At 58.4% G+C, this 164,330-nt stretch carries 146 protein-coding genes and 2 pseudogenes; 41 read left to right on the top strand and 107 right to left on the bottom strand.

Going from position 1 to position 164,330, the window contains the following annotated elements:
- Positions 1–79: 79 nt before the first annotated feature.
- Both H043_RS0114550 and H043_RS0114545 read right to left on the bottom strand, forming a co-directional pair.
- A complete protein-coding gene (locus H043_RS0114550; RefSeq protein ID WP_027612466.1) occupies positions 80–526 on the bottom strand; it encodes a hypothetical protein in 447 nt (148 codons plus the stop codon).
- 40 nt (positions 527–566) lie between these two features.
- Positions 567–971 carry a hypothetical protein gene (locus tag H043_RS0114545; protein WP_027612465.1) on the bottom strand — a complete coding sequence of 135 codons (405 nt, stop codon included), beginning with the start codon at positions 969–971 and terminating at the stop codon, positions 567–569.
- A 124-nt stretch (positions 972–1,095) separates the two neighbouring features.
- Here H043_RS0114545 and H043_RS0114540 point away from each other — a divergent pair, with 124 nt between their 5' ends.
- Positions 1,096–1,617, top strand: a complete 522-nt coding sequence (locus H043_RS0114540) for a transcriptional regulator (protein ID WP_256214216.1) — start codon at positions 1,096–1,098, stop codon at positions 1,615–1,617.
- A 277-nt stretch (positions 1,618–1,894) separates the two neighbouring features.
- Here H043_RS0114540 and gmtX read toward each other — a convergent pair whose 3' ends face one another.
- Genes gmtX through gmtY form a run of 3 tightly spaced genes read right to left on the bottom strand, consistent with a single transcriptional unit; the run spans position 1,895 to position 9,067 of the window.
- Positions 1,895–2,497, bottom strand: coding sequence for a gamma-mobile-trio protein GmtX (gene gmtX / locus H043_RS0114535; RefSeq protein WP_256214215.1), 603 nt, complete (start codon positions 2,495–2,497; stop codon positions 1,895–1,897).
- The gene (locus H043_RS29145) at positions 2,494–7,716 is read right to left on the bottom strand and encodes a VPA1269 family protein (protein ID WP_049827885.1); all 5,223 of its coding nucleotides are present in this window, start codon (positions 7,714–7,716) and stop codon (positions 2,494–2,496) included. Before H043_RS29145 ends, gmtX begins: the two co-directional genes overlap by 4 nt.
- Positions 7,706–9,067: a gamma-mobile-trio recombinase GmtY gene (gene gmtY / locus H043_RS0114525; protein WP_027612462.1), complete on the bottom strand. Its 1,362-nt coding sequence runs from the start codon at positions 9,065–9,067 to the stop codon at positions 7,706–7,708. Before gmtY ends, H043_RS29145 begins: the two co-directional genes overlap by 11 nt.
- A 143-nt stretch (positions 9,068–9,210) precedes the next feature.
- Here gmtY and H043_RS29140 point away from each other — a divergent pair.
- A pseudogene (locus H043_RS29140) lies at positions 9,211–9,534 on the top strand (GreA/GreB family elongation factor); the annotation flags it as partial.
- A 5-nt stretch (positions 9,535–9,539) separates the two neighbouring features.
- Here the strand turns inward: H043_RS29140 and H043_RS0114515 are convergent.
- From H043_RS0114515 to H043_RS0114505, 3 genes are all read right to left on the bottom strand, one after another.
- Positions 9,540–9,848 (bottom strand): hypothetical protein, encoded by a 309-nt coding sequence (locus H043_RS0114515; RefSeq protein WP_003226820.1) that lies wholly within the window; start codon positions 9,846–9,848, stop codon positions 9,540–9,542.
- Between the two features lie 248 nt (positions 9,849–10,096).
- A complete protein-coding gene (locus tag H043_RS0114510) occupies positions 10,097–10,531 on the bottom strand; it encodes a DoxX family protein (protein WP_007964771.1) in 435 nt (144 codons plus the stop codon).
- Between the two features lie 108 nt (positions 10,532–10,639).
- A complete protein-coding gene (locus H043_RS0114505; RefSeq protein ID WP_027612461.1) occupies positions 10,640–12,061 on the bottom strand; it encodes a transglycosylase SLT domain-containing protein in 1,422 nt (473 codons plus the stop codon).
- A gap of 235 nt (positions 12,062–12,296) precedes the next feature.
- On the opposite strand from H043_RS0114505, the gene H043_RS0114500 reads away from it, so the two are divergent.
- The 3 genes from H043_RS0114500 (at position 12,297) to H043_RS0114490 (ending at position 15,377) form a co-directional block, all read left to right on the top strand.
- The gene (locus H043_RS0114500) at positions 12,297–13,103 is read left to right on the top strand and encodes a TatD family hydrolase (RefSeq protein ID WP_027612460.1); all 807 of its coding nucleotides are present in this window, start codon (positions 12,297–12,299) and stop codon (positions 13,101–13,103) included.
- 214 nt (positions 13,104–13,317) lie between these two features.
- Positions 13,318–14,799 carry a methyl-accepting chemotaxis protein gene (locus tag H043_RS0114495; RefSeq protein WP_027612459.1) on the top strand — a complete coding sequence of 494 codons (1,482 nt, stop codon included), beginning with the start codon at positions 13,318–13,320 and terminating at the stop codon, positions 14,797–14,799.
- Between the two features lie 212 nt (positions 14,800–15,011).
- A complete protein-coding gene (locus H043_RS0114490) occupies positions 15,012–15,377 on the top strand; it encodes an Mpo1-like protein (protein ID WP_027612458.1) in 366 nt (121 codons plus the stop codon).
- A gap of 5 nt (positions 15,378–15,382) precedes the next feature.
- Here H043_RS0114490 and H043_RS0114485 read toward each other — a convergent pair whose 3' ends face one another.
- The 3 genes from H043_RS0114485 to H043_RS0114475 all read right to left on the bottom strand — a co-directional run bounded on the left by H043_RS0114485 (position 15,383) and on the right by H043_RS0114475 (position 17,530).
- Positions 15,383–16,177 (bottom strand): acyl-CoA thioesterase II, encoded by a 795-nt coding sequence (locus H043_RS0114485; RefSeq protein WP_027612457.1) that lies wholly within the window; start codon positions 16,175–16,177, stop codon positions 15,383–15,385.
- A gap of 227 nt (positions 16,178–16,404) precedes the next feature.
- Positions 16,405–17,172, bottom strand: coding sequence for a CHAD domain-containing protein (locus H043_RS0114480; RefSeq protein ID WP_027612456.1), 768 nt, complete (start codon positions 17,170–17,172; stop codon positions 16,405–16,407).
- 79 nt (positions 17,173–17,251) lie between these two features.
- Entirely contained in the window at positions 17,252–17,530 is a 279-nt protein-coding gene (locus H043_RS0114475) for a hypothetical protein (RefSeq protein ID WP_007963692.1), read from the bottom strand.
- A 216-nt stretch (positions 17,531–17,746) separates the two neighbouring features.
- Between H043_RS0114475 and H043_RS0114470 the strand changes: the two genes are divergently transcribed.
- Positions 17,747–18,793, top strand: coding sequence for a patatin-like phospholipase family protein (locus H043_RS0114470; protein ID WP_027612455.1), 1,047 nt, complete (start codon positions 17,747–17,749; stop codon positions 18,791–18,793).
- 143 nt (positions 18,794–18,936) lie between these two features.
- On the opposite strand, the gene H043_RS0114465 is transcribed toward H043_RS0114470, so the two are convergent.
- The 6 genes from H043_RS0114465 to kdpF form a co-directional block, all read right to left on the bottom strand.
- Positions 18,937–19,635, bottom strand: coding sequence for a response regulator (locus H043_RS0114465; protein ID WP_007963684.1), 699 nt, complete (start codon positions 19,633–19,635; stop codon positions 18,937–18,939).
- A 48-nt stretch (positions 19,636–19,683) separates the two neighbouring features.
- Positions 19,684–22,335 carry a sensor histidine kinase KdpD gene (locus tag H043_RS0114460; RefSeq protein WP_027612454.1) on the bottom strand — a complete coding sequence of 884 codons (2,652 nt, stop codon included), beginning with the start codon at positions 22,333–22,335 and terminating at the stop codon, positions 19,684–19,686.
- 130 nt (positions 22,336–22,465) lie between these two features.
- Positions 22,466–23,011 carry a potassium-transporting ATPase subunit KdpC gene (kdpC, locus tag H043_RS0114455; RefSeq protein ID WP_027612453.1) on the bottom strand — a complete coding sequence of 182 codons (546 nt, stop codon included), beginning with the start codon at positions 23,009–23,011 and terminating at the stop codon, positions 22,466–22,468.
- 131 nt (positions 23,012–23,142) lie between these two features.
- A complete protein-coding gene (gene kdpB / locus H043_RS0114450) occupies positions 23,143–25,206 on the bottom strand; it encodes a potassium-transporting ATPase subunit KdpB (protein ID WP_049827884.1) in 2,064 nt (687 codons plus the stop codon).
- A 10-nt stretch (positions 25,207–25,216) separates the two neighbouring features.
- Positions 25,217–26,911, bottom strand: coding sequence for a potassium-transporting ATPase subunit KdpA (gene kdpA / locus H043_RS0114445; RefSeq protein WP_027612451.1), 1,695 nt, complete (start codon positions 26,909–26,911; stop codon positions 25,217–25,219).
- A gap of 8 nt (positions 26,912–26,919) precedes the next feature.
- Entirely contained in the window at positions 26,920–27,009 is a 90-nt protein-coding gene (kdpF, locus tag H043_RS29135; protein WP_007963673.1) for a K(+)-transporting ATPase subunit F, read from the bottom strand.
- Positions 27,010–27,408: 399 nt separating this feature from the next.
- Here kdpF and eat point away from each other — a divergent pair, with 399 nt between their 5' ends.
- The 3 genes from eat (at position 27,409) to H043_RS0114425 (ending at position 29,785) form a co-directional block, all read left to right on the top strand.
- Complete coding sequence (gene eat, locus H043_RS0114435; protein WP_027612450.1) at positions 27,409–28,773, top strand: ethanolamine permease; 1,365 nt, start codon at positions 27,409–27,411, stop codon at positions 28,771–28,773.
- A gap of 127 nt (positions 28,774–28,900) precedes the next feature.
- Positions 28,901–29,068, top strand: a complete 168-nt coding sequence (locus H043_RS29795) for a DUF2897 family protein (RefSeq protein ID WP_003226857.1) — start codon at positions 28,901–28,903, stop codon at positions 29,066–29,068.
- 159 nt (positions 29,069–29,227) lie between these two features.
- Complete coding sequence (locus H043_RS0114425) at positions 29,228–29,785, top strand: TetR/AcrR family transcriptional regulator (RefSeq protein ID WP_027612449.1); 558 nt, start codon at positions 29,228–29,230, stop codon at positions 29,783–29,785.
- Here H043_RS0114425 and fabF (H043_RS0114420) read toward each other — a convergent pair.
- The 6 genes from fabF (H043_RS0114420) to H043_RS0114395 form a co-directional block, all read right to left on the bottom strand.
- Positions 29,782–31,056: a beta-ketoacyl-ACP synthase II gene (fabF, locus tag H043_RS0114420; RefSeq protein WP_027612448.1), complete on the bottom strand. Its 1,275-nt coding sequence runs from the start codon at positions 31,054–31,056 to the stop codon at positions 29,782–29,784. The genes H043_RS0114425 and fabF (H043_RS0114420) overlap by 4 nt on opposite strands.
- Before the next feature lie 17 nt (positions 31,057–31,073).
- Positions 31,074–31,871, bottom strand: a complete 798-nt coding sequence (locus H043_RS0114415; protein WP_027612447.1) for an SDR family oxidoreductase — start codon at positions 31,869–31,871, stop codon at positions 31,074–31,076.
- 212 nt (positions 31,872–32,083) lie between these two features.
- Positions 32,084–32,419, bottom strand: a complete 336-nt coding sequence (locus H043_RS0114410; protein ID WP_027612446.1) for a helix-hairpin-helix domain-containing protein — start codon at positions 32,417–32,419, stop codon at positions 32,084–32,086.
- A gap of 110 nt (positions 32,420–32,529) precedes the next feature.
- The gene (locus H043_RS0114405; protein WP_177325628.1) at positions 32,530–34,527 is read right to left on the bottom strand and encodes a nucleoside-diphosphate sugar epimerase/dehydratase; all 1,998 of its coding nucleotides are present in this window, start codon (positions 34,525–34,527) and stop codon (positions 32,530–32,532) included.
- 99 nt (positions 34,528–34,626) lie between these two features.
- A complete protein-coding gene (locus H043_RS0114400) occupies positions 34,627–35,655 on the bottom strand; it encodes a glycosyltransferase family 4 protein (protein WP_027612444.1) in 1,029 nt (342 codons plus the stop codon).
- Complete coding sequence (locus tag H043_RS0114395; RefSeq protein WP_027612443.1) at positions 35,655–36,623, bottom strand: NAD-dependent epimerase/dehydratase family protein; 969 nt, start codon at positions 36,621–36,623, stop codon at positions 35,655–35,657. Before H043_RS0114395 ends, H043_RS0114400 begins: the two co-directional genes overlap by 1 nt.
- A gap of 542 nt (positions 36,624–37,165) precedes the next feature.
- On the opposite strand from H043_RS0114395, the gene H043_RS0114390 reads away from it, so the two are divergent.
- The 8 genes from H043_RS0114390 to H043_RS0114355 all read left to right on the top strand — a co-directional run bounded on the left by H043_RS0114390 (position 37,166) and on the right by H043_RS0114355 (position 49,679).
- The gene (locus H043_RS0114390; protein ID WP_115989189.1) at positions 37,166–38,068 is read left to right on the top strand and encodes a glycosyltransferase family 2 protein; all 903 of its coding nucleotides are present in this window, start codon (positions 37,166–37,168) and stop codon (positions 38,066–38,068) included.
- A 182-nt stretch (positions 38,069–38,250) separates the two neighbouring features.
- Positions 38,251–39,081, top strand: coding sequence for an ABC transporter permease (locus H043_RS0114385; RefSeq protein WP_155953493.1), 831 nt, complete (start codon positions 38,251–38,253; stop codon positions 39,079–39,081).
- A complete protein-coding gene (locus H043_RS0114380; protein WP_027612440.1) occupies positions 39,071–40,411 on the top strand; it encodes an ABC transporter ATP-binding protein in 1,341 nt (446 codons plus the stop codon). The genes H043_RS0114385 and H043_RS0114380 overlap by 11 nt, the downstream gene beginning before the upstream one ends.
- Positions 40,412–40,415: 4 nt before the next feature.
- Positions 40,416–44,159 carry a glycosyltransferase gene (locus H043_RS29130; RefSeq protein WP_081730238.1) on the top strand — a complete coding sequence of 1,248 codons (3,744 nt, stop codon included), beginning with the start codon at positions 40,416–40,418 and terminating at the stop codon, positions 44,157–44,159.
- Positions 44,156–45,502, top strand: coding sequence for a glycosyltransferase family 4 protein (locus H043_RS0114370; RefSeq protein ID WP_027612439.1), 1,347 nt, complete (start codon positions 44,156–44,158; stop codon positions 45,500–45,502). Before H043_RS29130 ends, H043_RS0114370 begins: the two co-directional genes overlap by 4 nt.
- A 90-nt stretch (positions 45,503–45,592) precedes the next feature.
- Complete coding sequence (locus tag H043_RS0114365; protein WP_027612438.1) at positions 45,593–47,263, top strand: acyltransferase; 1,671 nt, start codon at positions 45,593–45,595, stop codon at positions 47,261–47,263.
- Positions 47,264–47,324: 61 nt separating this feature from the next.
- A complete protein-coding gene (locus H043_RS0114360; RefSeq protein ID WP_049827882.1) occupies positions 47,325–48,728 on the top strand; it encodes a glycosyltransferase in 1,404 nt (467 codons plus the stop codon).
- A 3-nt stretch (positions 48,729–48,731) separates the two neighbouring features.
- Complete coding sequence (locus H043_RS0114355; RefSeq protein ID WP_027612436.1) at positions 48,732–49,679, top strand: NAD-dependent epimerase/dehydratase family protein; 948 nt, start codon at positions 48,732–48,734, stop codon at positions 49,677–49,679.
- A gap of 67 nt (positions 49,680–49,746) precedes the next feature.
- Here H043_RS0114355 and H043_RS0114350 read toward each other — a convergent pair whose 3' ends face one another.
- From H043_RS0114350 to mtnA, 22 genes are all read right to left on the bottom strand, one after another.
- On the bottom strand, positions 49,747–50,556 hold the full coding sequence (locus tag H043_RS0114350; RefSeq protein ID WP_049827887.1) for a glycosyltransferase family 2 protein: 810 nt from the start codon (positions 50,554–50,556) through the stop codon (positions 49,747–49,749).
- Positions 50,557–50,570: 14 nt separating this feature from the next.
- Positions 50,571–50,927, bottom strand: coding sequence for a multidrug transporter (locus H043_RS0114345; RefSeq protein ID WP_027612434.1), 357 nt, complete (start codon positions 50,925–50,927; stop codon positions 50,571–50,573).
- Positions 50,924–51,760 (bottom strand): sugar phosphate isomerase/epimerase, encoded by an 837-nt coding sequence (locus H043_RS0114340; protein WP_027612433.1) that lies wholly within the window; start codon positions 51,758–51,760, stop codon positions 50,924–50,926. The genes H043_RS0114345 and H043_RS0114340 overlap by 4 nt, the downstream gene beginning before the upstream one ends.
- On the bottom strand, positions 51,757–52,539 hold the full coding sequence (locus H043_RS0114335) for an NAD-dependent epimerase/dehydratase family protein (RefSeq protein WP_027612432.1): 783 nt from the start codon (positions 52,537–52,539) through the stop codon (positions 51,757–51,759). The genes H043_RS0114340 and H043_RS0114335 overlap by 4 nt, the downstream gene beginning before the upstream one ends.
- 29 nt (positions 52,540–52,568) lie before the next feature.
- A complete protein-coding gene (locus H043_RS0114330) occupies positions 52,569–54,596 on the bottom strand; it encodes a hypothetical protein (protein ID WP_027612431.1) in 2,028 nt (675 codons plus the stop codon).
- On the bottom strand, positions 54,577–55,698 hold the full coding sequence (locus tag H043_RS0114325; RefSeq protein WP_155953492.1) for an FAD-dependent oxidoreductase: 1,122 nt from the start codon (positions 55,696–55,698) through the stop codon (positions 54,577–54,579). Before H043_RS0114325 ends, H043_RS0114330 begins: the two co-directional genes overlap by 20 nt.
- Complete coding sequence (locus H043_RS0114320) at positions 55,691–56,728, bottom strand: glycosyltransferase (protein ID WP_027612429.1); 1,038 nt, start codon at positions 56,726–56,728, stop codon at positions 55,691–55,693. Before H043_RS0114320 ends, H043_RS0114325 begins: the two co-directional genes overlap by 8 nt.
- A 114-nt stretch (positions 56,729–56,842) precedes the next feature.
- Positions 56,843–57,775: a glycosyltransferase family 2 protein gene (locus tag H043_RS0114315; protein WP_027612428.1), complete on the bottom strand. Its 933-nt coding sequence runs from the start codon at positions 57,773–57,775 to the stop codon at positions 56,843–56,845.
- A gap of 29 nt (positions 57,776–57,804) precedes the next feature.
- Positions 57,805–58,695, bottom strand: a complete 891-nt coding sequence (gene rfbA / locus H043_RS0114310) for a glucose-1-phosphate thymidylyltransferase RfbA (RefSeq protein WP_027612427.1) — start codon at positions 58,693–58,695, stop codon at positions 57,805–57,807.
- Positions 58,692–59,585 carry a dTDP-4-dehydrorhamnose reductase gene (gene rfbD, locus H043_RS0114305; protein WP_027612426.1) on the bottom strand — a complete coding sequence of 298 codons (894 nt, stop codon included), beginning with the start codon at positions 59,583–59,585 and terminating at the stop codon, positions 58,692–58,694. The genes rfbA and rfbD overlap by 4 nt, the downstream gene beginning before the upstream one ends.
- Positions 59,582–60,658, bottom strand: coding sequence for a dTDP-glucose 4,6-dehydratase (rfbB, locus tag H043_RS0114300; RefSeq protein ID WP_027612425.1), 1,077 nt, complete (start codon positions 60,656–60,658; stop codon positions 59,582–59,584). Before rfbB ends, rfbD begins: the two co-directional genes overlap by 4 nt.
- 223 nt (positions 60,659–60,881) lie before the next feature.
- Positions 60,882–61,121: a LapA family protein gene (locus H043_RS0114295; protein WP_027612424.1), complete on the bottom strand. Its 240-nt coding sequence runs from the start codon at positions 61,119–61,121 to the stop codon at positions 60,882–60,884.
- 27 nt (positions 61,122–61,148) lie between these two features.
- The gene (gene ihfB, locus H043_RS0114290; RefSeq protein ID WP_003189779.1) at positions 61,149–61,445 is read right to left on the bottom strand and encodes an integration host factor subunit beta; all 297 of its coding nucleotides are present in this window, start codon (positions 61,443–61,445) and stop codon (positions 61,149–61,151) included.
- Between the two features lie 152 nt (positions 61,446–61,597).
- Complete coding sequence (locus H043_RS0114285) at positions 61,598–61,876, bottom strand: hypothetical protein (protein WP_027612423.1); 279 nt, start codon at positions 61,874–61,876, stop codon at positions 61,598–61,600.
- 216 nt (positions 61,877–62,092) lie between these two features.
- A complete protein-coding gene (gene rpsA, locus H043_RS0114280) occupies positions 62,093–63,778 on the bottom strand; it encodes a 30S ribosomal protein S1 (protein WP_027612422.1) in 1,686 nt (561 codons plus the stop codon).
- A gap of 119 nt (positions 63,779–63,897) precedes the next feature.
- Entirely contained in the window at positions 63,898–64,587 is a 690-nt protein-coding gene (gene cmk / locus H043_RS0114275) for a (d)CMP kinase (protein ID WP_015093983.1), read from the bottom strand.
- The gene (locus tag H043_RS0114270; RefSeq protein WP_027612421.1) at positions 64,584–66,791 is read right to left on the bottom strand and encodes a bifunctional prephenate dehydrogenase/3-phosphoshikimate 1-carboxyvinyltransferase; all 2,208 of its coding nucleotides are present in this window, start codon (positions 66,789–66,791) and stop codon (positions 64,584–64,586) included. Before H043_RS0114270 ends, cmk begins: the two co-directional genes overlap by 4 nt.
- Before the next feature lie 28 nt (positions 66,792–66,819).
- Complete coding sequence (gene hisC, locus H043_RS0114265; RefSeq protein WP_027612420.1) at positions 66,820–67,932, bottom strand: histidinol-phosphate transaminase; 1,113 nt, start codon at positions 67,930–67,932, stop codon at positions 66,820–66,822.
- A gap of 13 nt (positions 67,933–67,945) precedes the next feature.
- Positions 67,946–69,040, bottom strand: a complete 1,095-nt coding sequence (gene pheA / locus H043_RS0114260) for a prephenate dehydratase (RefSeq protein ID WP_003226907.1) — start codon at positions 69,038–69,040, stop codon at positions 67,946–67,948.
- On the bottom strand, positions 69,040–70,125 hold the full coding sequence (serC, locus tag H043_RS0114255) for a 3-phosphoserine/phosphohydroxythreonine transaminase (protein WP_027612419.1): 1,086 nt from the start codon (positions 70,123–70,125) through the stop codon (positions 69,040–69,042). Before serC ends, pheA begins: the two co-directional genes overlap by 1 nt.
- A 231-nt stretch (positions 70,126–70,356) precedes the next feature.
- Positions 70,357–73,011: a DNA gyrase subunit A gene (gene gyrA / locus H043_RS0114250; RefSeq protein ID WP_027612418.1), complete on the bottom strand. Its 2,655-nt coding sequence runs from the start codon at positions 73,009–73,011 to the stop codon at positions 70,357–70,359.
- A 425-nt stretch (positions 73,012–73,436) separates the two neighbouring features.
- Entirely contained in the window at positions 73,437–74,513 is a 1,077-nt protein-coding gene (gene mtnA / locus H043_RS0114245; RefSeq protein ID WP_027612417.1) for an S-methyl-5-thioribose-1-phosphate isomerase, read from the bottom strand.
- Positions 74,514–74,621: 108 nt separating this feature from the next.
- Here mtnA and H043_RS0114240 point away from each other — a divergent pair, with 108 nt between their 5' ends.
- From H043_RS0114240 to H043_RS0114220, 5 genes are all read left to right on the top strand, one after another.
- Complete coding sequence (locus tag H043_RS0114240; protein WP_027612416.1) at positions 74,622–75,956, top strand: TRZ/ATZ family hydrolase; 1,335 nt, start codon at positions 74,622–74,624, stop codon at positions 75,954–75,956.
- Between the two features lie 57 nt (positions 75,957–76,013).
- Positions 76,014–76,712: a bifunctional 2-polyprenyl-6-hydroxyphenol methylase/3-demethylubiquinol 3-O-methyltransferase UbiG gene (gene ubiG, locus H043_RS0114235; RefSeq protein ID WP_027612415.1), complete on the top strand. Its 699-nt coding sequence runs from the start codon at positions 76,014–76,016 to the stop codon at positions 76,710–76,712.
- A gap of 4 nt (positions 76,713–76,716) precedes the next feature.
- Complete coding sequence (gene mupP, locus H043_RS0114230; protein ID WP_003226921.1) at positions 76,717–77,388, top strand: N-acetylmuramic acid 6-phosphate phosphatase MupP; 672 nt, start codon at positions 76,717–76,719, stop codon at positions 77,386–77,388.
- A gap of 167 nt (positions 77,389–77,555) precedes the next feature.
- Positions 77,556–78,296, top strand: a complete 741-nt coding sequence (locus H043_RS0114225; protein ID WP_027612414.1) for a YciK family oxidoreductase — start codon at positions 77,556–77,558, stop codon at positions 78,294–78,296.
- A gap of 362 nt (positions 78,297–78,658) precedes the next feature.
- Positions 78,659–79,585 carry a GGDEF domain-containing protein gene (locus tag H043_RS0114220; RefSeq protein WP_027612413.1) on the top strand — a complete coding sequence of 309 codons (927 nt, stop codon included), beginning with the start codon at positions 78,659–78,661 and terminating at the stop codon, positions 79,583–79,585.
- A gap of 138 nt (positions 79,586–79,723) precedes the next feature.
- On the opposite strand, the gene H043_RS0114215 is transcribed toward H043_RS0114220, so the two are convergent.
- Both H043_RS0114215 and H043_RS0114210 read right to left on the bottom strand, forming a co-directional pair.
- Positions 79,724–80,518 (bottom strand): TenA family transcriptional regulator, encoded by a 795-nt coding sequence (locus H043_RS0114215; RefSeq protein WP_027612412.1) that lies wholly within the window; start codon positions 80,516–80,518, stop codon positions 79,724–79,726.
- A gap of 46 nt (positions 80,519–80,564) precedes the next feature.
- The gene (locus tag H043_RS0114210; protein WP_027612411.1) at positions 80,565–83,024 is read right to left on the bottom strand and encodes an EAL domain-containing protein; all 2,460 of its coding nucleotides are present in this window, start codon (positions 83,022–83,024) and stop codon (positions 80,565–80,567) included.
- 173 nt (positions 83,025–83,197) lie between these two features.
- Here H043_RS0114210 and H043_RS0114205 point away from each other — a divergent pair, with 173 nt between their 5' ends.
- Positions 83,198–87,814: a deaminase domain-containing protein gene (locus H043_RS0114205; protein ID WP_027612410.1), complete on the top strand. Its 4,617-nt coding sequence runs from the start codon at positions 83,198–83,200 to the stop codon at positions 87,812–87,814.
- Here H043_RS0114205 and H043_RS0114200 read toward each other — a convergent pair whose 3' ends face one another.
- The 5 genes from H043_RS0114200 to H043_RS0114180 form a co-directional block, all read right to left on the bottom strand.
- Positions 87,815–89,632, bottom strand: coding sequence for an ABC transporter ATP-binding protein (locus tag H043_RS0114200; protein ID WP_027612409.1), 1,818 nt, complete (start codon positions 89,630–89,632; stop codon positions 87,815–87,817).
- A complete protein-coding gene (locus H043_RS0114195) occupies positions 89,625–90,227 on the bottom strand; it encodes a DsbA family protein (RefSeq protein WP_177325630.1) in 603 nt (200 codons plus the stop codon). The genes H043_RS0114200 and H043_RS0114195 overlap by 8 nt, the downstream gene beginning before the upstream one ends.
- 35 nt (positions 90,228–90,262) lie before the next feature.
- Entirely contained in the window at positions 90,263–91,204 is a 942-nt protein-coding gene (locus H043_RS0114190; protein ID WP_027612407.1) for a rhodanese-related sulfurtransferase, read from the bottom strand.
- Between the two features lie 285 nt (positions 91,205–91,489).
- Entirely contained in the window at positions 91,490–91,789 is a 300-nt protein-coding gene (locus H043_RS0114185) for a BolA family transcriptional regulator (protein ID WP_007963599.1), read from the bottom strand.
- 12 nt (positions 91,790–91,801) lie between these two features.
- Entirely contained in the window at positions 91,802–92,320 is a 519-nt protein-coding gene (locus H043_RS0114180) for a DUF2059 domain-containing protein (protein ID WP_003226938.1), read from the bottom strand.
- A 193-nt stretch (positions 92,321–92,513) separates the two neighbouring features.
- Here H043_RS0114180 and H043_RS0114175 point away from each other — a divergent pair, with 193 nt between their 5' ends.
- Complete coding sequence (locus H043_RS0114175; protein WP_027612406.1) at positions 92,514–93,908, top strand: class II fumarate hydratase; 1,395 nt, start codon at positions 92,514–92,516, stop codon at positions 93,906–93,908.
- Between the two features lie 113 nt (positions 93,909–94,021).
- Here H043_RS0114175 and H043_RS0114170 read toward each other — a convergent pair whose 3' ends face one another.
- Positions 94,022–94,981: a DMT family transporter gene (locus tag H043_RS0114170; RefSeq protein WP_027612405.1), complete on the bottom strand. Its 960-nt coding sequence runs from the start codon at positions 94,979–94,981 to the stop codon at positions 94,022–94,024.
- A gap of 210 nt (positions 94,982–95,191) precedes the next feature.
- Here H043_RS0114170 and H043_RS0114165 point away from each other — a divergent pair, with 210 nt between their 5' ends.
- Positions 95,192–95,386 carry a DUF6316 family protein gene (locus tag H043_RS0114165; protein ID WP_027612404.1) on the top strand — a complete coding sequence of 65 codons (195 nt, stop codon included), beginning with the start codon at positions 95,192–95,194 and terminating at the stop codon, positions 95,384–95,386.
- A 110-nt stretch (positions 95,387–95,496) separates the two neighbouring features.
- On the opposite strand, the gene H043_RS0114160 is transcribed toward H043_RS0114165, so the two are convergent.
- Positions 95,497–96,681: a thiolase family protein gene (locus tag H043_RS0114160; RefSeq protein ID WP_027612403.1), complete on the bottom strand. Its 1,185-nt coding sequence runs from the start codon at positions 96,679–96,681 to the stop codon at positions 95,497–95,499.
- Positions 96,682–96,784: 103 nt separating this feature from the next.
- Positions 96,785–98,299, bottom strand: a complete 1,515-nt coding sequence (pap, locus tag H043_RS0114155; RefSeq protein ID WP_027612402.1) for a polyphosphate:AMP phosphotransferase — start codon at positions 98,297–98,299, stop codon at positions 96,785–96,787.
- Between the two features lie 341 nt (positions 98,300–98,640).
- Here pap and mnmC point away from each other — a divergent pair, with 341 nt between their 5' ends.
- The 5 genes from mnmC to H043_RS0114130 all read left to right on the top strand — a co-directional run bounded on the left by mnmC (position 98,641) and on the right by H043_RS0114130 (position 106,075).
- On the top strand, positions 98,641–100,620 hold the full coding sequence (gene mnmC, locus H043_RS0114150; protein ID WP_027612401.1) for a bifunctional tRNA (5-methylaminomethyl-2-thiouridine)(34)-methyltransferase MnmD/FAD-dependent 5-carboxymethylaminomethyl-2-thiouridine(34) oxidoreductase MnmC: 1,980 nt from the start codon (positions 98,641–98,643) through the stop codon (positions 100,618–100,620).
- Positions 100,621–100,769: 149 nt separating this feature from the next.
- Positions 100,770–102,542 (top strand): N-acetylglutaminylglutamine amidotransferase, encoded by a 1,773-nt coding sequence (locus H043_RS0114145; protein ID WP_027612400.1) that lies wholly within the window; start codon positions 100,770–100,772, stop codon positions 102,540–102,542.
- 3 nt (positions 102,543–102,545) lie between these two features.
- A complete protein-coding gene (gene ngg, locus H043_RS0114140) occupies positions 102,546–104,294 on the top strand; it encodes an N-acetylglutaminylglutamine synthetase (protein ID WP_027612399.1) in 1,749 nt (582 codons plus the stop codon).
- A gap of 160 nt (positions 104,295–104,454) precedes the next feature.
- Complete coding sequence (locus H043_RS0114135) at positions 104,455–105,645, top strand: osmoprotectant NAGGN system M42 family peptidase (RefSeq protein WP_027612398.1); 1,191 nt, start codon at positions 104,455–104,457, stop codon at positions 105,643–105,645.
- A 202-nt stretch (positions 105,646–105,847) separates the two neighbouring features.
- A complete protein-coding gene (locus H043_RS0114130; RefSeq protein ID WP_003192759.1) occupies positions 105,848–106,075 on the top strand; it encodes a YheU family protein in 228 nt (75 codons plus the stop codon).
- Here the strand turns inward: H043_RS0114130 and csrA are convergent.
- The 3 genes from csrA to H043_RS0114115 all read right to left on the bottom strand — a co-directional run bounded on the left by csrA (position 106,072) and on the right by H043_RS0114115 (position 107,615).
- On the bottom strand, positions 106,072–106,257 hold the full coding sequence (gene csrA / locus H043_RS0114125) for a carbon storage regulator CsrA (protein ID WP_027612397.1): 186 nt from the start codon (positions 106,255–106,257) through the stop codon (positions 106,072–106,074). The genes H043_RS0114130 and csrA overlap by 4 nt on opposite strands.
- Positions 106,258–106,403: 146 nt before the next feature.
- Complete coding sequence (locus tag H043_RS0114120; RefSeq protein ID WP_003226957.1) at positions 106,404–106,736, bottom strand: YnfA family protein; 333 nt, start codon at positions 106,734–106,736, stop codon at positions 106,404–106,406.
- Positions 106,737–106,799: 63 nt separating this feature from the next.
- A complete protein-coding gene (locus tag H043_RS0114115) occupies positions 106,800–107,615 on the bottom strand; it encodes an SDR family oxidoreductase (protein WP_027612396.1) in 816 nt (271 codons plus the stop codon).
- 323 nt (positions 107,616–107,938) lie between these two features.
- On the opposite strand from H043_RS0114115, the gene H043_RS29790 reads away from it, so the two are divergent.
- Positions 107,939–108,097 carry a DUF3309 family protein gene (locus tag H043_RS29790; protein WP_169432680.1) on the top strand — a complete coding sequence of 53 codons (159 nt, stop codon included), beginning with the start codon at positions 107,939–107,941 and terminating at the stop codon, positions 108,095–108,097.
- 57 nt (positions 108,098–108,154) lie between these two features.
- On the opposite strand, the gene H043_RS0114105 is transcribed toward H043_RS29790, so the two are convergent.
- The 10 genes from H043_RS0114105 to H043_RS0114060 all read right to left on the bottom strand — a co-directional run bounded on the left by H043_RS0114105 (position 108,155) and on the right by H043_RS0114060 (position 117,595).
- On the bottom strand, positions 108,155–110,248 hold the full coding sequence (locus H043_RS0114105; protein WP_027612395.1) for an LTA synthase family protein: 2,094 nt from the start codon (positions 110,246–110,248) through the stop codon (positions 108,155–108,157).
- A 311-nt stretch (positions 110,249–110,559) separates the two neighbouring features.
- Positions 110,560–111,165, bottom strand: a complete 606-nt coding sequence (locus H043_RS0114100; RefSeq protein WP_027612394.1) for an START domain-containing protein — start codon at positions 111,163–111,165, stop codon at positions 110,560–110,562.
- 41 nt (positions 111,166–111,206) lie between these two features.
- Positions 111,207–111,461 carry a YkgJ family cysteine cluster protein gene (locus tag H043_RS0114095; RefSeq protein ID WP_027612393.1) on the bottom strand — a complete coding sequence of 85 codons (255 nt, stop codon included), beginning with the start codon at positions 111,459–111,461 and terminating at the stop codon, positions 111,207–111,209.
- Between the two features lie 165 nt (positions 111,462–111,626).
- Positions 111,627–112,118 carry a hypothetical protein gene (locus H043_RS0114090; protein WP_027612392.1) on the bottom strand — a complete coding sequence of 164 codons (492 nt, stop codon included), beginning with the start codon at positions 112,116–112,118 and terminating at the stop codon, positions 111,627–111,629.
- 78 nt (positions 112,119–112,196) lie between these two features.
- Positions 112,197–113,636, bottom strand: coding sequence for a PLP-dependent aminotransferase family protein (locus tag H043_RS0114085; protein ID WP_003226969.1), 1,440 nt, complete (start codon positions 113,634–113,636; stop codon positions 112,197–112,199).
- 201 nt (positions 113,637–113,837) lie between these two features.
- Positions 113,838–114,650: an OmpA family protein gene (locus tag H043_RS0114080; RefSeq protein ID WP_027612391.1), complete on the bottom strand. Its 813-nt coding sequence runs from the start codon at positions 114,648–114,650 to the stop codon at positions 113,838–113,840.
- Positions 114,647–115,003, bottom strand: a complete 357-nt coding sequence (locus H043_RS0114075) for a DUF4398 domain-containing protein (RefSeq protein ID WP_027612390.1) — start codon at positions 115,001–115,003, stop codon at positions 114,647–114,649. The genes H043_RS0114080 and H043_RS0114075 overlap by 4 nt, the downstream gene beginning before the upstream one ends.
- Before the next feature lie 9 nt (positions 115,004–115,012).
- Complete coding sequence (locus H043_RS0114070; RefSeq protein WP_027612389.1) at positions 115,013–115,834, bottom strand: ABC transporter substrate-binding protein; 822 nt, start codon at positions 115,832–115,834, stop codon at positions 115,013–115,015.
- A gap of 79 nt (positions 115,835–115,913) precedes the next feature.
- Positions 115,914–116,843: an electron transfer flavoprotein subunit alpha/FixB family protein gene (locus H043_RS0114065; RefSeq protein ID WP_007961977.1), complete on the bottom strand. Its 930-nt coding sequence runs from the start codon at positions 116,841–116,843 to the stop codon at positions 115,914–115,916.
- 2 nt (positions 116,844–116,845) lie between these two features.
- Positions 116,846–117,595, bottom strand: coding sequence for an electron transfer flavoprotein subunit beta/FixA family protein (locus H043_RS0114060; RefSeq protein ID WP_003226982.1), 750 nt, complete (start codon positions 117,593–117,595; stop codon positions 116,846–116,848).
- Positions 117,596–118,119: 524 nt separating this feature from the next.
- Between H043_RS0114060 and H043_RS0114055 the strand changes: the two genes are divergently transcribed.
- Complete coding sequence (locus H043_RS0114055; protein WP_027612388.1) at positions 118,120–119,784, top strand: electron transfer flavoprotein-ubiquinone oxidoreductase; 1,665 nt, start codon at positions 118,120–118,122, stop codon at positions 119,782–119,784.
- A 184-nt stretch (positions 119,785–119,968) separates the two neighbouring features.
- Here H043_RS0114055 and H043_RS0114050 read toward each other — a convergent pair whose 3' ends face one another.
- Complete coding sequence (locus tag H043_RS0114050; protein ID WP_027612387.1) at positions 119,969–120,859, bottom strand: AraC family transcriptional regulator; 891 nt, start codon at positions 120,857–120,859, stop codon at positions 119,969–119,971.
- 190 nt (positions 120,860–121,049) lie between these two features.
- Here H043_RS0114050 and H043_RS0114045 point away from each other — a divergent pair, with 190 nt between their 5' ends.
- Positions 121,050–122,102 (top strand): NAD(P)-dependent alcohol dehydrogenase, encoded by a 1,053-nt coding sequence (locus tag H043_RS0114045; RefSeq protein WP_027612386.1) that lies wholly within the window; start codon positions 121,050–121,052, stop codon positions 122,100–122,102.
- Here H043_RS0114045 and H043_RS0114040 read toward each other — a convergent pair.
- The 5 genes from H043_RS0114040 to H043_RS0114020 form a co-directional block, all read right to left on the bottom strand.
- Positions 122,099–122,902: an IclR family transcriptional regulator gene (locus tag H043_RS0114040; RefSeq protein WP_027612385.1), complete on the bottom strand. Its 804-nt coding sequence runs from the start codon at positions 122,900–122,902 to the stop codon at positions 122,099–122,101. The genes H043_RS0114045 and H043_RS0114040 overlap by 4 nt on opposite strands.
- 60 nt (positions 122,903–122,962) lie before the next feature.
- Complete coding sequence (locus tag H043_RS0114035; protein WP_027612384.1) at positions 122,963–124,267, bottom strand: MFS transporter; 1,305 nt, start codon at positions 124,265–124,267, stop codon at positions 122,963–122,965.
- 181 nt (positions 124,268–124,448) lie between these two features.
- Positions 124,449–125,597, bottom strand: coding sequence for a galactonate dehydratase (gene dgoD / locus H043_RS0114030; protein ID WP_007961968.1), 1,149 nt, complete (start codon positions 125,595–125,597; stop codon positions 124,449–124,451).
- A 48-nt stretch (positions 125,598–125,645) separates the two neighbouring features.
- The gene (locus tag H043_RS0114025; protein WP_027612383.1) at positions 125,646–126,266 is read right to left on the bottom strand and encodes a 2-dehydro-3-deoxy-6-phosphogalactonate aldolase; all 621 of its coding nucleotides are present in this window, start codon (positions 126,264–126,266) and stop codon (positions 125,646–125,648) included.
- Between the two features lie 19 nt (positions 126,267–126,285).
- Entirely contained in the window at positions 126,286–127,275 is a 990-nt protein-coding gene (locus H043_RS0114020) for a 2-dehydro-3-deoxygalactonokinase (protein ID WP_027612382.1), read from the bottom strand.
- Between the two features lie 190 nt (positions 127,276–127,465).
- Here H043_RS0114020 and H043_RS0114015 point away from each other — a divergent pair, with 190 nt between their 5' ends.
- Positions 127,466–127,912: a hypothetical protein gene (locus H043_RS0114015; RefSeq protein WP_027612381.1), complete on the top strand. Its 447-nt coding sequence runs from the start codon at positions 127,466–127,468 to the stop codon at positions 127,910–127,912.
- A gap of 43 nt (positions 127,913–127,955) precedes the next feature.
- Here the strand turns inward: H043_RS0114015 and H043_RS29125 are convergent, their stop codons facing one another.
- The 3 genes from H043_RS29125 to H043_RS0114000 form a co-directional block, all read right to left on the bottom strand.
- The gene (locus H043_RS29125; protein WP_049827881.1) at positions 127,956–128,450 is read right to left on the bottom strand and encodes a hypothetical protein; all 495 of its coding nucleotides are present in this window, start codon (positions 128,448–128,450) and stop codon (positions 127,956–127,958) included.
- Complete coding sequence (locus H043_RS0114005) at positions 128,443–128,733, bottom strand: hypothetical protein (RefSeq protein WP_027612380.1); 291 nt, start codon at positions 128,731–128,733, stop codon at positions 128,443–128,445. Before H043_RS0114005 ends, H043_RS29125 begins: the two co-directional genes overlap by 8 nt.
- A 661-nt stretch (positions 128,734–129,394) precedes the next feature.
- Positions 129,395–129,874 carry a GNAT family N-acetyltransferase gene (locus tag H043_RS0114000; RefSeq protein ID WP_007961964.1) on the bottom strand — a complete coding sequence of 160 codons (480 nt, stop codon included), beginning with the start codon at positions 129,872–129,874 and terminating at the stop codon, positions 129,395–129,397.
- Positions 129,875–130,089: 215 nt separating this feature from the next.
- On the opposite strand from H043_RS0114000, the gene H043_RS0113995 reads away from it, so the two are divergent.
- The 4 genes from H043_RS0113995 (at position 130,090) to H043_RS0113980 (ending at position 131,931) form a co-directional block, all read left to right on the top strand.
- The gene (locus H043_RS0113995; protein WP_027612379.1) at positions 130,090–130,743 is read left to right on the top strand and encodes an HD domain-containing protein; all 654 of its coding nucleotides are present in this window, start codon (positions 130,090–130,092) and stop codon (positions 130,741–130,743) included.
- A gap of 97 nt (positions 130,744–130,840) precedes the next feature.
- Positions 130,841–131,185, top strand: a complete 345-nt coding sequence (locus H043_RS0113990; protein ID WP_027612378.1) for a hypothetical protein — start codon at positions 130,841–130,843, stop codon at positions 131,183–131,185.
- 44 nt (positions 131,186–131,229) lie between these two features.
- A complete protein-coding gene (locus tag H043_RS0113985; RefSeq protein ID WP_027612377.1) occupies positions 131,230–131,487 on the top strand; it encodes a hypothetical protein in 258 nt (85 codons plus the stop codon).
- Positions 131,488–131,550: 63 nt separating this feature from the next.
- On the top strand, positions 131,551–131,931 hold the full coding sequence (locus H043_RS0113980) for a Rho termination factor N-terminal domain-containing protein (protein WP_027612376.1): 381 nt from the start codon (positions 131,551–131,553) through the stop codon (positions 131,929–131,931).
- Between the two features lie 118 nt (positions 131,932–132,049).
- On the opposite strand, the gene H043_RS0113975 is transcribed toward H043_RS0113980, so the two are convergent.
- From H043_RS0113975 to H043_RS0113960, 4 genes are all read right to left on the bottom strand, one after another.
- Positions 132,050–132,979, bottom strand: a complete 930-nt coding sequence (locus H043_RS0113975; RefSeq protein WP_027612375.1) for a PfkB family carbohydrate kinase — start codon at positions 132,977–132,979, stop codon at positions 132,050–132,052.
- Entirely contained in the window at positions 132,972–134,438 is a 1,467-nt protein-coding gene (locus H043_RS0113970; protein WP_027612374.1) for a cytosine permease, read from the bottom strand. The genes H043_RS0113975 and H043_RS0113970 overlap by 8 nt, the downstream gene beginning before the upstream one ends.
- A 214-nt stretch (positions 134,439–134,652) precedes the next feature.
- Positions 134,653–135,651 (bottom strand): ADP-ribosylglycohydrolase family protein, encoded by a 999-nt coding sequence (locus H043_RS0113965; RefSeq protein WP_027612373.1) that lies wholly within the window; start codon positions 135,649–135,651, stop codon positions 134,653–134,655.
- Positions 135,648–136,361, bottom strand: coding sequence for a GntR family transcriptional regulator (locus tag H043_RS0113960; protein ID WP_027612372.1), 714 nt, complete (start codon positions 136,359–136,361; stop codon positions 135,648–135,650). Before H043_RS0113960 ends, H043_RS0113965 begins: the two co-directional genes overlap by 4 nt.
- Positions 136,362–136,401: 40 nt before the next feature.
- Between H043_RS0113960 and H043_RS30695 the strand changes: the two are divergent.
- Positions 136,402–136,536: pseudogene (locus H043_RS30695) on the top strand (metal ABC transporter ATP-binding protein); the annotation flags it as partial.
- Positions 136,537–136,548: 12 nt separating this feature from the next.
- Here H043_RS30695 and araH read toward each other — a convergent pair.
- The 23 genes from araH to H043_RS0113845 form a co-directional block, all read right to left on the bottom strand.
- Entirely contained in the window at positions 136,549–137,517 is a 969-nt protein-coding gene (gene araH / locus H043_RS0113955; protein WP_027612371.1) for an L-arabinose ABC transporter permease AraH, read from the bottom strand.
- Positions 137,518–137,529: 12 nt separating this feature from the next.
- Positions 137,530–139,074, bottom strand: coding sequence for an L-arabinose ABC transporter ATP-binding protein AraG (araG, locus tag H043_RS0113950; RefSeq protein ID WP_027612370.1), 1,545 nt, complete (start codon positions 139,072–139,074; stop codon positions 137,530–137,532).
- 33 nt (positions 139,075–139,107) lie between these two features.
- On the bottom strand, positions 139,108–140,112 hold the full coding sequence (locus tag H043_RS0113945) for a substrate-binding domain-containing protein (protein WP_027612369.1): 1,005 nt from the start codon (positions 140,110–140,112) through the stop codon (positions 139,108–139,110).
- A gap of 136 nt (positions 140,113–140,248) precedes the next feature.
- Entirely contained in the window at positions 140,249–141,067 is an 819-nt protein-coding gene (locus H043_RS0113940) for an SDR family oxidoreductase (RefSeq protein ID WP_027612368.1), read from the bottom strand.
- 270 nt (positions 141,068–141,337) lie between these two features.
- Positions 141,338–142,213, bottom strand: a complete 876-nt coding sequence (locus H043_RS0113935) for an SMP-30/gluconolactonase/LRE family protein (RefSeq protein ID WP_027612367.1) — start codon at positions 142,211–142,213, stop codon at positions 141,338–141,340.
- 132 nt (positions 142,214–142,345) lie between these two features.
- On the bottom strand, positions 142,346–143,062 hold the full coding sequence (locus H043_RS0113930; protein ID WP_027612366.1) for a FadR/GntR family transcriptional regulator: 717 nt from the start codon (positions 143,060–143,062) through the stop codon (positions 142,346–142,348).
- 192 nt (positions 143,063–143,254) lie between these two features.
- Positions 143,255–143,815, bottom strand: coding sequence for a DUF1285 domain-containing protein (locus tag H043_RS0113925; protein ID WP_027612365.1), 561 nt, complete (start codon positions 143,813–143,815; stop codon positions 143,255–143,257).
- 15 nt (positions 143,816–143,830) lie between these two features.
- The gene (locus H043_RS0113920; RefSeq protein ID WP_007967613.1) at positions 143,831–144,436 is read right to left on the bottom strand and encodes a DUF4823 domain-containing protein; all 606 of its coding nucleotides are present in this window, start codon (positions 144,434–144,436) and stop codon (positions 143,831–143,833) included.
- Positions 144,437–144,605: 169 nt separating this feature from the next.
- Positions 144,606–145,574 carry a GTP 3',8-cyclase MoaA gene (locus H043_RS0113915; RefSeq protein ID WP_027612364.1) on the bottom strand — a complete coding sequence of 323 codons (969 nt, stop codon included), beginning with the start codon at positions 145,572–145,574 and terminating at the stop codon, positions 144,606–144,608.
- A 137-nt stretch (positions 145,575–145,711) separates the two neighbouring features.
- A complete protein-coding gene (locus H043_RS0113910) occupies positions 145,712–146,350 on the bottom strand; it encodes a TetR/AcrR family transcriptional regulator (RefSeq protein ID WP_007950805.1) in 639 nt (212 codons plus the stop codon).
- Positions 146,351–146,702: 352 nt separating this feature from the next.
- A complete protein-coding gene (locus H043_RS0113905; protein WP_027612363.1) occupies positions 146,703–147,494 on the bottom strand; it encodes a TatD family hydrolase in 792 nt (263 codons plus the stop codon).
- Positions 147,495–147,509: 15 nt separating this feature from the next.
- Positions 147,510–147,866 carry a PilZ domain-containing protein gene (locus tag H043_RS0113900; RefSeq protein WP_027612362.1) on the bottom strand — a complete coding sequence of 119 codons (357 nt, stop codon included), beginning with the start codon at positions 147,864–147,866 and terminating at the stop codon, positions 147,510–147,512.
- 42 nt (positions 147,867–147,908) lie between these two features.
- On the bottom strand, positions 147,909–148,892 hold the full coding sequence (locus tag H043_RS0113895; RefSeq protein WP_027612361.1) for a DNA polymerase III subunit delta': 984 nt from the start codon (positions 148,890–148,892) through the stop codon (positions 147,909–147,911).
- Positions 148,885–149,517, bottom strand: a complete 633-nt coding sequence (tmk, locus tag H043_RS0113890; RefSeq protein ID WP_027612360.1) for a dTMP kinase — start codon at positions 149,515–149,517, stop codon at positions 148,885–148,887. Before tmk ends, H043_RS0113895 begins: the two co-directional genes overlap by 8 nt.
- A gap of 19 nt (positions 149,518–149,536) precedes the next feature.
- The gene (gene mltG, locus H043_RS0113885; protein WP_027612359.1) at positions 149,537–150,733 is read right to left on the bottom strand and encodes an endolytic transglycosylase MltG; all 1,197 of its coding nucleotides are present in this window, start codon (positions 150,731–150,733) and stop codon (positions 149,537–149,539) included.
- Between the two features lie 3 nt (positions 150,734–150,736).
- On the bottom strand, positions 150,737–151,552 hold the full coding sequence (gene pabC, locus H043_RS0113880) for an aminodeoxychorismate lyase (protein ID WP_027612358.1): 816 nt from the start codon (positions 151,550–151,552) through the stop codon (positions 150,737–150,739).
- The gene (gene fabF / locus H043_RS0113875; protein ID WP_027612357.1) at positions 151,552–152,796 is read right to left on the bottom strand and encodes a beta-ketoacyl-ACP synthase II; all 1,245 of its coding nucleotides are present in this window, start codon (positions 152,794–152,796) and stop codon (positions 151,552–151,554) included. The genes pabC and fabF (H043_RS0113875) overlap by 1 nt, the downstream gene beginning before the upstream one ends.
- A gap of 108 nt (positions 152,797–152,904) precedes the next feature.
- Positions 152,905–153,141: an acyl carrier protein gene (gene acpP, locus H043_RS0113870; RefSeq protein ID WP_003175607.1), complete on the bottom strand. Its 237-nt coding sequence runs from the start codon at positions 153,139–153,141 to the stop codon at positions 152,905–152,907.
- A gap of 196 nt (positions 153,142–153,337) precedes the next feature.
- On the bottom strand, positions 153,338–154,078 hold the full coding sequence (gene fabG, locus H043_RS0113865; RefSeq protein WP_027612356.1) for a 3-oxoacyl-ACP reductase FabG: 741 nt from the start codon (positions 154,076–154,078) through the stop codon (positions 153,338–153,340).
- Positions 154,079–154,094: 16 nt separating this feature from the next.
- On the bottom strand, positions 154,095–155,033 hold the full coding sequence (gene fabD, locus H043_RS0113860; RefSeq protein WP_027612355.1) for an ACP S-malonyltransferase: 939 nt from the start codon (positions 155,031–155,033) through the stop codon (positions 154,095–154,097).
- A 122-nt stretch (positions 155,034–155,155) separates the two neighbouring features.
- A complete protein-coding gene (gene plsX, locus H043_RS0113855; protein ID WP_080963300.1) occupies positions 155,156–156,166 on the bottom strand; it encodes a phosphate acyltransferase PlsX in 1,011 nt (336 codons plus the stop codon).
- 4 nt (positions 156,167–156,170) lie between these two features.
- Positions 156,171–156,353 (bottom strand): 50S ribosomal protein L32, encoded by a 183-nt coding sequence (rpmF, locus tag H043_RS0113850; protein WP_003179396.1) that lies wholly within the window; start codon positions 156,351–156,353, stop codon positions 156,171–156,173.
- 13 nt (positions 156,354–156,366) lie between these two features.
- Positions 156,367–156,894: a YceD family protein gene (locus H043_RS0113845; RefSeq protein WP_003204262.1), complete on the bottom strand. Its 528-nt coding sequence runs from the start codon at positions 156,892–156,894 to the stop codon at positions 156,367–156,369.
- A gap of 105 nt (positions 156,895–156,999) precedes the next feature.
- Between H043_RS0113845 and H043_RS0113840 the strand changes: the two genes are divergently transcribed.
- The gene (locus H043_RS0113840) at positions 157,000–157,578 is read left to right on the top strand and encodes a nucleoside triphosphate pyrophosphatase (RefSeq protein ID WP_027612353.1); all 579 of its coding nucleotides are present in this window, start codon (positions 157,000–157,002) and stop codon (positions 157,576–157,578) included.
- Between the two features lie 52 nt (positions 157,579–157,630).
- Here H043_RS0113840 and sppA read toward each other — a convergent pair whose 3' ends face one another.
- The 3 genes from sppA to rluC are packed head-to-tail and all read right to left on the bottom strand — an operon-like array spanning position 157,631 to position 160,256.
- The gene (gene sppA, locus H043_RS0113835; RefSeq protein ID WP_027612352.1) at positions 157,631–158,620 is read right to left on the bottom strand and encodes a signal peptide peptidase SppA; all 990 of its coding nucleotides are present in this window, start codon (positions 158,618–158,620) and stop codon (positions 157,631–157,633) included.
- Between the two features lie 24 nt (positions 158,621–158,644).
- Positions 158,645–159,307 (bottom strand): HAD-IA family hydrolase, encoded by a 663-nt coding sequence (locus tag H043_RS0113830; protein WP_027612351.1) that lies wholly within the window; start codon positions 159,305–159,307, stop codon positions 158,645–158,647.
- The gene (gene rluC, locus H043_RS0113825) at positions 159,294–160,256 is read right to left on the bottom strand and encodes a 23S rRNA pseudouridine(955/2504/2580) synthase RluC (protein WP_027612350.1); all 963 of its coding nucleotides are present in this window, start codon (positions 160,254–160,256) and stop codon (positions 159,294–159,296) included. The genes H043_RS0113830 and rluC overlap by 14 nt, the downstream gene beginning before the upstream one ends.
- 699 nt (positions 160,257–160,955) lie before the next feature.
- On the opposite strand from rluC, the gene rne reads away from it, so the two are divergent.
- Positions 160,956–164,192, top strand: a complete 3,237-nt coding sequence (gene rne, locus H043_RS0113815; RefSeq protein WP_027612349.1) for a ribonuclease E — start codon at positions 160,956–160,958, stop codon at positions 164,190–164,192.
- Positions 164,193–164,330: the final 138 nt, after the last annotated feature.

Here is a 164,330-nt window from a genome sequence, read left to right as displayed (position 1 = left end):
AGTTGCTGTCTGTATGGAGTTATCAAGAATTGCACACGCAATCAGGCGCGCTGATATCGTGTGGGATTCTTGGTAAATTTCAGGCTGATCGAATCATGCTTGAGAGAAAGATTGGGCGAAGGTTATTCAGCGCATCGCTTCTGAAACCTGGCTGGTGAGATGTGTGATATTTGGAACCCGTTTCGATCTCTAGAAGGCAAACAAGGCACTCATTTTCGTCCTCTCCAAGCGTCACTTTCCTCAGCGCCTCCATGCGCCACCCGCCAGATCCATTCATATACGCCGGTGTGACTACCTGAACATCGGTAATGATTGTCTCAGCATCTTGGGCAATCAGGATTTGCTGCAGTCGATGTTCACTGTCGACCATTAAAACCGCTTCAGTGAATCGCCCCTCGTGCTTAACCTGGATGGTAACGTGATACCAGTGAGTGCGAAGCACCTTGGATACCTGATGCCATTGGTACTGACCCTCACCAAACATGCCCGGCATGCCGACCATGTCGGCGTCGTGTGATCTGAACATCTTGTGTCCTTAGGTCTCTGGATGCCCGATGAGAGCACTGTTAGAAGAAGGAGAAAATCGTCCTCAGACTCGCGAGTTGTTCATGGCCGGGGCCCATCAACACGTAGACCGTGTTCTTAGTCTCAAACATGACTTCTTCATCAAATGAGATGCACATGCTGGAGCGAACCCAGTCTCCTGCCTGATAGCGGCCCCTACTGTCCTCGACGACTTTGTGGGCATGCACGAAGAGCGGAAGATGGTTCGCAGCATGAACCTTTGCGATCTCTCCAGGGGTCAGGTCGGCGCGGAAGATTGTCCATTGCTCCACAAGGCAGAAGGGCTTTAGAGGGAAACGCTGACTGACATCTCGCGCCAGCGTTTCTCGGCTATCTAGTGATCCAGCCAACACAAGGCCTGAACTACCGAATAGCTCTTCGGGATTGAGAGTGTCGTTTGAGCTCAAAAATAATCCCCGTCAATTCATCTGATATGTTCAGTGCGCAACGTGCCCAAACGATCTGTTCTATAGCGTTAGGTACTGCTCAAACGTGAATACGCGCTCGCAGTTCCGATAATAGCACCAAACGATGTTTATCGGAACTGCCGACTTATGGCTCTATCCTCGTTTTTTAGGGCAGATAATGTCTCTCAAGAAAGAGATAGCCGGAGTGGTCAGGGCAATCCGGACTACGCGCGGTTTGGATTACGGTGACCTCGCCAAGGTGAGCGTCAAAGCGAACATAGCCAAGCTTGAACAAGGCGGGAGCAATATCACCCTTAACAAGCTGGCTGAGCTCTCTGAGGCTCTGGACTTCGATGCCGTCGCTCTTCTCGCATTATGTGTCGCAGTACATAACGACGAATCGTTCGAGGCGACCATTAACCGAGCAAATGCCCAGCTTGATCAGTTCAGAGCAGAAGGTGGTGAAGAGCTGCTTCAGAGTCAGTTCGTTGGCAAGACCCTGGTGAAGCGTTCTAAGGGGAAACCAAGCAACACGAGAGCTGCTGATGCAGTGAAGGAGCTCAAAGCCTCTGGTTTTAGTCAGGCAGAGGCTGCAGAAAGGCTTGGATTGGCGAAATCGACTGTCCATAGATACTGGCATTCATAGAGACATCTCGGCTGGACGCCGCAGGCCGAGTGCGCCTGTCGAGCCAGGCCATGTTCCTGGCGAGCAACGAAAACGGCCTAGATTTCTCTAGGCCCTTGATCATGCTTACTCATAACGGAAGGCAAGGATTCAGACTCAAGATCCGAGCGGTCACGGCGGTGTCTAATTCCCACTCTTCCAGAATCTTCGACGTGCGCAGCAACGCAAAGCATCTGAGTAAAATGAAATCTCAGTCGGCGAGACGATTTCAGCGCCCATCTAACGAAATCGCGAAAAACTACAAATATCGAAGTGCCTTCTCAATGGCGTCAACCGTGCCCGGCTTCAATACGCGCACCCCAGCCTGGTCAAGTACGTCTCCTTTATCCCCTTTACGAAAATTCCACTTCTTGATGAAATCTTCTGAAAGGATGTACTCCAGTGCACGCCGTTCGATATCGTCCAACTTAAACGCACCCGCTGGCGCCCTACGATCATCGACATAAATTTCTAGGCCTGGCGGTACGATCTCTTTCACCAGACGGCGGGCCTCTGCCAGCTCTGAGAGCAGTATCTGGACGAGAAGCCTATGCCGTGCAGTGGGAAGCTCATCAATCCATGCGTCGGGCGTGGCTTGTTTATATCCAACCTTCTTGGCTGGTGCCGCCGCCACGAACGACTCTATGAGCGTGCGGTAGTGAACGCCAGTTGCATTTCGAATACTTTGGGCCTTAGGGACGCCTCGCTTCTCGCCTAGCCGAGCAATGGTCGTAAAGCTGAAATCTGAAATTCCACGCTCGACCTGCTCATTGCAGACTTCGTAAATGGCTTCTAGCGTACCGTGAGTGCGAGGTGAAGCAACCGTCTTCAGGTGTTCCAGCATTGCCTTAGGATCCATCATGCCTCCTCCATTTCGAGTGTCATGGGCACATCGCTGGCTATGGCTGGCTTCTGTCCCCTCAAGATCGCCTGGATGTCGGTGGCAGCGATATATTCCTGTTCACCGAGGTCTTTCAACAGTAGCTTCCCAGTCACCAAACTATCCACCTTCGCCCATGATTTAACGCGCGTGAGCAGGAAGCTCGTCAACTGGTTGCCAATCACCAGCTGCTGTTGCTTATCTAGCGCATACATCGTGGGCATCATGTTGTTGAAAGCGATCATTTTATCAATCATTTGGGAACGAATAGGCAAGGCAAGGTCTGCTGAGGCGGATTCGTAAATCTCAGCGTTTTCACAAACCTCACTCAGCAGGTGGTACCTAGAAGACTCCTCTATTGCGACACTGAGCTCGTGCCCACCCTGTACAATTAACTGCGGGAGATTGGTACCGTTTTTTACCGCCACTTGCTCATTCAACAGTGCCTGACTTTGATTGATCAACCGGGAAACAGCCTGGATGTCGCAGAGAAAAAGGTCGGCCTTCTTCGAAGCACTTTCCAGATCAGACTGTAATTTTCGAACTTTCATTTCCAACAGGGTACGGTCTGCTGTGTTGAATTCTTTCCCTGCTTTCTTGGCTTCGTATTCCTCGTCGTCGAAGAGGTCGATTTTAACTGACGCTTCGGCGCTTTTCGCCTCAAGCTCAGCAATGTGTTCAAACTGAAAGTTCGCCTGCAAAGAGATTTCATTTGCTAAGGACAGCAAGCCGCCGATAAACACCGGCCCCGTTACAAAATGCCGACAGCGTGGGCAATTCTGCATGCCAAGATAGCCGCCCGCGATAGGCTCTCGAACCTTTGTTGAGCCGATTAACGGCCCCCCATCCCCACAACGCGTACCTGCAAACGGACAGAAGCCATAGTCCCTGAAAAGAAAACTACCTGGATGACCATTGCCCGAATAGCGTTTTATGGCTTCTTCATTATTGTGAATCAGTTCGTGCCTGATCTCATCAATCCTGTTCTGTTCGATCATATGAATTGCGGCGTAGACCTTATTAGCTAAAGCCCTCTTCTCGCCCTCTGCAAATTTTACCCTCAACCCCTCGGCATTTAGCTTCACATAATAGAGACTCATGATGATATTGCTATGCCCAGCAATCTTCATAACGATGTCAATCGACAATCCAAATTCCATAACGTACGCGGTGATCAAACTAACGCGCATGCTATGAGGACTGTATGGGGTGCTGTATGAAGTCAGCGACGAAATATTACCCGAGCACTCTGCGAGCACGAGACCGCCGACCTGACTATGAAATAGTGCAGCGGCCAATCGGTCTTTCAGACGATAAGAATAATTTGTACTTTCCTCCTCACCAAAGTTACGAAACAGAAAGCAATTCGCTCCTTTGGCGCGGCGCTGGGCTTCATTTAGCTCAGTTCTAACGCAGTCTGACCAACGCATAACTCTAGTAATCGGGTTATATTTAGATTGCCAATTACGGAGGCGTATCATCCAAATTGCGAGCTTTTCTGGCATCCAAGGAACATCATAGGCTGCGCCACGAATCGAAGTCTTGTTAGATGTGAAGTGCATCCCTATGTGGCCATCGGGATAGGCTTTGACAAATCCCTGGCTATCGGTCATACCCGCAAGCGACGATTGATTACGAACCCATACAATCTTCCCATCAACTACCTCAGGGATATTTTCGTCAGCTTCTCCTGAATCGTTGTACGCCAACTGCTTTCCTCTCGCGGGCACGGAAGCAAGCGCGTATGTATTCATCCAATGAGCAGGAAACCATAACTTCGTTTTTCCAAGTTCTTCCTTGAAAACGCAGTCTGGATCGGTCTTGTCAATGATTGATGGGTCAACCTCGACCCAGTCTGGCTCGAAAATCTGAAGATGAGCTAGATCTCTAAAGTTTTGAGCAGTCTCAGGGATAATCCAGTTGCACATGTTTTGTACATACTGATATGCAAGTGCTGGTTTGTTTGTCTCGCCGGCATTACCAACAGGGTCGTCGCCTTCATATACAAGAGCTGCAAACGGGTTTCGAGCATTCGAAGCAAGCACTCGTTCGCCAGTTTCCTCGTCTTCAAAAGTCAGCTTTTTCCTAAGTGTATAGTCCGCAAACTCCTTCACTGCCGACAAAAGAGTACGCCCATGGTTTGGAGTTAAGCCGTATAGAAACTCCTCGAAAAGATTAAGATCCACCTTGGGTGCAGTAAAAAAAACTTCTGGAGCAAACCCAAGCTCGTGCTTTTGGATGTAATCCCTTAGGAAACGGCACAAACTGTATTCTTTAGTTTCTCCAGCACGAGCCCCCTTGATGAATTGGTCAATGGACTCTTGCCAGGGCAGATAGGGCGCACGAATATATTGAGACTTAAGGGGTTCCGGCTTGTTGAGGAATGAAAACCAGTTTTCCCATTCATCCTCGTAGACAGTCGCCGGGTCGCGGGGAAGTCGGGGGTCATTCTGACTAGCAAGAAATCGCTTATAGTCCGAACTCCCCTTCACGTCCTGATCCAACGCGAGTTGACGTGTCTCCTCATATGAGTAAGGTACGGGAATGTCGCATAAATCGTACCAGTCTACCCATTCTGCACTGAAGACACGTTCAGGATGAGAAGGTAGGCATGAATAGTTCTTGTACTGCTCTCGATACTCTTGGCTGTTCTTGATCTTCAAGCATTTCACAGCGAACTTTACGTCTGCTAGTGTCTCGCAGCTTTTGGGTAAAAGAAATTCATTCCAGCCCTGCCAAGTTGACTCAAAGAACACCTCCGGCGCACCAGGCAAGCCAGGATCCGTCCGATGCAACAGAGCATACTCACTGACTCCAGTAATACCCAAAGTACGAGCGGCACGACCTGCGTCCGCGATGCTATATATCTCCGTGCCAAGGTAACGCTGCCAGCCCCACACTTTCCAATTTTTTGAGTACGTACGGTGTGGCATAGCTGGGAGTTTAGGGTCGATTTTATAACCCTTGAGATAGTCTTCTTTTGTTAAAAAACCATGGCGTATTGAGGCCTCGCTAGCCTCCGTGACAGTCAGATATTTTGCATCGTCGACACGCAAAGCGAGCTGCCCCAGAGCATCGTAGACGATGTCAGGGTTTGCAGGTAGCCGAGGGTCTAGGTGGCGGCGCTTAGCGTAATCTTTCGATGAGTTAATACCCAGCCGCACTGCGCCGTTAATAACCAGTGCAGGAGTGGGGTAAAAACTATCAGGGGCTCCCGATAGGAAGCCCTTCCAACCTATCCATGAGTCCTTGTAGGCACGCTCAGGCAGTGAAGGGAGCATAGGGTCTGCCCGGTAGGCAGTCCTATATTGCTTCCCGGTTTTGATACCAAGCTCCGCAACTCGTTTACTTGCCTCCTCGAATGAGTAGACATCTTTAGTTCGTTTCGAACCAAGATAGTCCGCCCAGCCCTGCCAATCTTCCCCGTAGAACGTTGCTGGTGCACCAGGAAGTCTAGGATCCAGCGACTTATAGTTCTTCGCATAATTAGTGTTGTTGCCAAAGGACAGCTTACGACACGCTTCACGAGCCTCGAAGTATGTGGCGTATTTTTCCGACGAGCTTACCGTTCCCAGATAGTCGTTCCATCCCTTCCATGCCGAAGGAAATGTCTTGTTCGGAAATGGTGGGAGCCGAGCATCGGTGACGCATTTTTCACGATAATCACGGCGACTAACAGCATTCAGTTTTTGGGCAGCTTTGCGCGCCGATTCAAACGTGGTGAAGTATTCTTCTTGCTTAGCTCGATACACTACACCAGTAAAATCTCCCCACCCGCTCCACTCGCCCTTGTAAAAGGTAGCAGGACTGTACGGAAGTTTCTCATCCAAAAGGCGACGCTCAGCGTATTCACGCTGGGTGCTTATGCCAAGCCTCCGGACGGCGGCCGAAGCCTCTGCTAGATTTTTATATTTACCATTCCTGCTAGACATGTCAGGAAGGAAGTCAGTCCAGTCTTTCCAGTCTGCCGCATATGCTCTCTCAGGATGAGACGGCAAACGAGGGTCTCGCATGTACTCGTTGAAATATTCAATCCGACTGTTTGCCCCGAGCCTTTTGACCGCACGTTTGGCCTCCACAATCGTCAGGTAATATTTGTCCGCTGTACCCAGAAAATGTGGGAATCCTTTCCATTCTTTTCGGTAAGCTGCACTAGGATGGGAAGGCAGCAATGGGTCTTCGCGGTACCGGACTCTATAATCCAAGACTGTCGTAATACCAAGAGCCTGAGCCGCACTACGCGCCTCTTCAAAACCGTACAAATTACGTGGAGCGATCAGCTTGTCACGGCCGAAGAAGGCCGGAAAACCCTTCCATTCGTCTCTGTAGAATTGACTTGGATTGGAGGGTAGGCGTGCGTCCTCATGGCGACGGTCGAGATAGATAGCGACAGTGTGGATACCCTTCGCCTGAACAACTCGGGAAGCGTCCTCAAGCGAGTACCAAGAGTTGGCAGGCGCCAGTCCGAAGAAATCGGAATAGGTCGTCCATTCATCTTTGTAGGTGCGCTCTGGCTTAGAGGGTAGTTGTGGATCTTCGCGCGAGCGCTGCACATACTCTAGATTGGATGTAATTCCTAAGCGTTGAACTGCGCTGGCAGCTTGCGCGAGGCTACTGTAGAAGCTGGAGCTCCTTCCTCTAACAAGCTTCGGACGACCGAGAAAATCAGGGAACCCTTCCCACTCGTTCTTGTAAGTTATGTTTGGGTTCGAGGGTAGCCTGGGGTCTTCACGAAATCGCGAGCGATAATCTGTCTGTCCTAGAATTCCTAGGGCCTTAGCTGCGCTGGCAGCCTGTGCAAGCGTCCTGTACAGGCCTGCAGTGACCGAGCTTGGACGGCCAAAAAAGTCCGGGAACCCCTTCCAATCAATTTTGTAAGTATCGGAAGGCTTGGCCGGCAGCCGAGGATCCTCTCGGTAGCGACTCGCGTACTCCACCGCAGACTCGATACCGAGGGCTTGGCATGCTCTAGACGCCTGATCAAGCGTTTCGTAGAAACGTCCACTCGTTGGTTTGGCTAACTTTTCCCGTCCAAAGAAATCGGGATATCCCTGCCACTCCCGCGAATAGGTCGCGTCCGGCCTGGAGGGTAACTGCGGGTCTTCATGACGTCGCGCGTTGTAATCCGGGATCGACTGGATGCCTAGGGCTTGAGTAGCCTCCGAAGCAAGAGCCAGCGTGCTGTAAAATTTAGACCCCATTACGTTTCTCAACTCGGTCGATCATTTTCGCGCGAAATTCTTCACTTGTGGATTGGATGTATACAAGGTGCGAATGAGGCGAACGATGACGCATCATTTTCTGGATATCAGCGCCATTGAAGCCGTGGTCAGCCAACCTATAACCATACGCGTGGCGATGGCCGTGTTCTGTGGTTCCCAGATACTTCCTGTGATCCAAACCAATTCGGTTGACCGCAGCCTTATGAAGACGCTGGAAGTTCTTGATGGTCTCAGGCTGCCCCGTACTATTGGTAAAGGCATATGGGTGGTCATGGCTCTGGGGCTCCACACGCTGATACATCAGATAATGCTGATACGCATGCAAAAACTCCGTCGCTTTATGCGGTGGGAAAAATTCGACTTTGAAGAACTTCTCCGTAGAGCTGAGTACGGGGGTTTTCCACCCTGCATGTAAGCGCTCGGTAAGCGGATACTGATTACGCGGAATCCGAAGGAAGCGCTGGGCGAGATACTCTTCGCGCGACCTATACCCCTTATCAGGGGACGCGCCTTGGGAAGGGTGATAGATTCGCACCACCGCTTCGTGTCGTTTTTTATCAATGTGAATGTCAGTGAGATAAAGGTGAAAAGCCTCACTTTTACGGATACCACCGTAATGCATCAGCAGTGTCAGAGCTCGCCCCTTGTAATCTATTCGCATGTTGGGGTTGGGATGGTCTTTACGATCGGCACGGATGAAACCTTCATCGATCAGTAAGCTGATGCTGGCTTCAGGAAACTTCTTCACTTCCTCTAAAACTATTGGCTCACGCCCCCGCCTTCCAACCTCCCGAACAAAGCTGTTACGCCTGATTGCATCTTCATCCTTCTGGAGATGATTTAGGAAAACGTTATCGTTTTTTTGGTAGTAAGCACACCAGTTCAAACGCTGCTCAGCGTTAGTCGCGCGTCGAAATGGATTCGCACGACCGGTATCGTACTCCGGCTGCCGCGCAAGCCAGTCGGTGTAGTCCGTAATGAGATATATAAGATAGTCGGCGTCCTCCGCCCTTCGTGGGCGCCAAAAGAGGCCAGAGGGGTCATTCAGATCATTGGGGTTGATTGTCCCAGAACGCAATGCACCATCAAAACTTTCCAAAAGCTCTGTTGCTTGGTCGAACAACCCTTCATTCGCGTTGATGTAGTTGATCAAAATCATGATCGCGAATGTCGACCGCTCCCTCCACGACGCCCCATTACGAGTGTTCTTAGCAAGGTAGCGAAGGTGGGAAAGCAGCAACCCCTTCTCAGTCAACAAGGCAGGAAGCAAGAGCACACGCCCAGTGTTGTCGTGTCGATACCTCACCTTCACCTTGAGCGCGTAAGCCATGTGCTTTGTACTATCTAGTATTTAGTATGGGGTACTATGACATAAACCTCTGACACATCAACGTTTTTCTGAGACCACCGGATGAGAGAATCAGACAGAACACGTACTGAATAGTATGTTTCATGGTGGGGTTATAATACACCTACGGCAAGAAAATGCTGCGCGAGATCGACAGCCGCGTGCGATTTCTCACCAAGCGTCTCGAAGCACTGAAGGTCGTCAGCGAAAAACCCAGCGATCCGAACAAGGTCTACTTCGGCGCCTGGGTCACCATCGAGGACGAAGACGGCAAGCAATCACGCTACCGCATCGTCGGCCCGGATGAACTGGATCTGAAACTGGGTCTGATCAGCATCGACTCACCACTGGCCCGCGCCTTGATCGGCAAGGCGCTGGACGCCGAAGTCCGGGTACAGACGCCAACCGGTGAGCAGTTTGTCTATATCGTGGCGATCGAATATCCCTGAGCGTTTCAGCGGCGGGTGATCAAACCCTGCCGCGCAACGCGGGTCAGTTGCTTGATCATTTCCGGCGCGTCTTCAGCGCTCGGTGCCTGAATCACCGCCAGGTCAAAACTGTCACTGGCAAACCGCGCCAGCGACTCGCCGTCTTCAACGAACTGGATCAGGAACGCGGCAGGACCGCCGCTGCGACGTGGCCAGCCATCGAGATAACGCAACAGCGTTGGCTGATGTTTACCGCCAAGCAGGATTTTCGGGTTGCGCTGGGTGATATGTGCCGTGATCGGCGCGGGACGTGCTGGAGGGCGTAGTGCATTCATCGTGTCGTGTCTCTGCCTCAAAAGTCTGCATGGCAGGTGAGAGGCAACACCGAACCAGCGCTTTAGCGGTATTTCGAAGCCCTGTTCCGGCTTCTGACGGCAACTGTCTGAGTCACCTGGCGCCCCGCAAGTAGCTGTTTAAATCGGCGCATGAGCAACATCCTAGATAACGTGACCGATGAGTGTCAAGAATCGGCCGCAACAAAAAAGGCCCGCACAATGCGGGCCTTTTGCTTGAGCCAGAGCGCTCAACCGGCGATGGCGCGATCCACCGACAGCTTGCCGGCGCCTTCGATCATCACCGCGAGGCTGCCACCGAGCAGCGCCAGAGCGAACTCGTAACCGTTGTTGGCCATGAACAGACCGTTGCTGATGTGTACGGTGAAGATCGCCACCAGCGACAGGAAGGTCAGACCCAGCGCTGCCGGGCGCACCAGCAGGCCGATGATCAGCGCCAGACCGGCGAAGAACTCGGTACCGCCGGCCAGCGTGGCCATCAGGTAACCCGGGTGCAAGCCGATGCTGTCCATGTATTGCGCGGTGCCCGCCAGACCGTAACCACCGAACAGACCAAACAGCTTTTGCGAACCGTGGGCGGCGAAGATCACGCCGACCGCGATGCGCAGAATGGTCAGGCCATAACCGGCGCGGGTGAACAGAACCTTGTTGATCAGAGAGCTCATGGGGCATTCCTTGTTTTGCGAGAAGTGTGTTGGGATTGGCCGCTATATTAATCAGTTAAATTCATGTTAAAAGCGCAATTATTCCGCCATTACAATCAAATTATTAGATCATTTCCGTGAAGCGACTTTCTGTCCCCGGGGCTCCAGCGACTCCCGCTCCCGGTCGAACGCCAGATAATACTTGTTCACGCTATTAACATAGCTGACGGGGCCCATGCCCACCTGCTCCATGGCGATGCGCTCGACCTGAAAGAACCACTGGTTCGGATTCAGCCCGCGCCGGCGTGCCTCGGCGCGCATGCCCTGCACCCGCTCCGGGCCGATGTTGTAGGCCGCCAGGGTGAACGCCATGCGCTCGCGCTCATTGAGTTTCGGACTGTTGAAAAACTTGCGGCGAATCATCGCCAGGTACTTGGCCCCGGCCTGCACATTCGCATCGAGATTCTGGATGTTGCTCACACCGACCCGCTGCGCTGCGGACGGGGTAATCTGCATCAACCCGGTCGGGCCACTGCCGCTGCGGGCGCTGGGTTGCAGGGCTGACTCCTTGAAGGCCAGCGCCGCCAGATTCAGCCAGTCCATGCTTTGCGCGTCGGCGTGTTTTTGCAGGGTCGGGCGCAGTTTCTCCAGACGCTGGCGGTCAGCCTTGGCCAACGGATAATGCACTTGATAGAGCCGTCGATAAATCCGCAGAAACTCTGCATCCTCGTTCGCCGGCTTCCTGTAGCCGACCAGGAAACGATCGATGCTCGCCCGCAGCATCGAGGCATCACGGCGCACGAACCAGTATTCCTCACCCGGCTCGCTGATCATCAATTGTCGGTCGAAACGCAGCTTGGGCAGGATCTTGCCCCAACGCTCGGCGATCGGTTGCTCGACGACGGTCAGGTGGAAAATCCCGCCCTGCACCATCTCCAGCACGTCCTCGACCGCCAGCGTCGGATCGACCCATTCGATCTTGATCGGCGCCAGTTTGTGCAACGCCAGTTTCTGATTGAGCTGGCTGACCGCCTCCCCCGCCGCACTGCCGGTGGGCAACGCCAGGGTTTTGCCGGAAAGCTGCTCGACCTTGGTGTAACGGCGCTCGCCCTTGATGCCGACCAGCACCAGCGGCACGTTGCTGGCGATCGGCTCACTGCTGGCAACCGCGTGGCCGGGTTGCAGATCAAGCAGCTCGCCGGGCGCGACCAGATCTCCTTCACCACGCTGCAACGCGCCGAGCAGTTGATCCTTGGCTTTGGGAATGATCTTGAGGGTAATTTCCTGACCATCGCGGGCGTGGCCATTGAGGTATTGCTCGAAGGCGCGCAGGCGATGGTATTCGACGCCGATGGCCTGACCCTGGACTTCACCGGAACTGTTGCGACTCTGATTGACCAGCACGCGCAACACTCGACTGCTGCGGATCTCCGACAGGTCACGAACCTTGGCGGCCGGCACGGCTTGCTGTGGCCCGGGCAAGCGCGCAACCGCCGTTATCGGCAGCAGCAGTGACGCGCACAACAGGAGCAAAACCGAGGGACGATGCATCCACTCTCCGGAAAGAATACGGGGTGATTTCACCGCTGAACGGTCGAAATCACCGACGAAAACAGAGCGCCTGGAGCGCTGGCAAAGTGCGAGAGACTGGCACAGTGATGGCTTTTCTGCCAACCCGGGCTACGTCACGGCATCAAAAGACAGCTATAACTCGTTGTAGTTCTTGGCTTTTCTTATAAATCTACAGCTCTGGTATGCTTTCCGGCCTTCGGCCCGAGGTAGAACCATGCAACTCATCGATATCGGCGTCAACCTGACCAACCCCAGTTTCGCCGAAAAACATCAGGCCGTGCTCGACCGCGCCTACGCTGCCGGGGTCTGCCAACTGGTGCTGACCGGCACCAGCGTCGAGGGTAGCGAACAGGCGCTGGAGCTCTGCCGGCAACTGGATCAAAGCGGCCAGCGGCTGTTTGCCACCGCTGGCATTCACCCGCATTCGGCCAGTGACTGGAACGCTGACAGCGCGCGTCGTTTGCGCAGTCTGCTGCAAGAGCCAAACGTGGTCGCCGTGGGTGAATGCGGACTGGATTTCAACCGTGATTTCTCGCCGCGCCCGCAACAGGAAAAAGTCCTCGAAGAACATCTGGCGCTGGCGGTAGAACTGCAATTGCCGGTGTTCCTGCATGAGCGGGATGCCAGTCAGCGTCTGCTGGAAATCCTCAGGGACTTCCGCGATCAACTGCCCGCCACCGTGGTGCACTGCTTTACCGGCGAGCAAAAAGCCCTGTTCAGTTACCTCGATCTGGACCTGCACATCGGCATCACCGGCTGGATCTGCGACGAGCGCCGGGGCACGCATCTGCACCCGCTGGTCAAGGAGATCAAGCGCGGACGACTGATGCTCGAAAGCGACGCGCCGTACCTGTTGCCTCGCACCTTGCGCCCAAAGCCGAAGAACGGCCGCAATGAACCGGCGTATCTGACCGAGGTGCTGCGCGAAGTGGCGCTGCATCGGGGCGAGACCGAGGAAGATCTGGCTGCGCACACAACGGCGTGTGCCCGCGCGTTCTTCAACCTCCCCGCCCTGCCCTGACACGCCAGAATCCCCCTGTGGGAGCGGGCTTGCTCGCGAAAGCGGTGTATCAGGCAGAAATGAGCTGAATGACACACCGCATTCGCGAGCAAGCCCGCTCCCACAAAGGGGCTCAGCGTAGAACCTGTTGACCTGTATCAAGATCTTCAGATCTGCATAGCGGCACAATGATGGCACCTTGCCAAAACTGTTTCCGCTATCAGAGAAGACCTCCATGGGTGCCTGGCTTAGCAATATCTCGCTGAAATACAAATTCTGGGCGGTCAATGCGGTCGCTTTCGTCACCACCCTGCTGCTGGTGCTGTATGCCGTGCAGCTTGAGCAGCAGGCACGCAGTCACGCGTCGAAAACCTCCGCGCAAGCCCAGGCACAATTGCTCAAGGCCTGGCCGACCGGGCAGGCGTTGCCCAAGGCCGATCAGGTACTGACCTTCAAACGCGGTGAAGCGCCGCGCCTCAACGATCAACCGGTGCTGGAGATCAGCGACAGCAACGGCTGGAACGAGATCAACCATCTGCCGCTGTTCGGCAACAACCCGCTGCTGGGCGCCGAAGTGTTCAGTCGTGGCGACGGCGAGCAAGTCGCGGTCATCGCCTATGGCCCGAGCCTGGCGCAAGTGTTCAATGAACGCTTTGCCAACTACGCGGTGGCGGTGTTCATCCTGATGCTGGCCATGCTCGGCGCTTCGCAGTTGCTGATCCGCTTCCTGCTCAGTCAGCTCAACACCTTGAAAGACGTGATGCTGCATGTAGAGAAGAGTGGTGACCTCTCGGCCCGCGTGCCGCTGGCCTGCAAGGACGAAGTCGGGCAAATGGCCAATGCGTTCAACGCGATGCAGGCCGGTTATCAGCGCGTGGTCACCACCGTCGCCAACACCGCGCGGCAACTCGACGTCGGCGCTGCGCGTCTGGCAGCAAGCATGAACGAAGTGCGCCACGGCATGCTCGGTCAACAGAGCGAAACCGATCAGGCCGCCACTGCGATCAATGAAATGACCGCCACGGTTTACCACATCGCCCAGCACGCCGGTGCCACCCGCGACCTGTCGCAGACCGCCGATGGTCTGGCCGGCAGTGGCCAGCAAGTGGTCAGCCGCGTGCAACAGTCGATTGCCGGACTCTCCAGCGGTGTGCAGCAGACTGCCGAAATGATCCAGCGCCTGGCCGAAGACAGCCAGAAGATCAACGGCGTAGTCAGTGTGATCCACAGCATCGCCGAACAGACCAATCTGCTGGCGCTGAACGCCGCCATCGAAGCGGCCCGTGCCGGCGAGATGGGCCGCGGTTTTGCGGTGGTCGCCGACGAGGTGCGCAATCTCGCCAAGCGCGTGCAGACCTCCACCGATGAAATCACCACCATGGTCTCAGCGCTGCAGGCCGGCACCCGCGATGCTGTGGACTTCATGCAGGAGAGTTCGTACAAGGCCGACGACTGCGTGCAGCAGGCGCAGGAGGCTGGCGAGGCGCTGGCGGAAATCACTGGCGCGGTGGCGCAGATGCGCGAGAGCAACACGCAGATTGCGGTGGCGGCCGAGCAGCAGAGTCAGGTCGCGGAAGAGATGAATCGGGCGGTGGTGAGCATTCGTGATGTGACCGAAAACACCGTGCAGCAGACCGTGGATTCAGCGACCACCAGCAATGAGTTGGCAACGTTGGCCGGGGAATTGAGCAAGGCCATCGGTCAACTAAAACTCTGACGGCGCCTTCGCGAGCAAGCTCGCTCCCACAGGGTTCGGTGTACACCGCAGATCTCCTGTGGGAGCGAGCCTGCTCGCGAAGGCGCCAGCCGGGTCAATATCGAATCCGGCGATGACGCCTATCACCACCATAGCCAACCTTGATTCGCCGCCCCACCCGCCCCGGCCTATTCTTCAAGCATGTGTTCAACATGGATCGAGGAGTAGTCAACATGGGCAAACGTCACCCCAATCTTCCCGCGTGGCAATGGCGCGCGTACCCGAACAATCACCAGCACCCGACCAATCTGGTGTTGCACCTGATTGCCGTGCCGCTGTTCATCGTTGCATTTCTGCTGATAGTGTCCGGCGTGTTCAGCCTGAGTCTGGCCAGTATTGCCATCGGTGTGATCGGTATCGTCGCGGCGCTGGGTCTGCAGCGCCACGGCCACAGCCTGGAGGCGCAAGCCTCCGAGCCGTTCAGTGATCGTAAAGATGCCGTGTCACGCTTGCTGGTCGAGCAGTTCCTGACCTTTCCGCGGTTTTTCCTCAGCGGCGGCTGGTGGCGCGCCTGGCGGGAGCGCCACCGTCGGCATTGAATGATTCAGGCAAAAATCGTCACAGTCTGCCGACTCATGGCGATCAACTCCCCCTCCGCGCTCCACAGCTTGGCGGCGACATGGCCGTAGCCGTCGGCGGCGTATTCGATGTCTGCCAGGTATTTGCACCAGTCCAGCGTGCTCAGGTCGCGTAGCGGTTGCACGAATTCGATGGTCCAGGTCAGCGTGCTGCCCGGTGCCGGTTTCTTCAGGTACGGCAACAAGGCCGGTGGCCAGGCATCCACCAGCGCCAGCAGATGCGCCTCATTGACCGGTTCTTCCTTGACGTCCCCACGCAAACGTACCCAGCCGCCCATCTGCCGCGATGTGTTGCCGGTGAACGGCATGCCGCCGACACTCCAGCGCATCGCCAGATGCCGCATGAATTCCGGGGTCACGCCCTTGATGTAGGGCAACTCCTGGCATTCGTCCCAGTGTTTCATTTCGGCTGCCGGATAGGCGGCAACGGCCACTTCCGAAGGTCGCGAAGCGCCGAAGCTGCCCTGCACAATTGTCACCACCTGACCGTTCTGCACAGCCCGACCCAGCACCTGGCTGACCGCTTTACCTTCGCGCAACACGTCAACTTCGAAACGCACCGGAATTTCCGGCTCGACCGGGCCGACAAAAGTGATCGCCAACGAACGCACCGGGCGATCCGCCGGCACATTCGCGCGCATGGTCTCGTATTGCAGCGCCGCCACCAGGCCACCAAAACTGGCTCGCCCCTGACCCCACTCGGCGGGAATGGTCACTTCTGGCTGGCGACGGACCGCCTCGATCAGATCGGAAAAGCGCATGACAACCTCGGCAAGCGAAAAAAGGGATGCAGCGATCTTAACCAGCATGGCAGAGCGCCGCAGCGTCTATTCCGGTCAAATGGACTGACAGAAAGGCCTTAAGGTCAGGAAGATAATCGAATGTGGGAGCGGGCTTGCTCGCGAAAGCGGTGTGTCAGTCACCGATCTGTCTACTGATACACCGCTTTCGCGAGCAAGCCCGCTCCCACAAAGGTTCTATGGAGAATTCAGGATTTGAAGCAGGCAGTGCTGAGTTTGTCGAGCACCCGATCGGCCTTGGCTTCTGCCTTGATCAGGCCCGCCTGCCAGGTCGCGACGCACGGTTGCAGATCGCTTTCCAGTTCGGCCCGCGCCAGCCACTGCCAGCAATCGTGCCAGTCACCCAGCGCGCCCTGCGCCGACTTCAACCGCGCCAGCGCCGGCTCAGGCAGGCGATCGAGTTCCGGATAGGCTTCGATGCCATAACGCACGCGCTTGATCAGCAAGCGCAGACGATGGCGGTCGTGGGCCGGATCGTGCAGCGCCTCGTCGAGTTTCTTCCATTGTTTGTGCAGGCGTTTTTCGATGCGTTTGCCCAGGCCCTTGAGCAGGCCCTGGCGCTCGGAAGCACGCAGGAATCGCGGGAAGGCATCGAGGATAATCAGCAGCGAAGCCACTTCGGCGCTCGCCGCCAATGTTGGATAGGCTTCGTCCATTTGCGCCATGCGCCGCTGCGCCGCTTGCGGTTGATCATGCTTGAGCAGATACGCCGCCAACACCTCGCGATCACGCCACGGTGTGGTCAATTGACCAACTGCCGACGCCGCGCCCTCCAGTTGCTCGACTCCGGGCAAACCACGCAAGGGTCGCAACAGGCTGCGCAAGCGCCGTACCGTGGTGCGCAAGTCGTGCAGCGCCTCGGGGTCGGTCCGCGCAGTCAGGCGCGCCTGACAGGCCAGCAGCCGCACTTCCAGGCTCAGGACATGAGCCACCAACCGGTCAACCAACCCAGACATCGCTTGCTCCTGATTCAAATGGCTTGAAAGACCAGTCTGCCGCTGCAAGGCAGACGCATCCTTGCGTCAGGTCAGCAGCTTAGCGTCCGGCGCGGGATTCGCGAATATAGAAACGGGCTTTCTCGGCCTTGTTGCTGCAGCCTTCAAAGCCTTCGAATTGCTGCTGAGTCTTGGCAGCCGTCAGCAACGACAGCGCCTTGGAGTAGCTGACCGTGCCGGCGAAACCTTCGGCCTTGGCCAGGTCCAGTTCATGCCACGCCGCATCCAGCTGACTGCCACAGCTGTCCCGATAAGCAGTCTTGCCCGCGCAACCGGCCAATGCCAGCGCGATCAACGGCACACAGATCCAGGCTTTCATCACTCACACCTCAAAATAGGTCAACAGTCGTGCAGGTAAGACGTTGCGGCGCGGGAAAAGTGCCTTGGCGCCCCATGAATCTGCGGCGACCAAAGCATAGCGCCGAGCGGTCACGGAGTATCGAAAAAACGACGCTCCTGCCGTCTCCAGCGACCCTGCCGATTGTCGCCCGCCCCCCGAAGGGTGCATTGTGGAGCCTTGTCGGGAGGAAGTTTGATGAAAAAGCGTGTCGCACTGGTGCTGGGCTCCGGTGGCGCCCGGGGCTATGCCCATATCGGGGTCATTGAGGAGATCGAAAGACGCGGTTACGACATTGCCTGCATTGCCGGTTGTTCGATGGGCGCGGTGGTCGGCGGGATCTATGCGGCGGGCAAACTTGACGAGTACCGCACCTGGATCGAAACCCTCGACTATCTGGATGTGCTGCGGCTGGTAGATGTGAGTTTTCGCCTCGGCGCAATTCGTGGCGAAAAGGTCTTCGGGCAGATCCGCAAGATCGTCGGCGAGATCAATATCGAAGACCTGCGCATTCCCTACACCGCCGTCGCCGCCGACCTCACCAACCAGCAGGAAATCTGGTTTCAGGAAGGCTGTCTGCATCAGGCAATGCGCGCCTCGGCGGCGATTCCCAGCCTGTTCACCCCGGTGATGCAGGGCAACCGGATGCTGGTGGACGGCGGCATTCTCAACCCGTTGCCGATCGTGCCGGTGGTGTCCAGCCACTGCGACCTGATCATCGCGGTCAACCTCAACGCGACCAACCAGCGCCACTACAAATTGCCGGTGATCCAGCGCCCGCCAGCGTTTCGTTCGCGCTTCGACAGTTTGCTCAGTTCGCTGGGTTCGAAGATGCCGTTCCGCCGCAAGCAGGCCGAGCAATTGCTGTTGCTGGAACAGGAAGCGCTGCGCGCCGAAGCCGCCGACATCAACCCGTGGCTGGAAGGCAGCGAACCGGAAAGTCAGCAACCGGCAGCCGCCCCTGAGCGCGAAGGCGCACCGAAGTCCGCCACCGGTTCTTTCATCATCGACAACGTCGGGCCGGCGTCACTGCTGGACCTGATCAACCAGAGTTTCGAGGTGATGCAGACCTCGTTGGCGCAGTACAAGATCGCCGGCTATCCGCCGGACATCCTGATCAACGTGCCGAAGCGCGTGTGCCGGTTTTTCGAATTCTACAAGGCGCCGGAACTGATCGCGCTGGGACGGGAAATTGCGCGGGATACGCTGGATCGGTATGAGAGTGAGCAGAGTAGAGAGCCCTGAAGTTCTCGGCTGACTGTCAGGGCCTCATCGCTGGCAAGCCAGCTCCCACAGTGGCCGGGGTGAAACACAAAATTTCAATCACACCGAAGAACCCTGTGGGAGCGGGCTTGCTCGCGAAGGCGTCAGCTCAGCCACCCCAAAACCTACAGGCTGTTCTCACTCAACAGCCGATACCCAACCCCCGCCTCCGTCACAATAAACCGCGGCCGGGTCGGATCATCCGCCAGCTTCTGACGCAAATGCCCGACCACAATCCGCAAGTAGTGACTGTCCTCGGTATGCGTCGGCCCCCAGATGTCCTTGAGCAATTGCTGCTGGGTGATCACCCGGCCCGGATGCCGTGCCAGTTGCGCCAACACTGCGTATTCCTTGCGAGTCAGCGCCACTTCGGCACCGTCGAGCAGCACTCGTCGATAGGCCAGATCCACGGTCAATGGGCCGAACGTCAGCGCTGCTTGCTGGGCCTCGCCGGCCGGTGCCTGACGCAACAGCGCACGGACCCGGGCGAGGAATTCCTGAATGCCGAACGGCTTGGTCACGTAGTCATTGGCGCCGCCATCCAGCGCTTGGACTTTCTGCCCTTCGCTGGCCCGCACCGAAAGCACCAGCACCGGCGCGGTGGCCCACTCGCGAAACTCGCGCAGCACCTGCTGGCCGTCCATGTCCGGCAGGCCGAGGTCGAGCACCAGCAGGTCGGGTTTGTTCAGCGCCGCTTGGGCCAGCCCCTCGGCGCCGGTGCCGGCCTCGAGCACTTTGTAGCCTTGTGAGGCGAGGCTGATGCGCAGGAATTTACGGATCTGCGGTTCGTCATCGATGACCAAAATGGTCGCGGTCTGGCTCATGAATTCACATCACCACAAAAGATTGGCAAGAGAGTAGCGCAGTCGCGATCAGGCTTCATTGTCCATCCCCGGTTGCGTCTGCAACGGCAGGTGCAGGGTGATGCTGGTGCCGCGCCCGTCGATGCCGTCGGCGACGCTGATCCGGCCGCCATGCGCGCCGACCATGCTCTGACAGATCGCCAGACCCAGACCGGTGCCCTGCCCGCCGCGATCGCCACGCGCGGCGGTGTAGAACATGTCGAAAATTTTCGCTCGCTCGTCCTCGGGAATCCCCGGCCCCTCATCGCTGACTGTAAAGAAGATCTCTTCGTTATTGGCACCAGCACTCAATTGCAAACGACCGTGAACCGGCGAGAAGCGTGCGGCGTTTTCCAGCACATTGACCAGCGCCTGCTCGATCAGCGCCGCATGCACGAACAGCAGCGGCAACTCGGACGGCACGTCGGTGCTGACCTGCAACGGCGCAAGCACCGCACGCAGGCGATTTAGCGAACTGCCGACGATGTCCGCCGGCGCTACCCAGTCGCGCGCGAGCTTCAATGCACCGTGGCCGAGGCGGGTCATGTCCAGCAGGTTCTGAATATAGCGATCGAGGCGTTCGGCTTCGTCGCGGGTGCCTTCGAGCAACTCGCGGCGATCCTCCAGCGGAATCGCTTCGCCGAGGGCCAGCAGACTGTCGATGCTGCCGCGCATGGCGGTCAGCGGTGTGCGCAGATCATGCGATACCGAGGCCAGCAGCGCACTGCGCAATTGCTCGGTTTCGCCGTGCAGGCGCGCAGCTTCCAGATCGTCCGCCAGTTGCGCACGGGCCAGTGCCTGAGCCAGTGGCTGACTCAAGGCAGTGAGCAAGCGTCGACGCTGTCCGCTCAAGGTCTGGCCTTCTTTGGCGCAGACCCCGAGCAGCGCCAGCGGCCCGTCCTCCACCGACAGCGGCCACCACCACCAGCGACCGAACGGCAGCGTGCCGGTGCCCATGCCGGCCGGTTGATCGTGTTGCCAGGCCCAGTCGGCGGCGGCGCGTTCCGATTCGCTGAATTCCAGAGGCCCGCCGGTCTCGACTTTCCAGCCGCCCTGGCCGTCGCGGTTGAGCAGGCACAATTGCAGATCGCTCCAGCCGTTGAGGTGCTGCGCAGCAGCGCTGATCACCGCCTGACGATCCGTCGCCGCAGTCAGTTTGCGCGACAGATCGAGCAGCTCCGTGGTCTCTTCCTGCGTGTCGCGCAACGCCTGCAACTGCCGCCGCTGACGCGCCGCGAGATTGCCGGTGAGCGCCGCCATCAGCAGGAAGAACAGCAAGGTCAAAACGTCTTCTTCGCGCTGAATGGCGAAGGAAAAATTCGGCGGAATGAACAGGAAGTCGTAAGTCAGAAACGACAACACCGCGCAGGCCAGCGCCGGGCCCAGACTGCTGCGCACCGCCACCAGCAGCACCGCCGCGAGGAACACCAGCGAGATATTTGGCAGCGGCAAAATACTCGATACCGCCCATGCCAGGGCACTGGCCAACAGCGTGGCAACCAGCGCCAACAGATAGTCGAACCAGACCAGCGTCGGCGTCGTTCGCAGGCGCGATTGCGGGTGTTCATGGTCGTTGTCGAGGACGTTGATTTCCAGGCCGTGGGCCTGGCGCAGCAAACGCGCGGCGAGCCCGCCACCGAACAGGCGACGGCGCAGACTCGGCCGCGATTGGCCGACCAGCAGCAGACTCGCCCGGCGTTCGGCGGCATGCTGGATCAGGGTTTTCGCCACTTCGCCGGCGCGCAACAACACCACCTCACCGCCGAGGCGTTCAGCCAGTTGCTGGGCGTTTTGCAGGCGCAGGCGCGATTGCTCGTCGCGCACTGTGCCGTTGTCGACATGCACCAGACTCCACGGCAAATGCCGACGCTGGGCCACGCGGCTGGCGTGACGCACCAGGCGTTCGGCATGCGCATCGCCATCGACGCCGACCAGCAAACGCCCGCGCACCGCCGGAGCTGCCTGACCAAGTTGGCGATAGCCTTGCGCGAGATCGTTATCAACCTGCGCGGCCGCCGTTTGCATCGCCAGCTCGCGCAACGCGGTAAGGTTGGTCTGGGTGAAAAACGCATCGATCGCCGCCCGCGCCTGCTCCGGCACGTAGACCTTGCCTTCGCGCAGACGCTCCAGCAATTCACGCGGCGGCAGGTCGATCAGCAGCAGTTCGTAGGCTTCCTGCAGCACCCAGTCCGGCAGGGTTTCGCGCACTTGCACACCGGTGATGCCACGCACCTGATCGTTGAGACTTTCCAGGTGCTGGACGTTGACTGTGGTGTAGACGTCGATGCCGGCGGCGAGCAGTTCCTGAATATCCTGCCAGCGCTTGGCATGTCGGCTGCCGGGGGCGTTGGTGTGCGCCAGTTCGTCCACCAGCACCAGCTTGGGTTTGGCCGCGAGCAGGCCGTCGAGGTCCATTTCTTCGAGCATCACGCCACGGTATTCCGAGCGTACCAGCGGCTGCTGCGGCAAACCGCCGAGCAGCGCTTCGGTTTCTGCACGGCCATGGGTTTCGACGACACCGGCAATGATTTTCACGCCTTGGCGCAATTGCGTGTGCGCAGCCTGGAGCATGGCGTAGGTCTTGCCGACCCCGGGGGCGGCGCCGAGGAAAATCTTCAGCCGGCCACGGCCGTCGCGGGGCAGGTCTGCTAACAGCGCGTCGGCGCGGCCGGAGTCGCTCATGCTTGATGTTCTCTCTTCCAGATAGTTATGCGGTGTTCTTTCGGTCCTCTTCGCGAGCAGGCTCGCTCCCAAATTTGGAACACGTATTCCTGTGGGAGCGAGCCTGCTCGCGAATGGCCGCGCCGCCGGTTCAGAGTTTTTCCAGTGCCATGTTCAGCTCCAGCACATTTACCACCGGCGGCCCCACCAGCGGCTGTTCGATGTGCGCATCGAGCAGTTGCTGCAAAGTCGACATAGGCAGGTTGCGCGCTTGCGCGACACGCGCCAGTTGATAGGCAATTGCCGCCGGTGGCAAGTGCGGATCGAGGCCGCTGCCGGAGGTGGTCAGCAACGCCAAGGGCACCGGCCCCTGGCCGGGCACCTGCAACTTGTTGGCGTCGTCGATTACCCGAGTGGCCAGCGCCGGATTGCTCGGTGCGAGGTTGCTGGCGCTGCTGGAAACGGTCGCGAAGGCGCCCGCCGAAGGACGCGGATGAAACCACGCATCACCGACGAAATCCTGGGCGATCAACGACGAGCCGCGCACCTTGCCATCGGCGTCGTGCACCAGGCTGCCATTGGCCTGTTCAGGGAAAGCGACCTGCGCAACGCCGGTCACCACCAGTGGATAGGCCACGCCGGTGACCAGGGTCATCAGCACCAGCAGGCTCAGGGCCGGACGTATCATTGTGGACATTGCAAAATCCTCGAATTCAGAAAGCGGATACCGCGTTAATTCAGGTGGACCGAGTCGACTTCATCGCCAGCAGGCTGGCTCCCACAGGAGGCCGCATTGCAAATGTGGGAGCGAGCCTGCTCGCGAATGGATCACACCAAATGCAAAGCCGTGAGCAGCATGTCGATCGCCTTGATCCCCACGAACGGCACCAGAATCCCGCCCAGTCCGTAGATCAGCAGGTTGCGCCGCAGCAGTGCCGCGGCACTCGCTGCCTGTACGCGTACGCCACGCAATGCCAGTGGAATCAGCACGACGATGATCAAGGCGTTGAAGACGATCGCCGAGAGGATCGCGCTCTGCGGACTGGTCAAGTGCATGATGTTCAGCACGCCCAGTTGCGGATAGATCGCGGCGAACAGCGCCGGCAGAATCGCGAAGTATTTGGCCACGTCGTTGGCGATGGAAAACGTCGTCAGCGCACCACGGGTCACCAGCAATTCCTTGCCGATCTGCACCACGTCCAGCAGCTTGGTCGGGTCGCTGTCGAGGTCGACCATGTTGGCGGCTTCGCGTGCGGCTTGCGTGCCGTCGTTCATCGCCATGCCGACGTCAGCCTGTGCCAGCGCCGGGGCGTCGTTGGCGCCGTCGCCGCACATGGCGACCAGACGACCGTCGTTCTGCTCAAGACGGATGCGCGCCAGTTTTTTCTCCGGGGTTGCTTCGGCCAGCACGTCATCGACGCCCGCTTCAGCCGCGATGGCCGCAGCGGTCAACGGGTTGTCGCCGGTGACCATCACCGTGCGAATCCCCAGTTTGCGCAGCTCGGCAAAACGCTCGCGAATGCCTGGCTTGACCACGTCCTTGAGATGGATCGCACCGAGCAGCTTGCCGTCGGCGCAGACCAGCAACGGCGTACCGCCGCTCTGGGCAATCTTGTCGATTTCCCGCGACAGCGCCGGGGCCAGATCGGAGCGTTGTTGGCCGAGGAACGACAGCAGCGAATCGACTGCGCCCTTGCGATACACGCGGCCCTGATAGTCGACACCGGACAAGCGGGTTTCCGCACTGAACGGCACGGCAGTCAACGTATCCAGTGCCGGCTCGGTTTGCGGATGCAGACCGCGCAGGTACTCGACGATGGATTTGCCTTCGGCGGTTTCGTCCGCCAGCGAGGCAAACAACGCGCCTTCGGCCAACTCGCGACCACTCACGCCCGGCGCCGCATACACCGCGCTGCAACGGCGGTTACCGAAGGTGATGGTGCCGGTCTTGTCCAGCAGCAACACGTGCACGTCACCGGCCGCCTCCACGGCGCGCCCGGACTTGGCGATCACGTTCAGGCGTACCAGTCGATCCATCCCGGCAATACCGATGGCGGACAACAGGCCACCGATGGTGGTCGGAATCAGCGTGACCAGCAGCGCCACCAGAAACACCAGCGGCAGGTTGCCGTTGGCGAAATGGGCGAACGGCTGCAGGGTCACCACCACCAGCAGGAAGATCAGGGTCAGGCCGATCAGCAGGATATCCAGCGCGACTTCGTTCGGGGTCTTCTGGCGTTTGGCGCCTTCGACCAGCGCGATCATACGGTCGAGGGTCGATTCACCGGGGTTGGCGGTGATCTTCACCAGCAGCCAGTCGGACACCAGACGCGTGTTGCCGGTAACCGCGGAGCGATCGCCGCCGGACTCGCGAATCACTGGCGCCGATTCACCGGTGATCGCCGCTTCGTTGACCGCCGCAATGCCTTCGATGACTTCGCCGTCACCGGGGATCATCTCCCCCGCTTCGACGCGCACCACGTCGCCTTTGCGCAGGCTGGCGGCGGGTACCACCTGAAAGCTGCCATTGGCCAGTTTGCGCCGCGCGCTGAGGCCTTCGCTGCCGGCCTTGAGGCTGTCGGCGCGGGCCTTGCCGCGACCTTCGGCCAAGGCCTCGGCGAAGTTGGCGAACAGCACGGTGAACCACAGCCACAGAGCAATCTGCGCGGCGACGAAAGTCGGCACGACGTTGTCCGGGATGAAGCACAGCACGGTGGTGAAAATCGCCGTCAGTTCGACCACCAGCATCACCGGCGAACGCACCAGTTGGCGCGGGTCGAGCTTGACGAAGGCTTGCACCAGCGCCGGACGCCACAGGGCCGAGATCGCGGTTTTCGGTGCTTCTGCCGACTGGGTCGGCACCGCAGGTTTTGCAGGAACATGCATATTCATGATCGATTCCTTAGAAGCCCATGCTCAAGTGTTCAGCAATCGGACCGAGCGCCAGGGTCGGCAGGAAGGTCAGGCCGCCCACCAGCAAAATGGTCACGGTCAACAGGGTCACGAACAGCGGGCCGTGGGTCGGGAAGCTGTTCTGGCCGATCGGTGCGGTTTTCTTCATCGCCAGGCTGCCGGCCAGGGCCAGAACCGGCAGGATGTAACCGAAGCGACCGATCAACATGCCCAGACCGAGCATCAGGTTGTGGAACGGTGTGTTGGCACTCAAGCCACCAAACGCCGAACCATTGTTCGCGCTGGCCGAGGTATAGGCGTACAGCAACTGGCTGAAACCGTGCGGGCCGGGGTTGCTGATGGTCGCAGCGGGGCCAGGCAGAGCAGCGGCGATCGCGCCGAGTACCAGCACGCCCACCGGCATCACCAGCAAGGTCACCACCAGCAATTGCACTTCCCGCGCCTGCAATTTCTTGCCGAGGTATTCCGGTGTGCGGCCAATCATCAGACCGGCGAGGAACACCGCAATCAGCACGTTGAGCAACATGCCGTAGAGCCCGGCACCGACGCCGCCGAAGATCACTTCGCCGACCATCATGTTCACCAGCGCGACCATGCCGCTAAGCGGGTTGAGGCTGTCATGCATGCCGTTGACCGAACCGTTCGATGCTGCGGTGGTGGTCACCGACCACAGCACAGTGGCGGTGGTGCCGAAGCGCGCTTCCTTGCCTTCCAGCGGCGCGGTCTGTTCGACAGCAACATTGTTCAGCGCCGGGTTGGGCTGATATTCGGCCCACAGCGAAGTCGCGCCGCCGATCAGGAACAGCGCCAGCATGCAGGCGATGATCGCGCGGCTCTGACGCTGGTCTTTCACGTAATGACCGAAGGTGAACACCAGCGCTACCGGAATCAGGATGATCGACGCGAGTTCGAACAGGTTGCTCCACGCGGTCGGGTTCTCAAACGGATGCGCCGAGTTCACACCGAAGAAGCCACCGCCGTTGGTGCCCAGTTGCTTGATCGCAATCTGGCTGGCCGCCGGGCCGAGCGGGATCACTTGATCGACACCCTGCATGGTGACGGCATTGACGTATTGCGCGAAGGTCTGCGGTACGCCCTGCCACACCAGGTACAGCGCCAGCAGCAGGCACAGCGGCAGCAGGCCATAGAGGGTGGCGCGGGTCATGTCGACCCAGAAGTTGCCCAGAGTCTTGGTTGACTTGCGACCGATGCCACGGCACAACGCAACCAGCACGGCGAGACCGGTGGCGGCACTGACGAAGTTCTGCACGGTAAGGCCGACCATCTGACTCAGGTAGCTGAGGGTCGCTTCACCGCTGTAGGACTGCCAGTTGGTGTTGGTCATGAAGCTGACCGCGGTGTTGAACGCCTGAGTCCACTCCTGGCCCGGCAGGTTTTGCGGGTTCAGCGGCAGGTGATCCTGAAACAACAGGATCGCGAACAGCAGCAGGAAACCGGCGAGGTTAAACGCGAGCAAGGCCAGCGTGTACTTCTGCCAGCTTTGTTCAGCCTGCGGATCAACCCCGGCAATTCGATAGCAACCGCGCTCGACCGGGCCGAGAATCGGCGTCAGCCAGGTGCGCTGACCTTCCATAACCTTGTAGTAAAAGCGCCCGAGGAACGGCGCCGGCAGCAAGACCACCGCAAAAAACGCGAGGATCAGCCAATAGTCATAACTGTGCATAGCCGCTCCTAGTTCCGGTCCGCGCGCAACAGCGCAACCAACAGATAAATGAACAGCCCGGCTGCCAACAGCAGGGACACCCCGTCCAGAACGCTCATGGAAGATCTCCGTTTTACGGCGTATTGCCGCGTGTGGAGGCATTGTCGGAAAAGAGGCTGTAAAGGAACGAGACCGAGGGAGTTAGCTGGGTATAAAGAAAGCGTAAAGAGTGGGTTTATGCTCGCGTTACAGCGGGGTTTTGCGCCGTATGGGCTAGCCTCTTCGCGAGCAGGCTCGCTCCCACATTTTGAAATGCATTCCCCTGTGGGAGCGAGCTTGCTCGCGAAGACGGCATAACCGACAACATCGCACCCAACTGGCGCACAAAAAACGCTCATCCAGCCGCGAACATCCCCGATACGACAGCTTTCAGCGCATTACGACCTGACTCCCAGCAATGGCACGCCCACTGCACACGCCCTCCCCCGAGCTTTCCAAACCGTTCCGGGAGCATGCGCATGAACACACAACTCAAACCCACGCTGGGCACCTTGCACCTGTGGGGCATCGCCGTCGGGCTGGTGATTTCCGGCGAGTATTTCGGCTGGAGTTACGGCTGGGGCGTGGCAGGCACGCTGGGTTTTCTGGTGACCTCGTTCATGGTCGCCACGATGTACACCTGTTTCATCTTCAGCTTCACTGAACTGACCACGGCGATTCCCCATGCCGGCGGGCCGTTCGCTTACAGCCGTCGTGCGTTCGGTGAGAAAGGCGGGCTGATCGCCGGGCTGGCCACGCTGATCGAATTCGTTTTCGCACCTCCGGCGATTGCTTTGGCAATTGGCGCTTATCTGAATGTGCAGTTTCCGGCGCTCGATCCGAAACATGCGGCAGTCGGCGCCTATATCGTGTTCATGACTTTGAACATCCTCGGGGTGAAACTGGCCGCGACGTTCGAACTGATCGTCTGCGTGCTGGCGGTGATCGAATTGCTGGTGTTCATGGGTGTGGTCGCACCGGCGTTCAGCTTCAGTAGCTTTGCCCTGAATGGCTGGGCCGGTTCCGATGTGTTCGGGCCGCCAGCGATTGCCGGGATGTTCGCCGCGATTCCGTTTGCGATCTGGTTTTTCCTCGCCATCGAAGGCGCGGCGATGGCTGCCGAAGAAGCCAAGGATCCGAAGCGCACGATCCCCAAGGCCTACATCAGCGGGATCCTGACCCTGGTGTTGCTGGCGATGGGCGTGATGTTCTTTGCCGGCGGCGTCGGTGACTGGCGCACCCTGGCGAACATCAACGATCCGCTACCGCAGGCGATGAAAACCGTGGTCGGCGACAACTCCGGCTGGCTGCACATGCTGGTGTGGATCGGCCTGTTCGGGCTGGTGGCGAGTTTCCACGGGATCATCCTCGGCTACTCGCGGCAGTTCTTTGCCCTCGCCCGCGCCGGTTACCTGCCGGCGTCGCTGGCGAAACTCTCGCGCTTCCAGACCCCGCACCGCGCGATCATTGCCGGCGGCATCATCGGCATCGCCGCGATCTACAGCGATGGTTTGATCAACCTCGGCGGCATGACCCTCACTGCGGCGATGATCACCATGGCCGTGTTCGGCGCGATCGTGATGTACATCATGAGCATGCTCAGCCTGTTCAAGCTGCGCAAAACCGAACCCAATCTCGAGCGGACTTTCCGTGCGCCGTGCTATCCGCTGATTCCGCTGATCGCACTGGTGCTGGCGGTGGTGTGTCTGATCGCCATGGCCTGGTTCAATGCACTGATCGGGCTGATTTTCCTTGGCTTCATGGCGGTCGGCTTCGGCTACTTCCTGCTGACCGGGCAACTGCGCGCTGACGCTCCGGCCGATGCGATGCTGACCGGCCGCTGAGGGATTTCGGGTACACCGGGCTTAACCGGCCTAGAATGGAACCACTGCGAACTCACTTCGCTCAAAGTGGTATGCAGCGTCGCTGGCGAAACCCTCGCCCGCCGAGCTGCCATTAAGGAGAGCCGTTATGCCCTGGTATGCCTGGTTGATTCTGGTCGTTGCAATCGGCTCGATCGTTGGCGGATTGATGATGCTGCGCGACACCGCCAACAAGGTTGAACTGACCGATGAAGAACGCAAACGCGTTGCACAGCGTAACGCCGAAGCGGACATCAAAGACGCGCAGGATCGCTGAACGAAGAACCCCGCCTGAATCGGCGGGGTTTGTTTTTTGTGCGGAGTATTAACTCCACGGATCGTATTGGACTCAGCGGCGCGCTTTTAAGAAGTAGAAGTACAGTCACCATGTCATTTACCTTGGTTAATATGGTGGTCTTGTTGCGGAGAGTTCCACATGCGTTACTCGCAAGATCATAAAGCTCAAACCCATCAGCGGATCATCAAGGAAGCCTCGGCGCGATTTCGCAAAGACGGCATTGGTGCCACAGGCCTGCAACCGCTGATGAAAGCGCTGGGGCTGACCCACGGCGGCTTTTATTCGCACTTCAAATCCAAGGACGAACTGGTCGAAAAAGCCTTGCAGGAGGCGAGCGCTCAAGTCGATGGCCTGTGCGCCGAGATCTTTGCTCAGGAACAGCCGCTGCAGACGTTTATCGACACCTACCTGTCCGAATGGCATCAGACCTCCCCGCACGAAGGCTGTCCGCTGCTGACCATTTCGTCAGAGCTGGGTCTGCGCGGCCAGCCGAGCCCGACCAGTGATGCGGTACTCAATGCCCGACTGAGTCAAATCGAAGGCACTCTTGAGGGCGACAACAGCGCCGACCGGGCCATCGTCATCATGTCGACGCTGGTCGGCGCGCTCTTGCTGTCACGCAGTGTCGCTGACGCCGAGCTTGCCCAGCGCATCCTCGACGTCACTCGCGACCACCTCAAGCAATCGCAGGACTAAGCCTGCCAACGCTTGAACAGCACACTGGCGTTTACCCCGCCGAAACCGAAACCGTTGGACAGGGCATACACGATCGGCATCGACCGTGCCTGACCATGAACGATGTCTACACCCGCACTCGCCGGATCCGGATTTTCGAAGTTGAGCGTCGGCGGGACGACCTGATCGCGGATGGCCAACAGGGTGAAGATCGCTTCCAGTCCGCCGGCAGCGCCGAGCAAATGCCCGGTGGCGGATTTGGTTGAAGTCACGGCGATTTTATTCTCCGTACCGAACAGCGCCTTGATCGCTGCCAACTCACCAAGATCGCCCACCGGCGTTGAGGTCGCATGCGCATTCAGATGCTGCACCTGCTCCGGCGCAACACCCGCCTGAGCCAACGCCAACTGCATCGCCCGTCGCGCACCGCTGCCATCTTCCGGTCCGGCAGTGAGGTGATAGGCGTCGGCAGTGGTGCCATAACCGACCAGCTCAGCCAACGGCTGCGCACCGCGTGCCAGCGCGTGCTCCAGCGATTCGATCACCAGCAGACCGGCGCCCTCGCCCATCACGAAACCATCACGACCGCTGTCGAACGGCCGAGACGCGCGCTCCGGTGTGTCGTTGTAACCGCTCGACAGTGCCCGAGCTGCCGCAAAACCGGCAAGACTGACGCGGTCGATGCAAGCTTCCGCGCCGCCACACACGGCAATATCCGCTTCACCGGCGCGGATCAATCGCGCCGCATCGCCAATCGCTTGAACACCCGCAGCGCACGCCGTCACCGGCGCGCCCAAAGGACCTTTGAGGCCGTGTTGAATGGACACGTGGCCTGCCGCGAGATTGACCAGAAACGACGGAATGGTAAACGGTGACAAACGCCGAGGACCGCGACTGTCGGTCGTGCGTACGGCGTCGGCGATTGCACCGAACCCGCCAACACCGGAGCCGATGATCGTCGCGGTGCGCTCCTGTTCCTTGGCCTCGGACGGCTGCCATCCCGCTTGCGCCAACGCCTGCCGTGCTGCTTCCATGGCAAACAGGATGAAGCGATCCATCTTTTTCTGTTCCTTGGGTGGCGTGGCAAGGTCCGGATCGAAACCGGCCTCGACGTCCTCCGCCGCCGTTGGCACCATCCCGGCGACCCGGGTCGGCAGATCTGCGCTCACCGCCTCCGGCAAATTGCGCAAGCCCGAGCGCCCGGCGAGCAAACGCTGCCAGACAATCTCGAGATCACTCCCCAAAGGCGAAACCAGGCCCATACCGGTGACAACAATTCGACGCTGACTCATACCGCAGTTACCTCTGATCAATTTTTGTAGCGTTCAGCCGCCGAACTGCGCGACAGATTCGGTGCCATGACATGCCGTGCACGGACAAATGCCTGCCACTCCCCCTCATCCGGCAACGAAGGGATGGTAATCAACTCGCCCTGATCCAGACCGGCGAGCGCCGCATCGACCATCTCGCCGGCCTCCATCACCATCTCCGCCGGAATGCCGCTGGCGTCGATACCGGAACGCTCCCAGATTTCGGTGCGGGTAACGCCAGGCAGCACCGCTTGCACCTTCACGCCAGTGCCTTCAAGCTCGGCGTTGAGCGACTGAGTCAGGCTCAACACGTAGGCTTTACTCGCGCTGTAGGTGGCATTGAAACGTTCTGGAAACAGCGCCACCACCGAGGCGATATTGATGATCGTGCCGCGTCCAGCCTTGGCGAAACTGGCGGCGGCTGCCGAGGCCAGCAACGTCACGGCGGTGACGTTCAATTGGATCAGACGCTCCAGTTGCTCGGCGTCGGAATTGGCCAGCAAACCATCGGCTGCGACCCCTGCGTTATTCACCAACAGGCTGATGCTCGAATCACTGCGCAGGCGTTGCTGGAGTTTGAGGACATCGTTCTTTTGCATCAGGTCGGCCTTGAGCACCTCGACCTTTACACCGTGGGCCTCGCGCAACTGGTTCGCAGCGGTTTCCAGACGCTGTTGATCACGTGCCACCAACAGCAAATCAAAACCACGCGCTGCCAGCCGCTGCGCGTAGATGGCACCGATACCGGACGATGCGCCAGTGACGACAGCGGTACCTTGAGACTGGACTGAACTCATGAGAGCGCTCCTGAAACATATTGGGAGATAGGCCTCCAACGCTCACTGGCCTGGAGGTGACGGAAATTATTATAGGCATAATCCAAAGACAATATGATACCCATAATTTTCAGTTCACCGACAAACGCGACGCCCCTCTCTCTGCCGCATCTCTACCACCAGAAAGCAGAAAGGCCGGTCAATGACCGGCCCCTTGGCGTTGAATAATCAGCTTAGTTCACTTCCAGCTTGTCGCGGTTGCGATCCAGGATCGCCTTGCCGATGCCCTTCACTTCAAGCAGTTCATCCACCGAGGCGAATGGTCCATTAGCATCACGATACGCAATAATCGCCTTGGCTTTCGCCTCGCCGACTCCGGACAACTGTTTTTGCAGCGTTATCGCATCCGCACCGTTGAGATCGACCTTTTCACTGGTAGACGTCGCAACGGTATCGCTCACCATCGTAGCCTTATCCGTGTTCGGGACAACGGCAGGCGCCGCCACTACAGCGATTGAAGCACTGGTGAGCAAAGCAAAAACCAGAGAGTAGAAAAAACCGTTACGCATAAATGACGCTCCATCATCGTTTGGGAAAGCAGCTTTTCCGAAGCTGCTCTCCAAACTTAGGCGATGGTTGGCGGGTGTCAAAAATGCGTCTATTACAGGATGTGAAACAATCAGGGTTCCAAGCGGCGCTGCTGGTAGATCCAGTCGACGATTTCGCCGTCCGGGGTGTAGCCGCTGACAGTTTCGCGCAGCAACTGGCGCACTCGTGAGTAATCATCCTTTTCGACTGCAACGAGTAATTCGTGCAGGCGCGCCTTGAGTACATCCCAGGGCAGGTGATCCTCGTTGGCGGTCATGATCATCGGATGGGGTGTTGCTGCTACGTTGTCGCCGATCAACAGCTCCTCGTAGAGCTTTTCACCTGGCCGCAAGCCAGTGAATTCGATGGAAATATCCCCCTGAGGGTTGCGCTCGGAGCGAATGCTCAAGCCCGACAGGTGGATCATTTTTTCTGCCAACTCGACAATTTTGACCGGTTCCCCCATGTCCAGCACGAAGACATCACCGCCCTGCCCCATGGATCCGGCTTGAATGACCAGCTGCGCGGCTTCCGGAATCGTCATGAAGTAGCGGGTGATCTTGGGATGGGTGACCGTCAGCGGGCCGCCTGATTTGATCTGACTGTGGAACAGCGGGATCACCGAACCCGACGATCCCAGCACATTGCCGAAACGGACCATGGTGAAGCGGGTTTTGTTGACTCGGGAAACGTTTGATTTGTCACCAAACAATACCGGCGCTATCTCACGGCTCAAGGCCTGCAACGTCAACTCGGCCAAACGTTTGGTGCTGCCCATGACATTTGTAGGCCGCACCGCTTTGTCGGTGGAGATCAGGACGAAATTCGAAACGCCCGACTGCAAGGCGGCCTGAGCAGTATTGAGTGTACCCATTGCATTGTTGAGTACACCTTCAGCTATGTTGTGCTCAACCATAGGTACATGCTTATAGGCTGCGGCATGATAAACGGTGTCGACTTTCCAGTACTTCATGACATCGAGGAGTTTGGCCGGGTCACGGATTGACCCGAGAATCGGCAGCAACCGCAAGGAAATCGATTCACAGGCAGCACGCTGCTCTAGCTCTGACAAAATGCTGTAGAGGTTGAATTCGCCGTGGTCGAACAAAATGAGAGTGATCGGGCCCAAGGCAAATATTTGCCGGCACAGCTCCGAACCTATCGACCCCCCTGCGCCCGTGACCATGACCGTCTTGCCTTTGATACAACGCTCGAGCAGATCAGGTTGGGCAGGCACGGAGTCGCGCCCCAACAAATCCGCGATATCCACTTCCTGAATATCTTCAACCTTGACCCTGCCACTGGCTAGATCAGTAAAGTTCGGGACGCTGCGAATATGGAGCGGAAAACCTTCAAGCAAGTTAAGGATTTCCCGACGTCTCGCCCGGGTCGAAGAGGGTAAGGCAAGTAGAATTTCCTTCGCGCCCGTCACATCGATCATTTGCTGAATATGCTTGGGCTTGTACACCTGCAAGCCTGAGATGGAGCGATCGGAAATACCCGGATCGTCATCGATGAACGCTACCGGACGCATTACCCGCCCCATGCGAAGCGCCGCTACCAGTTGGTTACCGGCAACCCCCGCGCCATATACAGCAACTTTGATCAGGCCATCGTCGCGGTTTGCAAAGGGCACATGCTGAACCGCATTGAACCAGTCACCCATGAAGTACTGGCGCATCAGTAGACGCAGTCCGCCGATGATCACCATGCTCAACCACCAGTAGTTGAAGATTATGGAGCGCGGAACCACAGTTTCGTGATTGCTGTACCAGTAAACAATCAGCGCGAGAATCAACGATGAAAGACTGACCGCCTTGATGATCGCAACCAATGCGTCGTTGCCGAAGTAACGCATGACCGCCCGGTACATGCCGAAACGGATAAACAGGGGGATAGCCACAAGCGGGGCTGACGCGAACAACCATAAATGGACGCGCAACGGGTTATACATATCGTCGATGCCAAGCCGAACGATAAAAGCCAACCAAAGCGCCAGCCACACCAACACAATATCGGTGGCAACCTGAATCAACCTTTTGCGGCGCCGAGGCAATCCCAGCAGATACGCTCGAATTTTATCCATCATCCCGTCACTTCCTCAGCACGATCCTTTCAACTGAATTTTTGCGCCGAATCCTGTGATACAGACGACTTTTACAGCAGCGCTAAACAGTAACACTGTTTTTCAATTATTTGATGTTCGACCTTCCAGTCGTCCCGCCTCGTACCTGACCGCCAGCCACACCAGAGGCAGGTAAGCCAGGATCAGGGCGAAGGCTCCATCCCATTTGTAGAGCACTACTCCAATCGCAATAGGCATTAGCCAGAGCAAGTTGATCAGGCAGACGGCAAGCGCGACAGGCATATGACCGCCATGCGACCGGGAAGCAAACTGATAGGCATGGCTCCGGTGCGCCTCGTAAACCTTGTCGCCGCGAAGCAGACGCCTTAACAGCGTGAAGGTGGCATCGACAATAAACACCCCTAGCAGAATGAGCCAACCCCACAGTAAATCAGGCGCGATCCAAGCCGCCTGTAGAGACAAAAGTCCCAACACGACACCCAGAAAACCACTGCCTGCATCCCCCATGAAAATCTTCGCCGGCGGAAAATTCCAACACAAAAAACCCGCTACGCAAGCAGCAAGAAGGACTGCGGGCAATGCAAGATCAGAGTTACCGCTGAACCAATAGATAAGCACGCCGCCGAAACACACGGTGATCGCCTCAAGACTGGCAATACCGTCGATACCGTCCATGAAATTGTAGAGATTCAGCATCCACACCAGATAAACCACAGCCAGAAAATGTCCGATCCAGCCTGGATCAATCGAGAATCCAAACAAGGCAAAGGGCGCGAGCCCCCCCAGCCAGTAAACTCCCCAACCCGCACTCAGGAAATGCGCCAGCAATCTCCATCGCGCGGCAATATGGCCATGGTCATCCAGAAACCCGATCACAGCAGTGACCGAACCCACCCCTAGAAAAGCAATAAAGGTATCAGATGACATCAATCCACAGCCATATAGCATACAGAGCGCTACAATATAGCTCAGCACTATTGCCACTCCTCCGCCGCGCGGAGTCGGGACTGAATGAGAGCTGCGGTCATTCGGCACATCCATGAGGCTTCGCGCCAGCGCATAACGCCTTAAGCCTGCGGTCAGGGCGAACGAAACTCCCGCCAACAATGGAACAATCCAGTAGAAGTTCATTACTTTTGAGATTCCAGATAGGCTTGCACGGTCGCGTTCAGTCCTTGATCGAGGCTCATTGGAGGCACCCACCCCAAGAGTCGTAAGTTTTTGCTTATATCAACCTGAAGAGAACCGAAGAGTCGCTGGGCAATGGCCTCCCTGCCCAGGAGCTTTGCCCCCAGACGCATAAAAGCCACCGGAAATGGCAACAGCCTCGCGGGCTTATTCAATGCTCGACCGATTTTCATCAACAGCTCTGTTGTGGATACATCCTCACCATCGCTGGCAAGAAAAGTCTGGTTGGCCGCTGCTGGATGTGAGAAGCACGTCAGTATCAGATCGATCAGGTTATCCAGGCTCACCAGACTACGCTTGTTGACGATCGCACCAAACGGCAACGGAACTCCCCGGTCCAGCCAGCGGATCATACTTAAAAAGTTCGCTTTCACGCCCGGCCCGTAAACCAGTACGGGCCTGATAATAACAAGTTCCATTGACGTCGAAGATACCAACTGGCGAAGAGCTTCTTCAGCTTCACACTTGGAAATGCCATAGGGATCGACGGGGGAAAAGGGATCGTCTGCCGTAAAGGCTCTGCCAGGAACAGTAGACTCCCCGTTCACTTTGATTGAGCTGATGTAAATGAATCGACGGACCTTCGCTTTCACGGCCTGTCTAGCCAGGTTCAGAGTGCCCTCGACATTTATCAAGCGAAACTCGGTCAAGGGATCGCCCGACTGCTCGTCCATCACGTGAACCCGTGCTGCGGCGTGCACTACAACGTCGACGTCAACCAGAGCAGCCTGCCAATCAACGGTTGGAGTCAGGCCAGGAACATTGAACGCGCGCACTGACGCAGGCAGGCTTTTGCAGTCACGTCTTAATGCCGTGCGCAAGGAGTATTCTTTTTGACTTGCCAATGTCCTTAACAGGGCGCCGCCCAGAAAACCCGAACCACCTGTAACCAATACGGTGCTAGCGTTCATCTATCTCATTCTTAAATAGCAAAATCATCGTGATAGCAACCCTGGTCCCACACCTCGACATATCGCGCAGTCTGCTGTGATCGCGAAGCATCGTCCTGGTCAGCAAGCCAATGCACTGAACACGCGAAACCGAATGAATTTGTTGTAGGGCAAGGCCTGAGATCTGTCGTCTATGGCGGCCATGATACCTGTAAACCCGGACCATGCTTTTCAGCCATAAAAATGACGGATGCACATGTTACCTGATTGCCCCCTGTCCGCCGGTCAATATCCCTGCGCAGATGCGGCTAAGCACTACTAGGGCAAAGTAATTTTCGCTACAATGCCCGTTTTGACTTTGGTCATCCAATGTTATTCCGAGGCTAACTCGCGGTTAGTGCCCTCGCCACGGATTTTTCTGACCAACGAGTCATTTATTCGCAACGGAGTGCCAGGTGCATAGCCCCTCAACATCAGATTCTAGCGTGGACACTCACCCGGCAAACCAACTCGTGAAGTCAAATTGCTTCCACCGCTCATTGTCTAAACGTGTCGCAATACTTATGTGCACGTACAACGGTCAACGTTTTCTGGCTGACCAACTGGCCTCCATCGCAACCCAGACTCACGAAAACTGGATAATTGCCGTATCCGACGACGGATCAACCGATCAGACCCTGGACATTCTCGCGGCGTTTTCCGAAGGATTGAAGACAGCAGACAGTGTCCGCGTGTTCCAGGGTCCCAAACGGGGGTTTGCCGCCAATTTCCTGACTCTCACCTGCAACGAGGCTGTTCAGGCGAATTTTTATGCATGGTCTGATCAGGACGATATCTGGCTGGACACCAAACTCGAGACAGCTCTGGACTGGCTGCAAACGATTCCCGCGGATGTTCCGGCACTTTACTGCGGGAGGACCCGCGGCATGAACTCGCACGGAGAGCCCATGGAATGCTCACCACTTTTTTCACGTCCTCCGGCGTTTGCCAATGCATTGGTACAGAGCATCGCGGGAGGCAATACGATGGTGTTCAACCATGCAGCACGCGAATTGATGCGCATCGCAGGCGATCATCTGGAGATCGTCGCCCACGACTGGTGGGCCTATCTTCTGGTGACCGGCGCGGGCGGCAAGGTTGCCTACGACGCACAACCTTTCGTTCTGTATCGTCAGCATGAAGACAACCTGATCGGGGCCAACTCCGGATTGAAAGCCCGGCTTTCACGCTTTCGCCAGATGCTCAAAGGACGCTTTTCGAACTGGAATGAACAGAACATCCATTGCCTGACTTCGGCGCACGCACTGCTGACTAATGAAAACCGGAAAAAACTTGAATGCTTTCGCCTTGCGCGAAAAGGCAACTTGCCGCGCCGCCTTCTTGGACTGCTGCGTGCCGGTGTCTACCGCCAGACACTGCCAGGTAACATCGGACTTCTCCTCGCAGCCATCGTGAAGGGTATTTGACCGATGACAACCTATCGAAAGCTTCACCGTGACGGCAACGGTGTATTCGTCAAATCGGGTTTCAGTCATTGCGCTGCACCCATCGGTTACTTCCAGTCGCCACCTTCAGGCGAACTAAATAACGTCGCTCGTACAATCTATCAACTTACCGAACGGCCTCCATTGGAGCTTTTGCCTTGAACATGCATGATTCATTTCCAACGTCGCCTTTGCGAATGCTGATCAGCGCAATTAAAAATCGCCAACTGATCATGCAACTGACGAAACGAGAGATTTCATCTCGTTATCGCGGTTCAGTGGGGGGCGTAGCATGGTCATTTATCAACCCGCTGCTATTGCTCGCTATTTATACATTTGTCTTTTCAACCGTATTCAATGCGCGCTGGGGCGGCACCGGTGCGGCCACCGGGTCCAAAGTCGACTTCGCGCTGATTCTGTTTACCGGCCTGATCATTCATGCGTTCTGCGCAGAATGCATCAACTCGGCACCCAAACTGATCACTGGCAACGTCAACTTTGTAAAAAAAGTCGTTTTTCCGATTGAAACCCTCGCTCCGACCTCGGTGTTGAACGCCTTGTTTCACCTGTGCGTCAGCCTGTCGGTGCTGCTGGCAGCACAACTGGTGTTCAATCACTCGATTCCGCTTACTGCGCTGTTTTTCCCGATTGTTCTGATACCGCTAATCCTGATGGTGATAGGCCTATCCTGGATCTTGTCCGCACTCGGCGCATACATACGCGATATTGGCCAGGTCACGGGCATGGCCGCCACGGCACTGCTGTTTCTGTCGCCGGTTTTCTACCCGATCAGCGCCTTGCCTGAAGAGTACCGCGGCTGGCTATATATCAACCCATTGACCGCTATCATCGAAAATGGCCGCGCAACCCTGTTGTTCGGCCAGATCCCTGATATGCACACACTTGGCACGAGCTATATCGTCGGCATTGTTATCTGCTGCCTCGGCTTTGCATTCTTCCAAAAAACTCGCGCAGGCTTTGCTGATGTCCTCTAAAGATGTTGCCATTCGCGTCAATGACCTCTCCAAGCGTTTCAACATGTATGAGAAAGCGCACGATCGCTTGCTTCAGATGATCTTGCCATCAAAGAAACTTCACCATGAGTTCTGGGCTCTCAAGGACATCAACTTTGAAGTTGCACGCGGCGAGTCTGTCGGCATCATCGGCAAAAACGGTTCGGGCAAATCCACACTGCTGCAAATTATCTGCGGCACACTGACGCCGACCTCGGGCACGGTAAATGTCGATGGGCGCATTGCCGCGCTGCTTGAGCTGGGCTCAGGTTTCAATCCGGAATTCAGCGGGCGGGAAAACGTTTATCTCAACTGTGCGATTCACGGCCTGAGTCGCAGCAAGACTGACGAACTGATGGATGACATCCTGTCGTTTGCAGACATCGGGGAATTCGTCGACCAACCCGTAAAGACTTACTCCAGCGGTATGTTCGTGAGGCTGGCATTTTCTGTCCAGGCTAATCTGAAACCTGAAATCCTGATTGTCGACGAAGCCTTGGCGGTCGGCGATGCGCTGTTTCAGAAACGCTGCTACGAACGAATCGAAAAGCTCACCAGCAATGGCACAACCCTGCTGTTCGTCTCCCACGATGAAGAATCGGTGCGGACCCTGACGCAGCGGGCGATCTTCCTGTCGAATGGGAAAATTGAAAGCATCGGGTCTTCGGCAGACGTCATCCTCGATTACCGCAGGAACCTGCACGAACAGGAAAGTCTTTACCTGCAACAGTTGACGAAAAACCTTTCCGACAAGGCTGCGCAACATCAGAAGGACGATAACAAGGCTGCCAGGACCGAATCGAAAACTGCAGACCGGTTCTCCTTCGGTAATCAGGATGCCGAGGTTCTGGATGTGCGCGTGTTGAACGCCGAGGGCGAAGAGACCCAGGTTTTCTATGCCACGCAGACGGCTGTCATTCGCGTGTCCTTCCGCTGCAACGTCGATCTTGAGCACCTGAATGTGAGCCTGCGTCTTCGCAACAAGGAAGGCGTCAAGATTTACTCCTGGGGCACGCTAAACCAGGACATGGCCATTGCCGCCAATCTGGCGACGGGCGAGACCTTCTGGACCAAGACATTCACTGCCGGCACCGAGTCATCTGTTGATTTTCAGTTTGAATGCAGTCTGGGCGCCAACCTTTACGAAATTCAGGCTGCCATATCCCAGGAAGGCAAACCTTACTACGCCGAACAACGCATTCTTCACTGGCGAGACGAGGCGGCATTTTTTACGGTGGCTACCAAGCCCCGCGAATACCATTTTGGCGGTGTCCTCGACCTCCGCATGAAAGCAATCGAACTCAAGGGCTGAGCCAATGACTATTTCCACCACAAACATTTGCTCGGCATCACTGACGGCAGGGGAACGGCAACAACTGGTCTCGCAGGTACTTTCAGCCTGTGGTAACGGCAAAGTGCTACATATCGGCCTGCCAGATACAGAGTTGCTGCGGGCCTTCCTGCTGGCGGGTGTGCAGGCGTACAACGTCTTCCCGGGTGCTGAAACCGAGTGCGGCAATGCACAGCTTCCAGGACGGTTCATTGCATGGGACGGTGCTGACCTGCTATTGGACGACGAGAGTTTTTCGACGGTATTGATCACTCATGCCGACGACGCAGCTCTCTCCCTCAAGCGTTTGGCTGTCGAAGCGCCAAGAGTCTCGGAACGCAACATCTTCCTGTTTCTGGACACCAGCTGCGAACCCGACACAAAAGAAGCCCGCAAAGCTTGGGAAATGCTGTTCTTCGAAAACGGCGTACGCAAACACCCTGCCTACTATCGCGTCAACGACTACCAGTCTCTGCAATATGAACAAGGCAAAATTGCCATACCGCTTGAGAAGCTTCCCAAGGAAGCCGCCACCATTTATCCATTGGAAGCGCTGAAAGACGAGCGCGACCTGCACATGGACATGACGCGCGAGCCTGGCAGTCGCTCCGATGGCCATATCATTCGCTATCTCCTGGCCAGTCGCTATGTGCGCAACGGCGACCGCATCCTCGACGCAGCCTGCGGACTAGGTTACGGCGCCTATACTTTGTTCAACTGCTCGGACGCCAGTTCGATCCTCGGCGTTGATGGCAGCAACTATGCAGTCAAATACGCTGAAAAAAACTTCTCTGCGGTCAATTCGCAACTCACCTTCAAAGAAGGCTGGCTGCCGGAAGCGCTGAACGATATTCCGGATAACTCGATCGACCTCATTACCTCGTTTGAAACCTTGGAACACGTACCGGATCCGGTTGGATTGCTGGCAGAGTTCTACCGGGTCCTAAGTCCGTCCGGGCGAATCGTACTTTCCGTTCCAAATGACTGGTCAGACGAAACCGGAGAAGATCCGAACGAATTCCACTTTCACGTCTACACGTGGGAACGCATCGTTAAAGAACTGGAAAAAGACTTCATCGTCGAAGCGGCTTACGCCCAGACAGCGGATCAATACAAACCGAAAATCAACAATGCTTACGAGTGGGCAGTCGGCATTCGCGAGCTGTATGAAGTAGATCCCAAGACATTGATCGAAAAAGATCCGTCTTGTGAATGGTGCCTTCTGGTCGGCATGAAATCGCCGACACTTGGCGCAACCGTGCCTTACCGCGAAACCACCTACGATCTCTATCCTGAAAACCCGGGATGGAAGGTCACGCGTTTTGACGACTATGCCAACCCCTGGCTGGTGAAAGGCCTGGTCACGATCGGTCATCGCATCGAAGACACTCAGAAGCTGCTCGAGCTTGCCCGCGAAGTCGCCGCTCAAGCCCCGGAGACCTCACCTGACCTGGGAGCGGCACTGTGCATTCAGGCTTACCAACTGCTGCAGGCATCCACACTGACGGTGAATCAGTTGGAAGTGTTTGCAAAAGATTCTGACGCTTACATGAATCAGCCGGATCATTCACCGCAGCAGTTGCGCTGGAAAGTATCGATATCGTTCGTTATGGCCCAACTCTGGCAGGCCGCAGGCGACACTGATCGCGCCATTGATCTTTATAAAACTTGTGTGGCCTATGACTGCACCCAATACAGCCCGACTCTGATTACCAAGCAAATCAGGTCCTACCTGAATCTGGGTTTGATCGAGTCCGGCAAAAGAAATAATCAACAAGCTGCGTTGTATTGGCGTACAGGTGTCACCAGTGCAGAAAAGGCCCTCGCGATCGATTGGTGCGCCTCATTGGGCTCGCTCGAAAAACCGACCGATTTTGGTATGTCCGAATTGGGCGCCATTGTCGAACTCGCTTCTTCGTGCGCTTATGCCTTGCGATACGTTTCCAACACTGAGAATCGCACCCCGCAATGGTGGCATCAGCATCTTCGTGACCGCGACTCTCAACTGTCGAGAATGCCAGGTATCGTGGCGGAAACCGCGAGACTGAATCGGGTGGTCATCGACAAAGATGCGACCATTCAGTCTGTGATCACGCAGACCGAGGTCGCCGTACAGGCCGCCATCACCAAGACTGAGGCAGCGTTTCACTCTGCGATCACACAGACGGAAGAAGCGTTCGTGTCCGCCATCTCGCAAACCGAGGCAGCGTTCCAATATCTCATCAACAAAACAGAGGCGGTTGCTGAGTCCGCCATCAATCAGACTCAGAATCTGAACTCCACGCTGAATGAAATTAATGACGCCCTGCAAGAAGCACTGGCTGCCTCTGAAGCAAGACAGCAGGAGATCAGCGCCCTGAACCAGCACCTGGAACAAAAGAACGCCATCGTGCAACAGCTCAACGTTGAAGTCGCACATCGCGAGCAACGGCTACAAGCCATCGGCCGGAGCCGACTGTTTCGTTTGAGTCAGGCATTTGCAGCGCAACCCAACGATCTCAAGAAATACTTGCGCATCGCCTACATGCTCGCCTCCCTCGTGACCCCTGCCCCCGCACGTCGCTTGCTGAGTCCGACCGTCTCGGCCTTGAAGAAAAGCCTGAGAGGCCAGCCACCAGCTATTGTGTCGAACACTGATGCGCCCACCGACATCAGTGAAGATACTTACATCGTCAAGCAGCCAACCAGTGTGAATGCTGTCCGGCCGCGGGTGCTGCATGTCATCGCCAACTTCATGACCGGCGGCTCCTCACGCCTGGTAGTGGACATCTACGAATATCTGGGCGTCCGGTTCGAGCAAAGTATTCTGACCAGCCATGCGCCGATCCCCGCCGCGTATTCGGGCATCACCATCAAGGAAATCAAACTGTCTGCAGACGAGATGCCTTTTGTCGAGTACCTGCAAGCACTACAACCAGATGTCATTCACATGCACTACTGGGGCGACTGTGATGAACCCTGGTATGACCAGACCATGCGTGCCGCGCAACAATTAGGCATTCCTGTCATCCAGAACATCAACACACCGGTTGCGCCTTACTTGTCGCCCTCCATCAAGCGTTACGTATACGTCAGTGATTACGTTCGCAACGTTTTTGGACAAGCAGAAGCACCGAATGCAACGGTTTATCCCGGCTCCGACTTCTCGATGTTCAAAGCCGATGCGCCCAATCAGACTGCTACCGACACGATCGGCATGGTTTACCGACTGGAAACGGACAAGCTTAATGCTGACTCCATTACTCCGTTCATCAAAGCCGTACAGAAACGCCCGCAGACCCGCGTATTGATTGTCGGTGGCGGAAGTCTGATGGAGACCTTCAAGGAAGCGGTGAACTCGGCAGGCGTATCAGACAACTTTGAGTTCACCGGTTATGTCGCCTACTCGCAACTGCCGGACTTGTACCGCCGCATGAAGCTGTTTGTTGCGCCGGTCTGGAAAGAAAGCTTCGGCCAAGTCAGTCCTTTTGCGATGCGCATGCATGTTCCGGTTGTCGGGTATGACATCGGTGCAATTGGCGAGATTGTCGATGACAGCAGCCTGCTCGCCCCTTACGGCGATGCGGACAAGCTCTCTGACATCATCGTAGATCTGCTGAATGACAGTGCTCGTCGCACCTACATTGCCGACCGTCACAGCGAAAGAGCCGAGGCTCACTTCTCGATCCAGGCAATGATTGCGAGCTATGACCAGATCTATGCCGAAACCCTGGCGGAAACCAAACAATGAAAATCGTTTTTTTTGTGCACTGCTTCTTTCCGGATCATTTTTACGGAACAGAAACCTATACGCTGGAACTGGCAAAGAACTACCGCAACTGGGGTCACGAGGTAGTCATCGTCAGCGCCTTGTTCCAGGGCGAGCCGGCGGCAGCGGAACTGATCACTCGATATGAGCATGAAGGCTTTGAAGTCGTCCTGGTCGACAAAAACAAAATCCCTCACGTCAATATCAAGGAAACGTACTACCAGGCGGAGATGCGTCCGGTCTTGACCGATATTCTCGCCGACTTGAAACCGGACATCGTTCACGTCACTCATTTGATCAACCACACCAGTGCCTTGCTCGAAGCGACCAAGGCCTTGGGCATTCCGACCTACGCAACTTTCACGGACTTCTTCGGTTTCTGCCTGACCAATAAACTGGAAGCAGCCGACGGTGCACTGTGCGCAGGCCCGTCCAGAACTCGCAGCAACTGCGTGGCCTGCTACTTGAAAGAGACTGCGCGCACGTCGAAAGAGGGCTGGATCAGATACGCGAACAATGGCACGTCAGCCAAGCTCATCGCCAGCGCCGTAACTGCTCTGCGCAAAATGCCGGGCGTGAAAAACAGTGTGTTCGATCAAACGATCGACTACATCGCGGAGCGTCCGGACATTCTTGGAGCTCTTTACAACGGCTCCTACGCAGGTGCCGTCGCGCCAACCACCTTTTTAAAGGAAGCCTATGTCAACAACGACATCAAGGTACCCATGAAAACCTTGTGGTTCGGCATCGATGTCGATCGCACGCCGAAGCCGCAGCGAGACGCCGAACACATTCCAGTGATCGGTTTCATCGGCCAGATAGCACCGCACAAAGGTACAGATCTGCTGATTGATGCCTTCAATCGCCTGCCAAAAGACAGTGCAAGATTGGTGATCTATGGTCCAACCGACCAGGACCCGGCGTACATGGAAGAATTGAAAGCCAAAAGCTCCGGCACGCAAATCGAGTTCCGTGGCGTTTTCGAGAGCAAGGATATGGTCAATATCCTGCGCGATATGGACACCTTGGTAATCCCGTCACGCTGGTATGAAAACAGCCCACTGGTGCTGCTGAACGCTCTGGCCACCCACACCCCTGCCTTGGTATCGGATGTGCGCGGCATGACCGAGTTTGTAGAGGCCGGGGTAAACGGAGAGATATTCGATCGCGGCAGCGCCGAAGATCTTTATCGCAAGCTGTCAGCCTGGGTTGCCAACCCACAAGACCTTTACGATCTCGCGAAAACCACGAACTACGAAAGGACGCCGGAAATCATGGCCCGAGAGACATTTGCCATGTATGCGAAGACGCCTGAAACGGTCTGACGGTTTTGTATTGAACAGCAGGGGCCAAGGACGGCCGATGCTGTACGCACTTCACATTCGCTTTAAATACCAAGCGCACGGGATTCATTTATGCATGCGACAGTCAAACTTGACGCACTGACATCATTACGTTTTTTTGCCGCTGCAATGATCGTTCTGGGACACACCCATGGAGCTTTTGGCTCTTTGGGGCTGGCAACGACGCTGTCCCTGGCTCAAGGTGTATCCTTCTTCTTCGTACTCTCCGGCTTTATCCTGGCGTACAACTATCCAACGCTCGCTACACGCCAGGAAACTGCCCATTTTTTTAAAGCACGCATAGCCCGGATCTGGCCTGCACACATCGCAGCAATCATCTTGCTGTACCTGCTGACGTCCGGTTGGAACCTGGGTGGGCTGACCTATCTTCAGGCTATATTTACAGCCCTGGCCAACCTGTTTCTGATTCAGTCCCTTATCCCCCTCAGAGATGTATTTCTCACATTCAACGGTGTCGCCTGGAGCATCTCGACCGAGATGTTCTTTTACTTCAGCTTTCCGTTATTGATTTCCAGTTTTATCCCGGGCTGGAAAGTAAAACTGATTTTCCTGAGTACCGTGGCAGCATTGTTTTTCGGATTCGCGATCGCTTGGAATATACCGGCAGATGATGCAGCGCCATCGGTGAGCCTGATGGGCCTGTTTTATGTGAACCCATTTGTTCGGATCATTGAGTTTTTTGCAGGGGTCCTCGCTTGCGGGGTGTATCAGAAAATCCACAGCCGTACCAAGAACCAATCCGGCCTGCTATTTTCCGCAGCAGAGTTACTGGTCGTTGTGCTCGCAGTATTCGCAATGTGGATAACGCCAAAGCTCACGACTATTTTTGCCATGCACGGTGCCATTGGCGGCGCCGTAAACTATTACCTGATCAAGTCCGGCAGTTTCCTGTTTTTTGCAGCCCTGATTGTTGTATTCGCTCTCGGCAAGGGTGTGTTTTCCAAAGCCCTCTCCGCGCCTTTTCTCGTGCTGTTGGGAGAAATCAGCTTTTCCCTGTACCTGGTACACATGACGATCTTCCAGTGGTACATGGCAAACTCCTTGTACTTCAGCCATCTTCCACTTCTTGTGCAAACTGCCGGCTACTGGGCTATCGCCCTGTCAATGGCGTTTCTTCTGCACAAAGCCGTGGAGAACCCCTGCCGCAAGTTGATCCTGAGCGTAAACAAAACCACGATCCCAAAAGCCCTGAGCACGGCATACAATGTAAGAGCAAGTGCCTACCTCGCAGCAGCAGGTGCCTTGATCCTGGCCCTCAATGTGTTACCCGCAGCGTTCGCCCCCAAAGGCTGCCAATCAGACGAATGCACTTACCTGGTCAAGAACCACGCGTTAACCAGTTCACCGGAATTTGGTGAAAATCTGCGCCTTGTCGCCGCTAAATCCGTGAAGACGAGTTCAGGCAGCGACAACATCGAGTTGGCCTTCGAACTGATCAAGCCTCTCCCCAAGGGATATATTCTGGCGGTTCACCTCCTGGACAAGAACGCGGAGATTCTCGACAAGTCGGACACTGCGCTTTCAAAGTCTGAAAAGCTGAGGCCAGGGGATCAATGGACAGAGGTTGTGACACTCACAGCAGGTCTCAGTAAACCCTCACCGCAAATGCTGGGACTGGCAGTTTATCTTGACCCGGCCAGCCCGATTGCTGTGCGCAGTAAGGTCTCTGACTATAACGGACGCCGAGCGCTACTCCAGCTCTCAAACATCCAATCCAATTAAGAGCCTTAGACTTTGGTGAGAATCATCGAAATTATCAAAATACGCAGCGCTGTTGACCACCATGCAAGGTGAAACGCCTTTTGCCAATGGCAAACGTATTCTGCTGTGCGTTCATCAGTTTTTTCCGCAATTTTCTGCGGGAACAGAAGTGCTTACATTATCGACTGCTCAGGCACTGAGAGACGAAGGCTACATTGTTGAAATTGTGACGGCGCAGCTTCAGGGAGAAGAAAACCTGAGTCTTGCTTCTTACGATCATGAAGGCTTCAGGGTTCATCAACTACTGGTGCCCTACGTCGCAGGGAAGTTCTCCAGCACTACACTAGTGGATGAATACAACAACCGTGCGGTATACGCCCCCTTCAAAAGTCTGCTTGATCACTTCCAACCGAATCTAGTGCATTTCTTTCATTTCAAAAACCTGACGATATCAGCACTTCAAGCGTGCGTTGACAAGAATATTCCAACGGTTTACACCCCTACCGACTACTGGATCAACTGCCGATCCTGTCAGCTGGTGAAACCCTGGGGTCAGAATGAGTGCTCTGGACCAAGTCTTTTGGCAAGTAACTGCCTCAAACACGTAGCCATTAATAACCAGAAGGGCACCATGCGCCGGCTTTTGGCGCATACGCCTCAGGTACTATTTTCCGCGTTGATGCTGGCTGCGTCCGCGCCAATCAATACCCGCTTCAAGAACATCATGCTGGCCATGAAGGATCTTCGCAATCGTGAGCAGACCATTGCCCAAGCCATGCTCAAAATTGATAAAATTTTACCGCCTACACTATTCATAGAACATTTACTGATCAACGCGGGAATCCCCCAGCACAAAATCAGACGCCTCAAATACGGAATCCAGCCGCCAATCATCTATCCAGTTGATCTGGATCGAATCAAAGCGACAGGAAAGACTCCCACTATCGGTTTTATTGGAACGCTGACAAACCACAAGGGTTGTCATGTTCTCCTGCAGGCCATCAAGCAACTTCCAAACATGGACGCGGACGTTGTCATTTACGGCGATACACAACAAAACCCGGATTACGTGAAAAATCTCGACGGGATTATTCAGAATGATCCACGAGTTCGGTTCATGGGAACTTTCCCTCACGAACGAATTGGTAGCGTTTTGCACTCGCTGGATGTACTGGTCATCCCTTCTACATGGAGAGAAAACGCGCCGCTCGTGTTATTGAATGCTTTGGCTTGCGGAACCCCCATCATCGCAAGCGACGTAACGGGAATAACTGAATACTTGGGGGAAAAGGATAACGTAACAGTATTCGAGCCTGGAAACGCCGAAGAATTGGCGCAAAGTCTCCGGTCGTGCCTTGCATTGAATAATGAGCACGCCCACAATCATGGCGCAGGAAGGATAGCCGGTGAGCCGCTGCACGCCTACATCAGCGTACTATCGGGTGTATATGCGGATCTCATGCAAATTCATGAAAAATTGGAATAAATTATGAAGTATGTAATTTTCGGCGGCGGTGGCTTCATCGGCTCGAACATAGCGGACAAGCTCCTTGCAGAGGGCCACAGCCTGCGAATCTTCGAAAGGCCCCGAGTCCCTCCGTACCGCGTGTTCGAGGCCCATGAGAACGTTGAATGGATCGCTGGAGATCTTCAGAGCAAACACGACCTTGAAGAAGCGATCAAAGGCGTAGATGGGGTACTCCACTTGGTATCTACTACCCTTCCTAAATCTTCTAATGATGATCCTATTTATGACATTCAAACGAATGTCATTGCGACACTGAACATGCTGAATGTGATGGTGGAGCAAAAGGTTGAGCAGATCGTGTTTATATCATCAGGTGGTACCGTTTACGGGAAGCCCGTACAATGCCCACTTTCCGAAGAACACCCCACTGATCCAGAAGTATCCTACGGCATCAGCAAACTCACCATCGAAAAATACCTGTATCTCTACAAGAAGCTCCACAACATCAAACCGGTGATTTTAAGGGTTGCCAACCCTTATGGCGAAAGACAACGAATTGAAACGGCACAAGGTGCAATTGCAGCTTTTGTAAGCAGAGCGACAGCGGGAAAAACCATAGACATCTGGGGAGATGGCTCGGTTACGCGAGACTATATATATATAAAAGATATCGCCAACGCATTCTCGAAAGCCCTCAAGTACCAAGGCTCTGAGATTGTTTTTAACATCGGCTCAGGCGAAGGGACATCACTTAACGCGCTGATCGATCTTATTGAGAAGATAACTGATAACGCGGTGACTCGTAACTTCATGCCCGCACGAGCTTTCGATGTACCTATCAACGTACTTAATTGTTCGCTTGCAGAAAGGGAACTTGGTTGGAAGGCAGAGTTCAGTCTTCATGATGGGCTGAGGCACACAATTAACTGGTACATTGATAGCCTGACAACCGAAAAGAACAAAGGTTAAGTTAAACCATCAAATCAACGGGGCAAAAACCGCTTGCCCCGTCTACAGAGTAAAAAATTGGAGACTGTTACTTGGGATTGTAATATCCACTGCATGCGCGGAAAAGTACCGCCAACACAGCTAGATTCCCCTTAATTCCGTTGATTTTAGTTGGAACTTTGCCGATCGGATATCGCCTCACCGTCGCCAATTCTTTGCATTGGAAACCGAGTTTGGGAGCCCTGTAGCTAAGGTATGCAAGCAATTCGTATGTCATAAAGACATTGCGAAATGGCAAAATCCTGGTATCCAGCAGCATCTTGCGACTATAGGCCCGGAACCCCTGAGTGGTGTCTGTCCACTTAAACCCCGACGAAAGACTCAGTAAGGGTGCATGAATCAATCGAATGGCCAGGTCTCTCGATTTCGGCGTATTTTCTGCAACGCCGCCTTCCAGGAATCTGGAGGCTTGCACGAAATCTGTTCCTTTATCTAGCTCGGCGATGAATTGCGGTATGGCGTCCGGATCATCTTTGTCATTACCGTCAATAGTAACAATTCCCTCATACCCTTGATCAAGAGCGAAGGCATAGGCGCAGCGTAACTGCGCACTCAGCTTGCCTGGTCCACGCTTGATTAATAATCCGCGGACCTCGTTGCGACGCAGAAACTCCGCATCGAGTGAGTTATCAGTACTGCCACCGTCTACGATAATGATGTCGGCATGTTCACTAATAGTCAGGCGACTCATTCTATCTAGAAGGCTTCTGATTCGATCACCTTCGTTAATGACCGGAATCACGACACACCAACGCTTCGATCGACCCAGCCACAGGCTTTCTTCGTACGCGGGCACGTCCCAACTGAGGCGAGTCTTATCGGTTTTATCTGTAATCATGTTCATCGTTACCATTAAGTCGAGCGAAGTGTGATCAAGAACACACCGATAATTACCAAGACAATCCCTGCCAATGTCGTGGTATGGAACGGCTCTCTGAAGACAAGCACTGAAGAGATAGCAACGGCTGCAACAGCACCGGCGGTGAGAACCGGGTGCGCTACGTTCAACGGTAAACGCGCCAACGCAGCTGCGTAAAGGAGAAATGCCGTACCGTACAATCCCAAGCCCAGCCAAAAAGGCCAGTTCGTCAGCGCCGCAAAGGGATCGGAAAATGAAGGGAATTTACGTGGCGCCATCATCGCCATTTTAATTAATACGCTGGCAGACGCATTCGACAAAATCCCCACTATCAGGATTATCCACTTCATGAAGCGCACCCGGATAAGTTTTCTCGGTAGCAACTGACAGCAACGCCTAATGCGCGCTCTATTGATACCGGATTCGGTTCGCTCTTCAGCCCCAACATCTCAATGCAGACGACATGATTAGGCAAACGCTCGTGGAGAATACGGCTCATCGTTACATGATCGGTAGTACCATCCCCTAACGGCACCAGGTTGGGCTCACTGGCGTGAACATGGCCAATAATATCTGCACACTGATCAAGTGTTAATAAAGGCTCTTCATTGGAAATCGTTATTGCCCCAGTATCAAACTGCATCCTGATAAAGGGGTGATCGACTTCCCGGACGACTTGCGCGGTCTCAGTATTGGTTACCATATAGTTTGCGCCATAGCAGACCGGATTCGGTTCCAAACAAATGGTAGTGCCATATTCCCCAGCGATGTCTCCAATTGCGCGAAAAAAAGGAATCGCAATTGAGGATACTTCGTTGTCTGACAATCCACTTCGATCCCTGTTTTTTGGAGATCCGAAAACCAGAAATTTTGCACCCAGGCCTTGGCCGACACGACACACATGAGACAAATGCTTGATCAGCTCACCTCTGCTGCGGTCAGAACCGAACACATTCAATCCGGTTGTCCCAAAGAGCAAAGACTGCATACCGGTTATTTCCACCCCCTTGGCTTTCCACCAGTCTCGGACGCTCAATATATCTTCTTTTCGAGCGTTAGCCAGATCAGGAAAATATTTGCTTGGGGCCACATCGATGGCATCAACCGAGTATTGCTTCAGTAGTCCCGCGACGCTTTCGTCGTCCTGCGGATCCCATGCAATATTTGAGATAGATAGCCTCATTGCGCAAGGTTCTCTATCTTCGGTTCGGACTGAACATAGGCCCTGACCGCCTGAATGGTTTCCCGCGAACTATACTGGTAACGACCACTGCCGCCGAACAAATGAGCATGATTAGTCTGCATATTGTAAACAGCCGCAGGCTGATCTTTTACATTATCAAATTCAACACCAAAGCCGAGCTCGGATATATGTCCAACAGATACGGGAGCAGCGGTCAAATGAACAAGTTTCAAACCCGAACTAAGCGCGATCGATATATCATACCAAAGATTAACCATCGGATAGAATTGAAAAACACCCCGACTATCGATAGCTTCAAGGTTATTCCGATTGAGAAAGTCGTAAATAATATTTTTCCGTAAACCAGGTCCAACTAACCCGGGAAGGCGGACAATCAGATGCTCAGAAAAATGACCTTCAACAAACTTCTCTAGCATCCTCCTATTCAGGCCGTAAGGATGAAGCCCGATTTCATCAACGTGCGTATTTTCATCAACATCGACTGCCTTCATGAAAACATCTACAGTACTGATCAAAATGAATCGTTTACATTTGACGGTCTTGAGGACTTCAATCAGCCCACGTATATTTTCGAGATCGGCTTCCGGCTGCGAGTTGGCAATCCACTTTTGCGCGGGGGCGCCAGAGCAGACGACGGTATCAAATTGCTGCCCCTGAATATCGGCAATATTCGTGGATCGGTAGAGACAATCAAAATGGGTTTGATTTAATAGTGTCCCGCCGACAAATCCACTGTAACCAATGAGTGCACTAGCCATCGTATCCTCCTTACGGGCGACATTGATAATCACTGTTTAACCTCAATTAGATGAGGATAACCATCCAGGTTTGGATTTAAAGGATTACCACTGACAGTCACATTAATATACTGTTCACTGTACTCCAACGCAGTAATCTCTCGCACTCCGGCATCGGAAAAATATATTCCAGCACCAACAACCAATGACTGTCTATTTGAAAAATCATTTTTGACAAAAAATCGTGTTCCGGAAACCCCGTTCACCCAATTCGCATCAGTAAGATTGAAAGCAGCAAATGTTTTCGCCTGGAGTTGCTTATCAACAAGCATTGAATCCCGCCATATGATGTTGATTGACCCGTTCACTATTGAATACTGACCAAAATCAATCTTGCTTATACTATAGTTTGGTAACTTCACCAGGGCAATGCACGATACTGAATGCCGAGAAGGCCAATAAGGGGTAGGCACCTCGAATCGCTGCCATTCGAAATCCAGATTTTCAAATTGATCAGTGCCTGATGAAGCCCCGGTCTTATATACATGCAAGTAAAATGTCTTACTTTTATCAAACCGGCGGCAATCGCGCGAGTACAGAGCCAACTCTCCACTCAGTGTAACTTTTGCAACGATCCCGACCGATGTTTTTATCTCACTGCTTGGGTCCAACTCCAGCGCGGCCAAACTCTGTTCGAATACCTTTCCTTGCTCATAATTAAAACTGAAGCTAACAAAAGCCAGCATTACCAAGACATGAAGAAGCATCATCACGGGTTTATGCGGCGAGCGCTGCTTTAACGATAGCTTTAAATCCTCAACACACAAAACAAAGTAAGAAATCAAAACGTAGGCCAGAGCCTGGACAAACCCGAAATACCATAAAACGTAGTTTAATTGAGTATGGATGTAGGAGTGCCCTTTGGCAAGAATCAGCCAGGAAGCGGAAGCGCTAAAAAAAACAAATAGGGTTATGCCATTTTTAAAATCGAACTGGCGCCTGGAAATAGAAGCATATAAAAATCCAGTCAGAGAAAGTAGAATCAACCACTTGAACAAGGCACCTGGCAGATAGAAAAAAACCGCAGTTTCCCAGATATTGATATAGCGTTTCACTACATCTAGCGGAGAACTTTGAAGCGACGCTTTGAATACGTCATCAAAGGTAGATGGATCACCATACGTACGTCGCTTGACATCCTGCTCAAAGATATTTTGCAGTCCAGCGACAATCGTGTCACCGCGCATTCCCGCATGAAGCAATAGAGCAAAAACAAAACCGAGTACGCATAATGCGAAGGTGAGTACAAAAAATTTCAGATTACGCCGATGGTCAGGACGCTCCTCGCGAAAAAAGGGAGCGATAAGGAATACAGAACAGGCGAATAGCGTAATCGCGGAGAGGTACTCATAACCTGCCAAACTCTTCAGAAAAACTGCCGCACCAGTAAGGCCGCAAAACATGAATTTCTTGGCACGCTCATTAGACTTGTATGCTAACGCCGCAAATACCGCAGGTAAAAACCACAGCACGGGGACCCAATAAAGGTTTCTTGCGAAAGCAATGACCCAAGGAGAACTGATCATCACAACAAAAAAAATTGCGGCAAAACGCCCATTATATACTTTCGCATACAACAGTGTGAGCAACCCGACAATCAGTGCAAACAAAACAGAATTCAATAATTGCAGTTCTGCGACCGAATGAAGACCAAACAAAGAATAAGAAGCTGAGAAGAACAGCCCTTGAACACCATACTGTGACTTATAGGGTGAATAATAAATATCCTTGCCAGCAGCCTCGCCGGCAAATACGGGATAAGCGTCCAACATATTTTGGCTGTAATCGAATTTCTGCCCAATCGACATGAAACCTATATGGGAACCGCCCTTATCCAGACCAGAATCATCCGCAAAAATCCCTCCTAGCACCAGCGCTTGAGAGCCTTTATCGAAACTATCAAAAAAATAGTCATTAGCAAAATTAAAAAAATTAAGCTGAAAACTTAGCGTAGCTACTATCACCATGGCAAAGAGTTTTAATAAACTCACCTTCCCATTAATCAAGGCGTTCAGCATCTAGCTTCTCCAGCACATCATAAATATTATCGATCTTTCCACCAAGAATTGAAAAACACTTTGGTAAATCTTCGTATTTTTCAAACAAAATTGGCCGACCATCATCACTTTCGTTTTTCATTAGAATTGTCTTGACTTCAAACAATGACTCCACATATTTCGCCGTTGAAAGTGATGGAAGATATCTGGATACATCTCGCACCATACGGTCAACTTGTGAAACCCTTCTGTAATCGTTTAGTTTTCCATAAGGGCTTATCCCAGGCTCATCCACCCACTGAAGGTGTGGCGTGTATCTGACATGAGAAAGTGTGTGAAGATTTCTTGCCGGAAATGGCATCAACGAGAAAAAAGGCCCATCCATAACAGTAATACCCAGGCCCTTCAAGGGAGCCGGCATATCCATAAGTGCCATCTCGGTAATTTCCTGTTTCAACTTCGTCCTTATACCCGGAAAATCACCCTTCAACTGATTGATTCCGCTGTAACTGCAGTTAAAAATATATCGACTGGACACGGAGCTGAAATTGCCATCCTTACTCTTGAAGATAACACCAAGCTCACCATTCACCGCCTTGGAGATAGACTCTACTTCGGTTTCAAGCAACAAATTTACACCTAGATCTTGCAACTCACCGAGAGCCCTCTTGGCAACAAGATCAGAGTTGAAAGCATACTCCTTGACCAAATAAACCTGCTCAATCAGACGTGGATCGAATAGCTTTCGCATTTCCGGATCTGGCGCATGTACCTCCGCCCCAATATCAGCACAGAATCGAACAAACTGTTTCGCTGTAACCTTTGAGTTACGTCTGGAAATAGCATATAGCTTGGTAAATTCCTGATTTATAGCCTCAGGCCAATCTTGCACAAACTTTGGCAGATTCAGACGACTGCGAAATGCGGTAGTAAAGCTTCTCGGATAGTGATATCCGTTATGCACTCGCGCTTGATTATTATAGGATGCTCGTTTTAGAAGAGATGCCTCTCTCTCTACAACCAGAACTCTTTCGAAGCCACGATTTTTTGCGAGATAAATAGCGATGGCGCAGCCATAAAAGCCTGCACCAATAACTACCGCATCGAAATCCGTCTCAGACATTGGCATTATTACTCCGCTCGCCAACTAAAACGGAGCCATCTTTAGAAGAGATCGAAACCTCCTCGATATTCAGTTTTTCACGCCGTGTGATCTTGGAACTCGTCAACTCTTGTGCGACATGGTACAACGGCGCCTCATTAGACAGACTCGCCATATGCAGGATATATTCCCCAAGCACAAGCAGTACCAATGAAATCAGGAAAAACATTCCCGACTGCTGAAGTGAAACACTAATCCATCCTGGAGCAACATTGGTTTTAAACAGGCCAACCGAAATAACATAGATACAATAAAACAAATTCGCCATCGCGCCAAACAACGAAAGAGAGGTAACAAGACGCATGGGCGCTCTGGTAGTCGATACCAACAGCCGCATTCCCCTATCAATACTCTCTGCCAAACGCTTGGGTTGGGACGTTTTTGGCGGTGCACTATATGAAAGCCGCACTTGGGAGAAACCTCCCGTCGCTGGAAGGTGACGATACGTCATAGCCGACTGAGGATGCTGCAAGATGAAGTTAATCACTTTCTTGCTAAGCAATCGAAATTGTGGAGCCTCTTTTGCAAGATGCACCCCATTGAAGTGATTGTACAGGCCATGGAAAACAGCAAACGCGCCTCTGTAAGCGAGACTTTGAGAGTTTTTTTGCTCGTTATTGGCAAAAACAACATCTACACCATCGATCGCCTTTTTGAGCATAGTCGGTAAAAATTCAATGCTGTCGGTAAGTGGATCAATGACCGCAACAAAATCACCCAACGCACTTTCAAGCCCCACCCAGGAAGCAGTGTCCGAATCTACTTCTTTGGTGAGTGCGTAAACCTGGAGATTTGCGATTCCATCTTCACTTGTCAGACGCTTCATCACCGAAATACTTTCGTCTTCAGAAGCATTGTCGACGATTATTATTTCGTAATCACGTACGATATCCGAAATCACATTAGTGGCATTCGTGATGATACTTTCAAGATCCAGTGCCTGGTTCCGAACCACAAAAACAATGGATATAAAACAAGGAAAAAAATTCATGCCATCATCCCTCTAGACAAAAAATACAAATAGCCCTTCAAAACACCATCTCTATATATAGAGACTTTAATTTCTCGACGAGTCATTCGCTGACAAGTCACCAAAAAGACCTCTTTATCCGCCAGCTATAACCCTGAGACAGCAAACAAAAAAGAAGAATATTTTATCTCGCACACGACGGCGACATTTACACGCATTCAGCGAAAGGGCGAAAAACCTGAACCTTCCCATCGGCTTCGACGAACAGGCGAATGGATGAAAATCCGCACCGACAAGGCCTGATATCAAATTGACCTGTGAAAACCACCATCCATCCTGGATGGCTTTATATCTTGCCATAAGGGATTTGATTCCCGTATTAGCTCCGACCTGATTGTGTTGGTGTTGGCGATACTGCATCGTTGAGTGCGCGTCGATAAACCACTTATATCCATGTGTACGAGCAAAAGCATAAAAATACCAGTCATGAAGACTGACAGATTGAAGCAGCTCCCAGTTACGTAGCATCGACTCTTTCAAAGCGTCGGCGAGCCCCCTTCGAAATACATAAGTACAACCGGGTCCTGCAGCCTCAAACAAGAAATCCCATTCAGCCTGAGGTTGTGCTTTGTCCAGTACACGTGTCCTGCCGTCAGGCCAAAATGCAGTGACGTTGCTGGAGTAGGCATCGCCTTGGTAGTGCTGGAGCATTGCTACGGAACGCTCCAGTTTATCCGCATCCCAAATATCATCCTGATCAGAGAACGCAACATAGTCATAACCGTCGAACGCGACGTCACGAATCAGGCGGAAAAAATTGCGAGCAGCGCCCCCGAACACCTCGGAGACAGGCAGAAGAACTATTTCGGAATACTTCGCAGCAGTCGCGGCGCACCACTCCTCGGTACCATCAGTGGAAGGATCGACGCTGATGTAAATCGTCAAATCCACCGCCGTCTGGCGGCGAATTGACTCAATTTGCTCTTCTAGCCAGCGCACACCATTGTAGGCCGCCAGCAAAACAGCGATTCGGGGTTTTACTGGCGTTTGGTTTTGGCGAGCACTCACAAAACATCCTTTGCATCAAATCGCCATTTTCAGCGATTAGTTGGCTCCAAGAGTTTCTGTAAGTACTGGCCATAACCAGTCTTCTTCAGCGCATCAGCTTGCGCACCGAGTTGCTCAGCGGTGATCCAGCCATTGTGGTAAGCAATCTCTTCCAGACAAGCCACTTTGAGACCTTGGCGCTGTTCAATGGTGTGCACGAAGTGACTGGCCTCAAGCAGCGAATCGTGCGTGCCTGTATCGAGCCAGGCAAATCCACGACCGAGCATTTCAACACTCAGCGTCTTTCTTTCAAGGTACGCACGGTTGACGTCAGTAATTTCCAACTCACCACGCTCAGATGGCTTGATGCCCTTCGCGATCTCGACGACATCGTTATCGTAGAAGTACAGCCCGGTCACAGCGTAGTTGGATTTAGGCTTGAGCGGTTTCTCTTCAATACTCAGAGCACGGCCCGTTTCGTCGAATTCGACAACACCGAAACGCTCTGGATCAGACACGTGATAACCGAAGACAGTAGCGCCTGTTTGCTGAGTGCTCGCAGAACGCAAATTGTCCGAGAAGTGCTGCCCGTAAAAGATATTGTCACCAAGAATCAGGCAGCAAGGATCTTTGCCAATGAACTCTTCACCGATGATGAATGCCTGGGCCAGACCGTCGGGACTAGGTTGTTCTGCATAGGTCAGCTTGATCCCGTAAACGCTTCCATCACCTAGCAATTTGCGAAAACAAGGCAAATCTTCCGGCGTGGAGATGATCAGGATTTCGCGCATCCCCGCCAGCATCAACACGGACAGCGGATAGAAGATCATCGGTTTGTCGTAGATCGGCAGCATCTGCTTGGAAACGCCAAGGGTCAGCGGGTGCAGGCGTGTACCCGAACCACCAGCGAGGATGATGCCTTTACGATTTGTCGTGGTCATTTGTTCAGAACTTCCCTAAGCATTCGGTTCACACCACTTTGCCAATCCGGCAAGTGTAGATAAAATTTGGCACGTAACTTCTGGGTATTAAGACGTGAGTTCAGGGGCCGTTGTGCAGGAGTCGGGTAAGCAGTCGTGTCGATTGGATTGACGGCCGTTACTGCAAGTTTTTCCCCATTGGCCTGAGCGAACGCAATGACATGAGCCGCATACCCATGCCAAGACACTTCGCCGCTGGCCGCCAAGTGATAAACACCTGAAAGCTCCGGCTGCTGCAACGCCTGACGAATGGCCAAAGCGCTTACATCCGCTATCAGATCAGCCCCTGTCGGAGCTCCGATCTGGTCCGCGATAACATTCAGCGTTTCCCGGTCCTTCGCCAGCCGCAACATCGTCCTAGCGAAGTTGTTGCCGCGCGCTCCGTAGACCCAACTGGTCCGGAAGATCAGATGCTTGCAGCCCGACGCAATGATCGCCTGCTCGCCTGCCAGCTTACTCGCACCGTACTGATTCACCGGGCCGACAGCATCCGTCTCCAGCCATGGAACGGAACCAATACCATTGAAGACATAATCGGTTGAATAATGAACCAGCCAGGCATTCAGAGCAGCGGCCTCTTCGGCCAAGACCTGCATCGCTTGGCCGTTCACAATGAAGGCCAGCTCAGGTTCTGATTCTGCCTTGTCGACTGCGGTGTACGCAGCGGCGTTGACGATGACATCCGGCTTGATCTGTCGGATCGTCGCACGCACGGCGGCCAGATCGGTGAGATCACCACACAGCCCGTCGGCAGTCTGGCGATCCAGCGCAATCAACTGACCAAGCGGCTCGAGCGAGCGCTGCAGCTCCCAACCTACCTGACCGTTCTTACCCAGCAGAAGGATTTTCATGCCTTGTTCGAGCGATCCGCATAGTTCTGATCGATCCACTGCTGGTAACTGCCGCTCTTCACGTGCTCAACCCACTCAGTGTTGTTCAGATACCATTCGACAGTCTTGCGAATACCGGTCTCGAAAGTTTCTTCAGGAGTCCAGCCCAATTCGCGCTGAATTTTGCTCGCATCGATTGCATAACGCACATCATGACCAGGACGATCCTGAACATAGGTAATCAGGCTGGCATGAGGACGATGGGACGAATCAGGACGCAATTCATCAAGCAGCGCACAGAGGGTGTGCACCACTTCGATGTTTTGTTTTTCGTTATGACCGCCAATGTTGTAAGTCTCACCAATTACACCTTCAGTGACGACTTTGTACAACGCACGAGCGTGATCTTCGACATACAGCCAGTCACGTACCTGATTACCTTTGCCATAAACCGGCAACGGCTTGCCTTCCAGTGCATTGAGAATGATCAGAGGGATCAACTTCTCAGGGAAGTGGCAAGGGCCGTAGTTGTTCGAGCAGTTGGTAACCAGTGTCGGCAGACCATAGGTGCGTGCCCAAGCGCGAACAAGGTGATCAGAGCTAGCCTTGCTGGCCGAGTATGGCGAGCTTGGCTGGTAAGGCGTGGTTTCGGTGAAGAGATCTTCCGGACCTTCGAGGTCTCCGTAAACTTCGTCAGTCGAAATATGGTGAAAGCGGAAACTGGCTTTACGCGCATCATCCAGCGCTGCCCAGTAGTGGCGGGCAGCTTCGAGCAGCGTGTAAGTACCGATGATGTTGGTCTGGATGAATTCTGACGGGCCGGAGATCGAACGATCGACGTGGGACTCTGCGGCCAGGTGCATGATTGCATCCGGTTGGTGCTCACGCAGGACACGGTCAACCTGATCACGATCGCAGATATCGACGCGCTCGAAAGCGTAACGGGAGTTCTGGCTGACTTCTGCCAATGACTCCAGATTGCCAGCGTAAGTCAGCTTATCGACATTGACGACAGAATCAGAAGTATTGGAGATGATGTGACGGATGACTGCCGAGCCAATGAAGCCGGCGCCGCCGGTAACTAGAATTTTCACGCGAAACGATACCCTTGAGCTGCGGACAGCGCTGCCTGCGAGCGCGGTCTAATCCATGAATGCAGAAGCCACCATCAGTTGGCATCCGTCAGAGTCAGTCTGAAATCGACATGCATTTAGGCACGATCGAACAAGGGTGCATTTTACAGCTTAATGATGGTTTTACTAATGGATAAAGACAGACCAAGGCGCAAATTCGACAGATGCCGTGCGCCTGTCGCTTTCAGACCAGTCGTTTGCGCGCTGCCCTGGACGAACGCCCCAGAAACCAGCCCAATACAGGACCAATCATCATGCCGATCAGCAATGCCAACACAGCAACAACCGACACGGGCAACTGCGGGCCCGAAAAGCCCATAAACAAAAGCGAAACCGACTGCTGGTTCTCGAGAACAAACGCCAGAATCACCAACACCAGCAGCAGAATAAAAACACCAAGAAGTATGCGCTTGAGGTTACGCATGAGTAACTCCTTGAAAAGTAGCGACTGTCAAACCCCCTCCTCCTCTTCCTCATTCACCCGGTCACGCAGCTCCTTGCCCGGCTTGAAATGCGGAACGAATTTGCCGTCGAGACTAACCGACTGACCAGTCTTTGGATTGCGACCGACGCGCGGCGCACGATAGTGCAGGGAGAAGCTGCCAAACCCACGGATCTCGATGCGATCACCGGTGGCCAGACATTGGGACATTTGTTCAAGCATGGTCTTGATGGCCAGCTCCACATCCTTGGATGAGAGTAGCCCTTGATGGGTGACAATTCGTTCGATCAACTCCGACTTCGTCATATTTTTCCCTTCTTTTTCAAGCAGCTAGATCAGCGCTTGAAAGGTTTTAGCACGCCCGGAAGATTTTGAACAGCCCAGGGATTGACATATCTTCCTTGGCGCCGAAACGCCTGTTTTCAGTGCACAAAAGCACAAGCCGAAGCAGCAAACACTCATCGACACATGACCAGCATGGTTCGAGTGACGTAGCCTGCGGGATTGAAGCCAAACGGATATTCATCTTCATCCTTGGCCTGATCAGATCGGGTGATTACCCTGTAACCCGCGCCCTTGCACTCCTTCGCTGCGCGCTTTTGGCATTTCTCCCACCCCGAACCCAGACCAGAGCAGTCGATCTCGATACCGCTGACGCCACGCACAGCATGCGTTTTGGCACTTGTGGTGCAGCCCGCCAATACCAACACCGCAATCAAGACAATAAATCTGTTCATCCACTTCCTTATGCCAGGCAACGCCCGACTACTGCACGACTAATACCCAGCTTAGTCGCGAATAGGCGATTGATCCGATTAAAGAAACAGACAACCCGTTGAAGTGATTGGTTTCACCGTAGCCTCGATACACGCAAACCGCGGCGCGCACCGCCACCAAATCGCAGGCACAAAAAAGGGCGACCGAAGTCGCCCTTTTTCATGATCAAGCAGAACTTAGTTCTGTTTGGCCATTGCTTGACGCAGCAGTGCCGCCATAGTGGTGTCAGCTGCTTCACCTTCCGGAGCTGCTTTCAGGCTCTGGATGGCTTCTTTCTCTTCAGCATCGTCTTTCGACTTGATCGAGAGCTGGATTACGCGGCTCTTGCGGTCAACGCTGATGATCTTGGCTTCAACTTCCTGGCCTTCTTTCAGAACGTTGCGCGCGTCTTCAACGCGGTCACGGCTGATTTCAGAGGCTTTCAGGGTTGCTTCGATGTCGTCGGCCAGAACGATGATGGCGCCTTTGGCGTCAACTTCTTTCACGGTACCGGTCACGATAGCGCCCTTGTCGTTAACCGAGACGTACTCGGAGAACGGATCGCTTTCCAGTTGCTTGATGCCCAGAGAGATGCGCTCGCGCTCTGGGTCAACCGACAGGATGACGGTGTCCAGCTCGTCGCCCTTCTTGAAACGACGTACGGCTTCTTCGCCCACTTCGTTCCAGGAGATGTCGGACAGGTGAACCAGACCGTCGATGCCGCCGTCCAGACCAATGAAGATACCGAAATCGGTGATCGACTTGATGGTGCCGGAGATCTTGTCGCCCTTGTTGAACTGGCCAGAGAAGTCTTCCCACGGGTTCGACTTGCACTGCTTGATGCCCAGGGAGATACGACGACGCTCTTCGTCGATGTCCAGAACCATGACTTCCACTTCGTCGCCGACTTGTACGACTTTCGAAGGGTGGATGTTCTTGTTGGTCCAGTCCATTTCCGAAACGTGTACCAGACCTTCAACGCCTTCTTCCAACTCAGCGAAGCAGCCGTAGTCGGTCAGGTTGGTTACACGAGCGGTAACGCGAGTGCCTTCTGGGTAACGGGCTTTGATAGCAACCCATGGATCTTCGCCCAGTTGCTTCAGGCCCAGGGAAACACGGTTGCGTTCGCGATCGTATTTCAGAACCTTGACGTCGATTTCGTCACCAACGTTGACGATTTCGGAAGGATGCTTGATACGCTTCCACGCCATGTCGGTGATGTGCAGCAGGCCGTCCACGCCACCCAGATCGACGAATGCGCCGTAATCGGTGAGGTTTTTGACGATACCTTTGACTTGCTGGCCTTCCTGCAGGGATTCCAGCAGAGCTTCACGCTCGGCGGAGTTCTCGGCTTCCAGGACGCTGCGACGGGAAACGACAACGTTGTTGCGCTTCTGGTCCAGCTTGATGACCTTGAATTCCAGCTCTTTGCCTTCCAGGTGCGTGGTGTCGCGCACTGGACGGACGTCAACCAGGGAACCTGGCAGGAACGCACGGATGCCGTTAACGTCGACAGTGAAGCCGCCTTTAACCTTACCGTTGATAACGCCCTTGACCACTTCCTCAGCTGCGAAGGCTGCTTCCAGAACGATCCAGCATTCAGCGCGCTTGGCTTTTTCACGGGACAGCTTGGTTTCACCGAAACCGTCTTCAACCGAGTCCAGAGCAACGTGAACTTCGTCACCGACATTGATAGTCAGGTCGCCAGCGTCGTTGTAGAACTGTTCCAGCGGGATGAGTGCTTCAGACTTCAGGCCAGCGTGAACGGTTACCCAGCGAGCCTGGTAATCGATATCAACGATAACACCGGTGATGATGGAGCCTGCCTGAAGGTTCAGGGTCTTTAGGCTTTCTTCAAAGAGTTCCGCAAAGCTTTCGCTCATTTTAATTCCTGTAGATGAGGGCGAAGAATACGCCCATCTCCACACCCCAGACGGTGTGGGTTAGTTTCATTTAAAAGAAGCGCTGCAGGACTATGACTGGTCCCCTGCGGCCTTCTTGGTCACCCGGCGATATCGCGAATGGCGATCTCGCTCATGATGCGTTCAAGCACCTGATCGATGGACAACTCCGTGGAATCCAGCTGTATCGCATCAGCCGCCGGTTTGAGCGGGGCTACTGCGCGCTGGGTATCACGCTCGTCGCGTGCACGGATCTCATCTAGCAGACTCGACAGACTAACACCCTCGACTTTGCCCTTCAACTGCAAATATCGGCGGCGCGCCCGTTCCTCGGCACTGGCAGTGAGGAAAATCTTCAGCGGCGCATCCGGAAAAACCACCGTTCCCATGTCGCGACCGTCGGCCACCAGGCCCGGCGCTTCCTGGAAAGCACGCTGGCGCTGCAGCAGCGCCTCGCGTACCGCCGGCAATGCGGCCACCTGAGAAGCACCGGAACCGACGCTTTCGGTACGGATGACATCGCTGACTTCATCACCTTCCAGAATGATGCGCTGCAGTTGACCGTCGGTCGCCGCGATGAACTGCACATCCAGATGAGCGGCCAGTTTCTTCAGCAGCTCTTCATTGGTCAGGTCGACACCATGGTTATGCGCAGCGAACGCCAGCAGGCGATACAGCGCACCGGAGTCCAGCAGATTCCAGCCCAGACGCTTGGCCAGGATCCCGGCGACCGTGCCCTTGCCCGAACCGCTTGGCCCATCGATGGTGATGACCGGTGCAATGTTTTTCACGACTGAGCCTCTTGAGCCACGCGAATGCCGACCTGCGCGCACAGCGCGAGGAAGTTCGGGAACGACGTCGCGACGTTGGCGCAATCATGAATGCGGATCGGTGCAGTGGCGCGCAGCGAAGCGACGCTGAAAGCCATGGCGATACGGTGATCACCGTGACCATGCACTTCGCCGCCACCGATCTGGCCGCCATCAATGATGATGCCGTCCGGAGTCGGCTGGCACTTGACGCCCAGCGCCAGCAAGCCGTCCGCCATGACTTGAATGCGATCCGATTCCTTGACGCGCAGCTCTTCGGCACCGGTCAGCACGGTACGACCTTCGGCACACGCCGCCGCCACGAACAGCACCGGGAATTCGTCAATGGCCAGTGGCACCAGCGCTTCCGGAATCTCGATACCCTTTAGTTTAGCAGCGCGCACACGCAGGTCAGCCACTGGTTCGCCGCCAACTTCACGCTGGTTTTCCAGAGTGATGTCCGCGCCCATCAGACGCAGAATGTCGATGACGCCGGTACGGGTCGGGTTGATGCCAACGTGCTCCAGCACCAGCTCGGAACCTTCGGCGATCGACGCGGCCACCAGGAAGAACGCCGACGACGAGATGTCGCCCGGCACTTCGATATGGGTCGCAGTCAGCTTGCCGCCGGACTCGACCGACGCGGTGGCGCCATCGACGCTCACCGGGTAGCCGAAACCACGCAGCATGCGTTCGGTATGGTCACGGGTCGGCGCCGGCTCGGTCACGGTGGTCTTGCCTTCGGCGTACAGACCCGCCAGCAGCAGGCAGGACTTCACCTGCGCACTGGCCATCGGCATGGTGTAGGTCAGACCCTTGAGTTTGTGCCCGCCACGAATGGTCATCGGCGGACGACCTTCGGCAGCGGTTTCGATCACGGCGCCCATTTCACGCAGCGGATTGGCCACGCGATTCATCGGACGCTTGGACAGCGACGCATCGCCGGTCAGGGTGCTGTCGAAGCTCTGCGCGGCCAACAGGCCGGACAACAGACGCATCGAGGTGCCGGAGTTGCCCAGATAGATCGGACCCGGCGCAGGCTTCAGACCGTGCAGGCCGACGCCGTGAATGGTCACGCGACCGTGGTGCGGGCCTTCGATGACCACGCCCATGTCACGAAATGCCTGCAAGGTCGCCAGGGCATCTTCGCCCTCGAGGAAACCTTCAACCTCGGTCACGCCTTCGGCCAGCGAGCCGAGCATGATCGAGCGGTGGGAAATCGATTTGTCACCTGGTACGCGAATCCGACCGGACAGGCGGCCACCAGGTTGAGCCAGGAAAATCAGATCGTTGGAATTCATAGCGTCCACATAGGCCCTGCGGGCCAGGATTTTACTGAAATGCTCGCGGGCAACCCGGGCGCGCGTGAAGACGCCCAACAATTGGTGCCCATCCCCTGCATCGACCGCGTCGCGCAAGGCGTCGAGGTCGCTGCGAAATGTATCGAGTGTGCGCAGGACAGCCTCGCGGTTGGCGAGGAAGATGTCGTGCCACATCACCGGGTCGCTTCCGGCGATTCTTGTGAAATCGCGGAAACCGCCAGCAGCGTAACGGAAGATCTCAAGGTTTTCATTGCGTTTGGCCAACGAGTCGACCAGACCGAAGGCCAGCAGGTGCGGCAGATGACTGGTCGCGGCCAACACTTCATCGTGGCGCTCGACCTGCATGTGCTCGACGTCGGCACCCAGTTCGCGCCACAAGCGATCAACCACCGCCAGTGCGGCCGGGTCGGTCTGCTCGAGCGGCGTCAGAATCACCTTGTGCCGACGGAACAGCTCAGAGTTGGAGGCTTCCACCCCGCTCTGCTCGGAGCCGGCAATCGGATGGCCCGGCACGAAGCGCGCTGGCATACCGCCAAACGCCTCGGTCGCCGCGCGCACCACATTGCCCTTGGCGCTGCCGACATCGGTCAGAATCGCCTGCCCCAGATCAACGCTCGCCAGACGAGCCAGGACTTTCTCCATGGCCAGAATCGGCACCGCCAGCTGAATCACGTCGGCGCCCTGACACGCAGCGATCAGATCATCTTCACAACGATCCACCACACCCAACTCGACCGCCAGCTTGCGCGATTGCGGGTCGAGATCGACCCCGACCACCTCGCGGCAGAGACCGCTTTCACGCAAGCCTTTGGCAAACGAACCACCGATCAAGCCCAGACCGACCACTACAAGGCGACCGATCATAGGTGCAGCAGATTGCAGAGCAGTGACATCACCCACGAGCCAGAACCTTACGCAGCGCTTCGAGGAAGCGGCTGTTTTCCGCCGGCAGACCGATGGTCACCCGCAGGTGGTTCGGCATGCCGTAATTGGCCACCGGACGCACAATCACGCCTTCACGCAGCAGCCCCTGGAAAATCGGCGCGGCTACCTGACCGAGATCGACGCAGATGAAGTTGCCTTTGGACTCGATCCAACTCAGACCCAACTCACGGAACCCCGCCTGCAACTGCTGCATGCCGGATTCGTTGAGCTGACGGCTTTGCGCCAGATACTCTTCGTCTTTCAGCGCCGCACAGGCCGCGGCCAAGGCCAGGCTGTTGACGTTGAACGGCTGGCGCACGCGGTTCAGCACGTCCGCTACTACCGCAGTGGACAGGCCATAACCGACGCGCAGCGCTGCAAGGCCATAGGCCTTGGAGAACGTGCGCGATACCAGCAGATTCGGGTACGCCGCGAGGAAGTCCAGACCGTCCGGCAGATCACTGCCTTCGGCGTATTCGATGTACGCCTCGTCCAGCACCACCAGGACGTGCTCCGGCACGTCCTGCAGGAACTCGTCCAGCGCTTCGGCGCCGAACCAGGTACCGGTCGGGTTGTTCGGATTGGCGATGAATACCACGCGGGTATTGGCGTCGATGGCCGCGAGCATCGCAGGCAAGTCGTGCCCCCAATCCTTGGCCGGAATCACTTTGGCCTGCGCACCGACAGCCTGGGTGGCGATCGGGTAGACAGCGAACGCGTGCTCACTGAACACGGCGTTCAGGCCCGGCGCCAGATAGGCGCGCGCCACCAGCTCGAGAATGTCGTTGGAGCCGTTGCCCAGGGTCACCTGGTTCAGCTCGACGCGGCACCGCTCGGCCAACAGCGATTTCAGCGCAAAGCCGTTACCGTCCGGATAACGGGTCAGCTCGGCCAGTTCTTCGCGGATCGCCGCCAAGGCTTTCGGACTGGCGCCCAGCGGATTTTCGTTGCTTGCCAGTTTGACGATTTTCGCCGGATCCAGATCCAGCTCGCGCGCCAGTTCGTCCACAGGCTTGCCCGGAACGTACGGCGAAAGTTGTTGCACGCCCGGCTGTGCCAGAGCGAGGAAGTTGCCACTCATTTGCTACCACCCCTTAGAGAACTGCTTTCGGGTAGGAACCCAGCACTTTGAGTGCTACTGCTTCCTGACTGATCTTTTCCAGCACACCTTTGATCAGCGGATCACGGTGGTGGCCGACGAAGTCGATGAAGAACACGTAGGTCCATTTGCCGCTGCGCGACGGACGGGTTTCGATCCGGGTCAGGTCGATCCCGTTGTCATGGAACGGCACCAGCAGCTCGTGAAGCGCGCCAGGCTTGTTGCTCATCGAGACAATGATCGAAGTCTTGTCGTCGCCGGTCGGCGGCACTTCCTGGTTACCGATCATCAGGAAGCGCGTCGAGTTGTCCGGACGGTCTTCGATCTTCTCGGCCAGACGCGTCAGGCCGTACAAGCCTGCGGCCATGTCACCGGCAATCGCCGCCGAATTCCACTCACCCTTGACCCGCTTCGCCGCTTCAGCGTTGCTCGACACCGCCACGCGCTCGACATTCGGGTAATGCGCGTCCAGCCACTTGCGGCACTGGGCCAGCGACTGGGCGTGGGAGTAGATGCGGCTGATGCTGTCGGTCTTGGTGTTTTCACCGACCAACAGGTGATGGTGAATGCGCAGCTCGACTTCGCCACAGATCACCATGTCGTGCTCGAGGAAGCTGTCGAGGGTGTGGTTGACCGCGCCTTCGGTGGAGTTCTCCACCGGTACCACGCCGAAGTTCACCGCACCCGCCGCCACTTCACGGAACACTTCGTCGATTGCCGCCATCGGCTTGCTGATCACCGCGTGACCGAAGTGCTTCATGGCCGCCGCCTGGGTGAAGGTGCCTTCAGGGCCGAGGTAAGCCACTTTCAATGGCTGCTCGAGCGCCAGGCACGAAGACATGATTTCGCGGAACAACCGCGCCATTTCTTCGTTGCCCAGCGGCCCCTGATTGCGCTCCATCACCCGCTTGAGCACCTGAGCTTCACGCTCGGGACGATAGAACACCGGCACTTCGCCTTCGGCCAGCGAGGCCATCTTTACTCGCGCAACTTCCTGGGCGCAGCGGGCGCGTTCGCTGATCAGCTCGAGGACTTTGCTGTCCAGAGCGTCGATGCGAACGCGCAGTGCCTTGAGTTCTTGCTCGGACATCAGCCGTGTTCCTTCTCGAATTCAGCCATGTACGCCACCAGCGCGTTGACGGCGTTGATGTCGACGGCGTTGTAGATGGAGGCGCGCATGCCGCCCACGGAGCGGTGGCCCTTGAGGTTGAGCAGGCCGCGTTCGTCAGCACCGGCGAGGAACGGCTTGTCCAGGCGATCGTCAGCCAGACGGAATGGCACGTTCATCCACGAGCGGTCCGACTTGTTGATCGGGTTGCTGTAGAGGCCGCTGGCATCGATGAAGTCATACAGCGTGCGCTGCTTGACGTCATTCAGTTTGGCGATCGCTTCAACGCCGCCCTGCTCTTTCAGCCACTGGAACACCAGGCCGGACAGGTACCAGGCCAGGGTCGGCGGGGTGTTGTACATCGAGCCGTTATCGGCCGCGACCTTGTAGTTGAGCATGGTCGGGCACAGCGAACGCGCCTTGCCCAGCAGGTCTTCGCGGATGATGTTGACGACGATGCCGCTCGGACCGATGTTCTTCTGTGCGCCGGCGTAGATCATGCCGAAACGCGAGATGTCGACCGGACGCGAGAGGATGTCCGAAGACATGTCGGCCACCAGCGGCACATCACCGGTTTCCGGGATCCACTGGAATTCCAGACCACCGATGGTTTCGTTCGGCGCGTAGTGAACGTAAGCGGCGTCTTTCGACAGATTCCACTCGTTCTGGCCCGGAATGGCGAAATAGTCGTAAGGCTTGGCGGTGGCGGCAACGTTGACATGGCCGTAGCGCGAGGCTTCTTCGATGGCTTTCTGCGACCAGATACCGGTGTCGATATAGTCGGCGCTGCCGCCTTCAGGCAACAGGTTCAGCGGAATCTGCGCAAACTGCTGGCTGGCGCCGCCTTGCAGAAACAGCACTTTATAGTTCGACGGGATATTCAGCAGGTCACGCAGGTCCTGCTCGGCCTGGGTGGCAATGGACACGAACTCATCGCTGCGATGGCTCATTTCCATGACCGACAGACCCTTGCCATGCCAATCAAGGAGTTCACCCTGGGCACGTTGCAGGACAGCTTCAGGAAGCGCCGCAGGACCGGCACAGAAGTTATAGGCTCGCTTGCTCACATCCAATCTCGCTCTGATTTGGTGGTATCACGCAATAAATCACACTACCGATCAACACAGCCCTGTGGGAGCGAGCCTGCTCGCGAATGCATCACCGCGGTGGGTCAGAGGTACCGCAGCGCCTGCATTCGCGAGCAGGCTCGCTCCCACAGGGGATCTCCATGATGTCGAAATTTCATACCGGACAAATAACAAGGGGGCGAATTTTCATCCGCCCCCTCGCTTGTCCGCTTATTCCTGCGGCTCTTCGTCAGCTGCGGCGTCGAGTTGCTGGTCCTCGGCAACGTCGTCGATCACGACATCCCCCTCGAACCCGGCACCCTCTTCACCTTCAAGCTCATCGCCTTCGACTTCCGACGGCTCCTGAACCCGCTCCAGACCAACCAGGGTTTCATCCTTGGCCAGTTTGATCAGGGTCACGCCCTGGGTGTTACGGCCCAGGCTCGACACTTCGTCGACACGGGTACGTACCAACGTGCCCTGATCGGAGATCAGCATGATTTCTTCGCCGTCGAGCACCTGAACCGCACCGACCAGACGGCCGTTACGCTCGTTGCTGACCATGGCGATCACGCCTTGGCCGCCACGCTTGTACTCAGGGAACTCGGTGATCGCGGTACGCTTGCCATAACCACGCTCGGAAGCGGTGAGGATCTGGCTACCTTCTTCCGGGATCAGCATCGAAATCAGCTTCTGCCCTTCCGGCAGACGCATGCCGCGTACACCGCGGGCGGTACGGCCCATGGCACGCACGTCAGACTCTTTGAAGCGCGTGACTTTGCCGCCGTCGGAGAACAGCATCACTTCGCGCTCGCCATCGGTGATGGCCGCAGAGATCAGCACGTCGCCTTCGTCCAGCTCCAGCGCGATCAGACCGACGCTGCGCTGACGGCTGAAGGATTCCAGCGGGGTCTTCTTGACGGTGCCGTTGGCGGTCGCCATGAAGATGTAGTGACCTTCGGTGTATTCCTCGACCGGCAGCATGGTGGTGATGTATTCACCGTCATCCAGCGGCAGCAGGTTGACCAGCGGACGACCACGGGCGGCGCGGGATGCTTCCGGAATTTCGTAAGTCTTCAGCCAGTACACCTTGCCCTTGCTGGAGAACAGCAGGAGGGTGGTGTGACTGTTGGCCACCAGCAGGTGAGCGATGTAATCCTCATCCTTGACGCCGGTCGCCGATTTGCCTTTGCCGCCACGACGCTGTGCCTGGTACGCAGCCAGTGGCTGGGTCTTGGCGTAGCCACCGTGGGAGATGGTCACGACGCGCTCTTCTTCCGGGATCATATCGCCCAGGGTCAGGTCGAGACGCGCATCGAGAATCTCGGTGCGACGCACGTCGCCGTATTCGGCGCGGATCACTTCCAGCTCTTCGCGGATCACTTCCATCAGGCGCACGGCGCTGTTGAGGATGCGGATCAGCTCGCCGATCTGGTTGAGGATCTCTTGATACTCGGCCAGCAGCTTCTCGTGCTCCAGACCGGTCAGACGGTGCAGACGCAGTTCGAGAATGGCTTGCGCCTGCTCTGGCGACAGGAAGTACTTGCCTTCACGCAGACCGTATTGCGGATCGAGGTTCTCCGGACGGCACGAATCGGCGCCGGCACGTTCAACCATCGCGACTACGGCGCTGGACTCCCAAGGGGTGCTGACCAGCGCTTCCTTGGCTTCCGACGGGGTCGGCGACGCCTTGATCAGGGCGATCACCGGGTCGATGTTCGACAGGGCAACGGCCTGACCCTCGAGGATGTGACCACGCTCGCGGGCCTTGCGCAGTTCGAACACGGTACGGCGGGTAACCACTTCGCGACGGTGACGGACGAAGGCTTCCAGCAGATCCTTGAGGTTCAGAATCCGCGGGCGGCCGTCGATCAGCGCGACGATGTTGATGCCGAATACCGATTGCAGCTGGGTCTGGGCGTAGAGGTTGTTGAGGATCACCTCAGGCACTTCGCCGCGACGCAGCTCGATCACGACGCGCATACCGTCCTTGTCGGACTCGTCGCGCAGCTCGGTGATGCCTTCAAGCTTCTTCTCTTTGACCAGCTCGGCGATCTTCTCGATCAGACGCGCCTTGTTCAGCTGATACGGGAGTTCGGTGATGACGATCTGCTGACGGCCGCCGACCTTGTCGATGTCTTCGATGATCGAACGGGCACGCATGTAAATGCGGCCGCGACCGGTACGGTAGGCTTCGATGATGCCGGCACGACCGTTGATGATCGCGGCCGTCGGGAAGTCCGGACCGGGGATGTATTGCATCAGCTCATCGACGGTCAGCTCGGGGTTGTCGATGAGGGCCAGGCAACCGTCGATGACTTCACCGAGGTTGTGCGGCGGAATGTTGGTTGCCATGCCCACGGCGATACCGCTGGAACCGTTGACCAGCAGGTTGGGGATGCGCGTCGGCATCACCGCCGGGATCATTTCGGTGCCGTCGTAGTTCGGCACCCAGTCCACGGTTTCTTTATGCAGGTCAGCCAGCAGCTCGTGCGCCAGCTTGGTCATGCGCACTTCGGTGTATCGCATGGCCGCGGCGTTGTCGCCGTCCACCGAACCGAAGTTGCCCTGACCGTCAACCAACAGGTAGCGCAGGGAGAAAGGCTGAGCCATGCGGACGATGGTGTCGTACACCGCGGTATCACCGTGCGGGTGATACTTACCGATCACGTCACCGACAACACGGGCAGATTTCTTGTACGGCTTGTTGAAGTCGTTGCCCAGCTCGCTCATCGCGAACAGTACGCGACGGTGCACGGGCTTGAGGCCATCGCGCGCATCCGGCAGTGCACGGCCGACGATTACGCTCATCGCGTAGTCGAGGTAGGACTGTTTCAGCTCGTCTTCGATATTGACCGGGAGGATTTCTTTGGCCAGTTCGCCCATGAGAAGCCTGATTCCTTTTTCTGGTGAAACTTCGTCATATCCATATGGGATGTACGAAGCTCGTCGGGGCAGGCTGAGTGCCATGCGCCGACTTACGACAAATCAACAAATCGAACCGTGGATTTGCGCAGTAAAGACAGCTCCGTGAAGCTGCCTCGGAAAACGCCGGATGTTATCACAAGAGCCGCCACGCACCTATCCCCCAGATGCGCATGGAGCATAGTTAGTTGACCGATGACAGGCGTAAAGGGGACGAGAGAGGCTCAGAGCTTCTTTGAATGCAGTTTTGAGGTCAGGTTTTGCGATGTTTATTGACTTTTAGGGCCCCTTCGCTGGCAAGCCAGCTCCCACAGGGTCAGCGGCGAGCACAGAACCTGTGGGAGCTGGCTTGCCAGCGATGGGGCCCTTGCAGACGCCAAAGCCAATCAATGCAGGCGCTTGCGGCACATCAACTGGGCCATTTTCGCCGTATCCGGCCGCTCGACGATGCCCTTTTCAGTGACGATCGCATCGATCAGATCCGCCGGCGTCACGTCAAACACCGGGTTGAACGCCTCGACGTCCGCCCCCACCCGCTTGCCACCGACCTCCAGCAGCTCGGCGCCGTCACGCTCCTCGATCGGGATGTCGTCGCCACTGGCCAGGTGCATGTCGATGGTCGAACTCGGCGCCACCACCATGAAACGCACGCCGTGGTGCATGGCATTGACCGCCAGTTGATAGGTGCCGATCTTGTTCGCCACGTCGCCATTGGCAGTGATGCGGTCAGCGCCGACGATCACCCAGGTCACGCCTTTGGTTTTCATGATGTGCGCAGCCGCCGAATCGGCATTCAGCGTCACCGGGATACCTTCGTTCGCCAGCTCCCACGCGGTCAGGCGTGAGCCCTGCAGCCATGGCCGGGTTTCATCGGCATACACCCGCTCGACCATGCCTTCCAGATACGCCGCACGAATCACCCCCAGCGCGGTACCGAAACCGCCGGTGGCCAGAGCACCGGTGTTGCAGTGAGTCAGAATTGCCTGGGCATTGCCCTGATGTTTGCGGATCAGATCGACGCCGAGCTGGGCCATGGTCAGGTTGGCTTCGCGATCGCTTTCATGAATGGCAATGGCTTCGGCTTCCAGCGCCACCAGCGGATCGGCATTGTCCTTCAGACGATCGAGCCGATCGTGCATGCGATTCAACGCCCAGAACAGGTTGACCGCCGTCGGGCGGGAATCCGCCAGCAGGGCGAAATCCTCTTCCAGCGCCGCGTACCAGTCGCCACCTTCGGCCACTCGGGCGCGGGCCGCCAGCACAATGCCATAGGCCGCGCTGATACCGATGGCCGGTGCGCCACGCACCACCATCGAACGAATCGCCTCAGCCACACCGGCAGCGCTGGTGTAGGCAATCCACGTTTCCTCGAACGGCAAAATACGCTGATCCAGCAGGTTGAGCGCGCCATCTCGCCAATCGATGGCCTTTACTTTCTCCGCAGCCAACAGTCGATCGCGCATCCCTCACCCCGCACTCATGAACAAAAGCCGCCGATTATAGCGATCCCCCCGCGAAGACGCTCGGGTATACTTCGCCATCCTTTACAAAAGCACTGGAACCGACCCTCGATGCCGAAACCTGCCATTGCGCTCGACTTATTATTGCTGCCGACCTGGCTGGTACCCGTCGAACCCGCAGGCGTTGTGCTCAAGGAGCATGGCCTGGGCATTCGCGACGGTCGCATCGTGTTTATCGGCCCGCGCGCCGAAGCATTGAAGTGTAACGCCACTGAAGTCCGCGAATTGCCGGACGTGCTGCTCAGCCCGGGCCTGATCAACGCTCACGGGCATGCGGCGATGACCCTGTTCCGCGGTCTGGCCGACGATCTGCCGCTGATGACCTGGCTGGAAAACCACATCTGGCCGGCCGAAGCCAAATGGGTCGATGAAGAGTTCGTCCGTGATGGCACTGACTTGGCGATTGCCGAGCAGATCAAGGGCGGCATCAGCTGTTTCTCGGACATGTATTTCTTCCCGAAGGTCGCCAGTGAGCGCGTGCACAACAGCGGCATTCGCGCGCAGATCGCGATTCCGATCCTCGATTTCCCGATCCCCGGCGCCAGCAGCGCCGATGAGGCCATTCGTCAGGGCGTCGAGCTGTTCGGCGATCTGAAGCATCACGAACGGATCAAGATCACCTTCGGCCCACATGCACCCTACACCGTGGGCGACGAGAACCTGGAAAAAATCCGCGTGATCGCCGAAGAGCTGGACGCGTCGATCCACATGCACGTCCACGAAACCGCTTTCGAAGTGCAGCAATCGCTGGAGCATCGCGGCGAGCGGCCACTGGCCCGCCTCGGTCGTCTCGGCCTGCTGGGCCCGCGCTTCCAGGCGGTGCACATGACCCAGATCAGCGATGACGATCTGGCATTGCTGGTAGAAAGCAACACCAGCGTGATCCACTGCCCGGAATCGAACCTGAAGCTGGCCAGCGGGTTCTGCCCGGTGGAGCGCCTGTGGCAGGCTGGCGTGAACGTCGCCGTCGGCACCGATGGCGCGGCGAGCAACAACGACCTCGACCTGCTCGGCGAAACCCGCACCGCCGCGCTGCTGGCCAAAGCCGTCGCCGGCTCGGCCACCGCGCTGGACGCCCATCGTGCGCTGCGCATGGCCACGCTCAACGGCGCACGGGCCTTGGGCATCGAGGCGCAGGTCGGTTCGCTGGAGATCGGCAAGGCTGCGGACATCGTCGCTTTCGACCTGTCCGGCCTGGCTCAGCAACCGGTCTACGACCCGGTGTCGCAGCTTATTTATGCCACCGGCCGCGACTGCGTGAAACACCTGTGGGTCGCCGGTAAACAGTTACTCGACGACCGGCGCCTGACCCGTCTGGACGAACAACAGCTGGGCGCCACCGCCCGGGCCTGGGGCCAGCGCATCAGCGGCCACACCGAATCGTAAACACCGCGGAGCAGACTCCGCGGCTACAGCCCTTTTCAAGTTTCTCGAGGAATAGATATGAGCAACGTCGACCACGCCGAAATCGCCAAATTCGAAGCCCTGGCCCATCGCTGGTGGGACCGTGAAAGCGAGTTCAAACCGCTGCACGACATCAACCCGCTGCGCGTCAACTGGATTGACGAGCGAGTCAATCTGGCCGGCAAGAAAGTTCTCGACGTCGGTTGCGGCGGCGGCATCCTCAGCGAAGCCATGGCCCAGCGCGGCGCCACTGTCACGGGCATCGACATGGGCGAAGCGCCACTGGCGGTAGCGCAATTGCATCAGTTGGAGTCCGGCGTCAGCGTCGAATACCGGCAGATCACCGCCGAAGCCCTGGCTGAAGAAATGCCCGAGCAGTTCGACGTCGTAACCTGCCTGGAAATGCTGGAGCACGTACCGGACCCGTCGTCGGTGATCCGCGCCTGCTACCGCATGGTCAAGCCCGGCGGCCAGGTGTTCTTTTCGACCATCAACCGCAACCCGAAGGCGTACCTGTTCGCCATCATCGGCGCCGAATACATCATGAAGCTGCTGCCGCGCGGCACCCACGACTTCAAGAAATTCATCCGCCCGTCCGAGCTGGGCGCCTGGAGCCGCATCGCCGGCCTGACCGTCAAGGACATCATCGGCCTGACCTACAACCCGCTGACCAAGCACTACAAGCTGGCCAGCGACGTTGACGTCAACTACATGATCCAGACCCTGCGCGAGGAGTAAGCCGATGGCCATCAGAGCAGTCCTTTTCGACATGGACGGCACCCTGCTCGACACCGCGCCGGACTTCATCGCCATCTGTCAGGCGATGCGCGCGGATCGCGGCTTGCCGCCGATGAACGACAAGCACATCCGCGACGAAATCTCCGGCGGCGCCAAAGCGATGGTCGCGGTGACGTTCTCGATGGATCCGGAATCGCCGGGCTTCGAGGAGCTGCGTCAGGAATTCCTCGAGCGTTATCTGGCCGGTTGCGCGGTACACAGCAAGCTGTTCGATGGCATGGGCGAGCTGCTGGCCGACATCGAGCGGGCCAACCTGATCTGGGGCGTGGTCACCAACAAACCGGTACGGTTCGCCGAGCCGATCATGCAACAGCTGGGGCTGGCCGAGCGCTCGGCGCTGTTGATCTGCCCGGATCACGTGAAAAACAGCAAGCCGGATCCGGAGCCGCTGATCCTCGCGTGCAAGATGCTTGATCTGGATCCGTCGACGGTTTTGTTTGTGGGCGATGATCTGCGCGATATCGAATCCGGGCGCGATGCCGGCACCAAGACCTGCGCCGTGACCTACGGCTATATCCACCCGGACGACAACCCGCGGCACTGGGGCGCGGATGTGGTGGTGGATCATCCGCTGGAGTTGCGCAAGGTGCTCGACAGCGCGCTGTGCAGCTGCTGAAAACGGCCTTTGTGGCGAGGGGATTTATCCCCGACGGGTTGCGAAGCAGCCCCCGCAATCTTTCAGGTCGATTCGATATGCAGGTTTACGACTGCTTCGCAGCCGGTCGGGGATAAATCCCCTCACCACAAGGAAGCAGGTCTTCATGAATGGATTGTGAGGTTCTTATGTTCGATTACACCGCCCGTCCCGAATTGCTCAAGGATCGGGTCATTCTGGTCACCGGTGCCGGTCGTGGCATCGGTGCGGCTGCCGCGAAAACCTACGCCGCCCACGGCGCCACCGTGCTACTGCTGGGCAAGACCGAAGCCAATCTGACTCAGGTCTACGACGAGATCGAAGCCGCGGGGCATCCACAACCGGCAGTGATCCCGTTCAACCTCGAGACCGCCCTGCCCCATCAATACGATGAGCTGGCGGCGATGATCGAGAGCGAGTTCGGCCACCTCGACGGCTTGCTGCACAACGCCTCGATCATCGGCCCGCGCACGCCGATCGAGCAGCTGTCGGGCGAAAACTTCATGCGTGTCATGCAAGTCAACGTCAATGCCATGTTCATGCTGACCAGCACCCTGCTGCCGCTGCTCAAGCTGTCGCAGGATGCCTCGGTGGTGTTCACCTCCAGCAGCGTCGGGCGCAAGGGCCGGGCCTACTGGGGCGCTTACGGAGTATCGAAGTTCGCCACCGAAGGCTTGATGCAAACCCTGGCCGATGAAGTCGATGGCGTGGCACCCGTGCGCTCCAACAGCATCAACCCGGGCGGCACGCGTACCAGCATGCGTGCACAGGCCTATCCGGGAGAAAACCCGCTGAACAATCCGACCCCGGAAGAGATCATGCCGGTTTACCTGTACCTGATGGGTCCTGACAGCGCAGGCATCAACGGCCAGGCATTCAACGCGCAATAACTGCCATACGTCGCTTTTGTTGCCGTGGCGGATTACCGTCGCGGCACGCAATTGCCGCTTCCCACCGTCACACTTCAGTCAAATATCCGCCACCCGCCCTCAAAGCAAAAAGCCATCCTGTTGATTCCTAAAGGTTTTAATAAACCTGAACCGAATGGCACGACTTTCGCTCTAATTTTCCTCAAAGCATGCCGTGTGAAGGCACTGGGGCAAGGCCGATTTCGATAGCTGACTAATCGTCATCAGGCAGACTAAACTTACGCCAAATGTCCTACGGGACTGATGGATCAGTATGACGCGCAGCCCATAGCCGCTCTCACCCAGCCTGTAAGACAGACTTACTGCTTAGGGGCTCACGCCATATGAAATCACCCTCCCAGACCAATGCAATTGACTTTGACAGTGCCAAATTGCAACGCCTGGGCTTTGGTCAGCTGCCTCCGCTTCTGGAACGCCCGGCCAGCTTGGCGCAATTGCGTCAGCAAATGAGCCTGCAACTGCAAACCAGTCTTGAGCCGCAACGAATCCTCGGTCTGTTTTTCCGCGAAGTTCAGCGCCTTGTGCCGCTGGATGCCTTGAGCTACGTGCATTCGGGCAGCGACCTGCGCCTGGAGTTCGGTGCCCGCGGTCACCATTCGGTCAGCTACAGCCTCAGCCACGAAGGCGAGCACCTGGGTGAACTGGTCTTCCGCCGCAACCAGCGCTTCAGCGAGCAGGATCAGGGCAACCTCGAATCGCTGCTGTCGTCGCTGCTGTTTCCGATGCGCAACGCCCTGCTCTACCGCGCGGCAACACAAAGTGCGCTGCGCGACCCGTTGACCGGAACCGGCAACCGGATCGCCATGGAGCAGACCCTGCAACGCGAGATCGACATGTCCCGTCGGCACCTGCAACCGTTGTCGGTGCTGATGCTCGACATCGACCACTTCAAACGGGTCAACGACAGCCACGGCCACAGCGCCGGGGATGACGTACTCAAAGCGGTGGCAGCGTCGATCAAGGGCCAACTGCGTAACGTCGACATGGTGTTTCGCTATGGCGGGGAAGAATTTCTGATCTTGCTGTGCAACACCGGCCGGGAAGCGGCGGCGATGGTCGGCGAGCGTCTGCGCCACGCCGCGCAGACTGCAGAATATTTCGCGGACGGCAAACTGATCGACCTGACCGTGAGCCTTGGCTGCTCGACTCTGTTGCCGGGAGAGTCAGCTGACAGCCTGCTGCGCCGGGCCGACAGTGCGCTGTATGTGGCCAAGCGCGAGGGGCGCAATCGGTTGGCGATGGCGGGCTGAGTTCTTCCAGATACCCAAAAACCACTGTGGGAGCGGGCTTGCTCGCGAAAGCGGTGTGCCAGTCAAACAATTGCTGACTGACACACCGCTTTCGCGAGCAAGCCCGCTCCCACATTTGCTTTGGCGTTTTGCCGAAAATCAGCTCTCTACGAGTGCCCGGCGTTCACGCCCGTGCAACGCCCGCTCGGCAGTCTCCAGTTGCATGCAGCGCTCCAGAAACAGGTACATGTAGTCGTAGCTCTTGCACACCGCCTGACGCAGTTCGGTCTGCAGAGCCTTGCTCGGGTTCATGCCCGCCAGCGTACAGATGATTTCCAGCGCTTCCCATGGGTGAGCGTCGTCGTACTGGGCATGCATCTTCAGCCACTTCATTGCACGCTTGCGCTCTTCTTCCGGGAACGCTGCCGCGTACACGCCAGTGGAGCAGACCAGCGCCGACCACTCCCCGGTCGCGCCCTCGATGGCGTAGTTGGTCGCAGCGATGGCGACGATCAGCGAATCCGCCGAACTCGTATGCCAGCACCAGTGACTCAGCGCATGCAGTTCCGGCGGTACTTGCTGGGCCTGCAGATCCTCCAGGCTGACGCCATGCGCGCGACTCCAGTTCAGCCAGTAGTCGGCATGATTGAGTTCGACGCGGATGTTGCGCATCAGCCAGCGGCGCGCCATGTCCTCCCCAGGATGGCGGGCAAACTTGGTTTTGGTCAGGTTCTGCGCCATATACAACGCAAACTGTTCAACTACTGGCCAGCCCCCGATCAAATACTGGCGCATGGTTTTGGCGCTGAGCTTGTTATCGCGCATGCGCAGGTACAGTTCATGTTCGACAACCCGGCGCTTGCTCTCGCTGCAATCTGCAATGAGCTGTTGTGCCCAGGCAGGATAACTTGCAGCTTCCATGAGTGGTCCGGTTCGGTTGAATGTGTCGATCACTGTTCGGCTCCTTTTGATTTGTGATTGTAAGGATCGGCAAGAGATTTCAACGGAACGTGCCAGGCGCCTTGAACAACAGCGGCTGCGGTCTGGCGGGCCGACTTTGCAAACTGTCGCAGGTAAACAACTGCGGGCGTTCGATGACATAACCCTGAGCGTAATCCACCCCGATTTCAAGCAATGCCTGCTCGATCTGGGTTGTTTCAACAAACTCGGCAATTGTCTGCTTACCCATGACATGCCCGATGTGATTGATCACCTCGACCATTGCACGGTTAATCGGGTCGTCCAGCATATCCTTTACGAAACTCCCGTCGATCTTCAGGAAGTCTACAGGCAAATGTTTCAGATAAGCGAATGAAGACATTCCGGCACAAAAATCATCAAGTGAGAAGTAACAACCTAAGCCTTTGAGTTCATTAATAAATCTAATTGCGCTGCCGAGATTGGCAATGGCGCTGGTTTCAGTAATTTCAAAACAAATCATTTCAGGAGGTATAGCGTAATTAACAAACTGTTCACGCAGAAAGTGCAAGAACGCGTCATCTCCGATAGTAATGCCTGAAAGATTAATCGCACACATTGCCAACGGACCTTCATGTTGTTCGGTAATACATTGGGCAATCACTTTAAAAACATTCTCGACGACCCAACGATCCAGTTGGCTCATCAGACCATAACGTTCGGCCGCCGGAATGAAACTGTCCGGCAGGATCATCCGTCCGGCTTCGTCATGCAGACGCAAGAGTATTTCGATGTGCCCCCCGCCATGGGCTGTAGCGCCCAGCGGAGCAATTTCCTGGGCATAGAGGCAGAAGCGGTTTTCCTCCAGCGCCATGTGCAGGCGCTGCACCCAGGCCATTTCGCCGAAGCGCAGCGACAGTTCGGAGTCGTCGGCATGATAGACCTGCACCCGGTTGCGGCCCTTTTCCTTGGCCATGTAGCAAGCCATGTCGGCGGCGCGCAATGACGCTTCGAGGGTGGTCGGGGTCTGGGCGATGTGCACCAGGCCAATGCTCACGGTGGTCAAAAACGGCCGCCCCTTCCACACGAAATGCAGGTTCTGCACGGTCTGGCGCAGGCTCTCGGCGATTTTCTCGGCGGCATCCGGGGCGCAGTTCTCCAGCAGAATGCCGAACTCGTCGCCGCCCAGCCGCGCGAGGGTGTCGCTTTCGCGCAAGCCCGATTGCAGCAGCGTGCAAATGTGCCGCAGCAACTCATCGCCAGCGGCGTGACCGCAGGTGTCGTTGACCAGTTTGAACTGGTCCAGATCGAGAAACATCAGCGCATGCCGACCGGGCTGGCGCGTCAGGTTGTGCAGGGCCTGCTCCAGGCGATATTCGAACTCGCGGCGGTTGGCCAGACCGGTCAGGGCATCGTGGGTCGCCTGCCACGACAGGTTGGCGATGTATTGCCGTTCCTGAGTCATGTCATGCAGCACCAGCACCGTACCGATAACCTTCTCGGCGTTGCGGATCGGCGCGCCCACCAGCGTCACCGAGACCGTACTGCCATCCAGGCGCTGAATCAGTTTGGAGTGCTCGCTGCCACCGATCAGTTGCCCGCTGAGAATATGCTCGATCAGCGTCAGCCCTTCGGTCTGCGCATTGTCATCGAGCAGATTGAACAGCGCTGCCAATGGCAACCCCGCCGCGTGCTCGGACTTCCAGTGCGTCATCGCCTCCGCCGCCGGGTTCATGTAATCGATCGCGCCGTTGACGTCGGTGGTGATCACCCCGTCGCCAATCGATTGCAGGGTGATGTGTGCCCGATCCTTCTCCAGCTGCAGCGCCTGGGCAAAGGCATGCCGCTGCTTGAGCAGTTTGTGGGTGCGCAACAGGGCCAGCACGATCAACCCCAGCGCCGTGGCCAGGTTGGTGAACAGCAGCAGGCGCAGGATCATCCGTGACCCTTCGCCCAAGGCGTCGCTGAACGCCTTGGCTGCCGGCGTCACACCGTCGTTGATGGCAAAAATCTGCGCTTTCCAGTGCTGTATATCAGCCGGCGTCGCGATGTTTTCGCTGATGCCCTGATGCATCTCGCGCGCGACATTGTCCAGTTGCACCAGATAGGCGTCACCGATGGTCCAGCGGTCGATCGCGGTTTCCAGATAACTGAAATGACGGAAATTGAGGTACAGCCAAATCAGGCTCGACACATCATCGGGATGGTTGCCGCCCTTGAGGATCCCCTCCCGTGCCGCCTGCAGATCCGGCGGCTGACGATCCAGCGCCAGACGCAACTGGTGACCGCCCTGAGGCACGGCAATCGCTTCCTTGTATTTGAGGAAGATCGCCTCGTCGCGGCTGTCGGCATACAGGTTCAGGTAATAGATGGCGTCTTTCTGGCCCTTGGACCAGAGACTCTCGCCGGCGACATAGCCGCGAACGGCCGACAGGACATAAAGACTCACGCCCCCCAATAACGCCTGAAATAACACGACGGCGATAAATGGCCAGACGATGCCCAACAACCGTGGCGTTCCGAGAGTCCTTTTATGCTTCATGAGGTCCTTTGCGCACGCACTGTCATCTTCAAGGGGAGATCGCCAGAGCCAGACAAGGGAGCGACCCCTTCCAGCAAACCAGGACATTTTCAACCGGCGATACGTATGTACCGCACCCGCTGTTCGCCATGCTTCGACACTGACGGCTTTCAATCATTCCAGAGCCGTTTTCCATGCAGTCACCTTCCGCCACGCTGCAACGCCATACTGCCCAACAGAGCGAATACCGCGCAATGATCACCGCCCTGCGCGCCGTGCTCAGCGCTTCAACCTCACTGCAGACCTACTACCTCACACCCCAGACACATTCACGCCTGGGTGCAGCCCACGACCAGGCGCAAAACCTTCTGCAAGCACTGTTCGATGACAGCGGCGAGCCACAATTGGCGGCCTACCTGCAAACGTCCAGAGGATCATTGCTGCAAGTCGACGCCGCAGCCGGTCACTGCAGCTTTTCCTTCAACCGTCCCGATGGCAGCTGCGCCCGCTTCACCATCGAGGATGTCACCCGGGCCTCCAGCACAATTCAAGAATTTCAGCGAGCGTTGCTGAGTATAGGCGCACACCTGCGTTCCGACAGGCTGCTGCCGTTGTCACAACTGCTGCGTGAGTCCGGGTTCACATTTGCCGACGTACAGGACGCCACGGCACTGGCCCGGCTGATCGGCAAGGTCGAAGAACAACGCGCCAGCCATCGACTGAATCTGCGGCATCACCCGGCGCTGACGGGACTGATGAGCGACGATGACAAAGCCGCGATTCACGACCTGATTGGCGACTGGCTTACCGGCAAAACCCTGTCGGCCATCGACAGCCTGGCCAGCGAAGTAACGCCCCCATTCACCCGCCAGCAACTGGAACAGCAGCCTGCCGCCTGCCTGGAACGCCTGCTCGACACCCCCAAGGCGCGTGACCTGGGCCAGCGCCTGCTGCAGAAACTGCAATGGTATGGCGCGCGGCCCGATGAACTGACCGTGCCCGATATCGGCCTGCGTTTACTGCTCGAGGCGTTGTGTCTGTGGTACGAACTGCCCGGCGAAGGCAGCTCGACCGAAGTGGCCGGTTTTGCGCTGGAACAACGCGCTCACTACGGCGCCAGCTACGCTGGCATTCGCCGGGATTTTTTACAGCACCTGGAGGATTCTCACCGAACCTCGTCCCCGACCGAAAAACATCTGCTGGGATGGGTATGCCTGACGCAGTTCGGGCCGGAATTTCAAGTGCGCGACATTCCTGACGACCTGCCGTACGCCAGCTCGGTGGTTTGGGTCAATTTCGTGCATGGCGTGCACCTCGCCCATGCCCTCGATCCACAGTTGCTGGAATATCTGAGCTTTCAGCAACTGGTCGATCTGCCGCTGCACAAAAGCGAAAACGCCAGCACCGACCTGCAAACCCTGATCGCCATGACCCGAGTGGCTGCCGCACAGACCTGGACACTGGCCACCGGAGCCCAGGCCGCAGCGAACGAGACATCCGGCGATGACGCTGCCCTGCAAGCGCTGGAAGACCACAAGAAGCAAATGAACGCAGCGATCCTGCAACTGGACATCGAGCCGCCACGGCGACTCGCCCTGGCAAAACAGCAACTGGACAAGGCGCTGGCCAACGAGCTGTACGATCACACGACGATTCGCCTCAAACGCCACCATCCTTCAACACCCAACCGTAGCCGACGCAGCATTATCGACACCCCGGATGTGGTATTGCCGACCTGGCCGTTGCTGGAGGTCTATGCCGCCGGCGGGTTGAGCAGCGACACACGCTGGTACGTCAGCAACGATGGCCGCAGTGCCAGCGAATGGATCAGCCTCAACGCAGCAGGCAAACTGCAAAGCGGTTTTGTCGATACCGGACATCCAGGCCGACGCCTTTCACGGTTTCCGAGCAACTGCACCTTGCCCGAGATCAGGCCCTTGTTCGAGCAGCAGTTCGATGACTATCTGAGCGAGACCCGCGAAGCCTATGAATACCTGATCAAGTCGCTGCTGGTCACACTGCCGTGGCCCGACCGCCGGGCACTGGAGCACGGCGAAGTGCGGATTCACAGCCTCAGGGATCCGACACGGCATATCGAAGCTCACCTGGAGACAGCGGAAAACATCCTGCCGTACCGGGCTCGCATGGGCTTCGTGTTGCAGGCGACGTATCAGGGCCCGCCACAATTCTACGAATGCCTGCCACGCGCCGGCATCCTTCGCAAACGCCCGGATCTGAATGACACACATGTGGGCGGCCTGTTATTGCCACCCCTGCCGCCCAAACGTGGACGGACCAAGGGCCAGAGCATCAGCCGCATCGTCGCCCGCCGCCTGCCGTTCGATCGAAAAGCACACTGGGACGGTTCGACACCTGCCCCCGACGCCAAATGCGTCGCGATCCTCGAACCGCTGGGCGACTCCCTCCCGGTATCGATGATCCCGGCGGCCCATCACGACAGTTCGCCGAACCTGACCTTCACCTCGCCGCGCACGGCGCACATCGCCTCGTTCATCGCGACCCGGTTGTTCTATGCCGATGAGCAGGCGCTGCGCAGTGAGGCCTGGGGTGATACCCGTTTCGAGCGCGACAGCCGCAAAAAGCACTGGACTCATGCCCTCAAGGGCTTCATCCCGTTCTGGGGCAGTCTCGAAGACCTGCAGTCGGACAGTCCGGGCAAACGCGCAATGGGCGTACTCGGCCTGCTCCTCGATATCGTCTCGTTCGCGATTCCCTTGGGCAAATTCGTCGCCGGCAGCATTCGCCTCGCGGCCGTGGCCGGGAAAATGGCGATTCGCGTCGCCCTGCCACGCATGGCGCAATTGTCGAAAAACCTGCTGGTTTCGAGCTTGAGAAACCTCAATCCGCTGGACGCTGCGCCTGCTTTGCTCAAGCTCGGCGGCCGAGGTGCGATCGGCGCAGTGCGGGCCGTGGCGCATCTGGAACACCGCGCGGTTGCACGTCTGAAAAGGCTGGCCGGCAGAAGCGCTGACTATGACCTGCTGCACAGTCTGCCCCAGGCACTGGATGCCGGGCGCTGGAAAGCGCTGAACCCTGCCGATCATCTGGCCGTGGTCAGAGGCATTGACGATGTGCCGGTGCGCAACGTCGGCGGCTCGCGGCATCACTTGCTCGATCCGCTGTCCGACCGCCCTTATGGGCCGCAGTTGCTCGCACACGAGCATGATTTTTCGCTGGGGCGTTCGCACTACCGCACCGTGAAAAAAACCGACGATCAGATCGATATCGAAGTAGCGCCGAACACCCGCGTCGAGCTTGTCCCCGAGGCTGGCGGACGCACCACGGTCTTGATCGATGATGTGCCCTATCGACTCGACGGCGATGAACTGCGCCGGGTCGAGCTGCTCGATGACAGTCAACACTGGACGCTGCTGCCGTGCCGGATCCGTCGCGCACCGGGCGCGGGCGACTGCCGCGTCAGCTACATCACCGCAGAACCCGCCCCGACGCCCGCCGTCGGCACGATCGACAAGGAAAAGGGTTACGCACCGTGGTTCGGCGAGCGGGTTTCGGAGCCGGCCATGCTGCCCCATCAAGACGGAATGTTCCTGGCGGTCGATGCCAGGCTTTATCAAATCATCGATAACCGCCCGAGGCTGTTCACCGGTGATCTGCGACTCCTTGGATTCCATCAAGGCAGGCTGGTACCAAGACAGCAGATTCAAGCCACGCTGCAGTTTCGCAAAGGCATTTATGCGCGGATAAAAACCGGCGGCAGCTATGACGGGATCAATGACTCACATCAGGTTGGTGCGGTGCTAATGCCGGCCATCGACGACTCGGCCTCCTACGTGTTCTTCCGAATCAACATCCAGGAGTACTACCTGGCCACCATCGCCAAGGGTAAAAAAGCGCCCGATCAATTGACCTTCAGGCGCCTGGCACCCGCCGAACTGGCCGACGGCACCCTCGGTGCTGAACTGCTGACCGTCTACACCGGCTCGCTACACGCCAACAACGTTGTGCGCATCCATGGCCTGGAATCGGTGCAGCGCGCGATGCACACCATGGAACAGATCGCGATCCCCATCGGCACCACGGCCATTCCTGCAAACAATATGAAATGGCTGAAGGTTGACACCAGCCCGGGCGAAGCACTGATGTTCGATCACTCGACACGGATGATCGTCACCCGTCTGCCCGAAGGCGCCGCCACCTGGGCGCGCAGCAAGGAAGCGCCGGAAGCCTTTCGGCAGAAAACCGCAGAGATTTTCGACACGTTGTTTCTGTCACCGACAATCAATCCGGCCAACAGCAACGCGGCCCTGCGCATCGACAGTGCCATGCAGAAACTGCACAACCTGTTGCCAGTGCGTGAGCGGCCGGTCAACGCACGTAACATCGCCTATGCCGAAGTCACCACGACCAGCGGCAAACGGGAGATCTACGTCAGCGTGTCCGGCGCGCAAGGCAGCACCCAGCGCCTGCCGCTGTTTCGCCACATGGGTGCCAATCACGTGCGGATCGGCGACACCACTTACATCAACATCGACTACAACCCAAGCTTCCCGCGCACCTCGCTGGAGGTCACCGAGCAAGGGCAACTGCTGGCCGTGCCGCTGACCATCAAGGAGCTGAAAACCTATCAGCCGACGCAGACCAGCCGGCCGACCTCGCTGGACAGCGAAAGCAAACTGATCAGCGTGCTACGTGAGAAATATCCCGACCCGACAGAGATCCGCGCGGTCGACATCGCGACGACCATGCGCCCGTGCGAATCCTGTTCGGTGGTGATGAAGCAGTTCGGCCATGACGGCGGCGAGGCGGCGTTGCAGGTGCTGTGGGGCTGATTACAGGCGCTGCAGGTGGCCGTAGAGCTTGGCGTAGAGGCCGCCATCGGCGATCAGTTGCTGGTGGTCGCCATCCTCGGCCACTTGCCCGCCATCGAACACCAGCACCCGATCCGCCTGCTTCACCGCCGACAGGCGATGGGCAATGATCAGCGTGGTGCGACCACTGAGGAAGCGTGCCATGGCCTGATGCAGGTTGTATTCGGTGGCAGCGTCGAGGGCCGAAGTGGCTTCGTCGAGAATCACCACTTTCGGCTCGGCGAGGATCATCCGCGCAATCGCCAGACGCTGGCGCTGACCGCCGGACAGACGCACGCCGGAGCGTCCGACGATGCTGTCGAGACCGTCCGGCAGCGCCCGGATGGTCGCCTCCAGCTGGGCGATTTCCAGCGCCTGCCAGCAGGCTTCGTCACTGCGGGTGCGGCCCATGGTCAAGTTGGCGCGGACGGTGTCGTTGAACAGCGCCGGATGCTGCAGCACCACCGCGACGTTTTCACGAATCAGCTCCAGACCGATTTCCTGCTGGGTCGAACCGCCGAAACGGATAGTCCCGGACAACGGCGTGTACAGCCCTAACAACAGTTGCACCAAAGTGCTTTTGCCGCCGCCGCTGGCGCCGACAATCGCGACTTTTTCACCGGGTGCGATGGACAGGTTCATCTGATCCACCACCAGCTCATCGCCGTAACCGAAGCTCAACCCCTGCACCTCAATGCCCACGGTTTCCCGGCCCTTGAACGGATCGACACCACCGGGATATTGCGGCTCGTCGGCCCGCGCCAGCAGTTCGTTGATCCGTGCCAGCGCCCCGCCCGCCGCGTAGTAGGCGTATTGCAGATTGAGCAGTTGTTCGACCGGACCGATCATGAACCACAGGTAGCTGAACACCGCGAGCATCTGGCCGATCGACAGGTCGGAGAACAGCACCGTGAGCATCGCCGCCGCGCGGAAGATGTCGATGCCGAACTGGAACAGCAGACCACTGGCGCGGTTCGACGCATCGGTCTTCCACTGCGAGTTGACCGCATAGTTACGCACTTCCTGCGCGCGCAAGCCGAGTCGCCCGAGGAAGAAACCCTGACGGTTGCCGGCGCGCACTTCCTGGATGGCATCGAGGGTTTCGCTCAGGGCCTGAGTGAAACGCGAGGTGCTGTCGTTCTCGAGTTTCTTCAGGTGCTTGACCCGTTTGCCCAGTTGCACCGTGGCGTAGATCACCAACGGGTTGAACAGCAGGATCAGCAGCGCCAGTTTCCAATGCATCCACATCAGGATGCTCGCGGTGCCGACCAGGGTCAGCATCGCCACCAGAAAACGGCTGAGGGTTTCGCCGACAAACTTGTCGAGAGTGTCGAGGTCAGTGACCAGATGCGTGGTCACGGTGCCGCTGCCGAGGCTTTCGTATTCGCCGAGGGAAATCCTTTTCAGGCGCTCGATCAGCCGCACGCGAATGCGGTAGACGATGTCCTTGGCCAGCCGCGCAAACAGCCGCGCCTGCAACACGCCAAAGCACAGGGCACTGCAACGCAGGGTCAGAGTGACCACCAGCATCAGGCCGATATAGCCCGCCGCCTGTTGCCACATCGACGGCAACACATGGTTCATGACTTTCAGCGCGGCATCGCCATGCCCGAGCAGGACTTCGTCCACCAGCAAGGGCAACAGCAACGGAATCGGCACACTGCACAGCGTCGCCAGCACGGCCACGCCGTTGGCGATCCACAGGGATTTTTTGTGATGCAGTGCCAGGCGCCGGACTTCTGCCCAGCTCAGCCGGTCGACACGCTTTACGGCTGGCGTGTCATCGGCCAGGTCAGGCACAGGCGGCGCGCTCCAGCCAGCGACCAAGCAGCGGCGAGAGTTCGCTGAGCGGTTGATAGCCGTTGGTCAACAGCGCCAGTTGGCCGTTGCGCTCGGCGAGCAGGGTCGGGAACCCGGCGATGCCCAGATCCTGCACCCAGCTGAAATCAGCCTGAGTCGCCTTGTGCTGATCGGCATGATCGAACAGCGCGGCAAACTCGATACGCGGTACGCCGGCCTGCTCGGCCAGCTCGACCAACACACTGGCCTGTGTGACATCGCGACCTTGCGCGTAAAACGCCTGCTGGATCAGGCCGACCAGTGTCCACGCGCAATCCGGCGCCAGGCTGCGCGCGGTAACGATCGCCCGACAGGCCGGCTCGGTGTCGTAGACGAAACCATCAGGTAGCGCACCGTCGAACTTGAACGGCTGGCCGGTAGCCTCAGTGACCGCTTGCCAGTGCTCGAGGATGTAGCGCCGCGTAGTCGGTTCCAGCGCCGCACCGCTACCGGTGCGCAACCCGCCGACCACCAGGTGCAACTCCACCCCGGCTGCCTGCGCCTGCTCGACCAATGCCTTGGCAACCGGAGCGAACCCCCAGCACCAGGAACACATCGGATCCATCACATAGAGCAGGCGCGCAGTCATGATCAGGCCTCGGTGGATGCTTGTTTATAGTTGTAGCCGATCGGGTGCGGCATGTTGCGCGCCTTAGCCAGTTCGATCTGCTTCTGCCGATCGATGGCGCTGCGGCGGGTTTTCTCGCTCAGCTTGTCCCAGCAATGCGGGCAACTGATCCCGGCCACGTAGTGCTCGGAGGCGCGATCTTCAACACTGACCGGTGTGCGGCAGGCATGACATTGATCGTAGTCGCCTTCGCTGAGGTCGTGACGCACGGTCACCCGGTTGTCGAACACGAAGCAGTCACCCTGCCACTTGGTTTCTTCCTGCGGCACCTCTTCGAGGTACTTCAGGATGCCGCCCTTGAGGTGGTAAACCTCTTCGAAACCCTCGCCCAGCATGTAGCTGGAGGCTTTCTCGCAGCGAATGCCGCCGGTGCAGAACATCGCGACTTTCTTGTGCACGGCCGGGTCGAAGTGTTCTTTGATGTAGTCGGGGAATTCGCGAAAACTGGTGGTTTTCGGATCGATGGCGCCTTCGAAGGTGCCGATCGCCACTTCGTAATCGTTGCGGGTGTCGATCAGCAGCACTTCCGGGTCGCTGATCAGCGCGTTCCAGTCCTGCGGTTCGACGTAGGTGCCGACCTTTTTGTTCGGGTCCACGCCTTCGACGCCGAGGGTGACGATCTCTTTTTTCAGCTTGACCTTGGTGCGGTAGAACGGCTGCTCGTCGCAGTACGACTCTTTGTGGTCGATGTCGATCATGCGCGGGTCGTTCTTCAGCCAGGCGAGCAGGCCGTCGATGCCTTCGCGGCTGCCGGACACGGTGCCGTTGATGCCTTCTTCGGCGATCAGCAGGGTGCCTTTGATGCCATTGTCGACCATCGCTTGCAGCAGGGGCTCGCGCAGGTCAACGTAATCTTCGAGGGTGACGAACTTATACAGTGCCGCCACGACAATCGGTTGTGTCATGGGTATTTCTCCAGGTGGCTACCCTCGCAAAGGGTGAACCGGATTCAAAAAAAACGCGCCGGGTGAGCGGCGCGTTGCGGATTCTAGCAAAAACACGGTGGATTTAGGATCTGTCAAAACTACTGTGGTGAGGGGATTTATCCCCGATCGGCTGCGCAGCAGTCGTAAATCCTGAGAATGCGGTTTAACGGTTGTAAATGGATTGAATGGTTTCAGGGCTACTTCGTAGCCCATCGGGGATAAATCCCCTCACCACAAAAGCCCCTGCCACAACTGCATCCAATATCAGTGTTTGCTACCGCCGGCACAGGTCGGCGACGCCGGGGCGGCGCCGACTTCTGCCCATTCCTGCGGGGTGTAGGTGTGCAGCGCCAACGCATGGAACTCGCCCATCAGCTCGCCAAGCGTGCCGTAGACTTTCTGGTGGCGCTTGACCCGGTTCAGGCCTTCGAACTGCGCGCTGACCACCACTGCCTTGAAGTGCGTCTGTAACCCGCGACTGTGCATGTGGCTTTCGTCCAGCACTTGCAGATGCTCAGGCTGCAGCAGGCCCAGCGTCGATTCGATGCGTTGTTGCATGCTCATCACGAACTCCGCTTACTTCTTCTTGGCCGGCGCAGCGCCTTTCGGTGCCAGCTCGTTGGTCATGTCGTCGAGCAGCTTGTTGACGACAGGCACGGCGCTTTCCAGCTTGGCCTGAGTCATCTGGGCCGATTGCTGGGTCAACTGCGGCATTTTTTCCAGGACTTTCTTGCCCAGTGGCGACTGGTAGAACGCGACCAGGTCTTTGAGCTCCGATTCGCTGAAGTTGCTGGTGTAGAGCTTGACCATGTCAGGCTTGAGCTTGTTCCAGCCGATGGCCTGGTCCAGGGCGGCGTTGGCCTTGGCCTGGTAGGTTTCCAGTACGGCTTTCTTGGATTCCGGGGCTTTGGTCTGTTCAAAACGCTGAGCGAACATTTGCTGCACTTGCATGTACACCGGAGTGCCCAGCTTGTCAGCGTGCGCCAGGGTCAGGAAAGCTTCAGCACTGGCGTTGTGGCTGGCGGTATCGGCAAGCACCTGGCCGCTGGCGCAAACCAGTGCAACCGCGGTGCAGATGGCACGAAGACGAGTCATCGAGTTTCCTTTTCAGCTAGGCGAGGTAAAACCCCAAGGGCGACCATTCTGCGCCTAAAAAACCTCGTGGCTCAACCCCCGAGCCTTGCCGCGCTTGATTGGCCGGGTTTTACCGGTCAACAATCGGTTCGAGGGAACCACCTGGGCCTGACCGGGCCTAAACTGCGCAAACGAACCAACAGGAGTGTGCACGATGAGCCGTATCGAAACCGACAGCCTGGGCCAGATCGAAGTCCCGGACGACGCCTACTGGGGTGCTCAGACGCAACGCTCGCTGATCAACTTCGCCATTGGTCAGGAACGCATGCCGCTGCCGGTACTGCACGCCCTGGCCCTGATCAAGAAAGCCGCCGCCCGGGTCAACGACCGCAACGGCGACCTGCCCGCCGACATCGCCCGCCTGATCGAACAAGCCGCCGACGAAGTCCTCGACGGCCAGCACGACGACCAGTTTCCGCTGGTGGTCTGGCAGACCGGCAGCGGCACCCAGAGCAACATGAACGTCAACGAAGTGATCGCCGGTCGCGCAAACGAACTGGCCGGCAACCCGCGCGGCGGCAAGACGCCGGTGCACCCCAACGATCACGTCAACCGCTCGCAAAGCTCCAACGACTGCTTCCCCACCGCCATGAGCATCGCCACCGCCAAAGCCGTGCAGGAGCAATTGCTGCCGGCGATCGCCGAGCTGTCTGGCGGCCTGGCCGAATTGGCCGCGCGCCACATGAAACTGGTGAAGACCGGTCGCACGCACATGATGGACGCGACGCCGATCACCTTCGGTCAGGAATTGTCGGGCTTTATAGCGCAGCTGGATTACGCCGAACGGGCGATCCGCGCCGCGCTGCCGGCGGTGTGTGAGCTGGCGCAGGGCGGCACGGCGGTCGGCACCGGTCTGAATTCGCCGCACGGCTTTGGCGAAGCGATTGCTGCTGAGCTCGCCGCGCTGTCCGGCCTGCCGTTCGTCACCGCGCCGAACAAGTTTGCCGCACTGGCCGGGCATGAGCCGCTGACCAGCCTGTCCGGCGCCTTGAAGACCCTCGCCGTGGCGCTGATGAAAATCGCCAACGACCTGCGCCTGCTCGGCTCCGGCCCTCGCGCAGGCTTTGCCGAAGTCAAGCTGCCGGCGAACGAACCGGGCAGTTCGATCATGCCCGGCAAGGTCAACCCTACCCAGTGCGAAGCGCTGTCGATGCTGGCCTGCCAGGTGTTGGGCAACGATGTCACCATCGGCATCGCCGCCAGTCAGGGTCACCTGCAACTGAACGTCTACAAACCGGTGATCATCCACAACGTGTTGCAATCGATCCGCCTGCTCGCCGACGGCTGCAGCAACTTCCAGCAGCACTGCATCGCGGGTCTTGAACCCGACGCCGAAGTCATGGCCAAACACCTGGAACGCGGCCTGATGCTGGTGACAGCGCTGAACCCGCACATCGGTTACGACAAGTCGGCGGAAATCGCCAAGAAGGCTTACGGTGAGGGCCTGACCTTGCGCGAGGCGGCGCTGCAGCTGGGGTATCTGACCGATGAAGAGTTCGATGCCTGGGTGCGGCCGGAGAACATGATTGAGGCTGGCGCCAAGGGCTGATTCCTGTAGCGCCTGACAGGCCGCCTTCGCGAGCAAGCCCGCTCCCACATTTTGATCGGTGTACGCCGTACCAATGTGGGAGCGGGCTTGCTCGCGAAGAACGATAACGCGGTCTAACTGGCTGCAATCCGCATCCGCCGCGCCTTCAACCCGGCAATCAACGACGGCCCCAACGCCACCAGCGCCGAACCCAGCACCACCAGCACCGCCCCGCCATAACCCAGCCCATTGATCTGCTCGGCATGCACATATTCCGGCCACACCCCGGCGGCAATCGCTACCGCGCCAAAGGTCACCAACGGCGTGATCGCCAGCGTCGCACTGACCCGCGAGGCCTCCCAGTGCGCCAGTGCTTCAGCAAAGGCACCGTAGGCAATCAGCGTGTTCATGCAGCACGCCAGCAACAGCCAACCCTGCACCGGGCTCAGTTCCAGTGCTTCGAGCGGATGCACCCACGGTGTCAGCAACAGCGCGCAGAACAGGTAGATCACCATCATCACCTGCAACGAATTCCACACCGTGAGCAATTGCTTCTGCCCCAGTGCGTAGAAGGTCCAGACTGTCGAGGCCAGCAGCACCAGCAACACGCCGGCGGTGTAGTCCGACAATGAGGTGAGCAGTTCAGCCAGACGCTGATTGAAGAACAGCACAAAGCCGATCAGCAGCACCGCCAGGCCAATGCCCTGACCGATGCTGAAGCGCTCCTTGAACACAAACAGGCTGGTGATCAGCAACATGATCGGCCCCATCTGCACCACCAACTGCGCGGTGCCGGGGCTGAGCAGGTTAAGGCCCATCAGGTACAGCACGTAGTTGCCCACCAGCCCGAGCACCGCCATCAGCACCAGCCAGCCGCCTCGAGGACCGAGCACCTGGCGGCTCGGCAGGCGGCGCGTGGCCACCAGGTAGATGAACAGGCAGCCGCCCGACACCAACAGGCGAAACCAGGTCACGGTGATCGGATCCATCACCAGCAGCACCTGTTTGAGTTTGATCGGCAGGATGCCCCACAAAAACGCCGTCAGCAGCGCCAGGAACAAACCGTAGACCCAGCGACCGGATGAAATGTGCATGCGAACCCCAATGCCTGCTGACAAGAGCGGTCATTCTAGGCCCGCCGACAGACGCAACACAGGGACAGTTCGGGCCAGGCCGCGAATGAAACTGTGCAGGTCGCAGCATTAAATTGACGCTTTGCCGTTGATCGGCTGACGAGGCACGCCAAGTGCTTCAGGCATAAGCTGATTGGATCCCTGCAACGAATCGCCCAAGGAGCCCCGATCATGTACGGAATGCGCGCCGATGACAGCGCCCCCGCCACGCACTTTCGCAGCGACCGGTTGTGTCGGGTCAATGGCGAACTGTTTTTCAGCACGCGGGAGAACACCCTTGAGGGGCCGTTCGCTTCCCCGGAGAAGGCTGAGCAGGAAATAAAAGCGTATATCGCGCGGATGCAGCTTCTGGATTCCAACCGGTAAATCCGGTCGATCTCTTCGCGAGCAGGCTCGCTCCCACAGGTGAATGCATTCCAATGTGGGAGCGAGCCTGCTCGCGAAAGCGGTAGATCAACCACCCCACCTTCCAGGGTTCAGCGCACCGCCTCAAACAACCCCGTCGCCCCCATCCCGCCCCCCACGCACATGGTCACGATGCCGTAACGCAAATTACGCCGCTGCAACTCGCGCACCAGATGCCCGACCTGCCGCGACCCGGTCATGCCGAACGGGTGGCCGATAGAAATCGAGCCGCCGTTGACGTTGTATTTGTCGTTGTCGATTTCCAACCGGTCCCGGGCATACAGGCATTGCGAAGCAAACGCCTCGTTGAGTTCCCACAGATCAATGTCCGCCACCTGCAAGCCTTTGGCCTTGAGCAGTTTCGGCACCGAGAACACCGGGCCGATGCCCATCTCGTCCGGCTCGCAACCGGCGACGGTGAAACCACGGAAAAACGCCTTCGGCTTGAGCCCCAGTTGCAGGGCTTTTTCCAGGCTCATCACCAGGGTCATCGACGCGCCGTCGGACAACTGCGATGAGTTGCCGGCCGTCACTGAACCGTCCTCGGCAAACACCGGTTTCAGCCCGGCGAGACTTTCGTAAGTGGTGTCCGGGCGATTGCAATCGTCGTGATCGACGATGCCATCGAGGATCTGCACCTCACCACTGTTCTTGTCCTCGACCCGGTACTTGACCGTCATCGGCACGATTTCATCATTGAACAGCCCGGCCGCCTGCGCCTGAGCAGTGCGCAACTGGCTTTGCAGCGCGTAACGATCCTGCGCCTCGCGGCTGACGTCATAACGGCGCGCAACCACTTCAGCGGTCTGGCCCATGGTGTAGTAGATGCCTGGCACCTGCTGCTTGAGCAGCGGATTGATCAGGTGATCGGTGTTGACGCTTTTCAGGGTCAGGCTGATCGACTCGACGCCACCGGCGACGATGATGTCACTGCAACCGGAAGCAATCTGGTTGGCGGCAATCGCAATCGCCTGCAAACCCGAGGAGCAAAAACGGTTGAGGGTCATGCCGGCCACATGGGTGCCCAGCCGCGAGAGCACCGCCACGTTGCGGCCGATGTTGTAACCCTGCGCGCCCTCGTTGGAGCCGGCGCCGACAATGCAGTCCTCGACGCTGGCCGGGTCGATGTCATTGCGCGACAGCAGCGCGTTGACGCAATGGGCCGCCATGTCGTCGGGACGGGTCTGGTTGAACTTGCCGCGAAAGGACTTGGCCAGGCCGGTCCGCACGCTGTCGACGATCACCACTTCACGCATGGCATACCTCAATTGTTGTTGTCGGAGGAGAGTGAACCGAGCATAAGTCCACCTCACCGCCGACCGCGACAATCATTCACCCCGCGTATGCGGGTCCATCGGCTCAGTCCTTGTGTTTTTTCGCGCGTTTGTCGGACTTCGCGAAAGCTTCCTCAAGCGCTCGGTTAATCGTGCGCAAGACCTTGACCCGGGCCCAGCGTTTGTCATTGGCCTCGACCAGCGTCCACGGCGAAATCTCGGTGCTGGTGCGGTCGACCATGTCGCCCACGGCGGCGCGGTAGGCGTCCCACTTGTCGCGGTTGCGCCAGTCGTCCTCGGTGATCTTGAAGCGCTTGAATGGAATCTGCTCCCGGGCCTGGAAGCGCTCCATCTGCGTGTCCTTGTCGATCGCCAGCCAGAACTTGACGACGATGACCCCGGCGTCAGCGATCTGCTCTTCGAAATCGTTGATCTCGCTGTAAGCCCGCAGCCAGTCGGCCGGGCTGCAGAAGCCCTCGACCCGCTCCACCAGCACCCGGCCATACCAGGAGCGGTCGAACACGGTGAACTTGCCCCGCGCCGGCAAATGCCGCCAGAAGCGCCACAGATACGGCTGCGCGCGCTCCTCTTCAGTGGGCGCGGCAATCGGCACGATGCTGTACTGACGCGGATCGAGCGCCGCCGCGACCCGACGAATCGCCCCGCCCTTGCCCGCCGCATCGTTGCCTTCGAACACCGCCACCAATGCATGGCGGCGCATGCGCTTGTCACGCATCAGCCCGGACAGCCGCGCCTGCTCGGTGATCAGTTGTTCCTCGTAGTCCTTCTTTTCCAGTCGCTGGTTCAGGTCGAGGCTGTCGAGCAGGTTGAGTTGATCGACCGCCGTGCCCAACGGGGCGGCGTTGACCTCTTCGGTATGCACCTCTGGACGCTTGAGCGCATTCTGCAGGCCCTCCAGCAGGATTTTGCCGACGGCGAGACTGCGATAATTGGCGTCCATGCCTTCGATGATGTGCCATGGCGCGTAGTCGCGGCTGGTGCGGCGCAACACACGCTCGCCGTATTTGACGAACTTGTCGTAGGTCTGCGATTGCTGCCAGTCCAGCGGGCTGATGCGCCAGCTGTGCAGCGGGTCGTCGGCCAGCGCCTTGAGCCGCGCTTTCATCTGCTTCTTGGACAGGTGGAACCAGAACTTGAAGATCAGCGCGCCTTCATCGCAGAGCATTTTTTCCAGACGCTCGGCGGCGTTGATCGCCTGGTCCAGGCGTGGATCCTTGAACAGACCGTGGACCCGCCCTTGAAGCATCTGGCTGTACCAGTTGCCAAAGAAAACCCCCATCCGTCCCTTGGCCGGGAGCATCCGCCAGTAACGCCAGGCCGGTGGATGCGCCAGCTCTTCATCGGTCTGCTGATCGAAGGTGCGCACTTCGATCAGGCGCGGGTCCATCCACTCGTTGAGCAACTTGACGGTCTCGCCCTTGCCGGCGCCCTCGATGCCGTTGATCAGAATGATCACCGGAAAACGCTTCTGCTGCTGCAACTCGAACTGCGCTTCCAGCAGTGCTTCACGCAAGGCAGGTACAGCCGCGTCGTAAGTCTCTTTGTCGATGGCATGGCCGATTTCGGCGGATTCAAACATGGGGACGGCTCCTTCCAGGATTCAGCAAGACTAGCGGATTGGGCATGGGCGCGGCGGAGAAATTCCGCTCCTTTTGGCTTCAAGAAAAACTCTGTGGTGAGGGGATTTATCCCCGATGGGCAGCGCAGCGGCCCCAAAGCCATTCAACGCCAGATGCACGCTGGTAGCGGGATTGCGACTGCTACGCAGCCGATCGGGGATAAATCACCTCGCCACAGGTTGCTCTGATCCGCGCCCAAATCGTTAATTGTCTTCGAGGCTGCACAGCCAGGCCTTGCCATGGATCAAGCACCCTCCGCCCGATCAGCTAGAATGGCCGCCTTGTCGTTGCCGAGCCTGCCATGAAACCTGTATTGCCCCACGCCCAACTCGACTGGGATGACCAGGGACGCCCACGTTCGCGGGTGTTCGATGATGTGTATTTTTCCGACCAGTCGGGGCTGGATGAAACCCGTTACGTGTTCCTCGAACAGAACCGTCTGGCCGAGCGCTTTGCCGCGCTGCCGGCGCACGGGCGGCTGGTGATCGGCGAAACCGGCTTCGGCACCGGGCTGAATTTCCTTTGCGCCTGGCAGTTGTTCGAACAGCACGCGGTGGCCGGTGCGCGGCTGCATTTCGTCAGCGTCGAAAAATACCCGTTGAGCCCGGCCGATCTGCAACGGGCGCTGGCCTTGTGGCCGGAGCTCAAGCCACTGGCCGATCAACTGCTGACGCAGTACGTGGCGATCCATCAGGGCTTTCAGCGGATCATTCTCGGCAATGGCCGGGTGACGCTGACGCTGCTGATCGGCGATGCGCTGGAGCAACTGCCGCAACTCGATGCGAGGATTGATGCATGGTTTCTCGACGGTTTCGCCCCGGCAAAAAACCCCGACATGTGGACCGCTGAATTGTTCGTCGAACTGGCGCGACTGGCGGCGCCGGGCTCGACCATCAGCACCTTCACCAGCACCGGTTGGGTGCGGCGTCTGCTCAATGCGGCCGGGTTCAAAATGAAACGCACGCCGGGCATCGGCCACAAGTGGGAGATCCTGCGCGGCGAGTTTCTCGGCTGGCCGCAGGACGTCGCGCCACCGCTGCCGGACAAACCGTGGTTCGCCCGCCCTGCCCCGCTGACCGGCGAGCGTCGGGCGCTGGTGATCGGCGCCGGGCTGGCCGGTTGTGCGACCGCTGCCAGCCTCGCCGCGCGCGGTTGGCACGTCAGTCTGCTGGAGCGTCACGAGGCCGTGGCGCAGGAGGCGTCGGGCAATCCGCAGGGCGTGCTGTACCTGAGGTTATCAGCCCACGGCACCGCGTTGTCGCAACTGATCGTCAGCGGCTTCGGCTACACCCGCCGCCTGCTGGAAACCCTGCAACGCGGCACCGACTGGGACGATTGCGGCGTGCTGCAACTGGCTTTCAATGCCAAGGAAACCGAGCGTCAGGCGCAACTGGCCGCGGCATTCCCGGAAGATCTGGTGCACTGGCTCAATCAACCGCAAGCCGAAATCCAAGCCGGGATTGCGCTGGCACACGGCGGGCTGTTCTACCCCGAAGGGGGCTGGGTGCATCCGCCGGCGCTGTGCCAGGCACAAGCCGCGCAAGCGAACATCGAACTGCTCAAGCATCACGATGCGCTGGAACTGCGCAAGGTCGAAGGTCAGTGGCAAGCCCTCGACGGCGAGCGCGTGCTCGCCAGCGCGCCGGTGGTGATATTGGCCGGCGCGGCGGAGATCAAACGCTTTGCGCAAAGCGCCGAGTTGCCGCTCAAGCGCATTCGCGGGCAAATCACGCGCCTGCCGCAAACCACCGAGAGCCAGACACTGCGCACCGTGGTCTGCGCCGAAGGTTATGTCGCGCCGACACGCTTGGGCGAACACACGCTGGGTGCGAGTTTCGACTTCAACAGCGATGACTTGACGCCGACCACCGCCGAACACCTGGGCAATCTGGCGATGCTCGAGGAAATCTCCGGCGATCTGGTGGCGCGTTTGCACATCAATGACCTGCCCCGGGAAACCCTGGAGGGACGCGCCGCATTCCGCTGCACCAGTCCCGACTATCTGCCGATCGTCGGCCCCCTCGCCGACCGCGAAGCCTTCACTCAGGCCTACGCCGCGTTGAGCAAGGACGCGCGACAAGTGCCGGACATCGCCTGCCCGTGGCTCGATGGCCTGTACGTCAACAGTGGCCACGGTTCACGCGGGCTGATCACCGCGCCGCTGTCTGGCGAACTGCTCGCGGCGTGGCTGGACAACGAGCCGCTGCCACTGCCCAGAAGTGTCGCCGAAGCCTGCCACCCCAACCGTTTCGCGCTGCGCACGTTGATTCGCGGCAAATGAAAAATCGCGACTGGCCGCTGGTCAGTCGCCCCCTCTTATAACTCATCGTTCTAAAACTCCCACATCTGCAGCGGGTCAGTTTCTGAGTACCGGCCATTTTGGCCTGACTTGAATGACCCCTCCCCAACGGAAAAACCGGTAAGGACTTTATGTGCGGATTAGCTGGCGAGTTACGTTTTGATCATCAACCTGCAGACCTTGCAGCGGTAGAGCGAATCACCCATCACCTGGCCCCTCGCGGCCCCGATGCGTGGGGCTTCCATGCCCAAGGGCCGATTGCCCTGGGCCATCGTCGCCTGAAAATCATGGACCTGTCGGACGGCTCGGCGCAGCCGATGATCGACAGCCAGCTCGGTTTGTCCCTGGCCTTCAACGGCGCGATCTACAACTTCCCGGAACTGCGCGCCGAACTCGAAACACTCGGCTACGCCTTCTATTCCGGTGGCGACACCGAAGTGCTGCTCAAGGGCTACCACGCCTGGGGCGAAGCGTTGCTGCCGAAACTCAACGGCATGTTCGCGTTTGCCATCTGGGAGCGCGATGCCCAGCGCCTGTTCATCGCTCGCGACCGTCTCGGCGTCAAGCCTTTGTACCTGTCGCGCACCGGCCAGCGTTTGCGCTTTGCCTCGGCCCTGCCGGCGCTGCTCAAGGGCGGCGACATCAACCCGATCCTCGATCCGGTGGCGCTCAACCACTATCTGAATTTCCACGCGGTGGTGCCCGCTCCACGCACCTTGCTCGCGGGCATCGAAAAGCTGCCGCCAGCGACCTGGATGCGCGTCGAAGCCGATGGCCGCACCGAGCAGAAAACCTGGTGGACCCTGCCCTACGGCCCACATGACGACGAGAAAAACCTGACCCTCGAAGACTGGCGCGACCGCGTGCTCGACAGCACCCGCGAGGCCGTGGCAATCCGTCAACGCGCAGCGGTGGATGTCGGCGTGCTGCTTTCCGGCGGTGTCGATTCGAGCATGCTCGTCGGCCTGCTGCGAGAAGTCGGGGTGGAGAACCTGTCGACCTTTTCCATCGGTTTCCAAGATGCCGGCGGCGAGCGTGGCGATGAATTTCAGTATTCCGACCTGATCGCCAAACACTACGGCACGCAGCATCATCAATTGCGCATCGACGAAAAAGAGATCATCGAGCAACTGCCTGCTGCGTTCCGTGCGATGAGCGAGCCGATGGTCAGCCACGACTGCATCGCCTTCTACCTGTTGTCGCGCGAAGTGGCCAAGCACTGCAAAGTGGTGCAAAGCGGCCAGGGTGCGGACGAGTTGTTCGCCGGTTATCACTGGTACCCGCAAGTCGACGGTGCGGCGGATCCATACGCAGCCTATCGCGCGGCGTTCTTCGACCGCAGCTACGACGACTACGCCGCCACCGTGCAACCGAAATGGCTGACCGCGAATGACGCGGCAGGCGACTTCGTCAAGCAACACTTCGCCCAACCCGGCGCCGATGCCGCGGTCGATAAAGCGCTGCGTCTGGACAGCACGGTGATGCTGGTGGATGACCCGGTCAAACGTGTCGACAACATGACCATGGCCTGGGGCCTGGAGGCTCGCACGCCGTTTCTCGACTATCGCCTGGTGGAACTCTCGGCGCGGATTCCCGGCCAGTTCAAGCTGCCGGACGGCGGCAAACAGGTACTCAAAGAAGCTGCACGTCTGGTGATTCCAAGCGAAGTGATCGACCGCAAGAAAGGCTATTTCCCGGTGCCGGGCCTCAAGCACTTGCAAGGCGACACCCTGAACTGGGTGCGTGAACTGCTGCTGGATCCGAGCCAGGATCGTGGCCTGTTCAACCCGGCCATGCTCGACAAATTGCTGACTGATCCGCAAGGCCAACTGACGCCATTGCGCGGCTCGAAACTGTGGCAACTGGCGGCCCTGAACCTGTGGCTCAGTGAACAAGGAATCTGATTGATGAAACCTCACGCCACAGCGATCAATCAGCGCCTGATACGCGGTCAGACACCGTCGTATGAACGCTTGCAGGCGCGTCTGGCCGAAGACGGCAGCGAACTCGGCGCCGACCCCATCGCCGTACATTGCGGTTGGGGCCGGCTGCTGATCGGCCACACTTTCCCTGACCCGGCGACGCTGGCGCAGGAACTGCTCAACGAGCAGCCCGGCGAACGCGATATCGCCCTTTATGTCGCCGCACCGCAGCAGATTCTCGGGCTGGAACCGACGCAACTGTTTCTCGACCCATCCGATACTCTGCGCCTGTGGTTCAGCGATTACCGCCAGGCCACCCGCGTGTTTCGCGGCTTCCGCATTCGCCGCGCGCAAAGCGAAGCGGACTGGCAGGCAATCAATCTGCTGTATCAGGCACGCGGCATGTTGCCGATCGATGCGACACGGCTGACCCCGCATCATCAGGGCGGTCCGGTGTACTGGCTGGCCGAAGATGAAGATAGCGGCGCGGTGATCGGCAGCGTCATGGGCCTCAATCACCAGAAAGCCTTCAACGATCCGGAACATGGCAGCAGTCTGTGGTGCCTGGCGGTGGATCCGCAGTGCTCGCGGCCGGGCGTCGGTGAAGTGCTGGTGCGGCACTTGATCGAACACTTTATGAGTCGCGGCCTGAGTTATCTGGATCTGTCGGTGCTGCATGACAACCGTCAGGCCAAAAATCTTTACGCCAAGCTCGGTTTTCGCAACCTCTCGACCTTCGCCATCAAGCGCAAGAACGGCATTAATCAGACGCTGTTCCTCGGGCCCGGGCCGGAAGCCAACTTCAACCCTTATGCGCGGATCATCGTCGAGGAAGCGCACCGGCGCGGCATCGATGTGCAAGTGGACGATGCCGAAGCCGGGCTGTTCACCCTCAGCCATGGCGGGCGCCGGGTACGTTGCCGCGAATCGTTGAGCGACCTGACCAGCGCGATCAGCATGAGTCTGTGTCAGGACAAAAGCCTGACCCACAAAGTGTTGAAAGGCGCCGGACTGAAGCTGCCTTCGCAGCAACTGGCGGGCAACGCCGACGACAACCTGGCGTTTCTTGACGAGCATCAGCGTGTGGTGGTCAAGCCGCTCGACGGTGAACAAGGCCAGGGCGTGGCGGTGGATCTACAGAGCATCGAAGAGGTGCAGCAGGCCATCGAAGCCGCCAAGCGTTTCGACAGCCGCGTACTGCTGGAAAGCTTCCACGAAGGCCTCGACCTGCGGATTCTGGTGATCGGTTTTGAAGTGGTGGCGGCAGCGATTCGTCGTCCCGCCGAGGTGGTCGGTGACGGCCATCATTCGATCGGTGCATTGATCGAGGCGCAGAGCCGGCGTCGGCAAGCGGCTACCAGTGGCGAGAGCAAGATCCCGCTGGATCACGAAACCCAACGCACCCTGCACGCGGCCGGGTATGACTACAGCAGCATCCTGCCGGCGGGCGAGCACCTGTTCGTCCGTCGCACGGCCAATCTGCACACCGGTGGCACGCTGGAAGATGTCACCGCAATCCTGCACCCGACCCTGGTCGATGCCGCCGTCCGCGCAGCGCGGGCGCTGGATATTCCGATGGTTGGCCTCGACTTGATGGTGCCGGCGGCGGATCAGTCCGAGTACGTGTTTATCGAAGCCAATGAACGCGCCGGCCTGGCCAATCACGAGCCGCAGCCGACGGCGGAGCGGTTTGTCGATCTGTTGTTTCCGCACAGTCAGCCGGCTGTTTCTTGATTCCGAGGTGTCTGGACTGACGCCTTCGCGAGCAGGCTCGCTCCCACAGGGGAACTCATCCAAATGTGGGAGCGAGCCTGCTCGCGAAGGGGCCGAATCAGGCACCACAAATCCCTTCTCATCGAAACCATCGATGCGCCTCAACTCATCAGGAGTTTCCATGACCACACAAATCCCTGAACCGGATCTGAACTACCTGCAAAAAGTCCTGCTGGAAATGCTCGCCATTCCCAGCCCTACCGGGTTCACCGACACCATCGTGCGCTACGTCGCCGAGCGTCTGGAAGAACTTGGCATCCCGTTCGAAATGACCCGTCGCGGCACCATTCGCGCCACCCTCAAGGGCAAGAAAAACAGCCCTGACCGCGCTGTCTCCGCGCACCTCGACACCATCGGCGCCGCCGTGCGTGCGGTGAAAGACAATGGCCGTCTGACCCTGGCCCCGGTCGGTTGCTGGTCGAGCCGGTTTGCCGAGGGCAGCAGGGTCAGCCTGTTCACCGATAATGGCGTGATACGCGGCAGCGTGTTGCCGCTGATGGCCTCCGGGCACGCGTTTAACACTGCCGTAGACGAGATGCCGATCAGCTGGGATCACGTCGAGCTGCGTCTGGATGCCTACTGCGCGACCAAGGCCGATTGCGACTCGCTGGGCATCAGCGTCGGCGACGTGGTGGCGTTCGACCCGCTGCCGGAGTTCACCGACAGCGGTCACATCAGTGCCCGACACCTCGACGACAAGGCCGGGGTTGCGGCGTTGCTCGCTGCGCTCAAAGCCATCGTCGAGAGCGGTCAGGAATTGATGATCGACTGTCACCCGCTGTTCACCATCACCGAGGAAACCGGCAGCGGTGCGGCGGCAGCCTTGCCGTGGGATGTCAGCGAGTTCGTCGGCATCGACATCGCGCCGGTCGCGCCGGGCCAGCACTCCAGCGAACACGCGGTGAGCGTGGCAATGCAAGATTCCGGCGGGCCTTACGACTATCACCTGTCGCGGCATTTGTTGCGCCTGGCCGGGGAAAACGAACTGCCGGTACGGCGCGACCTGTTCCGCTATTACTTCAGCGACGCGCATTCGGCGGTGACTGCCGGGCACGATATCCGCACCGCCCTGCTGGCCTTCGGCTGTGATGCGACCCATGGTTATGAACGTACGCACATCGACAGTCTGGCGGCGCTCAGTCGTTTGCTCGGGGCGTACATTCTGAGTCCGCCGGTATTTGCCAGCGATGCGGCGCCGGCCAATGCTTCGCTGGATCGCTTCAGTCACCAGATCGAACATGAGACACAGATGGAGAGCGATACGCGAGTGCCGTCGGTGGACAGTCTGGTGGGGCAGCGTTCCGACAGTTGATCCGGGATTCTGTGGTGGCTGGACTGACCCCATCGCTGGCAAGCCAGCTCCCACAGTTTTCGAGGTGGATCACCTGTTTGTGTACATCAACAAACTCTGTGGGAGCTGGCTTGCCAGCGATGGGGCCAGACCCGCCCACACAAAACTGGCAGCCAGCCACCAATCGCCGTAGCATCCCGCCATTGATTTAGCCGAGGTGCCCATGCTGATTCCCTACGACGCTCTTGAAGTCGACACCCTCACCCGCCTGATCGAGGACTTCGTCACCCGCGACGGCACCGACAACGGTGATGACACACCGCTGGAAACCCGCGTGCTGCGCGTGCGCCAGGCGCTGACCAAAGGCCAGGCGCTGATCGTCTTCGACCCGGAAAGCGAACAATGCCAGTTGATGCTCAAACACGATGTGCCCAAGCATCTGTTCGACTAGCGGACCTTTTCGGTGACCTGTTTGCGCTGGATCCGCTGATAGACTTCAGAACGGTGCACATTGACCTTCTGCGGCGCCTCGACACCAAAGCGCACGCTGGAGCCGTTGACTGACAACACGCGCACGGAAATGTCGTCACCGATGGAAATCAACTCGCCCACTACACGGCTGAGTACAAGCATGGAATTTATCCTTCAGGGTTAGCCAGCCCTGAAGATGCGCGGTGGGCGCCCGCTCGACAATGCACGCAGAGCAATTCAGTCTTGCCCTACACCCACAAGCGCCGCGCCCGTCAGACGTTTCCTGCAAATCGCTAAACAGTCTCGCCTCAAGCCGCGGAAAATCGCGGCCCGAACAGAATCACGCTCGCGCCGATCACGCACAGCGCCACGCCGATCCAGTCCGAACCCAAAGGGCGAACGCGCTCGACCACCGCCAGCCAGCCGATCGACGCGACGATGTAGATCCCGCCATAGGCGGCATAGGCGCGCCCGGCATAAGCCGCTTCGACGCGGGTCAACAACAGCGCGAACAGGGTCAGGCTGAGCAGCGCCGGGATCACCCACAAGGCACTTTTGCCCTGACGCAGCCACATGAAAAAGGCGAAACAACCGGCGATTTCAAACAGCGCCGCGAGGAAGAACCACAGGTAATTGAGCATTGATGCGTCTCGACAGGGTGACCATTGCGGCCACCCTAACGACGCAACATCCTCGGGGCAAGTTCAGCCGTTGGTTTGTCTGGCCTTGGCGCGCATTTTATCGGCCATGGTGGTCATTTCGTTGTAGATCAGTTGCGGGTTCTTCTGTTTGATCGCCCAGGCCATGCGCCCCTGCTCGTGCGGCAGGATCATGAATTCGCCGGCGGCCACTTGCTGGTAGATATAGTCTGCAATGTCGGCAGCCGTGATCGGCGAACTTTCCAGCAACTTGCCGACCTGGGCTTTCATGGCCGGGGTCGGACCACGGAACGAGTCGAGCAAGTTGGTCTGGAAGAACGACGGGCAGACCACATGCACGCTGACTTCCTGCTGCGCCAGTTCGATCAGCAAACTTTCCGACAGCGCCACTACACCGGCTTTGGCCACGTTGTAGTTGCTCATCGCCGGGCCCTGCATCAGTGCAGCCATCGAAGCGATGTTGATGATCTTGCCTCTGCTCTGCTCCAGCAGCGGCAGGAACGCCTTGCAGCCCTTGACCACCCCCATCAGGTTGATCGCGATCTGCCAGTCCCAATCCTCCAGCGACAGCTCGCTGAAGAACCCGCCGGACGCCACACCGGCGTTGTTGACGATGACATCGATACCGCCGAGCTTCACTTCGCAAGCCTGGGCAAACGCGGTGAGCTGGCTGTAGTCACGCACATCGCAACGTTGGGTGAAACCGTCACCACCGGCCTCGCGCACCCGCTTCAGGGTTTCCTGCAGGCCAGGTTCGCTGACGTCGGACAAGGCCAGCTGCCAGCCTTCACGCGCCCAGCGCAGCGCGATTTCGCGACCCAAACCTGAGCCCGCACCCGTGATCATCATGCGATTTTGCATAGCAGACAGCCTTGTTGTTCCGTAGGAGATGCACGGAGTGTAGCGAAGGAACACTGGCCACCCACGCTCCATCAGATTGCTGAATACAGGATCAAAAGATCGCAGCCTTCGGCAGCGCCTACATGGATTCGGGCAAGAGTTGGCAAGTGAAACGAGGCGGCGATTTTTTTGCTGCAAAGGAAATAAGCGAGTAATCCAAATACATTAAAAAAACATTGAATTTTCTTTCATCCGCACCGGTCGGAATTTGTAAGCCGTCTGGAATTAGTTAGCCTCCAGTCGCCCTTGAACACCAAGTCTTCTCGAACGCTATAAACAAGGAAATCGACATGGGCACAATTCTTATCATTATCCTGATCCTGTTGCTGATCGGTGGTCTGCCGGTCTTCCCGCACTCCAGAAGTTGGGGTTATGGTCCTTCGGGCATTATCGGCGTGGTGTTGGTGGTGCTGTTGGTCTTGCTGTTACTTGGCAGGATATAAAACCCCAAGACAAAAAAAAGAGGCCCTCAGGGGCCTCTTTTTTATGCAGCGGTTTTATCAGTCCGGCTTGCCGTTGATCACACCGGCAGTGTTGTCCATCAGACTCTTGGTCGCCGTTTGCAGGAACGCTTCCAGCTTGAGCTTCAGTTCGGCGGTACGCGGTGCGTCCGGAATGATCTCGGCAGAAGGGTTCGCGCCCAGTTGGTACTGGTAGATCTTCGGCGCCATTTCCTTCTCTTTCGGCAGCACCAGGATCTGGTCGGCAGTGACGATGGCGGTGGTCTGCTCGCTGCCCGACGGCTTGATCACACCGAAACCGGTGTCGCCGGCCGGCAGGTTGAGCAGGTCACGCCCCCAGCACTGATGACGCACTTCGCCACCCAGACGACCCATGATGGTCGGCACGATGTCGATCTGCGTACCCACGGTGTGGTCACGGGTGCCGAATTTTTCCTGAATGCCCGGGGCGATCATCAGCATCGGCACGTTGAAGCGGCCCAGGTCCATTTCGGTGATCTGGCGTTCGTTGCCGAAACCGTGGTCGCCGACGATCACGAACAGGGTTTCCTTGAAGTACGGCTCTTTACGCGCCTTCTCGAAGAACTGACCCAGTGCCCAGTCGGCGTAACGCATGGCAGTCAGGTGTTCGTTGAGGCTGCCACGATCGGTCACGCGCTCGACCGGCAATGGCGTCGGCAAGGCGTACGGCGTGTGGTTGGACAGGGTTTGCAGCAGCGCGTAGAACGGCTTGCCGTTTTCCCGTGCCTTCAGCTCCTGCAGACCACGGTCGAACATGTCCTGGTCGGACACGCCCCAGGTCGGATCGGAGAACACCGGATTGACGAAGTCGTTACGGCCAACGAAGTTGGTCATGCCCTGGTTACTGAAGAAGCCCGACTGGTTGTCCCAGGCGAAGTCGCCGTTGTAGACATACACGTCGTCATACTTGCGCGCGCTGAGCAGCTGCGGCAGACCGGACAGCTTGTGGCTGCCTTCCGGGGTCTGCATCAGGTATTCGAAACCCGGCAGGTTCGGGAAGCACGCCATGGTCGCAAACATGCCCTGGTGGGTATGGGTGCCGTTGGAGAAGAAGCGGTCGAACAGCAGGCCTTCCTTCGACAGTTTGTCGAGGTAAGGTGTGATGTTGCCCGGTGCGCCCAGGGCGCCGACCGAGTGACCAGCCATGCTTTCCATCAGGATCACGACTACGTTCTTGATCGGCAGGGTCTTGTCGGCCGGCGGCGTGTAGTCACGACGCACGGCAGCGATGTCGGCATCGACCAGTTTGTCGTCCGGCATCACCAGCATCTCGCGCACCACTTTCTGCGCCTGTTCCTGCGGCAGGGTGGCTTTCCAGATGTTATCGCGGTCCTCGCCCATGCGGTCCTTGGCGGCGGCGATCAGCGACAGCGTGCCGTTGAGGCCGAGCTGGTTGGCGAAGTTCGATTCGGTGGTGTACACGTCACCCCAACGCAGCGGCGGGCCCTGACGCAGGGTGCCACGGGCCGCCACGACGCAGATCAGCAGGCAGACCACGAACACCGCCAGGCGGGTGTACCACGGCGCCACCTGACGGGTGCCGACGTTGCCGCCGCTGAACGGGCCGCGTGGACGGGTCGCACGGTCGGCGCCCTTGAAGGCCAGGGTCAGGATCACGGTGCCGATGACCCACGCCAGCAGGTAACGCACTACCGGGAAACCGTACCAGAGCATGCTCATCACGGTTTTCGGGTCTTCTTTCACGTACTGGAACACCAGGCCATTGAGGCGCTGGTGGAACTCGCGGTAGAAGTCCATTTCCATCAGGCCGAGGAACAGCGCGATGCTGGACGCCACGGTCAGCCACAGGCGGAAGAAGCCACGCGCAGCCATCGCCCGGGCACTGAACAGCGCCAGCACCAGCGGAACGCAGACGTAGACCACCAGGCGCAGGTCGAAACGCAGGCCGTTGGCGAAGGCTTCGAGGAAGGTCGAAGCCGGGGTATCGAGGATCATCTCGCGGTTGTAGACCAGCAGCGCGAGGCGCAGCACGGAAAACATCACCATCATGACCAGGGCACACAGCAGCGTGTAGGCCAGATGCGATTTGACGGTCGGTTGCAGCAGGCGAGTGGAAGATCGCTGCTGATTCAGGGCGTCCGGGTTTGCCATGTCGTTTTAGGACCCATTGGAAGTTGAAGTTGCAAAATACAGCGGCGCCATGCCCTCTTTTGGCCATTCCAGGCCCCGGGGCGTGCGCGGTGCGCAAATGTTGCACGATCAACGGCAGCATTGCCATTGATTACTGCCCTACTGCCCGACTCTTTCATATAAGCATTCGGGCGGGGACAAGCTGAATTGCGCGGGCGAATTGTCTGGAACACTTTGTGAAAATTTCGTCCAACGCATATCTGGAAACACAATATAACGACAAAATAAAACGCCCCGATTCGGTCGGGGCGTTTTGCTGTCAGCGCGAAAAATTACTTCTCGGCGCGTTCTTTCAGGGCTTTCAGCGTATTGAACGGCGCATCGACCACGAACTTGTTGGCAATCATGCTTGGCACGCTGCCACCGGGTTCGGTGTGCACCTGATAGGTCACTTCGACTTGATCACCTTTGGGTACGAACTTCCAGAACCCTTTGACCTGAGCGACACGGACAAAGCCTTTCTCTTCGGGAAGGTACTTCGGCACGCCTTCGAGGTTGCGGGTCAGGCTGCCATCGGCGCCCTCAACGGTGGTGATGTGCAACACCGAATCACGTGGGGTCACTGGCCACGGCGTATTGAACTGGGTGTAGGTCCAGCTCTGATCGCCCTCGTGCTTGAGCAGTTTCTGGGTTTTGCATTCGTGAATCCAGGCGCAGGCTCCGGCCACGTCTTCCTGCAAGGCACGCAGTTTGGCAACGGTGGTCTTCATCAGGGCAACACCCTGATAGGACTTGTAATCGGAACCCGGCACTTCGGCCAGCGAGACCTTGATCCCGTCCTGTTCCTTGGCGACCTTCCAGTCTTCGGCCTGAGCCATCGAAGTAGCCAGCACAGCGGTCAAACCACACAACACAGCGATACGATGCAGCGAACCCATAGTCTTATTCCTTATTGTTGAAGTTCCGTTCGTTTGACACATCACGCCGCCGTCATCTGCTCCCACCAGCCGATCAACCTGATCGCTTCTTCCGAGCTGCTGCCGCAGACTTCGACATCGGCGGCGAATCCTGAACAGACCGCCGGACGCTCCGGCTGGCCGAAAATGCTGCACAGGTTTTCGACCGAGAGTTGCACGCAACGTTCGCCGGCAGGTTTGCCGTTGGGCATGCCCGGAATGGCAGAGCTGATGGACGGGGCAATGCAGCAAGCGCCACAGCCTTCACGGCATTTCATGACGAGCAAGTCCTCGCGACGGGCAATGTGTTAAAGAGACACGAACAGAGTAACCGCTAAAACGGTTGTTTCAAATTCCCTGCACCGGGGTTTTTACCGATAACTGAATGTGACCGACCAGTCTCCGACAAAGCGTCTGGTCTGCGGGTCACGGGTCGATTGAATTTATTGCTTGAACTCGAAATCCAGCGCTGCGCCTTCGACTTCGCGGCGCTCTTCGTTGCGCAGCTGCAACTGCATTTCATTGCTGAGCAGGCGGCCATTGAGCTGGAAGCCGCTGTTCTTCTCGCCAAACATCTGCGGCAGGATCGCGTCGTGTTTGGGCATCGGCACGGTACCGGCAGGTTTGAGCTGCTGGACCATGTCTTTGGGCAGGCTCAGGTCCAGCTTGGCCGGCGGCAGTCTGGTTTTAGCCACTTCACTGGCCGGTTTTGACTTGGAGGCAATCGGGGGACGCTTCTTCACCGGGGCCGCTTTCTTCTGCGGGGCTTTCTTCGTCTGAGCTTTCTTGTCCGCAACGGCTTTGTTGCTGGCCGTTTTACTCGCCGGAGCTGACGCCGCAGGCTTTTCCTGAACGGCGGCTGCCATGACACCGGGCGCATGGCCCATCGTCAACACACCAAGCAAAATCCAGGCAGCAGGCAAAATCGCTTTCATGAGCCCCACAACACTAACGGCAGAGGGCCATATGCTCGCCTGTTGAGCGTCACAAGACAAGCGCGGTGCGCCACTCGTTCAGAAACCGCCTGCGGTTTCCTGACACAGTTGAGTCGCCAGCAAACCGAGGGTCATCAGCGCCCTTTCCGCCTCGCGATTCCACGGCGTGCCGCAGTTCAGGCGGATGCAGTGGTTGAACTGCTCGGTATTACTGAAGATCAGCCCCGGCGCAATACTGATGCCCTGCTGCAAGGCGCGGACATGCAATTCCTGGGTATTGACCCTGCCCGGCAGACTCACCCAGAGGATGAAACCGCCCGTGGGCCGGGTCATTTGCGTGCCTTCGGGGAAGTACTGCTGCACCGCCAGCTGAAATGCGCTGAGGTTTTTTCGGTATTCCTGGCGGATGTACCGTAAATGCCGGTCATAACCGCCATTTTCCAGATAAGCGGCAATCGCCATTTGCGTGACGCTGCACGCCGAATGCGTGGTGAAGGTCTGCAGACGCTGAATTTCCTGCTGATACTTGCCGGCGATCATCCAGCCGACGCGCACACCCGGCGACAACGTCTTGGAAAAGCTCGAGCAGTAGATCACCCGATCCAGTCGATCGTAGGCCTTGAGGGCTTTGGTGCGGCCCTGTTCGAACATCAACTCGCCATAGATGTCGTCTTCGACGATCTGGATATCGAAGTCCGAAGCCAGGCGCAGCAGTTGTTTCTGCCGCTCTTCCGGCATGGTGCCGCCCAAGGGATTGCTCAGGCGAGTGGTCAGAACCAAGGCTTTGATCGACCATTGGTTCGCCGCCAGTTGCAAGGCTTCGAGGCTCATGCCGGTGGCCGGATCGCTGGGGATCTCGATCACTTTCAGGCCCAGCAGGTCGGCCAGTTGCAGTAGACCGTAATAGGTTGGCGATTCGGCGGCGATCAGGTCGCCCGGACGGGTCAGCACCCGCAGCGACATCTGCAGCGCATCGACACACCCGTGGGTGATCACCACTTCTGAAGGATCGACGACGACCCCGGCATCGCGCATGCGGATCGCCACTTGCCGACGCAGCGGTTCGAAACCCGGGCTGAACATGTAACTGAACGCGCGCGGACTATGGAATCGGGTGACCTTGGCCAGTTGTTGATGCAGCGCGCGCACCGGGAGGTAATCGACACTCGGCACCGCAGCGCCCAACGGGAACACCCCTTCGCGCCGCGATTCGACCAACACTTGCTGAATGATGCTGGCGCGGGTGACCAGTCCTGGCCGCTCGACCCGGGCGATGTCCGGGGTCGGCGCTGTCAGTGCCGGGGTCTGGTGCACGTAGTAACCGGACTGCGGCCGTGCACGGATCAGGCCCTGATCTTCGAGGTTGGCGTAAGCCTGCAACACCGTTGCATGGCTGACATTGAGCTGCGAACTCATCTTGCGCACCGACGGCACGCGTTCTCCGGGCTGATAGACACCGCGCCGGATGTCTTCCGCCAGCTGTTGAGCAATACGTTGGTAGAGCAAGAGGTTGGTCATGACGCAGCACTCGATTTCACGGGCATTTTATTCTTGTGTGAAACAATACCGGAACAGTTTAGAAGTGTACTGGGACAGTTGCCACCATAGTCGACCGTACAGTGCAGTGTCAGCTACAACTGTACGGATTTGCGCGCTATTCGACAGACGTAAAAAAGCCCGGCGCTGCATGACAGGCCGGGCTTTCCAGAGACGCAGCCCTCAGCGGGCGGCGCCGAGCTGGCCTTTTTCGTCGGAGAACACAATTTCCACCCGACGGTTCTGTGCCCGCCCGCGCTCGGAAGCGTTGACGTCCACCGGGTATTCGTCGCCGTAACCTTCGACCTGAATCCGCTTGTCCTCGATACCCAGGTCCATCAGCACATCGGCCACCGCCTGCGCACGATCACGCGACAGCTTGAGGTTTTCCTGCTTGCCGCCGGTGCTGTCGGTGTAGCCCTCGATGCGCACCACGCGTTTCGGGTTGAGCTGCAGAAACTGCACGATCTTCAGCACTACACGGTTGGCCGAGTTCTTCAGCTCCGCTTCGCCGGTGTCGAACAGCACGTCGCCCAAGGTCATGACCAGGCCGCGATCGGTTTGCGTGGTGGCCAGCGCGACGATCTGCTCCTCGAGCCACTTGCCCTGCTGCTGCACGCTCAGCAGTTTGGACTCGCGCAGGGCCAGTTGCAGGCGCTGGCGTTCCAGCTCGAGCTTCGCCGCGCGCTCTTCGTTGAGCACCAGATTGGTGTGTTCGCGGGCGATTTCGCTATAGCGCTGACTCAGGTAGGCGTAATGCACCACGTCCGAGCCACTGCCCCAATAGGTCGACAGGCGATCGGCACGGGCCAGCGACTCACCGGCGCGGATCACATCCTTGGGCGCGATACGCAGCACGTTGGAATCTTCCTTGACCTTCTGGAAATCACTGCCGGCCTGTTGCAATGCGGCCTCACCGTGTTGACCGGCGCAACCATAGAGGCTCGCGCAACCGGCCAGAAGCAAACCGCCGAGGGCTTTGGACTTGAGGCTCATTGGGCATCTCCCAGTTGCTTGCGCAGACGGATGATGCGGGTGTTGAGCACGTTCAGTTGCTCTTCGCTCTTTTGCGTCAGCACCTTGGCTTCGGCCAGACGTGCATCCAGCTCGGCCTGTTCGGCGCGCATGCGGGCGTTCTTGAAGGACTCGTCGGTCATGTTGCCCTTGGCCCGGTTGAACTTGTCTTCGGCCAGTTTCATTTCCGGCATTTCATCGGCGGTCGCACCGACAGCCTTGGCCTGGGTGATGGCCTGCTCGGTCAGGCGCATTTGCTCATTGGGTGCCGGATCGTTGGCGCAGCCGGCCAGGGCCAGAACGGCCATGGCCGCGAAAAGAGGTCGAATACTCACTAAGAATCCCTACTGTTTTGGGGCACTGACAGGTGGCTGCGGCTGTTGCTGCTGAGCCTTCCAGCGCTCGATGTTGCGTTGCAGCGCGGCTTCGGTCAGTCCGGACGCGGGCAATTCTGTCATCTTTTTAGCGAGCTGTCCGCGCAACCACGGATCGTTGCAGGCCGAGTTGTGCGAAACCGCGAGGAACAGTCCCGGTCGGTCGATCGGTTGCTCGAACGCCAGCAGATCATTGGCCATGCCCAATGCCTGCGCGGCGGCCATGCCCGAGTAGCGACCGGCGAGTACGTATTCCACTTCACCCAGCAGAAGTTTCTGAAAGGCCTGAGTGAGGTTTGTCGTCCGCGTCAGGGTCAGATTCTGCTCGGCGAAAGTGCCGAATGCCTGGGTCATTCGAGACTTTTCCGACAACCCGCCAGTGTGCCCGTGCAAATCCCTGGCTTCGCTGTAGACCAGCGTCGAGCCTTTGCGCGTCCACACCAGATAGTCGTTTTCCAGCAACGGTGGATAGATGTAATCGAGGTTTTCCAGTTCGTTGAACATCAGCGGCGTGTCGGCCAGCATGTCCATGCGTCCGCTGCGCACTTCATCAAGCGCCTGCGCGCGTTTGCCGGCGTAGAGCAGCTCGACCTTGATCCCCAGATCCTTGGCCACTTGCTGCAACAGGTCGGCACTGGCGCCGATCAAGTGCTTGGGATTCTGTGGATCCTGCCACAGGTACGGCGGCGCATCCGGGCTGCCGGTGACGACAAGGCGCTCGCATTTGCCGGCGGCCGCAGCCATCCCCGGTAACAGGATCAATCCCAATAACAACCCGCGGCGCAGATCCATGGCAAAACACTCCCACGCAAATTCGAGACAAAAAAAGCCCGACCATAAGGCCGGGCTCTTTATAAGTGAAGCTGCCGGATTAGACCAGCTTCTCCAGCTCAGGTACCGCTTCGAACAGATCCGCCACCAGACCGTAATCGGCCACCTGGAAGATTGGCGCTTCTTCATCCTTGTTGATCGCGACGATCACTTTGGAGTCTTTCATGCCGGCCAAATGCTGGATCGCGCCGGAGATACCGACCGCGATATACAGCTGTGGCGCAACGATCTTGCCGGTCTGACCGACCTGCATGTCGTTCGGTACGAAACCTGCGTCGACCGCGGCGCGCGAAGCACCCACGGCAGCCCCCAGCTTGTCGGCCAGAGCGTACAGGTGTTTGAAGTTGTCACCGTTCTGCATGCCGCGGCCGCCGGAAACGACGATCTTGGCAGCGGTCAGCTCAGGACGATCGGACTTGGCCAGTTCTTCGCTGACGAAGCTGGAAGTGCCGGCGTCGTGCGCAGCAGCAACCGCTTCAACAGCCGCCGAACCACCTTCAGCGGCAACCGGGTCGAAACCGGTGGCACGCACGGTGATCACTTTGATCGCAGCGGTCGATTGCACGGTAGCGATAGCGTTACCGGCGTAGATCGGACGCTTGAAGGTGTCGGCGCTTTCTACCGAGATGATCTCGGAGATCTGGTCAACGTCCAGCGCAGCGGCAACGCGCGGCAGGATGTTTTTGCCGTTGGACGTGGCGGCAGCCAGGATGTGGCTGTAGCCCTTGCCCAGCTCTGCAACCAGCGGCGCAACGTTTTCCGGCAGCTGATGCGCGTAAGCGGCATTGTCAGCGTTCAGGACTTTGCTTACGCCAGCGATTTTCGCAGCGGCTTCAGCCACGGCGCCAGCGCCCTGACCTGCAACCAGCACGTGAATGTCGCCACCGATTTTGGCAGCAGCAGCCACGGTGTTCAGTGTGGCCGGGGCCAGCACCTTGTTGTCGTGTTCGGCGATTACCAAGATAGTCATGATTAGATTACCTTCGCTTCGTTTTTCAGTTTCTCGACCAGTTCAGCCACCGACTTGACCTTGATGCCTGCGCTGCGTGCAGCCGGCGCTTCGACTTTCAGGGTCTTGTTGGTGGAGGCGGTGGAAACGCCCAAAGCGTCCGGAGTCAGCACTTCGAGAGGCTTCTTCTTGGCTTTCATGATGTTTGGCAGAGACGCGTAGCGCGGCTCGTTCAAACGCAGGTCGGTGGTGACGATCGCTGGCAGTTTCAGGGAAACGGTCTGCGCGCCGCCGTCGATTTCGCGGGTCACGGCAACGCTGTCGCCGGAGACTTCGACTTTCGAGGCGAAAGTGCCCTGACCGTAGCCGCTCAGTGCAGCGAGCATCTGGCCGGTCTGGTTGTTGTCGCTGTCGATCGCCTGTTTGCCCAGGATCACCAGTTGAGGCTGTTCCTTGTCGACCACAGCCTTGAGCAGCTTGGCCACGGCCAGCGAAGTCAGGTCTTCAGCGGATTCGACGAGGATGGCGCGGTCGGCACCCAGAGCCAGTGCGGTACGCAGCTGTTCCTGAGCGGTGGACGGGCCGATGGAGACGACGACGATTTCAGTCGCAACACCTTTCTCTTTCAGGCGTACGGCTTCTTCCACTGCGATTTCGCAGAACGGGTTCATCGACATCTTGACGTTGGCGAGGTCTACGCCGGAATTGTCCGCCTTGACGCGGACCTTGACGTTGTAATCCACAACGCGTTTGACAGCTACAAGAACCTTCATGGATTCCTCGTTACTCTCCGGTGAAAAGAAAGTCGCCTAGGCGAACCTGGCGGTTGATGCTCATCGGGCACAAGGGCACCTCTAAAAACGCCGGCTGGTGGCGATGACCGTTCGTCAGTGGTGACCAACAAGTCATTGAATCGCACGGTGTGTAAACTGCGCGCCGGACTGCGCTGCGCATCACCTTGAACTGCCTGTGCCCTGTCTTTAGAGGTGCTCTTGAAACCGCCAGTCTGCCTACGGCGAGCGCAAAACCGCCCGTATCTTGACCGGAACGCCTATTCCGGTCAATACGGCAAAATGGCCGTTCATAAGCCGCGCTTCTTTGATTTCTCTGGGCTGGAGCCGATTCAAACAAACGTTTGTATTGGACGCTCGGAGTGGTGTAGATATAATGCGCCGCCTAGAGAGAAAGGTGGTTTACCCATTATTACCCTTGACGTTAACGTAAAGGCAATAACGGATGCGACACCGAACCTCCAAATTAGAAAAAAAACTGTTGAGCCTTGAGTAGGAGATAGCCTGTGGAACGCGAATACATGGAATTCGACGTGGTCATCGTCGGTGCCGGCCCCGCTGGCCTGTCCGCCGCCTGCCGTCTGAAGCAGAAGGCCGCCGAAGCCGGTAAGGAAATCAGCGTCTGCGTGGTCGAAAAAGGCTCCGAAGTCGGCGCACACATCCTTTCCGGTGCCGTGTTCGAACCACGTGCTCTGAACGAACTGTTCCCGGACTGGAAAGAACTCGGCGCCCCGCTGAACACTCCGGTCACCCGCGATGACATTTTCGTGCTGAAAAACGCCGACAGTGCGCAGAAAATTCCTGACTTCTTTGTGCCCAAGACCATGCACAACGAAGGCAACTATATTATTTCCCTCGGCAACCTGTGCCGCTGGCTGGCCCAGCAGGCCGAGAACCTCGGCGTGGAAATCTACCCGGGCTTCGCCGCTCAGGAAGCGCTGATCGACGAAAACGGCATCGTGCGCGGGATCATCACCGGTGATCTGGGCGTCGACCGCGAAGGCAACCCGAAAGAAGGCCTGTACACCCCGGGCATGGAACTGCGTGGCAAGTACACGCTGTTCGCCGAGGGCTGCCGTGGTCACATCGGCAAGCAGCTGATCAAGCGCTACAACCTCGACAGCGATGCCGACGCCCAGCACTACGGCATCGGCCTGAAGGAAATCTGGGAAATCGACCCGGCCAAACACCAGCCAGGTCTGGTGGTGCACACCGCCGGTTGGCCGCTGGACATCATGGGCACCGAAAATACCGGTGGCTCGTTCCTCTATCACCTGGAAAACAACCAGGTAGTGGTCGGTCTGATCGTTGACCTGTCCTACAGCAACACTTACCTGTCGCCGTTCGACGAGTTCCAGCGCCTCAAGCATCACCCGGTGCTGGCTCAGTACCTGGAAGGCGGCAAGCGCGTCAGCTACGGCGCCCGTGCGATCTGCAAAGGTGGCCTGAACTCGCTGCCGAAAATGGTCTTCAAGGGCGGCGCGCTGATCGGTTGCGACCTCGGCACCCTGAACTTCGCCAAGATCAAAGGCAGCCACACTGCGATGAAGTCCGGCATGCTCGCCGCTGAATCGGTGGCCGACGCGCTGTTCGCCGAAAAGGATGGCACCGAAGAGCTGACCACTTACGTCGACGCTTTCAAGAAGAGCTGGCTCTACGACGAACTGTTCGCCAGCCGTAACTTCGGCCCGGCGATCCACAAGTTCGGCGCGATCGTCGGCGGTGGTTTCAACTGGCTGGACCAGAACATCTTCGGCGGCAAACTGCCGTTCACCCTGCACGACACCAAGCCGGACTACGCTTGCCTGAAACTGGCGGCCGACTGCAAGAAGATCGACTATCCGAAGCCGGACGGCAAACTCAGCTTCGACAAACTGAGCTCGGTGTTCATCTCCGGTACCAACCACGAAGAAGAACAACCGTGCCACCTGAAGCTGACCGACCCGAGCATCCCGATCAGCAAGAACCTGCCGCTGTACGACGAACCGGCGCAGCGCTACTGCCCGGCCGGCGTCTACGAAGTGATCACCAAGGAAGACGGCGAAAAACGCTTCCAGATCAACGCCCAGAACTGCGTGCACTGCAAGACCTGTGACATCAAGGACCCTTCGCAGAACATCACCTGGGTCACGCCGGAAGGCGCTGGCGGCCCGACTTACCCGAACATGTAAGGCGTATCGCTGAACAACGAGGCTCCCGAAACGGGGGCCTTTTTGTTGCCCAAAATTCCTCTGACACCACAAAACAACTGTGGGAGCGGGCTTGCTCGCGAATGCGGTGTGTCATTCAGCCCATTCATTGACTGATACACCGCATTCGCGAGCAAGCCCGCTCCCACAAGGGATCTTAATCGACTCAGGCAACGCGTTCGTCGCCAGGGCTACGCTCGAAGTAGCGCTTGTACTCGCGACTGAACTGCGACGTACTCTGATACCCCACCCGATGCGCCACCTGCGCCACGCCCAGCCCTTCGGCGACCAGCAAGGTCTGCGCCTTGAGCAGGCGTAAACGCTTCAGATACTGCACCGGTGACAACAGCGTGCTGCGCTTGAAGTGCTCGTGAAAGGACGACACGCTCATGTTGGCGCACCCGGCCAATGTCTCGACATTCAGCGGCTCGGTGTAATGCGCATGCAGGTGACTGATCGACGCCGCCACCCGGGCGAACTGCCCCTGCTGTTCCACCAGCGCGCGCAACACATCGGCCTGTGGCCCGCGCAGCGCGGTGAACAGCAATTCACGCACCCGCGCCGGCCCGAGAATCTGCCGCTCCAGCGGATCGTGCAGACAGCGCAGCAAGCGTTCGACGCAGCCACGCATGTCATCGTCAAGCACCACCGAGGTCATCGACTCCGGCGTTTGCGCCGGAATATGCCGCCCCGGCGCCAGCCCCATGGCCAGCACCAGCTCGCCGAGCAGCACCCGGTCGATGGCCACCGACACCCCCAGCAACGGCGCATCCGGCAAGGCAAAGGTTTCGCACTCGAACGGCACCGGCAGCGCCTGAATCAGGTAATGCCCGGCGCCATATTCCATGGTGCGCGGGCCGAGGAACGCCAGTTTGCTGCCCTGGGCGATGATCATCAGGCTCGGCTCATAAATGTGCGGGCCACGCGCCACGTCGCAACTGGCGCGCAACACCTGCACGCCGGGCAGCCCGGTCTGGCTGTAACCATCGCAAAGCGCCAGCGGCTCGATCAGCGAAACCAGCGTGGCATTGGCATCAAGGTGACGGGTCAACTGCATCGGAGGGGTCTTCAAAAAAGTCACGGAAAAAGGCATGCAAGCATCATCGCAGATCCTTTTGCCAATGCGCTTACCCAGACCTGCATGCCGGAGGATTAGGCATGAGACCCGGAGGAATCGTCATGGCCGCAGCGGCAGACGGCGCCCAAAATGCGCCACCTCACCTGTCACTGCTTCTGCGAGGTTTCTTATGTACACCGCTATCGGTTATGCCGCTCAATCGGCCACCACTCCCCTCGCCCCGATGAAATTCGAACGCCGCAGCCCACGCGCTGACGACGTGGCGATCGAGATCCTGTACTGCGGCGTTTGCCACTCCGACATCCACCAGGCGCGCAACGAATGGGGCATCGCGGTTTATCCGTTGATGCCCGGCCATGAGATCGTCGGCAAAGTCACCGCCGTTGGTGCGAACGTCACTCAACATAAAGTCGGCGATCTGGTCGGTGTCGGTTGCATGGTCGACTCCTGCCGCACCTGCGCCGCCTGCCAGCAGAACCTCGAGCAATACTGCCTCGAAGGCCCGACCATGACCTACGCCACCCCGGACCGGGTCGATGGCAGCAACACCATGGGCGGCTATTCGGACAGCATCGTGGTCAGCGAGCACTTCGTCGTGCGCATCCCGGAGAAACTCGACCTGGCCAGCGCCGCGCCGATCCTCTGCGCCGGCATCACCACCTATTCGCCGCTCAAGCACTACGGGGTCAAGGCCGGCGACAAGGTCGGAATTCTTGGCATGGGCGGCCTCGGCCACATGGGCATCAAGTTCGCCAAGGCGATGGGCGCGGAAGTCACGCTGTTCACCCGTTCGGCGAGCAAGGCCGAGGAAGGTCGTCGGCAGGGCGCCGATCACGTGATCGTCTCCACCGATGCCGAGCAGATGGCCGCCGCTGCAGGCCGGTTCGACTTCCTGCTGGACACCATTCCGGTGCAGCATGATCTCAACCCGTACCTGCAAACCCTGCGCTTTGATGGCGTGCATATCCTGGTCGGCCTGATCGAACCGATCGACCCGCCGGTGCATGCTGCCAACCTGGTGCTGGGCCGCCGCGTGCTGGCCGGTTCGCTGATCGGCGGCATCGCTGAAACCCAGGAAGTGCTGGATTTCTGCGCCGAGCACAACATCACCTGCGACATCGAAATGCTCGACATCCGCCAGATCAACGAGGCTTACGCGCGGATGATCGCCGGTGATGTGAAGTACCGCTTCGTGATCGACATGGCGACGTTGAAGCTTTAAACCTTCAGACCGAGTTCTGCCGACAGCCGGGCTGTGACCCCTTTGATCAGGGGGATCAGCTCGGCCATTTTTTCCAGCGGCATGTACGGCACGGTGCTGGCGATACTGATCGCCGCCACAATGCGCTTGCTCGCATCACGAATCGGCGCCGCCACACAGCGGATCGACGGCTCGTTGTCTTCCAGATCGAAGGCGTAGCCGCCGGCTACGTACTCGGCCATGCGCTGCTCAAGCTGTTCCCACGACTGCTGCGGATGCTGCGGCCAGAACTGACTCTTCCCACCCGCCGGCAGGCTGATGTCGTACAGGCGCTGCCAATCCTGTGGCGCATCATCGAGCATCAACGCCTTGCCGATCCCGGTGCGCGCCAATGGCATCCGGTGGCCGACCCGCGAGCGCATTTCCGGGCCGTTACGCCCCGGATTCTTCAGCAGGTACAACACCTCGTCGCCTTCACGAATGCCCAGGTGCACGGTGTCGCCGGTCAGCGCCGACAACTCGTCCAGATACGGCCCGGCCAGACTCACCAGCGGCAACTCTTCGCGCGCCTGAAACCCCAGCTCGATCAGCTTCGGCCCCAGCAGATAGCCGATTTGTGGCACCACGCGCAGATAGCGCTCGTCGACCAGGCAACTGGCCAGACGATGGGTGGTGCTGCGCGTGGTGCCGATCAGCCGGGCGATCTCTTTCAGATCGCGGGCGCCACTGGCCACCGCCTGCACCACACCCAGGCCGCGAAGCAGCGTCTGGGTGCCGGTGGGTGCGGCGTCCTTGGTTTTTTCCGGGGCGTCTTCCTGCATATCCAGCCTTTACCGTTGAGCGAGGGAACGGGCGGCATTATGGTCGCCCGACGCTGACCACTACAACTCGATACGTTCGACCTTGCCCACCAGCAGCACGTAGGACAATGCACCGATCAGCGCCAGCACCGCGATGTAGGTGATCGCCGGGGCGAACGAATCACCGCTGGCGAGGAAACCGATGACAATCGGCGTGGCAATCGCCGACAGGTTGCCGATGAAGTTGAACACCCCGCCGGTCAGCCCCAGCAACCGCGCCGGAGCGAGGGTCGAGACCAGCGACCAGGTGATCGAGGCCAGACCGTTGCCGAAAAAGGCCAACGCCAGGAAGGCGATCACCAGCGGCGTCGATTCAACGAAATTGGCGCCGATGATCGAGGTGGAAATCAGCAGCCCGCCAATGATCGGTAGCTTGCGCGCAAAACCCACGCTGCAGCCACGGCGGATCAACAGGTCGGAAAAGAATCCCGAGCACAGCACGCCGACAAAGGCCGCGAGAAACGGCAGCGATGCCAACAGGCCGGACTTGATGAAGTCCATGCCGCGATATTTCACCAGGTAGGTCGGGAACCACGTCAGGAAGAACCACAGCGTCGAGTTCAGACAGAACTGGCCGAGGTAGATGCCCCACAACTTGCGTTTGCTCAGGACGATGCCGAGATCGGTCCAACTGAACGAGGCCTTGGATGCTTGCGCCTGAATGTCTACCAGTCCGCCACCCTCGCGGATCAGGTCGATCTCCGCGTTGTTGGCGCCCTTGAAATCCCGCGGTTCGCGGTACACCGCGTACCAGATCGCCGCCCAGATAATGCCCGCCGCACCGGTCGCGACGAACACCATGTGCCAGCCGAACTCATGTTGCAGCCAGGCCAGCACCGGCGTCAGAAACGCCAGGCCGACAAACTGCCCGGAGGTGTAGAAACCAATCGCCGTGGCCCGCTCGCGCTCGGGAAACCAGGTGGTCACCACGCGGCTGTTGATCGGATAGGCCGGTGCTTCCAGCGCGCCGACCGCCATGCGCAGCACAAACAGCGCAATGAAACTCGCAGCGAAACCGAGCAGCACCGTGGCCAGCGACCACAGCAGCAGCGCGACACCGTAGAGGATGCGCGGCGGCACCCGATCCACCAGCCAGCCGCCGGGAATCTGCATCGCGGCGTAGGTCCAGCCGAATGCGGAGAAAATCAGCCCGACGTGAACCGGGTCGATGCCCAGTTCACTGGTCAGCGCGGGCGCGGCAATCGACAGGTTGCTGCGGTCGAGGTAGTTGATGACCACGGTGATGAACAGCAACACCATGATGAAAAACCGCTTGCGGCTAGGCGTGACTAAAGACGCCTGCCCGGTGAGGGTTTGCGTTGGCATGGGGGGTGCCTCTTCTTATGATTATTTGAGGTCATTGACGCAAATCTCCCATCCATGGAGATCAATTGTGGGAGGGGGCTTGCTCCCGAATGCGGAGTGTCAGTCGACATCTCTTTAGCTGACATGCCGCATTCGGGAGCAAGCCCCCTCCCACAAGGATTTGTGGTGGGTCAGAAGGGACTCACCACTCGGCAAAACTGCCATCGGCATGGCGCCAGATCGGGTTGCGCCAGCGGTGGCCGACCGCCGCGCGTTCGATCACGTATTCCTCGTTGATCTCGATGCCCAGCCCTGGCCCGTTCGGAATCTTCACGAAGCCCTGGTCGTAGTCGAACACTCGCGGATCCTTCACATAGTCGAGCAGATCGTTGCTCTCGTTGTAATGGATACCCAGACTCTGCTCCTGAATGAACGCGTTGTAGCAAGCCGCGTCGAGTTGCAGGCACGCCGCCAGCGCAATCGGCCCCAGCGGGCAATGCAGCGCCAGCGCCACGTCGTAGGCTTCAGCCATGTTGGCGATCTTTCGGGTCTCGGTGATACCGCCGGCATGCGAGGCATCCGGCTGGATGATGTCGACGTAGCCTTCGCTCAGCACCCGCTTAAAATCCCAGCGCGAGAACAGCCGCTCGCCAAGGGCGATCGGCGTGCTGGTCAACGGTGCCAGCTCTTTCAGCGCTTCGTAGTTTTCGCTGAGCACCGGCTCTTCGATGAACATCAGTTTGTACGGGTCGAGTTCCTTCATCAGCACCTTGGCCATGGGTTTGTGCACCCGGCCATGGAAGTCGACGCCGATACCGACGTTCGGCCCGACGGCATCGCGCACAGCGGCGACGTTGGCCAGGGCCAGATCGACTTTCTCGAAGGAGTCGAGGAACTGCAGCTCTTCAGTGCCATTCATTTTCACCGCAGTAAAACCCCGGCTCACCGCCTCTTTCGCGGCGCGTGCGGTGTCGGCCGGACGATCGCCACCGATCCACGAATACACACGAATCTTGTCGCGCACCTGACCGCCGAGCAGATCGCTGACCGACACGCCGAGGGCCTTGCCCTTGATGTCCCACAGCGCCTGATCGATGCCGGCCAGCGCACTCATGTGGATCGCGCCGCCGCGGTAGAAGCCACCGCGGTACAACACAGTCCAGATGTCCTCGATGTTGCGTGGGTCTTTGCCGATCAGGTAGTCGGACAATTCCTCAACGGCAGCGGCGACAGTGTGGGCGCGGCCTTCGACCACAGGCTCGCCCCAACCGGTCACGCCCTCATCGGTTTCGACCTTGAGGAAGCACCAGCGCGGCGGGACGATGAAGGTGGTGAGTTTGGTGATTTTCATCTGTTTGTCTCTCTTGTTAGATGCAGCGCACGCAGCGCCGGATAAATCTCAGCGAAGGGCCTTCCAGGCAGCCACGTAGGCCTTGGCATTGGCCGCCACTTGCTCAACCGTCATGCCCGGTTTGAACAGGCCGGAACCGAGGCCGAAACCTTTCACACCAGCGTCGATGAACGCTTGAATGTTGTCCGGGGTGATCCCGCCGACCGGCGCCAGCACCGTCCCGGAAGGCAACACCGCGAGCCATGCCTTGACCACCGCCGGGCTCATATGCTCGGCCGGGAACAGCTTGAGAATGTCCGCGCCCTCCTCCAGCGCCGCGAACGCTTCGGTCGGCGTCGCTACTCCCGGCGACAGGTACAGCCCCGCCGCTTTCGCTGCGCGCAGCACCTTGGCGTCGCTGTGTGGCATCACGATCACCTGGCCGCCGGCCTCTTTCACCAACTCGACCTGCTCCGGGGTCAACACCGTGCCGGCACCGATCAGGCAATCGGCGGGCAAGGTCTGACGCAGGATGCGGATACTTTCGTACGGCGACGGTGAATTGAGCGGTACTTCGATGACGCGAAATCCGGCGGCATACAGGACTTCTCCGACAGCAGCGGCTTCCTGCGGATGCAGGCCACGCAGGATTGCGATCAGACCGTTTTGTGCCAATGCTTGCTTGAGCATGTCAGGCCTCCAGTCAGGGTTAACGGGATAAAGAATCGAGCAGCCCGGCGGCCAGCGCCAGTTGCCACAGGCCACGCTCGGTGGCCTGCTCGGCCAGCGTGACGCGCGCGAAACCGCAGGCATCGAGGGCACGGCCGTAACGGGCGCAGAGTTGCGCGTTGCCGATGAGGATGATCGACGGCAGATGCGCACTATTGCGTCGGCGCCGCTGGACTGCGGCAAGCGCCACCAGTTCATGGCCAATCATCAGGCCAGAGAGGTAATCCGCTTGCGCCGTCGGCGTCAGTTCGCCGGTCAGGCCCAGGGTGCGGGCACTGAATAATGTGGAGAGCACGCCCAGTTCGCCGTCCGCCGACAGCGCCACTTGCACGCCACGGTCGAACGCCAACCCGTCGAACGCCGCACCCTGTTGCTGGGTACGCCCGAGAATGCTGTGCTCACTGAGCACAGCGAACACTTCGCCGGTCATGAAGGTGTCGAAATGCGTGATGCGGCCCTCGACCACTTCGACCCACTTGGAATGGCTGCCCGGCAGACCGATCAACAGATCGCCGCCCGCCTCGGCCGACAGGTTCTGCAGCACGCCGAGGACCTGGGTTTCTTCGCCGCGCATCACATTCGGCAGACGCGAACGCTGGATCACCCCCGGCACGATATGTACCCGCGTGCCGCGCAGACTGACCAGTGTTTGTAAGGAATTTCCGAGATTGGCGACGTTCGCCGGCGTCTCGCAGTAGGCCGCTTCGCGCCAGCCCTGGGCGCTGCCGACCATGCCGCAGGCGATCACTGGCAGATCCGGCTGCGCATCGAGCCAGTCGCCGCACGCCTCTTCGAAGGCCAGTTCAAAACCGTCGGCGCATTCACCACCGTGGATGACTCGCGGCGTCTTCGGTAACTGCATGATCCCGGACGACAGCGCACGCTGCTCCAGCACCACCCCGCCCGCCGCGAGTTTGTAAGCACGTAATGAGGTCGTCCCCCAGTCGAGCGCGATCAATTGCGCCTGCATCGCTTCACCTGTTTTGTTTTTGGCAGTGAGTGCGACGGACTATAAACCTTGGCGCAGGAAAATCTCAATATATAAATATCATTCCCATATTATGGGATTTACAAGTGTAACAGCCGTTTCTTCGCCAAATCTCTAAAATGCCGATCCCATTCACGCGACGATCCCTCTCGACAGGTTCAAGGAAGAAAAAATGAAAACCGCTTTAAAGGCGTTATTGCTCTGCAGCGCACTCTGCTTCGCGGCGATTGCCAGCGCCTTGCCCGCTATCAAGGAGGGCGACATCTGGGCCTACAAAACCCGGCCGGGTGAAGAAGCCTCGACCTTGACCATCCTCAAAATCGAAAGCTATCCGCACTACGGCACCGTCGTGCATATCCGCGTTGATGGCATTCGGATGACCAATCCGGTCACCGGAGGCGAGTTCACCGCAATGCCCCACCTGCCTTTTCAAAGCGAGGCTTTGCAGCGCAGTCTGACTCACCGCGTGGGAGAAACGGCGCAGATTCCGGATTTCAGTGAGGGCTACACCTACTGGAAAGCGGCCTTCGATGAAGAGAAGGCCGGGGCTTTCAAGATTTCCGTGCGAAAGACACTTGATGGATTGCTCAGCGGTCATTGGGAATCCGCAGAGAAATGAGCATCAGAACAAGGCTTCCTGTGATCAGGCAAGAAGCCCAATCTCAATACTTGTCAACTTCCTTAAGCAGCTCAGCAACAGGAATATTCATCACTTCTGAATAGTAGATTTTGTAGGAGTAGGAGTTGATTCTGACTTTGCATGCGATTGTTTTTCGCCCCGCTAATACAGTGCTTAAGTCCTTGCTGCTCATCAGCGTTTCACTCGTTGAGTCTTTCACACGATAAAACATGAGATCCGCTTTGAAAGTGGATCCGTCTGCAGGCTTCAGAGGCTCAATCCATCCTTCACCATATTCATTCAGATTGCGCGACTGCGAAAAATCTCTACTCTCCCCCAAAGCACAAAGCAGCGACTGACTTATCTTGGACTTGAAGAGTTTGTCGACATCGACGTCGGACGAAAAACTGACTTGGTAAATGTTTCGATCCAAGTAGCGCTCCACACCCAAATACTCGATTTTTGCAGTAGGTTTTCCGTGGCTGATCGCACATGAAGCACACATCGAAAACATCAAAATCAGAATTAACTTACGCACATTTCCTTCCTTTAAAATGCAACACCACCGATTCCATCAGAACATCTCTGGCTGACAGCCCAGCGCCAAGATCGGCAATATAAATGGCCCATGCATCAGCGTGGTTAACGTCAACCCTGCCATTCATGTTCGGACCGCTCTTCATATCCCACTGTTCTCCGAAATCAGCCACCAGGTCGGAAAAATTCCAGTCCTTGGCATCGGCTCTCACATTCACCCAATATTCAGCCTTAGGCGCGGGCTCTTTTTGATGCTCGCTCGCCCATCCCGTCGTCGTACCCACGTTCTGTCCTCCAAGCGTGAAACCGTCGAGCCGTCGCTTTGGCTGCTCAAGCCGTTGGCACACACGGTGGCGTTGTGTCTGGTGGCGGGCAGTGCGCAGTCACTACGAGATCCTTTTTGAAATGGCGGTCCCATAAAGAGCCCGCCATTGAGTTTCAAGATTTTTAGTCCAGAGGACGGCCAATGCCGTTGCAAACGCTGGGGTTGTTGATATCGAGGTTATTGCTTGCCACACTTTGGTTGCCAAAGATGCCGCAGGCCTGCAAAAACCTGCTGTTACGTCATAGGCAGTTGGCGGAGGGCGCGACCGAACGGATGTCACGGCTGCAGCCGTTGCGGGGTGGTTGCAGATGACAGAAAGGAGAACCCGAGGATGGTGCTTTTGAGGGTCGGGTGATGCTGAAGTCCTGGTAAAAAAGTCTGAATTATTTGTTGTTCTGACGGGCGCCTTCGCGAGCAAGCCCGCTCCCACAGGTTCTTGCGGTGTGACATATATTGCATTAACAACTCTGTCCCCTGTGGGAGCGGGCTTGCTCGCGAAGAGGCCAGACCAGACGACCTCGGAATCAGCTACTGCACCAACTGGTTGATCTCAATGATCGGCAACAACACCGCCATCCCGGTGGCGGCAATCACTTCAGCATCGGATTGCCATCACCTCCTCAGCCTTCGGCAAATTCGCGCAACACCTTGCCATCCATGCGATAGCGCACCCACTCTTCTTGCGGTTGCGCGCCGAGGGATTTGTAGAATTCGATGGCCGGGGTGTTCCAGTCCAGCACGCTCCATTCGAAGCGCCCGCAGTCGTTGTCGCAGGCGATTTTCGCCAGATGCCGCAACAGGGTTTTGCCGGCACCGCCGCCGCGTTGTTCGGGGGTGATGTAGAGGTCTTCGAGGTACAGGCAGTTGCTGCCGAGCCACGTCGAATAGCTGAAGAAGAACACTGCAAAACCGATAGGCACACCGTCACGCAGGCAGATCAGGCCGTGGGCGGTAGCGCCTTCGCTGAACAGGCTGCGCTCGATGTCGGTGACACTCGCAATGACTTCATGGCGGGCCTTTTCGAAATCTGCCAGTTCGGTGATGAAGGCGAGGATTTGCGGCGCATCGCTGGGGGTCGCCGGGCGGATTTCGATCGTCATGAACGGGCCTTGTCGGAAGTTGGAAAGCGCCATACTAAGGCCGGATGCGGCGCTCGTCACATGGCAACACAGAGAATATCCTGCGCCGATATTGCAATGTGTGTGCGGGCTTGCTCGCGAAAGCGCTCTGACAAACAACAATGATGGTGACTGGATTGACGCCTTCGCGAGCAAGCCCGCTCCCACAGGAACTTCGCCAGTCTGAAAGGATGCTCATGAACACTGAGATTTTTATGCCCGTGGAGGCGCTTGCAGCAGCACTGCTGCCCCACGCCCTCGAACCCGGCGACGACGGTGCCCACGACCTCGCGCACCTGCAACGGGTCTGGCACAACGCGCGCACCTTGCAGGCTGACGAAGGTGGCGACCTGGAGGTGTTGCTCGCTGCCGTGCTGCTGCACGATTGCGTGTCCGTGGAAAAAAACTCGCCGCTGCGCTCGCAGGCTTCGCGTCTCGCCGCAGAAAAAGCCGCCAGCGTGCTGGCCGATCTGGACTGGCCCGAAAGCAAAATCAGCGGCGTCACCCACGCCATCGAAGCCCACAGTTTTTCCGCCAACATCACCCCGCTGACCCTCGAAGCGAAACTCGTTCAGGACGCCGACCGGCTCGACTCGCTGGGCATGCTCGGCGTTGCCCGCACCTTCTACGTCGCCGGGCGCATGGGCAGTGCGCTGTATGACCCGCTCGACCCTGAAGCCAAGGAGCGCGACTACGACGACACACGCTTCTGCCTCGACCACTTCCAGACCAAGCTGCTGCACCTCGCCGACGGTTTCCAGACTGGCGCCGGTCAGCGTCTGGCGCAGATCCGCCATCAACGCCTGAAGGGTTTCATGGAGCAGTTCAAGGAAGAAATCGGCCTCGACTGATAATCCTGTGTCTCGACCGTTCGTCGTTCATCAGGCACCAATCCGATTCGAGGGCAGACCAAATACAGGTAAGGATTCCAATCACTGGAGAAGCCCTATGATCCCGTCAAGGTTGACTGCCCTCGTTTTCGCCGCCCTGCTGAGTCCTGCGGTGTTCGCCGCCTCCACCACCGCAGCGGGCACAGGCCCCACCGACCCGGTTCCACCGCCACGCGCGCCCGCCATCAACAGTGCCCCCGGCATGAACACCGATGGCTCCGGCGTACCCTTGATCAACCAGCCACCTGCCACTGGCACCGACCCACGCACCCAAGGCAGTGACCCCGGTCGCCAGGGTGGCATGAACACCCCTGACTCCCCCGCCACACCCGATAACGCCGGCCCCGGCATCGGCTCGAAAACCACCACCGGTGGCTCGGGCTCCGAGGGCGGCAGCCAGTAGTTCGCCGACGCGAGCGTCCTATTCACATCCATGAAGAGGTAACCATGAACGTCGATAAAAACCTGGAAAAAGAAGTCCTCACCCGCCTGCTGCATGCTCATCCAAGCGGACTGGGCAGAGAGGTGCTGGACAATTATCGCGGCGAGAAAGTGGTGGCCAGCGCCCTCGCCTCCCTGCAGGATCGCGGTTTGATCCACCATGGTCATGTGACTTGCAACGAGGCCGGCGAACACTCGTTGAATCTGCCGATCAAGCTCAGTGCGGCTGGCGTCGAAGCGGCGCGCAAGCTGGATCTGCAGTAGACCTCAGGCCGCTCGCTGTCGGTGCGGCGAGCGGCCGAATCTGCACAAAAGAGGAGAAATCCCATGCCTCGTGGAAGCAAAGACAAATACACCGCCGAACAGAAGCGCAAGGCCGAACACATCGAAGACAGCTATGAGAAAAAAGGCTTGTCGAAGGATGCAGCCGAAGCGCGGGCCTGGGCGACGGTCAACAAACAGTCGGGCGGCGGCGAAAAGGCTGGCGGTTCCGGACGCAAGAAACCGGCGAGTGCCAAGTCCGAAGACCGCAAGGAGTCGTCACGACGCGCAGTGGCCAGTCGCGAGGGACATGCGCGTGACAGCAAGGCCTCCCGGGATACTCAGACCGTAGACAGTCTGCGCAAGGAGGCGCGGGCGAAGAACATTGCCGGGCGTTCTTCGATGCGCAAGGATGAGTTGATTGCGGCGTTGCGCAAAGCGGGCTGATCCATATTTTTTGTGCTGAGCCGTATGGCCCCTTCGCGAGCAGGCTCGCTCCCACAAAGGGAACTATGAACGATGCAAATCTCCCTGTGGGAGCGAGCCTGCTCGCGAAAGCGTCAGCTCAGTCGCTGCCGGATCCGCGGATAAACCCATCCACTTCAGCCGCGCCCGGCGCTGTTGCCGGCCCCCATCGTGTCACTGCCAAAGCCGCTGCCGCATTCGCCCGCCGCGCCGCCTCATGGGCGGGCAAACCCTGCGCCAACCCGGCGACGAACACCCCGGCATGGGCATCACCCGCCCCGTTGCTGTCCACGGCTTTTACCGCAAACCCCGGTACATGCCGTCGCTCGCCACGCTGCTGAATCCAGCAACCCTGTGGTCCATCGCGCACCACCATCAGCACATCCTTGGGCAGATGATCCGCCAGCCGATCCAGCGCTTGAGCAATGTCTGCAGCCCCGGTAAAGCGCAACGCCTCGACGCTGTTGCTGGTCCACACATCGATGCGCGGCAGCAGCGCCTGCATCAGCGCCGAGTCCGGCGACTCCACCAACGGCCCCGGATCGAACACCACGTTGATCACCTCCGGCAGCGCCAGCGTCCAGTCCAGCAGCGCCTGCGCCTTGCCTGCGTGCAGCAGGCTGTAACCGCTTACATAAACGTAGTCGCCCGCCTCGGCCGCCACGCTGTTCAAGTCCTCTCCGGTCACCTCACCTTCAGCGCCGATGTAGGAAATGAAACTGCGCTCGGCCGACGCATCGGTCAGCGCCACGCATATCCCGGTATCGCGTTGTGCAGGCATCTGGATGCCGATGTGAATGCCTTCATCCTTCATCGCCTGACGCGCCAGATCACCAAAACGCCCAGTGCCGTGGCGACCGAGATAGACCACCGGCAAACCGTTGCGCACGGCTGCGGCCATCACGTTGAAGCCGCCGCCAGCCTCGAAAGCGGCAGACTGCGCCAGCACATCGCCGCCGATTTGCGGCAGCTGATCCACGGCCATGACCAGGTCGATAATGACCTGGCCGGTGTGCAACATCTTAGGCATGAGCATTCTCGACTTGCGCGGCACGGCGATCTTTCGCCCCGCCAAGGACGAAGTAAATGCCACCGGCCACCACGAAGGTCACGATCCAGCCCAGACCGTTGTGGCCCAGCCACGAGTCGGACAAAAAGCCCTTGAACCAGACGTTCTCGGCGGTGGTGCCGATGGTGGTGAAGCTGAAGCCGAGCACGATGGCAATCGCCCACGCGCCGAACGCGCGCCACTCGATGCCGCCGCGATACCAATAGGCGCTGCTCGGGCTGACGTCGAGCAGGTCTTTGGGGCTGTAGTAGTGACGGTGAATCAGATCGACCACGAAGATCCCGACCCACGCGGTGATCGGCACCGCCAGCAGGGAAATGAAGGTGATGAACGGGCCGTAGAAGCTGTCGGCGATCAGCATGAAGTAGATCGAGCCGGCGAAGATCGCCACGATGTCGACCACCACCGCGTACACGCGTTTGACCTTCAGACCGAGGGTCAGCGTGGTCAGACCGGCGGAGTACACCGAGAGGTTGTTCGACAGCAGCAAGCCACCGAACGCGGTGATCAGGTACGGCACGGCCATCCAGGTCGGCAGCATGTCGCGGATGGCCACGATCGGGTCAGTCGCCGAGGCGAGATCGTTGTTGCCTACCGACAGCAGGCCGCCGAGGGTGATCAGCAGAACCAGCGGAATCCCCGCACCGAACGCCGCCGAGGCGACCAGCCGTACAGCCTTGACGCTGCGGTGCTGATAGCGCGACATGTCCGCACCGGCGTTGGCCCAGCCGATCCCGGTGCCGGCGGCCATGGTGCCGATGCCGATGATCATCGCGCTCAGCGGCGCTGGCGTGGCGTTGAACACCGCGCTCCAGTCGATGGTCGCGCAGAGGAAGCCGCCGACCAGAATGTTCAGCGCGCCGAACACGTAGGTCGCCCACTTCTGGATCACCAGCAAGGTGGCGTGACCGAGGCCGGAAACCGACAGGGTCAGCAGCACGAAAATCGCGATGAAAATCAGGGTCAGCAGCGGTGCACTCTTCGCTTCAACCGGCGAGCCGAACAGGATCGAACACAGCGACAGCAACACGAATGCCGCGGTGGTGGTGTTGACCGTTTCCCAGCCCAGACGCGACATCAGCGAGACCAGCGTCGGGCCGATATTGCCACGCACGCCGAAGATCGCCCGCGACAGGGTCAGACTCGGCGCGCGGCCACGGCGGCCGGCAATCGAGATGATCCCGACCACGGCGAACGAACCGGCGGCGCCGACGATGGCAACGATGATCGCCTGCCAGATCGCCAGCCCGCGAAACGCCACCAGCGTGGCGCCCAATGGCAGGCCGAGAATGGAAATGTTGGCGGCGAACCAGACCCAGAACAGCTGCAGCGGATGGCCGTTGCACTCAGCTTCCGGCACCGGCTCAATGCCGCGGGTTTCCAGTTGCCCGGCGCTTGGCCCGGCGTTTGATGAACTCATGAACAGTGCTCCTGTTTGCCTTTATTGTGGTTGTGGCAATGACTCAAAACGACAAGACATCCCGGCCATCCTCGGCCTGTCTGTGCGATCCATTGCGGGTGAATATTCAAGATTTGCAGTGCGGCCTTCGCGAGCAGGCTCGCTCCCACAGGGGATAGGTGAACGCCATAAATCCAATGTGGGAGCGAGCCTGCTCGCGAAGGCGTCCGCCCGATCAACGCAAGGCCAACAGCCCCTGCACCAACGGCTCAAGCTCCAGATGATTGACAGCCTTCACCGTCTCGATCATCTCGGCAGGCCAGCTCTCAAGGCCCAGGCAGGCCCCGAGCATGGCGCCAAGAATCGCCGCGATGGTGTCAGTGTCGCCGCCAAGGCTGGCGGCCATGCACAACGCTTCGAACGCGCTCATTTCGCCGACCGCCACTTGCTGCGCCAGGGCGAACGACACCACGACCGATTCCTGCGAGGCCACCGACGTGCCGATCACGTCGTACAGCAGATCCGCCAACAGCGCCTTGTCGCTATCGACGCTGATGGTTCGCGCCCAACTGATGCGCGAAGCGATGCGCCCGCCGGCCACCCAGTGACCATGTGCCTCGGCCTGTTGCGCGATCTGCTGACCGAGGTTCAGCGCCTCGCCCAGATCCATGCCGTTGATCCCGGCCGAAACCACCGCCGCCACCGCCGCCGCGCTGGAAATCCCAAGCGTGGTGTTGTGGGTGACCTGACAGGCCTGCACCACGGCTGCGATGAAACGCTCGGGATCAGCGACGTCTGCCGCAATGCCCACCGGAGTGATGCGCATCGCCGCGCCGTTGGTGGTGCCGTAACGCCCGGCCTCCTCCGGCGAATGCCCGGCGAGGATCATTTCAATGGCGCGTTTGGTCGACGGGCCGAGCAGGTCCTGCGACCCCTTGGCCTGCATCTCGGCTTCCCATTCGATCAGCCGTTGGGCGAGGACTGCCGGCTCGATCTGACCCTTGCCTTCGACCAGCAACTGACCGACCAGAATCGCCTGTTCGGTGTCATCGGTGATCGAACCTTTGGGCATGTTGGCGGCGATCGGTTGCAGAGGACCGGCGTCCTGCAGATCAGTGATCCGGCCAAAGCGGGTCTTGATCGTTTCGCGGTTCAACGATTGCGTCGGCATGCCCAGCGCATCACCGAGGGCCAGGCCATAAAACGCACCGAGGGCACGGTTGAGCGCGGTCATTTCGATTCTCCAAATTGCAGGTGCAGGCGGAAATGCACCGGGTCGAGCAGGCTTTCGACCTGCTCCATGAAACGGTTCTGCCGGTCGTAGGTGGTACGCAGGGCCTTGAGGAACACGGTGCCGACCGGGCGCCCGAGCAGTTCGGCGTCTTCGGCATTGAGTGGTTCGGCGCCAATCCACTGATCGCCGCGCTCGCCGATGTAGCCGTAGGCAGCGAGGGTGATGGTCAGCGAGTTGTCGATCAGACCGACCCGCGGCAGGCTTTCCAGGCCGCCGGTGGCCGGCATCAAAGAACGTTCAAGGGACACCAGCGTGCCGTCGTTGGAACGACGACGGCGATCGAGGGTGATGAATTGGTCGGTGCCGAAGCGCGAAAGCAGATCAGGCCGCGTCACCGCTTCCAGGCGCAGCACTTCGGTGTTGATCAGCGCCCCGCTGTCGGCCAACGCCTGCGCCCAGCCGCTGCGCTGATCGAGCGCTACACCGTCGAACGTGACAATGGAGCCGACCCCGCTTTGCGTGGCGATGTAATTGCGCCGCTTCAGTTCGGCCAGCGCTTCGCGCAACGTGCCACGGCTGACGTTGAATTCCTGAGCCAACTGATGCTCGCCGGGCAACAGAAAGCCGTCCTCCATGAGGCCGCTTTCAATGCGCCGGACGAGTTCGTCGACCACCCGTTGTTTCTTGTCAAATCGTACCTGTCTAATCATGTACAAAGTGATAACCGAAACGGGCGCGGGCGAGCAAGGAATTTTTAGGAGAGATGACGGAAGGTCTGGCTCGGCGCGGTCCCCTGTGGGAGCGGGCTTGCTCGCGAAAGCGCTGTGTCAGACGCCGAAAATATTGACTGACACGCCGCATTCGCGAGCAAGCCCGCTCCCACAGGGGGATTGAAGATTACCGTTGTTTGAGGCGATCGATGACGACGGCCAGCAACAGAATCGAACCACGAATCACATACTGATAAAACGTATCAATGTTCTTCAGGTTCATCGCGTTCTCGATGATCGCCAGAATCAGCACCCCGGCAATCACGTGGCGGATCATGCCGATCCCGCCGCTCAGCGACACGCCGCCGAGCACACACGCCGAAATCACCGTCAGCTCGAAACCCTGGCCGATCATCGGCTGCCCGGAGGTCATGCGCGAAGCGAGAATCACCCCGGCCAGCGCACCGATCACGCCGTGCACGGCGAAAATGATGATCTTGGTCCGGTCAACGTTCACCCCGGCGAGCAACGCCGCTTCCTGGTTGCCACCGATGGCCATGGTGTTGCGCCCGTAGGTGGTGTAGTTCAGCAGCCAGCCGAAGAACAGGAAGCAGACGATGGTGATCAGGATCGGCACCGGCACGCCGAACAACTGGCCGTTGCCGAAGACGAAGAACGATTCCTGCGACACGCCCACCGCTTTGCCGTTGGCAAAAATGTAGGCCAGGCCGCGAACGATCTGCATGGTCGCCAGCGTGGTGATCAGCGCGTTGACCCGCAACTTGGCGATCACGATGCCGTTGATCAGCCCGACAATCAGGCCCATCACCAGCGCCGCGCTGACGCCGAGGAACACGCTGTTGGTATCGCGCATCACCACTGCCGCCACCACCCCGGCGCAGGCGATTACCGAACCCACCGACAAGTCGAAGTGCCCCGACGCCAGGCAGTAGAGCATGGTGCACGCGGCAATGCCGGTGGTGGAAATCGCCAGGCCCAGCCCGCGCATGTTCAGCGGCGAGAGGAAGTTGTCGATCAGCAAGGTACAGGCGACGAAGATGCCGATGGCCGCCAGCAGCATGACCCAGTCGTCGAGGAAGCGCCGCAGGTCCAGCGGTTTGCGGGGAGTCGGCAGCGCCTTGTTTTGGATGGTCATCATGTTCACCTCTCAGTTCGCCACGCCGTCAGCGCGATGGCGCGGCAAAGCCAGTTGCAGCAGGTTGGATTCATTGGCCTGGTCGCGGCTGACTTCGCCGCGCAGCGCGCCTTCGCAGAGCACCAGAATGCGGTCGGAAATGCCCATCACCTCCATGAGGTCACTGGACACCACGATCACCGAAATCCCGTCGGCGGCCAGGTTATGGATGATCTGGTAGATCTCGGCCTTGGCGCCGATGTCGATGCCGCGAGTCGGCTCGTCGAGCAGCAGGACCTTCATCGGCATCGACAGCCAGCGACCGAGAATCGCCTTCTGCTGATTGCCGCCGGACAGGAATTTGATCTGCTGACCGGCGTGCGGGGTTTTGACTTTCAGCGCCTTGATCTGCTTGTCGGCGTTGCCCTTCTCCCACAGCCCGCGCAGCAGGCAGCCGAGGCTGGCATTGGCGCCGCGCGCGCTGATGTTGATGTTCTCGGCAACGCTGGCCAGCGGGATGATCCCCTCTTTTTTACGGTCCTCGGGGCACAGCAGGATCCCGGCGGCAATCGCGTCACGCGGCGAGCGCAACTTCAATTCATGCCCGCGCAATTCGAGGCGTCCGGCGGTGTTGCGTTCAAGCCCGCTGAGCAAGCGGAACAGCTCGGTGCGCCCGGCCCCGACCAGGCCGAACAGCCCGAGAATCTCGCCCTTGTGCGCCTCGAAACTCACCGGCTCACGCAGCCCCGGGCCAAGCAGACCGTCGACCTTCAATGCCACCGCGCCGCGTGGACGGCTGCGGTAATCGTAGATGTCCTGAATGTCGCGGCCGACCATGCAGGTCACCAGTTGATCGTGGGTCAACTGGCTCATGTCATCGAAGGTGCGCACGTAACGGCCGTCCTTGAACACCGTCACCGCGTCGCAAATGCGGAACACTTCTTCCATGCGATGCGAGACGTAGAGCACCACTTTGCCTTCGTCCCGCAGGCGACTGATGATCGCCATCAAACGGTCGATTTCGCGCGCCGAGAGGCTGCTGGTCGGCTCATCGAAGGCGATCACATGCGCGCCACGGGACAGCGCCTTGGCGATTTCCACCAGTTGCCGCTGACCGAGCGACAGGCGCCCGACCTTGGTCTGCGGATCGATTTCATCGGCCAGGCCCTTGAGGCAGGCCAAGGCATTCTGGCGCAGGACGCCACGATTGATCAGGCCGAAACTGGCCGGCAGATGACCGAGAAACAGGTTCTCGGCCACGCTCATTTCCGGCACCAGATGCAGCTCCTGGTGAATCACCGCGACGCCGCTGCCGATGCTGTCGGCGGTCGACTTGAACGCCATGGTCTGCTCGCCGATCTGCAACTCGCCGCTGCTCGGAATGTAGGCGCCACCGAGGATTTTCAGCAGGGTCGATTTGCCGGCGCCGTTCTCGCCCATCAAGGCGTGCACCTGCCCTGGATGGGCGACGAAGCTGATGGCGTCCAGCGCCTTGACCCCGGGGAAGGTCTTGCCGATCCCGTTGAAGCGCAGGCTGCCGCCGGCGCTGCTTGAGTGTGTCTGTACTTGCGCGTGCATCTGAGTCACCTCTTCACACCGATCGAGCAGCCATCAATTCCACAGGCCGATTTTTTCCAGCTCTTGCTTGAAGTTCTCGCGGGTGATCAGGGTGACGTCGTCCATCGCCGTGTACTTCGGCGGTTCTTTGCCGGTGGTGACCCACTCGTACATCATCTCGGCAGTCTTGTAGCCTTCGATGTGCGGGCTAGGCAGCATCGAACCGAAGAAACCGCTGTTGGGCTTTTTCAGCTCGCCGATGGCGTCGGTGCCGTTGATGCCGATACCAATCACATTGGCCGCAGCGAACCCGGCGGCTTCGGTGGCGCGGACGCCGCCGAGTACGGTGTTGTCGTTCATGCCGCCGATGATCAGGTTCTTTGCTGCGCTGGGCAGCTTGACCAGCGCCGAGTTGGTGGCGTCCATGCTGCCCGGCACATCGAGGGTTTTCAGCGCGGCGGTCAGGATGTGGTCTTTCGGCAGGCCGGCGTCTTCGAGCGCCTTCATCGAACCGTCGGTGCGCTTCTTGCCGGTGTCGAGTTCGTTGTAGGTGTTGACCACCGCGTAGGTGTCTTTCCAGTCCCAGTTGCGTTTCTTCGCCTCGGCGACCATCGCGTTGCCCTGCTTCTGGCCGACTTCGAACGCGGCCATGCCGAGGTACGGCACGTCCTCCATGAACTTGCCGTTGGCGTCGACGAAACGATCGTCCACGGCAATCACTTTGAGGTCATTGAGTTTGGCTTTGGCCATGATCGCCGGGCCGAGCGAGACATCCGGCGGGCAGATCACGAAGCCCTTGGCACCGTTGGCGGCGAGACTGTCGATGGCCGAGAGGGTTTTCTCACCGTCTGGCACGGCAATCTTGATCAGTTCGAAGCCTTTGTCCTTGGCGGCTTTCTCGGCAAAGGCCCACTCGGTCTGGAACCACGGCTCTTCAGCCTGTTTGACCAGGAAACCGATTTTCACGGCATCGGCAGCGAGCAGCGTACTGCTCAGACTGAACGCGGTGACCGCCAGGGCGGCACTGCACAGGGTACGAATCCCGAAACGACGTTTCATAAGCTGACTCCTTGTTATTTTTTTTGAGCGTTATTTGAAAAACGTTAAAGCCTGGTTTTGCAATGTAGGACAAAAATAGTCATATCGTATGATGATTGGATTTCACGCGGAGTTCACCGCCTGAAACACGATCCACTCAGTCGTGGTACATCACAGAGCGCCCACCATCGATGGTGATGCATGAGGCATTGATGAACGGCGCTTCATCACTGGCCAGAAACACGGCGGTCATCGCCACTTCGAGCGGCTGGCCAATGCGCTTCGGCGGGTGCAGATCGAATGCTCGCTGACGCTCGGCGTGCGGATCGGCAAAACCGTTCCAGTAATCGACGTTGAGTTGCGTCTCGATGTACCCCGGGGCGATGGCGTTGACCCGAACGCCCTTCGCCGCATATTCGATGCCCAGCGCTCGGGTCAGCCCAAGCAGGCCGTGCTTGGCCACCGGATACGGGAAACAGCCGGGAATGATGTGGCTGGAATGGGTCGAGGCGATGTTGATGATGCTGCCGACACCCTGCTCGATCATCTGCGGCAGCACGGCTTTGCAACCGTACCAGGCACCGTCCAGATCGATGGCGAAGCAACGACGCCAGTCTTCTTCGGTCATTTGCAGCGGGTCGCGGAACACGTTGACTCCGGCGCAGTTGACCAGCACGTCGATGCGCCCGTGCAGCTCGATCGCCCGTCTGGCCATGGCATGCAGGTCTTGCTGGCGCGAGACGTCAGCCTTGATCGCCTGCACGTCGTAGCCCTTGTCGCGCCACTGGGCGGCAACCTTCTCGACCTTCTCTGCCTGAATATCGCTGATCACCAGTCTGGCCTGCTGCGAGGCGAACGTGGCAACGATCGCCTCGCCGATGCCTTGAGCGGCACCGGTCAGCAGCACCACCTTGTTTTTCAGACGCTCACCCTTCGGCGGCGCGGGCACCGGCGGCAAGGAAAGAGGTTCAGCCATGGATCAGGACTCCTGTTCGTCAGCACAAAAAAACCGGGCATCTGCCGATGTCCGGTCTGGAAAACTGTGAAAACGAAACAGGCAGGCGCGGCGAGCGACGCCGGTCCGTCGCGAGACGCTGACTCCGCTGAGGAGTGCGATAGAGGTTCGCTGCATCACTTCACCTGTTTTGTTCTTTTTAAGTGTGAGTGCGTGTTACTGCTGGAGCCGACTATAAACCCGACTGCCAAATAATCTCAATATATAATTTTGCATCCCATATTTTGGGATTTAGCCAGCGAAGCGTGTGCAAAGTTTGCCCGGCACATCGACCCTCATCGACAGGACTGCGCCATCCAGTGGATGGTTGCGCGGACTCTGGGCGCTGGTGATGTACAGGGTTTTCAGGTCTTCGCCGCCGAATACGCAACTGGTTGGACGGCTGACAGGCAGATCGATTTTACGGTCGACCTTGCCGTCCGGCGTCAGGCGCAACAGGCAGCTGCCGTCCCAACGCGCGTTCCACACATACCCTTCGGCGTCGACTGCCGAACCATCCGGGCCACCGTTCTGGTCGGGGCCGTACCAGATTTCGGCGTTGCCGAGATTACCGTCGGTGTGAATGAAATAGCGATTGAGCGCCCCGTCGAGGCTGTCGCCGAACAGCAGTCTGGTGCCGTCGTCGCTCCACAACAGCGTGTTGGGAATGCCGAGACCGAGCAGCAATGGAGTGACACGCTGGTCGGGATCAATGCGAAACAAGCCGCCGGAACGACGCTCGATCGGCAGGTCTTCGCCGTTGTCACCGATGTTGTTCTGCATGGTGCCGAGCCACAGTCGGCCTTGGGCGTCGCAGCGTGCTTCGTTGGGTCGATTGCCGGGTTGCGGGTCGGCGATGCAGAACAGCGTGAGGCGTGGTTCGAGGCCCGGGGAATCGAAATCCAGTCGATACACGCCGCTGCTCAATGTCACCAACGCGTCGCCACTGGCACAGGGGATGAACGCGGAAACGTGCTCGGGCATCTGCCAGATCTGCACGTTGTTGCCGATCAGCCGCAGCGCCTGCTTGCCGGCGATATCGACCCAGTACAGCGCCTGGGTCGGGGCGTCCCAGAATGGCCCTTCACCGAGCCTGGCGCGGTGTTGGGTTACGGCGGTCAACGGCATATTGAATCCTTCATGTTGTTGTTCTAACTGTAGGAGTGAGCCTGCTCGCGATAGCGGTGGGTCGGTGACGACGATTGTGACTGACCCACCGCTATCGCGAGCAGGCTCACTCCTACAGGGGAATTTGTGTTGTCAACTGGCTTTTTTGTTGGCCATCACCTGCGGGTAAAAGCGTTTGATCGCCAGGTCGGCGTTGTCGATCAAGGTCATGCAGGCCCAGACCCCGCGTGCTGAATCACGGGCAGCAATGGCGTCGGCCATGTCTTTGTGGATCGGCAAGGTGCGACGCAGTTCATCGGGGTCGGCAGCGGAGACTTCAAACGACACGGCGAGCAAGGCGCCGAGGGCCGGGACCATTTGCTCGATGAACTGGTTGTGGCTGGCCGCCAGAATGCATTCGTGGAAGGACTGGTCGGCACGGTTGTAATCAATGCCGCTGTCGACCGCCCGTTCCAGCGCGTTGTAGGCCAGTTGCACCGCGTGAATCTGCTCCAGGCTGGCGCGCTCGCAGGCCCAGCGCACGGCCATCGGTTCGATGGTGCGGCGCAAGTCGAGCAGGTCATCAACAAAGTTTTCCGGCAGGCCGTTGCGTGAGAGCCAGCCGACGACTTGCGGATCGAACAGGTTCCAGCGCCGTACCGGTAACACGCGAGTGCCAACCTTAGGCCCGACTTCGAGCATGCCTTTGGCGACCAGAGTCTTGATCGCTTCGCGAATCACCGTGCGGCTGACACCCAACTGCTCGCCCAGATCCGCCTCGACCTTGATCGCCTGCCCCGGTTTGACCTGGCCAGCGGCAATCCAGCTGCCCAGCCAATCGACTGTTGACGCATGAAAGCTGCTGGACATGGACACCTCAAAGCTCTTGGCGATGGGTGTCCACGCTAATGATCATATGATTGAGTGTCAAATCAGATTTTCAGGTTGCCCATCAATTAATGCGGGAGGGGGCTTGCTCCCGAAGGCAGTGCAGCAGTCAATACATAGAGTGACTGTCACACCGCCTTCGGGAGCAAGCCCCCTCCCACGTTTGATTCATTGTCAGGGTTCGAGGCCGATCCGGAAGAACTCGCCGCCACTCCATACGCCCAACCAGCGCTGCCCGTCGATTTCGCGACTGACCGCCAGTTCCACCAGTTGGTAAAACACATTGCGGTGAATCAGCGCTTCGAGGTTGGTGCGCACATGCACGTAAGGCGCAGGCTCCTGGGTTATTGGGTCGATCTCGACGCGGATCGGATGTTCCGGCCCGGCCTCAGCAGTCTCTTCAACGTTGGTAGTGAAACGCAGGACCTGCGCTTCGCCCTCGCCTTCGGCTTCCACGGCAATCGCCACGAACGGCGCATCGTCGACTTTGATCCCGACCTTTTCGACCGGGGTAATCAGGAAGTAATCATCGCCGTCGCGGCGGATGATGGTGGAGAACAGCTTGACCATCGGCTTGCGCCCGATCGGCGTGCCCAGGTAATACCAGGTGCCGTCGCGGGCGATGCGCATATCGATGTCGCCGCAGAAGTCCGGGTTCCACAAGTGCACCGGCGGCAGGCCTTTGGTTTTGGGGATCTGCCCCAACAGGTCATTGGCTTTTTGCGGTCCACTCATGGCGTACTCCTTGGTTTATTGGTCGCCGACTCCCAGCAGGCTGCGCGCGTATTGCGCCAGCGGCGGGCCGATCAGGTCTTCCGGCTTGTTATCGTGGAACGTCAGTAAACCGCCACGACTCTTGATCCGTGCAGTATCAATCAAATACTGGGTGCTGGTCTCGATCAACATGATCTGAATCACCCCGCCATCGATGCCGAGGCGATCCACGGCCTCCTGATCGAGCCATTCGTCAGAGTTACCGATACGGTCGTCAGCCTTGGCGAAACGGGTGTACAGCAGGTAGTGCGCGCCGGCATCGCGGGCTTCGCCCATCGCCTGATCGAGGCCTTCAGGGGCACGCGCGCGGCGGACCATCGGGAAGTATTCGACAAAACCCTTGAACGCTTCTTCTGCCACCACGTTCGGGCGCGGATAGGAGCCACCCGGCGGTGCAAATGCGCCCTGAGCGATGTAGATGAACGAATCCGGCTGAATGCGGAAGTTGTTCACCCGACGGCTGTCGCTGTGATCCAGCAGCCCCGCGTCGCTCATCTGATAGCGAGTGCCTTCGGCCATATCGCTGACAGTCATACAGCCGCCGAGCGCCAAAACGGCCAGCAGCAAAACCAGGCTACGCATCCTCATCCTCCAGAAGCCGGTGACGGAAAACCGGCGAATGGCCGTTGGATGCAGCTTTTGCGCCAGCTCAGGATCTTTGTCGAATGATGAGTTGCTTTCGCGAGCAGGCTCGCTCCCACAGGATTGCGCAAATCAATGTGGGAGCGAGCCTGCTCGCGAAAAATAGAGATCAACCGCCGATGATCTTCATGATTGTCGCGCCACCGGAGAACGCCACTTCCTGCTTGTCGCCCAACGCCTTGACCAACAGACGCTGCAACGCCGGCAACGCCTGATGGCGAGGCTTGTCGAGCAGATCACCGACATAGTGGCGGTTGCTCGACGACAGGCAGCCATGCAGCCAGCCGGTCGACGACAGACGCAAACGCGAACAGGTTCTGCAGAACGGCACGCTTTCGTTGGCGATCACGCCGAAATGGCCGCGGCCCGGTATCGCATAGCGCACGGCCGTGGCATCCACCGGCGCATCTGCCTGGGCGTACTCGTAGCGCTCGCCGATCAGGCTCAGCAGTTGCTGCAGGCTGACGAACTGTTGCAGGAAGGCGTTGGAGTCGGTGGCGAGGTGGCCCATGCGCATCAACTCGATGAAACGCAACTCATAGCCCCGTTCCAGGCAGTAATCGAGCAGCGGCATCACCTGATCCAGGTTCTGCCCACGCAACGGCACCATGTTGACCTTGATCTTCAGTCCCGCCGCTTTCGCCTGGTCCATGCCATCGAGCACGGTCGCCAGATCGCCGCCACGGGCAATGCTGCGGAACGCACCGGCATCCAGGGTATCGAGAGAAACGTTGATCCGGCGCAGGCCGGCATCCACCAGCAGCGGCAGCTTCTTCGCCAGGAGTTGACCGTTGGTGGTCAGGCTGATGTCTTCCAGGCCCATCTTGCCGACGGCGCTCATGAAAGATTCGAGTTTGGGGCTGACCAGCGGCTCGCCACCGGTGATGCGCAAGCGCTCGATGCCGGCGGCTTCGATCAGATAAGCCACGCCGCGGGCCATGGCCTCGGCCGACAGTTCATCCTGCGCAGCCACCAGCCGCTTGCCGTTGGGCACGCAGTAGGTACAGGCGTAATTGCAGGCTGAAGTCAGGCTGATGCGCAAATTGCGAAAACGCCTGCCTTGACGGTCAACGATCATGATCACTCCGGCGATAGAATTTCGAGCCGCTAAAACTTGACTCACAAATCAAGTTTTAGCAAGCCCTATGCCTGAGTATATTCCTGCGGTACTGCGTCATGTAGCGAAATCATGGCGCAATAAGGCCGCTGAATGATTCAGCTGCTCGGTGTTTCCGGGTCGCGCTTGCGCTTGTTGCCCATGCGCACGCCGATGTCCATCAGGAACTGGAAGAAACCTTCCTGATCTTCCAGCACATTGCTCCAGAACGGCGAGTGATACAGCGCCACCGCGCCGTGCACCAGCGCCCAGGACGCGCAGTAGTGGAAGTATGGCGGCACGTCTTCGAGCTTGCCTTCGCTGATCCGGCCTTTGATGAGCAGGGTCAGGCGTTCGAAGTTCGAGGCACGGATCTTGTGCAGCTCCTCGACCATTTCCGGCACCTGATTGCCTTTTACCACCTTCTCTTCGAGACGGTCGAACAGGCGGTAGCGCTGCGGGTCGCGCATGCGGAATTCGAAGTAGGCACGGGACAGCGCTTCCTTGTCCTTGTCGACATCGGCCGAATGCAGCAGCTCGTTCAAATCACGCTCGTAATCGAGCATCAGGCGCAGATAGATCTCGGCCTTGGATTTGAAATGCTTGTAGATCGTGCCTTTGCCGATACCCACGGCATCAGCAATCATCTCGACGGTGACACTGTCTTCACCTTGTTCGAGGAACAGCTTGAGCGCGGTATCGAGAATTTCTTGCTCGCGGCGACGAAACTCACGGACCTTACGAGGTTCTTTGTGCATAAGAAAAGGTCTGTAGGGGTCAAAATTCGAAGCCGCGTATTATGCCTAACTTGCACAAAAATGCACGGATCATCCGACCATATCTGCGTTTCTTGTTCATTTTGCGAACGCCAGGGGTGCAATGAGAACTCAACTGAAGCGCACGTATTCCAAATTTGTTTAAAAACCTCGACCGGCTAACTGGACTGAACGCCAGACTGATCAATACTTGAACTGTCGGGCGGCATCTCCCCCAAGTGCCGTGCCGGTAAAGGTACCAAGGGACCGCGTGCCTTTGTTTTACTCCTAATGGTCTTAACCCGGATTCACCCCCCAGAACCCGGGTTTTTTTTGCCTGCGATTTGGCGGTGACCTACATGGCAGATTTGACAGAGGCCAGCGGAAACAGGCGCTTGAAGTTCTCGGTGGTCTGCTCGGCAAACCGCTCGTAGCTCTCCCCACGCAGCATCGCCAGAAACTCCGCCACCTCACGCACATACTGCGGCAGGTTCGGCTTGCCGCGATAAGGGATCGGCGCCAGATACGGCGAGTCGGTCTCCACCAGCAAGCGATCGGCCGGCACTTTGCTCGCCACATCACGCAGGGCGTCGGCATTGCGGAAGGTGACGATGCCCGACAGGGAAATGTAGTAGCCCATGTCCAGCGCGGCTTTGGCCATGTCCCAGTCTTCGGTGAAGCAATGCAGCACACCGGCCTGGGGCAATGCCGCTTCACGCAGCAGCTTGAGGGTATCGGCACGGGCGCCGCGGGTGTGGATGATCACCGGCTTACCAGTCTGCTGTGCGGCTTGCAGGTGCAGGCGGAAGGATGCCTGCTGCAGCTCGGCGGCTTCCGGTTCGTAGTGATAATCCAGACCGGTTTCACCGATCGCCACCACTTTCGGGTGATTGAGTTCGTGCAGCAGCCAGTCAAGTGCAGGCGCCGCGCCCGGTTGCACATCCAATGGGTGCACACCAACCGAGCAATCGACGTCGTCGTAGCGCTCGGCGAGGGCTTTGACGTCGGCGGCGTTATCGGCACTCACGCCGATACACAGGAAGTGTCCTACCCCTCGCTGGCGAGCCGCATCGAGTGCAGCATCCAGCGAACCGTCATGGGCGGCGAGGTCGAGGCGATCAAGGTGACAATGGGAATCTACGAGCATAAAAAAGACGGCTACTTACATCGTATGAGTGGGACGGTCGGATTTCAGTGCTCCGGCCAGATGGGTTTCAATTCGACTGCGGGCGGTGTTGTCGCCTTCATTGAACTGCACGCCGACACCGGCGGCACGATTGCCTTGCGCACCTTTGGGGGTGATCCAGGCGACCTTGCCGGCCACCGGAATCTTCTCCGCCTCGTCCATCAGGTTCAGCAGCATGAACACCTCGTCGCCCAACTTGTAGCTCTTGTTGGTCGGGATGAACAGGCCACCGTTCTTGATGAACGGCATGTAGGCGGCGTAAAGCACCGATTTGTCCTTGATCGTCAGGGACAGGATGCCGTTGCGCGGCCCGGGGCTGATGGCTTCATTCATGTTGACCTCCACTGCTGATGTTCAGAGTCTAGGTACACATTCTTATCTTTGACCAGGCAATCCCGCCCATTGCACCAACAACGCTTCCAGCAGCAGTGCCGGGTTGAGGTTGGCTTTGCTCAGGACTTTCTGCCGTTGGGCGAGAATCCAGTCCTGAATATCGAGGACTTTGCCTTGGGCGCTTTTCTGCGCCAGGTACTGCACGACTTTACGCATGTCGCTCAGACCGAGGCCGGCTTCATCCTGGGTCAGTTGGTAGCGCAGGATCAGGCTCGACCAGTCACAGAACCAGTCGAACAGGCGCAGCATCGGAATGCTTTTCCACTCTTCGGCCAGTTGCGTCGGCGATTGCTGCTGTTTGAGCAGCTTCTTCACCCCTTCGACCACCTGCGCCCGCTGTTCACGCACGCCCTGGGACTGCAGGCTGACTGCCGCCAACGGCGAACCAGCCGCTAGCGTCAGCAATTCGACGCGTTCCTCTTCGGAACACTCCGGCAGCGCTTGCGCCAGCCACTGCAGGCTCATGGCCTCGCCCGGCAGCGGACATGCCTGCTGTACACAGCGGCTCTTGATCGTCGGCAGCAAACGGCTCGGCTGGTGGCTGACCAGCAACAGCACGGTATCGCCGGACGGCTCTTCGAGGCTCTTGAGCAAAGCGTTGGCGGCGTTGATGTTCATCGACTCCACCGGCTCGATCAGCACCACCTTGCGCCCGCCCAGTTGCGCGGTCTGCACCACGAAACTGACCAGATCACGGACCTGGTCGACCTTGATCGCCTTGTCGGCTTCTTCCGGCTCAAGGATGTAATTGTCCGGATGGCTGCCGGCCTTGAGCAACAGGCAGGATTTGCACTCACCGCACGCCTCGGGGGTCGGACGCTGACACAGCAGGCTGGCCATCAGGCGCTCGGCCAACGCGCGCTTGCCGATCCCGGCCGGACCGTGCAGCAAGTACGCGTGGGCGTGCTGGCTACGTCCGGCCAGTTGCTGCCAGAGGCTGTCCTGCCATGGATAGGCCTCAGCCACGAATCAGCTCCAGCAAGTTCGGAATCAAGGTATCCAGCGCTTGCTGAACCTTGACCAATGGCTGACCGGCATCGATGCGCACATAGCGCGCCGGATCAGCCTCGGCGCGTTGCAGAAACGCATTGCGTACCGCTTCGAAAAACGCCCGTCCTTCCAGTTCAAATCGATCCAGACGGCCACGGGCACTGGCGCGGGCCAGGCCGATTTCCACCGGCAGATCGAAAATCAGCGTCAGATCCGGACGCAGGTCGCCCTGAACGAACGTCTCCAGCGCAGCAATGCGTTCCAGCGACAAACCACGACCTCCGCCCTGATAGGCGTAAGTCGAGTCGGTGAAACGATCGCACAACACCACCGCGCCGCGCGCCAGCGCCGGACGGATCACTTCGGCCAGATGCTGGGCGCGCGCGGCGAACACCAGCAACAGCTCGGTATCGGGGTTCATGACTTCATCGGCCGGGGCCAGCAGCACATCGCGAATGCGCTCGGCGAGTGGCGTACCGCCGGGCTCGCGGGTCAGTACCACTTCGATACCTTCGGCGCGCAGACGCTCGGCGAGGTATTCGCGGTTGGTGCTCTTGCCGGCGCCTTCCGGGCCTTCCAGGGTAATAAACAAGCCAGTCACAGGCAGTCCTTAATCAAAGTCATTGCGCGTTTTGCGGTGCGGTCGTCGCGGGTTCGGCAGCAGGAGCCGGCGTCGGTGCGGGTTCCTGAGCGGGAACCTGCGGCAGCGCTTCAGGCGCGGTATCCGGGGACGCCGCAGGAGTCGCCTCCTCGGTCGCCGAAGCCGGAACAGCCGGCGCATTCACCGGGGCCGGGCTGGAGCGGTAATCGGCGCGGCGCTTGAGCTGGAACTCGCGCACTGCACTGTTGTGCGCATCAAGGTCATCAGAGAACACATGGCTACCATCGCCACGGGCGACGAAATACAGGCTGTTGCCTTCCACCGGATTGAGCGCGGCGTGAATCGCCTCGCGGCCGACCATGGCAATCGGCGTCGGCGGCAATCCGGGAATCACATAGGTGTTGTAGGGCGTCGGCTCCTTGAGATGAGCACGGGTCAACTTGCCGGTGTAGCGATCGCCCAGGCCGTAGATCACGGTCGGGTCGGTTTGCAACTGCATGCCCAGCGCCATGCGGCGCACGAACACGCCGGCAATCTGCCCACGCTCCTGCGGCACACCGGTTTCCTTCTCTACCAGCGAGGCCATGATCAGCGCCTGATATGGCTCGCTGTACGGCGCATCAGCGGAGCGGTTCTCCCACTCCTTGGACAACACCTCGTCGAGGCGGTCGAAGGCTTTCTTCAGCAATTCGACGTCGGAAACACCGCGCACAAAGCGGTAGGTATCCGGGAAGAATCGCCCTTCCGGGAACAGCCCGCGATGGCCGATTTTCTCCATCACTTCGCTGTCGCTCAAGCCCTTGAGGGTCTGCTCGATCTTTTCGTCTTTTGCCAGCGCGGCACGGACCTGGTGGAAATTCCAGCCCTCGACCAGTGTCAGGCTGTACTGCACCACTTCGCCGCGCTTCCACAGGTCGATCAGACCGTTGACAGTCATGCCCGGCTGCATGCGGTATTCGCCGGTATGGATCGGTGTGCCGGCCAGATTGAAGCGCCAGTAGATGCGCAACCAGAAGGCGTCCTTGATGACCCCATCGGTTTCAAGTTCAAGAAAGGTACGGGTCGGCGTCGAGCCTTTCGGCACATCCAGCAGTTCTTCCTGCGTGATGTTCAGGGGCTGTTCCAGCGCCGAATGAATTTTCCAGGCGCTGGCGCCCATCAGCAGCCCTGCCAGAACCAGTCCGGTTTCCAGCAGCAGCAAGAGTTTACGTCTCACGAATCAGGCATCCAGTAGCGCACGGGCAATGGTTTGCAGTTTACGGGTGAGCGGGCCAACCGGCCAGCTCAGTGCAGCGTAGGCGCGTACCGGCCAGACGCCATACACGCTGTTGCACATAAAGACTTCATCAGCCCATTGCAGCTGTTCGAGGCTGATGTCGGTGATTTGGATAGGGATGGCCAATGACTCGGCCTGAAACAATATTTCAGCACGCATCACACCGGCCACGCCACAGCGCTTCAGATCCGGGGTGATCAGTACGCCGTCGCGCACCAGAAACAGGTTGCTGAATACGCCTTCGATGACGCGCCCGGCCTGATCAAGCATCAAGCCTTCGGCATGTTCGCCATCGTGCCATTCGGCGCGGGCGAGCACTTGCTCCAGACGATTCAGATGCTTGAGACCGGCCAGCAACGGCTGGTTGGATAACCGCGTGACGCAGGGAAACAGGCGCACGCCCTGCTCGCCATGCACGGCAGGATAAGCCGCAGGCGGACTGCCTTGCAGAATGCGTCGGCCCTGCGCCGCAGGATCGGGCGCGTAGCCACGCAAGCCGTCACCACGGGTGAGAATGAGCTTGAGCACGCCCTCGCCCATTGCCGCGGCATAAGCCAGTAGCTCGCTGCGAACCCGCTCGATATCCCCGGCGATGGCCAGACGCGAGCAGCCCTCGGCCAAACGCGTCAGGTGACGATCCAGCAATACCGGCTGGCCGCCGTGCACGGCAATGGTCTCGAACAGACCATCACCGTAAGCCAGGCCGCGATCTTTCAGCGACAGAGCGTCAGCCGGTTGACCGTCGACCCAGCTGTCCATCAACCGGCGAACCGGCGGAATGCCAACGTGCCGTTGGTGCCGCCAAACCCGAAGGAGTTGGACAGTACGACGTCGATGTCCATGTTGCGCGCAGTGTGCGGCACGAAATCGAGATCGCAGCCTTCATCCGGCTCATCGAGGTTGATGGTCGGCGGTGCCACCTGACTGTTGATCGCCAGTACGCTGAAGATCGCCTCGACCGCGCCCGCCGCACCCAACAGGTGACCGGTCATGGACTTGGTGGAGCTGACCGCCAGGTTGTAGGCGTGCTCACCGAACACGGTCTTGATCGCGTTGGCTTCGGCAAGGTCGCCGGCCGGGGTCGAAGTACCGTGGGCGTTGATGTACTGCACCTGGTCGATGTTGATCTTCGCATCGCGCAGCGCATTGGTGATGCAGCGGGCTGCACCGGCGCCATCAGCGGGTGGCGACGTCATGTGGAACGCATCGCCACTGGTGCCGAAGCCGATCAGCTCGGCGTAGATCGTGGCGCCACGGGCCTTGGCGTGCTCGAGTTCTTCGAGTACCAGCGCACCGGCACCGTCAGACAGCACGAAGCCATCACGACCCTTGTCCCATGGACGACTGGCGCGAGTCGGCTCGTCGTTGCGGGTCGACAGCGCACGGGACGCGCCGAAGCCGCCCATGCCCAGACCGCACGCGGCCATCTCGGCACCACCGGCGATCATTACGTCGGCTTCGTCGTACATGATGTTGCGCGCGGCCATGCCAATGCAGTGCGTACCGGTGGTACAAGCAGTGGAAATGGCGTAGTTCGGCCCCTGTGCACCCAGGTGGATGGACAGAAAACCGGAAATCATATTGATGATCGAGCCTGGCACGAAGAATGGCGAAATTCGACGCGGGCCCGTCTCATGCAGGGTACGGCTGGTTTCTTCGATGTTGGTCAGACCGCCGATGCCCGAGCCCATGGCCACGCCAATGCGCTCACGGTTGGCGTCGGTGACTTCCAGACCGGCGTTGCGAACAGCCTGAAAACCCGCGGCCAGACCGTACTGAATGAACAGGTCGAGCTTGCGTGCTTCCTTGACCGACAGGTATTCCTCGACATTGAAGCCCTTTACCGAGCCGCCAAAACGGGTGGAATAGGCAGAAAGGTCGGTGTGTTCGATCAGACCAATGCCACTGCGGCCAGCCAGAATGCCCTGCCAACTGCTCGGCACATCCGTGCCCAGTGGCGACAACATACCCATACCGGTGACTACGACGCGTCTACGCGACACAGCACTCTCCTTTTTCAAATGACGACTTTGCATCAGGCCTAAAGAAAAAACCGCACGCCATGATGGCAGTGCGGTTTTTCCATGACAGCAGACAACGATTACAAACTATTACGCCTGGTGGCTAGTAACGTAGTCGATTGCAGCTTGTACAGTAGTGATCTTCTCAGCTTCTTCGTCAGGGATTTCGGTCTCGAATTCCTCTTCCAGAGCCATCACCAGCTCAACGGTGTCAAGGGAGTCGGCACCCAGGTCTTCAACGAAGGAAGCAGTGTTGACCACTTCTTCTTCTTTAACGCCCAGTTGCTCGGCAACGATTTTCTTGACGCGCTCTTCGATGGTGCTCATACCTTGTTTTCACTCCTAATGGACAAATTCAGGCAGCTGGCCAGTGGGTAAGTGTATAGAAAGGCTTTTCAGCTTTTCAACTGAAAGCTTCACTCCTCAAACCCTGCGGCCCTCTGCCTATAAATAGATTGCAGCTTTATAACGGATTTTAGACAGCTCGTATGACATTTTTTTGAAGCAATCCGTCACATTTTACTTACATGTACATCCCACCGTTCACCGGGATTGTAGCCCCAGTGACGTATGCCGCACCGTCGGATGCAAGAAAAGCGACCACCGAGGCGATCTCTTGAGCTTGTCCCAGACGGCCCAGCGGAATCTGCGTCTGCAAGGCTTCACGCTGTGCTTCCGGCAGTTCGCGGGTCATATCGGTGTCGATGAACCCAGGGGTTACCGAGTTGACCGTAATCGAACGCGAACCGACTTCACGCGCCATCGCACGGCTGAAACCTTCCAGACCGGCCTTGGCGGCTGCATAGTTTACTTGGCCTGCGTTGCCCATGGCACCCACCACCGAGCCAATACTGATAATTCGGCCCCAGCGCGCCTTGGTCATGCCACGCAAAACGCCCTTGGACAGGCGATACAGACTGTTCAGGTTGGTATCGATCACGTCATACCATTCATCGTCTTTCATGCGCATCATCAGGTTATCGCGGGTGATGCCGGCATTATTGACCAGAATCGCCGGCGCGCCGAACTGCTCCTGAATGCTCGCGATCACGGCGGCAACGGATTCGTCGCTGGTGACGTTCAGCTCCAGGCCGGTACCTTGAATGCCGTGCTCCTTGAGCGTGGCAGCGATCGCCTCGGCACCCTTGGCGGAGGTCGCAGTGCCAACAACGATGGCGCCCTGACGACCCAGTTCCAGTGCGATAGCCTGGCCGATACCGCGGCTTGCACCGGTGACCAGTGCAACTTTACCTTGCAGACTCATGCAAGTTTCTCCTGATTCAGGCCAGCGCTGCACGGGCGGCAGCGAAAGCGTCTGGGGTGTTGAGATTGGAAGTCGAAACGCCTTCGGCGCAACGTTTGTTCAGACCGGCCAGCACTTTGCCCGGGCCGCACTCGACCAGACTGGTAGCGCCCTTGGCAGCCAGGGTCTGAACCGATTCAACCCAGCGAACGGGCTTGTACAGTTGTTCGAGCAGATCACGCTTGAGGGTCTCCAGATCGGCCGGCACTTGCGCGCTGACGTTCTGTACGACCGGGATCTGCGGTGCCTGCCAGTCGATGGCGGCGATGGATTCGGCAAAGCGTTCGGCAGCCGGACGCATCAGTTCGCAATGCGACGGCACGCTCACCGGCAACGGCATGGCACGCTTGGCGCCACGGGCCTTGCAGCCCTCGATGGCACGCTCAACCGCAGCCTTGGCGCCGGCAATCACGACCTGACCCGGCGAGTTGAAGTTCACCGCGCTGACCACTTCGCCCTGCGCCGCTTCGGCACAGGCTGCCAGCACGTCGGCATCTTCCAGACCGAGGATGGCAGCCATGCCGCCCTGCCCGGCCGGAACGGCTTCCTGCATCAACTGGCCACGGCGCTCAACGAGCTTCACCGCGTCGGCCAGGCTCAGGCTGCCGGCAGCAACCAGCGCGCTGTATTCACCCAGGCTGTGACCGGCAACAAATGCCGGACGCGCGCCACCTTCAGCCAGCCACAGACGCCACAGGGCGATCGAAGCGGTCAGAATGGCCGGTTGGGTTTTGTCGGTTTGATTGAGCAGCTCTTCCGGGCCCTGCTGGGTCAGTGCCCACAGGTCATAGCCCAGAGCAGCGGAGGCTTCTTTGAAGGTTTCGAGGATCAACGGATATTCCGCGCCCAGCTCGGCCAGCATGCCGAGGGACTGCGAACCCTGTCCTGGAAAGACGAATGCGAGGGAAGCAGACATGTAACAAGCCCCTAATGATCTTGTCGTCGAAAATGACGCCCCACTGGGGGACGCAAGAAACTGACAGTTGGATGGCCCTTTGAACCGGGCGGTCACATTTAAGCATTGTCCGACGAAAACGCCTAAGACAACAGATCCTCCAGACGGCCGTGGAGGCGTTCGGGCAGGTTCTCCTGAATCTCGATCAGCGCGCGCTGAATCGCACTCTGAAAGCCCTGAACCCCGGCCGAACCGTGACTTTTCACCACGATACCCTGCAAGCCGAGGAAGCTTGCGCCGTTATGTCGCGCTGGTGCGAGATCCGCCTGCAGGCGCTTCATCAATGGCAGGGCCAAAGCACCTACCACGCGGGAAGCAAAGTTTTTCCTGAACAAGGCCTCAATGCGCGCGGCGATCATCGTCGCCAGGCCTTCGCTGGACTTGAGCAAGATATTGCCGACAAAACCGTCACAGACCACCACATCCGCCTCGCCGCGATACAGGCCATCGCCCTCGACAAAACCGATGTAGTTAATGCCGCGCGCCGCCTGCAACAAGGTCGCCGCCAGCTTGACCTGCTGATTGCCCTTGATGTCCTCGGTGCCGATATTCAGCAACGCGACACGCGGCCGGGCGATGCCCAGCGTCTGCGCCGCCACCGAGCCCATCACCGCGAACTGCAACAGATGCTCGGCGCTACAATCGACGTTGGCGCCCAAATCGAGCAACTGGCAATAACCCTTCTGCGTCGGAATCGCCGCCACCATCGCCGGCCGATCAATACCCGGCAAGGTTTTGAGCACGAAACGCGACAACGCCATCAACGCCCCGGTATTGCCAGCACTGACACAGGCCTGAGCCTTGCCGTCACGCACCAGTTCAAGGGCGACACGCATCGACGAGTCCGGCTTGCCACGCAAGGCCTGGGTCGGCTTTTCGTCCATGGTGATGACTTCAGACGCCGGGACAATTGTCAGGCGCGCGCGATCGGCAGCCGATTGGCCGTTGATCAGTTCTTCAAGTAGGGAGGGTTGACCGACGAGGGTCAGGTGCAGCGAGGGCGTAGCAGAAAGGCAAGCAAGGCTGGCCTGAACAATGCTGCGGGGACCGAAGTCCCCGCCCATTGCGTCAATCGCGATGACTTGAGCGGACAAGTGATTACTCGTCAGCGCCCTTGTCGATCACTTTACGGCCACGGTATACGCCTTCTGGCGATACGTGGTGACGCAGGTGAACTTCACCAGTGGTTTTTTCTACAGACAGGGTGCTAGCCTCGAGAGCGTCGTGCGAACGGCGCATGTCACGGGCAGAGCGGGATTTTTTGTTCTGCTGAACAGCCATAATTGATTAACTCCTAAACGTTTGGGTCACGCTTTAACTGCGCCAATACACTGAACGGGTTGGACCGCGTTACCTCGTCCTCGCTCGGTTCGGGTTCATCTGCTCCCGCCGGCTGCTGGCATTCTTCCGGATGATGAGCAGGCACAATGGGCAAGGCGAGCAGAAGCTCCTCCTCGATCAGTGACTGCAGATCCAATGGATCTTCGCCCAGTTCCAGCACGTCATAACCTTTCGGTAACGACTGGGTATTCGCACCCTCCTTCACTACAGCGTAACTGCATTCGCTGTGGATCGGCAGGGTGACCAGCTCAAGACAACGCTGGCAAACCATTTTGACTTCGGTGTCGATAAAGCTGTGGATCACCACAGATTTACGTTCATCTCGTTCAAAAACGAATTTGGCCTGCACCGTACCGACATCGTCGGAAAGCGGGTCGCAGAGTCTCTTCAAATCGGCCAGCAGCAGTTCACCTTGGAGGGTGGTGCCACGGTCAGCCAATTTGCGCGGGTCAACGTGAGGTGGAATCGGGTCATTCAACATAGGCGCAGCATTATAGGGATGCACCCACCCATGTCAAAGGAAATTGTGCCCTGTCCGTCACTTGCGTACCTCCGCTAGAATTCGCACCTGCCTCAGGAGACGCCAATGCTGCCTTTATTACTCGCCTCAAGCTCGACTTATCGCCGGGAATTACTCGCCCGCCTGCACCTGCCGTTCGTCTGCAGCTCACCGGATATCGACGAAAGCCATCAGCCGGGCGAATCCGCCATCGAACTGGTCAAGCGCCTCGCCGAACAGAAAGCCCGCGCACTCGCCGCGAGCCATCCCGCTCATCTGATTATTGGCTCGGACCAGGTCGCAGTGCTCGGCGATCGGATCATCGGCAAGCCACACACCTTCGACAAGGCTCGCGAGCAACTACTCGCCGCCAGCGGCGCCAGCGTGACCTTCCTCACCGGCCTGGCCCTGCTCAACAGCCAGACCGGCCACTGCCAGGTCGACTGCGTGCCGTTTACCGTGCACATGCGTCAGCTCGACGAGGTGCGAATTGAACGCTACCTGCGCCTGGAGCAGCCCTACGACTGCGCCGGCAGCTTCAAGGCCGAAGGTTTGGGCGTGAGCCTGTTCCAATCCACCGAAGGGCCTGACGCCACCAGCCTGATCGGCCTGCCGCTGATTCGCCTGATCGACATGCTGCTGGCCGAGGGCGTGCAAATCCCTTAACGCACAAAAAACCGGCCATTGAGGCCGGTTTCTTTTCAACACTGCACCACGCTTAACGCAACGATGGCCCGTGGAACCCCATCCACATCGCCAACTGCTCAGCCACACTGGCGCCAAGTTTCTTCGAGAAGCGGTCGAACGGCGATTCCTGCACAGTGAAATCCACCAGCTCTTTCTCGCCGATCACATCCCGCGCCACGGAACTGGCATTGCCCAGACCATCGATCAAGCCCAACGGCAGCGCCTGCTCGCCGGACCAGACCAGCCCGGAGAACAGTTCCGGATGCTCCTTGTCCTTCAGGCGATCGCCACGACCCTGTTTGACACTGTTGATGAACTGCTTGTGCGTAGTATCCAGCACGGTCTGCCAGAATGCGGTTTCGTCAGGCTTCTGCGGCTGGAACGGATCCAGAAACGACTTGTGCTCGCCCGAGGTATAAGTGCGACGCTCGACGCCGAGCTTGTCCATGGTGCCGACAAACCCGTAACCGGCCGCCGTTACACCAATGGAGCCGACCAAACTGGCCTTGTCGGCATAGATCTGATCCGCCGCACTGGCGATGTAATAGGCACCGGACGCACCGAGATCGGAAATCACCGCGTACACCTTGGTATCCGGGTGCAGGCCGCGCAGACGCTTGATCTCGTCATACACATAACCCGACTGCACCGGACTGCCGCCCGGACTGTTGATCCGCAGGATCACGCCCTTGACCTTCTTGTCCTCGAAGGCTGCACGCAGGCTGCCGACAATATTGTCAGCGCTCGCAGGCTCCTTGTCGGCGATCATGCCGGTGACGTCGATCAGCGCGGTGTAGTTCGGGCCACGGGTGGCGCTCTTTTCCATGTCCATCAGCGGCGTGAACAGGATCAGCGCAACAAACAGATAAACAAACGTCAGCAGCTTGAAGAAGATCCCCCAACGCCGCGAGCGACGCTGCTCCTGCACACTGGCCAGCAAAGTCTTTTCCAGCAGCTTCCAGCTTTTCTCGTCACCGTCGTCGGCACTTGCCTTGGCCGGTGCTTTCCATTCGTCGGTCATGCGCTGTACCCCAGCAAAAACGTATTAAGCCTGCTGCCCCAGCCAGGCGTGCAATTCACTAAAACGGTCGATCGACAGGCGCGGCTCGAACTGCTGCAGCGACTCGATCGACTGCGCGCCGTAGCTGACCGCCACCGACGCCATACCCGCATTGCGTGCCATCAGCAGATCGAAGGACGAATCCCCGACCATCAGCGCCTGCTCGGGCCGCACGCGACAATGCGCGAGAATCTGCTCGAGCATCAGCGGATGCGGCTTGCTCGCGGTCTCGTCGGCGGCACGGGTGATATCGAAATAGTCTTCCCAGCCATTGGCTTTGAGCACCCGATCCAGCCCGCGACGATTCTTGCCGGTCGCGACCGCCAGGTGGTAGCCCTGCTCGCGAAACGACGCCATCGACTCCACTACGCCTTCGAACAGCGGCGAAGGCACGGCTTCTGCCGCGATGTAGTGGTCGGCGTAATACTCGCGAAACAGGGTCATCTCGGCATCGCTGATGTCCGGGTACAAGGTGCGGATCGCCTCGGGCAAGCCCAGACCGATGATGCCCTTGACGGCAAAATCATCACGCAACTCGAAACCGGAACGCGCGGACGCAGAATGCATCGCCTCGACAATCCGACCAATGGAATCAGCGAGGGTGCCGTCCCAATCGAAAATCAGCAGCTTGTAATCAGATGGGCGCACTCAATCGCTCCACGGTCTTGGCCCACATTTCATCCACTGGTGCCTGCAACTTGAGCTCACCGCCATCGGGCAGCGGCACGGTCAGCATGTAGGCGTGCAGGAACAGACGTTTGCCGCCCAGATCACGGATTTCCTTGCTGAAACCGTCATCGCCGTACTTGGTGTCGCCGGCAATGCAATGCCCGGCGTGCAAGGTATGGACGCGGATCTGGTGGGTGCGACCGGTGATCGGCTTGGCTTCGATCAGGGTGGCAAAGTCGCCGAAACGACGCAGGACCTTGAACACGGTCACCGACTCCTTGCCCTCCTCCTCGTCAACCTCGACCATGCGCTCGCCGGAGCGCAGATTGCTCTTGCCCAGCGCCGCACGGACTTGCTTGATCGAGGTCGCCCAATTGCCGCGCACCAGCGCCATGTAGCGCTTGTCGACACCGTCACCGCGCAAGGCGGCGTGCAAGTGCCGCAACATGCTGCGCTTCTTGGCGATCATCAGCAGGCCGGAAGTGTCACGGTCGAGACGGTGAACCAGCTCCAGCTCCTTGGCATCGGGGCGCAACTGACGAAAGGCTTCGATCACCCCGTAATTCAAGCCGCTGCCGCCGTGAACCGCAATGCCGGCGGGCTTGTTGATCACGATCAGGGCTTTGTCTTCGTAGATAATCGAGGCTTCCAGCCGCTGCAACAGGCCTTGAGCCAATGGCACCGGCTCGTCGCGCTCAGGCACGCGAACCGGCGGCACGCGCACGATATCGCCGGCCTGCAGCTTGTATTCGGGCTTGATCCGCCCCTTGTTCACGCGCACTTCGCCTTTACGCAAAATGCGGTAAATCAAGGTCTTGGGCACGCCTTTGAGCCGGGCAAGGAGGAAATTGTCAATTCGTTGGCCGGCATACTCCGGCGAGACTTCAAGCAGTTGAACGCCTGGAGTCGAAGGGGCAGTAGTTGTCATGCCGCGGATGATAACAATTTTTATGGAATTGAAGCACTTAATCATTGCTGCTATAGTCGCGAACGCCGCCAAAAGCGGCCTGGACAGCGGAACCACGGTCAAAAACCGGCCCTGACCAACGCAATTCACCAGGACGCGAGGCCGTCCTACGGGGCTTTCGCTACGTAACGGTGGAGTTTGCAGTTGTAACAAGCGCAGGTGACATGAGGCCTGAATTACACCGTCGAGCAGAGTTTTCACTCGCCTGACAGGCACACATTCAAGGCCAGTTCACAAAGTGCAGTCAGCTGCAGATGACCCCGAGCAAAAGCTTCGGAAACATCGCCTGAATTAGCCATGATGCGTGACCTCCCCTTTCGGAGCTCACGGTAAATGCCAACCCGCTGCGGATTCTGCGCGCGGCAGCACCCGAATTATCAGGGATACGTGTAGGGTGGAGATGCACAACCGCCGGACTGTGTAGCAATAGGCTTTATCAAGACGCTTCATCTCGTCCACAGCCGCTGGTTGATTCCTCCTCCTGACTGAGTGCTTAAGTAGCCACAGCAAGCAGGACGCGTACGTCGCGATATCGGCCCAATTGGCCTGACATCGCTGGACACGGGAATGGCCAACCACTCCCGACGCACCTGACACCGACCGTGAGAAGTCGTGTGTGCCGAACGCCGTTTCCGGCAGCCCGGAAACCGACGGTACTACATGAAAAGAATGCTGATTAACGCAACTCAACCCGAAGAGTTGCGTGTTGCACTGGTAGATGGCCAACGCCTCTACGACCTGGACATCGAATCCGGTGCACGCGAGCAGAAAAAGGCCAACATCTACAAAGGCCGTATCACTCGCATCGAACCAAGCCTTGAGGCTGCCTTTGTCGATTTCGGCTCCGAGCGCCACGGCTTCCTGCCCCTCAAAGAAATCTCCCGCGAATACTTCAAGAAAGCCCCTGAAGGCCGCGTCAACATCAAGGACGTCCTGAGCGAAGGCCAGGAAGTCATCGTTCAGGTCGAAAAAGAAGAACGTGGCAACAAGGGCGCCGCCCTGACCACCTTCATCAGCCTGGCCGGTCGTTACCTCGTGCTGATGCCGAACAACCCGCGTGCCGGCGGTATCTCCCGTCGCATCGAAGGCGAAGAGCGCAACGAACTGCGTGAAGCGCTGAACGGTCTGGTTGCTCCAGCCGACATGGGTCTGATCGTGCGCACTGCCGGCCTGGGCCGCAGCAGCGAAGAAATGCAGTGGGACCTCGACTACCTGCTGCAACTGTGGACCGCCATCAAAGAAGCCTCGCTGGATCGCTCCGCGCCATTCCTGATCTATCAGGAAAGCAACGTGATCATCCGCGCCATCCGCGATTACCTGCGCCAGGACATCGGCGAAGTGCTGATCGACAGCGTTGAAGCCCAGGACGAAGCCCTGACCTTCATCCGCCAGGTGATGCCGCAGTACGCCAGCAAGATCAAGCTGTACGAAGACAGCGTTCCGCTGTTCAACCGTTTCCAGATCGAAAGCCAGATCGAGACCGCTTTCCAGCGCGTCGTCGAACTGCCTTCCGGCGGCTCCATCGTCATCGATCCGACCGAAGCCCTGGTGTCCATCGACATCAACTCGGCGCGCGCCACCAAAGGCAGCGACATCGAAGAAACCGCGCTGCAGACCAACCTTGAAGCCGCCGAAGAAATCGCCCGTCAGTTGCGCCTGCGCGACATCGGCGGCCTGATCGTCATCGACTTCATCGACATGACCCCTGCCAAGAACCAGCGCGCCGTGGAAGAGAAAGTCCGCGAATGCCTGGAAGCCGACCGCGCTCGCGTGCAGATCGGCCGCATCTCGCGCTTCGGCCTGCTGGAAATGTCCCGTCAGCGCCTGCGTCCATCGCTGGGCGAAAGCAGCGGCATCGTCTGCCCGCGCTGCAACGGCACCGGCATCATCCGTGACGTCGAATCGCTGTCGCTGGCAATCCTGCGCCTGATCGAAGAAGAAGCCCTGAAAGACCGCACTGCCGAAGTGCGCGCCCAGGTGCCGATCCCGGTCGCCGCGTTCCTGCTCAACGAAAAACGCAACTCGATCACCAAGATCGAACTGCGCACCCGTGCCCGTATCGTCATTCTGCCGAACGATCACCTGGAAACCCCGCACTTCGAAGTTCAGCGTCTGCGTGACGACAGCCCGGAAGCTGCGACCAACCAGTCCAGCTACGAAATCGCTGCTGCCGCTGCCGAAGTCGAAGAAGTCCAGCCAGCCGCTGCGACCCGCACCCTGGTTCGCCAGGAAGCCGCGGTCAAGACTGCGCCGGCCCGTGCCAATGCGCCGGTGCCGACCGAAGTCGCCGCGCCTGCCGCTGCTGCACCGGCTCCAGTTGCCGCGCCAGAGCCAAGCCTGTTCAAAGGCCTGGTGAAATCGCTGGTCAGCCTGTTCGCGACCAAAGAAGAGCCAGCCGCTCCGGTCGTCGTTGAAAAACCGGCCACCGAGCGTCCAGCGCGCAACGAAGAGCGTCGCAACGGTCGTCAGCAGAGCCGCAACCGTAACGGTCGCCGCGATGAAGAGCGCAAGCCGCGCGAAGAACGTGCTCCGCGTGAAGAGCGCGCCCCACGCGAGCCGCGTGAAGAGCGTCAGCCACGTGAAGCCCGTGAAGTCCGCGAGCCGCGTGAAGCCCGCAGCGAAGCACCGGCCGCTCGCGAAGAACGCGCACCCCGCGCTCCGCGTGAAGAACGTGCACCACGTGCGCCGCGCGAAGACCGCAAGCCACGTGGCGAGCGTGAAGAGCGTGTACGTGAACTGCGCGAACCACTGGACGCCGCTCCGGCTGCACCCGTAGCGGCTGCCGCTGCCGCTGTGGTCGCAGAAGAGCGTCCGGCCCGTCAGCCTCGCGAAGAGCGCGCTCCACGCCCACCGCGTGAAGAGCGTCAACCGCGTGCCGAGCAGGCTGCTGCCGTTGCTGAAGAAGAAGTGAACAGCAACGAAGAGCAACTGCCGGAAGACGGTCAGGACAACGCCGAAGGCGATCGTCCACGTCGTCGCTCCCGTGGTCAGCGTCGTCGCAGCAACCGTCGCGAGCGTCAGCGTGATGCCAACGGCAACGTGATCGAAGGTTCGGAAGAGTCCGAGTCCGGCGAACACGCTGAACCAGCACCAAGCGCTGCCGATCTGGCTGCCGGCCTGGCCGTCACTGCCGCTGTTGCCAGCAGCGTGATCAGCGCTCCGGCCGAAGCACAGGCTCACGAGCAAGCCGAACGCGCCACCGCCGCTGTTCAGGAAACCGCTCCAGTGGAAGCGCCGGTTGTTGAGGCCACTACCCCAGTGGAAGTGGTTGCTGCTCCGGAAGTCGAAGTGGCACCGGTTCAAGAAACTCTGCCTCAGGTTGAAGCCGCTGCACAACCTGCCGTTGAGGCGCCAGTCTTGGCCGCAGAGCCGGTTGCTGAAACCGTCGCTGAAACCGTGACCGAAACCGTGCGTGAAGTTCGCGAAGAACAGACCGCGTTCAACTGGGTTGCCGAGCCTGCCGTCGCTGAAACTCCAGCGCCAGTGGCAGAAGCCCCAGTGGTTGAAGAAGCCAAGGCTGCCGCGCCAGTGGTCGAAGCCGCTGAACCTGCTCCAGCGCCAGTGGTTGAAGCACCGGTGGTCGAAGCGCCAGTGGTTGCCGAAGCCCCTGCTCCAGTGGTTGAAGCCGCTCCGGTCAGCGCCCTGACGCCAAACGGCCGTGCGCCAAACGACCCACGTGAAGTGCGTCGCCGCAAGCGTGAAGCCGAGCGTCTGCAGAAGGAAGCCGAACTGGCTGCCGCTGCTGCTCCGGCTGCTGAAGTGGTCGAAGTTGCTGCTGTGACTGAAGAGGCCGTGGTTGAGTCGGTGATCGCCGAGGCACCACGCTCCGTTCAGGACGCGGTCGAGCATCACCAGGCGGCCGAGGAAAAAGAACACGAGCCTAAACCGCTCGTCTGATTCCGAAAGCCAATAAAAAGCCCCGCCTGAGCAATTAGGCGGGGCTTTTTCATGTCTCCAGTTCAAGCTTCACCACCCTTCAATGTGGGAGCGGGCTTGCTCGCGAATGCGGTGTGTCAGCCACCCTGGAAGTCACTG

Source organism: Pseudomonas sp. URIL14HWK12:I6 (assembly GCF_000514195.1).
Lineage (GTDB): Bacteria > Pseudomonadota > Gammaproteobacteria > Pseudomonadales > Pseudomonadaceae > Aquipseudomonas > Aquipseudomonas putida_A.
This window is presented reverse-complemented; position numbering and strand designations above follow the sequence as displayed.

Coding starts and splice junctions, on each gene's coding strand:
- H043_RS0114550 (WP_027612466.1), bottom strand. CDS start 526: ATGTTCAGATCACACGACGCCGACATGGTCGGCATGCCGGGCATGTTT.
- H043_RS0114540 (WP_256214216.1), top strand. CDS start 1,096: ATGTTTATCGGAACTGCCGACTTATGGCTCTATCCTCGTTTTTTAGGG.
- gmtX (WP_256214215.1), bottom strand. CDS start 2,497: ATGATGGATCCTAAGGCAATGCTGGAACACCTGAAGACGGTTGCTTCA.
- H043_RS29145 (WP_049827885.1), bottom strand. CDS start 7,716: ATGGGGTCTAAATTTTACAGCACGCTGGCTCTTGCTTCGGAGGCTACT.
- gmtY (WP_027612462.1), bottom strand. CDS start 9,067: ATGGCTTACGCGCTCAAGGTGAAGGTGAGGTATCGACACGACAACACT.
- H043_RS0114515 (WP_003226820.1), bottom strand. CDS start 9,848: ATGAATGCACTACGCCCTCCAGCACGTCCCGCGCCGATCACGGCACAT.
- H043_RS0114510 (WP_007964771.1), bottom strand. CDS start 10,531: ATGAGCTCTCTGATCAACAAGGTTCTGTTCACCCGCGCCGGTTATGGC.
- H043_RS0114505 (WP_027612461.1), bottom strand. CDS start 12,061: ATGCATCGTCCCTCGGTTTTGCTCCTGTTGTGCGCGTCACTGCTGCTG.
- H043_RS0114500 (WP_027612460.1), top strand. CDS start 12,297: ATGCAACTCATCGATATCGGCGTCAACCTGACCAACCCCAGTTTCGCC.
- H043_RS0114495 (WP_027612459.1), top strand. CDS start 13,318: ATGGGTGCCTGGCTTAGCAATATCTCGCTGAAATACAAATTCTGGGCG.
- H043_RS0114490 (WP_027612458.1), top strand. CDS start 15,012: ATGGGCAAACGTCACCCCAATCTTCCCGCGTGGCAATGGCGCGCGTAC.
- H043_RS0114485 (WP_027612457.1), bottom strand. CDS start 16,177: ATGCGCTTTTCCGATCTGATCGAGGCGGTCCGTCGCCAGCCAGAAGTG.
- H043_RS0114480 (WP_027612456.1), bottom strand. CDS start 17,172: ATGTCTGGGTTGGTTGACCGGTTGGTGGCTCATGTCCTGAGCCTGGAA.
- H043_RS0114475 (WP_007963692.1), bottom strand. CDS start 17,530: ATGAAAGCCTGGATCTGTGTGCCGTTGATCGCGCTGGCATTGGCCGGT.
- H043_RS0114470 (WP_027612455.1), top strand. CDS start 17,747: ATGAAAAAGCGTGTCGCACTGGTGCTGGGCTCCGGTGGCGCCCGGGGC.
- H043_RS0114465 (WP_007963684.1), bottom strand. CDS start 19,635: ATGAGCCAGACCGCGACCATTTTGGTCATCGATGACGAACCGCAGATC.
- H043_RS0114460 (WP_027612454.1), bottom strand. CDS start 22,335: ATGAGCGACTCCGGCCGCGCCGACGCGCTGTTAGCAGACCTGCCCCGC.
- kdpC (WP_027612453.1), bottom strand. CDS start 23,011: ATGTCCACAATGATACGTCCGGCCCTGAGCCTGCTGGTGCTGATGACC.
- kdpB (WP_049827884.1), bottom strand. CDS start 25,206: ATGAATATGCATGTTCCTGCAAAACCTGCGGTGCCGACCCAGTCGGCA.
- kdpA (WP_027612451.1), bottom strand. CDS start 26,911: ATGCACAGTTATGACTATTGGCTGATCCTCGCGTTTTTTGCGGTGGTC.
- kdpF (WP_007963673.1), bottom strand. CDS start 27,009: ATGAGCGTTCTGGACGGGGTGTCCCTGCTGTTGGCAGCCGGGCTGTTC.
- eat (WP_027612450.1), top strand. CDS start 27,409: ATGAACACACAACTCAAACCCACGCTGGGCACCTTGCACCTGTGGGGC.
- H043_RS29795 (WP_003226857.1), top strand. CDS start 28,901: ATGCCCTGGTATGCCTGGTTGATTCTGGTCGTTGCAATCGGCTCGATC.
- H043_RS0114425 (WP_027612449.1), top strand. CDS start 29,228: ATGCGTTACTCGCAAGATCATAAAGCTCAAACCCATCAGCGGATCATC.
- fabF (WP_027612448.1), bottom strand. CDS start 31,056: ATGAGTCAGCGTCGAATTGTTGTCACCGGTATGGGCCTGGTTTCGCCT.
- H043_RS0114415 (WP_027612447.1), bottom strand. CDS start 31,871: ATGAGTTCAGTCCAGTCTCAAGGTACCGCTGTCGTCACTGGCGCATCG.
- H043_RS0114410 (WP_027612446.1), bottom strand. CDS start 32,419: ATGCGTAACGGTTTTTTCTACTCTCTGGTTTTTGCTTTGCTCACCAGT.
- H043_RS0114405 (WP_177325628.1), bottom strand. CDS start 34,527: ATGATGGATAAAATTCGAGCGTATCTGCTGGGATTGCCTCGGCGCCGC.
- H043_RS0114400 (WP_027612444.1), bottom strand. CDS start 35,655: ATGAACTTCTACTGGATTGTTCCATTGTTGGCGGGAGTTTCGTTCGCC.
- H043_RS0114395 (WP_027612443.1), bottom strand. CDS start 36,623: ATGAACGCTAGCACCGTATTGGTTACAGGTGGTTCGGGTTTTCTGGGC.
- H043_RS0114390 (WP_115989189.1), top strand. CDS start 37,166: ATGTGCACGTACAACGGTCAACGTTTTCTGGCTGACCAACTGGCCTCC.
- H043_RS0114385 (WP_155953493.1), top strand. CDS start 38,251: ATGCATGATTCATTTCCAACGTCGCCTTTGCGAATGCTGATCAGCGCA.
- H043_RS0114380 (WP_027612440.1), top strand. CDS start 39,071: ATGTCCTCTAAAGATGTTGCCATTCGCGTCAATGACCTCTCCAAGCGT.
- H043_RS29130 (WP_081730238.1), top strand. CDS start 40,416: ATGACTATTTCCACCACAAACATTTGCTCGGCATCACTGACGGCAGGG.
- H043_RS0114370 (WP_027612439.1), top strand. CDS start 44,156: ATGAAAATCGTTTTTTTTGTGCACTGCTTCTTTCCGGATCATTTTTAC.
- H043_RS0114365 (WP_027612438.1), top strand. CDS start 45,593: ATGCATGCGACAGTCAAACTTGACGCACTGACATCATTACGTTTTTTT.
- H043_RS0114360 (WP_049827882.1), top strand. CDS start 47,325: ATGCAAGGTGAAACGCCTTTTGCCAATGGCAAACGTATTCTGCTGTGC.
- H043_RS0114355 (WP_027612436.1), top strand. CDS start 48,732: ATGAAGTATGTAATTTTCGGCGGCGGTGGCTTCATCGGCTCGAACATA.
- H043_RS0114350 (WP_049827887.1), bottom strand. CDS start 50,556: ATGATTACAGATAAAACCGATAAGACTCGCCTCAGTTGGGACGTGCCC.
- H043_RS0114345 (WP_027612434.1), bottom strand. CDS start 50,927: ATGAAGTGGATAATCCTGATAGTGGGGATTTTGTCGAATGCGTCTGCC.
- H043_RS0114340 (WP_027612433.1), bottom strand. CDS start 51,760: ATGAGGCTATCTATCTCAAATATTGCATGGGATCCGCAGGACGACGAA.
- H043_RS0114335 (WP_027612432.1), bottom strand. CDS start 52,539: ATGGCTAGTGCACTCATTGGTTACAGTGGATTTGTCGGCGGGACACTA.
- H043_RS0114330 (WP_027612431.1), bottom strand. CDS start 54,596: ATGCTGAACGCCTTGATTAATGGGAAGGTGAGTTTATTAAAACTCTTT.
- H043_RS0114325 (WP_155953492.1), bottom strand. CDS start 55,698: ATGTCTGAGACGGATTTCGATGCGGTAGTTATTGGTGCAGGCTTTTAT.
- H043_RS0114320 (WP_027612429.1), bottom strand. CDS start 56,728: ATGAATTTTTTTCCTTGTTTTATATCCATTGTTTTTGTGGTTCGGAAC.
- rfbA (WP_027612427.1), bottom strand. CDS start 58,695: ATGACCACGACAAATCGTAAAGGCATCATCCTCGCTGGTGGTTCGGGT.
- rfbD (WP_027612426.1), bottom strand. CDS start 59,585: ATGAAAATCCTTCTGCTGGGTAAGAACGGTCAGGTAGGTTGGGAGCTG.
- H043_RS0114295 (WP_027612424.1), bottom strand. CDS start 61,121: ATGCGTAACCTCAAGCGCATACTTCTTGGTGTTTTTATTCTGCTGCTG.
- ihfB (WP_003189779.1), bottom strand. CDS start 61,445: ATGACGAAGTCGGAGTTGATCGAACGAATTGTCACCCATCAAGGGCTA.
- H043_RS0114285 (WP_027612423.1), bottom strand. CDS start 61,876: ATGAACAGATTTATTGTCTTGATTGCGGTGTTGGTATTGGCGGGCTGC.
- rpsA (WP_027612422.1), bottom strand. CDS start 63,778: ATGAGCGAAAGCTTTGCGGAACTCTTTGAAGAAAGCCTAAAGACCCTG.
- H043_RS0114270 (WP_027612421.1), bottom strand. CDS start 66,791: ATGATCGGTCGCCTTGTAGTGGTCGGTCTGGGCTTGATCGGTGGTTCG.
- hisC (WP_027612420.1), bottom strand. CDS start 67,932: ATGAGTGGCAACTTCCTCGCTCTGGCACAGCCGGGCGTGCAACAACTT.
- pheA (WP_003226907.1), bottom strand. CDS start 69,040: ATGTCCGAGCAAGAACTCAAGGCACTGCGCGTTCGCATCGACGCTCTG.
- gyrA (WP_027612418.1), bottom strand. CDS start 73,011: ATGGGCGAACTGGCCAAAGAAATCCTCCCGGTCAATATCGAAGACGAG.
- mtnA (WP_027612417.1), bottom strand. CDS start 74,513: ATGCGCGATCGACTGTTGGCTGCGGAGAAAGTAAAGGCCATCGATTGG.
- H043_RS0114240 (WP_027612416.1), top strand. CDS start 74,622: ATGCCGAAACCTGCCATTGCGCTCGACTTATTATTGCTGCCGACCTGG.
- ubiG (WP_027612415.1), top strand. CDS start 76,014: ATGAGCAACGTCGACCACGCCGAAATCGCCAAATTCGAAGCCCTGGCC.
- mupP (WP_003226921.1), top strand. CDS start 76,717: ATGGCCATCAGAGCAGTCCTTTTCGACATGGACGGCACCCTGCTCGAC.
- H043_RS0114225 (WP_027612414.1), top strand. CDS start 77,556: ATGTTCGATTACACCGCCCGTCCCGAATTGCTCAAGGATCGGGTCATT.
- H043_RS0114220 (WP_027612413.1), top strand. CDS start 78,659: ATGAAATCACCCTCCCAGACCAATGCAATTGACTTTGACAGTGCCAAA.
- H043_RS0114210 (WP_027612411.1), bottom strand. CDS start 83,024: ATGAAGCATAAAAGGACTCTCGGAACGCCACGGTTGTTGGGCATCGTC.
- H043_RS0114205 (WP_027612410.1), top strand. CDS start 83,198: ATGCAGTCACCTTCCGCCACGCTGCAACGCCATACTGCCCAACAGAGC.
- H043_RS0114195 (WP_177325630.1), bottom strand. CDS start 90,227: ATGTGTTCCTGGTGCTGGGGGTTCGCTCCGGTTGCCAAGGCATTGGTC.
- H043_RS0114190 (WP_027612407.1), bottom strand. CDS start 91,204: ATGACACAACCGATTGTCGTGGCGGCACTGTATAAGTTCGTCACCCTC.
- H043_RS0114185 (WP_007963599.1), bottom strand. CDS start 91,789: ATGAGCATGCAACAACGCATCGAATCGACGCTGGGCCTGCTGCAGCCT.
- H043_RS0114180 (WP_003226938.1), bottom strand. CDS start 92,320: ATGACTCGTCTTCGTGCCATCTGCACCGCGGTTGCACTGGTTTGCGCC.
- H043_RS0114175 (WP_027612406.1), top strand. CDS start 92,514: ATGAGCCGTATCGAAACCGACAGCCTGGGCCAGATCGAAGTCCCGGAC.
- H043_RS0114170 (WP_027612405.1), bottom strand. CDS start 94,981: ATGCACATTTCATCCGGTCGCTGGGTCTACGGTTTGTTCCTGGCGCTG.
- H043_RS0114165 (WP_027612404.1), top strand. CDS start 95,192: ATGTACGGAATGCGCGCCGATGACAGCGCCCCCGCCACGCACTTTCGC.
- H043_RS0114160 (WP_027612403.1), bottom strand. CDS start 96,681: ATGCGTGAAGTGGTGATCGTCGACAGCGTGCGGACCGGCCTGGCCAAG.
- pap (WP_027612402.1), bottom strand. CDS start 98,299: ATGTTTGAATCCGCCGAAATCGGCCATGCCATCGACAAAGAGACTTAC.
- mnmC (WP_027612401.1), top strand. CDS start 98,641: ATGAAACCTGTATTGCCCCACGCCCAACTCGACTGGGATGACCAGGGA.
- H043_RS0114145 (WP_027612400.1), top strand. CDS start 100,770: ATGTGCGGATTAGCTGGCGAGTTACGTTTTGATCATCAACCTGCAGAC.
- ngg (WP_027612399.1), top strand. CDS start 102,546: ATGAAACCTCACGCCACAGCGATCAATCAGCGCCTGATACGCGGTCAG.
- H043_RS0114135 (WP_027612398.1), top strand. CDS start 104,455: ATGACCACACAAATCCCTGAACCGGATCTGAACTACCTGCAAAAAGTC.
- H043_RS0114130 (WP_003192759.1), top strand. CDS start 105,848: ATGCTGATTCCCTACGACGCTCTTGAAGTCGACACCCTCACCCGCCTG.
- csrA (WP_027612397.1), bottom strand. CDS start 106,257: ATGCTTGTACTCAGCCGTGTAGTGGGCGAGTTGATTTCCATCGGTGAC.
- H043_RS0114120 (WP_003226957.1), bottom strand. CDS start 106,736: ATGCTCAATTACCTGTGGTTCTTCCTCGCGGCGCTGTTTGAAATCGCC.
- H043_RS0114115 (WP_027612396.1), bottom strand. CDS start 107,615: ATGCAAAATCGCATGATGATCACGGGTGCGGGCTCAGGTTTGGGTCGC.
- H043_RS0114105 (WP_027612395.1), bottom strand. CDS start 110,248: ATGGCAAACCCGGACGCCCTGAATCAGCAGCGATCTTCCACTCGCCTG.
- H043_RS0114100 (WP_027612394.1), bottom strand. CDS start 111,165: ATGGGTTCGCTGCATCGTATCGCTGTGTTGTGTGGTTTGACCGCTGTG.
- H043_RS0114095 (WP_027612393.1), bottom strand. CDS start 111,461: ATGAAATGCCGTGAAGGCTGTGGCGCTTGCTGCATTGCCCCGTCCATC.
- H043_RS0114090 (WP_027612392.1), bottom strand. CDS start 112,118: ATGAAAGCGATTTTGCCTGCTGCCTGGATTTTGCTTGGTGTGTTGACG.
- H043_RS0114085 (WP_003226969.1), bottom strand. CDS start 113,636: ATGACCAACCTCTTGCTCTACCAACGTATTGCTCAACAGCTGGCGGAA.
- H043_RS0114080 (WP_027612391.1), bottom strand. CDS start 114,650: ATGAGCCTCAAGTCCAAAGCCCTCGGCGGTTTGCTTCTGGCCGGTTGC.
- H043_RS0114070 (WP_027612389.1), bottom strand. CDS start 115,834: ATGGATCTGCGCCGCGGGTTGTTATTGGGATTGATCCTGTTACCGGGG.
- H043_RS0114065 (WP_007961977.1), bottom strand. CDS start 116,843: ATGACTATCTTGGTAATCGCCGAACACGACAACAAGGTGCTGGCCCCG.
- H043_RS0114060 (WP_003226982.1), bottom strand. CDS start 117,595: ATGAAGGTTCTTGTAGCTGTCAAACGCGTTGTGGATTACAACGTCAAG.
- H043_RS0114050 (WP_027612387.1), bottom strand. CDS start 120,859: ATGCAGTTGACCCGTCACCTTGATGCCAATGCCACGCTGGTTTCGCTG.
- H043_RS0114045 (WP_027612386.1), top strand. CDS start 121,050: ATGTACACCGCTATCGGTTATGCCGCTCAATCGGCCACCACTCCCCTC.
- H043_RS0114040 (WP_027612385.1), bottom strand. CDS start 122,902: ATGCAGGAAGACGCCCCGGAAAAAACCAAGGACGCCGCACCCACCGGC.
- H043_RS0114035 (WP_027612384.1), bottom strand. CDS start 124,267: ATGCCAACGCAAACCCTCACCGGGCAGGCGTCTTTAGTCACGCCTAGC.
- dgoD (WP_007961968.1), bottom strand. CDS start 125,597: ATGAAAATCACCAAACTCACCACCTTCATCGTCCCGCCGCGCTGGTGC.
- H043_RS0114025 (WP_027612383.1), bottom strand. CDS start 126,266: ATGCTCAAGCAAGCATTGGCACAAAACGGTCTGATCGCAATCCTGCGT.
- H043_RS0114020 (WP_027612382.1), bottom strand. CDS start 127,275: ATGCAGGCGCAATTGATCGCGCTCGACTGGGGGACGACCTCATTACGT.
- H043_RS0114015 (WP_027612381.1), top strand. CDS start 127,466: ATGAAAACCGCTTTAAAGGCGTTATTGCTCTGCAGCGCACTCTGCTTC.
- H043_RS0114000 (WP_007961964.1), bottom strand. CDS start 129,874: ATGACGATCGAAATCCGCCCGGCGACCCCCAGCGATGCGCCGCAAATC.
- H043_RS0113995 (WP_027612379.1), top strand. CDS start 130,090: ATGAACACTGAGATTTTTATGCCCGTGGAGGCGCTTGCAGCAGCACTG.
- H043_RS0113990 (WP_027612378.1), top strand. CDS start 130,841: ATGATCCCGTCAAGGTTGACTGCCCTCGTTTTCGCCGCCCTGCTGAGT.
- H043_RS0113985 (WP_027612377.1), top strand. CDS start 131,230: ATGAACGTCGATAAAAACCTGGAAAAAGAAGTCCTCACCCGCCTGCTG.
- H043_RS0113980 (WP_027612376.1), top strand. CDS start 131,551: ATGCCTCGTGGAAGCAAAGACAAATACACCGCCGAACAGAAGCGCAAG.
- H043_RS0113975 (WP_027612375.1), bottom strand. CDS start 132,979: ATGCCTAAGATGTTGCACACCGGCCAGGTCATTATCGACCTGGTCATG.
- H043_RS0113970 (WP_027612374.1), bottom strand. CDS start 134,438: ATGAGTTCATCAAACGCCGGGCCAAGCGCCGGGCAACTGGAAACCCGC.
- H043_RS0113965 (WP_027612373.1), bottom strand. CDS start 135,651: ATGACCGCGCTCAACCGTGCCCTCGGTGCGTTTTATGGCCTGGCCCTC.
- H043_RS0113960 (WP_027612372.1), bottom strand. CDS start 136,361: ATGATTAGACAGGTACGATTTGACAAGAAACAACGGGTGGTCGACGAA.
- araH (WP_027612371.1), bottom strand. CDS start 137,517: ATGACCATCCAAAACAAGGCGCTGCCGACTCCCCGCAAACCGCTGGAC.
- araG (WP_027612370.1), bottom strand. CDS start 139,074: ATGCACGCGCAAGTACAGACACACTCAAGCAGCGCCGGCGGCAGCCTG.
- H043_RS0113945 (WP_027612369.1), bottom strand. CDS start 140,112: ATGAAACGTCGTTTCGGGATTCGTACCCTGTGCAGTGCCGCCCTGGCG.
- H043_RS0113940 (WP_027612368.1), bottom strand. CDS start 141,067: ATGGCTGAACCTCTTTCCTTGCCGCCGGTGCCCGCGCCGCCGAAGGGT.
- H043_RS0113935 (WP_027612367.1), bottom strand. CDS start 142,213: ATGCCGTTGACCGCCGTAACCCAACACCGCGCCAGGCTCGGTGAAGGG.
- H043_RS0113930 (WP_027612366.1), bottom strand. CDS start 143,062: ATGTCCAGCAGCTTTCATGCGTCAACAGTCGATTGGCTGGGCAGCTGG.
- H043_RS0113925 (WP_027612365.1), bottom strand. CDS start 143,815: ATGAGTGGACCGCAAAAAGCCAATGACCTGTTGGGGCAGATCCCCAAA.
- H043_RS0113920 (WP_007967613.1), bottom strand. CDS start 144,436: ATGCGTAGCCTGGTTTTGCTGCTGGCCGTTTTGGCGCTCGGCGGCTGT.
- H043_RS0113915 (WP_027612364.1), bottom strand. CDS start 145,574: ATGATCGTTGACCGTCAAGGCAGGCGTTTTCGCAATTTGCGCATCAGC.
- H043_RS0113910 (WP_007950805.1), bottom strand. CDS start 146,350: ATGCACAAAGAACCTCGTAAGGTCCGTGAGTTTCGTCGCCGCGAGCAA.
- H043_RS0113905 (WP_027612363.1), bottom strand. CDS start 147,494: ATGCTCGTAGATTCCCATTGTCACCTTGATCGCCTCGACCTCGCCGCC.
- H043_RS0113900 (WP_027612362.1), bottom strand. CDS start 147,866: ATGAATGAAGCCATCAGCCCCGGGCCGCGCAACGGCATCCTGTCCCTG.
- pabC (WP_027612358.1), bottom strand. CDS start 151,552: ATGGACAGCTGGGTCGACGGTCAACCGGCTGACGCTCTGTCGCTGAAA.
- acpP (WP_003175607.1), bottom strand. CDS start 153,141: ATGAGCACCATCGAAGAGCGCGTCAAGAAAATCGTTGCCGAGCAACTG.
- fabG (WP_027612356.1), bottom strand. CDS start 154,078: ATGAGTCTGCAAGGTAAAGTTGCACTGGTCACCGGTGCAAGCCGCGGT.
- fabD (WP_027612355.1), bottom strand. CDS start 155,033: ATGTCTGCTTCCCTCGCATTCGTCTTTCCAGGACAGGGTTCGCAGTCC.
- rpmF (WP_003179396.1), bottom strand. CDS start 156,353: ATGGCTGTTCAGCAGAACAAAAAATCCCGCTCTGCCCGTGACATGCGC.
- H043_RS0113845 (WP_003204262.1), bottom strand. CDS start 156,894: ATGTTGAATGACCCGATTCCACCTCACGTTGACCCGCGCAAATTGGCT.
- H043_RS0113840 (WP_027612353.1), top strand. CDS start 157,000: ATGCTGCCTTTATTACTCGCCTCAAGCTCGACTTATCGCCGGGAATTA.
- sppA (WP_027612352.1), bottom strand. CDS start 158,620: ATGACCGACGAATGGAAAGCACCGGCCAAGGCAAGTGCCGACGACGGT.
- rluC (WP_027612350.1), bottom strand. CDS start 160,256: ATGACAACTACTGCCCCTTCGACTCCAGGCGTTCAACTGCTTGAAGTC.
- rne (WP_027612349.1), top strand. CDS start 160,956: ATGAAAAGAATGCTGATTAACGCAACTCAACCCGAAGAGTTGCGTGTT.